Annotated in this window: 214 protein-coding genes, 7 pseudogenes and 1 riboswitch (1 of these 222 cut by a window edge); of the genes and pseudogenes, 119 read left to right on the top strand and 102 right to left on the bottom strand. The window is 61.3% G+C overall.

Annotated elements, in window-relative coordinates; translation table 11 throughout:
- The 7 genes from N2A41_RS31965 to N2A41_RS31995 form a co-directional block, all read right to left on the bottom strand.
- On the bottom strand, positions 1-71 hold the 5' portion of the coding sequence (locus tag N2A41_RS31965) for a glycosyltransferase family 2 protein (RefSeq protein WP_170260000.1). 1,168 nt of this gene lie to the left of the window's left edge; 71 of the gene's 1,239 nt are visible here — the first part of the coding sequence; it begins with the start codon at positions 69-71; its stop codon lies beyond the left edge, outside the window.
- 17 nt (positions 72-88) lie between these two features.
- Positions 89-715 (bottom strand): SIS domain-containing protein, encoded by a 627-nt coding sequence (locus tag N2A41_RS31970; protein ID WP_170260001.1) that lies wholly within the window; start codon positions 713-715, stop codon positions 89-91.
- A 186-nt stretch (positions 716-901) separates the two neighbouring features.
- Entirely contained in the window at positions 902-1,879 is a 978-nt protein-coding gene (locus N2A41_RS31975; protein WP_260112117.1) for an ABC transporter ATP-binding protein, read from the bottom strand.
- 4 nt (positions 1,880-1,883) lie between these two features.
- Positions 1,884-2,711: a carbohydrate ABC transporter permease gene (locus tag N2A41_RS31980; RefSeq protein WP_018483069.1), complete on the bottom strand. Its 828-nt coding sequence runs from the start codon at positions 2,709-2,711 to the stop codon at positions 1,884-1,886.
- Complete coding sequence (locus N2A41_RS31985; RefSeq protein WP_170255424.1) at positions 2,708-3,586, bottom strand: carbohydrate ABC transporter permease; 879 nt, start codon at positions 3,584-3,586, stop codon at positions 2,708-2,710. The genes N2A41_RS31980 and N2A41_RS31985 overlap by 4 nt, the downstream gene beginning before the upstream one ends.
- Positions 3,587-3,653: 67 nt before the next feature.
- Positions 3,654-4,937, bottom strand: coding sequence for an ABC transporter substrate-binding protein (locus tag N2A41_RS31990; protein ID WP_260112118.1), 1,284 nt, complete (start codon positions 4,935-4,937; stop codon positions 3,654-3,656).
- Positions 4,938-4,974: 37 nt separating this feature from the next.
- Positions 4,975-7,296 carry an alpha-L-rhamnosidase gene (locus N2A41_RS31995; RefSeq protein WP_260112119.1) on the bottom strand — a complete coding sequence of 774 codons (2,322 nt, stop codon included), beginning with the start codon at positions 7,294-7,296 and terminating at the stop codon, positions 4,975-4,977.
- 136 nt (positions 7,297-7,432) lie between these two features.
- Between N2A41_RS31995 and N2A41_RS32000 the strand changes: the two genes are divergently transcribed.
- The gene (locus N2A41_RS32000; protein WP_162117492.1) at positions 7,433-8,491 is read left to right on the top strand and encodes a LacI family DNA-binding transcriptional regulator; all 1,059 of its coding nucleotides are present in this window, start codon (positions 7,433-7,435) and stop codon (positions 8,489-8,491) included.
- Positions 8,492-8,533: 42 nt separating this feature from the next.
- On the opposite strand, the gene N2A41_RS32005 is transcribed toward N2A41_RS32000, so the two are convergent.
- On the bottom strand, positions 8,534-9,550 hold the full coding sequence (locus N2A41_RS32005) for a LacI family DNA-binding transcriptional regulator (RefSeq protein ID WP_222384976.1): 1,017 nt from the start codon (positions 9,548-9,550) through the stop codon (positions 8,534-8,536).
- A 178-nt stretch (positions 9,551-9,728) separates the two neighbouring features.
- Between N2A41_RS32005 and N2A41_RS32010 the strand changes: the two genes are divergently transcribed.
- The 5 genes from N2A41_RS32010 (at position 9,729) to N2A41_RS32030 (ending at position 15,933) form a co-directional block, all read left to right on the top strand.
- Positions 9,729-10,976 (top strand): ABC transporter substrate-binding protein, encoded by a 1,248-nt coding sequence (locus N2A41_RS32010; protein ID WP_260112120.1) that lies wholly within the window; start codon positions 9,729-9,731, stop codon positions 10,974-10,976.
- Between the two features lie 83 nt (positions 10,977-11,059).
- Positions 11,060-11,983 (top strand): carbohydrate ABC transporter permease, encoded by a 924-nt coding sequence (locus tag N2A41_RS32015; RefSeq protein ID WP_260112121.1) that lies wholly within the window; start codon positions 11,060-11,062, stop codon positions 11,981-11,983.
- Entirely contained in the window at positions 11,983-12,852 is an 870-nt protein-coding gene (locus N2A41_RS32020; protein WP_260112122.1) for a carbohydrate ABC transporter permease, read from the top strand. Before N2A41_RS32015 ends, N2A41_RS32020 begins: the two co-directional genes overlap by 1 nt.
- Positions 12,853-12,879: 27 nt before the next feature.
- Positions 12,880-14,823, top strand: a complete 1,944-nt coding sequence (locus N2A41_RS32025) for a glycoside hydrolase family 127 protein (RefSeq protein ID WP_260112123.1) — start codon at positions 12,880-12,882, stop codon at positions 14,821-14,823.
- 9 nt (positions 14,824-14,832) lie between these two features.
- The gene (locus N2A41_RS32030) at positions 14,833-15,933 is read left to right on the top strand and encodes an ABC transporter ATP-binding protein (RefSeq protein WP_170260011.1); all 1,101 of its coding nucleotides are present in this window, start codon (positions 14,833-14,835) and stop codon (positions 15,931-15,933) included.
- A gap of 49 nt (positions 15,934-15,982) precedes the next feature.
- On the opposite strand, the gene N2A41_RS32035 is transcribed toward N2A41_RS32030, so the two are convergent.
- The gene (locus tag N2A41_RS32035; RefSeq protein WP_260112124.1) at positions 15,983-16,894 is read right to left on the bottom strand and encodes a dihydrodipicolinate synthase family protein; all 912 of its coding nucleotides are present in this window, start codon (positions 16,892-16,894) and stop codon (positions 15,983-15,985) included.
- Between the two features lie 149 nt (positions 16,895-17,043).
- Between N2A41_RS32035 and N2A41_RS32040 the strand changes: the two genes are divergently transcribed.
- A complete protein-coding gene (locus N2A41_RS32040; RefSeq protein WP_017968568.1) occupies positions 17,044-17,748 on the top strand; it encodes a GntR family transcriptional regulator in 705 nt (234 codons plus the stop codon).
- Between the two features lie 29 nt (positions 17,749-17,777).
- On the opposite strand, the pseudogene N2A41_RS32045 reads toward N2A41_RS32040, so the two are convergent.
- A pseudogene (locus tag N2A41_RS32045) lies at positions 17,778-17,933 on the bottom strand (alpha/beta fold hydrolase); the annotation flags it as partial.
- A gap of 148 nt (positions 17,934-18,081) precedes the next feature.
- Between N2A41_RS32045 and N2A41_RS32050 the strand changes: the two are divergent.
- A complete protein-coding gene (locus N2A41_RS32050; protein ID WP_260112125.1) occupies positions 18,082-19,224 on the top strand; it encodes a M24 family metallopeptidase in 1,143 nt (380 codons plus the stop codon).
- Positions 19,225-19,483: 259 nt separating this feature from the next.
- Positions 19,484-20,224 carry a DUF4231 domain-containing protein gene (locus N2A41_RS32055; protein WP_260112126.1) on the top strand — a complete coding sequence of 247 codons (741 nt, stop codon included), beginning with the start codon at positions 19,484-19,486 and terminating at the stop codon, positions 20,222-20,224.
- On the opposite strand, the pseudogene N2A41_RS32060 reads toward N2A41_RS32055, so the two are convergent.
- Positions 20,161-20,351, bottom strand: a pseudogene (locus N2A41_RS32060) (hypothetical protein); the annotation flags it as partial. The gene N2A41_RS32055 and the pseudogene N2A41_RS32060 sit on opposite strands and share 64 nt — an antisense overlap.
- 11 nt (positions 20,352-20,362) lie before the next feature.
- Here N2A41_RS32060 and N2A41_RS32065 point away from each other — a divergent pair.
- Positions 20,363-20,555 (top strand): annotated as a pseudogene (locus N2A41_RS32065) (efflux transporter outer membrane subunit); the annotation flags it as partial.
- Between the two features lie 60 nt (positions 20,556-20,615).
- Here the strand turns inward: N2A41_RS32065 and N2A41_RS32070 are convergent.
- The 6 genes from N2A41_RS32070 to N2A41_RS32095 are packed head-to-tail and all read right to left on the bottom strand — an operon-like array spanning position 20,616 to position 27,655.
- Entirely contained in the window at positions 20,616-21,452 is an 837-nt protein-coding gene (locus N2A41_RS32070; protein ID WP_260112127.1) for an HpcH/HpaI aldolase/citrate lyase family protein, read from the bottom strand.
- On the bottom strand, positions 21,449-21,901 hold the full coding sequence (locus tag N2A41_RS32075) for a MaoC family dehydratase (RefSeq protein WP_260112128.1): 453 nt from the start codon (positions 21,899-21,901) through the stop codon (positions 21,449-21,451). Before N2A41_RS32075 ends, N2A41_RS32070 begins: the two co-directional genes overlap by 4 nt.
- Positions 21,901-23,766 carry an acetyl/propionyl/methylcrotonyl-CoA carboxylase subunit alpha gene (locus N2A41_RS32080; RefSeq protein ID WP_260112129.1) on the bottom strand — a complete coding sequence of 622 codons (1,866 nt, stop codon included), beginning with the start codon at positions 23,764-23,766 and terminating at the stop codon, positions 21,901-21,903. The genes N2A41_RS32075 and N2A41_RS32080 overlap by 1 nt, the downstream gene beginning before the upstream one ends.
- Before the next feature lie 7 nt (positions 23,767-23,773).
- On the bottom strand, positions 23,774-25,384 hold the full coding sequence (locus N2A41_RS32085; RefSeq protein WP_260112130.1) for a carboxyl transferase domain-containing protein: 1,611 nt from the start codon (positions 25,382-25,384) through the stop codon (positions 23,774-23,776).
- The gene (locus N2A41_RS32090; RefSeq protein ID WP_260112131.1) at positions 25,381-26,526 is read right to left on the bottom strand and encodes an isovaleryl-CoA dehydrogenase; all 1,146 of its coding nucleotides are present in this window, start codon (positions 26,524-26,526) and stop codon (positions 25,381-25,383) included. Before N2A41_RS32090 ends, N2A41_RS32085 begins: the two co-directional genes overlap by 4 nt.
- A gap of 43 nt (positions 26,527-26,569) precedes the next feature.
- Positions 26,570-27,655, bottom strand: coding sequence for an AraC family transcriptional regulator (locus N2A41_RS32095; protein WP_260112132.1), 1,086 nt, complete (start codon positions 27,653-27,655; stop codon positions 26,570-26,572).
- An 82-nt stretch (positions 27,656-27,737) separates the two neighbouring features.
- On the opposite strand from N2A41_RS32095, the gene N2A41_RS32100 reads away from it, so the two are divergent.
- The 7 genes from N2A41_RS32100 (at position 27,738) to lpdA (ending at position 35,809) form a co-directional block, all read left to right on the top strand.
- The gene (locus N2A41_RS32100) at positions 27,738-28,505 is read left to right on the top strand and encodes a 3-hydroxyacyl-CoA dehydrogenase (protein WP_260112133.1); all 768 of its coding nucleotides are present in this window, start codon (positions 27,738-27,740) and stop codon (positions 28,503-28,505) included.
- A gap of 23 nt (positions 28,506-28,528) precedes the next feature.
- On the top strand, positions 28,529-29,737 hold the full coding sequence (locus tag N2A41_RS32105; RefSeq protein ID WP_260112134.1) for an acetyl-CoA C-acyltransferase: 1,209 nt from the start codon (positions 28,529-28,531) through the stop codon (positions 29,735-29,737).
- A complete protein-coding gene (locus N2A41_RS32110) occupies positions 29,734-30,861 on the top strand; it encodes an acyl-CoA dehydrogenase family protein (RefSeq protein ID WP_260112135.1) in 1,128 nt (375 codons plus the stop codon). Before N2A41_RS32105 ends, N2A41_RS32110 begins: the two co-directional genes overlap by 4 nt.
- Positions 30,862-30,925: 64 nt before the next feature.
- The gene (locus N2A41_RS32115) at positions 30,926-32,158 is read left to right on the top strand and encodes a 3-methyl-2-oxobutanoate dehydrogenase (2-methylpropanoyl-transferring) subunit alpha (protein WP_260112136.1); all 1,233 of its coding nucleotides are present in this window, start codon (positions 30,926-30,928) and stop codon (positions 32,156-32,158) included.
- A gap of 1 nt (position 32,159) precedes the next feature.
- Positions 32,160-33,173, top strand: a complete 1,014-nt coding sequence (locus N2A41_RS32120) for an alpha-ketoacid dehydrogenase subunit beta (protein WP_260112137.1) — start codon at positions 32,160-32,162, stop codon at positions 33,171-33,173.
- A gap of 3 nt (positions 33,174-33,176) precedes the next feature.
- Complete coding sequence (locus N2A41_RS32125; RefSeq protein WP_260112138.1) at positions 33,177-34,406, top strand: dihydrolipoamide acetyltransferase family protein; 1,230 nt, start codon at positions 33,177-33,179, stop codon at positions 34,404-34,406.
- 5 nt (positions 34,407-34,411) lie between these two features.
- A complete protein-coding gene (lpdA, locus tag N2A41_RS32130; RefSeq protein ID WP_260112139.1) occupies positions 34,412-35,809 on the top strand; it encodes a dihydrolipoyl dehydrogenase in 1,398 nt (465 codons plus the stop codon).
- Positions 35,810-36,151: 342 nt separating this feature from the next.
- On the opposite strand, the pseudogene N2A41_RS33520 reads toward lpdA, so the two are convergent.
- Positions 36,152-36,391 (bottom strand): annotated as a pseudogene (locus tag N2A41_RS33520) (IS66 family transposase); the annotation flags it as partial.
- 16 nt (positions 36,392-36,407) lie between these two features.
- Here N2A41_RS33520 and N2A41_RS32140 point away from each other — a divergent pair.
- Positions 36,408-36,533 (top strand): hypothetical protein, encoded by a 126-nt coding sequence (locus N2A41_RS32140; RefSeq protein WP_260112141.1) that lies wholly within the window; start codon positions 36,408-36,410, stop codon positions 36,531-36,533.
- Positions 36,534-36,786: 253 nt separating this feature from the next.
- Here the strand turns inward: N2A41_RS32140 and N2A41_RS32145 are convergent, their stop codons facing one another.
- Together N2A41_RS32145 and N2A41_RS32150 are read right to left on the bottom strand one after the other, a co-directional pair.
- Entirely contained in the window at positions 36,787-37,311 is a 525-nt protein-coding gene (locus tag N2A41_RS32145; RefSeq protein WP_222385006.1) for a hypothetical protein, read from the bottom strand.
- Positions 37,312-37,988: 677 nt separating this feature from the next.
- Positions 37,989-39,056: a cyclic nucleotide-gated ion channel gene (locus N2A41_RS32150; RefSeq protein WP_260112142.1), complete on the bottom strand. Its 1,068-nt coding sequence runs from the start codon at positions 39,054-39,056 to the stop codon at positions 37,989-37,991.
- A 163-nt stretch (positions 39,057-39,219) separates the two neighbouring features.
- Here N2A41_RS32150 and N2A41_RS32155 point away from each other — a divergent pair, with 163 nt between their 5' ends.
- Positions 39,220-41,181: an elongation factor G gene (locus tag N2A41_RS32155; protein ID WP_260112143.1), complete on the top strand. Its 1,962-nt coding sequence runs from the start codon at positions 39,220-39,222 to the stop codon at positions 41,179-41,181.
- Positions 41,182-41,272: 91 nt separating this feature from the next.
- Here the strand turns inward: N2A41_RS32155 and N2A41_RS32160 are convergent, their stop codons facing one another.
- From N2A41_RS32160 to N2A41_RS32175, 4 genes are all read right to left on the bottom strand, one after another.
- A complete protein-coding gene (locus tag N2A41_RS32160; protein WP_260112181.1) occupies positions 41,273-42,832 on the bottom strand; it encodes a gamma-glutamyltransferase family protein in 1,560 nt (519 codons plus the stop codon).
- Between the two features lie 72 nt (positions 42,833-42,904).
- Positions 42,905-44,386 (bottom strand): FGGY-family carbohydrate kinase, encoded by a 1,482-nt coding sequence (locus N2A41_RS32165; RefSeq protein WP_260112144.1) that lies wholly within the window; start codon positions 44,384-44,386, stop codon positions 42,905-42,907.
- Positions 44,387-44,401: 15 nt separating this feature from the next.
- On the bottom strand, positions 44,402-45,202 hold the full coding sequence (locus N2A41_RS32170) for a BtpA/SgcQ family protein (protein ID WP_222385011.1): 801 nt from the start codon (positions 45,200-45,202) through the stop codon (positions 44,402-44,404).
- A 66-nt stretch (positions 45,203-45,268) separates the two neighbouring features.
- Positions 45,269-46,120 (bottom strand): DeoR/GlpR family DNA-binding transcription regulator, encoded by an 852-nt coding sequence (locus N2A41_RS32175; protein ID WP_260112145.1) that lies wholly within the window; start codon positions 46,118-46,120, stop codon positions 45,269-45,271.
- A 164-nt stretch (positions 46,121-46,284) separates the two neighbouring features.
- Between N2A41_RS32175 and N2A41_RS32180 the strand changes: the two genes are divergently transcribed.
- A complete protein-coding gene (locus tag N2A41_RS32180) occupies positions 46,285-47,070 on the top strand; it encodes an SDR family NAD(P)-dependent oxidoreductase (RefSeq protein ID WP_260112146.1) in 786 nt (261 codons plus the stop codon).
- Positions 47,071-47,116: 46 nt separating this feature from the next.
- Entirely contained in the window at positions 47,117-48,265 is a 1,149-nt protein-coding gene (locus N2A41_RS32185) for an ABC transporter ATP-binding protein (RefSeq protein ID WP_170281469.1), read from the top strand.
- A gap of 116 nt (positions 48,266-48,381) precedes the next feature.
- On the opposite strand, the gene N2A41_RS32190 is transcribed toward N2A41_RS32185, so the two are convergent.
- The 3 genes from N2A41_RS32190 to N2A41_RS32200 all read right to left on the bottom strand — a co-directional run bounded on the left by N2A41_RS32190 (position 48,382) and on the right by N2A41_RS32200 (position 51,576).
- Positions 48,382-49,200 (bottom strand): carbohydrate ABC transporter permease, encoded by an 819-nt coding sequence (locus N2A41_RS32190; RefSeq protein WP_260112147.1) that lies wholly within the window; start codon positions 49,198-49,200, stop codon positions 48,382-48,384.
- A complete protein-coding gene (locus N2A41_RS32195) occupies positions 49,197-50,138 on the bottom strand; it encodes a carbohydrate ABC transporter permease (protein ID WP_162117523.1) in 942 nt (313 codons plus the stop codon). Before N2A41_RS32195 ends, N2A41_RS32190 begins: the two co-directional genes overlap by 4 nt.
- Before the next feature lie 151 nt (positions 50,139-50,289).
- Entirely contained in the window at positions 50,290-51,576 is a 1,287-nt protein-coding gene (locus N2A41_RS32200) for an ABC transporter substrate-binding protein (RefSeq protein WP_024322518.1), read from the bottom strand.
- A 218-nt stretch (positions 51,577-51,794) separates the two neighbouring features.
- Here N2A41_RS32200 and N2A41_RS32205 point away from each other — a divergent pair, with 218 nt between their 5' ends.
- Genes N2A41_RS32205 through N2A41_RS32225 form a run of 5 tightly spaced genes read left to right on the top strand, consistent with a single transcriptional unit; the run spans position 51,795 to position 58,124 of the window.
- Complete coding sequence (locus N2A41_RS32205; RefSeq protein WP_260112148.1) at positions 51,795-53,246, top strand: FAD-dependent oxidoreductase; 1,452 nt, start codon at positions 51,795-51,797, stop codon at positions 53,244-53,246.
- Positions 53,243-54,280: a questin oxidase family protein gene (locus N2A41_RS32210; RefSeq protein WP_260112149.1), complete on the top strand. Its 1,038-nt coding sequence runs from the start codon at positions 53,243-53,245 to the stop codon at positions 54,278-54,280. Before N2A41_RS32205 ends, N2A41_RS32210 begins: the two co-directional genes overlap by 4 nt.
- A gap of 18 nt (positions 54,281-54,298) precedes the next feature.
- Entirely contained in the window at positions 54,299-55,495 is a 1,197-nt protein-coding gene (locus N2A41_RS32215; protein WP_260112150.1) for an amidohydrolase, read from the top strand.
- A 37-nt stretch (positions 55,496-55,532) separates the two neighbouring features.
- Positions 55,533-56,882, top strand: coding sequence for an 8-oxoguanine deaminase (locus tag N2A41_RS32220; protein ID WP_260112151.1), 1,350 nt, complete (start codon positions 55,533-55,535; stop codon positions 56,880-56,882).
- Between the two features lie 9 nt (positions 56,883-56,891).
- A complete protein-coding gene (locus N2A41_RS32225; RefSeq protein WP_260112152.1) occupies positions 56,892-58,124 on the top strand; it encodes an amidohydrolase family protein in 1,233 nt (410 codons plus the stop codon).
- Positions 58,125-58,568: 444 nt separating this feature from the next.
- Here the strand turns inward: N2A41_RS32225 and N2A41_RS32230 are convergent.
- From N2A41_RS32230 to N2A41_RS32250, 5 genes and pseudogenes are all read right to left on the bottom strand, one after another.
- Positions 58,569-59,135, bottom strand: a pseudogene (locus N2A41_RS32230) (helix-turn-helix domain-containing protein); the annotation flags it as partial.
- A 281-nt stretch (positions 59,136-59,416) separates the two neighbouring features.
- Positions 59,417-59,710 (bottom strand): type II toxin-antitoxin system RelE/ParE family toxin, encoded by a 294-nt coding sequence (locus tag N2A41_RS32235; protein ID WP_222384816.1) that lies wholly within the window; start codon positions 59,708-59,710, stop codon positions 59,417-59,419.
- Entirely contained in the window at positions 59,707-59,949 is a 243-nt protein-coding gene (locus tag N2A41_RS32240) for a type II toxin-antitoxin system ParD family antitoxin (RefSeq protein ID WP_131664786.1), read from the bottom strand. Before N2A41_RS32240 ends, N2A41_RS32235 begins: the two co-directional genes overlap by 4 nt.
- 166 nt (positions 59,950-60,115) lie before the next feature.
- Positions 60,116-61,018 (bottom strand): MBL fold metallo-hydrolase, encoded by a 903-nt coding sequence (locus N2A41_RS32245; protein ID WP_260112153.1) that lies wholly within the window; start codon positions 61,016-61,018, stop codon positions 60,116-60,118.
- A gap of 103 nt (positions 61,019-61,121) precedes the next feature.
- Entirely contained in the window at positions 61,122-61,754 is a 633-nt protein-coding gene (locus N2A41_RS32250) for a DsbA family protein (RefSeq protein ID WP_222384817.1), read from the bottom strand.
- 114 nt (positions 61,755-61,868) lie between these two features.
- On the opposite strand from N2A41_RS32250, the gene N2A41_RS32255 reads away from it, so the two are divergent.
- From N2A41_RS32255 to N2A41_RS32300, 10 genes are all read left to right on the top strand, one after another.
- Entirely contained in the window at positions 61,869-62,762 is an 894-nt protein-coding gene (locus tag N2A41_RS32255) for a LysR family transcriptional regulator (protein WP_260112154.1), read from the top strand.
- A 166-nt stretch (positions 62,763-62,928) separates the two neighbouring features.
- Positions 62,929-63,195, top strand: coding sequence for an acylphosphatase (locus N2A41_RS32260; protein ID WP_222384819.1), 267 nt, complete (start codon positions 62,929-62,931; stop codon positions 63,193-63,195).
- A gap of 153 nt (positions 63,196-63,348) precedes the next feature.
- Positions 63,349-64,002, top strand: coding sequence for a Rieske (2Fe-2S) protein (locus N2A41_RS32265; RefSeq protein WP_260112155.1), 654 nt, complete (start codon positions 63,349-63,351; stop codon positions 64,000-64,002).
- Positions 63,999-64,844 (top strand): aromatic ring-hydroxylating oxygenase subunit alpha, encoded by an 846-nt coding sequence (locus tag N2A41_RS32270; protein WP_222384821.1) that lies wholly within the window; start codon positions 63,999-64,001, stop codon positions 64,842-64,844. The genes N2A41_RS32265 and N2A41_RS32270 overlap by 4 nt, the downstream gene beginning before the upstream one ends.
- Positions 64,841-65,500, top strand: a complete 660-nt coding sequence (locus N2A41_RS32275; protein WP_260112156.1) for a glutathione S-transferase family protein — start codon at positions 64,841-64,843, stop codon at positions 65,498-65,500. The genes N2A41_RS32270 and N2A41_RS32275 overlap by 4 nt, the downstream gene beginning before the upstream one ends.
- A 1-nt stretch (position 65,501) precedes the next feature.
- Complete coding sequence (locus N2A41_RS32280; protein ID WP_260112157.1) at positions 65,502-66,881, top strand: amidohydrolase; 1,380 nt, start codon at positions 65,502-65,504, stop codon at positions 66,879-66,881.
- Between the two features lie 25 nt (positions 66,882-66,906).
- The gene (locus tag N2A41_RS32285) at positions 66,907-68,004 is read left to right on the top strand and encodes a BMP family ABC transporter substrate-binding protein (RefSeq protein WP_222384824.1); all 1,098 of its coding nucleotides are present in this window, start codon (positions 66,907-66,909) and stop codon (positions 68,002-68,004) included.
- Between the two features lie 3 nt (positions 68,005-68,007).
- The gene (locus tag N2A41_RS32290; protein WP_222384825.1) at positions 68,008-69,525 is read left to right on the top strand and encodes an ABC transporter ATP-binding protein; all 1,518 of its coding nucleotides are present in this window, start codon (positions 68,008-68,010) and stop codon (positions 69,523-69,525) included.
- A 2-nt stretch (positions 69,526-69,527) separates the two neighbouring features.
- Positions 69,528-70,628 (top strand): ABC transporter permease, encoded by a 1,101-nt coding sequence (locus N2A41_RS32295; RefSeq protein ID WP_260112158.1) that lies wholly within the window; start codon positions 69,528-69,530, stop codon positions 70,626-70,628.
- Complete coding sequence (locus N2A41_RS32300) at positions 70,625-71,536, top strand: ABC transporter permease (RefSeq protein WP_260112159.1); 912 nt, start codon at positions 70,625-70,627, stop codon at positions 71,534-71,536. Before N2A41_RS32295 ends, N2A41_RS32300 begins: the two co-directional genes overlap by 4 nt.
- A 38-nt stretch (positions 71,537-71,574) precedes the next feature.
- Here N2A41_RS32300 and N2A41_RS32305 read toward each other — a convergent pair whose 3' ends face one another.
- Positions 71,575-72,108, bottom strand: coding sequence for an NUDIX hydrolase (locus N2A41_RS32305; protein ID WP_260112160.1), 534 nt, complete (start codon positions 72,106-72,108; stop codon positions 71,575-71,577).
- A 96-nt stretch (positions 72,109-72,204) separates the two neighbouring features.
- On the opposite strand from N2A41_RS32305, the gene N2A41_RS32310 reads away from it, so the two are divergent.
- From N2A41_RS32310 to N2A41_RS32330, 5 genes are all read left to right on the top strand, one after another.
- Positions 72,205-72,849, top strand: a complete 645-nt coding sequence (locus N2A41_RS32310) for a DUF47 domain-containing protein (RefSeq protein ID WP_170281830.1) — start codon at positions 72,205-72,207, stop codon at positions 72,847-72,849.
- Positions 72,849-73,853 (top strand): inorganic phosphate transporter, encoded by a 1,005-nt coding sequence (locus N2A41_RS32315; protein WP_170281829.1) that lies wholly within the window; start codon positions 72,849-72,851, stop codon positions 73,851-73,853. The genes N2A41_RS32310 and N2A41_RS32315 overlap by 1 nt, the downstream gene beginning before the upstream one ends.
- A gap of 466 nt (positions 73,854-74,319) precedes the next feature.
- Entirely contained in the window at positions 74,320-75,633 is a 1,314-nt protein-coding gene (locus tag N2A41_RS32320; RefSeq protein ID WP_260112161.1) for a CmpA/NrtA family ABC transporter substrate-binding protein, read from the top strand.
- Positions 75,634-75,688: 55 nt separating this feature from the next.
- Positions 75,689-76,582, top strand: coding sequence for a nitrate ABC transporter permease (ntrB, locus tag N2A41_RS32325; protein ID WP_222384830.1), 894 nt, complete (start codon positions 75,689-75,691; stop codon positions 76,580-76,582).
- Between the two features lie 11 nt (positions 76,583-76,593).
- A complete protein-coding gene (locus N2A41_RS32330) occupies positions 76,594-77,391 on the top strand; it encodes an ABC transporter ATP-binding protein (RefSeq protein ID WP_017958153.1) in 798 nt (265 codons plus the stop codon).
- A 50-nt stretch (positions 77,392-77,441) separates the two neighbouring features.
- Here N2A41_RS32330 and N2A41_RS32335 read toward each other — a convergent pair whose 3' ends face one another.
- Positions 77,442-78,116 carry a GntR family transcriptional regulator gene (locus N2A41_RS32335; RefSeq protein WP_017968632.1) on the bottom strand — a complete coding sequence of 225 codons (675 nt, stop codon included), beginning with the start codon at positions 78,114-78,116 and terminating at the stop codon, positions 77,442-77,444.
- Between the two features lie 340 nt (positions 78,117-78,456).
- Here N2A41_RS32335 and N2A41_RS32340 point away from each other — a divergent pair, with 340 nt between their 5' ends.
- Genes N2A41_RS32340 through N2A41_RS32380 form a run of 9 tightly spaced genes read left to right on the top strand, consistent with a single transcriptional unit; the run spans position 78,457 to position 87,021 of the window.
- Entirely contained in the window at positions 78,457-79,584 is a 1,128-nt protein-coding gene (locus N2A41_RS32340; protein ID WP_260112162.1) for a BMP family ABC transporter substrate-binding protein, read from the top strand.
- Positions 79,585-79,604: 20 nt separating this feature from the next.
- On the top strand, positions 79,605-80,732 hold the full coding sequence (locus N2A41_RS32345) for an ABC transporter permease (protein WP_162117556.1): 1,128 nt from the start codon (positions 79,605-79,607) through the stop codon (positions 80,730-80,732).
- Positions 80,732-81,658: an ABC transporter permease gene (locus N2A41_RS32350; RefSeq protein ID WP_130657770.1), complete on the top strand. Its 927-nt coding sequence runs from the start codon at positions 80,732-80,734 to the stop codon at positions 81,656-81,658. The genes N2A41_RS32345 and N2A41_RS32350 overlap by 1 nt, the downstream gene beginning before the upstream one ends.
- Before the next feature lie 12 nt (positions 81,659-81,670).
- A complete protein-coding gene (locus N2A41_RS32355) occupies positions 81,671-82,687 on the top strand; it encodes a formamidase (protein ID WP_260112163.1) in 1,017 nt (338 codons plus the stop codon).
- 11 nt (positions 82,688-82,698) lie between these two features.
- Positions 82,699-83,400, top strand: coding sequence for a biuret amidohydrolase (gene biuH, locus N2A41_RS32360; protein ID WP_017968637.1), 702 nt, complete (start codon positions 82,699-82,701; stop codon positions 83,398-83,400).
- Positions 83,400-84,455: a cyanuric acid amidohydrolase gene (gene atzD / locus N2A41_RS32365; RefSeq protein WP_018070735.1), complete on the top strand. Its 1,056-nt coding sequence runs from the start codon at positions 83,400-83,402 to the stop codon at positions 84,453-84,455. Before biuH ends, atzD begins: the two co-directional genes overlap by 1 nt.
- A 1-nt stretch (position 84,456) precedes the next feature.
- Positions 84,457-86,007, top strand: a complete 1,551-nt coding sequence (locus N2A41_RS32370) for an ABC transporter ATP-binding protein (RefSeq protein ID WP_260112164.1) — start codon at positions 84,457-84,459, stop codon at positions 86,005-86,007.
- Positions 86,007-86,675, top strand: coding sequence for a cysteine hydrolase family protein (locus N2A41_RS32375; protein ID WP_017968640.1), 669 nt, complete (start codon positions 86,007-86,009; stop codon positions 86,673-86,675). Before N2A41_RS32370 ends, N2A41_RS32375 begins: the two co-directional genes overlap by 1 nt.
- Positions 86,668-87,021, top strand: coding sequence for a cupin domain-containing protein (locus N2A41_RS32380; RefSeq protein ID WP_017968641.1), 354 nt, complete (start codon positions 86,668-86,670; stop codon positions 87,019-87,021). The genes N2A41_RS32375 and N2A41_RS32380 overlap by 8 nt, the downstream gene beginning before the upstream one ends.
- A 46-nt stretch (positions 87,022-87,067) precedes the next feature.
- On the opposite strand, the gene N2A41_RS32385 is transcribed toward N2A41_RS32380, so the two are convergent.
- The 4 genes from N2A41_RS32385 to N2A41_RS32400 form a co-directional block, all read right to left on the bottom strand.
- A complete protein-coding gene (locus tag N2A41_RS32385; RefSeq protein ID WP_017968642.1) occupies positions 87,068-87,859 on the bottom strand; it encodes an amino acid ABC transporter ATP-binding protein in 792 nt (263 codons plus the stop codon).
- Complete coding sequence (locus N2A41_RS32390; protein WP_017968643.1) at positions 87,856-88,524, bottom strand: amino acid ABC transporter permease; 669 nt, start codon at positions 88,522-88,524, stop codon at positions 87,856-87,858. Before N2A41_RS32390 ends, N2A41_RS32385 begins: the two co-directional genes overlap by 4 nt.
- Positions 88,521-89,162 (bottom strand): amino acid ABC transporter permease, encoded by a 642-nt coding sequence (locus N2A41_RS32395; RefSeq protein ID WP_260112165.1) that lies wholly within the window; start codon positions 89,160-89,162, stop codon positions 88,521-88,523. The genes N2A41_RS32390 and N2A41_RS32395 overlap by 4 nt, the downstream gene beginning before the upstream one ends.
- Positions 89,163-89,260: 98 nt before the next feature.
- Positions 89,261-90,088: a transporter substrate-binding domain-containing protein gene (locus N2A41_RS32400; protein ID WP_162117566.1), complete on the bottom strand. Its 828-nt coding sequence runs from the start codon at positions 90,086-90,088 to the stop codon at positions 89,261-89,263.
- A 227-nt stretch (positions 90,089-90,315) separates the two neighbouring features.
- On the opposite strand from N2A41_RS32400, the gene N2A41_RS32405 reads away from it, so the two are divergent.
- The 4 genes from N2A41_RS32405 (at position 90,316) to N2A41_RS32420 (ending at position 93,994) form a co-directional block, all read left to right on the top strand.
- Positions 90,316-91,023, top strand: coding sequence for a UTRA domain-containing protein (locus tag N2A41_RS32405; RefSeq protein ID WP_260112166.1), 708 nt, complete (start codon positions 90,316-90,318; stop codon positions 91,021-91,023).
- 30 nt (positions 91,024-91,053) lie between these two features.
- Positions 91,054-91,992 (top strand): LysR family transcriptional regulator, encoded by a 939-nt coding sequence (locus N2A41_RS32410; RefSeq protein WP_260112167.1) that lies wholly within the window; start codon positions 91,054-91,056, stop codon positions 91,990-91,992.
- Between the two features lie 113 nt (positions 91,993-92,105).
- The gene (locus N2A41_RS32415; protein WP_017968648.1) at positions 92,106-93,461 is read left to right on the top strand and encodes an LLM class flavin-dependent oxidoreductase; all 1,356 of its coding nucleotides are present in this window, start codon (positions 92,106-92,108) and stop codon (positions 93,459-93,461) included.
- Complete coding sequence (locus N2A41_RS32420) at positions 93,458-93,994, top strand: flavin reductase family protein (RefSeq protein ID WP_260112168.1); 537 nt, start codon at positions 93,458-93,460, stop codon at positions 93,992-93,994. The genes N2A41_RS32415 and N2A41_RS32420 overlap by 4 nt, the downstream gene beginning before the upstream one ends.
- Here N2A41_RS32420 and N2A41_RS32425 read toward each other — a convergent pair.
- A complete protein-coding gene (locus N2A41_RS32425; protein ID WP_260112169.1) occupies positions 93,974-95,137 on the bottom strand; it encodes an aminotransferase in 1,164 nt (387 codons plus the stop codon). The two genes, N2A41_RS32420 and N2A41_RS32425, sit on opposite strands and share 21 nt — an antisense overlap.
- Positions 95,138-95,233: 96 nt before the next feature.
- On the opposite strand from N2A41_RS32425, the gene speB reads away from it, so the two are divergent.
- Positions 95,234-96,289, top strand: a complete 1,056-nt coding sequence (gene speB, locus N2A41_RS32430) for an agmatinase (RefSeq protein WP_260112170.1) — start codon at positions 95,234-95,236, stop codon at positions 96,287-96,289.
- Between the two features lie 92 nt (positions 96,290-96,381).
- Here speB and N2A41_RS32435 read toward each other — a convergent pair whose 3' ends face one another.
- Positions 96,382-96,966 (bottom strand): cysteine hydrolase family protein, encoded by a 585-nt coding sequence (locus tag N2A41_RS32435; protein WP_260112171.1) that lies wholly within the window; start codon positions 96,964-96,966, stop codon positions 96,382-96,384.
- Positions 96,967-97,047: 81 nt separating this feature from the next.
- Positions 97,048-99,441, bottom strand: coding sequence for a putative bifunctional diguanylate cyclase/phosphodiesterase (locus N2A41_RS32440; RefSeq protein WP_260112172.1), 2,394 nt, complete (start codon positions 99,439-99,441; stop codon positions 97,048-97,050).
- 105 nt (positions 99,442-99,546) lie between these two features.
- Between N2A41_RS32440 and N2A41_RS32445 the strand changes: the two genes are divergently transcribed.
- A complete protein-coding gene (locus N2A41_RS32445; RefSeq protein WP_162117578.1) occupies positions 99,547-100,350 on the top strand; it encodes a transporter substrate-binding domain-containing protein in 804 nt (267 codons plus the stop codon).
- An 84-nt stretch (positions 100,351-100,434) separates the two neighbouring features.
- Here the strand turns inward: N2A41_RS32445 and fdhA are convergent, their stop codons facing one another.
- A complete protein-coding gene (fdhA, locus tag N2A41_RS32450) occupies positions 100,435-101,625 on the bottom strand; it encodes a formaldehyde dehydrogenase, glutathione-independent (protein WP_222280610.1) in 1,191 nt (396 codons plus the stop codon).
- A gap of 219 nt (positions 101,626-101,844) precedes the next feature.
- Positions 101,845-102,044, bottom strand: a riboswitch (cobalamin riboswitch).
- A 154-nt stretch (positions 102,045-102,198) separates the two neighbouring features.
- The gene (locus N2A41_RS32455) at positions 102,199-103,113 is read right to left on the bottom strand and encodes a DMT family transporter (protein ID WP_260112173.1); all 915 of its coding nucleotides are present in this window, start codon (positions 103,111-103,113) and stop codon (positions 102,199-102,201) included.
- 112 nt (positions 103,114-103,225) lie between these two features.
- Here N2A41_RS32455 and N2A41_RS32460 point away from each other — a divergent pair, with 112 nt between their 5' ends.
- Positions 103,226-104,089 (top strand): LysR substrate-binding domain-containing protein, encoded by an 864-nt coding sequence (locus N2A41_RS32460; RefSeq protein WP_026154617.1) that lies wholly within the window; start codon positions 103,226-103,228, stop codon positions 104,087-104,089.
- Here the strand turns inward: N2A41_RS32460 and N2A41_RS32465 are convergent.
- Positions 104,076-105,098, bottom strand: coding sequence for a GlxA family transcriptional regulator (locus N2A41_RS32465; protein WP_441005731.1), 1,023 nt, complete (start codon positions 105,096-105,098; stop codon positions 104,076-104,078). The two genes, N2A41_RS32460 and N2A41_RS32465, sit on opposite strands and share 14 nt — an antisense overlap.
- A 76-nt stretch (positions 105,099-105,174) precedes the next feature.
- Between N2A41_RS32465 and N2A41_RS32470 the strand changes: the two genes are divergently transcribed.
- The 10 genes from N2A41_RS32470 (at position 105,175) to N2A41_RS32515 (ending at position 118,906) form a co-directional block, all read left to right on the top strand.
- Positions 105,175-106,077: a 3-keto-5-aminohexanoate cleavage protein gene (locus N2A41_RS32470; protein ID WP_260112175.1), complete on the top strand. Its 903-nt coding sequence runs from the start codon at positions 105,175-105,177 to the stop codon at positions 106,075-106,077.
- A 7-nt stretch (positions 106,078-106,084) separates the two neighbouring features.
- The gene (locus N2A41_RS32475; protein ID WP_260112176.1) at positions 106,085-107,575 is read left to right on the top strand and encodes a carnitine 3-dehydrogenase; all 1,491 of its coding nucleotides are present in this window, start codon (positions 106,085-106,087) and stop codon (positions 107,573-107,575) included.
- 10 nt (positions 107,576-107,585) lie between these two features.
- Complete coding sequence (locus N2A41_RS32480) at positions 107,586-108,746, top strand: acyl-CoA dehydrogenase family protein (protein WP_260112012.1); 1,161 nt, start codon at positions 107,586-107,588, stop codon at positions 108,744-108,746.
- Between the two features lie 4 nt (positions 108,747-108,750).
- A complete protein-coding gene (locus N2A41_RS32485; protein WP_260112013.1) occupies positions 108,751-110,814 on the top strand; it encodes an acetate--CoA ligase family protein in 2,064 nt (687 codons plus the stop codon).
- Entirely contained in the window at positions 110,811-111,593 is a 783-nt protein-coding gene (locus N2A41_RS32490) for a carnitinyl-CoA dehydratase (protein WP_222384850.1), read from the top strand. The genes N2A41_RS32485 and N2A41_RS32490 overlap by 4 nt, the downstream gene beginning before the upstream one ends.
- A 119-nt stretch (positions 111,594-111,712) precedes the next feature.
- Positions 111,713-113,302: an ABC transporter substrate-binding protein gene (locus N2A41_RS32495; protein ID WP_222384851.1), complete on the top strand. Its 1,590-nt coding sequence runs from the start codon at positions 111,713-111,715 to the stop codon at positions 113,300-113,302.
- Positions 113,303-113,398: 96 nt separating this feature from the next.
- Entirely contained in the window at positions 113,399-114,403 is a 1,005-nt protein-coding gene (locus tag N2A41_RS32500; protein WP_260112014.1) for an ABC transporter permease, read from the top strand.
- Positions 114,400-115,227, top strand: coding sequence for an ABC transporter permease (locus tag N2A41_RS32505; RefSeq protein WP_260112015.1), 828 nt, complete (start codon positions 114,400-114,402; stop codon positions 115,225-115,227). Before N2A41_RS32500 ends, N2A41_RS32505 begins: the two co-directional genes overlap by 4 nt.
- Positions 115,220-116,851, top strand: a complete 1,632-nt coding sequence (locus N2A41_RS32510) for an ABC transporter ATP-binding protein (protein WP_260112016.1) — start codon at positions 115,220-115,222, stop codon at positions 116,849-116,851. The genes N2A41_RS32505 and N2A41_RS32510 overlap by 8 nt, the downstream gene beginning before the upstream one ends.
- Before the next feature lie 51 nt (positions 116,852-116,902).
- Entirely contained in the window at positions 116,903-118,906 is a 2,004-nt protein-coding gene (locus N2A41_RS32515) for a CocE/NonD family hydrolase (RefSeq protein WP_260112017.1), read from the top strand.
- 3 nt (positions 118,907-118,909) lie between these two features.
- Here the strand turns inward: N2A41_RS32515 and N2A41_RS32520 are convergent, their stop codons facing one another.
- Positions 118,910-119,821: an alpha/beta hydrolase gene (locus N2A41_RS32520; RefSeq protein ID WP_260112018.1), complete on the bottom strand. Its 912-nt coding sequence runs from the start codon at positions 119,819-119,821 to the stop codon at positions 118,910-118,912.
- 225 nt (positions 119,822-120,046) lie between these two features.
- Here N2A41_RS32520 and N2A41_RS32525 point away from each other — a divergent pair, with 225 nt between their 5' ends.
- Together N2A41_RS32525 and N2A41_RS32530 are read left to right on the top strand one after the other, a co-directional pair.
- Positions 120,047-120,571: an RNA polymerase sigma factor gene (locus N2A41_RS32525; protein ID WP_162117590.1), complete on the top strand. Its 525-nt coding sequence runs from the start codon at positions 120,047-120,049 to the stop codon at positions 120,569-120,571.
- The gene (locus N2A41_RS32530) at positions 120,568-122,697 is read left to right on the top strand and encodes a vWA domain-containing protein (RefSeq protein ID WP_260112019.1); all 2,130 of its coding nucleotides are present in this window, start codon (positions 120,568-120,570) and stop codon (positions 122,695-122,697) included. Before N2A41_RS32525 ends, N2A41_RS32530 begins: the two co-directional genes overlap by 4 nt.
- Positions 122,698-122,760: 63 nt before the next feature.
- Here N2A41_RS32530 and N2A41_RS32535 read toward each other — a convergent pair whose 3' ends face one another.
- Complete coding sequence (locus tag N2A41_RS32535) at positions 122,761-123,687, bottom strand: SMP-30/gluconolactonase/LRE family protein (RefSeq protein ID WP_260112020.1); 927 nt, start codon at positions 123,685-123,687, stop codon at positions 122,761-122,763.
- A 226-nt stretch (positions 123,688-123,913) separates the two neighbouring features.
- Between N2A41_RS32535 and N2A41_RS32540 the strand changes: the two genes are divergently transcribed.
- Complete coding sequence (locus N2A41_RS32540) at positions 123,914-124,990, top strand: LacI family DNA-binding transcriptional regulator (RefSeq protein WP_018070702.1); 1,077 nt, start codon at positions 123,914-123,916, stop codon at positions 124,988-124,990.
- A gap of 74 nt (positions 124,991-125,064) precedes the next feature.
- Here the strand turns inward: N2A41_RS32540 and N2A41_RS32545 are convergent, their stop codons facing one another.
- Both N2A41_RS32545 and N2A41_RS32550 read right to left on the bottom strand, forming a co-directional pair.
- Complete coding sequence (locus tag N2A41_RS32545; RefSeq protein WP_260112021.1) at positions 125,065-126,096, bottom strand: L-idonate 5-dehydrogenase; 1,032 nt, start codon at positions 126,094-126,096, stop codon at positions 125,065-125,067.
- 10 nt (positions 126,097-126,106) lie between these two features.
- The gene (locus N2A41_RS32550) at positions 126,107-127,048 is read right to left on the bottom strand and encodes a 2-hydroxyacid dehydrogenase (protein ID WP_260112022.1); all 942 of its coding nucleotides are present in this window, start codon (positions 127,046-127,048) and stop codon (positions 126,107-126,109) included.
- Positions 127,049-127,183: 135 nt separating this feature from the next.
- Here N2A41_RS32550 and N2A41_RS32555 point away from each other — a divergent pair, with 135 nt between their 5' ends.
- From N2A41_RS32555 to N2A41_RS32615, 13 genes are all read left to right on the top strand, one after another.
- Positions 127,184-127,948, top strand: a complete 765-nt coding sequence (locus N2A41_RS32555) for an SDR family oxidoreductase (RefSeq protein WP_017968674.1) — start codon at positions 127,184-127,186, stop codon at positions 127,946-127,948.
- Positions 127,949-127,961: 13 nt separating this feature from the next.
- Positions 127,962-128,507 (top strand): gluconokinase, encoded by a 546-nt coding sequence (locus N2A41_RS32560; RefSeq protein ID WP_260112023.1) that lies wholly within the window; start codon positions 127,962-127,964, stop codon positions 128,505-128,507.
- A gap of 1 nt (position 128,508) precedes the next feature.
- A complete protein-coding gene (locus N2A41_RS32565) occupies positions 128,509-129,402 on the top strand; it encodes an NAD(P)-dependent oxidoreductase (RefSeq protein ID WP_260112024.1) in 894 nt (297 codons plus the stop codon).
- A gap of 108 nt (positions 129,403-129,510) precedes the next feature.
- Positions 129,511-131,007 carry a sugar ABC transporter ATP-binding protein gene (locus tag N2A41_RS32570; protein WP_260112025.1) on the top strand — a complete coding sequence of 499 codons (1,497 nt, stop codon included), beginning with the start codon at positions 129,511-129,513 and terminating at the stop codon, positions 131,005-131,007.
- A gap of 18 nt (positions 131,008-131,025) precedes the next feature.
- Positions 131,026-132,066: an ABC transporter permease gene (locus tag N2A41_RS32575; protein ID WP_260112026.1), complete on the top strand. Its 1,041-nt coding sequence runs from the start codon at positions 131,026-131,028 to the stop codon at positions 132,064-132,066.
- A 51-nt stretch (positions 132,067-132,117) separates the two neighbouring features.
- On the top strand, positions 132,118-133,215 hold the full coding sequence (locus N2A41_RS32580) for an ABC transporter substrate-binding protein (RefSeq protein ID WP_222280596.1): 1,098 nt from the start codon (positions 132,118-132,120) through the stop codon (positions 133,213-133,215).
- A 96-nt stretch (positions 133,216-133,311) separates the two neighbouring features.
- Entirely contained in the window at positions 133,312-133,650 is a 339-nt protein-coding gene (locus N2A41_RS32585; RefSeq protein ID WP_222287821.1) for a hypothetical protein, read from the top strand.
- A 326-nt stretch (positions 133,651-133,976) separates the two neighbouring features.
- The gene (locus N2A41_RS32590; protein ID WP_260112027.1) at positions 133,977-135,002 is read left to right on the top strand and encodes an ABC transporter substrate-binding protein; all 1,026 of its coding nucleotides are present in this window, start codon (positions 133,977-133,979) and stop codon (positions 135,000-135,002) included.
- 34 nt (positions 135,003-135,036) lie between these two features.
- A complete protein-coding gene (locus N2A41_RS32595) occupies positions 135,037-135,927 on the top strand; it encodes an ABC transporter permease (protein WP_260112028.1) in 891 nt (296 codons plus the stop codon).
- Positions 135,903-136,652 (top strand): ABC transporter ATP-binding protein, encoded by a 750-nt coding sequence (locus N2A41_RS32600; protein WP_260112029.1) that lies wholly within the window; start codon positions 135,903-135,905, stop codon positions 136,650-136,652. The genes N2A41_RS32595 and N2A41_RS32600 overlap by 25 nt, the downstream gene beginning before the upstream one ends.
- 38 nt (positions 136,653-136,690) lie before the next feature.
- On the top strand, positions 136,691-138,061 hold the full coding sequence (locus N2A41_RS32605; protein ID WP_260112030.1) for an LLM class flavin-dependent oxidoreductase: 1,371 nt from the start codon (positions 136,691-136,693) through the stop codon (positions 138,059-138,061).
- Between the two features lie 60 nt (positions 138,062-138,121).
- Positions 138,122-139,192, top strand: a complete 1,071-nt coding sequence (locus tag N2A41_RS32610) for an LLM class flavin-dependent oxidoreductase (RefSeq protein ID WP_260112031.1) — start codon at positions 138,122-138,124, stop codon at positions 139,190-139,192.
- A 503-nt stretch (positions 139,193-139,695) separates the two neighbouring features.
- Entirely contained in the window at positions 139,696-141,657 is a 1,962-nt protein-coding gene (locus N2A41_RS32615; RefSeq protein WP_260112032.1) for a HAMP domain-containing methyl-accepting chemotaxis protein, read from the top strand.
- A gap of 90 nt (positions 141,658-141,747) precedes the next feature.
- Here the strand turns inward: N2A41_RS32615 and mctP are convergent, their stop codons facing one another.
- From mctP to N2A41_RS32640, 5 genes are all read right to left on the bottom strand, one after another.
- A complete protein-coding gene (gene mctP / locus N2A41_RS32620; protein ID WP_260112033.1) occupies positions 141,748-143,223 on the bottom strand; it encodes a sodium:solute symporter family monocarboxylate transporter in 1,476 nt (491 codons plus the stop codon).
- Positions 143,213-143,410 carry a DUF3311 domain-containing protein gene (locus tag N2A41_RS32625; protein WP_130689074.1) on the bottom strand — a complete coding sequence of 66 codons (198 nt, stop codon included), beginning with the start codon at positions 143,408-143,410 and terminating at the stop codon, positions 143,213-143,215. Before N2A41_RS32625 ends, mctP begins: the two co-directional genes overlap by 11 nt.
- A gap of 272 nt (positions 143,411-143,682) precedes the next feature.
- Positions 143,683-144,327, bottom strand: a complete 645-nt coding sequence (gene mctR / locus N2A41_RS32630; protein ID WP_017968690.1) for a two-component system response regulator MctR — start codon at positions 144,325-144,327, stop codon at positions 143,683-143,685.
- A complete protein-coding gene (gene mctS / locus N2A41_RS32635) occupies positions 144,324-145,709 on the bottom strand; it encodes a sensor histidine kinase MctS (protein ID WP_260112034.1) in 1,386 nt (461 codons plus the stop codon). The genes mctR and mctS overlap by 4 nt, the downstream gene beginning before the upstream one ends.
- A 120-nt stretch (positions 145,710-145,829) precedes the next feature.
- A complete protein-coding gene (locus N2A41_RS32640; RefSeq protein ID WP_003555489.1) occupies positions 145,830-146,294 on the bottom strand; it encodes an Lrp/AsnC family transcriptional regulator in 465 nt (154 codons plus the stop codon).
- Between the two features lie 163 nt (positions 146,295-146,457).
- Between N2A41_RS32640 and N2A41_RS32645 the strand changes: the two genes are divergently transcribed.
- The 5 genes from N2A41_RS32645 (at position 146,458) to N2A41_RS32665 (ending at position 150,520) form a co-directional block, all read left to right on the top strand.
- Positions 146,458-147,237: an ABC transporter ATP-binding protein gene (locus N2A41_RS32645; RefSeq protein WP_017968692.1), complete on the top strand. Its 780-nt coding sequence runs from the start codon at positions 146,458-146,460 to the stop codon at positions 147,235-147,237.
- Positions 147,238-147,276: 39 nt separating this feature from the next.
- The gene (locus N2A41_RS32650; protein ID WP_018070682.1) at positions 147,277-148,050 is read left to right on the top strand and encodes a transporter substrate-binding domain-containing protein; all 774 of its coding nucleotides are present in this window, start codon (positions 147,277-147,279) and stop codon (positions 148,048-148,050) included.
- Between the two features lie 12 nt (positions 148,051-148,062).
- On the top strand, positions 148,063-148,788 hold the full coding sequence (locus N2A41_RS32655; RefSeq protein ID WP_162117611.1) for an ABC transporter permease: 726 nt from the start codon (positions 148,063-148,065) through the stop codon (positions 148,786-148,788).
- 12 nt (positions 148,789-148,800) lie between these two features.
- Positions 148,801-149,490 (top strand): ABC transporter permease, encoded by a 690-nt coding sequence (locus N2A41_RS32660; RefSeq protein WP_260112035.1) that lies wholly within the window; start codon positions 148,801-148,803, stop codon positions 149,488-149,490.
- A 121-nt stretch (positions 149,491-149,611) separates the two neighbouring features.
- Positions 149,612-150,520 carry a homocysteine S-methyltransferase family protein gene (locus tag N2A41_RS32665; protein WP_260112036.1) on the top strand — a complete coding sequence of 303 codons (909 nt, stop codon included), beginning with the start codon at positions 149,612-149,614 and terminating at the stop codon, positions 150,518-150,520.
- A gap of 35 nt (positions 150,521-150,555) precedes the next feature.
- Here N2A41_RS32665 and N2A41_RS32670 read toward each other — a convergent pair whose 3' ends face one another.
- A complete protein-coding gene (locus N2A41_RS32670) occupies positions 150,556-150,990 on the bottom strand; it encodes a MarR family winged helix-turn-helix transcriptional regulator (protein ID WP_260112177.1) in 435 nt (144 codons plus the stop codon).
- A 201-nt stretch (positions 150,991-151,191) separates the two neighbouring features.
- Here N2A41_RS32670 and N2A41_RS32675 point away from each other — a divergent pair, with 201 nt between their 5' ends.
- Positions 151,192-153,006, top strand: coding sequence for a chloride channel protein (locus N2A41_RS32675; RefSeq protein WP_260112037.1), 1,815 nt, complete (start codon positions 151,192-151,194; stop codon positions 153,004-153,006).
- Between the two features lie 88 nt (positions 153,007-153,094).
- Here N2A41_RS32675 and N2A41_RS32680 read toward each other — a convergent pair.
- The 5 genes and pseudogenes from N2A41_RS32680 to N2A41_RS32700 all read right to left on the bottom strand — a co-directional run bounded on the left by N2A41_RS32680 (position 153,095) and on the right by N2A41_RS32700 (position 158,302).
- Positions 153,095-153,863 (bottom strand): annotated as a pseudogene (locus N2A41_RS32680) (ABC transporter ATP-binding protein).
- Positions 153,864-153,872: 9 nt separating this feature from the next.
- On the bottom strand, positions 153,873-154,856 hold the full coding sequence (locus N2A41_RS32685) for an ABC transporter substrate-binding protein (RefSeq protein ID WP_260112038.1): 984 nt from the start codon (positions 154,854-154,856) through the stop codon (positions 153,873-153,875).
- A 40-nt stretch (positions 154,857-154,896) separates the two neighbouring features.
- On the bottom strand, positions 154,897-155,748 hold the full coding sequence (locus N2A41_RS32690; protein ID WP_260112039.1) for an ABC transporter permease: 852 nt from the start codon (positions 155,746-155,748) through the stop codon (positions 154,897-154,899).
- A gap of 10 nt (positions 155,749-155,758) precedes the next feature.
- The gene (locus N2A41_RS32695; RefSeq protein ID WP_260112040.1) at positions 155,759-157,111 is read right to left on the bottom strand and encodes an LLM class flavin-dependent oxidoreductase; all 1,353 of its coding nucleotides are present in this window, start codon (positions 157,109-157,111) and stop codon (positions 155,759-155,761) included.
- Positions 157,112-157,516: 405 nt separating this feature from the next.
- Positions 157,517-158,302 (bottom strand): IclR family transcriptional regulator, encoded by a 786-nt coding sequence (locus N2A41_RS32700; protein ID WP_012760654.1) that lies wholly within the window; start codon positions 158,300-158,302, stop codon positions 157,517-157,519.
- A 217-nt stretch (positions 158,303-158,519) separates the two neighbouring features.
- Between N2A41_RS32700 and N2A41_RS32705 the strand changes: the two genes are divergently transcribed.
- The 8 genes from N2A41_RS32705 (at position 158,520) to N2A41_RS32740 (ending at position 166,812) form a co-directional block, all read left to right on the top strand.
- On the top strand, positions 158,520-159,593 hold the full coding sequence (locus N2A41_RS32705; RefSeq protein WP_260112041.1) for an ABC transporter substrate-binding protein: 1,074 nt from the start codon (positions 158,520-158,522) through the stop codon (positions 159,591-159,593).
- Positions 159,594-159,615: 22 nt separating this feature from the next.
- Positions 159,616-161,130 (top strand): sugar ABC transporter ATP-binding protein, encoded by a 1,515-nt coding sequence (locus tag N2A41_RS32710; RefSeq protein WP_170281769.1) that lies wholly within the window; start codon positions 159,616-159,618, stop codon positions 161,128-161,130.
- A complete protein-coding gene (locus tag N2A41_RS32715) occupies positions 161,127-162,089 on the top strand; it encodes an ABC transporter permease (protein WP_260112042.1) in 963 nt (320 codons plus the stop codon). Before N2A41_RS32710 ends, N2A41_RS32715 begins: the two co-directional genes overlap by 4 nt.
- Positions 162,086-163,027: an ABC transporter permease gene (locus N2A41_RS32720; protein WP_260112043.1), complete on the top strand. Its 942-nt coding sequence runs from the start codon at positions 162,086-162,088 to the stop codon at positions 163,025-163,027. The genes N2A41_RS32715 and N2A41_RS32720 overlap by 4 nt, the downstream gene beginning before the upstream one ends.
- Positions 163,024-163,980 carry an amidohydrolase family protein gene (locus N2A41_RS32725; protein WP_260112044.1) on the top strand — a complete coding sequence of 319 codons (957 nt, stop codon included), beginning with the start codon at positions 163,024-163,026 and terminating at the stop codon, positions 163,978-163,980. Before N2A41_RS32720 ends, N2A41_RS32725 begins: the two co-directional genes overlap by 4 nt.
- Positions 163,973-165,283, top strand: a complete 1,311-nt coding sequence (locus N2A41_RS32730) for an alanine racemase (protein WP_260112045.1) — start codon at positions 163,973-163,975, stop codon at positions 165,281-165,283. Before N2A41_RS32725 ends, N2A41_RS32730 begins: the two co-directional genes overlap by 8 nt.
- A 36-nt stretch (positions 165,284-165,319) precedes the next feature.
- Complete coding sequence (locus N2A41_RS32735; RefSeq protein ID WP_017968710.1) at positions 165,320-165,664, top strand: RidA family protein; 345 nt, start codon at positions 165,320-165,322, stop codon at positions 165,662-165,664.
- A 134-nt stretch (positions 165,665-165,798) separates the two neighbouring features.
- Positions 165,799-166,812: a succinylglutamate desuccinylase/aspartoacylase family protein gene (locus N2A41_RS32740; protein ID WP_260112046.1), complete on the top strand. Its 1,014-nt coding sequence runs from the start codon at positions 165,799-165,801 to the stop codon at positions 166,810-166,812.
- Positions 166,813-166,827: 15 nt separating this feature from the next.
- Here the strand turns inward: N2A41_RS32740 and N2A41_RS32745 are convergent, their stop codons facing one another.
- The 7 genes from N2A41_RS32745 to N2A41_RS32775 form a co-directional block, all read right to left on the bottom strand.
- A complete protein-coding gene (locus tag N2A41_RS32745; protein ID WP_222384884.1) occupies positions 166,828-168,012 on the bottom strand; it encodes a hypothetical protein in 1,185 nt (394 codons plus the stop codon).
- Positions 168,013-168,157: 145 nt separating this feature from the next.
- A complete protein-coding gene (locus N2A41_RS32750) occupies positions 168,158-168,832 on the bottom strand; it encodes a 4-carboxy-4-hydroxy-2-oxoadipate aldolase/oxaloacetate decarboxylase (protein ID WP_222280573.1) in 675 nt (224 codons plus the stop codon).
- Between the two features lie 91 nt (positions 168,833-168,923).
- Entirely contained in the window at positions 168,924-169,760 is an 837-nt protein-coding gene (locus tag N2A41_RS32755; RefSeq protein WP_017968714.1) for an ABC transporter substrate-binding protein, read from the bottom strand.
- A 31-nt stretch (positions 169,761-169,791) separates the two neighbouring features.
- Positions 169,792-170,556, bottom strand: a complete 765-nt coding sequence (locus tag N2A41_RS32760) for an amino acid ABC transporter ATP-binding protein (RefSeq protein WP_260112047.1) — start codon at positions 170,554-170,556, stop codon at positions 169,792-169,794.
- Positions 170,553-171,311, bottom strand: a complete 759-nt coding sequence (locus N2A41_RS32765) for an amino acid ABC transporter permease (RefSeq protein WP_222384887.1) — start codon at positions 171,309-171,311, stop codon at positions 170,553-170,555. Before N2A41_RS32765 ends, N2A41_RS32760 begins: the two co-directional genes overlap by 4 nt.
- Complete coding sequence (locus tag N2A41_RS32770) at positions 171,308-172,015, bottom strand: amino acid ABC transporter permease (protein WP_222384888.1); 708 nt, start codon at positions 172,013-172,015, stop codon at positions 171,308-171,310. The genes N2A41_RS32765 and N2A41_RS32770 overlap by 4 nt, the downstream gene beginning before the upstream one ends.
- Complete coding sequence (locus N2A41_RS32775; protein ID WP_221988814.1) at positions 172,012-172,791, bottom strand: SDR family oxidoreductase; 780 nt, start codon at positions 172,789-172,791, stop codon at positions 172,012-172,014. The genes N2A41_RS32770 and N2A41_RS32775 overlap by 4 nt, the downstream gene beginning before the upstream one ends.
- A gap of 203 nt (positions 172,792-172,994) precedes the next feature.
- On the opposite strand from N2A41_RS32775, the gene nac reads away from it, so the two are divergent.
- Positions 172,995-173,954: a nitrogen assimilation transcriptional regulator NAC gene (gene nac / locus N2A41_RS32780; protein ID WP_017968719.1), complete on the top strand. Its 960-nt coding sequence runs from the start codon at positions 172,995-172,997 to the stop codon at positions 173,952-173,954.
- Positions 173,955-173,967: 13 nt separating this feature from the next.
- On the opposite strand, the gene N2A41_RS32785 is transcribed toward nac, so the two are convergent.
- The 13 genes from N2A41_RS32785 to N2A41_RS32845 all read right to left on the bottom strand — a co-directional run bounded on the left by N2A41_RS32785 (position 173,968) and on the right by N2A41_RS32845 (position 185,636).
- Positions 173,968-175,170 (bottom strand): pyridoxal phosphate-dependent aminotransferase, encoded by a 1,203-nt coding sequence (locus N2A41_RS32785; RefSeq protein WP_222280570.1) that lies wholly within the window; start codon positions 175,168-175,170, stop codon positions 173,968-173,970.
- Between the two features lie 61 nt (positions 175,171-175,231).
- Positions 175,232-175,999 (bottom strand): 5-oxoprolinase subunit PxpA, encoded by a 768-nt coding sequence (locus N2A41_RS32790; RefSeq protein ID WP_170282747.1) that lies wholly within the window; start codon positions 175,997-175,999, stop codon positions 175,232-175,234.
- 36 nt (positions 176,000-176,035) lie between these two features.
- Positions 176,036-177,031, bottom strand: coding sequence for a biotin-dependent carboxyltransferase family protein (locus tag N2A41_RS32795; protein ID WP_260112048.1), 996 nt, complete (start codon positions 177,029-177,031; stop codon positions 176,036-176,038).
- On the bottom strand, positions 177,028-177,735 hold the full coding sequence (pxpB, locus tag N2A41_RS32800) for a 5-oxoprolinase subunit PxpB (protein WP_260112049.1): 708 nt from the start codon (positions 177,733-177,735) through the stop codon (positions 177,028-177,030). Before pxpB ends, N2A41_RS32795 begins: the two co-directional genes overlap by 4 nt.
- Positions 177,732-178,157, bottom strand: a complete 426-nt coding sequence (locus N2A41_RS32805) for an acetyl-CoA carboxylase biotin carboxyl carrier protein (protein ID WP_260112050.1) — start codon at positions 178,155-178,157, stop codon at positions 177,732-177,734. Before N2A41_RS32805 ends, pxpB begins: the two co-directional genes overlap by 4 nt.
- A complete protein-coding gene (locus N2A41_RS32810) occupies positions 178,154-179,539 on the bottom strand; it encodes an acetyl-CoA carboxylase biotin carboxylase subunit (RefSeq protein ID WP_260112051.1) in 1,386 nt (461 codons plus the stop codon). The genes N2A41_RS32805 and N2A41_RS32810 overlap by 4 nt, the downstream gene beginning before the upstream one ends.
- Positions 179,539-179,976, bottom strand: a complete 438-nt coding sequence (locus tag N2A41_RS32815; RefSeq protein WP_162117630.1) for an acetyl-CoA carboxylase biotin carboxyl carrier protein — start codon at positions 179,974-179,976, stop codon at positions 179,539-179,541. Before N2A41_RS32815 ends, N2A41_RS32810 begins: the two co-directional genes overlap by 1 nt.
- A gap of 330 nt (positions 179,977-180,306) precedes the next feature.
- Positions 180,307-180,594 (bottom strand): MurR/RpiR family transcriptional regulator, encoded by a 288-nt coding sequence (locus N2A41_RS32820; RefSeq protein ID WP_017968727.1) that lies wholly within the window; start codon positions 180,592-180,594, stop codon positions 180,307-180,309.
- A 129-nt stretch (positions 180,595-180,723) separates the two neighbouring features.
- Positions 180,724-181,716: an inositol 2-dehydrogenase gene (iolG, locus tag N2A41_RS32825; protein ID WP_260112052.1), complete on the bottom strand. Its 993-nt coding sequence runs from the start codon at positions 181,714-181,716 to the stop codon at positions 180,724-180,726.
- Positions 181,717-181,758: 42 nt separating this feature from the next.
- On the bottom strand, positions 181,759-182,562 hold the full coding sequence (locus tag N2A41_RS32830; protein WP_170260110.1) for a TIM barrel protein: 804 nt from the start codon (positions 182,560-182,562) through the stop codon (positions 181,759-181,761).
- Positions 182,563-182,646: 84 nt separating this feature from the next.
- Positions 182,647-183,441 carry an ATP-binding cassette domain-containing protein gene (locus N2A41_RS32835; protein WP_017968730.1) on the bottom strand — a complete coding sequence of 265 codons (795 nt, stop codon included), beginning with the start codon at positions 183,439-183,441 and terminating at the stop codon, positions 182,647-182,649.
- A gap of 2 nt (positions 183,442-183,443) precedes the next feature.
- Positions 183,444-184,565 carry an ABC transporter permease gene (locus N2A41_RS32840; RefSeq protein ID WP_170255324.1) on the bottom strand — a complete coding sequence of 374 codons (1,122 nt, stop codon included), beginning with the start codon at positions 184,563-184,565 and terminating at the stop codon, positions 183,444-183,446.
- A 123-nt stretch (positions 184,566-184,688) separates the two neighbouring features.
- Positions 184,689-185,636: a sugar ABC transporter substrate-binding protein gene (locus N2A41_RS32845; RefSeq protein ID WP_222293770.1), complete on the bottom strand. Its 948-nt coding sequence runs from the start codon at positions 185,634-185,636 to the stop codon at positions 184,689-184,691.
- A gap of 175 nt (positions 185,637-185,811) precedes the next feature.
- Here N2A41_RS32845 and N2A41_RS32850 point away from each other — a divergent pair, with 175 nt between their 5' ends.
- Positions 185,812-186,807, top strand: a complete 996-nt coding sequence (locus N2A41_RS32850; protein ID WP_170260151.1) for a LacI family DNA-binding transcriptional regulator — start codon at positions 185,812-185,814, stop codon at positions 186,805-186,807.
- A 154-nt stretch (positions 186,808-186,961) separates the two neighbouring features.
- Here the strand turns inward: N2A41_RS32850 and N2A41_RS32855 are convergent.
- A pseudogene (locus tag N2A41_RS32855) lies at positions 186,962-187,078 on the bottom strand (transcriptional regulator); the annotation flags it as partial.
- A 233-nt stretch (positions 187,079-187,311) separates the two neighbouring features.
- Between N2A41_RS32855 and N2A41_RS32860 the strand changes: the two are divergent.
- From N2A41_RS32860 to N2A41_RS32870, 3 genes are read left to right on the top strand one after another with little or no spacing between them, the layout of a single operon-like run.
- Positions 187,312-188,097, top strand: coding sequence for an SDR family NAD(P)-dependent oxidoreductase (locus tag N2A41_RS32860; RefSeq protein WP_260112053.1), 786 nt, complete (start codon positions 187,312-187,314; stop codon positions 188,095-188,097).
- Positions 188,098-188,110: 13 nt separating this feature from the next.
- Positions 188,111-188,890 (top strand): molybdenum cofactor biosynthesis F family protein, encoded by a 780-nt coding sequence (locus tag N2A41_RS32865; protein WP_260112054.1) that lies wholly within the window; start codon positions 188,111-188,113, stop codon positions 188,888-188,890.
- A gap of 11 nt (positions 188,891-188,901) precedes the next feature.
- Positions 188,902-189,291: a nuclear transport factor 2 family protein gene (locus tag N2A41_RS32870; RefSeq protein ID WP_260112055.1), complete on the top strand. Its 390-nt coding sequence runs from the start codon at positions 188,902-188,904 to the stop codon at positions 189,289-189,291.
- Between the two features lie 21 nt (positions 189,292-189,312).
- Here the strand turns inward: N2A41_RS32870 and N2A41_RS32875 are convergent, their stop codons facing one another.
- From N2A41_RS32875 to N2A41_RS32925, 11 genes are all read right to left on the bottom strand, one after another.
- On the bottom strand, positions 189,313-190,254 hold the full coding sequence (locus tag N2A41_RS32875; RefSeq protein WP_260112056.1) for a helix-turn-helix domain-containing protein: 942 nt from the start codon (positions 190,252-190,254) through the stop codon (positions 189,313-189,315).
- 10 nt (positions 190,255-190,264) lie between these two features.
- Positions 190,265-190,981, bottom strand: a complete 717-nt coding sequence (locus N2A41_RS32880; RefSeq protein WP_170255330.1) for an SDR family NAD(P)-dependent oxidoreductase — start codon at positions 190,979-190,981, stop codon at positions 190,265-190,267.
- A gap of 15 nt (positions 190,982-190,996) precedes the next feature.
- Entirely contained in the window at positions 190,997-191,716 is a 720-nt protein-coding gene (locus N2A41_RS32885) for an ABC transporter ATP-binding protein (protein WP_170260116.1), read from the bottom strand.
- A gap of 1 nt (position 191,717) precedes the next feature.
- Positions 191,718-192,422 (bottom strand): ABC transporter ATP-binding protein, encoded by a 705-nt coding sequence (locus N2A41_RS32890; protein ID WP_222293753.1) that lies wholly within the window; start codon positions 192,420-192,422, stop codon positions 191,718-191,720.
- Positions 192,419-193,456: a branched-chain amino acid ABC transporter permease gene (locus tag N2A41_RS32895; RefSeq protein WP_170260118.1), complete on the bottom strand. Its 1,038-nt coding sequence runs from the start codon at positions 193,454-193,456 to the stop codon at positions 192,419-192,421. Before N2A41_RS32895 ends, N2A41_RS32890 begins: the two co-directional genes overlap by 4 nt.
- A complete protein-coding gene (locus N2A41_RS32900; RefSeq protein WP_260112057.1) occupies positions 193,453-194,319 on the bottom strand; it encodes a branched-chain amino acid ABC transporter permease in 867 nt (288 codons plus the stop codon). Before N2A41_RS32900 ends, N2A41_RS32895 begins: the two co-directional genes overlap by 4 nt.
- Before the next feature lie 85 nt (positions 194,320-194,404).
- The gene (locus tag N2A41_RS32905) at positions 194,405-195,661 is read right to left on the bottom strand and encodes an ABC transporter substrate-binding protein (protein WP_170260120.1); all 1,257 of its coding nucleotides are present in this window, start codon (positions 195,659-195,661) and stop codon (positions 194,405-194,407) included.
- 69 nt (positions 195,662-195,730) lie between these two features.
- Positions 195,731-197,326, bottom strand: coding sequence for a GMC family oxidoreductase (locus tag N2A41_RS32910; RefSeq protein WP_170260121.1), 1,596 nt, complete (start codon positions 197,324-197,326; stop codon positions 195,731-195,733).
- Between the two features lie 3 nt (positions 197,327-197,329).
- A complete protein-coding gene (locus tag N2A41_RS32915; RefSeq protein ID WP_222384905.1) occupies positions 197,330-198,736 on the bottom strand; it encodes an aldehyde dehydrogenase family protein in 1,407 nt (468 codons plus the stop codon).
- A 126-nt stretch (positions 198,737-198,862) separates the two neighbouring features.
- Complete coding sequence (locus N2A41_RS32920; RefSeq protein WP_407766912.1) at positions 198,863-199,807, bottom strand: helix-turn-helix domain-containing protein; 945 nt, start codon at positions 199,805-199,807, stop codon at positions 198,863-198,865.
- Positions 199,808-199,977: 170 nt separating this feature from the next.
- Positions 199,978-200,913 carry a helix-turn-helix domain-containing protein gene (locus tag N2A41_RS32925; RefSeq protein ID WP_222384906.1) on the bottom strand — a complete coding sequence of 312 codons (936 nt, stop codon included), beginning with the start codon at positions 200,911-200,913 and terminating at the stop codon, positions 199,978-199,980.
- A 52-nt stretch (positions 200,914-200,965) separates the two neighbouring features.
- Here N2A41_RS32925 and N2A41_RS32930 point away from each other — a divergent pair, with 52 nt between their 5' ends.
- Positions 200,966-202,528, top strand: a complete 1,563-nt coding sequence (locus N2A41_RS32930; protein WP_222384907.1) for a 4-hydroxyphenylacetate 3-hydroxylase family protein — start codon at positions 200,966-200,968, stop codon at positions 202,526-202,528.
- 9 nt (positions 202,529-202,537) lie between these two features.
- Positions 202,538-203,050 (top strand): flavin reductase, encoded by a 513-nt coding sequence (locus N2A41_RS32935; protein ID WP_003550320.1) that lies wholly within the window; start codon positions 202,538-202,540, stop codon positions 203,048-203,050.
- Positions 203,051-203,101: 51 nt separating this feature from the next.
- Here N2A41_RS32935 and hpaR read toward each other — a convergent pair whose 3' ends face one another.
- Positions 203,102-203,593: a homoprotocatechuate degradation operon regulator HpaR gene (gene hpaR, locus N2A41_RS32940; RefSeq protein ID WP_407766908.1), complete on the bottom strand. Its 492-nt coding sequence runs from the start codon at positions 203,591-203,593 to the stop codon at positions 203,102-203,104.
- A 102-nt stretch (positions 203,594-203,695) separates the two neighbouring features.
- On the opposite strand from hpaR, the gene N2A41_RS32945 reads away from it, so the two are divergent.
- The 7 genes from N2A41_RS32945 (at position 203,696) to hpaI (ending at position 210,756) form a co-directional block, all read left to right on the top strand.
- Entirely contained in the window at positions 203,696-204,088 is a 393-nt protein-coding gene (locus tag N2A41_RS32945) for a 5-carboxymethyl-2-hydroxymuconate Delta-isomerase (protein WP_222384908.1), read from the top strand.
- 93 nt (positions 204,089-204,181) lie between these two features.
- On the top strand, positions 204,182-205,699 hold the full coding sequence (gene hpaE, locus N2A41_RS32950) for a 5-carboxymethyl-2-hydroxymuconate semialdehyde dehydrogenase (protein ID WP_260112058.1): 1,518 nt from the start codon (positions 204,182-204,184) through the stop codon (positions 205,697-205,699).
- 38 nt (positions 205,700-205,737) lie between these two features.
- Positions 205,738-206,718: a 3,4-dihydroxyphenylacetate 2,3-dioxygenase gene (hpaD, locus tag N2A41_RS32955; protein WP_260112059.1), complete on the top strand. Its 981-nt coding sequence runs from the start codon at positions 205,738-205,740 to the stop codon at positions 206,716-206,718.
- 62 nt (positions 206,719-206,780) lie between these two features.
- Positions 206,781-208,235, top strand: a complete 1,455-nt coding sequence (gene gabD / locus N2A41_RS32960) for an NADP-dependent succinate-semialdehyde dehydrogenase (protein WP_260112060.1) — start codon at positions 206,781-206,783, stop codon at positions 208,233-208,235.
- Between the two features lie 20 nt (positions 208,236-208,255).
- The gene (locus tag N2A41_RS32965) at positions 208,256-209,125 is read left to right on the top strand and encodes a fumarylacetoacetate hydrolase family protein (RefSeq protein ID WP_162117649.1); all 870 of its coding nucleotides are present in this window, start codon (positions 208,256-208,258) and stop codon (positions 209,123-209,125) included.
- Between the two features lies 1 nt (position 209,126).
- Positions 209,127-209,930 (top strand): 2-oxo-hept-4-ene-1,7-dioate hydratase, encoded by an 804-nt coding sequence (hpaH, locus tag N2A41_RS32970; RefSeq protein WP_162117650.1) that lies wholly within the window; start codon positions 209,127-209,129, stop codon positions 209,928-209,930.
- 10 nt (positions 209,931-209,940) lie between these two features.
- Positions 209,941-210,756 carry a 4-hydroxy-2-oxoheptanedioate aldolase gene (gene hpaI / locus N2A41_RS32975; protein ID WP_260112061.1) on the top strand — a complete coding sequence of 272 codons (816 nt, stop codon included), beginning with the start codon at positions 209,941-209,943 and terminating at the stop codon, positions 210,754-210,756.
- Between the two features lie 41 nt (positions 210,757-210,797).
- Here the strand turns inward: hpaI and N2A41_RS32980 are convergent, their stop codons facing one another.
- Positions 210,798-211,058 (bottom strand): winged helix-turn-helix transcriptional regulator, encoded by a 261-nt coding sequence (locus N2A41_RS32980; protein ID WP_260112062.1) that lies wholly within the window; start codon positions 211,056-211,058, stop codon positions 210,798-210,800.
- Between N2A41_RS32980 and N2A41_RS32985 the strand changes: the two genes are divergently transcribed.
- From N2A41_RS32985 to N2A41_RS33010, 6 genes are all read left to right on the top strand, one after another.
- Positions 211,035-211,868: a PDZ domain-containing protein gene (locus N2A41_RS32985; RefSeq protein ID WP_260112063.1), complete on the top strand. Its 834-nt coding sequence runs from the start codon at positions 211,035-211,037 to the stop codon at positions 211,866-211,868. The two genes, N2A41_RS32980 and N2A41_RS32985, sit on opposite strands and share 24 nt — an antisense overlap.
- Positions 211,869-212,655: 787 nt before the next feature.
- Positions 212,656-213,474, top strand: coding sequence for an oxidoreductase (locus N2A41_RS32990; RefSeq protein ID WP_170260135.1), 819 nt, complete (start codon positions 212,656-212,658; stop codon positions 213,472-213,474).
- Positions 213,475-213,525: 51 nt separating this feature from the next.
- The gene (locus N2A41_RS32995; RefSeq protein ID WP_170260136.1) at positions 213,526-214,116 is read left to right on the top strand and encodes a TetR/AcrR family transcriptional regulator; all 591 of its coding nucleotides are present in this window, start codon (positions 213,526-213,528) and stop codon (positions 214,114-214,116) included.
- Positions 214,117-214,272: 156 nt separating this feature from the next.
- Positions 214,273-215,277, top strand: coding sequence for an NADP-dependent oxidoreductase (locus N2A41_RS33000; protein ID WP_260112064.1), 1,005 nt, complete (start codon positions 214,273-214,275; stop codon positions 215,275-215,277).
- A gap of 181 nt (positions 215,278-215,458) precedes the next feature.
- A complete protein-coding gene (gene acuI, locus N2A41_RS33005; protein WP_260112065.1) occupies positions 215,459-216,445 on the top strand; it encodes an acrylyl-CoA reductase (NADPH) in 987 nt (328 codons plus the stop codon).
- 486 nt (positions 216,446-216,931) lie between these two features.
- A complete protein-coding gene (locus N2A41_RS33010; RefSeq protein WP_017968764.1) occupies positions 216,932-217,237 on the top strand; it encodes an alkylphosphonate utilization protein in 306 nt (101 codons plus the stop codon).
- A gap of 468 nt (positions 217,238-217,705) precedes the next feature.
- Here the strand turns inward: N2A41_RS33010 and N2A41_RS33015 are convergent, their stop codons facing one another.
- From N2A41_RS33015 to N2A41_RS33045, 7 genes are all read right to left on the bottom strand, one after another.
- Complete coding sequence (locus tag N2A41_RS33015) at positions 217,706-217,942, bottom strand: hypothetical protein (RefSeq protein WP_260112066.1); 237 nt, start codon at positions 217,940-217,942, stop codon at positions 217,706-217,708.
- A gap of 99 nt (positions 217,943-218,041) precedes the next feature.
- Complete coding sequence (locus N2A41_RS33020; RefSeq protein ID WP_260112067.1) at positions 218,042-218,212, bottom strand: hypothetical protein; 171 nt, start codon at positions 218,210-218,212, stop codon at positions 218,042-218,044.
- Positions 218,213-218,275: 63 nt separating this feature from the next.
- Positions 218,276-218,944 carry a glycoside hydrolase family 76 protein gene (locus N2A41_RS33025; protein ID WP_260112068.1) on the bottom strand — a complete coding sequence of 223 codons (669 nt, stop codon included), beginning with the start codon at positions 218,942-218,944 and terminating at the stop codon, positions 218,276-218,278.
- Positions 218,945-218,959: 15 nt separating this feature from the next.
- Entirely contained in the window at positions 218,960-220,954 is a 1,995-nt protein-coding gene (locus tag N2A41_RS33030; protein WP_260112069.1) for a protein-L-isoaspartate(D-aspartate) O-methyltransferase, read from the bottom strand.
- A 206-nt stretch (positions 220,955-221,160) separates the two neighbouring features.
- Positions 221,161-221,433, bottom strand: a complete 273-nt coding sequence (locus N2A41_RS33035; protein ID WP_162117660.1) for a hypothetical protein — start codon at positions 221,431-221,433, stop codon at positions 221,161-221,163.
- A gap of 421 nt (positions 221,434-221,854) precedes the next feature.
- Positions 221,855-222,319, bottom strand: coding sequence for a YbhB/YbcL family Raf kinase inhibitor-like protein (locus N2A41_RS33040; protein WP_170277477.1), 465 nt, complete (start codon positions 222,317-222,319; stop codon positions 221,855-221,857).
- 18 nt (positions 222,320-222,337) lie between these two features.
- Positions 222,338-222,577, bottom strand: coding sequence for a hypothetical protein (locus N2A41_RS33045; RefSeq protein ID WP_020486284.1), 240 nt, complete (start codon positions 222,575-222,577; stop codon positions 222,338-222,340).
- A gap of 995 nt (positions 222,578-223,572) precedes the next feature.
- Between N2A41_RS33045 and N2A41_RS33050 the strand changes: the two genes are divergently transcribed.
- Together N2A41_RS33050 and N2A41_RS33055 are read left to right on the top strand one after the other, a co-directional pair.
- On the top strand, positions 223,573-224,019 hold the full coding sequence (locus N2A41_RS33050) for a hypothetical protein (RefSeq protein WP_260112070.1): 447 nt from the start codon (positions 223,573-223,575) through the stop codon (positions 224,017-224,019).
- 338 nt (positions 224,020-224,357) lie between these two features.
- Positions 224,358-224,606: a hypothetical protein gene (locus N2A41_RS33055; protein WP_170259939.1), complete on the top strand. Its 249-nt coding sequence runs from the start codon at positions 224,358-224,360 to the stop codon at positions 224,604-224,606.
- 397 nt (positions 224,607-225,003) lie between these two features.
- Here N2A41_RS33055 and N2A41_RS33060 read toward each other — a convergent pair whose 3' ends face one another.
- Positions 225,004-225,330 carry a hypothetical protein gene (locus N2A41_RS33060; protein ID WP_246730999.1) on the bottom strand — a complete coding sequence of 109 codons (327 nt, stop codon included), beginning with the start codon at positions 225,328-225,330 and terminating at the stop codon, positions 225,004-225,006.
- 315 nt (positions 225,331-225,645) lie between these two features.
- Positions 225,646-225,885 (bottom strand): DUF4167 domain-containing protein, encoded by a 240-nt coding sequence (locus tag N2A41_RS33065; RefSeq protein ID WP_170277474.1) that lies wholly within the window; start codon positions 225,883-225,885, stop codon positions 225,646-225,648.
- Positions 225,886-226,182: the final 297 nt, after the last annotated feature.

Genomic DNA, 226,182 nt, shown 5'->3' on the forward strand with positions numbered 1-226,182 from the left:
TCAGGTTCGGTGACATCATCGTCGGGGGTAAGGAGCGTCAATTCCGGATCGTGAATGCTGGGAAAAGTCATGCGCGCAAAACGGCTCGTTAGGAAAGAGTAGGCGGGACAAGTCCGCAGGAAAAATCCAGTACGGCATGGCAAATCGCAAGATGTGCGATCTCCACATAGCCATATTGATCGGAAGCCACATAAAAGTTCAGGTCACCCAGATCACGCAGCGGATTGCCCGGCGCGAATCCGCTCAAAGTCACGACGGCGCAGCCTTTATCCCGGGCCGTATGGACGGCCTTGGTAATGCTTTCGGATCTCCCCGAACTGCTGATTGCCACCAGCAGGTCACCTTCGTTCGCGTGCATGGCGATCTGCGTCGAGAAGACGTTCTCATATCCAAGGTCGTTCGAGAGGCATGTCAGCGTCGCGCCGTCGTTCAGCGCCATGGCGCGCAGCCCGCCATTTTTCGAATAGTCGGTCGCCATGTGGCTGGCGATTGCCGCGCTGCCGCCGTTGCCAATGAACATGATCTTCCGTCCGGCATCGTGCGTGGCGCGCGCCAGTTGCATGGACTCCGTCACCGCTGCTGCATAATCCAGGCTCTCTCCCGCTGACCGCGTAGCGGTTGTATTCACAAGAACATGGCGGAGAAATGTGAAGTAGCGATCCAGGTCGCCGGCTGTTACGCCAAGCCCAGAAGATCTGTTCTCATTTTGTAACATGCTCGTTCCGTCCCTACGCCTTGGGAATTGGGCGTCCTTAAAGACAAAATGAGACAAAGGCAAGTTGCTCGCCCCCTCTTTCAGGGTTGTCGGCGAGTGTCGCGGCTTTGCAACTAAAGGTCTTCCGTACGCCGATACTGAGCTGCTGCAAGTTTTTCAACGCTGAGACGACGGGCGGCGTTCGCTTCAGAACCGATGTTCCGCTCCCTCGACCGGATTTGCCCAGACCGTCATGCCAGGCGCAAACGGCGTCTCGCCTTCGGCGCGCACGACCATCTCGCCGAGCTCGGGGATGTCGAGGTAAAGGATCGCGTCGGCGCCAAGCCGCTCCACATGCCGGATCCTGCCCTGCCATTGCCCGGCACCTTCCGAAAGCCTGATATGTTCCGGGCGAATGCCGTAGGTCGCGCAGTTCATTCGCCGCGCGGTCTCTCCTCCATAGAGGTTCATCTTTGGGCTGCCGATGAAGCCGGCGACGAAGGGTGTCGCCGGATTGCGGTAGAGTTCCATCGGACTGCCGATCTGTTCGACCGCGCCGCCCTTCAGGACAACGATCTTGTCCGCCATCGTCATCGCTTCGACCTGGTCGTGGGTGACATAGATCATCGTCGATTTCAGGCGGGCGTGCAGATCTGATATCTCAAGGCGCATCTGGGCGCGGAGCGAAGCGTCGAGATTGGAGAGCGGCTCGTCGAACAGGAAGACCTTGGGATCGCGGATGATCGCGCGGCCGATGGCGACGCGCTGCCTCTGGCCGCCGGAGAGCGCTTTCGGCTTTCTCTCCAGCAACTGCGTGAGCTGCAGCGTTTCAGCCGTCGCCGCGACCTTGGCGGCGATCTCCGCCTTTGGGCGGCGGGCGAGCGAAAGGCCGAAGCCGATATTCTCGGCAACGGTCATATGCGGGTAGAGCGCGTAGCTCTGGAACACCATGGCAATGCCGCGCTCGGAGGGTTCGGCATAGGTCACGTCCTTGCCGCCGATGGTCAGCGCGCCTGACGTTGTTTCCTCCAAGCCGGCGATGATCCGCAGCAGCGTCGACTTTCCACAGCCAGACGGACCGACGAAAACGACGAACTCGCCCGAGGCAACCTCCAGATCGATCCCCTTGATGACTTCAAGTGCGCCAAAACTCTTGCGAACCTGTTTGAGAGTGAGCTCAGCCATTCGGTTACCCTTTTACTGCGCCTGATGTCATGCCGGCGACGATCTGCCGGTTGAAGAAGATGAAGACGACCAGCGGCGGGATCGTCACCAGGAGGATATTCATGAAGAGGAGATTGTACTGGCTCGTATACATGCTCTGGAAATTATAGAGCGTCAGCTGCACTGTCACGTTCTCCTTGCCGGGAAGGTAGTAGAGCGGGTTGGTAAAATCGTTGAAGATCGCGATCGACTGCACGACGATGTTGGTGACGGTCACCGGCTTCAGCAGCGGCAGGATCACTCTGAAGAAAATCTGCCGGGGCTTGGCGCCATCGATCAGCGCCGCCTCGTCGAGGTCGCGGGGTATGGTCGAAATGAACGACCGGTAGAGCAATGTCGAGAACGAGAGATTATAGGCGACCTGGATCAGGATCATCCCGGTCATGGTCTTGAAGAGACCGATCTCCTGCAAGAGGCCGATGGTGGGGACGACGGCTGGGGGCATCATCAGACCCATGAACAGGGCAATGGAGGCCACCCTGTTCCAGACGGTCTTGCGGCGCTGCATCACATATCCGACCATTGCCGACAGCAGGATCAGGATCGTGACGGAGACCACGGTGATCAGCGTGGAGTTGAAATAGGCGAGCGCGAGCTGGTAGTCGCGCGCCTTGAACACGGCGATCAGATTATCCCAGAACAGCCACTGCTCGGGCAGTTCGAAATCAAGGCGAGAGGCTTCGGATTTCGATTTGACCGCCTGGAGAGCGACGAAAACGAAAGGCATGACGAAGATGACGGCCGCCACCGCAAGGGCTATCGCGCCGGTCACGTAAGGGCGGACGCTTCTCATTCCTCGACCTCGCGCCGGTTGAACCACAGGGTGAATGGCAGGATGATTATGGCGATCAGCGCGAACAGGATGACGTTTCCGGCCGTCGACAGACCGTAGAAACCCGCCTGGTACTGCTTATAGATGACCGAGGCGATCACGTCGGAGGAGAAACCAGGCCCGCCGCGGGTCATGGCCCATATCAGGTCGAAGGATCGAAGCCCGCCGATCAGCGACAATGTCACCACGATGACAGTGGCGGGACGCACGAGCGGGAGGGTGATCCGGAAAAATTGCTGGAGACGCGTGGCCCCGTCAATCCTTGCGGCCTCATAATAATCGGGGCTGATCGCGGCAAGCCCGGCGATGAAGATCAAGGTGGCGAGGCCGACACCCTTCCAGACATCGACCAAAGCCACCGAAAAAAGCGCCAGCGCCGGATTGGTGAGCCACCCAGGTCCTGGAATGCCGAGCGTTTCCAACGTGACATTGATGATGCCCCTGGTCGGATGCATCATCACCGTGAAGGTGATGCCGATGCCGATCGTCGAGACCAGGACGGGAAAGAAGACCAGCGTGCGCAGGAAGCCGCGGGCGAAGATATTGCTGGTCAGCAGCACGGCGAGCAGCAACCCGCAGACCGTCTTCAGGCCGGAGGTCGTCACGGCGTAGATCAGTGTGTTGACGAGCCCTTTGACCAGAAACGGTTCGGAAAAGAACTGCTGAAAATTTTCGAGCCCGATGAATTCGGCGGTCGAAAGATCCCAGCGCGTCAAGCTGAACCAGAGAGAGGATACGGTGGGAACGAGAAAGAGCACGCCGTAGATGATGGCGGCGGGAATGAAAAACCACAGCGGGTAGGGCGATTTGCGCGAACGGCGGCGTGTCTCGGTCATATCAATCTCTTCGATCGGGTGGAAACCTCGCTCCATCAGGAGCGAGGATAACTTGCCCGAAAGACCGCTACCAGTTGGGCAGGCCAAGCTGCTTGGCCTGCTTGCGCACATCGTCGTCATAGAGTTTCGCCGCGTCGGCCGGCTGGCGAATACCGGAGCCGACTTCGACGGTGATCTGCTCGAGAGCCGGTCCCTTGATTGGCGAAACGAATTCCAGCGCCGGGGTCGTCTTGTCCTTGGCCTCGAAATAGGGGAGCATGTCCTTTATCGCAGGCGGCACGCTAGCTGGCAGGTCGCAGCCGTCGATCAGAGAAGGCCCCTGAACGGCATTGGTTTCCACCATGATCTTGCAGGCCTCGACGCTTCCGGCGAAATCGACGAATTTCCGCGCTTCCTCGGCGTGCTGGCTGGTCAAGGGAATGTAGAGGGCGGGCGGCATCCAGACCGTCAAACCGTTGGTTGCGGCGTCGTCGCTCGGCTGGGCGAAAAAGCCGACATCGTTGAGGTTTTCGGGATAATTCTGTTTGAGCGCGCCGACCGCGAAGCTCAGCATCGGATAATGCGCCGCCTCGCCGGTTGCCACCATTCTCAGGCCATCGTCGTAGCTTGCCGCGCCGAAATCGTCGTTCATCAGACCGGCGTCGTGAACGTCCTTCAGCCGTTCGAAGCCCTTCAGGGCCGCAGGCGTCTCGGCGTATTTTGCCTTGTTGGCGGTATAGTCTGCGGCGAAGTTCGGCACGGCAGCGTGCAGGTTGTAATAGTCAGCCAGAACGAACAACTGCGAGGTCCAGGTATCGCGATAGGTCTGCGCCACGGCGACCTTTCCTGACGCTTTGACCTTCGCGTTGTTCGCCATGAAGTCCGCCCATGTCTTCGGGACGGAGAGGCCAAGCTCCTGGTAGATTTTCCTGTTGTAGAGGATCCCGCCCGCCATCGCCGTGCCGAAGGGAACGCCGTAGAGCTTGCCATCGGCACGGACGACCGATTTGAAACCGTCGTCGACCTTCGCCTGCGACGAGAGATCGCTCAGATCGACAAGCGTCTGTGTCGGCTTCAGCGCCTGTAGCAGCGAGCCGGAATTGTAGAGGAACACATCGGACATCTCCCCCGTCGCCAGGCGCGTCTTGATGATGTTGTCGCCCTCGCCACCGCCGGCCCGCGGCTCGATTTCAATCGTCACGTCGGGTGCCTTTGCCTGATAGGCGGCAACCAGTGCCTCGGCCGCCGCGACGGTGTCGGGGTTGTTGTCGATCAGGAATGACAGCGTGGTTTCTGCATGCGACGGGCCAGCCGCGGCCAGTGCCAAAAGCGCGGAGGCGCCCGCAAGAATGAGTTTTATCCGATGTGTCATGACGTTCCTCCTCTGAACGATGCGACGTGTATGCTCCTCAAGAATTGGGTAGGGAAAAGACCAGCTGGTGTGTCCCGGGGGGAAGAATGGCTTCCGCGACGACAGGTTCTCCATTGAGCGACGGGTTTTGATGCCGTTTTCCAGGTCGGAACCGGCCGATGCAGCCTTTCGGAAGCGTCAGCACATAGGTGATCTTGTTGCCGTCGCATTGCCAGCCGGCCTCTATGCGCCCCTGGCTGCTATCGTGATGGGCCGAAACCGGCGAAAGGGACGGAATCGGCGCCGGATCGACGATCACCTCGGTAAATCCGGGCGCGCTCGGGCTCGGCGAAATTCCGGCGACGCTTTCGAACAGCCACTGACAGACCGCGCCATAGGCATAGTGGTTGTAGCTGTTCATGTCGGGTTCGTAGATGGTGCCGTCAGGCGCCATGGAATCCCAGCGCTCCCAGATCGTCGTCGCTCCCTTCGAGACCTGGTAGAGCCAGCCCGGCACATCCTCCTGCAGGAAGACCTTTTCGGCCAGATCGTCCATGCCGAGCTTCGTCAGCGCCGGCAGCAGGGCGGGCGTGCCGATGAAGCCGGTGCCGATCTTGTAGTCTGCATCGATGATCACCTGCCGGAAATGCTGCTGTGCGGCTTGCGTGTGCTCCGCCGGTATCAGGTCGTGGAGGAAGGCCAAGGCATAGGACGTCTGGTCATTATGCGCGAGCCGTCCCGCCGGCGTGATGAACTCGTTGGTGAATGCCCGCCGGATCTCGCTTGCGCGCTGTTTCATCTTCTCTTCAAGCGCATGCTCGCCGAGAATGGCTGCGATCCTTGCCAGAAGGTCGGTCGAGATGAAGTGGTAGAGCGTTGCCGCGCAATCGTCGGCGATCGTCGGACGAGGCTTTCGATTGTCGCCGACCGGTTGCAGCCAGTCGCCGAAAGTGAAACCTCGGGCCCCCCAATGCGAGGGCGGACGCACGAGCGGACCGTCCGAGATCGACCAGACGAAATCGACCCAGCGCACCATGGAATCCAGGCACTCCGACAGGACGGCCCGGTCGCCGTAATGCGTGTAGAGTACCCAAGGAATCACGACGATCGCGTCGCCCCAGCCAGTCGAACCGGCATAGCCCGGGAAATTGGCCGGATGCAGACGCGTCGGATCCGGCGAAAAATGTGAGACGGCGCCATCCTCGCGTTGATCGGCCATCACATCCCGCAGATACTTCCTCAGGAAGAATTGGCTGTCGCTCAGCCAGCATGCGGTTGCGGCAAAGACCTGGGCGTCGCCCGTCCAGCCCAAGCGCTCGTCGCGTTGCGGGCAATCGGTCGGTACTTCGACGAAATTGGCGCGCTGCGACCAGATGGTATTCTCGACGAGGCGATTGACCAGTGTATTGCCCGAGGTGAAACCGCCGGCGGGCTCGGGCACCGACGAGATCGGGATGGACGCGATTGCAAGGATCTTCGCATCGCCCTTGATCGTTACCCTGGCATAGCGGAAGCCGTGGAAGGTGAAATGCGGTGCGTAGGTTTCATCGCCGTCTCCCCGCAGCGTGTAGACAGTGTGCGCGGTGGCCGTGCGATAGTTGCGATTGTCGAAATGACGATCGGGGCCGAGTACCTCCGAATGCTCCACCCGAATTTCGGCGCCGGCGGTGCCGCGGACTGTATATCTGACATAGCCGCCGGAATTCTGGCCGAAATCGTAGACCGTCCTGCCCTCATCGTCGGTCCAGCTGTCGACCGGGGCGAGTGGCCGCAACTCGCGCACGGCAGCCGTTTCATGCGCGACGAGCAGTTCCCTGTCGAATGGCAATCGTTCGGTGCCGTGGCTCTCCAAGTAGTTTTCGTGGCGGGCATCGTAGATTTCGCCGAAGTAGATCCCCGACTTCAGGATCGGCAGAATACCGCTTCGCCATGTGGTGTCGGTGGAAAGAACGGTGCCATCCGATCCGATCAGATCGGCAATGGCGCCGATCCTGTCGCCCCAGCAATTTGGGATTGCCTGGGCGCCCCACATCAAAGGCGACCGGTACCATCCGTCGGCAAGCCAGATCTCGATCCGGTTGAGGCCCGGCTTGAACAGGTTCGAGACGTCATATCGCTGATAGGCAAGGCGATCGTCGTAGTTCGTCCAGCCCGGGGTCAACAGGTCGTTGCCGACACGAACGCCGTTGATGAAGCAGCGGTAGAGGCCAAGTGCGGAGATAAAGAGCTCGACGGGAAGCTTGGCGCCGTCATGTTCGAAAGTCTTGGAGACGAAGCTTGCGGCCGTTCCCTGACCGCCATCCGATAGTGGCGCGATCATTTCCCCCGACCAGGCACGCGAAACGAGGTTGCCGCCGATGGCTGCCGGCTGAAAGTTCATCAAGTCCTCCCGAATGTAGAACGTTCTCCATATAACGTTCTACATTTTCTTCGGAAGCGCAATAGAATTTTCGTTGCCAGTCTGCCATGGTGGTTCTGCGGACGATGTTGACGACCCGCAGCAAGCCAGAGATTTCATGCCAATCGAAGACAAACAAAAGCCGCAACGAAACGATCGCGTGACGATCCGGACCGTGGCAACTCACGCAGGCGTATCGGTCGCAGCGGTTTCCAAGGTGATGCGAAATGCCTATGGCGTCAGCGATGCGCTGCGCGCAAGGGTGATTGATGCCATCGAGGCACTCGCCTATCGCCCCTCGCGGGCGGCACGCGGGCTGCGTGGCCGGAGTTTCACCATCGGAGTGCTCCTGATCGATATCCGCAATCCCTTCCTTCCGGAGGTGATTGCCGGCGTGAACGAGGTGCTTGGACCTTCGCATTACCAGGCGATGATCGGCGTCAGCGATGCGCGCGTGCAGTTGGAGACGTCGTTGATCGAGTCGATGATCGACTACAAGATGGACGGCCTTATCCTTGTTGCGCCGCGTTTGCCCTCGGAGATTCTGGCGAAGTTCGCAGTCCAGATACCGATCGTCGCGGTCGGCTACCACGATGCCAGCGCCACGGCCTTCGATACCGTCAATGCCGACGATCAGCGCGGCGCGGAGATCGCCGTGGAAGCGCTTTTAGCCTGCGGCTATCGCGACATCGAAATGCTCAGCCTTGGCGAGCGCCAGGGGCACGCGGTCTCTGTCGTCCGCCAGCGTGAGATCGGGTTCCGCCGTGCGATGCAGCGTGGCGGGCTCGGCTCCTCGCCAGCGATCGGCAAAATTCCGATTGCTTCGCCAAAACGGGAAGAGGCGATGCGAAGGTTCCTATCGAGGAAGGATAGACCGCGCGCCGTGTTCTGCTGGAGCGATCTCGACGCGATCACCCTTCTGAGCTTGGCTATGGAGATGGGGGTGCGCGTGCCCGAAGACCTCGCCGTCATCGGATACGACAATTCGTCGACCGCAGCACTTGGCCTCGTCAATCTCGCAAGCATCGACCAGTCGGGCAGGGAGCTCGGCCAGATCGCTACCCGGGCCCTCATTTCCAGAATAGAAGGCCGTACCGCTTCCGAGCATATTTTCCAGATACCGTCGCTGGTCAGCCGCAACAGCCTGACCCGTCCTGGCAATTCCACGGACAGATAATAGCGACGGCGGCCGGCTTGCCTGTCTTGCTTGCCGTCGTTTTCAGTCGGATTGAAGGGGGCTGCCGCAAGACTGCCGCACGACCAGGCGACACGGCAATCTGGTGATGCCGGCAGGGACCGGTTCACCCTTGGAGAGGCTGAGAATTGCCAGGCCGGCGCGATGGCCCAGTTCCTTCAACTCCATGTCGATGGTGGTCAGCGGCGGGCGCGTTTGCCGTGCGACGACCTCCCAATTGTCGAACCCGACCACGGCGACATCCGTGGGAATCTCCACATTGAGGTCGCGCAGCGCGTCGATGACGCCGCGGGCGATCTCGTCACTGCCGCAGAAGATGGCGTCGGGCTTTGCGCCGGGCCGGGCAAACACCGTCTGGACGGCTTCGTGACCCCATTCCTCCGACCACTCGCCGAACATCGGTTCGGCACCGCCGCCACAGGCGTCGAGATAGGATTGGGCGCGGATGCGAGCGGCTAGGTAATCCCGCGGGCCGGTGATGTGCAGGATCCGCGACCGGCCCAGTTCCTTGAGATGGTCGACGGCGAGGCGCGCCCCCTGTTCGTCGTCCGGAAAGAAGGTGACGCTGTCGGCCGGTCCCTCGGCAAAGACGTAGACGACGGGTATCGGCAAGCGGGACAACTGGACCGGCGGCTCGAGGTCAAGGCGCGTCGCGGTGAATATGATGCCGTCGACCTGCCTGTCGAGAAGCGCCTCCAGGTGCAGCTGGGCGAGCCTCGGATCATTGTTCGTGGCGCAGAGGAAGACGGACACGCCGTGATCGACGAGCACTTCCGACACCCCGGCCGCCATCGGCAGCGTCAGTCTGCCATAGGTGTCGTTGGTCAGCATGCCGATCGCATGGCTTCGCTTGCTCAGCAACCCACGGGCGAGTGCATTGGGCCGAAACCCGATCTCCTCTGCCACGCGCCGGACCCGTTCGCGCGTCTCCGCATTCGTCCGGCCGGTGCCGTTCAGCGCGTTCGACGCCGTCGAAATGCTGACGCCCGCAGCCTTCGCCACGTCGTAGATCGTCCGTCTCCGATCACCGGTATTCTTCAGACCACGCCTCGTCTTCAATTCATGCTAAAAGCTTTTAGCAGAAAAAATCGTGCTGTTAAAAGGTTTTATCAATCGCATGCCAGATTTATGCACACAGACTGTCGACACCAAAAAAATTCTGATTTAACGTCCGTTTCGTCCGAAGGCCTGAGGCCTGAACGAGAAAAGGGGAACAAGCATGCTTCGACTGAAAACAACGATCACTGCTCTTGCGCTGCTGGCAAGCTCTTCTCTCGCCAGCGCCGAAGAAATCACCCTATGGGTGCGCACGTCCTCCGGCGCCGTCCTTCAGGGACTGGCCGACAAATACAACGCATCGCACTCCGACAAGGTCAACGTCACCCAGATAACAGCCGAGCAGATGGTGCCGAAGCTGGGTGCGGCAATTGCCGGCAGCGCGGCTCCCGACGGCGCCGTGCTCGACCTGATCTATCTCCCGACCTTTGCCGCGGCGGATGGTCTCGAGGATATCTCCGACTTCGTGAAGGGCTTGCCTTATTCCTCCGCCATGAGCCCGTCCCACATCCGTCTTGCCACCTATGACGGCAAGATCTACGGCGTGCCGGCACTGCCGGATGCCTCGATCATCGCCTACAATACCGATCTCTTCACCAAGGCCGGCCTCGACCCCAACAAGGCGCCGGCATCGATGGAAGAGATTGCCACGGACGCCAAGAAGATCGCCGCGCTCGGCAACGAGACCTACGGCTTCTATTTCGTGGCGAATTCGGGAAGCTGGCTGATCTACGACTTCCTGCCGCATCTTTGGGCCGCCAATGCCGATGTGCTGAGCGATGATGGCCGTAGCGCCACCGTCGATACGCCGGCGCTGCGCGAGACCATCGCCGCCTATCGCGATATGTGGAGGGCTGGTGCGATCCATCCGACCTCGCGGTCGGGCAATGGCAACAATGCCGTCGAGGCCTTCGCCTCGGGCAAGGTCGGCATCCTGATGACCGGCTCCTACATCGTCAATCTGCTGACCAGCAAATATCCCGACGTGAAGTTCGCCGTTGCGCCGATCCCGGGGCCGGAGGGTGGTGCATCGAGCTTTGCCGGCGGCGACACGCTGTCCCTGATAAAGGGCATCAGCGGCGAGAAGAAGAAGGTCGCGCTCGACTTCGTCAATTTCTACATGCAGCCCGAGCAGCAGGTCTATATCACCCAGGAATCGGGCATGCCGTCGCGCACCGACCTCGCCGCGGAAGCCTATGCGAAATTCGACCCGCGCAATCTCGTTGCCTACGATATCCTCGCCAAGGCGCGCACGCCCTACACTTTTTCGTCCGATGAACTCTTCGTCAGCCGCACCGGTCCCTTCCTCAATCTGATCCAGGGCACGATCTTCGGCGACGACGTCGACGGAACGATCGCTAAAACGCAGGCCGACTTCACCCGCATCCTCGAACGCACCAATCCGAACTGAGCCCGATGGGCTTCGGCAGGGTATCTGTGGATGTCCTGCCGTTTCCTTCACATCTCGACGTTCAAACGGAAGGAGGAGTTGCGGTGATATCCTCGACACTTCGCAACCGGAGGCGCGCAGTCGCAGCCGGAGAGCCCGAGCCGAAGGGTTGGCTCGGCCTTGCCTTCATCCTGCCGGGCTTGCTGTTCATCGTCGTGCTCTTCCTCGTGCCGCTTGTCATGACGGTCTGGATGAGCTTCTACAATTGGCCGCTTCTCGGCCGGACGAAGTTCATAGGCCTTTCCAACTATGCCGAACTGATCAGCGACACCCAGCTCTGGCATTCCCTAGGTTTCACGCTGCTCTACACGGTGCTCGTCACGGCTGCGATCTTCCTGGTGGCCTTTCCCCTGGCGCTGCTCGTCGACCGGCCGCTGCGGATCGCCGGCTTTTTCCGCACGATCTATTTCATGCCTGTTGTCATCGGCTTCGGGGCGGCCTCGACATTGTGGATGTGGCTGCTCAATCCCGATAGCGGCGTCTTTGCGCAGTTGTTGCGCAGCGCGGGCATCATCGACAGCGCGCCGAGGCCGCTCGAAAGTTTCTGGCCAGCACTCGGCGTCGTCATCCTGATGGTCGTCTGGAAAACAGCGGGCTTCACGATGATCATTCTCCTGACCGGCCTTCAGAGCATATCGAACGACGTCATCGAAGCCGCCAGGATCGACGGCGCCAGCGTCTGGGGCCGGTTTCGCCGGATCACGCTGCCTTTGATGAGGAACTCGGTGGTGCTGGCGCTCGTCCTCAACGTCACTTCATCGATGCTGGCCTTCGATCAGTTCTTCATCATCACTCAGGGCGGCCCTGAGAACAGCACGATCTCCGCGGTCTTCTCGATCTATCTCGCCTCGTTTTCATCCTATCGTCTCGGTTATGGCTCGGCGATCTCCTTTGCCCTGCTCGTCGTCCTGGTGGCGATCAGCGCGATCCAGTTCGTCCTGCTGCGCCAGCGGCCGGAGGAGGGTTGATGGAACGGCTCAACCACAATCTCGCAGCGAAGCCGGCGAGCGAGCGGCTCGGTTATCTCGCTTTCGTTCTGACGGCATGCGTCTTTGCCATCTTCTTCGTGATGCCGATCGTCTGGTCCTTTGCCAATTCCTTCAAGCCCGCGGCCGCAGCACTTGCCGATCCGGCAGCGCTTTTCTCGAAGGCATTCTCGCTCGAGAACTACCGCCGCCTCGAGCATGTCGGCGCCGGCTGGTACGTCTATGCCGCCAATTCGGTGCTGATCGCGGCCGGAACGGTGATCCTGACAGTGCTCGTCGCGGTGCCGGCGGGATACGGCTTTTCGAAATTCCGCTTTCCCGGCCAGTCGCTGCTCTTCGTGCTGATCATGGCAACGATGATGATCCCGTTCCAGTCGATCCTGACGCCGCTTTTCCTGATCCTGAAAGTCTTCCGGCTGCAGAACAGCCTTCTCGGGCTGGTGCTGATCTACGTGACCTTCCAGCTTCCTTTTTCCGTCTTCATGATGCGCAACGCCTTCGATGCAGTGCCGAAGGCGCTGATCGAAGCGGCGCGGATAGACGCCGCGTCGCAGGCGACGATCCTGCGCCGGATCATGCTGCCGATCGCGCTTCCCGGTGTCGCCACCGTTGCGATGTTCGCCTTCCTGAATTCCTGGAACGAATTCCTCGCTGCCCTCATCTTTCTGTCCGATCAGAACAAGTTCACGCTGCCGATCATGCTGGTGAATGTTTCGTCGGGCATCTATGGCATCATCGACTGGGGCGCGCTTCAGGCCGGCATAGCCGTGACCATGGTCCCCTGCATCCTGCTTTTCCTTCTCTTGCAACGATATTACGTGCGCGGCCTGACGGCCGGCGCCGTGAAGTAACAGCGCTCGTCCCGCTCAGGAGTCCTCATGACCAGCTCACCTCGCTTTCAACCGGCACGCGCTGCGGGACGGCAGCGATACAGGCCTGCCGACCATTCCGGTGTCGTATTTGATGGCGGTTTCTGGCAGAGCTGGACGGAGACGGTTCGCAACGTCACCATCCCGACACAGCACAAGCGGCTGGAAGAGGAGGGCTTCCTCGAGGTGCTCGATTTTGACAAGCCGGCCGGGCCGCTGGTGCGCCCGATCCAGCCGAGCGGACTGTCGATGCAGCATTTCTTCGATTCCGATTTCGGCAAATGGATCGAGGCCGCAAGTTACACGCTGAAGGCTCACCCGAATGCTGCGCTTGAGGCGAAGATCGATGCTATCGTCGAAAAGCTCGAAAAAGGGCAGATGGCCGATGGCTACGTCAACAGCTGGTTCATTCGCCGCGAGCCGGACAGGCGCTGGACCAATCTGCGCGACCTGCACGAGATGTATTCGATGGGCCACTTGCTGGAAGGGGCCGTCGCCTACTACGAGGCGACGGGAAAGCGCCGTTTCCTCGACGTGATGATCCGCGCAGTCGACCATATCATGGAAACCTTCGGTGCCGAGCCCGGAAAGCTCAGGGGTTACGATGCCCATGAGGAAATCGAGTTGGCGCTGGTCAAACTCTACCGTGTGACGCGCGATCCGCGGCATCTGAAGCTTGCGACCTATTTCGTCGACGAACGCGGCCGGATGCCCTCGTATTACGACGAGGAGGCTCGCAGGCGCGGCGAGAACCCGGACGATTACGTCTACAAGACATATGCCTATAGCCAGGCCCATATGCCGGTGCGCGACCAGCACCAGGTCGTCGGACACGCGGTTCGCGCCATGTACCTCTTTTCTGCGATGGCGGATCTCTCCCGTGAGAACGACGATCCGACATTGAAGGAGGCCTGCGACCGGCTCTTCGACAACCTGGTCGGCCGCCAGCTCTACGTGACCGGCGGCCTTGGCCCCTCGGCATCCAATGAAGGGTTCACCCGGGAATTCGACCTGCCGAACGAGACGGCCTATGCCGAGACATGCGCAGCCGTCGCGCTCGGCTTCTGGAGCCATCGCATGGCGCAGATCGATCTCGACGGCAAGTTCACGGACAGGCTGGAAACGGTGCTCTACAACGGCGCGCTTTCCGGCATCTCACGCGACGGTGAACATTATTTCTATGAGAACGTCCTTGAAACCCACGGGCAGCACCGTCGGTGGAAATGGCATTACTGCCCCTGCTGCCCGACCAACATTGCCCGTTTCATCACGTCGCTCGGCCAATATTTCTATTCGACTGATGATCATGAGCTCGCCGTCCATCTCTACGGCACCAATTGCGCAGATCTCATAGTCGGCGACAGCTTCGTGCGCCTGATCCAGGAGACGCAATATCCCTGGGATGGCGACATCAGCCTGCGGTTCGCCGTCGAGCGGCCAAGCCGGTTTCAGCTTCGTCTTCGCATCCCCGGATGGTGCAGGCAGGCGCAGATCTCGGTCAACGGCGTTGCCGTCGATCTCGATCAATGCGTGACGAAGGGTTATGCCGCAATATCAAGGGAATGGCAGAATGGTGACGAGGTCCGCATCGGCTTCTCGATGCCGGTCGAGCGCATCTACGCGCATCCTGCCGTCTCCGAAGACGGCGGACGCGTCGCGCTGCGGCGCGGGCCTGTCGTCTATTGCATCGAGGAGACGGACCTCGGCGGCGAGCCGCAGCGGCTCCGCCTGCCGGCATCTGAGGAAATTTCTGCCCGTTACGATGCCGCGCTTCTCGGCGGAGCGACCGTCCTCGAAGGCACCGCGCTCGAAGCCGATATAGCCGATTGGCAGAATGCACTCTATCGCACCGCGCCCTCCGCGCTGAAGGAGCGGCCCTTCACGGCGATCCCCTATCACCTCTGGGCCAATCGCGAGCCCGGAGCGATGGCGATCTGGTTGCAGGAGGTCTAGGAGAAAACCATGGCGCGGCTGGAACTCAAGAGCATCGTTAAATCCTATGGCATCTACGAGGCCGTCCGCGGCATCAGCCTTGACATCGAAGACAATGAATTCGTCGTTTTCGTAGGCCCGTCGGGATGCGGAAAATCGACGACATTGCGCATGATTGCGGGTCTCGAACACATCACCGGCGGCGAGATCGTCATCGGCGACCAGGTCGTCAACCGGCTCGGCCCGGGCAAACGTGACATCGCCATGGTCTTTCAGAACTACGCGCTCTATCCGCACATGACGGTGCGGGAGAATATTTCGTTCTGCCTGGAGCAGCAGAAGCTCGCCAAGAGCGAGATCGACGCGCGTATCATCAGGGCGGCGGAAACCCTGCATATCAGCGAGTTGCTCGGCCGGCGCCCGGGCCAGCTTTCGGGCGGCCAGCGTCAGCGCGTCGCGATGGGCCGCGCGATCGTGCGGAACCCGAAAGTCTTTCTCTTCGACGAGCCGTTGTCCAACCTCGATGCCAAGCTTCGCGTGCAGATGCGCACGGAGATCAAGCGGCTGCACCAGCTGTTGCCGACGACGACCGTCTACGTCACCCACGACCAGGTCGAGGCGATGACCATGGCGGATCGTGTCGTGGTGATGAATGGCGGCATCATCGAGCAGGCGGGGCCGCCGCAGGCGCTCTATCATCGTCCCGTCAGCCAGTTCGTCGCCGGCTTCATCGGCTCGCCGTCGATGAATTTCCTGTCCGCGACGCTGCTATCAGGAGAGAAGGGTCTCGTCGTCAAACTGACTGACGGCAGCGAGCTTGCCGTGCCGGGAGCGCGCGCCGGCGATTATGCCAGCCATGCCGGCAAACCAGTGGTGTTCGGGATCCGGCCGGAATCGATCACCGACCGCCAGGCCCGTCCTGGTTATGCCGACATCGAAGCCAAGATTGATCTTGTGGAGCCTCTCGGGCCGGAGACTATGGTCTATTTCGCGATCGGCGAGGCAAGTCTTTGCGCCTGCATCGATCCCGAGAGCGGGCCGAGGCCGATGTCGACGATGCCGCTTTCGTTCAACATGAACCAGATGCATCTGTTCGATCCGGCGACCGGCCGGTCGCTGGCGCTTGCCTGAACAGCAAACACGGAAAAGGCCGGCAACCGCGGGGTTGCCGGCTCGTTGATCAGGCAGCCTGACGGATCTTCGAAGGACGCGTGGCAGCGGCCTTCTCTACCATGGCGGTGACTTCGGCGCGGCGGGCGCCCGAAAGCGGCAGGCGCGGCAGGCGGACGCGCTCGGAGCCGCGGCCCATGATCTGCTCGGCAAGCTTGATCGACTGCACGAGATCGTGTTCGGCATCGAGGTGCAGAAGCGGCATGAACCAGCGATAGATCTTGCGGGCCTCTTCCCAGTCGCCGCGTTCGGTGGCGGCAACGAGCTGCACGGATTCCTCCGGGAAGGCGCTGGTCAAGCCCGAGACCCAGCCCTTGGCGCCGAGCATCAGGCCTTCGAGCGCGACGTCGTCGAGACCGGCAAAGATATCGAAACGATCGCCGAATTCATTGATGAGATCGGTGAAGCGGCGCGGATCCGGCGCACTTTCCTTGACCGCCTTGATGTTCGGCACGTCGGCAAGCACCTTCAGCACATCGGCGCCGATATTGACGCGGTAGGCCGGCGGATTGTTGTACAGCATGATCGGCAGCGAGGTCGCTTCGGCGACGGTGCGGAAATGCGCGATCAGCTCTTCGGGCTTCGGCACATAAACCATGGCCGGCAGCAGCATCAGGCCGTCGGCGCCGAGCTTTTCGGCGTCGCGGACGTAGGCGACGGCGCGGCGCGTGTCGAATTCGGACACGCCCGTCACCACGGGAACGCGGCCATTGACGACCTCGACGGCAGCTTTCAGGATCGTGCGCTTCTCCTCGGGGTCCAGCGAATTGTTCTCGCCACATGTGCCCATGACGATCAGCCCGTTGACGCCATCCTTTACAAGCGCGTCCTGGACGCGCTGGGTCGAGGGCAAATCAACGGAAAGATCATCGTTGAACTGTGTCGTTACGGCGGGAAATACGCCCTTCCATCCTGTGGTCATTGATCGAGCCTCGTTGAAACTAGTTGCCTTATATACAAACTGTCGACAAGATTCAATGATGTGAGCTTACAAATTTGAAGCCCCGAAGACCGACATTGCGAGAATCGGCCAAAACGAAATACAAGGCTCTAACGAAAGAGGGCGGACAAATGCGGAACGACGCGGAAAATGTGCGGGTGCGCGGCTCTGGCACGCAGAGCGTCTATGTGACGCTCAGGCAGGAAATCCTGTCGATGGCGCTGGAACCCGGCAGTCCGCTCGACGAGGTGCGGCTGTCGGAACGTTTCCGGATGTCGCGGACTCCCATTCGCGAGGCGCTGTTGCGGCTCGCTGCCGACGGGCTCGTCACGACGCTGCCGAACAGGAACACGATCGTTGCGACGATCGATTTCGCAAGCCTGCCCACCTATTTCGAAGCGCTGACGCTGATGTACCGGGTGACGACGCGCGGCGCGGCGCAACGGCGAAACGGCGAAATCATGAAGACCGTCCGCCGGCATCAGAAGGACTTCGCCGAAGCCGTTGCCGCGCGCGATGCCTATGCGATGATCGAGGCGAACCGCGAATTTCACGTCGCGATCGCCGAACTTGCCGGCAATTCCTATTACACGGCCTTCTTCGCCAGGCTGCTCGACGAGGGCCGCCGTATCCTGCGCCTTTACTACTCGACATTCGACGACCGTCTGCCGCGCCAGTATGTCGACGAACACGAGGAGATCATCGCCGCGATCGAGGCCGGTGACGTCGAGCGGGCCGACCGGCTGGCGATCGCCCACGCCGGGCAGATCGTCCGCCAGATCCAGGAATATATCGCCCGCGACCTCGACCGGCCGGTGGCGATCAGCATGTCCTGACGCGACGAGAGCAATGAACCGTTGGAGCCTCAGGAGGCGAGGGGGCCGCCTTGCTCCCTGACCAAGGTCATCATCCGGCGCAGGACAGCCGCCGACTGGCAAACACCGTCATGCTCGAATTCGTTGGTCACCACGTTGGCGACGTGGCGGGCTGTTTCGAGCGAAAGCCCGGCACGTATCAGCATGCCCGGTCAGGTGTATTCGGCCGCCATCGTCATCTCCTCATTTTTCATGTCGACATATTGCCTACAGCGGCATTAGTGTCGGTTCAAGATCCCGCTGCAAGGCGAGGGTTTCATCGATCTGGAAGCGCAGGAAAAGCAGGAAAACAACATGTCGTGGCAGCACCCCGTACCCCGCATCACTGAGGACGAACGGCAGAACCGCCTCGCCAGGCTTCGCACAATGGTCGAAGCCGAAGGATTGGCTGCGGTGCTTCTTGGGCCGACCGAAAGCCTGCATTACTTCACGGGGCTGGTCTGGCATCCGAGCGAGAGGTTCCTCGGCGCGCTCGTCACGCCCGCGACCATATCCTACATCGTTCCAGGGTTCGAGCGCAGCCGTGTCGAAACGCTGCCGCATCTGCCGGGGGAAATCCTGGTCTGGGAAGAGGAGGAGAGCAGCGCCGCTCTCATCGCCCGCCTTGTTGCCCAGGGCGGCAGACTTGCCCTCGACGATGGTTTGCCGCTTTTCTTCTATCATGCATTGGCAGCGGAGATGGGCGCGGCGAGGCTTGCCGATGGCGGGCGGCTGATCCGCGACCTGCGTTGCATCAAATCGGCCGCGGAGATTGCCCTCATTCAGTATGCGATGGACCTGACGCTTGACGTACACAGGCAAGCGCATGGCCTCTTGAAGCCGGGCATCAAATCATCCGAGGTGGTCGATTTCGTCGACCGGCAGCATCGCCAGGCCGGCGCCGATGCCGGCTCGACATTCTGCATCGTTTCCTTCGGCGCGGCGACCTCGCTTCCGCATGGCGCCGACGGCGATCAGGTCCTTGGTCGTGACGACGTCATTCTCATCGATACCGGCTGCCGGATCGACGGTTATCATTCCGATATCACCAGGACCTATATGCTGGAGGGCGGCGAAAGTGCGTTCGAACGGGCCTGGTGGATCGAGCGCGAGGCGCAACAGGCCGTCTTCGACGCAGCCCGGATCGGTGCCGCCTGCTCGAGCCTCGACGATGCGGCCCGTAAGGTGCTTGCCAAACACTCCCTTGGCCCCGACTATCGCCTGCCAGGTTTGCCGCATCGCGCCGGTCATGGCCTCGGGCTCGAGATCCATGAGGAACCCTATATCGTTCGAGGCAACGACGCGCCGCTTGCCGCCGGCATGTGTTTTTCCAACGAACCGATGATCGTCTTCCCCGGGAAATTCGGGATTCGGCTGGAAGACCATATGTACATGACCGCCGAGGGACCATGCTGGCTGACCAATCCGGCGGCGGGACCGACCGAGCAATTCTCCTGAGCGGGGCACCATCTCCTGCCCGCTCTCGTCCGGCAGATCCAGGAATATATTGCCCGCGATCTCGACCGACCGCTGGCGGAGGCTACCCGAGCCTGAACGTTGGCGATATGGCGGGGGCCGTTTCGCGGCATCGGACATATCGACCGGATCGCGGGTAGCCTGCAATTCGATCTATCAAGTAATTCGTCACAAACGTTACTTGCTTTCTGACGTGCTACAAGGTTGACTGTGGTTAATCTACAGTCTCGAGGATAGGACGATGGACCTGCTCAGAAAGGATGAGGATGACTCGGCCCAACTTCGGAAACTGACACTGAATGGCAGATATAGAAATATGGCGGCGATGCTTTCGATAGCAGTGGTTGTCTTTTCTGTATTCTTGGTATCGCTTGGCACTTTAATTGAATTTTTTAAACCCGAGTTTTTTCCAAACGTCATTCTCGATGACGTCCCTTTGCACTACATCGCCTGGTTCATGATTACCTTCGGGATAACTATCGCTATCATCAACGTAATTCTGGCGGCAAGACGGGAGATCGATCAAGAGAGAGCAGAAAAGATGCTCCCATCGGATATGGTCGAGATCAAAAGGCAGGCTTTGCGTGACCTGCGGACGCATCGAAACTGGTATGCGCGATCCTCCAGGGTGAATCAGTATCTCTGGAATTTTCTCACATTGGGGATCATCGTTCTGAGCGGCCTCTCTTCATTATTTTCGGCTTATAGCACGGTTATCCCCCAATGGCTCCCAATGGCGACCTCCGCGCTCGTGGCGCTTTTCGGCACGATAATCGTTCAATTCCGCATCCGGGACGTCTGGCAATTGAGAGAGCAGGGAAGGATCGAAGCAGAGATGCTCGTCGCCGAGGCTCATCTCATTGACATAACGGATGAGCTAGCGACGCTCAAACAGGCAGTCGCTCTTAGAAAGCGCGCTCATGCGCTGGAGATGAAGCAACTCAACCAGTTCTTTGTAGGGACCACCGGAGCCAATCCCTGAGCCCTCTGAATGCCAGCCGCGCTCCCTGGCTTGAGCTTGACTCGATGACAGGGACCACGATCTGAGCTCGGCGCACCGGCAGGACGAATGTCAGTTGATCTTCGCCGACGGAGAACTGGGTGCTCGCTCACAAGGTATTCGCAGCGTATGACCATCGGCACCACGAACACGACAGGCGGCGAGGCCAGCCTTTTCTGGCTGCTCGACTTCTTCGCCCAATACCGTCGCTCCAAGGAGAGTGCGATTGCCTCGCTGGGGGGCCGCCTATGCAACGGCTGACAATGCAAAGCTCACCTTCCTGAAAGACCTGGTCGAAAGCTATATCGACGCCCCGAGCCAACGGCGAAGTCAGACTAATTGGCCGAAGACAGTCAAGCGAGCGGCTCGCTGGCTATCGGCCTGCTGTCTCCAGGATGCGGAGGGCAAGCTTGAGATGCGGCAGGTCCAGCATGCGTCCGTCGAGCTGGATGACGCCCGCGTCGGGCCTGGCGGCGAAGGCGGCGGCGACTTTCTCCGCCCAGGCGATCTCGGACGGATCCGGCGTGAAGGCGTGATTGATCGTTTCGACCTGGCTCGGATGGATGGCCATCATGCCGGAAAAGCCGTCGCGCCGGGCGCGGCCGACATAGGCCCTGAGACCGCCCACATCGTGGAAATCTGGATAGACGGTGTCGACTGCCGCAACGGCGGCGGCATGGGCTGCGAACAGCGTGAGCGAGCGGGCAAGCTCGTAAGGCGGCGTGTAACGGCCATCCGTCCTGCGCGCGGTCGTAGCCCCTATCGCGGCAGATAGATCCTCAGCACCCCAGGTCAAGCCGCAGAGGCTGCTCGCGACATCCCGGTAGCTGCCGATCTCGAAGATCGCGGATGGCGTTTCGGTTGCGATCGGCAGGATGGGAATTGCAGATGCAAGAGAGCCTGCGAGCTTCAGCACCGAAGCGGCACCCTCGGCCTTTGGCAGCACGATCGCGAAAGGATGAAGGCCGCTCAAAGCGGTAAGGTCGTCTTCGAATTCTGGCGAGGCGAGGGGATTGATGCGGATCAGGAGAGGGGTCTCGCCGGCATGATGCAGGACGAACTCGTGCACGCTCTCGCGCGCTTTCGCCTTGTTTGAGGGCGCAACCGAATCTTCCAGGTCGAGAATGACGGCATCGGCGCCTGAGGCGAGCGCTTTTTCGAAACGCTCCGGCCGGTCGCCGGGCGCAAAGAGCAGCGAGCGCAGCCTCATGACGACTTCACCTTCAGCATCGCCATGCGCAGGCATTGGCAGACGGTCTCGCCGCGCTGGTTCAGGGTGATATGCCGGAAGGTGACGATGCCGGCATTGGGGCGGGAGTTCGAGCGACGCAGCTCCATCACCTCAGTTTCCACCCGCAGCGTATCGCCGATGAAGACCGGTTTCGGCATCGTCACCTTGTCATAGCCGAGGTTGGCGACGAGCGTGCCGAGCGTGGTGTCGCCGACCGAAAGGCCAACGGTGAGGGCAAAGGTGAAGGTGCCGTTGACGACGATCCGGCCAAATTCGGTGCCTGTGGCATAATCGGCATCGAGATGCAGCGGCTGCGGATTGTGGGAAAGCGTCGTGAACAGCAGATTGTCGGTCTCGGTGACCGTGCGGCGGATGTCGTGGGCGATGCGGTCGCCGACCGTCCACTCGTCGAAATAACGGCCGGCCATCAATCCTGCTCCTTCACAATGCTGACGACCAGCTGGTTTTCCGAGACCCTGATCCCCGAGGAAACCTGCAGCTTTTCGACGATGCCGTCGAAGGGCGCACGTAGAGAATGTTCCATTTTCATCGCTTCGACTGTCAGCAGGCGGTCCCCCTTGGCGACACGATCGCCGTCGGCCACATCCACCGAAATGACGAGGCCGGGCATGGGTGACAGAATCGCGCCATCGCCGGCACCCTGACTTGCCTCGACTTCACTTGCCACAGGCAGGCTGATCGGCCAGGCATTGCCGGCGTCGAAAAGCGCCATCGTTTCACCGATCGTGACGGCATTTGCCTCAAGCTCCCGACGTGATTGCCCCCAAAGGAGGTGCTCGCCGATACGGATGCGCACCCTCTTGTCATCCGCGCCGGCGATGCGGAACCCGGCAAGCGCGGACCAGGGATCACCATCCGTATTTCTTGAAAGCTCAGTGGCCGCGGTGTCGATCGCGATTTCGCTCGGCTCCGTCGCCACCAGGCTATCGCCATGGCGGTCGAGAAAGCCGGTATCGATCCGAGCTGCGCGAAAATCCGGATCGACGGCGATGCGGGCAAGCAAGCCGGCATTGGATTTGACCGGCCAGACCTCGATACCTGCGCAGGCGGCTGCGAGCTTCGAAAGTGCGGCCTCGCGGTTCGGCCCATGGGCAATGACCTTGGCAATCATCGGATCGTAGAAGGCGGTGATCTCATCCCCTTGCTCGACGCCGCTATCGACGCGGATTGTTTCTGGCAGGCTGAGATGTTCGAGCCAGCCGGTCGAGGGCAGATAGCCGGCGGCAGGATTTTCGGCATAGAGGCGGGCTTCGAAGGCCCAGCCGTTCATGGCGATTTCGTCCTGGCTTTTCGGCAGCGGCTCGCCGCTAGCGACCTTCAACTGCCAGAGCACCAGATCCTCGCCACTAATTGCCTCGGTGACCGGGTGCTCGACCTGCAGGCGAGTGTTCATCTCCATGAACCAGATGCGATCTTCGCGAAGGCCTTCCGAGGCATCGGCAATGAATTCGATGGTGCCGGCGCCGACATAATTCACTGCTCTTGCGGCTTTCACCGCCGCATCGCAGATCACTGCCCGGGTTGCGGCATCGAGGCCGGGGGCAGGGGCTTCCTCGATGACCTTCTGGTGGCGGCGCTGCAGCGAACAATCGCGTTCGAAAAGATGAACGCAATTGCCGAGCGTATCGGCGAAAACCTGAACCTCGATATGACGCGGATTGGCGATATAGCGTTCGATCAACACGCGGTCGTCGCCGAAGGCGGCGGCCGCCTCACGGCGGCAGGAGGCGAGACGTTCGGCGAAATCCTGCGGGCGTTCGACGCGACGCATGCCCTTGCCGCCGCCACCGGCGACGGCCTTGATGAGCACGGGATAACCGATGGTATCCGCCTCGGCCGCCAGCGTTTCTTTGCTCTGGTCCGCGCCAATATAGCCGGGGGTCACGGGCACGCCGGCTGCCTGCATCAATTCCTTGGCCGCATCCTTGAGCCCCATCGCCCGGATGGCGGCGGGCGGTGCGCCGACCCAGAGGATACCGGCCTTTTCCACCGCTTCGGCAAATCCGGCATTTTCCGAAAGGAAACCGTAGCCGGGATGGATCGCCGCAGCGCCGGTTTTCCGGGCGGCCTCGAGGATGCGTTCCTGCGAGAGATAGCTTTCGCGGGCCGGCGAGGGGCCGATGGCGATCGCCTCGTCGGCCTCCCTTACGAAAGGCAGGCCGGCATCGGCTTCGGAATAGACGGCGATGGTGCGGATGCCGAGCATCTTGGCCGAGCGGATGATGCGGCGGGCGATTTCGCCCCTGTTGGCAATGAGAAGACTTTCCATCATTGGCGCCTCACATCCTGAACAGGCCGAAGCGCGGGCCTTTCGGGATCGGCGCATTCAGGCAGGCGGAAAAGGCAAGGCCCAGCACATCGCGCGTCTGGCGCGGATCGATGATGCCGTCGTCCCAGAGGCGAGCCGTGGCATAATAGGGATTGCCCTCCGCCTCGTAGCCGGCGCGGATCGGCGCCTTGAAGGCTTCCTCCTCTTCAACAGGCCAATTCTCACCGCGCGCCTCCATGGAGTCTCGACGGATCGTGGCGAGCACTGAGGCCGCCTGTTCGCCGCCCATCACGCTGATGCGGCTGTTCGGCCAGGTGAAGAGGAAGCGCGGGCGATAGGCGCGGCCGCACATGCCGTAATTGCCGGCGCCGAAGCTGCCGCCGATGATGACCGTGACCTTCGGCACGCTCGCGGTCGCAACCGCCGTCACCAGCTTTGCCCCATCCTTGGCGATGCCGCCGGCCTCATAGCGGCCGCCGACCATGAAGCCGGAGATATTCTGCAGAAACAGCAAAGGTATGCGGCGCTGGCAAGCTAGCTCGATGAAATGCGCGCCCTTCAGTGCGCTTTCGGAAAACAGCACGCCGTTATTGGCGATGACGGCGACGGGCATGCCCCAGACGCGGGCGAAGCCGCAGATCAGCGTGGCGCCGTAGAGCGGCTTGAACTCATGCAGTTCCGAGCCATCGACGATCCGGCCAATGACCTCGCGCACATCATAGGGCGAGCGAACATTCTCCGGGATCAGGCCGCAGAGATCCTCGGGATCGAGTTTCGGCGGTCGTGGCTGCTTGAGGTCGATATCAATGGCCTTCACGCTGTTGAGAGTGCTTGCGATATCACGGACGAGCAGCAGCGCATGTTCGTCGTTTTCGGCGACATGATCGACGACGCCAGAGCGGCGGCCATGGGTTTCGGCGCCGCCGAGCTCTTCGGCCGAAATGATCTCGCCGGTCGCGGCCTTCACCAAAGGCGGGCCGGCGAGGAAGATCGTGCCCTGATTGCGCACGATGACCGTTTCGTCGGACATGGCGGGCACGTAGGCACCGCCGGCGGTGCAGCTTCCCATCACGCAGGCGATCTGTGGGATTCCCTCGGCCGACATCTGCGCTTGGTTGTAGAAGATCGCGCCGAAATGATCGCGGTCGGGAAAGACCTCGGCCTGATGCGGAAGATTGGCGCCGCCGCTGTCGACGAGGTAGATGCAAGGCAGGCGGTTCTGCAGCGCGATCTCCTGCGCCCGCAGATGTTTCTTCACCGTCATCGGGAAATAGGCGCCGCCCTTCACCGTGGCGTCATTAGCGACGATCATTACTTCGCGGCCGGAAACGCGGCCGATGCCGATAATGATGCCGGCGCCTGGCGCCTCGTCATCATACATGCCATTGGCGGCCAGCGTGCCGATCTCCAGGAACGGGCTGCCGGCATCGAGCAAAAGCTGGATGCGGTCGCGCGGCAGCAGCTTGCCCTTGCTCGTATGGCGCTCGCGCGCCGTTTGCGATCCGCCCTCGCGCGCCTTTGCTGAGCGCTCATAGAGCTCGTCGATGAGGGCCTTGTTCTTGCCGGCATTGGCCTTGAAGCTCTCGCTGTCGCGGTCGATCGCAGTCGAAATCACCGTCATGACGCAATGAGCTCCCGGCCGATCAGGTAGCGGCGGATCTCATTGGTGCCGGCGCCGATATCGTAAAGCTTGGCGTCGCGCAAAAAGCGCTCGACCGGCCATTCCTTGGTATAGCCGGCGCCGCCGAGCGCCTGGATCGCCTCCAGCGAGACCTTCACGGCATTTTCGCTGGCAAAAAGGATCGCGGCGGCGGCATCGGTGCGTGTAGTGCGGCCGGCATCGCAGGCGCGGGCGACGGCATAGACATAGGCGCGCGCCGAATTCAGCGCGACATACATGTCGGCGATCTTGGCCTGCATCAGCTGGAAATCGCCGATCGGCTTGCCGAACTGCTTGCGATCGCGCACATAGGGCAGCACGACATCGAGGCAGGCCTGCATGATGCCGAGCGGCCCGCCGGCAAGCACGGCGCGCTCGTAATCAAGACCGGACATCAGGATCTTCACGCCTTCTCCCTCCCGGCCCATCAGCGCCTCCGCCGGCACCGCGCAATCCTCAAAGACCAGTTCGGCCGTATCGCTGCCGCGCATGCCGAGCTTGGAGAGTTTTTTCGAGACGCTGAAACCGGGCAGGCCCTTTTCGATGATCAAGGCGGAAATGCCTTTCGGGCCGGCTGCTGGATCGGTCTTGGCATAGACAACAAGCACATCGGCATGCGGCGCATTGGTGATCCAGAACTTGGTGCCGTTCAGGATATAGTGGTCGCCCTTTTTCTCGGCGCGCAATCGCATGGAAACGACATCGGAACCGGCGCCGGCTTCCGACATGGCGAGGGAGCCGACATGTTCGCCAGAGATCAGCTTCGGTAGATAGCGGCGCTTCTGCTCCGGCGAAGCCCAGCGGCGGATCTGGTTGACGCAGAGATTGGAATGGGCGCCGTAACTGAGCCCCACGGAGGCCGAGGCGCGCGAAACCTCTTCCATGGCGACGACATGATCGAGATAACCAAGACCGGCGCCGCCGAATTCTTCCTCGACGGTGATCCCATGCAGGCCGAGTGCACCCATCTCGGGCCAGAGCTGGCGCGGAAACGTGTTGCTTTCGTCGATCTCCGCAGCCAGCGGAGCAATATGATCGGCGGCAAACCGCGCCGTCGTGTCACGGATCGCGTCCGCGGTTTCGCCGAGCGAAAAATCAAACATGGCACTCCTCCCGCTGAAATATGTAGCGCGGGTTGCGGCGGGTTCAAAGTGCTCTTGAATGCGATGGCTCATACAATTGCGAGAGGGCTTCCTCCCGCCGAAAGCCCTCCGGGCTCTTGCCCGCCCATTTCCGGAAGGCCCGGAAGAAGGCGCTCGGCTCGGAATAGCCGAGCTGCACGGCAATCTCACCGATGGTCTTGGGTGTGTTCAGCAGCAGTTCGACGGCGAGGTCGCGGCGGATGTCGTCCTTGATGGCGGCATAGCTTTGTCCCTCGTCGCGCAGGCGGTGGCGGAGCGTGGAGGGCGGTATGCGCATATCGGCGGCAAGCTTGGCGAAGCTCGACCACGCAGCCGGTGTGGCCTGGCTCAGGCGGCGGCGGACGGCGGCGGCGATGCCGGCATCATAGCGGTAGCGCACCAGAATATTGGCGGGTGCGCCGCGCAAGAATTGCTTCAAGGCCTGTTCACTGCGTGAGATCGGCAGGTCGAGCAAGGCGCTGTCGAAGCCGAGCCGGCTGATGGCTTGAGAGAAACGCACCGGGGCGCCGAAGAAGAGCCGGTAGTCGGCCCCTTGTTTGGGCTCGGCGCAGCGGAAATCGACGAGGCGGATCGGAATGCGCCGGCCGACCAGCCAGCAGATGATGCCGTGCAGGATGATCCAGTAGGTGCGGTAGGCGAAGGCTGAACGTGGGCCGCCGGCGTCGCTGAGTTCGATCTCGGCCAGCCCTTCGCGGATGACGAGCCGCCCCCGGGGATCGTCGAGCACAACATCGAGGAAGCGTAGCGCCCGGCGGAGCGCATGACCCAGTGTCGGCGCATGCAGAACAGAGTGGCAGAGCAGCGTGAAGCTGCCGCTGCGCATCGGCCGTGCGCCCATGCCGAAGAATTCATCGTCCAGCTTGGCGGCGATCGCCAGCCAGAGCGCGCCATAGGTCTCTGCCGAAACCGGCTGATCGACCGGGGACGCCAGGCCGACCCGGGCAAGGACCGGCGCCGTCGGCTTGCCGAGCCGCCGCAGGCTGTCGAGTGCCTCTTCCACGAAGGCTGGCGCGATCATGCGTCGCTCGATCTCGGCCATTCTATCCTCGCTATGGCAAAACTGGCCGAAATAATGAAGCAGTTCTGTCATCGCTTGCAATAGGTGGAGCGAATAGAATCGTATCCGTCGGTTGCGCCTGGAGGGGGCGCAGTCGGCAGGGAGGAAGACATTCATGCTGATCCGTGGAGCAAGTTTCATCGTGACCGGCGGCGGCTCCGGCTTGGGTGCGGCAACAGTGCGCGCGCTTGTGGAGGCTGGCGGGCGTGTGACGATTGCCGATCTCAATATGCAAGCGGGCGAAGAAATCGCCCGGGAATTCGGAAGCGATGCCTGCTTCGTCAAGGCCGATGTGACCGATGGCGAGGAGGGGGCCGCGGTGGTTGCCGCTGCCGTCGAAGCCTTCGGCAGCCTGCGCGGATTGGTCAATTGCGCGGGCGTGGCGCCGGCCGAAAAGGTGATCGGCCGCGACGGACCGCACCGGCTGGAGAGTTTTGCGCGCACGGTCGGCATCAATCTCATCGGCACGTTCAACATGATCCGGCTGGCCGCCGCAGCGATCCAGACGACCGAGCCGGATGCGGAAGGCGAACGCGGCGTCATCATCAATACGGCCTCGGTTGCCGCCTTCGATGGTCAGATCGGTCAGGCAGCCTATGCCGCCTCCAAGGGCGGGGTGGCGGCGATGACCTTGCCGATCGCCCGCGAGCTTGCCCGTCACGGCATTCGGGTCGTGTCGATCGCGCCGGGCATTTTCGAGACACCGATGATGGCTGACATGCCAGCCGAGGTTCAGGCAGCACTCGGCAAGAGCGTGCCCTTTCCACCACGGCTCGGCCGGCCTGCGGAATTTGCCGGGCTGGTGCGCCATATCTTGGAAAACAACATGCTGAACGGCGAGGTCATCCGCCTCGACGGCGCATTACGGATGGGCGCGCGCTGAGCGCGTTGCCCAGAGGAGGAAAAATGGTTCTGCAAGACCCCATCGTTATCGTCGGCGCGGCGCGCACCCCGATCGGCAGCTTTCAGGGAGAGCTGAAGGATGCGACTGCGCCGGAACTCGGAGCAACCGCGATCCGAGCGGCGCTGCAGCGTAGTGGCGTTGCGGCCGAAGCGATCGAGGAGGTCGTCTTCGGCTGCGTGCTGCCGGCCGGCCAGGGACAGGCGCCGGCGCGTCAGGCGGCGATCCATGCCGGCCTGCCTTTCGCGACCGCGGCCAGCACCGTCAACAAGATGTGCGGCTCGGGCATGAAGGCGGTGATGATAGCGCATGACCTGATCGCCGCCGGCAGCTCCTCCCTGGCTGTCGCGGGCGGCATGGAAAGCATGACCAATGCGCCCTATCTCCTTGGCAAGGCCCGTGGCGGCTACAGGCTCGGCCATGGGCGTGTCGTGGATCACATGTTCCTCGACGGGCTGGAGGATGCTTATGACAAGGGACGCTTGATGGGCAGCTTCGCGGAGGATTGCGCCGAGGCCTATCAGTTCACACGCGAGGCGCAGGATAGTTACGCCATCGCCTCGCTGACGCGGGCGCAGAAGGCGATTGCCGAAGGCTGTTTCGACAGCGAAATCGCGCCGGTCACGATAAAATCCGGTAAAGCCGAGCAGGTGGCGAGCCGCGACGAACAGCCCGGAAAGGCGAAGCTCGACAAGATCCCAACGCTGAAGCCCGCCTTCCGCGAGGGCGGCACGGTGACCGCCGCCAATTCCAGCTCGATTTCCGATGGCGCGGCAGCGCTGGTGCTGATGCGCCGCTCCGAGGCGGAGCATCGCGGCCTGAAGCCGCTTGCCACCATCCTCGGCCATGCTACCCATTCGCAGGCACCTAATCTTTTCGCCACCGCGCCGATCGGCGCGCTGCAGAAGCTGTCCGATCGCACCGGCTTGCCGCTGTCGGAGGTCGATCTGTTCGAAATCAACGAGGCTTTCGCCGTCGTCGCCATGGCGGCGATGCGCGATCTCCACCTCCCGCATGAAAAAGTGAACGTGCATGGCGGCGCCTGCGCGCTCGGCCATCCGATCGGCGCATCGGGAGCCCGGATTCTGGTGACGCTGCTTGCGGCGCTGGAGCGATACGACTTGAAGCGCGGCATGGCCGCGCTCTGCATCGGCGGCGGCGAGGCGACGGCTGTCGCCATCGAGCGGCACGAGCGGGGAGGGCGGAACAGATGATCCTTTCCGACCTTCAGCAGCAGATCTCAGATCTCGCCCGCGACTTTGCCCGCGACCGGCTGGCCCCGGGGGCCGCCAAACGCGACCGGGAGCATCTCTTCCCACGCGAGGAATTGAAGGAAATGGGCGAGCTCGGGCTGCTCGGCATGCTGGTGCCGGAGGCCTATGGCGGGTCGGATACGGGCGTGATTGCCTATGCCGCGGCACTCGAGGAGATTGCCGCCGGCGACGGGCCGTGTTCGACGATCATGAGCGTGCATAGTTCGGTCGGCTGCGTGCCGATCCTGAAATTCGGTACCGAGGAGCAGCGGCAGCGCTTCCTGCCGAAACTGGCCAGTGGCGAATGGATTGGCGGCTTTGCGCTGACCGAGCCGCAGGCCGGTTCCGATGCCTCCAACCTGAAGACCCGGGCGCGGCGTAACAGTGATCACTACGTGCTCGACGGCTCCAAGCAATTCATCACCTCGGGAAAGAACGGTAATATCATCATCGTCTTTGCCGTCACCGATCCCGATGTCGGCAAGAAGGGCATCACCGCCTTTATCGTGCCGACGGATACGCCGGGCTACGAGGTGATCCGGGTCGAGGAAAAGCTCGGGTTGCATTCCACCGACACCTGCCAGATCGCCTTCAACAGCATGCGCATCCCGGCCGAGCTGAGGCTCGGTGCGGAAGGCGAGGGCTATCGCATCGCGCTCGCCAATCTCGAGGGCGGGCGGATCGGCATTGCGGCGCAGGCCGTCGGCATGGCGCGGGCGGCCTTCGAGGCGGCGCTCGACTACGCCCGAGAGCGCATCGCCTTCGGCAAGCCGATCGTCGAGCATCAGGCCGTTGCCTTCCGCCTTGCCGATATGGCGGTGCGGATCGAGGCGGCGCGGCAGCTCGTCTTTCACGCAGCGTCTCTTCGGGAGGCGGGGCTGCCCTGCCTGTCGGAAGCATCGATGGCGAAGCTCTTCGCCTCTGAGATGGCCGAGCGCGTCTGCTCCGATGCGATCCAGATCCATGGCGGTTATGGCTACATGGCCGATTATCCGGTCGAGCGCATCTACCGCGATGTGCGCATCTGCCAGATCTATGAAGGAACGAGCGACGTGCAGCGCATGGTGATCGCCCGCAATCTCTAAGCACCACATCCGGCCCTGTTCCGGAGGAGAGGGGCAAGGCCGGCAAAGGGAGGAAAGAAAAAACATGGTGGATTCCGCTCGTTTGAGCCTGCATGTCCCCGAACCCGCCGTTCGCCCGGGCGGTCAGCCCGATTTTTCCAACGTCAAGATTGCCAAGGCCGGATCGGTGCCGCGGCCGGAGGTCGATGTCGCATCCGAAGATATTCGTGACCTCGCCTATTCCATCATCCGCGTTTTGAACCGCGAGGGCGAGGCGGTCGGCCCCTGGGCCGGGTCGCTCTCCGATCAGGCGTTGCTGACCGGACTTCGCAACATGATGAAGCTGCGTGCCTTCGACGCCCGCATGCTGATGGCGCAGCGGCAGGGCAAGACCTCCTTCTATATGCAGCATCTCGGCGAAGAAGCCGTCAGTTGCGCTTTCCGCAAGGCGCTCGAGACGGGCGATATGAATTTCCCGACCTATCGTCAGGCGGGCCTCTTGATCGCCGACGACTACCCGATGGTCGAGATGATGAACCAGATCTATTCGAACGAGAGTGATCCGCTGCACGGCCGGCAGCTGCCGATCATGTATTCTTCAAAGGAACACGGCTTCTTCACCATCTCGGGCAATCTCGCCACCCAATATGTGCAGGCCGTCGGATGGGCAATGGCCTCGGCGATCAAGAACGACAGCCGCATCGCCGCTGCCTGGATCGGCGATGGGTCGACGGCGGAGTCGGACTTCCATTCGGCGCTTGTCTTCGCCTCGACCTACAAGGCGCCTGTGATCCTCAACATCGTCAACAATCAGTGGGCGATCTCCACCTTTCAGGGAATTGCCCGCGGCGGCTCCGGCACCTTTGCCGCCCGCGGCCTCGGCTTCGGCATTCCGGCGCTGCGGGTCGACGGGAACGATTATCTCGCCGTCCATGCCGTCGCCCGCTGGGCGGCCGAACGCGCCCGGCGCAATCTCGGCCCGACGCTGATCGAACATGTCACCTATCGCGTCGGCGCGCATTCGACCTCCGACGATCCGAGCGCCTATCGGCCCAAGACGGAATCGGAGGCCTGGCCGCTCGGCGATCCCTTGCTGCGGCTGAAGAAACATCTGATCGTCAAGGGCGCCTGGTCGGAGGAGCGGCATGTGCAGGCTGAAGCCGAAATCATGGATGAGGTGATCGAAGCCCAGCGCCAGGCCGAGGCGCATGGGACGCTGCATGCCGGCGGCAGGCCTTCGGTGCGCGACATTTTCGAGGGCGTCTATGCCGAAATGCCGGCGCATATTCGTCGCCAGCGGCAGAAGGCAGGGTACTGACATGGCCAGGATGACGATGATCGAGGCCGTGCGCAGCGCCATGGATGTCTCGATGGCGAAGGACGACAATGTCGTTGTCTTCGGCGAGGATGTCGGCTATTTCGGTGGCGTTTTCCGCTGCACCCAGGGCCTGCAGGCAAAATATGGCAGCACGCGTTGCTTCGATACGCCAATTAGCGAGTCCGGCATCGTCGGCACGGCAATCGGCATGGCGGCTTATGGGCTGAAGCCCTGTGTCGAAATCCAGTTTGCCGATTACATGTATCCCGCCTATGACCAGTTGACGCAGGAGGCGGCGCGCATCCGCTACCGTTCCAACGGCGATTTCACCTGCCCGATCGTCGTGCGTATGCCCACGGGTGGCGGCATCTTCGGCGGCCAGACCCACAGCCAGAGCCCGGAAGCGCTTTTTACCCATGTCTGCGGGCTGAAAGTGATTGTGCCGTCCAATCCCTATGACGCCAAAGGCTTGCTGATCGCGGCGATCGAGGATCCTGATCCGGTCATGTTCCTGGAGCCGAAGCGCCTCTATAACGGCCCCTTCGACGGCCATCACGAGCGGCCGGTGACGCCCTGGTCTAAACACGACCTCGGAGAGGTGCCCGATGGCTATTACACCATCCCGATCGGCAAGGCCGAAGTGCGGCGCGCGGGATCGGCGGTGACGGTCGTTGCCTATGGCACGATGGTACATGTGGCGCTTGCTGCGGCCGAAGATGCGGGCATCGATGCCGAGGTGATCGATTTGAGAAGCCTGCTGCCGCTCGATCTCGATACGATCGTCAAATCGGTCTCGAAGACGGGACGCTGCGTGGTCGTGCATGAGGCAACCCTGACATCCGGCTTCGGCGCCGAGGTGGTGGCGCTGGTGCAGGAACATTGCTTCTATCATCTCGAGGCGCCGGTGGTGCGCGTTGCCGGCTGGGACACGCCCTATCCGCATGCGCAGGAGTGGGACTATTTCCCCGGTCCCGGCCGTGTCGGGCGGGCGCTTGCCGAAGTCATGGAGGCCTGAGCCGTGGGCGAATTCATTATCAAGATGCCCGATGTCGGGGAAGGGGTCGCCGAGGCCGAGCTCGTGGAGTGGCATGTGAAGACGGGAGATCCCGTCCGCGAGGACATGGTGATCGCCGCTGTCATGACCGATAAGGCCACGGTGGAAATTCCGTCTCCCGTCAATGGCACCGTCATCTGGCTTGCCGGCGAGGTCGGAGACCGTATCGCGGTGAAGGCTCCGCTGGTGCGGATTGAGACGGCGGGAGATGTCGGCGAGGTGCAGCCCGTAGGGATTTCGCAGACGCCGATTGCCGAAACGCCCAAGGCCGAGATGGCAAAACCTGCTCCGGCAGCGCCAACTCCTGCGCTGGCGCCGGCGGAAAAGCCGCTTGCCGCTCCCTCGGTGCGGCTCTTCGCCAGGGAAAGCGGTGTCGATCTCAGGCAAGTGCAGGCGACAGGACCGGCCGGGCGCATCCTGCGCGAGGATATCGAGCAATTCCTAAGCCAAGGGACCGCGCCTGCAACGGCAAAGAACGGCTTTGCCAGGAAGACGGCGACCGAAGAGATCAAGCTGACCGGCCTGCGCCGCCGCATCGCCGAGAAGATGGTGCTCTCCACTTCGCGTATTCCCCACATCACCTATGTGGAGGAAGTCGATATGTCCGCGCTCGAAGAGTTGCGCGCCACCATGAACGGCGATCGCAGGCCTGACCACCCGAAGCTGACGGTTCTGCCCTTCCTGATGCGGGCGCTGGTAAAGGCCATTTCCGAGCAGCCTGACGTCAATGCCACTTTCGACGACGATGCCGGCATCATAACGCGCTATAGTGCCGTGCATATCGGCATCGCCACGCAGACGCGTGCCGGTCTGACCGTGCCGGTGGCGCGGCATGCCGAAGCCCGTGGCATCTGGGATTGCGCCGCCGAAATGAACCGGCTGGCGGAAGCGGCGCGCTCGGGTACTGCAACACGCGACGAGCTTTCCGGCTCCACCATCACCATCAGTTCGCTGGGCGCGCTCGGCGGCATCGTCTCGACACCCATCATCAATCATCCTGAGGTGGCGATCATCGGCGTCAACAAGATCGCCACACGACCGGTCTGGGACGGCACGCAGTTCGTGCCGCGCAAGATGATGAACCTCTCCTCCAGCTTCGATCATCGCATCATCGACGGCTGGGATGCCGCAAACTTCGTGCAGCGCATCCGCACGCTCCTCGAAACGCCGGCGCTCATTTTTATCGAAGGCTGAGGTCCATGAAAGAGATCGTCTGCAAGCTCCTCGTCATCGGCGCCGGTCCGGGCGGTTATGTCTGCGCCATCCGCGCCGGACAGCTCGGCATCGATACCGTCATCGTCGAGGCCGGCAAGCCGGGTGGCACCTGCCTGACGGTCGGCTGCATTCCCTCCAAGGCGCTGATCCATGCGGCCGAGGAATTCGAAGCGACGCAAAAGATGCTTGCCGGCAAGAACCCGATGGGCATCCGCGTCGAAGGCGCCTCGATCGATCTCATAAGGACGATTGCCTGGAAGGACGGGATCGTCGGCCGGTTGACGAGCGGTGTTTCCGGGCTGCTGCAGAAGGCGCGGGTCAAGATCGTCCATGGCCGAGCCCATTTCCGCGACGGCAAGACGGTGGAGGTGGAGACGGAAACCGGCCAGCAGATCATCCGCGCCGAGACGGTGGTGATCGCCACCGGTTCGGATCCGGTGGAGTTTGCAAACTTGCCTTTCGGCGGCCGTGTCATTTCCTCGACAGAGGCGCTGTCGCTGACGGAGCTGCCGAAAAAACTCGTCGTTGTCGGCGGCGGTTATATCGGGCTGGAACTCGGGACCGCCTTTGCCAAGATGGGGTCTGATGTGACGGTCGTCGAGGCGACGGCACAGGTGCTGCCGCAATACGATGCCGATCTGGTGCGGCCCGTCATGCGCAAGCTGACCGAAGCCGGTATCCGGGTATTGACGGGTGCCAAGGCGATCGGCCTTGCCGACAATGGCCAGGCTCTGATCGTCGAAACGGCTGATGGCCGGCAGCAGACCCTGCCGGCCGACCGCATCCTCGTCACTGTCGGCCGTCGTCCAAGAACCGCAGGATCCGGCCTCGAAGAACTCGATCTCGATCGTGTCGGCCCTTATCTGAGGATCGACGACCGTTGCCGCACCTCGATGCGCGGCATCTATGCGATCGGCGATGTGACCGGCGAGCCGATGCTTGCCCATCGGGCCATGGCCCAAGGCGAGATGGTGGCGGAAATCATCGCGGGCAAGAAGCGGGCCTGGGACAAGCGATGCATTCCCGCCATCTGCTTCACCGACCCGGAGATCGTCAGCGCCGGCCTGTCGCCGGCAGAGGCGAAGGCGCAGGGTTATGAAATTCGCACCGGCCAGTTTCCGTTCAGCGCCAACGGACGGGCGATGACGATGCTGTCCGAAGAAGGTTTCGTGCGCGTCGTGGCCCGCGCCGATACCAATCTCGTGCTCGGCCTGCAGGCGGTGGGAGCCGGGGTCTCCGAGCTTTCGGCGGCTTTTGCGCTGGCGATCGAGATGGGGGCACGTCTCGAAGATATCGCCGGCACCATCCACGCGCACCCGACCCGCAGCGAAGCGGTCATGGAGGCGGCGCTGAAAGCTTTGGGAAGCGCGCTGCATATCTGAGTTGAAGCCCAGTATGAAAGAGGTGACAATCTTCTAAGAAGTTGAGCGGGGAAATCGTCGCACCATGATCGTCGAACTTCTTGGCGATCTTCGTTCCCCGCAAGCGACAGACCGGCTGGTTTCGTTCAGTTCTCTTTCGGTCAGGCTCTGAAGGGGCATATGACAGAGGGACGATTTCATCATGGGCGTGCAACGATCCGCAGACCGGCTTCGAAACGACGTGATAAAAACTTAACGCTGCTCGCTAATTTACACCACTGGCGCCAAACCACAATCAACGGATGGATATTGAAAGCTAAACCCGCTCACATTGCCCCTCCTCAATTCCAATGCCGTCTCGTCGAGGATAACATTGCGCGCAACATGGCCATCGCGGCTCATTGTGCCACCAGAGATCTTCCGCTTCGTGACAAACGTTTGTAGGTCATTCTCCGATGCGTTGGTGTGAAGCGGGATGCCGGGATGCTCCAGGACCTTCAGCAACTCGTTCTTCCTTCGATACAGCCGCTCAAGCAGCTTGTCGAGTGCCTCATAACCGGTGCGCAGGGTGAAGATCCGTTTGAACCGTCGTCGAAACGCAGGAGGTAGCCTGTATCAAATGGAAGTCAACGGCAAGGCAGGGGCGGACATGATCGGCTTTCGCATGAAGATGATCGCCGCCGGCTACGAGGATGAGCGAAACGGCTTCGTTTCCGTCGCGATGATGTTCATGAACGGAAAATGATGAACCTGATGGAGCGTCCCTTATAGAACCTTCCAAGCATTACTGCGTGTTCAGAGGTGTGTGACGAGGGTTCACGATCCGTTCGACTTTAGCGCACAATTTTGCACTGCTCTTTGCTGCCTTCCGTTTTGCCCTCTTCACGCCCGCCGGCTCTGCCAAAATTCAATGACGACGACATACTCCGTCCCATCCCGCCCTACAGATCCTCATGCTCCCCATGAAAGGCAAATGAGTGGTCAGAGCGAGTGGGTCACTAGGAGAGGCACTTGCGGCCCATTGCCATCGCCTTGTAAGTCCCCTTCAGATCGACGACGAAGGTCCCCTTGGTTTCCGGAAACACGATCATTTCATATTGCTTCGCCACGTCGCGCTTGAAATTCGGGTCGTCTGTCAGGATGTAGCCGCCGGAATATCCCCCCTTGAGTTCGCCGCTCGTGCTAGTGGCCACACCACTATAAAGATGGCCGGCGATGGAGACAAAGATTTGCGATTGGTTCCCGTTCTGAAGGCCGATATCCGCTTTCGTAAACACGCCAAGATATCCGACCTCCTGATTTGCGGTAACGCCCATTTGCACCGAATTTGGGCCATCTGAGCGCACGATCAAGCAATCTCCGCGGGTTCGATTTGCATAGACCGTCCAGCCCTCGACGTCGTCTCCGTATCGGACAAGCACATCGCTAGCCTTGGGAAGGGGACTTTGGTCTTGTGCGTAGGCTGCCATGGCAGACGAAAGTGCTACAGACGTTGCCGCGATGAGTCTCATGAAATTTGGCATTGATACTCTCCTCTGGTGTGCTGGGTTGAATTGTTTTGTGGATTTTTCGTGCCACCGACGCGTTATGCGGAGGCTGACCGCATGGGAGTGCGCCATGGTTACCGAGTCGTTCCAATCATGTTGGCCGGTTCGACTTTGAGAGTTTGGATCATTCCCGCCACATCGTCCGCCATCGTCTGTAGTGTGACCCCGTTGTTTGAACCGGTACTCTTGCCCGAACGCCGAAAGTTGATGCCGACCATCCACCTCAGGGGGTCGGGGCAAAACGCTAATTCGGGGCCGCGATGATACCGGGCGGCTGCCGCGTCCCTTGGCCGGAGCGAAGTAGATCTCGCTTCGTCAACATTTGCCGTATTCTTGTATTATTCGATGAGTTATCGAAATCCCCCTCGGCAGCACTTCCCGCCCTATCCAACCAGGAGACACGGGAGTTGCCTTCAACCGCGATCCTGACCGGGCATTGTAAAAGCGCAAGTATGTAACGGTAACATACGAGTATCGCGCCGGGCGTTTCGGACATGATGCCGTTCGGTCTTGGAGCTGGCATCATGCTCGGCGTGGTCATGGTGGCGCTGGCCGTTTCTGCCTCGGACCCTAATCCATTCCGGAGGAAATTACCCGTGGCAGGTCACGTAACCCCCACCGGCTGCGGCAATGCCGCAGCCATCAGGCTTGGATTATTCCTTCGGCGGCCCGCTCCGCCGCTCCAGCGCCGTCTTGCGGATGGTCTCCGCGATCTCCGGACTACTGTTCGACAACATCTGGAAATCCACGGCGTAGAGCGACAGCAGCGATACCTCGGTTGCTGCGCTGACTGTCGCTGAGCGAGGTTCGCCACTGATCAGCGCCATCTCGCCAAAGAAGTTTCCGGCACCGAGTTCCACTGGATGATCGGGTATAGCCACGGTGACCTGCCCCTCGACAATGAAGAACATCTGATCGCCAACATCGCCCTTGCGGCAGATCACGGCACCTCCGGGGACAATGCGCGGTCGCAACGCCCGAACGATGTCGATCAGTGCAGCGGAACCAAGCTTCTGAAACAAGGGTACCGCAGCGACCAGTTGCCAGTTGCGAACGAAGTCTTGGCGGCGAACCTCTTCGTAAAAGCCGGTGGCGAGGATGCCGGCCCAAAGTGCAAAAATACCGATCCCGCTCATCATCACCAATCCGGCCAGAACTCGACCTGCAAAGCTCTGCGGGATCTCGTCACCGTAGCCGGTCGTCGACAGCGTTACGACCGCCCACCACATCGCCTGCGGAATGCTGCCGAACCTATCGGGCTGGACGTCTCGCTCGATGAGATAACCGGCCAACGCCGCGCCAAAAAGAACGATGCCGAACACCGATGTCACGCCAAGCAGATTGCGCGATTCATTCGCGACCACCTTTGCCAGCAGCCTGAAGAAGGTCGAGTCGCGCAACGGCTTGAGAAGCCAAATGGCGCAATAGAGGTTTCGATCGCGGGACCCAACGAACAAGAATGCAGCAGCCGGAACCAGAACCGCGAGCAAATCGATCACGAGGGCCGGGATCCCGCCCGACAAGCGGTGTCGCCGTGAAAGCAATGTGCCGCTCAATTGGAGGACATAGGCAAGCCAAATTGCCGCAAGTAGCAGCTCAAAGACAAGCCTTTCCTGTCCAGTAAGGCCCTGCGTCGTGAGTGCGGCGACGACCAAGAGACCGATTGTAGCGAACAGCGCGTTGAGCGGCGTTGAAATCTTTGAGAAAGGCACTGCCGACATTACATACTCCCAACTGCCCGGCATTCGTCGACAATAGATACCTTCGGGCGGCCATACGCAACGGAACGGGGGGGGACTGATGCAATGTGTCTGGCGCCTTGCAGCGGTTCAGGGCATCCTATGATGGTTGAATATCGTGTTTATGGCAGTTGGAGGAATGCCGATGCGCTGCTTTACCGTGCTTGGACCTTCGCAGACCGGAAAATCAACAGTGGTGGAAAAGCTCGGCTCCCTGGAGGGAGCGCCGAGAAAATCCAGGTCCCCTTATGGATTGAATCTCACAGAATTCACCTTTGGAAACGAGGCGTGGTGTGCGCTGGATGCGCCAGGACCCAACGAAGCGTTGGTGCATGCACAGCACGCGCTTCTTGCCAGTGACGCCTGCATACTGTGCGTTTCATCGGCACCCGAGGAGGCTGTGCTCGCCGCGCCCTATCTGCGGATCGTCGAAGCCTCGGGGACGCCGTGCATCCTCTTCGTCAACCGGATGGACGAACCGAGAGGGCGGCTGAGGGATGTGATCGCCGCGCTTCAAGACTACACCAACCAGACCCTTCTGCTTCGCCAGATCCCGATCCGCGAGGGGGATAGGGTCATTGGCAGTTGCGATCTGATTTCGGAACGGGCGTGGCGCTACCGGGAAGGCCAGATTTCGGCGCTGATCGCAATCCCCGAAAGCACCGCCGAGCGCGAGCACGAAGCGCGCAGCGAGCTCCTGGAACACTTGTCCGAATTCGATGACTGGCTTCTCGAGGAACTGATCGAGGACCGCGAGCCGCCCAGCGACGCGCTCTATGCCATTTCATCGCGGGTTCTCAGGGAAAACAGAATTATTCCGATCCTGATCGGTGCCGCAAGTCACGGCAACGGCATGATGAGGCTGATGAAGGCGCTGCGCCACGAGGCGCCGCAGGTAGGGGTTCTTCGACAGCGCCTGGCTCGTGCGGGCAATGTCGATGAAAACAAGCTGACCGCTGTGGGCTTCCATGCCTATCATCGTCAGAATATCGGCAAGACGGTGCTGGTGCGTGCGTTTGGTGACGGACTGCGGCAAGGCGCATTACTGGGCGGCTCCAGCCTCGGCGCCGTGCAGGATCCCGCAAACGGACGGTCCAGCTCGGCGATCGTGCCTGCACCGGGGGATGTCTTCGCAACAGTCAAGTCCGACCACTTGCCCGTCCCGTCGCTGTTGACATCACACGCGCCGGTCGCCTCGCCCGAATGGACCGAGCCACCTACGCCGATGCTTGAAAGGATCCTGGTCCCAGGCAGCGAACGCGATGAAAACAAGCTCTCCGAAACGCTGGCGAAACTTTCCGAGACGGATCGCGGTCTTGTCGTTTTGCAGGAGGAAGGCACGGGCGCCCAGCTCATCCGCGCCCAGGGCCCGGTACATCTGCGCGATCTCTGCCGAACCCTGTCCGACGTCTTCCACATCGAGGTCACCGATCGAATGCCCAGCCCAATCTACCGGGAGACAATCGCGAAGCCGTCCGAGGTTCACTACCGGCATCGCAAACAGACCGGCGGTGCCGGGCAATTCGCGGATGTCAAGCTGAGCATTCGCCCCAACGAGCGCGGCCGCGGCTTCACCTTCAGCGAAACCGTCAAGGGTGGCGTCGTTCCGCGCAACTACATCCCCGCCGTCGAAGCAGGCGCGCGCGAAGCGATGGAGAAAGGCCCGCTCGGCTTCCAGGTCATCGATGTCGGCGTAACGCTGTTCGATGGTCAATACCATGCCGTCGACAGTTCGGAACACGCCTTCAGGACTGCGTCGAAAATGGGAGTGCGACAGGCGCTTTCCGAAGGGTCGGCCGTTTTAATGCAACCGGTCTTCCGCAGCGAAATTCACATTCCGTCGATCTATTCCGGCAGCCTCGTCCAGATCGTCTCCGCTCTCAAGGGTCAGGTTCTCGGCTTCGACCGGGATGAAACCGCTAAGGGATGGGACATCTTCCGCGCACTTATTCCGGGCGGCGCACTCGACGATCTGGCGCGGGCGCTGCGCTCGGCGACGCAGGGCATTGGTTACTTTTCCAAGGCCTTCGATCACTTCGAGGAGCTATATGGCAAGGAAGCGGACGCCATCGTGAGGGCACACGAGGAACCAAGCGTCGCACACTGAAACGTTCTCGCCACTTCATGCTCGTTCACAGAGCCGGGCTCACGCCCGCCCTTACGTTTGAGCGCGTCTCGCGGACGCATAACCCCATAACTCATGCTCGGGAAGAGATCCCGATCGCCAATCCGTCGCCACGTGGATCATGTGCGCCGGTCGCCATGCCGTCCTCGTCGATAACGATCACACCTGCCTGACCTGCAAGCGGGCTCTGCGCCTCGATCGGTGACAGTGCGTGGCCTCGTGCGGCCAGTTCGGCAAACACCGCTTCGCCGGCATCGCTTTCCAGCTTCAGGCTGTCACGGCTGTCGGAAAAGGTCCTGCCGAGAAGAAAGCGCGGACCCGCCAGCGCGGCTGCCGGTTCCTCATCGAAGTCGATCAGCCGGGTCAGCAGCATTGCCAGCGTCTGCGGCTGGCCGTCGGCGCCTTGTGTGCCGTAGAGCAGGGCGGGCTTGCCGTTGCGCAGGCCGAGGCCGGGATTCAGAGTATAGAAAGGCCGTTTGCCGGGTGCGATGCCATTGACATGCTTAGGATCGGACGAAAAGGCGGCCCCGCGGTTCTGCCAGAGAATACCCGTATCGCCGACCACGATGCCGCTGCCCCAGTCGAAATAGGTGCTTTGCAAGACGCTGGCGCTGCCGCCCTCTGCGTCGGTTGCGGCAAAGAACACGGTGTCGCCGCTGTGAAAGGGCGCCGGCCATTCGAGCGCGCGTGCCGGATCAATGGAGGCTGCCGCCTGCGCAAGATGCTGCGCGCTCAGCCATTCCTCCACCAGCTGCGGCACGACATCGGGATCGGCAATGCCGCTGCGGTCGAGGAAGGCGCGTTTGACGGCTTCGACGCAGAAATGGAGATGATCGGCGCTGCCGGCCGTATGCGCGGCAAGATCGAAATGGGCGAGAATGCCCATGATCGCCAGTGTCGACAGACCCTGTGTCGGCGGCGGCGGCGCAAGCAGCTCGAAATCGCGATACGAGAGACTGACGGGTGCCATTTCGCGCGTTCGGGTTGCCTTAAGATCGTCGCTGGTCAGCGGAGAGCCCGCGGTCTGCAGGCCCGCCGCAATCCTCGTGCCGAGTTCGCCCTCGTAGAATGAACGCGGGCCGTCACGGGCAATCAGCGAAAGCGACAGCGCCAAATTCTCCTGCCGGAACAGGCTGCCAGTTTCGGGCGCCGCGCCATCCGGCATGAAAAGTGCGCAAAAATTCGGCCAGCCGGCTGCCTCCGCCTGCCGGAAGCCAAGCCAGAAACTCTGCGAGCGCGTAACAGGAAATCCCGCTTCGGCATGACGGATCGCATCGGCAAGCAACATGGGGAAATCGATCTTTCCGCCCCAGTGCCGCGCGGAATAGTCATGCGCGTGCCGCCACGCATCGACGGCGCAGGCCGAGGTCAGCGCCGAAAGCGGTCCGCGCAGCGGAATGCTGCCGTCGAAATCCGGCAGTTCCCGCGCCGCCTGGCCGATGCCGAGAAAACATGTTTTCCGCCCGCTGCGATCGGCAACGATCCAGACGGAATCGCCGCCAAGCCCGCAGAAATGCGGGTAGACGACGGCAATGGTGCTGCCGATGGCGATCGCAGCTTCCAGCGCATTGCCGCCGGCTTGCAGGATCGCCGCACCCGCCTCGCTCGCCAGCGCATGCGGGCTTGTTATCATGCCGCCACGCCCGACTGCCTGTCTCGTGGAATCCCGTTCTGCCGGTGTCGTCACGCTCAAATCTCGCTGGGTCTATGGCCTGTAAAGCCCACGATAGGTCCGATAACCCCGATCATAAACCGCTGCATTGTCGGGATCGGGGAGGATCCTTTCACCCTGGCCGACAAAGGCCGTCACACCGGACCAATCCTCGGTCAACCCCGCACCGATCGCCGCGACCCAGGCGACACCGAGGCAGGAGCCGGGATGGCCGGTCAGACCCTGCAGTGGCTGCTGCAGCACGTCGGAAACGATCTGCATCCAGATCCGGCTCTGCGACCCCCCGTCGGAAACGATGAAACGCGTTGTCGGATGGCCGATGTCGTTCAGCACGTCGATATGATGGCGCAGCGCATAGGCGTAGGCTTCCAGCATCGCCCGCCAGAGATGGCCTATATGATGCGACAGCGTCAACCCCTCAATCAGGCCGCGCGCACCGGCATCATGGATCGGCGTCTTCTCGCCGAGGAAGTAAGGCAGGATCGTCAGCCCGTCCGCGCCGGGCGCGCATGCCGCCGCCAGCCGATCGAGATAGCGGTACACGGATATTCCCTCCGCCTTGGCCGCGATTTGCTCGCGCCCGGCGAAGGTGCTGATGAACCAGTTGAGCCCCGAGCCGCCGGTCGACATGCAGCCGTTCGGCATGTAAAGCCCCGGAACCAGGTGATAATCGAGGAACATGCGCGGGTCGGGCCGCACGACGTCCGTCGCCGTCAGGATATCGACCGCGCCCCCGAATTTCAGCAACACGTCGCCCGCCTTGTTGATCCCCGCGCCGAAGGCCGAGGCGATCATGTCGGCCGCCCCGCCGATAACAGGCGTTCCGGGTGCGAGCCCCGTGGCCTTCGCCGCCTCGTCGGTCAGATGGCCAAGCACCTCATGCGAAGCGGCCTTCCTGGGAATGGCGTCCCGCCGGACTCTGGCAAGCCCGATCAGTTCGTCGTCGAGCTTGCCGGTGTTTATATCGACGAAACCCGCTTCCAGCGCCCAATTCTGTTCGATCGCCTTTTCGCCGGTCAGTTTCCAGTTGATGAAATCATAGGACCCCATGACGGTGGCAATGCGCTCGAAAACAATAGGCTCATGCCGGGCGATCCAGCGCAGCTTCGCCGTCACCAGTTGCTGGTTGATGCCGTTTCCCGCCTTGGCGAGAAAATCCGCTTCATTCCATTCGGCCCTAAGTTCCTCGACCTGCTCACCGCAGCGCCCGTCGCTCTGCTGGATGCTCGGCCTCAGCACGTAGCCGGCGTCATCAAGCAGCACGACCGCCGGCAGCATGCCGGTCACGCCGACAGCCGAGGTTTTCCCGGCCTCGATCCCGGTCGTTGCAAGAAGTTCCCTAGTGATCTCGCAGACATTCGACCACCATTCCGCCGGGTCTTCCTCGGCCCAGCCATGCTGCGGCGAATGAAGCGTTGACGGTCGTGAGGTGAGGCCGAGCACGCGGTTCGGCAGCTCGATCAAGATGCCGATGGTGGAGGTGGTGCCGATATCGAGGCCGAGCGTGATGGACATGGCGGGTCCCTTCACCTAGCGCAGCGCATCGACGATCTCCATGAAGCGCTTGACCCGGTCGCCGTCGACCGGGTTCCAGGTATTGCCGTCCACCTTGAAATGCGTGCCGATGATGACGCCGCTGGCAACGCTCAATATGTCGCGCACATTGTCCTTGTTGACGCCGGTATTGGCAAAGACAGGGACATCCTTGACCGTCTCGCAAACGCGCCTGAGGTCCGATTGATCGACGGCCTGTCCGGTCAGTGGTCCCGACACCAGGATGGCATCGGCAAGCGATGAGAACACGGCACTCTTCGCCCTGAGTTCAATCGGTCGCTGGTCCAGCGAATGGGCAAATTCCGCGTTGATGTTGAAGAGCATCTTCATGTCGTCGCGGCCGAGGCTGTGTCGCAGCCGTGCCGCCTTGGCGCAATCCGGCTGCCAGATGCCCATGTCTGATGCAAAGACGCCGGTGAAGATCTCGCGAACGAAGCTCGCGCCCGTCACCGCACCGATCGCAACGCTTGCCGAGGGATCCCAGAGATAGTTGACGCCGAACGGCACGGTCAGTTGCGGTTTCACCCGCTCGACGATCGCGGTCATCGCCGCCAGCCCTTCCGGCGGCGCCTGGAAGACGTAAGGCCGGTCATTCTCGTTGCCGAACATGATGGCGTCGACACCACCCGCCTGCAGCTTGTCGATGTCGGAAAGCACGTCGTCGACGAGCTTGTTCACACCGCCGGCGGCGTCATAGGCGGGCGAGCCGGGCAGGGCTCCGATATGCGCCATGGCGATGACCGCCTTCTTCTTGACGCCGAAAAAATCGAAGACCATGTGAGAACTCCTGAAGCGGAATCGAGTGGACGGGCACCCGCTGGGGACGGATGCGGGAAAGGCAAATCAAAGCAGCGGCTGCTCCTCGGGCGCGATGCGCACCTCGACGCCAGCGGCGGCGAGCGCATCGGCAAGATCGGCCGGCGGCATGGCATCGGTGATCAGCATGTCGAATTGCTGCAGCGGCGCGATGTGCACCAGCGACATACGCTTGAACTTGGTGGAATCGCAAAGCACCACCGTCTGCGTCGCGCGGTGCAGATAAACCCGTTTCATGTCGGTGTCTTCGAAGGAATAGTCGTAGATTCCCTGCGCCGTAATCCCGGACACGCCGACGAAGGCGATATCGAACCAGAGTTCCTCGAATTGCGAAACGGCGGACTGGCTGCTGATCGCCATTTCCTCGCCGCGCATGCGCCCGCCGGGTAGATAGACTTCGCCGAAGCCAGTGCCGAGCTGCATGGCATTGCGTACGCTGTTGGTGAAGATCTTCGTATGCGGCTGGTTGAGCAGCAGGCCGGACAGCAGATAGGTGGTGGTGCCAACGTCGAGCGCCAGGGTTCGCGCGCCGGCAGCAACGCCTGCCGCCGCCATCGCGATCGTCCGCTTCGCGGCGGCATTGCGCGTCAGCCGGGATTCGAAGGTCGGCTCCTCGCGATCGACCGTTTCGCTGGCGATTGGCTCGAAGGCCTTGCCGCTGCGCACCGCGCCGCCATGGGTGCGCACTAGCCTGCCGTCCTTTTCGAGTTCGATCAGGTCGCGGCGGACGGTCATTTCGGAAACGGCAAGCTGGGAGGCGACATCGCTGACCGAGACCGCGCCTTTGCGGGCCAGTGTCTCCAGGATGCGCGCATGCCGCACCTGGGCCAGAACCTTCGGTTTTTCCGCTGCGGCGACCATCTGCTGTTCCGCGTCCATGATATCGTTCTCATCCTCCCGCCGTCGCAACTCGTGGCTACGATTGTCTGATTGTTGCTCCCTATGTATCGAATGACTCGAACAAATTCAAACATAAATTTTGCTTGTTGTGTATGATTTTGTTGTTATATGATCGGTGATGTTTCCAGTCGATGAGGGCGAGCATGCAATCTCCGAGCTTTCCAGAACTATCCGGCAAGCGTGCGATCGTCACCGGCGGAGCGACTGGGATAGGGCGCGCGATCGCGACCGCGCTCTCCCGCCAGTCGATCCAGGTGGCGATCTGCGACATCAACCTGGCGGCCGCCGAACAGACGGCGGCCGAGATCGGCAACGGCGCCACTGCCTATGCGATCGACGTTCGCAAGCGTGCCTCCGTCGAGGCGACCTTTTCCGAGGTGATCGAGAGGACAGGCGGTTACGAGATCCTCTGCGCCAATGCTGGTGTCTCCACGATGCAGCATGCGCTGGAACTGACCGACGAGGAGTGGGACTATAATTTCGACGTCAACATTCGCGGCATCTTCCTGACCAACCAGATTGCTGCTCGCCGTTTCACGAGCACCGGGACCGGCGTCATCGTCAACACTGCCTCGCTTGCCGCAAAGATCGGCGCCCCGTTGCTGGCTCATTATTCCGCCAGCAAGTTTGCCGTGCTCGGCTGGACGCAGGCGCTCGCCCGCGAGCTCGCGGCTTCAGGCATTCGCGTCAACGCCGTCTGCCCCGGTTTCGTCAAGACCGGCATGCAGGAACGCGAGATCGCCTGGGAAGCGAGCCTGCGCGGCGTCACGCCCGAACGCGTCGTTGCGGATTATATCGCCCAGACGCCGCTCGGCCGGCTAGAAACGGCTGACGACGTGGCCGATGTCGTCGTTTTCCTCTGCTCGAATTCGGCGCGCTTCATGACCGGGCAGGGCGTCAACGTCACCGGCGGCGTCTACACGACCTGACCCATCCAGGTTCCACGGCAGGTCCCCCGTTCGGCAAGGAAAGAGCATGGCTGAAATCGTCTTCGACCAGATCAGCAAGAGCTACGGCGATGGCTATGCGGCGATCCGCAACCTGAACATGACCATCCGCGACGGCGAATTCCTGGTGCTTGTCGGTCCCTCCGGCTGCGGCAAATCGACGGCGCTGCGTATGATCGCCGGCCTCGAGGAGATCACCGACGGCCGCCTGACGATCAACGGCGCCGTCGTCAACGATCTTGCCCCGCGCGATCGCGATATCGCCATGGTCTTCCAGTCCTACGCGCTTTACCCGCATCTGACGGTGGCCGAGAATATCGGCTTCGGCCTTCGCGTCCGCGGCCTCGACAAGGCCGACATCGCCAGCAAGGTGCAGGAGACGGCAAAGCTCCTGGAGCTCGAGGACTATCTCGCCCGCAAGCCCGCCCAACTCTCCGGCGGCCAGCGCCAGCGCGTCGCCATGGGCCGGGCGCTCGCCCGCAGCCCTCAGGCCTTCCTGATGGACGAGCCGCTTTCCAATCTCGATGCTCGCCTGCGCGGCCAGATGCGCGCCGAAATCGCCCGCATGCAGAAGATGTCGGGCATCACCACGGTCTATGTCACCCACGACCAGGTCGAAGCCATGACCATGGGCGATCGCGTCGCCGTCATGAAAAGCGGCGTCCTGCAGCAACTCGGCACGCCGCGCAGCCTCTATGATCAGCCGGCCAATCTGTTCGTCGCGAGCTTCATGGGCTCGCCGGCGATGAACCTGCTAGCGACTGATCTCTTCGCGACGGAGAACGGCCCCGAGGCTCGCTTCGGCCAGGTATCCATCGTTTTTTCGGGCGAGGTGCTCGCCGAGCGGCCGCGCATCGCCTCCGCCGCCGGGCGTGCCGTTGTGCTCGGCATCCGACCGGAAGCATTCCAACCGGTCGACGCGGGCGGTCTCACTGGAACCGTTGCCTTCGTCGAGGATCTCGGCGCCAACCTGCTCGTTCATGTCGATGTTGAGGCCGCCGACCGGCTGAAGTCGCTTTCGGCCGAAGAGGACGACGTGACGCTATCTGCCCCGCGCCTGCGCCTCATCATTGACGGCACCCGCCGCGTCAAGATCGGCGAGCGCCTGTCGCTTGCCGCCGACCCCGCCCGCGTTCACGTCTTCGATGCCGCCACCGAAGCAGCGATCCGCGCTTGAGCGCATCGTCTCTTTACAGCGCCGCGCGTCTTTTCAGACGCGCAAAGGACGCTGTAACACTTTGAATCTACGCATCGTGCTTTCCGAAAATCGATTCCGATTTTCGGGCCGATGCGCTAGTGAATGCCTTTTGTCAGGCCCTGCACGAAATAACGGTTGAGGAAGAGCACGATCAACACGATCGGGATCGTCGAAAAATGCGCCAGCGCGCCGAGCGTGCCCCAGGTGATGTCCTTCGTGCCATAGGCTGAAAGCAGCGCCACCGAGATCGGCTTGGAATCGAGCCGAGTGAGAAACATCGGATAGAGGAAGTCGTTCCAAGAAAACATCAGGCAGAACAGCGTGGAGGCGACGACGCCTGAGCGCACCGCCGGCAGCGCCACGCGCCAGAAGGAGCCGAACAGAGTGCAGCCATCTGTCAGCGCCGCCTCTTCCAGCTCTTTCGGCAGGCTGCGGAAATAGGAAAACATCATCCAGGTGACGAAGGCCGAGTTCAGCATCGCGTTGATGAGCACGACGGCGACCCAACTGCCGAGCAGCCCGATATCGCGCATCATCAAATAGAAGGGGATCAGCGCCGCCACCGCCGGCACCATGCGGATTGCCATGAAGAAATAGGCGACCGCAATGGCATAGCGGCTGGTCGAGCGTGCCAGCGCATAGCCTGCCGGCACGCCGAGAAGCAGCGACAAGATCACCGAACCGCCGGCGATCAGCAGGCTTGACGATACGAGGCTCCAGACGTCGAACAGGCGGAAGACCGTCGCGAACTGCTCGAGGGTCGGTGTAAAAGTCAGTCTTGGCGGGATCGAGAAGATGTCGCGCGACGGCTTGTAGGCGGTCGATGCCAGCCACAGGAAGGGCAGCAGGAAAAAGGCGAGCATGACAAGGATGAAGGCGCGCTCGCCGATGCGGCTCAAGGTGCGTGTGCTCATCGCCCGTTCGCCTTTCTGTCCGCCTTGCGGATCAACAGGATGAAGCCTGCCGCGATTACGGCGATGCAGATCAGTGTCAGGTTGGAGATCGCCGAGGCGCGGCCGATATTGAAGAATTCCAGACCCTGTTTCACCGCATGCAGCATCAGCGTGTTGGTCGCGTTGCCCGGCCCGCCGCCCGTCGTCACGTAAACGCTGTCGAAGATGCGGAAGGCATCGATGGTGCGCAGCGTCAGCGCCAGCAGGATCGAAGGCAGCATCAGCGGAATGACGATGATTCTCAGTCGCTGCAGCGCCGTTGCCCCATCCACTTCCGATGCCTCGAGAATATCGCCCGGCAGCGCTTTCAGGCCAGCAAGCAGGATCAGCGCCACCAACGGCGTCCATTCCCATATGTCGACGAAGATAAGGGTCGCCAGCGCCGAACTCGGATTGGCAAAAAGCCCACGCGGATCGGAAAGCCCGAACTCGGCGAGATAATAGCCGACAAGCCCGTAATCGGAGAGCAGCAGCGCCCGGAAGATCAGTCCGACCACCAGCGGCGTGATCGTCACCGGTATCAGGATCAGCGCCAGGCAGATCCGATTGAAGCGGTCATCGCGCCAGAGCGCCAGCGCAATGGCAAAGCCGAGCAGCAGTTCGACAGTCACGGCACCGACCGTGAAGATGACGGTATTGACGAAGGCCCCGCGTGTCACCGGGTCGGAGAGGAGGTCGATATAGTTGCCGAGGCCGACGAAATGCGTCCGCGCCGGCTTGAGCAGATTATATTCGTAGAGGCTGAACCAGATGCCCTGCGCCAGCGGCCAGACGCCGATGACGAGCACGTAGATGAAGGCCGGCAGCGTCATCAGGATGAAGAACAGCCGCCTGCGCTCCAGATAGGAAACGCTCAAGGCCGGGGAGGGCTTCAGCGCGGAAGTGAGGGATAGGGTCACGTCATGTCCATCAGGTTCCTGGTTCGATGCGCGCTACCGGGATCGAGCCCGGGCTCACCCGATCATGAAGCCTGAGGCGCATCGGATCAATGGTCTCGAACGGCAGGGCCGCGACATAGGCCGCGGCCCCGGGGAGGAAACCGTATTGTCCTCAGAAGAGCTTTGCAGCGGCTTCCTGAGCGGCGTCGAGCGCCTTCTTGGGATCGGCATTGCCGACGAGCACGTCGTTGACGGCGGTGCCGAGCAGGTCCTGAATCTCTGGATATTGCGGGATGCGCGGACGATATTCGCCGTCACCATGCTCGAAGGTTTCGGCGATGACAGGCAGGAAGGGGAACTTCTTCAGCAGATCGGGATCGGTCATCTCGCTCTTGCGCAGGAAGCTGCCGGCGCCCATCATGTTGAATTCCTTGTGCACCGGCGGACTGACTAGCCACTTAATGAAGGCCCAGGCGGCTTCCTTCTGCGTGTCCTTGATGCCGGCGTTGATCGCCATGCCCCAGCCGCCGATCCCATAGACCTTCGGCAGACCGGCGCCGCGGGGCGCCGTCGTGATCGCCACCTTGTCGACGATCTTGGAAATCGACGGATCATAATAGCCGGGCGCACCGACCGACCATGTCTGCATGGTCGCAGCAATGCCCTGGCGGAAGCTTTCCTCGCGTCCGCCCCAGTCATAATTAACGGCGCCGGGAGGTGCCGCTTTCATGAAGAGGTCCTTATAGACGGTCAGGCTCTTGATATTGGCTTCGGAATTCAGCGCTGGCTTGCCGTCGGAGCCGAGGATCGAACCGCCCATCTCGGTATTGTACTGCATCCAGTCCTGCGCGACCGCCGGGCCCTTCTGGCCGTTGGCGACGAAGCCGTAGATCTTCTTGCTGGGGTCGGTCAGCTTGTAGGCGGCCTCGACCATTTCCTCCATCGTCGTCGGCGCCTTCAGGCCGGCGGCATCGAAGAGATCCTTGCGATAGGCAAGCACGTTGGCATAACCGGCAAAGGGAAAGGCGACCTGCTTGTCTCCCCAGTGGCCAAGCGCGTTGAGAAGCGTCGGATAGATGTCGTCGAGCTTCAGTTCGGCGGCGTCGCGCTTCATCCACTCGGTGAGATCGACGGTGTATTTGTTTTCTGCATATTGGCCCGCCCAGACGATATCCATCGTCACCAGGTCGTAGCCGCCGGTGCCGCCGACGAAATCGGTCGTGGTCTTGGTCAACAGCGAGCCGTAATCGAGAATGTCGACCTTGACGTTGGCCCCCGTCTCTTCGGTGAATTTGGGGGCGATGGCAGCCAGAACGGCGGCGAACTGGTCGTTCTGCGAGGCAAGCGTGAGCGTGATGCCCTCATATTTCTTGTCGGCGCCGATAGCGGAGCCCACAAATGCGACCGAGACGAGGCCCGCGATCGCCAATTTCCGTGTGAGACTGTTGAGCGATTTCATTTTTGCTCCCCTTTTTTGATTGGCTTGAGGCACTATACATCAAACAAAATCGCACTCAAGCGCACTTGACAAAAAAGCACAAACATTAAAAATCACAAATTAGAACATATTCGCGCATAAATGTCCATATTTTGTGCGCGTTGCATAAAAAATAGCAGGGAGTTGATCATTCCCTGCGCGTCTATACTGTCCTGTCCAACGCGGCGAGCTGCACCTTCATGAAGACCACGCCCGATGAGCGCCTGAGAGAGCTGGAATGCCGCGCCCATGATGAAATGGCGCGCATTGAGGCGCTCTGTGCCGGCTGGCCGACGCTGGGCGATGAAGACCGGGACGAGCTGCATTCCGTTGTGATCTGCGGCGCTGGCCTCTCCGGCCTGTCGATCGCCTTCGCCCTGAAGCGGCGCGGTATCAGGTCTGTTCATGTGATCGATCAGAGCGAGGAGGGCCGCGAAGGCCCCTGGATCACCTGCGCCCGCATGCAGACCCTGCGTTCGCCGAAATATCTCTCAGGCCCGGATCTCGGCATCCCGAGCCTGACGCTGCGTTCCTGGTACGAGGCGCTGAATGGCGCCGACGCCTGGGACGCGCTCGACAAGATCGGCCGCCAGGACTGGATGGCCTATCTCATCTGGTTTCGAAGGACCGTCGGCATCGACGTCGAAAACGACACGACGCTTTCCTCGATCGATCAGGCGGAAGGCGGACTCGCTCTCACGCTGTCAAATGCTGACGGCACCAGCCGCACGGTCAGCTGCCGCCGGCTGGTGATGGCAACCGGCATCGACGGCTGCGGCGGCCCGCGCATACCCGCAATGGTCAAGGCGCTGCCGAAATCCGCCTGGACGCATAGCAATGAGCCGATACCGATCGATTTTCTCAAGGGCAGGGATGTCGCAATCCTTGGCGGCGGCACGTCGAGCTTTGACTGGGCGGTGGCGGCGCTGGAAACCGGCGCCCGAGAGGTGACGATGTTTGCGCGGAGCACCGATCTGCCGCGCACCGAGGTTCTTGCCTGGACAAATTTCCCCGGCTTTCTCGGCCATTTCGCCGACCTGCCGGATCTGGAGCGCTGGCGGTTCGCCCACCTCTACTTCAATTTCAAGGTGCCGCCGACCCAGGAGCAATATGAGCGAGCCCGTAGCCACCCTGGTTTCACCATGCAACTCGGTTGTGGTGTCCGTGAACTGTCGATGGACGGCGGCAAGGTCAAGCTGACGACCGCAAACGGCATTTATCATGCCGATCATCTCCTGCTCGGCACCGGTTACGAGATTAATTTCGCGCTCCGGCCCGAGCTTGCCGGCCTCGCCGACACCGCAGCGTTTTGGAAGGATTGTTTCCAACCGCCGCAGGGGGAGGAGAACGCCCTGCTTGGCGGCCATCCCTATCTCGGTCCTGGTTTCGAACTCACGCCCAGGCATGCCGAAGCCGGCTGGGTCTCGCGCATCCATATGTTCAATACCGGCGCGCTGGCGAGCCTCGGCCCGATCAGCAACGGCGTCACCGGTCTCAAATTCGGTGTGCCGCGCGTCGTCAGCGCCTTGGTGAAAGCGCTGTTCATCGAGGACTCCAACCGGTATCTTGAAGCGTTGGCCGCCTATGACGAACCGCATTTCGATCCCGGCATAGACGAGGACGTTACGACATCAAGGGAGGTTCTGGCATGAGACAGGCTGCCGCCGTTAAATTTTCGGGATTGGAGACCATCCTTTTGCGGGCCCGCGAGGATAGCGTCGAATTTCCCTATCTGCTGGCCAACCACGTTCCGATGGTGCTGATCGCGCTCGATCGCCTCGGCGCCTCGCCCGAACGGCTGGAACAATGGTACGAACAATATCGCGAGAGCCATGCACTTCCGCCCGTGCCGCCGCCGATTGCCCCGATTATCAGGGCGCAATGGGCCGAGGCGCTCGGCGATCGTACGCGCGAGGCGGATTACCGCCCCTTCTTCATCGCCGAAACCCGCCGGCTCGGCATCGATGCCGTCATCCGCACCTATTTGCCCGCCATGGTGAACGGCCTTGCCGGCAGCGCCACGCATCCGCTGATGCGCCTTGCCTACGGTGTGCTCAAGAAGGACGACCAGGAGGTTGGCACTGCGCTCGGCTATTGGGCGGCCTGCTATCTGCCGCTGCCATCCGCGACCGGTGCCGCGCCCGATACGGATGATCCGGGGAGCGTGCTTGCCGATGTCGGCAATATCGAAGGCATCCGCGATTATGAGCCGGAAACCGATCTGCTCTGGCATAATATCCGCGCCGTCGCCGCACTTCCGGGCTTCCGCCCCGTTATCGACCGTCTGGCTTTCAGCGCCGATACACCGCGCCGTATGGCCGCGACCTCGCTTGCCCTCTTTGCCGGAACCATGGATTTCACCGCACTCCATTCCGTCACCGGCATGCACTGGCTGCGCCTCGTCTCTCCGCACCTCGAAAATCCCGAGCCTTTCTACCGCGCCTTCTGGCAGGTGATCGCCTCACTGGTGCCGAAGATCGGTTTTCCAGCGCTCCCCACCGCCGAAGCGCTGGAAGAAATGCGCAGACGACAGGCGCCTGCCTGGGCGGAGATCAAACGCGCCGCGGTATCCTCGGACGACGAACACGATGTCAGCCTGGTCTTTTCTGCCCTGCAGGAGGAAGAGGTGTGGAAGGATCCGCTCTATCGCGTCGTTGCGGCGCGCCGGGTCGGGCTGATTGCATAACGGATGATGGAAGAATTGATGACGCCGAGCCTCGTAGTCGAAAACGCCAGGACAGAAGCCGGCGAGATCGTCTCGCTTATTCTGAACAATGACCGGATCGCCGCGATCGGCCCGAACGCGGCCGCCGGCATCGACCCCGCAGTGCCGCGTTTCGATGCTGCCGGCGGCCTGCTCTGCCTTCCCTTCGTCGACGCCCATATTCATCTGGACAAGACGCTGATTGGCTTGCCATTCATCCCGCATATTCCGGGCGATACGGTCGCCAAACGGATCGAAGCGGAGAAAACGCTGCGGCGCATGGTGGCGCTGCCGGTCGAAGCCCGCGGCGGCGCGCTGCTGGAGAAGCTCGCAGCCTACGGCACACTTTCCGTTCGCAGCCATGTCGACATCGATACCGAAATCGGCTTGAAAGGCCTCGAGGCCGTGCTCTCGCTGAAGCAGAGCCATGGTCATCTCGTCGATATCCAGACCGTTGCCTTCCCGCAATCCGGCGTGCTGCGCGATCCCGGCACGGCCGGGCTGCTCGATGCGGCGATCGCCGCCGGCGCCGATCTCGTCGGTGGCCTCGATCCCGCCGGGATCGACAACGATGTGACCGGCCATCTCGATGCGATCTTTTCCGTCGCCGGCAAATACGGTGTCGGGCTCGATATCCATCTGCATGACGGCGGTGCACTCGGCGCCTTCGAACTTCGCCAGATCGCCGATCGCACGGCAGCACTCGGCCTCGAAGGCAAGGTGGTCGTCAGCCACGCTTTCTGCCTCGGCGAGTTGGACGATGCCGAATTCGGCCGCACTGCCGCCGCACTCGCCAGATCGGGCGTGGCGATCATGACCAGCGCGCCAGGAGCCGTGCCAATGCCACCGGTCAAGCGGCTTGCCGCCGCCGGCGTCCGGCTGTTCTGCGCCAACGACAATATCCGCGACGCCTGGTCGCCGTTCGGCAATGGCGACATACTGGAGCGTGTCGGCATCCTCTGCGATCGCCAGGATTTCCGTTCGGATGAGGATCTGGCGGCGGCCTTCCGCCTGGCGACGCAGGCGCCGGCCGAAATCCTCGGCCGTCCCGTCGGCCCGCTCCAGGCCGGCTCACCTGCTGATTTTGTTATTTTGCCCGCAGCGTCGCTGGCAGAAGCTGTCGCTGCCCGTCCCCTCGATCGCATCGTCTTTCGCGGCGGCACTATTATCGCCCGCGGGGGCCGGCTCGTCGTCTGATTTTTCCATCAATGTATGGCGCATGGGAGCACCGCAGATGAAGGGCCGACTTTGGATCCGATCGCCGCTCGCCATCATGGCAGAAGGCGCCGAAGGAGGTATCGTCATCGAGAATGGCCGCATCGTCGAGCTGGTCGCAGCTGGACGGCAGCCTTCGACCCCCGTCGATGCACACTTCGACGCCGGCCGGCATGTCGTCATCCCCGGTCTCGTCAACACCCATCACCATATGTTCCAGACGCTGACGCGCGCCCATCCGGCTGCGATCAACAAGTCGCTTTGGCCATGGATCCGTGCGCTCTATCCAATCTGGGCGAGGCACATGACGCCCGAAGCCTTCCGTCTTGCCGTCCGTCTTGCGCTGACCGAGCTCCTCCTCTCCGGCTGCACCACCACCTCCGATCACCACTATCTCTATGCCGCCGGTCTCGAAGACGCGATGGATGTCGAAGCCGAGGAGGCGGCTCGCCTCGGCATGCGCATCACGCTGACGCGGGGCAGTCTCAATATCAAGGACCAGCAAGGCGTGATTTCGCCCGCCAATGTCGTGCAGGATGACGATGTGATCCTTGCCGACAGCGAGCGTGTGCTCCGGCGTTATCACGACCGCTCCGAAGGGGCGATGACGCAGGTGGCGCTCGCGCCCTGCGCGCCCTTCGACGTCACGCTGGAACTGATGCGCGAATCGGCGGCACTGGCGGAACGCTACGATTGCCGTCTTCATACCCATCTGGTCGAGACCAGGGCGGAAGCAGAATTCTGCCGCAGCAAATTCGCCTGCACGCCAGTGGAATATCTCGACCGCTGCAACTGGCTGAGTGCCCGCACTTGGCTCGCCCACGGCATTCATTTCGACGATGCCGAGATCGTCGAACTCGGCCGGCACGGCGTCGGCATCTGCCATTGTCCGACATCCAACATGGTGCTTGCATCAGGCATGTGCCGCACCTGCGAGCTGGAAGCCGCAGGAGTGCCAGTCGGCCTTGGCGTCGACGGCTCGGCTTCCAACGACAATTCCAACCTGATGGAAAGCGTGCGCCATGCCCTGATGCTGAACCGTCTGACCTATGGCGCCGAAGCCGTTACCCATCTCGACGCGCTGCGTTGGGGAAGCGCTGGCTCGGCAAGGCTGCTCGGTCGCGACGACATCGGGATCATCGCGCCGGGCCGCCAGGCGGATCTAGCCTTCTACAAGCTCGACGAATTGCGTTTCTCCGGTGCTGGCGATCCGCTGGCAGCCCTTGTGCTCTGCGGCGCGACCACGGCTGATCGCGTCATGATCGCAGGCGAATGGCGCGTCACCGACGGCATGCCGGAGGGTGTCGATATCGAGGCGCTGATTGCCGATCATAACCGCGTCGCCCGCAATTTTCTTCTGTCGGTCTGAGGAGGCCCCATGGCGATCGATTTCGTCGTCCGCAATGTCCGTATGGCCGGCTTGACCGAACCGACCGACATCGCATTCGAGGCAGGCCGCGTCGCGGCAATCGCACCTCGCTTCGTCTGCGACGCGCCGCACCATGATGCCGGAGGGAAATTCGCCTGCGCCGGCCTGATCGAGACCCACATTCACCTCGACAAGGCCGGCATTTTCAGCCGCTGCAATCTCTGCACCGGGACGCTCGCGGAGGCCGTCAGCGAGACCTCGAGGGCCAAGGCGGCCTTCACCGAGGAAGATGTCTATGCCCGCGCTGCCGCGGTCATCGAAAAGGCGATCGTCAACGGCACCACTCGCCTGCGCACCTTCGTCGAGATCGACCCGCGCGCCGGCTTCCGCTCGTTTGAGGCGATCAGAAAATTGAAGGCCGACTATACCAGCCTCATCGACATCGAAATCTGCGCATTCGCGCAGGAAGGTCTGACGAACGATCCCGGTACGGAGGGCATGCTCGAACAGGCGCTGAAGGTGGGGGCCGATCTGGTGGGGGGCTGCCCCTACACCGATCCGGAACCGACCGAACACATCCGCCGCATCTTCGACCTCGCCGTGCGCCACGACGTCGCCGTCGATTTCCATCTCGATTTCGACCTCGATCCCGCAGGCTCGAATCTCCCTGTCGTCATAGCCGAGACACTCGCTCGCCACTACCAGGGGCGCGTTTCGGTCGGCCACGTCACCAAGCTCTCTGCTTTGCCGCCGGAAGAGTTGGAGCCGATCGGCCGCCGTCTCGCCGAGGCTGGCATCGCATTGACCGTCCTGCCGGCCACCGATCTCTTCCTGACCGGTCGGAGTTCGACCCATCTCGTGCCGCGCGGCGTGACACCCGCTCACCGGCTAGCAACGCTCGGCGTCGTCGCGACCATCTCCACCAACAATGTCCTGAATCCGTTCACGCCGTTCGGCGACGTCAACCTGATGCGCATGGCCAATCTTTACGCCAACATCGCCCAGATCGGCACTCCCGGTGGCCTCGACGGCGTCTTCGCCATGATCACGACACAGGCTGCCACCCTCCTGGGAAGAAAGGCTTACGGCATTGCGATAGGCAGCGCGGCAGATATCGTCCTCTTCGACGCCCCCTCGGCTGCCGATGCCGTCGCGACAATCGCGCCGGCGAGCGCCGGGTGGAAAAATGGTCGCCGGAGCTTCCTTCGCCCGCGGCCGCAGCTTTTCCTGGACCCAGGCTAGGCACCGCATACGCTTTGCTGGAGTTCTCGCGATGAGCCAGTCGAAGGTAAAGCAATCATGGGTTGTGTATGTGGCGGCAAGGTTGGAATGTCCGTTTGTGTGCAAAGTAGAAGTGTCACTTCGGACGCGTCTTCAGCTATTTAGAAATGCGACACTCGGCATGTCCACTTGCGCTGAGGCAAGCCCCCGACCGGACCGGCTGGACCGGGTTGCAAGGGAAGGGAGGGGGCGGGTGAGATGCTCCCCTGCGGCTTTAGCTTGGACAGTTGGAGCAGCCGGTCATTCCGCCGCATCGAGGTCAGAGAGCGCTTGTCGCCGGCGGGCAATGACGGCGGGATCGTTCATGAAATCCTTCCGCCGTCCCGGACCGCGAGCACGTCGCACATAGCCGTTCTTCTCGCTGTTGGTCTTTACATCAGGCTGCGACTGCTGCTCCTGGCGCTCCTTGATATAGGCCAAGGCGCTTTCCGAACGGACAAAGCGCAACTGCATCAACCTGCCCGTCGCATCGTCGACGAACACCAGCAGCGAACACGGGTCACTGCGGTCCTCAAACCAGCGGTGCTCGGAGCCATCGATCTGTATCAGCTCGCCATAGGCCTCGCGCCGCAAGCGTGGCTGATGGAACGTCCGCCGCTGCTTGCGCGACAGCCAAAGGCCGGCCCCTGTCATCCAGCCGCGCAACGTCTCGCGCGACACATGCAGTCCATCGCGCTCGGCAAGCTTCTCAGCCGCCAATGTCGGCCCGAAGTCTGCATAGCGTTCGCGAACCAGCGTCACCGCGTAATCTCGAACACCGTCACTAATCCGGTTGTTCGACGGCCGACCGATCGCCTTGTGCCGGATCGACGCCGCACCACCAGTGCGGATCCGCTCCAACAGCCGTCGCACCTGGCGCTCGCTCAGATCAAGCACATGCGCCGCCGACACCATCGTCATATGGCCGGCGATCACTTTCGATAGGATCTCGATCCGCTGCAGGTCGCGCTCGCTCATCGCTATCAGTCCCATCCGCAATCTCCACCGTCATCAAACCCGGGGAGAATGACATTCCAACTTTGCAGAAACAGGACACTTCAACTTTGCGGCTACAATCACGGGTTGTGTAAAATGGCATAAGCTGAATTATGGAACTTCTCTATTCGGCGTGTTGAAGTCAAGCGCTGTCGAGCTTCCATTTACATCGCATCTGATGTCGTTCACGGGGCCTTGCTTCTCTTCGGGATCGGGTCTTGGCCCTCCCCGATTCGAAGCTGAGACACACCAAATCCCACAGCTCCATCCGAGGTGCGCTAAATTGAATCAGTTGCCCAATCTTCATGCGCGTGGCGAATTCGTATTACAAAAATTGTTTCATCATTTTCGATCCGATAAACGATTAGATGCGCTTTGAAGGGATGAATTCTAACGGGCGGATCGATCACATCCCGTTCGCGCGCGATGCGTGGATTGGCAGCTATCAGATCAAATAATGCGAAAAGTTCATCGTGGTATCGCTTTGCTTGGCCTGCCCCGAACAGACGCACACCTTGCTCGGCGATCGCAATGATGTCCTCTTCCGCTTCGGCAGAAAGCCTAAAACTCATGACTTGCTGGTACGAGCCATCGCCTCAGCAAAGAGTTCATCCTTTGATCGAACGCCGACACCGCTTTGGAGCCCGGCCTCGACGAAGCTTTGCATGGCGGCGATCTTGTCGTTTCGCGTTTGGTCGCGTCGGATCAGGTCGCGCACGTAGTCGCTAGCATTCGAATATCGCCCGGTCTTGGCCTGGGCCTCCACCCAATCCTTCATCGGGCCCGGAAGAGATACGTTCATCGTGGCCATTGATAACCTCCATTTGGAGGCAATTATAACCGATTTTGGCAAAGTTTGTCAACGGCTCCAACGCCTTGATGGGATGCGGACGTGACGACTGCATCACTACTTTTGCGGCCTTGCCGGAGGTGAAGGGCCCTCCCAGGCCCTTCGGATCAGTTTGAAGATCGGCCGTTCAGCCCCACTTCATTTCTCCCTTGGCGACTTTGGAGCCTATGTCGAGCGCAACGCCCATACCAAGACCCGGGAAGCGGGCTTCCATGGCGGCCTTCAGCGCGGCGGAATCGGCGGCCTTGGCGAGTTCTTCCTCGAAAGCCAGCAGATAGCTCTTCGTGTGTTCGACGGCGGACAGATCGGTTGCCGCTTCCGGCATCATGTGACCGGGAACGACAATCGTCGGCTCGCGGGCGCTGATCTTGTCGAGGGTGGCCACCCAAGCGGCACGCTGCTCCGATGCCTGGGTGTCGGCCGTCCATACGTGGACGCCGGAGAAAATCATGACGCCCCCGAAAACGGCGTTCAGCGACGGCACGAACAGGTACCGGCGATTGCCTAACCCCGCCTCGGCCGCGACAATCTCGACGGTCTCACCATCGACTGTGAGGCTTGGAGCGTCGAAGGCTTCGGGCATGACGATGTCTGCAAGGGTCTGCGGGCCGTTCTCCTTGAGCTGCGGTCCCCAAACGGCAAGCTTTTTCTCGACGTTGCCCTTGATCGCTGCAATCGTATCGGAGGCGGCCAGCACTTTTGTGCCGGGAAAGGCTTCGAGGACCGGCTTGAGGCTGAAGTAATAGTCGGGATCGGACTGGCTGACATAAATCGCGGTCAGTGTCTTGCCCGTGGCCTTGATGGCTTCCGCCAGCGCATGGCCGTCGGGATAGCTGAAGCCGCCGTCGATCAGCAACGCTTCGCTGGGGCCGGTCAGCAGCACCGGAGCGCGAAAGAAGCCATTCTGGCCGGCGGGGAAGTGCTTCCAGGCCAGCTTTGATCCAGCTGCGTTGCCGAGACCGGCAGGTGCGAAAACGGCCACCGCGCCGGCTGCGAGGGTGGTTTTCATGATTTCTCTCCTTGAATACATGGTTGTCTCCGATGATCGCCAGTTTCGATTTTCTGCTGCCGTGAGTGTTCCCCCCGGCAGGCTTTGTCGGTAGTTCATGGAACGGTCTGCTGACAATGAACGATCACGCCGCCTGAAGCTCGGCAGCAAGTTGGTCAAAGCCGCCGAACAAGGCATCGCTGCGCAGCACGCGGCGCTTGTCGCCGTCGCTGACTAATAGCGCCGGGACACCATCCATCCGGAATGCATCCATCAGTTGGCGGGACTTCCCGATCCTGTTGCGGTAGGCGTCGAGCAGAACCTCGTCCGGAGCCCGGACACGAGCGGCCGCATCGGAAAACCCAGCCTGATCGAGAACGTCGGCCACGACAACGATCTCCGAAGTATTGCGGCCGTCAACATAACGGGCGATTTGAAGTGCCGTCAGAGCTTCGCGCTCTCTGTCGAGTTGCGTAAGCCCGACCGCAATGAGCCCGAGCGTCGCAGGGGCGGAGTCGAACATAGTGTCCGCGCCCCCGAGAACCTGATCGCGATAGAGCTGGCTGAAGACCTGTCCCGTGAGCCGGTTGATCCGCTGGTCATTATGCCAGGCATAGGCTGCGAAACGTTCATCCAGCGGGCGCGCGCCTTCGCCCGCGAAGAGTCCGCTCGGCGCAAGCTCGACGGTGAGATTGTCGAGCCTGGCCATTTTGTCGAGCGCTGGTGCCGCACCATAACACCAGCCACAAAGCGGATCGTAGAGATAGGTAAGATGCATTTCGGACCATCCTTGAAGCGATGGGCAACAGATAGCGCACTTCTATTGAGTGATAAATATTGTTAAATGTGACAGAATGTATGTCAAAAACTTACAATCAAGGGGAAGAAGGTCATGGAGGCTGTCAACCTCAATCGGCTTGCCTATTTCGCAGCCGTCGTCGATACCGGCTCGTTCACGAAAGCTGCCGAGCGCCTCGCGATCACCAAGACGGTCGTCAGCCAGCAGGTTGCCCGGCTGGAAGCTGAGTTGAAAACCAGCTTGCTCCTCAGAACAACGCGACGCGTCGAGCCGACTGAGGCCGGCAAGCTTCTCTACGCGCGCTGCGTCATGATCTTCCGCGAAGCCGAGGACGCGGTCGGTGAAATCACCCGCGCAAATGCCGAGCCGACCGGCATGCTACGCATTGCTGCGCCCAACGATTATGGTGCGAGCACGATCGCTCCGATTGCTGGGGCGTTTATCCAGAAGTACCCCGCTTGCAGGGTGGAGCTTCTGCTCGCCGATACGAAGATGGATTTGCTCGCCAATCAGATCGATCTGTCGATCCGCGTTGGTTGGCTCGATGACTCCAGTCATCAAGCGAGACGGACCGGTTCGTTCCGGCAGTTTCTTGTTGCGTCCCCCAGCTTCTCCTCCACGCTCAATTTGAATAGCCCAGAGGATGCGGCGGGCCAGCCGTTTATCGCCAACCTGGCCCTCAAGGAGCCGGTGGTCTGGAGGTTTATCCAGGGCGATTTCGATCGGCGGACTGTGCGGATGCAGCAGAGCCTCATGAGCAATTCGACGCCTGCGGTTCTCGCGGCCACGCTTGCTGGAGCAGGCATGTCCGTGCTTCCGGATTTTCTGGCTGGAGAGCATATAGACGCCGGCCGATTGACAAGATTGTTGCCGGACTGGAGCCTGCCGACCGGAGGAATCTATGTCGTCTATCCGGCAGCTCGGTTCCGCACTCCCAAAGTCACGGCCTTTGTCGCAATGCTTACGGACGGTCGCTCGCCCGATTAGGCTGCGCCATCACGGAGCCTGAGTTGCTCCGAAGCAGCCTTACGGTGCCGGGGAATTGGTACCGCAGGGCTTTGCAAAGGAAACTCCGACGCCATATTCTCGCCTTGACGGCGACCGCTTCCCAAAGTTCATTCAAGCGCTATGGTGTAGGAAAACAAGGGCGAGCATGGGACAAGATACAAGCTACCTTCTAGAACGGATGACGATTGTCGGTGATCTGGAGGTTGCCTCCTTCGTTCCCTGGATCCGCCGTCATGCCGCCAAGCTTGGCCTCTCGCACACCGTATCTCATACGAGTTCCATGCGGATCGAACTTGAGGTTGCTGGGCCGGAGGAGTTGATCGACATGCTGGAGATGGGATGCTCTCTCGGGCCTATCGACGCGTGGGTCGAGAGGATAGATCGAACGGCGATCAGCGGCGAAAGGAACTAGTCCGGACTCTGGCGCATTTCATTGGTGCATATTATTTACTCAATATTGCCAATGCGAAATAATTATGCAAACCTGATAAGGTTGCGGCGGAATAGCCTCGGCGCCGATGCGGGATTCGATCGGCAAGCATTTGGTTGTTTGGGAATTCTAGTCATGCCTTCCGATACGACGGGCTTTTGGACGCCAGTCGCCCTTTCCCGGGATTTGCCGGCCGGAACCGTGATGCCGGCTTGGACGGCAGCCGGATCGATTGCCCTGTGGCGCAGCGCTTCGGGGCGCATATCGGCATCGGCAGATCGCTGTCCGCACCGCGGCATGCGCTTGTCTCACGGCTTCGTGCGCGGCGAGGCGCTTTCCTGCATCTATCACGGCTGGAGCTATGGCCAGGCCGGAAACTGTCTCCGCATCCCGGCCCATCCGGGGCTGATGCCGCCGGAAACCATCCGCGTCGCCACGCATGATGTCGAGGAAGCGGGCAACGTGATCTGGGTGGCCGTGGGTACGCCCACATCGAAGCCGCCGAGGCTCGAGGGCCTCATTCCCCTGCGCTCTCTGACGGCCTTCGCCGGCATCGCCGCGATCGAGGCGGCGGCCGGCAGCAAGGCGAGCCCTGATGGTCTTGTCGAGATCGACGCAGCCACCGGAGCCGTCTGTCTGCTATTATCCGCCCAAGAAGACGGACAGACGCTGATCCATGTGCTGCTGAAGGGTGAAGCCGGCCCTGCCGCGGGTATCGGCGCTTCCCGGGCCGCCGAAAGCCTGCGGCGCCGGGCTGAGGATCTTCAAAAAAAGGAGATCGCGCAATGACCATGCAGGCGATGATCGACGAATGGTATCCGGTCGGGCTTTTCAGCCAGCTCGACAGCGCCGGCCGCACGACGGCGCTGATGGGCGAGCCGATCGAAGTGGCGCGCGATGCCGATGGCAATGCGAAGGTGACGGGCGTAGATGGCCGTGTTCTGCCGGTGCGCGTCCGTTACGGCCATGTCTGGTCCTCCCTCGGCGAGCCGAAGAAGGAACTTTTTCCCATTCCCGAGGCTGACCAGCCCGGTCGCCGCTTCGTCGATGTCGGCGTGGTGCGGGTGCGCTGCTCGCCGCTGCGTGCCGTCGAGAACTTCCTCGACATCGCCCATTTCCCCTTCGTCCATACCGATATTCTCGGCGCAGAGCCGCATACCGAGGTCCAGAACTACAAGGTCGAGATCCGCGAGGAAGAAGACGAGGTCTGGGCAACGCAGGTGAAGTTCTACCAGCCGCAGGCCTCGAAGTCGGCAAGCGGCGGGATCACCACGGAATACATGTACCGCGTGCCGGCGCCCACTTGCTCGGTGCTTTACAAGACCTGCCCGCCGCGCCCGAGCGAATGGGATGTCATCACGCTCTTCGTGCAGCCGCTGGCCGAGGACCTGTGCGACGTCTGGCCATGGATGGCGCTTTTCGACGACGAGACCGCGATGACCGATCTTATCCACTTTCAGCAGACGATCTTCCTGCAGGACCGTTCGATCCTCGAAAACCAGATTCCGCGGCTGCTGCCGCTCGACCCCGGCATGGAAATCCCGACGCGGGCCGATCTGACATCGATCGCCTACCGGCGCTGGCTGAAGCGTCACAACTATACCTACGGCGCACAGCTGGTGGCGCAATGAAGCTCTACGACTACATTCTCTCGCCCAGTTGCTACAAGGTGCGCCTGATGGCGGCGCTGACCGGCGTGAAGCTTGACCTGCGGCCGGTGGATTTCCATCCCGGCGCCGAGCATCGCGGCCCCGAACTGCTTGCGCTCAACCCGGCAGGCTCCATTCCGATCCTGGAGGATAGCGACCTGATCCTGACGGAATCGTCCGCGATCCTTGTCTATCTCGCCGCCAAGGCAGCACCCGAATGGCTCGGCAGCGGCAAGGCCGAGGAAGCGGCGCGGGTACAGCAATGGCTGTCCTTCTCCGGCCGGCTGACAGCAAGTCTCGGGGCAGCGCGGCTCCATGAGATGCTGCTGCGTCCCGGCGATATCGGCGCGCTGCAGGCCCAGGGCATCGCCGCCCTTCGCGAGCTTGAAGCCGGGCTTGTGGAGCAGGGTCTTCGCGGCATGCGCTTCCTCGCCGCCGACCGGCCGACAATTGCCGACATCGCCTGCTTTCCCTATGTGGCGCTGGCGCCCGATGGGGGCGTCACGCTGGATGCTTATCCTGCGATCCGGCTCTGGTCCCGGGCGCTGCGCGCCCTCGACAAATTTATCGAGATGCCAGGTATTCACCGGCTGCACGAGTTGAAGCCCGAACCTCATATCGAACCGGGCGAGGCGTGAGATGGCTGGATATCTGCTGAAGAACTGCGCGGCCGTGATTGTCGACGAAGACAAGGGACCGGCCGTCCATCGCAATGTCGATCTCCTGACCAGCGGTCCGGCGATCGTGGCGATCGGCGAAAATCTGGGGGCGGACGCACTGCCTGCCGGCACGACCGTGCAGGATGCTGGCGGCTGGTTTGTCTATCCGGGCCTCGTCAACACCCATCATCACTTCTTTCAGTGCTTCGTGCGCAACCGCGCCGATCTCGACTGGACGAAGCTCTCGGTGATCGAGTGGCTGGACCGCATCTACCCGATCTTTTCGCAGCTCAACGAGGCGTGCTTTTATCACTCCTCCGTCACGGCGATGGCCGAGATGATCAAGCATGGCTGCACCACGGCCTTCGACCACCAGTACAATTTCCCCCGGCACGCCGGGAAGCGGCTGATCGACCGTCAGTTCGAAGCAGCCGAGCTGCTCGGGATGCGTTTCCATGCCGGCCGCGGCGGCAACACCCTGCCGAAATCCGAAGGTTCGACCATCCCGGACGAGATGCTGGAAACGACCGACGAGTTCATCGCCGACTGCGCCCGGCTGATCGAGACCTATCATGATACGAGCCCCTTCAGCATGCGCCAGGTCGTGGTCGCGCCCTGCCAGCCGGTGAACGGCTACCGCGAGACCTTCGTGGAATCGGTGGCATTGGCGCGCGATCGCGGCGTCATGATGCATACCCATGTCGGCGAAGGCGAAAGCCCGGTCATTCAGGCTCGGCACGGCATGCGCACGGTCGACTATCTGGAAGAACTTGGATTTGCCGGACCCGATGCTTTTTATGCCCATTGCTGGGAACTCACCCACGACGAACTCAGGACAATGGCCGCCAGCGGCACCGGTGTCGCGCATTGCCCGGAACCCGTCTATCTGGTCGGCGCTGAGGTCACCGACATTCCCGCCATGGCCGCCTTCGGCCTGCGCATCGGCCTCGGCTGCGACGGCGCTGCCTCCAACGACAATTCCAACCTGATGCACTGCCTGCATTCCGCCTACATGCTGCAGTGCCTCGTCGCCTCCGGCCGCGCCCATCCCGTGCCGCCGCCGGTCGATTTTCTCGGCTACGGCACGTCAGGGGGTGCCAGCCTGCTCGGCCGGCGCGATATCGGCCGACTGGCGCCCGGTATGGCCGCAGACCTGTTTGCGATCGACACCCGGCGCATGGACTACGTCGGCACTCGGCACGATCCGCTGAGCCTGATTGCCCGTGTCGGCATCGGTATGGCGACGGACATGACCATGATCAATGGCCGCATCGTCTGGCAGAAGGGCGAATTTCCCGGTCTCGACGAGGCCAAGCTGGCTGCCGATGCCGAGGCCGCACTATCCACCGTGGAATTCTAAAAAACCAAAAGAGGGAACTGAGAACATGACCAAATTGACCCGCAGAAACCTGATGACGGCCGCTGCCGCCACCGGCCTTGCCGGCGTGCTCGGCAGCCGCCTTGCTTTGGCCGCCGACGAGCCGCTCGGCATCACGCTCGTCGTCCCGTCGCCGATCGGCGACGTCGGCTGGGGACATGCACTTGCCGCCGGTCTCGAGCCGATCAAGGCGGCTTACGGCGACAAGGTCAAGATCACCGTGCTTGAGAATATCGCCGAAGGTCCGGATGCCGACCGCATCATGAACAAGACCGTCGCCGACGGAAACAAGTTCCTGGTCGCCGGCTCTTTCGGTTATCAGAACGGCGCCTTGCAGATCGCCCGCCGCGATCCGAGCGTCACGGTCCTGCACGCCTCCGGCTTCCAACTTGCTCCGAACTTCTCGCCGTTCGCCGCCAAATATTTCCAGGGCACCTATCTGCTCGGCATGGCTGCCGCGGCACTTTCCAAGACCGGCAAGCTGGGTTCCGTATCCGCCTTCGCCATTCCCGAACTGATCACCTCCATCAACGCCTTCACCCTCGGCGCCCAGGCCGTCAAGCCCGATATCGAGGTCTCGGTGGTCTGGGTGAACTCCTGGTTCGACCCGGCCAAAGAGCAGGAGGCCGCCAAAGCCCTGATCGCGCAGAAGTGCGACGTGATCTTCTCCAACGCCCAGGACACGCCGTCTGTCATCTCGGCCTGCGAGGAAGCCGGCGTCTACGCCTTCAACCTCAATTCCTCGATGAAGAAATATGCGCCGAAGACTTATCTCGGATGCATCTCGACGGACTGGTCGCCGTTCTTCAAGGCATCGGTCGACGCCCATCTCGCCGGCACGTTCAAGGGCGCCAATGCTTTCCTCGGCGTCGCCGACAAGGTCGTCGAAGTGGTCGACTGGAGCCCGGATGTTCCGGCTGACGTGATGACCAAGATCAAGGAGATCGAGGCAAAGATCGCCGACGGTAGCTTCTCGCCTTTCACCGGGCCGATCACCAAGGCCGACGGCAGCGAAGGTGTCGCATCGGGTGCGGCCATGGCCGACGCCGAAATCATTGCCATGAACTGGCACGTCAAGGGCGTGTCCACGCCGCTGCCGAAATAAGTGATGACGACCCCGCTTCTGTCGCTGCGCGGCATTTCGAAGAGCTACGGCCAGATCCATGCCAATCAGGCAATCGATCTGGACGTGGCGCCGCAATCGATCCATGCGATCCTCGGCGAAAACGGGGCGGGAAAATCGACGCTGATGAAGCTGATCTACGGCGTCGAGCAACCGGACGACGGAGACGTCGTCTGGGAAGGAGAACCCTTGCACCTCGCCTCCCCTGCCGAGGCGAGGCGCCACGGCATCGGCATGGTCTTCCAGCACTTTTCGCTGTTCGAGACCTTGACCGTCCTGGAGAATATTCGGCTGGTCGTGCCGGGTCGCAAGGCTGAGCTCAAGGACCGCATTCGCACGCTTGGACGGGAGTTCGGCCTTGAGGTCGACCCGCTCGCCCATGTGCACGCGCTGTCCGTCGGCGAGCGGCAACGGGTGGAGATCATCCGAAGCCTGATGACCAATCCGAAGCTTTTGATCCTCGACGAGCCGACCTCCGTCCTGCCGCCGCAACTGGTGGAGAAGCTCTTTGACACGCTGCGTCGGCTGCGCGACGGCGGCGTTTCCATCCTGTTGATCTCCCACAAGCTCGAGGAAATCCGGGCGATCTGCGATCGGGCGACGATCCTGCGCGGCGGACGGGTGACTGGGGATGTCGACCCGCGTGACCATGATGCCCATGACCTTGCCCGCATGATGATCGGCCGCGATATGCCCGCTCCCATCTCGGCGCTGCCGCTATCCGGCGGTGAAAAGCGGCTGGAGATCATCGGTTTGGACTATCAGCCAGACGATCCCTTTGCCGTGCCGCTCTCCGGCGTCAGCCTTGAAGTGCGTGCCGGCGAAATCCTCGGGATCGCCGGTATTTCGGGCAACGGCCAAAACGAACTTGCCGCGTTGATTTCAGGCGAAACGGTGCTGGGGCGCGACCAACGCGACCGGATCTACATGATGGGGATCGATGTCGGCAGGCTCGATGCCGCCGCGCGGCGGGCGCTCGGATTTGCCTTCGTTCCGGAAGACCGGCTAGGACGCGGCGCCGTCCCCGAAATGTCGCTCGCCCTCAACAGCCTGCTGACGGCCCATCCGCTCAAACTTTTGCGGCACGGTCTCGTCGACAGGGCGCGGGCCTTGGCGTTCACCAAGGATTGCATCCGTCAGTACGATGTCCGCACTTCAGGCCCGGATGCGGAAGCCGGCACTCTATCCGGCGGCAATCTGCAGAAGTTCATCGTTGGCCGCGAAATCATGCTGTCTCCGAAATTGCTTTTCGTGGCGCAGCCGACCTGGGGCGTCGATATCGGCGCCGCATCCGCCATCCGCAGCCGTCTGGTCGCATTGCGCAATCAGGGAATGGCGATCCTCGTCATTTCCGAAGAGCTGGAAGAATTGTTCGAGCTCTGTGATTCCATTCAGGTGCTGCATCACGGCCGGCTCAGCCCGCCGCTCGCGACACGGGACACCAAGCCCGAGGAGATCGGCCGATACATGATCGGGGCAAAAGCCTCGCCCGAGAAAGTCTAGCAATGAGCGCTTGGTCCCTTGCTTTCGTTCCCACCCTGATCCGCCGGGAGCGCGCCTCGCTTGCCGCGACCTTGCTCGCGCCGGTCATGGCACTCGTCATAGCGATCGCGCTCAACCTCGGCCTATACATCTTGATGGGTCGCGACCCTGTCGCGGTCGTTTATGCCATGCTTTTCGAGCCCTTCCTTTCCTGGGCCTCGTTTTCGGAGGTGCTTTTAAAGGCCGGACCGCTCCTTCTGATTGCACAGGGGCTGGCGATCGGCTTTCGCGCCAAGGTCTTCAACATCGGCGCCGAGGGCCAGTTCATACTCGGCGCGATCTTCGCCTCTGCCATTCCGGTCTGGTTTCCGCAGGCGACGGGCCAGTGGATCTGGCCGACAATGCTGCTGCTCGGCGCCATCGGCGGCGCACTTTGGGCTTCTCTCACCGCTTTCTGGCGCGTGCGCCTTAACGCCAACGAGATCCTCGTTTCGTTGATGCTGAGCCTCGTTGCGGCGCAGCTGCTGAACTATCTGTTGCTCGGCCCCTGGAAGGATCCGAACGGCTTCAACTTCCCCCAGTCGGTGATGTTTCAGTACGATGCGATGGTGCCGACCCTGATTGCCGGTACCCGCGTCAATGTCTCGTTCCTCATCACGCTGGCTTTGTCGGTTGCGGCCTGGGTCTTCATGCAGAGGAGCTTCATCGGTTATAAGCTGCAGGTCGGCGGTCTGGCGCCGCGGGCTGCCGGCTATGCCGGCTTCAGGGAAGGTTGGGCGATCTGGCTTTCGCTGCTGATCGGCGGCTTTGCAGCCGGCCTTGCAGGGGCTGCCGAAGTCGCCGGTCCGCTCGGCCAGCTGCAGCGTTCGGTCGCGAGCGGCTATGGCTATGCGGCCATTATCGTCGCCTATCTCGGAGGCCTGCATCCGATCGGCATCGTGATCTCGGGGCTGGTGATGGCGGTCATCTATATCGGCGGCGACAATGCCATGGTCTCGGCCAACTTGCCGATCGCCGCCGTCCGTGTCTTCCAGGGCAGCCTGCTGCTCGCCTATCTGATCGCCGTCGCCTTCGTGCGCTATCGCCTCGAATGGCGCCGCGCCGCCCACCGGAGCCCGTCATGAACGCCATCGAGTTCATTCTTGCCGGCATGCTTGCGGCTGCGACACCGTTTCTTCTCGCAGCCCTCGGCGAGCTGGTGGCCGAGCGCGCCGGCGTCCTCAACCTCGGAGTCGAGGGACTGATGGCCTTCGGTGCCGTGCTCGCCTTCATCATCGTCTACCAGGGCGGCGGACATCTCCTGGGCTTCGTCGCAGCCGGGCTCGGCAGCGCTGTCCTTTCGCTGCTCTTCGCCTTCGTCACGCTGGGATTCCGGGCAAACCAGGTGGCGGCGGGCCTTGCCATCGGCATTCTCGGCCAGGGCCTTTCCGCGCTCTTCGGCAAGACCTATGAAAGCCTCACGGTCAGGGGAATTCCGAAGCTCGCCCTTCCGGGGCTTTCGGAATTGCCGGTTATCGGTGGCCTTTTCCTCCAGGACATCGTCGTCTGGATTTCACTCGCCGCGACCCTCGCTCTGTGGGCGATATTTTCATACACCAAGCTTGGCCTCATTGTCCGCGCCGTCGGCGAGAACCCGAAGGCTGCCCACGCCATCGGCTATTCGGTAATCTCAGTCCGCGTCCTCACCATCGCCTTCGGCGGCGCGATGGCCGGCTTCGCCGGTGCCTATGCGTCGGTTGTCTATACACCACTCTGGGCCGACGGGATGATTGCCGGGCGTGGCTGGATCGCCATCGCCCTCGTCGTCTTCGGGACGTGGCTCACCGGCCGTATCTTCCTCGGCGCCTGCCTCTTCGGCGCGGTGTCGCTGATGGGGCTTGCAGCCCAGGCAACCGGACTTGACGTTCCCTCGCAGCTGCTCTCGAGCCTGCCGTATCTCGTCACGATCATCGTGCTCGGCATCATCTCCGCCGACCGTCGTCTGCTGAAACTGAACGGCGTGGCATCGCTTGGCGAACCATTCGAGCGATAAAGACGCGCGGCGCTGCAACGCCGGCGAAGAAGCTGTGGTCAGCCGCGATCGCGTTTCTTGCGGCCGTGCGCCTCAAATTGGACGAGCAGCGACTTGAGTTCGATCTCGCGAACGCGTCTTGCTGCTTCATCGGGGCTGACCCATTCGAGAATACGCTGACCCCGCTCCTTGAAATCGCCGCTGATGTCCGTGACTTCAATCTGAAACATGTCGACGATACAGGGCGCCACATCGCCATTGTCGAGTTCTTTCAGATAAGTATAGCGGCCGACCGGCTTCTTCTTCACCACCCCGCTCACGCCTGCCTCCTCCCAGGCCTCGATTGCTGCTGCTTCGAAAGGCTTTTTCCCTTTCATCGGCCAACCTTTCGGGATGACCCAGCGTGCGCTCTCGCGAGACGTGATCACCAGGATTTCGATGTCGGATCCGGCACTGCTGTGACGGAAGCAAAGTGAGCCGTATTGTTGACGGAATGCACCGGCGAATAGCATTTCAGGAACAGCAGCGAGCTGCCGCAGCAGTGGCTGGGACTTGTCCGGTCGAGGCTTCCTGCCTTTTTTGCTGGGGGTCATGTCGATTGAGTTACCGAATTTGCTTGTTGCTTCAATTGCCTGAGCGTGTTTATGACACATTTATGACAATCGGCCGAACGAGGAAGGTTCGCAGGCATGATGAGCATTTTTCGCAAGCTGATGCCACGGGAAGACAGATTCTTTGAAATGTTTTCCAAACACTCGAAGACCGTGGTTGCTGCGGCGCATGCCCTCGATCAACTCCTGAAGGGCAATGACGTTCAAAAAAACTGTGAACGAATCGTCGCGTTGGAAAACGAGGCCGACGACGTCACGCGTGACGTTCTTCTTGCCGTTCGACGAAGCTTCATCACACCCTTCGACCGGGGCGACATCAAGGACCTCATTCAGTCGATGGATGATGCGATCGACATGATGCACAAGACAGTCAAGACGATCCGCTTGTTCGAGCAAACGAGCTTCGATCCGCTTATGCAGGAGATGGGCGGTGAAATCGTCAAGGCGGCAAACCTTGTTGCGGAAGCGATACCCCTCCTCGACCGATTGGGAGCCAATGCGCAGCGTCTGGCGACCATCGCGGAGGAGGTCACCCGAGTGGAGGAACGTTCCGATGAACTCCATGACCAGGGTCTGAAGGATCTGTTTGTGCGTGATGGCGCCGGCGGCAACGCGATGGCCTACATGATCGGAAGCCAAATCTACGGAGAGCTGGAGAAAGTCGTCGACCGCTTCGAGGATGTCGCCAACGAAATCAGCGGCATTCTCATCGAGAACGTCTGATGGATGCTTCCCTTGCTTTCCCACTGCTCGTCGGCCTGGTCGTCGTCGCCCTGTTCTTCGATTTTCTCAATGGTCTGCATGACGCGGCCAATTCGATCGCCACGATCGTCTCGACCCGCGTCCTGCGGCCACAATATGCGGTCGTCTGGGCGGCGTTCTTCAATTTCATCGCATTCCTGTTCTTCGGCCTACATGTGGCCGAAACACTGGGGACCGGCATCATCGATCCTGCGATCGTTTCGCCCCAAGTGATCTTCGCCGCGCTCATGGGCGCGATCATCTGGAATATTCTGACCTGGATTTTCGGTATTCCATCGAGCTCGTCGCATGCGCTTGTCGGTGGGCTGGTGGGGGCCGGTCTGGCAAAGGTCGGCTTCAGCTCGATCGTCTGGAACGGACTTCTAAAGACCGTCGGTGCTATTTTCCTGTCGCCAGCCATCGGCTTCCTGCTTGCCTTGGTGCTGGTGCTCGCCGTCTCCTGGCTATTCGTCCGGCAAACGCCGTTTGCCGTGGATCGGACATTTCGCGTCATGCAGTTCGTATCCGCTTCGCTTTATTCGCTTGGCCATGGCGGCAACGATGCGCAGAAGACGATGGGCATCATCGCGGTGCTCTTGTTCAGCCAGGGATATCTCGGCCCGACATTCTACGTGCCGTTCTGGGTGGTCATTTCCTGCCAATCGGCAATGGCTCTCGGTACGCTCTTCGGCGGATGGCGGATCGTTCATACCATGGGGTCGAAGATCACCCGGCTCAATCCCATGCAAGGTTTCTGCGCAGAGACCGGCGGAGCGTTGACGCTCTTCGGAGCGACCTGGCTCGGTATTCCGGTTTCGACAACGCATACCATCACCGGAGCAATCGTTGGAGTGGGCGCGGCTCGTCGTGTCTCAGCCGTGCGCTGGGGATTGGCCGGCAACATCGTGATAGCCTGGATCGTCACGATGCCGGCGGCTGCAGCAATATCCGCAGCGTTCTACGGCCTCGTCTCTTTGCTGCAATGAATCAGATGACGGCGAGGCAATCGCCACGCATTGACCTTCCCGTCTTGAGCTTTCCGGCTGGCATTACCGACAGAATAAGGCGCGTAGAATCCACTCTGCGGTCTGCGTGGTCGCTACTGCCATATTGCGTGCACTGCACAAATAGAACGCTCTCATGGCCGCGATTACTTTGCAGTCGCACAAAACAGAAGCAGAAAATAACAAAGCCTAAGAAATAGGCATTCGTCAATTCTTCGCATTTCTCCTTTTGCTTCATGCCGTTACCATTTCCTCTGGAATTGGCACACTGTTTGCAAGTCCTAAGACGCATCGGTCAATGGCGACCGGCGCGGATAGGCGCGGCATAAGCGCCTACAATAGACACCGACGTCGCAAGGTTTTTGCTCCGGGATTCTCCCATCCCCTGGACGCAATTTCCGGCGGCGTTTTTTTGTGTCCAAATTCAGCCAGCAGAGGGAACCTGCGCATGACAAAGAATTTGCAGACTGGGATTTTTACAACCGGCATGACCCGCCGCAGCATGCTCAAGACGACCGCAGCGGCCGCCCTCATCGGCGCTGTCAAGACGGCCTTTCCGTCCGGCGCCTTCGCAGCCGGAGCAGGCCCTGAAGTGACAGGTGTCAAGCTCGGCTTTATCGCGCTCACGGATTCCGCGCCGCTGATCATCGCCAAGGAAAAGGGCTTTTTCGACAAGCATGGCCTTCCGGAAACGGATGTGGCCAAACAGGCCTCCTGGGGTGCGACCCGCGACAATCTCGTGCTGGGCGGCGCAGCAAACGGCATCGACGGTGCGCATATCCTGTCGCCGCTCCCCTATCTCATGCATACCGGCAAGGTGACGCAGAACAATAAACCGGTGCCGATGGCGATCCTCGCCCGGCTCAACCTCGACAGCCAGGGTATTTCCGTCGCCAAAGAATATGCCGACACCGGCGTGCAGCTCGATTCCTCCAAGCTGAAGGCCGCATTCGAGAAAAAGAAGGCGGAGGGCAAGGAGATCAAGGCCGCCATGACCTTCCCTGGCGGCACCCATGACCTCTGGATCCGTTACTGGCTCGCCGCCGGCGGTATCGATCCGAATAAGGACGTTTCGACCATCGTCGTGCCGCCGCCGCAGATGGTTGCCAACATGAAGGTCGGCAACATGGACGTCTTCTGTGTGGGCGAACCGTGGAACGAGCAGCTCGTCAACCAGGGCATCGGCTTTACCGCAGCCACCACCGGCGAGCTCTGGAAGGATCATCCTGAAAAGGCGCTCGGACTGCGCGCCGACTGGATCGAAAAGAATCCCAATGCTGCCAGGGCCCTGCTGATGGCCGTCATGGAGGCCCAGCAATGGTGCGAAAGCATGGACAACAAGGCGGAGATGGCCGACATTCTCGGCAAGCGCCAATGGTTCAACGTTCCGACGAAGGACGTACTCGGCCGACTCAAGGGCGACATCAATTATGGCAACGGCCGCGATGTCAAAGCCACCGACCTCTATATGAAGTTCTGGAAAGACGGCGCCTCCTATCCGTTCAAGAGCCACGATACCTGGTTCATGACAGAAAACATCCGCTGGGGAAATCTGCCGGCGAGCACCGACATCAAGGCGCTGGTCAACCAAGTGAACCGCGAAGATATCTGGCGCGAGGCCGCCAAGGATCTCGGCGTCGCGGCGGCCGATATTCCCGCATCGTCTTCCCGCGGCAAGGAGACGTTCTTCGACGGCAAGGTCTTCGATCCGGAAAATCCCTCCACCTATCTCGACAGCCTTTCGATCAAGGCGGTCTCCTGACCCGCTCCGGCGCGCTCCGGCGCGCCGGCCTTTCATGCACGTGAGGAGCACGTTGATGTCCGCCCTGGCCAATAAAGAAAACCCCTCCACGGCCGCCTCTGCCAAGCTGGCGGCAAAGGTTCTGCCGTTTTCCGGCAAGCATGGATCGCGGATCGATTTTCGTCGAGCGGCACTGACCGCCCTTCGCAATGTCGTTCCGCCAATCGTCGTGCTGGCACTCATCCTGCTCGTCTGGCAGGTGCTCTGTTCGTCGGCGGACGCGTCTTTGCCCTCGCCGCACCGGGTCTGGCAGGATAGCTATGACCTGATCGCCTATCCGTTTTTCAACTACGGCTCCCAGGATCTCGGGCTCGGCTGGCGTGTGCTCATTTCGCTGCAGCGCGTTCTCTATGGCTTTGGGCTTGCAGCAGTCACTGGTGTCATCATCGGTGCGATCATCGGCCAGTCGGTCTGGGCGATGCGTGGCCTCGATCCGATCTTCCAGGTGCTGCGCACGGTTCCGCCGCTCGCCTGGCTGCCGCTGTCGCTCGCAGCCTTCCAGGATTCCAACCCCTCGGCGATCTTCGTGATCTTCATCACGTCGATCTGGCCGGTGATCATCAACACCGCCGTCGGCGTCCGCAATATCCCGCAGGATTACCGCAATGTCGCCGAGGTGCTGCGCCTCAACCAGTTCGAGTTTTTCTGGAAGATCATGCTGCCTTCGGCAGCGCCTTACATCTTCACCGGCCTCAGGATCGGCGTCGGCCTCTCCTGGCTCGCCATCGTCGCGGCCGAAATGCTGACCGGTGGCGTCGGCATCGGCTTTTTCATCTGGGACGCATGGAACTCGTCGCGCCTTCCGGACATCATCGTCGCGCTCGCCTATATCGGCATCGTCGGCTTCGCCCTCGACAAGCTGGTGGCAGCACTCGGCAAACTGATCACCCGCGGCGCCATGGCCAACTGAGGAACGCACCTATGAACGCCTATCTGAAGCTTGATCATATCGACAAACATTTCGATCGGGGCGGCGTGCGCGCCGAGGTCCTGAAGGACATCAACCTGACGATTTCCGCGGGCGAATTCGTCTCGATCATCGGCCATTCGGGCTGCGGCAAGTCCACCCTGCTCAACCTCATCGCCGGCCTGACCCCGGTTTCGGCGGGCGCCGTGCTGCTTGAAAACCGTGAGGTCAACGGACCCGGTCCGGAACGCGCCGTCGTTTTCCAGAACCATTCGCTGCTGCCCTGGCTGACGGTCTACGAGAACGTCAATCTCGCCGTCTCCAAACTCTTCAACCGAACGAAGACCAAGGCCGAGCGGCATGAGTGGGTGATGGCCAACCTCGACCTCGTGCAGATGGCGCATGCGAGGGATAAGCGGCCTTCGGAAATTTCAGGCGGCATGAAACAGCGCGTCGGCATCGCCCGCGCGCTTGCAATGGAGCCGAAGATCCTGCTGCTCGACGAACCCTTCGGCGCGCTCGATGCCCTGACCCGCGCCCATCTGCAGGACGCGGTGATGGAAATCCACGCCCGGCTTGGCAACACGATGGTGATGATCACCCATGATGTCGATGAGGCGGTGCTGCTGTCCGATCGCATCGTGATGATGACCAACGGCCCAGCGGCCCGCATCGGCGAAGTGCTCGATGTGACCATGCCCCGTCCCCGCCATCGCATCGAACTCGCCTCCGACCGGACATATCTCAAATGCCGTGAAGCCGTGCTGAAGTTCCTCTACGAACGCCACCGTTTCATCGAAGCGGCAGAGTAGAGACCGTGACATAACCTCGGCGTTTGTCGGCCGCGGTTTTCGCGCCCTCTTTACTCCCCGGGCGTTGCAAATACCGCGCTGGCATCGCTGACAATTTCCACATGGGAATATGCCGCCTGCCCCGCGGCGGCAGCGTCCGCGCGCATGATCGCGGTGACAATCCGGCCGTGCTCCTCATAGGATTTTGCCAGACGCCCGGGCAGGCGGAACTGCGCCCGCCGAAAGGGCGCGAGCCGCGCCCGTGTCTGCGTCACCATCTCGAAGACATGGTCATTATGCGCGCCACGATAAAGCCGGGTGTGGAATTCGGTGTTGTGAGCCGAATATTCTTCTTCGGCACCGGCATGCACGAGCCTCATCGATCCGCGATGCTCCAGCTCCAGAGCGCGCCGCTCGTCGACCGTCATACGCTCGGCCGAGAGCCTGGCGCAGATTGCTTCGAGTTCCGCCATCGCTTCGAACATCGAATGCAGATAGGCTTCGGTGACGTTGGTCACGACGGCACTGCGGTTTGGCTCTCGCGCGACCAATCCCATGGCGCCCAGCTCACGCAGAGCCTCGCGCACCGGGGTGCGCGAAACGTCGAAACGAACCGCGAGCGATACCTCGTCCAACTTCGCGCCCGGCAGCATTTCACCTGTGACGATCATGTCGGCAATCGCCCGCACCATCTGTTCGACGGTGGTTCCGGTACGGATCACTTCTCTGCGCCTGGGCTGCTTCACGATACGAATCTGCTCACATCAACACTCTGCATACAGATGACGTTCGAGACTGGATAAGTCAAATCGGGCGGCGAAGATATTGTTAAGTGTTCACTTTCTGATGCAGGAGATACCTCGGGTAACTCGACGTTGTGCCAACTACGCAGTCACAATGAACAAGAAATACCTATTGATTACTTTTTACGCAAGAATTCGATCAATCTGTATGCACTTTGCAACATGCAAATCTTGCGGTAACGGATAAACTATAAAAAACAACAGATTAGTTTCTGGCACATGCATTGCATGCACTTTTCTGTACCCGTTCACAACCGGCCCAGCGCCGCAAGGAGCATTTCCGATGACCAAACTCCTTTCCATGAACCGCCGCAATTTTCTCCAGGCTTCTGCTGCCGGTGCGCTTGCCGGCGCCATGCCGGGCCTGATCGCCTCCTCCGCCGCTGCCCAAACCGCGCTGACCGTCGGCTTCATCTATGTCGGCCCGAAGGACGACTATGGCTACAACCAGGCGCATGCCGAAGGTGCGGCCGTCATCAAGGCGATGCCTGGTGTAACGCTGGTCGAAGAAGAGAACGTGCCGGAGACCGTCGACGTCCAGAAGACGATGGAATCCATGATCAACCTGGATGGCGCGACCCTGCTCTTTCCGACCTCCTTCGGCTACTTCGACCCGCACATGCTGGCCGTGGCCGGCAAACATCCCGACATCCAGTTCCGCCACTGCGGCGGCCTCTGGCAGGAAGGCAAGAACCCGGCCAACACGGGCTCCTATTTCGGCTATATCTTCCAGGGCCAGTATCTGAACGGCGTTGCCGCCGGCCATGCGACGAAGAGCAAGAAGATCGGCTTCGTCGCCGCCAAGCCGATCCCGCAGGTTCTGCAGAATATCAACGCCTTCCTGCTTGGCGCGCGCACAGTCGATCCTGGTATCACCTGCCAGGTGATCTTCACCGGCGAATGGTCGCTCGCCGTCAAGGAGGCCGAAGCCACCAATGCGCTGGTCGACCAGGGCGCCGACGTCATCACCTGCCACGTCGACAGCCCCAAAGTGGTCGTCGAGACGGCTGCCGGCCGCGGCGCCTTCGTCTGCGGCTATCACGCCAACCAGAGCCCGCTTGCGCCCGAAAAATACCTCACCGGCGCCGAATGGGCCTGGGGCAACGTCTACGGCGACTTCGTCAAGAAGGCGCAGGCCGGCGAAAAGCTCGGCAACTTCGTGCGTGGCGGCCTGAAGGATGGCTTCGTGAAGATGAGCGCGCTCGGCCCCGGTGTGTCCGCTGAGGGCCGCAAGGCCTTCGAAGCCACGCAGGCCGATATGATGAAGGGCGGCTTCTCGGTCTTCAAGGGACCGTTGAAGGACAACAAGGGCGACACCGTCGTGGCTGACGGCAAGAGCTACGCCGAAGACGCGATCGAGCTCGAAAGCATGAATTATCTGGTCGAGGGCGTTGTCGGGTCCACCGCGTAAACCGCGAAGGGAGAAGCGCCATGACCATCGAGGCCAATGATCCCGCAATAGTCATCGCGGAAAAACCCGCTTCCCTGCGCCCCGTCCTCGAATGGATCGCGCGGCGGGCCGAGCCTGTTGTCATCGGCCTCACGGCCATTTTGATCGGTCTTGCGCTCTTCTCCCTCTTCATCCTGGCGGTCGGCAAGTCGCCGGCCACTCTCTTCCAACTGATGTACACCGGCGGCTTCGGCAGCTGGTTTTCGGTGCAGAACAGCTTAAGTCGTGCCGCACCCCTTCTCCTGACGGCACTCTGCGTCGCCCTGCCCGCCCGTCTCGGCCTCGTCATCATCGGCGGGGAAGGAGCGGTCGTGCTGGGCGGCGTTGCTGCCGCGGCCATGGCTCTGCCGCTCGCCGGCACTGCGCCTGTCTTCCTCACCCTCATTCTGATGGCGATAGCCGCCATGGTGGTCGGCGGCATCTGGATTGGCCTTGCCGGTTTTCTGCGCCACTATCGCGGCGTCAACGAAACCATCTCGTCGCTGCTGCTCTCCTATATCGCCATTGCCCTGATGAACCAGTTCGTCGAAGGGCTGCTGCGCGATCCGGCAAGTCTCAACAAGCCGTCGACCAGGCCACTGCCGGCGGAATACATGCTCGGCAATATTCCCGGCATGGACGTGCATTGGGGCCTGGTCATCGGCATCCTCGCCTGTGTGGTCTCCTGGATCGTGATCGAGGCCACGAGCTACGGTTTTGCCGCCCGCATCGCTGGCGGCAACGTGCGCGCCGCCCAGATCCAGGGACTGCCGGTCGGCAAGCTGATCGCCGGATTTACCGCGCTTGCCGGCAGCTTTGCCGGCCTGGCGGGCATGATCGAAGTGGCGGCGGTGCAGGGAAGTGCCAATGCCTCGCTTGCCGCCGGCTACGGTTATACCGGCATCCTGGTCGCCTTCCTCGCCAGGCACAATCCGCTGGCGATCATTCCGGTGGCGATCCTGCTCGGCGGCATCGACGCCTCGGGCGGCCTGATCCAGCGGCGCATGGGCCTGCCGGATGCGACAGTTCTGGTGCTGCAGGGCACGCTCTTCATCGTCATTCTGTTCTGCGAGACCTTCTACGGCCGCTTCAAGATCTTCAATCCCGACCTCTGGAAAAGGAGCCTCTGATGGAAGAGACAGGCATCGGCATCTGGGGCGTGCCGCTGGCAATCTTCGCGGGCGCCATCCGCGTTTCCACCCCCTTCATCTTCGTCAGCCTCGGCGAGACGATCACCGAACGTTCCGGTCGCATCAATCTCGGCCTGGAAGGCACGCTCGTCTTCGGCGCCATGACGGCCTATGCGGTGGCTGTCATGACCGGCTCGCCGACCCTCGGCGTGTTGGCCGCAATGGTGGCAGGCGCGATCTTCGGTCTTATCCACGGCTGGATCTGCAAGTTCCCGAAGGTCAACGACATCGCCATCGGCATCGCCATGATGCAGTTCGGTCTCGGCATGGCGTTCTTCCTCGGCAAATCCTTCATCCAGCCGGTGGCGCCGAAACTGCCCTCGATCGCGCTCGGCGGCTGGTCGAGCACGCCGCAGATCCAGGCGGCGCTCAATATCAATGTGCTGTTCTTCATCGGCGCAGCCCTTGCCCTCTTCCTGTTCTGGGCCTTCAAGAATACGAGGATCGGCCTGATTCTGCGCGTTGTCGGCGACAGCACCGACGCGGCCCGGGCCATGGGCATTCACCCGGACCGGGTTCGCCTGCTGGCGACGGCCGCCGGCGGCTCGCTGGCCGCAATCGGCGGCGCCTATCTCTCGCTCTACTATCCGGGCTCATGGAACGAAGGCATTTCGTCGGGCCAGGGCCTGATGGCCGTCGCCCTCGTCATCTTCGCCCGCTGGAATCCGATCGGCTGCTTCCTCGCTGCCCTGCTTTTCGGCGGTGCCGGCGCGCTCGGCCCGGCGTTGCAATCGGTCGGCGTCACACAAGGCTACTACCTTTTTTATGCCGCACCTTACGTGCTCACCCTCGTCATCCTGATCGCCACGTCCTCGCCCACCCGCTCGCTCGCCGGTGCGCCGGGCGCGCTGTCGCTCACGAAATAAAGGAGCTTGCCGATGAACGGACTCGGCGGTCTCAACAAATCCGAACACGGCGTCGGCATCGGCCTCGTTCAGCTCCAGCTGCCGGTGACCGTCACCAAAGCGGACTTGGCAAAACAGACGCAGGTGATCGTCGATCTGGTGGCCAAGGCGCGGCGTAATCAGCCGGGCATGGACCTTGTCGTCTTTCCCGAATACGCGCTGCACGGCCTTTCCATGGACATCAATCCGGAGATCATGTGCACGCTCGACGGGCCGGAGGTCGCAGCCTTCAAACAGGCCTGCAGGGATAATAGGATCTGGGGCTGCTTCTCGATCATGGAGCTCAACCCCGGCGGCATGCCCTACAATTCCGGCATCGTCATCGACGACCAGGGCGAGCTGAAGCTCTATTATCGGAAGATGCATCCCTGGATCCCCGTCGAGCCCTGGGAGCCCGGCGATCTTGGTATCCCTGTCATCGAGGGCCCGCGGGGCGCCAAGCTCGCGCTGATCATCTGTCATGACGGCATGTTCCCGGAGATGGCGCGCGAATGCGCCTATAAGGGTGCCGAAATCATGATCCGCACCGCCGGCTACACGGCGCCGATCCGCGACGCCTGGCGCTTTACCAACCAGGCCAACGCCTTCTGCAACCTGACGGTTACCGCCAATGTCTGCATGTGCGGCTCGGACGGCACGTTCGATTCGATGGGCGAAGGCATGATCTGCAATTTCGACGGCACGATCATCGCTCACGGCACCTCCGGCCGCGTCAACGAGATCATCACCGCCGAGGTGCGTCCTGACCTGGTGCGCGAGGCCAGACTCGGCTGGGGCGTGGAGAACAATATCTACCAGTTCGGCCATCGCGGCTATGTCGCCGTTGCCGGCGGCGCAAAGGATGCGCCCTACACCTACATGCACGACCTCGTCGCCGGCAAATACCGCCTGCCATGGGAAGACGAGGTAAAGGTCAAGGACGGCACGTCCTGCGGATTTGACAAGCCGATGCGCCGCTACGGCGAACACCTCAAACCTGCCGCGGAATAGGAGAGAGAATGATGGACGCGATGGTCAAAACCAAAGGGCATTTTATCGACGCCGATCCGTATCCGTGGCCCTATAACGGCGCTCTGAGGCCTGATAACACCGCCCTCATCATCATCGACATGCAGACCGATTTCTGCGGCAAGGGCGGTTATGTCGACCATATGGGCTACGACCTGTCACTGGTGCAGGCGCCGATCGAACCGATCAAGCGCGTGCTGGCCGCCATGCGGGCCAAGGGTTACCACATCATTCACACCCGCGAGGGCCACCGCCCCGATCTCGCCGATCTGCCTGCCAACAAACGCTGGCGCTCGCAGCGGATCGGCGCCGGCATCGGCGATCCCGGCCCCTGCGGCCGCATCCTGACGCGCGGCGAACCCGGCTGGGACATCATCCCCGAGCTCTATCCGATCGAAGGCGAGACGATCATCGACAAGCCCGGCAAGGGTTCGTTCTGCGCCACCGACCTCGAACTCATCCTCAACCAGAAGCGCATCGAGAACATTATCCTCACAGGCATCACCACCGATGTCTGCGTCTCGACGACGATGCGCGAGGCGAACGACCGCGGCTACGAATGCCTGCTGCTGGAGGACTGCTGTGGTGCGACCGACTACGGAAACCACCTCGCCGCCATCAAGATGGTGAAGATGCAGGGCGGCGTCTTCGGCTCCGTCTCCAATTCCGCGGCTCTAGTCGAGGCGCTACCCTGATGCCGTCATTGCGTGCCCATGTCTTTCGCGTGCCAGCCGACGGCCCCGATGACGTTGCCGGCGTCGAGGCGCTCTTTGCCAGCGGCCTTCAGGCGAACAACATCGTCGCCGTTCTCGGCAAGACGGAAGGCAACGGCTGCGTCAATGATTTTACCCGCGGTTATGCCACCCGCAGCTTCGAGGCATTGTTCAGTAGATATGGCGTCGACGGCGTCTCGATCATCATGTCCGGCGGCACCGAGGGTGCGCTCTCGCCGCATTGGACGGTTTTTGCGCGTGAAACCGTAGAAACCCCGGGCGAACGGGCGCTGGCCATTGGTGTGTCGCGTACCCCCGCGCTGCCCCCCGAACATCTCGGGCGCCGGGAACAGATCCTGCTCGTTGCCGAAGGCGTGAAGTCCGCGATGAGGGATGCCGGCATCGATGATCCCGCCGATGCCCATTTCGTGCAGATTAAGTGTCCGCTGCTCACCTCGCGCCGGATTGCCGAGGCCGAGGCAGCAGGCAGGACGGTCGCAACCCACGACACGCTGAAATCTATGGGCCTCTCGCGCGGCGCTTCGGCTCTCGGCGTCGCCGTGGCACTCGGCGAGATAGATGCGACATCGATCAACGATGCCGACATCTGCACGCGCTTCGATCTCTTTTCCCGCTGCGCCTCAACCTCGTCCGGGGTCGAACTCACCGATCACGAAATCATCGTCCTCGGCATGAGCGCAAAATGGTCCGGTCCGCTGTCGATCGACCACGCGGTCATGCGGGATGCGATCGACGCGCATTCCGTCAGGAAAGCCCGCGAACGCCTGCCGGAAAACAGCCGGCTGGCAGCGGTTCTCGCCAAGGCCGAGCCGGACCCGTCCGGCAGGATCGGCGGCAGGCGCCACACGATGCTCGATGACTCGGATATTGCAGGCACCCGCCATGCCCGTGCCTTCGTCGGCGGCGTTCTCGCCGGCATCTTCGGCATTACCGATCTCTATGTGTCCGGCGGCGCCGAACACCAGGGTCCGTCCGGCGGCGGTCCCGTCGCCATCATCGTCGAAAAGGAGCAATGAAGTGAGCACAGTCCGCGACACGCCCCTTCCGCAAGCCGGCAAGGCCGTCGGCATCGACACGCTCGATATGACCATGCGCTTCGGCAGCTTCACCGCGCTCGACAACGTCTCGATCGCCGTTCCGGCCGGCTCTTTTCACGCGCTTCTCGGTGAAAACGGCGCCGGCAAGTCGACACTCGTCAAATGCATCATGGGCTTCTATCACGCAACGTCAGGCTCGCTGTCGGTCGACGGCCGCGAGGTGGCGGTCGCCTCACCAAAGGATGCCGCGGCCTATGGGCTCGGCATGGTCTACCAGCATTTCACATTGGTTCCCTCTCTGACCGGTGCGGAAAACCTGGTCATCAGCCGTACCGAAGTACCCGCGGTGATCAACTGGGCCAGGGAACGCAAGGATCTGGCGGGGTTCATGGAACGCATGCCGTTCAAGATCCCGCTCGACAGGCCGGTGAGCGAGCTTGCCGCCGGCGAAAAACAGAAGCTCGAAATCGTCAAGCAGCTCTATCTCGGCCGCTCCTTCCTCGTGCTCGACGAGCCGACCTCGGTGCTGACGCCGGCCGAAGCCGATGAGATGCTCGGCATCGTCCGCGGGATGACCGAGCGCGGCGAACTCACAGTGCTGATGATCTCCCACAAGTTCCACGAGGTGACGAAGTTCGCCGATGCCGTCTCGATCCTGCGGCGCGGCAAGCTGGTCGGCACCGGCAAGGTCGGCGAGCTCTCCACCGCCGAGATGGCGGCGATGATGATCGGCGACGTCAAGCTCGCCGAGCTCGACAGCCGTCTGCCGGTGGCGGAAGCGGCCAAATCCGTGCTCACTGTAAGCCAGGTGAAAGCTCCGGATCGCTCCGGCTTGAAGACGATCGAGATCGACGCGCTTACGGTCCGCTCCGGCGAGATCGTCGGCGTCGCCGGCATATCGGGTAACGGCCAGAAGGAACTGGCGGAAATTCTGGCCGGCCAGCGCCCGACCGATAGCGGCCAGGTCATGGTCAATGGCGAGACTTACGGCGCCACCCGTGACGAGACCCGCAAGAACAGGGTGCGTTTCATTCCCGAAGAGCCGTTGCAGAATGCCTGTGCGCCGAAGATGACCGTGAGCGAGAACCTTGCGTTCCGCACCTTCGACTTGAAGCCGGACGGCACGGACGCGGTCTGGCTGAACAAGGGCAGCATGAAGAAGCGTGCCTCGGCGCTGATCTCCGACTTCAAGGTCAAAACGGCTTCTTCCTCCTCGCCGATCGCAGCGCTTTCGGGCGGCAACGTGCAGCGAGCAGTGCTCGCCCGCGAACTGACCGGCGATGTCGATCTGCTGATCGTCTCGAACCCCTGTTTCGGCCTCGATTTCTCCGCCGTTGCCGAAATCCGCGCCCGCATCATGAAGGCCCGCAATTTGGGTGCCGCCGTGCTGCTGCTCTCGGAAGACCTCGACGAACTGCTCGAGATGTCCGACCGCATCATGGTCATTTCGGAAGGCAAGCTGGTTTACGAGACACCGGCGCTCTCGGCCGATATCGGCGTGATCGGTGCCCACATGGCGGGGCATCACTGATGGCTGAGATCAAAGCCGAACCTTTCGCCTTTCCGGTGAAGCACGCCGAGCTCGCCCTCATCGTCATCGACATGCAGCGCGATTTCGCCGAGCCCGGCGGCTTCGGTGCAAGCCTCGGCAATGATGTCAGTCGCATCACCAGGATCGTGCCCGATGTCAAACGCCTCATCCAGGGCTTCCGCAATGCCGGCCTGCCTGTGATCCATACGATGGAGTGCCACCGGCCTGATCTCTCCGACCTGCCGCCGGCCAAACGCGACCGCGGCAATCCGTCGCTCAGGATCGGCGACGAAGGCCCGATGGGCCGCATCCTGATCTCGGGCGAACCCGGCACAGCAATTCTTCCCGAACTCGCTCCTGTGAGGGGCGAAACCGTCATCGAAAAACCCGGCAAGGGCGCCTTCTACGCGACCGACCTCGGCACCGTGTTGCAGCGAAAGGGTATCAAACAGCTCGTCTTTGCCGGTGTCACTACCGAAGTCTGCGTGCAGACGACGATGCGCGAAGCAAACGACCGCGGCTATGAATGCCTGCTCGCCGAGGAGGCGACGGAAAGCTATTTCCCCGAATTCAAAGCCGCCGCCATCGCCATGATCCGCGCCCAGGGCGCGATCGTCGGGTGGACCGCCCATGTCGACGACATTCTTGAAAGCATCGCCCATGCCTGAAACGACCCGTGAACGCCTGACGTCAGGCGGCTGGAAGGAGTTGGAATTCGGCCCTTTCCGCGATGCTGTCACCATTCACTGGATCCGCCCCTTCGAGGGCGATCAGCCGGGCGTGGCGCTGTTGAAATATGAGCCCGGCGCCTCCGTTCCCCGCCATCGCCACGAGGGGCTCGAGACCATCCTCGTGCTCGATGGCGTTCAATCCGACGAGACTGGCGATTACATCAGCGGCAGTTATATCGTCAATGCGCCGGGCAGCGAACACTCGGTCTGGAGCGAGACCGGCTGTATCGTGCTCATCCAGTGGGACCGGCCCGTGAAAATATTCGAAGACGAAATTTCCTGAACCCGACGCTGGCCTTGAAGGTCTGCCCGACGATCCGAAAGGATATTCACAGCAGCATCGAGGCGCCGCGGTCGATATAGGTATCCAGGAATTGTTCGAGGCGGGGGTTTCTCGGTCTTTTGAAGACCTCCTGCGGCGGGCCGGTAAACAGCACCTTGCCGTGATCGAGAAAGACGATCTGCTGGCCGACCGTTGCTGCAAATCCGATCTCGTGGGAGACGACGACCATCGTCATGCCCTCGGCGGCGAGATCGCGCATGACGTTGAGCACCTCGCCGGTCAGCTCGGGATCGAGTGACGAGGTCGGCTCGTCAAACAGCATGATCTTCGGGTTGAGGGCAAGCGCCCGGGCGATGGCGACGCGCTGTTGCTGCCCTCCCGAGAGCTGCGACGGATAATGTCCTGCCCTGCCCTCAAGGCCGACCTTGACGAGTTGGGCCATTGCCCGCTCCCCGGCATCCTTGCGGCTCATCTTGTGAACGGTCTTCAACGCCTCGCTGACATTGCCGAGCGCGGTCATATGCGGCCAGAGATTGAACTGCTGAAAAACCATGCCGATTTGCGATCGGATCCGCCGGTTTGCCGCCGCCGGCACCCGCTCCCGGACGCCCTTTGCGTTTTCCGCGAAGCCAAGTACCTCGCCGTTGACGGTGATCGTCCCTTTGGTCGATTCCTCGAGAAAGGCCATGCAGCGCAACAGCGTACTCTTGCCGGATCCGGATGGGCCGATGACGCAGGAAACCTGTCCCTGCACGATATCGAGGTCGATGCCGTGCAGCACGGTGGAGCCGCCGAAGGACTTGACGAGATTTTTGACTGCGATCGCAGGAACGCTCATATGTTGAAAAACCTGAATCTTGAGAGTTTCGTTTCGGCGAGGTGACCGAGCCAGCCGGTGATTTCCACAAGCGCCCAATAAAATAGGGCAAGCACGAAGAGCGCTTCGACGAAAGCATATTGCTGGGAACCGATCGCACTCAGCGTCGCCGTCAACTCCGGCACGGTGATGATCGATAGCACGGCCGTCTCCTTCATCAGGATGATCGTCATGTTGACCGAAGGCGGCAACACCAGCATCGTCATCTCCGGCAGCAATATGCGTCGGACGATCTGCCCTTGTGTCAGGCCAACGCATATCCCGGCCTCGATATGTCCCTTCGGGACGGCGGCAAAGCCCGAGCGGAATATCTCGCTGAAATAAGCCGCCCCGTAGATGGAAAGGCCGATGACGCCGGCCGGGATCGGATCGAGCGACAATCCGACGAAGGGGCCGCCGTAGTAGACGAGGAATATCTGAATCAGGAACGGGGTGCCGCGCAGCACCGCAATGACCATGCCGAATGCCTTGTCCGGGACAACGCCGCCAAAACGCCTGGCAACGGCGACAAGGAAGCCGAGCGCGGCAGCGGCCGGCGTGGTGACGATCCAGATGACGATGGTGAGCCATGCGCCGCTGAGGATGTCCGGCAAGTTGCTGACAATCACATTGATGTCGAAGGTCATCGCGGCACTCCCGGCAGGGAGCGTTCGATCAGGCCGCCAGCAAGGGCAACGATCCAATTGATGACGAAATAGATCAGGCCGGCGGAAGCGAAAATCTCAAGCGGCAGGAAAGTGCTGCCGGCAAGATCTTGTGCCATGCGCGTCAACTCGATGACCCCGACGACCGAGACCAGCGAAGACGCCTTCAGGATAAGGATCGCTTCGTTGACGAGTGCTGGAAAGGTCAGCCGCAGGGCGATCGGCGCCTTGATGCGGCGGAAGATCTGGACGGGTATCATGCCGACCATTTCGCCAGACTCGACAAGGCCCGTGGGAACGCTGGCAAAACCGCCGCGCAGATTTTCAGCCTGGTAGGCTGCAGTACACAGCGACAGACCAACGATCGCCGCAACGATGCTCGGCACGTTGATGTCGATCGCCGGCAGCAGGTTATAGATCAGCAACAGCTGCACCAGCAGCGGCACGCCACGAAAAAAACTGATGAAAATCTTCGCCGGCAGCACCAAAAGCCGTTGCTGCGACAGCAGCATGGCGGAAATAACGATGGCGATCGCAAAGCCGATCAGGATAGAAACCACGCTGATCGTCACCGTGTAGATCGAGGCTTGCAGAAGCAGTTCGAAAAGCTTGATGGACATGGGCGATGTTTGCCTGGGCGCTGCGGCCGTGAACTCTGATGCCACGGCAGATTGCGCCCCGATCACTGGCGGGGCGCGTTCGTTTCACCGGCGGCTAATCAGAATGCCGGGTCCTTGACGGCGTCCGGCGTATCGAAAGATGCACCAAACCACTTCTTCTGGAGCTCTGCCATACGCCCGTCTGCCTTGATCTTGAGCATCGCCGCATCGATCGCATCCATCAGGGGAGCATGGTCGGCATCCTTGAGGCCGATGAAGCCGAAATAGGACTTCTTGCCGAACGGCGGCAGAACAACTTCGAACGTGCCTTTTCGCTGGCTGGCGACGAAGGCGATATTCGGCAGCGAGTTGGCGACGCCGGCAATGCGGCCGGCGGCGAGATCGGCGTAGGATTCGGTAAAGGCCGGATATTCGCGCACGTCGACCTTGGTCGGCAGCGTGCCGGAGAATTCCTTCAGCTGGTCGAGCTGGGCGGTTGCCTTGCCGACACCGATCGTCTTGCCGGCAATATCCTCCGGCTTGCTGATCGTCGTGTCGCCGGCCTTCTTGAGGATGGCGATCGTCGCTTCGGCGATCGGCGGCGTGAAACGATAGCGCTCCATGCGCTTCTTGGTGATCGTTGCAGGACCTGCCACGACATCGAACTTACCGGCCTCAAGCGCCGGGAAAACACCGTCCCACGGAAGCGCCACCCACTCGATCTTGACGCCAAGTTCCTTGCCGATCTCGGCAAAGAGGTCGACGTTCAAACCGGTATGTTCACCGGCATCGATATAGTCGAACGGTGCGAAGGCCGTTTCGGTGCCAACCTTGAGGGTGCCTGCCGCCTTGACGGCGGCCAGCGTGTCGGCTGCATGAGCGGAAACGGCTGCTCCGAACAGGAACGCAGCGCCGACCAGACCCTTCAGCAGTGAATGTGCCTTCATCATCATCTCTCCAGTTTTTATTCCCCCGGCGGAGGAGTTTTGGTTCCCGACTTCGATTTCCTCTGCGCGGACTTCTGTGCTCCGCTTTTGACTATACAAATAGATATAGGCTGGCCTAGAGTGTCAATGTAAAAGACGAGGAACGCAAAATTTGTGCCGGATGGCGTCGATCTCGCTGGCATGACCGTTGCGGATTCATGGTCGCTGACGCCGGATGAGGTACGGGCTTGGTGTCGATTTCTCAGCGCATTTTCACCGATGTCGAGACGAAGATCATCAGCGGCGATTGGCGGCCCGGTGACCGTATTCCCGTCGAGCACGAACTCGCGGCGGAATATCGGTGCTCGCGGATGACGGTCAGCAAGGCGCTGTCGGCGCTCGCCGAGCGCGGCATGATCATCAGACGGCGCAAGATCGGTTCGTTTGTCGCCTCGCCCCAGATCGACCGCACGGTAATGGATATCCAGGATATCAGCACCGAAGCGGAACTGGCCGGGCACGAACACCGCTTCGAAATCCTCGCCCGCAAGATCGAGCGCCTTGGGGAGGCGGAGGCCCAGCAGCTGTCGGAGCCTGCCGATGCGGAAGTCCTCAGGCTTCAATGCCTGCATATTGTCGACGGCAGACCGAATGCCATCGAGCGGCGGATCATCATGCTCGATGCCGTTCCACGGGCGAGAGAGGAGAGTTTTGCTTCAATTCCGCCCGGCAAATGGCTGCTTGACGAGGTTCCGTGGTCCAAGGCCAAACATGTCATTCGCGCCGTCTCGGCCGACACCACGACGGCGCGGATCCTGCAGACGGAGCGCGGCGAGGCCTGCCTCAGCCTCATTCGCCAGACCTGGCAGAACGGACGTACGGTGACCTATGTCGAGTTTACCCATCCGGGCGACCGGTTCCAGTTTGCGGGCACGTTTCATCCGGCAGCAAATTGAGTTCGACGCCAATCACGGGAGGTTCTGCAAGTGTCCGATGAGCGCCTTAAGGCGATCCCGCTGAAAAGTTTGCAGGCGTTCGAGGCGGTGGGGCGCTGCGGCGGCGTGACGGCCGCAGCCCTGGAACTCAGGGTGTCGCCCGGCGCCATCAGCCAGCAAGTTCGCAAAATCGAGTGCTTTCTTGGCGTTCCGCTTATGGAGCGCAGCGGGCGAACTGTCGAGCTGACCGCCTGGGGCCGGCTCTACCACCAGGAGATATCGAAGGGGTTCGAGCAATTTGCGCGCGCCGGGCAATTGTTGGAAAAGGCGCGCAACGAGACGGCGCTGGTGCTCAGTGCGCTTTCCTCCGTCGTCAACAAATGGATCGGCAGGCGGATCTTCGACTGGCAGGCGCTTCATCCCGAAGTTCCGGTGAGGATTATCGGACGCGACAAGGAGCCTCGGATCGGCTTCGATGATGTCGATTTCCGCGTGAGCTACGGGTCCGACGTGCTGCAACACGAACATTATACCGAGCTGTTCCGCGATTGGGTGGTGCCCGCCTGTTCGCCGGCGCTGATGCCGGACCGTGCGTATGCGGCTCGTGATCTCTTCGAGCAGCCCCTCCTCCATGTCGAGTGGGAACGGCACTTCACCCCCTACCCCAGCTGGGCGGAGTTTGCCGCCAAGGCCGGTATCTCCCTTGATGCGTCGACGCCCGGCCTCTCCTTCACCCTGTCGAGCAGTGCGATTGACGCCGCCGTCAACAAGCGCGGCATCGTTCTCGCGCAGATGTCGATGATATCAGACGAGCTTGAGGCGCAAACGCTGGTCATTCCCGTCGACATGCGCATTGCACTGCGCGAAAGCTATTTTCTCGCTTGGGACCGGGCGGCCTTGCAGAAGCCCCACGGGCGCGAATTCCGCGATTGGCTCATTGCTATTTCCCGCCAGCAGGCCGTTGCGTCGGCGCCCAGGCCAATCGTTTAGAAAAACTAAAACGGAACTCAGCTACGCGATATTGATGAAAATTTGCGCCCGGCGATAATTTGCGCAGTCGCCCTCCACCGCTGGCGGCGTGGCCGACATAGCAGGAGAGCTCGATGGCGCGAACCGACAAGATGAAACTCGGGACTTTCGTCTATACTTTCGGCTTTCACCCTGCCTCCTGGCTGCATCCGGCAAGCGATGTCAATGGCGCCAACGACTTCGCTCATCTGCTCGATGTGGCCAAACGATCCGAAGCGGCCAAGTTCGATTTCATGTTCATGGCGGATTCTCCTGCCGCCGCGGTCGGCGACCCGAAAGCGCTTGCCCGCATTCCGACCAAGATGAACCGTTTCGAACCGCTCTCGCTGCTTTCGGCTCTGGCAGTCACCACCAATGATCTCGGTCTGGTGGCGACGGTGTCGACAAGTTATTACGAGCCATACAATGTCGCGCGCCTGTTCGCCTCGATCGACCATCTGAGCAAGGGCCGTGTCTGCTGGAATGTCGTCACGTCCGACCACGACGAAACCGGCTACAATTTCAATCGCGAAGGGCTCGACCCGCATGCGCTGCGTTACGAGCGCGGCAACGAGTTCGTCGACGTCGTATTCGGTCTTTGGGACAGCTTCGAGGAAGGTGCACTGCTTCTCGACCGTGAAAACGGCATCTACTACGACAAGGACAAACACCACACGCTCAATCACAAAGGTAAACACTTCCAGGTTCGCGGACCCCTTAACATCGCGCGAACGCCCCAGGGCCGCCCCGTCATTGCCCAGGCGGGCGGTTCGGAACCCGGAATGGAGATGGCGGCACGCACGGCCGAGATCGTCTTCAGCCTCGCATCGAATATCGAGCGCAACCGGGCCTTCTACGAAAACGTCAAGCGCCGGATGCCGGCCTTTGGGCGCGATCCCGACGACCTGAAAATCATGCCGGGCATCGTGATCAACGTCGGTGAAACCGAAGCTGAGGCAAAGGCGAAGGTGGATTATCTGATCGACAAGATGCATCCGGATGTCGGCCGGCTGATGCTCTCCGAATTCCTCGAGGCGGACCTGCGCGATGTCGCTCTCGACAAGCCTTTCCCCATGGACCGGCTGCCGACAGCGCCAAAGGGATCACGCGCCCTGTTCGACGAACTGGTCGATTTCGTGAAAAGCGGTCACACCGTCGGCGAACTCATCCGGCACTATGCCGAGAAGCATACCGGAAACGGCATGACAGGCACGCCGGCCCAGATTGCCGACTTCATGGAGGACTGGTTCGAGACGCGTGCGGCCGACGGCTTCATCCTGATGTTTCCGACCTTGCCGTCCAGCCTTGACGACTTCGTGCGACTGGTCCTGCCCGAGCTTCGACGCCGCGGGCTGTTCCGTGAGGAATATGAGGGCAAGACCTTGCGCGAAAACCTGGGTCTTTCAATGCCTGTAAACCGCTTTGCCAAAACGAAGGAGCCAGCCCGATGAGTGCCGAGGCTTTGATCAGCGAAGCGGACTTCAAGCTTTCGATGCGTCATCTGGCGGGTGCCGTCAGCGTGATTACGGTCGGCGACGGGCGACACCGCACCGGCTTCACGGCAACGTCGGTCTCCTCGCTTTCGGCGGAGTTGCCGTCCGTCATCGTCAGCGTCAACCGAGCGTCTTCCTCATGGCCGGCGCTGCAGCGGTACGGCTGCTTCTGTGTCAACGTGCTCGCCGCCGACCAGCAGCAGGTGGCGCAATCCTTTGCCGGTCTTGACGGACGAAAGGGCGCCGAACGTTACGGCGGTGCGGAGTGGTATAGCCTCAAGACCGGCGCGGCAGCCCTTGAAAATGCCCTGACGGTCCTGGACTGCAAGCTCGAAACCGCATTCCACTACAATTCCCATGCCATTTTGGTTGGACATGTCTGCGCGATCGAAATCCGGCAGGTCACAGGGCCGCTGCTTTACTGGCGCGGTGGCTACCATCAACTTCCGGCAGACGCCGATCGCCGCAACCTAGCGAAGGCGCTCGGATAATAGCCCGATCGAGGCGACATCCGCATTGGCAAAGGCAAGTCTGAGATAACCCTCCTGGCCATCGCCGAAATAGGCGCCGGGCAAACAAACGATGCCGGATTCCTTGGCGAGTTTTTCGGCAACCTCTAAAGACGATTTATCGGCGTGGGGATGGCGAACAAAGGCGAAATAGGCGCCGATCGCTCCGATCTCCCAATCCGCCAGCCCGGAAAAGACCAGCCTCAAAGCGTCCGCCCGGCGAGCAATGTCCAGCCTATTGCCGGCTCGCCAATCGGCGAGCGCCGGGATCGCCGATGCAACGGCGATCTGAGCCGACCGCGGCGCGCAGATCTGCATGTTGTCCATCACCTTGGCGATCTCGGCGATGAGTTTGGGCCCCGCCGTGATTGCACCCAATCGATGTCCGGGAATGCAGAAGGATTTCGAAAAGCTGTAGAGAAGAACGAGCGTGTCCTCCCAACCCGGCTCGGAGAGGAGTGAGTGCGGCCGCCCGTAACCCTCGGCTAGGAAATCGCGATAGGTTTCATCGAGAACCAGCCAGGCGCCATATTTCCGGCAGAGCACGAAAAGCTCGTGAAGCAGGCTCGGCGGATACACCGCTCCGGTGGGATTGTTGGGTGTCACGACGGCAAGCATCTTTGCGCCGGCCGCAAGGGCAGCCTCGGCCGAATGCGGGTCGGGAAGAAAGCCGCCAGCGGGGTCGCAATCGACCAACCGGCGCCCGATTCCCAGCATCGATAGCGTCGTGTCGTGATTGAAATAGAAGGGGTTGGTGAGCGCGACCGTATCGCCGGCTCTCGCCAGCGCAATCGCCGTGCACATGAACGCCTGATTGCAGCCGGCGGTAATATGAATATTGTCGGCGGAAAGGGCGGCACCGTAAAGTTCGGCAATGTGAGCCGCGTAGATCTTGCGCAACAGAGGTTCGCCCTCGATCGGCCCGTATCCCGTCATCGCCTGTTGCCCGGCCGCCTCGGCAAGAAGCCGAAGCATTTCCGGATGCGCGGGATAGCCGGGCACGGCTTGCGACAGATCGATGAGCGGCCCTTTTTCCCCTTTGTATTCGCGGCTCCAGGCGACGACGGAAGGAATGGGTGGGGCTGAGAGGCGGGCAACGAGCGAATTGGGTTTTGCAGCGATCATATCGATTTCTCTTTGATCCCGCTTGCTACAACGATACCAATTGCTTTCTCAACCCCTTTGTCGGGTGAGATGGAGCTGAAGCGGAGACGCATGCGCATGGTGTGGGATAAAACGCGGCTCGAACAGCTGCGCGCAGAATTTGCGGATGCCAATGGGGGCGAGATATTCGACGAGAAGTTTCGGAAAGTGGCGGAGAAGATCATCTCCAAGAAAGGTACGAGACTGGCACCGTATGCCGGAATACCGACCTTCCTCAGCGCCCCTTACATGCAGGTTGCTGCCGATGATCCTGACTTCGGCAATCTCCAGGTCGCAATCACCGGGATCCCCACGGATCTCGGCGTCACCAATCGTCCAGGTTCGCGTTTCGGACCGAGAGCACTTCGCGCCATCGAAAGGATCGGCCCGTACAATCACGTGCTCGGCACGGCGCCGGTCTTCGATCTTCGGGTCGCCGACATCGGCGACGTATCGTTCCAAAGCCGCTACCGGCTGGAGCTCAGCCACGACGACATCGAAAAGCGCATCGCCCAGATCGTCGATGCCGGCGTTGCCCCGCTTTCCGTCGGCGGCGATCATTCCATCAGCCACCCGATTTTGAAGGCCGTCGGTCGGCAGCAGCCGGTCGGCCTCATTCATATTGATGCTCATTGCGATACAAGCGGGGCCTTCGATCAGACGAAGTTTCATCACGGCGGGCCATTCCGCAATGCGGTGCTGGACGGCGTGCTCGATCCGACGAGGACAATCCAGATCGGCATCCGTGGTTCGGCGGAATATTTGTGGGAGTTCTCCTATGCGTCGGGAATGACCGTGATCCATGCAGAGGATATCAGCGGGATGGGGATTGCTGCCGTCATTGCCAAGGCAAAATCCATCGTCGGCGACGGCCCGACCTATCTTTCCTTCGACGTCGACAGCCTCGATCCGAGCTTTGCGCCCGGCACGGGCACGCCCGAGGTCGGTGGATTGACCACGCGTGAAGTCATTGAATTGATACGCGGGCTGAAAGGGATGAACCTCGTGGGAGGTGACGTCGTCGAAGTTGCCCCGCAATATGACGCAACGACCAATACAGCGCACGCCGCAGCACAGGTGCTCTTTGAGATTCTAAGCCTCATGGTGTTTAGTCCCTCGATCGGCAAACGCTGAGGCCGACCGCGCAGTCACCTGTGGCAATTGGTCGGATGGGCCGAGACAATGTCGTGCGCGCAAAGCCGCCGCACAGTTTTGCGCGACATGCTTTAGCCAACGCCCCTCAAAAATTCCTCGGTCTCGATAAGTTCGAGCTGCACGGAAAACCGATCGTGCAGAAGTTCCAGCGACGCATCATAGGTGTCGTCGGCGCTACTGCAGACAGCGTCCTTCAGCACGATGACACGATAGGCGAGATCGATCGCGCCGAGCGTCGTGGCAAGCACGCAGACATCCGTTTCACCGCCGGTGATCACCAGGGTATCGACCCGCTCCGACTGAAGGGCCGTATGAAGGCGCCCGTCGATCCAAGGGGAATAAGTGCGCTTGTCGAAATACCTTGCCGGCGGCACCAACGCCCTCAGCGACGAAGCCACATCGATCAAGTCGCGCGGAAGATGTTCGCCCGTCATCATCCACCACTTCCGGTAATAATCCCGCCATTTCCCCGGCATGTCATCCGCACGCTCGGGCGGCAGGAAGCGAGTAAAGATCGTTCGTGACGGGTGCCGGCCGGCCAGTTCTTCGATCTGGGGAGAGACCCGCGCCATCCAGGGAACGTGCCATGGCGTGTCTTCGGCAAACATCCGCTGCATGTCGACGCAAAGGTGCCGCCACTCGCCGACCTCGCCCATCAGATCCTCCTTCCGGTCTTCGGGGCGTCAACTGTTGCATGCGACGAAAGTTCCCCTGACCAGCGGAAGATCAGAAGCCTCTTACGCGACGGCGCCTGGAGCAATCGTCAGCAATCCGGCGGTGCTCTCAGCATTCCGGAAACTATCAAGCTCGTACAGAGGAACCGGTTTGGAGAAGAAGTAGCCTTGGAGGTCGGTGCAGCCGAGGGCGGCCAGAAAGTCGCGTTGATATTCGGTTTCGACCCCTTCGGCCGTCGTCGAGATACCGAGGTTGCGGCTGAGCGCGACGATGGCGCCGATGACTGCCGCCCCGTTGGCTTTTGTGCCGAGTTGTGAGACGAACGATCGATCGATCTTGATGCGGTCGATATCGAAGCGCAGCAGATGGCTGAGGCATGAAAAGCCGGTCCCGAAATCGTCGAGCGAAACCTGAACACCCCGGCTGCGCAGCGACTTCAGCACCGTATAGACGTCTGAGTCGTCCTCGATCAGCGAAGATTCGGTAAGCTCGAGCTCGAGCCGGGACGGCTGCAGGCCGCTCTCCTCAAGCACGGTGAAGACTTCCTCGGCGAAATTCGGTCTTCTCAACTGGGCGGGAGACACGTTGACCGCAACAAACGTGTCTTCCGGCCATTTGCAGGCGGCTCTGCAGGCTTCGCGCAACACCCAGAAACCGAGAGCATCGATGAGACCGCCCTCCTCGGCGACAGGGATAAAGCTGGCAGGCGTCAATAGTCCGCGCTGACTGTGACGCCAACGCACCAGAGCCTCCGCGCCCGACGCCGCGTATCCTGCCTCAGCGCAATGGACCGTTTGGTAATAGACCTCGAGCGATCCGAAGTCGGGCCGGTTCGCACTCGGATCGACGTGTGGACCATCAGTGGATGAGGCCATGCTTTTGGCCAGAACGTCCCGCAATTCGTTCTTGAGAATGTCGCGCGCATTCCGGCCGCCGTCCATGGACGGTGAATAGAGACGCCACTGGCCTCTCCCGCCCATCTTTGCCTCGTACAGCGCAACGTCGGCGTAGCGCATGATGTCATCGGCATTCCGTCCGGCGTCCGGCACGACGGTCACGCCGATCGAGCCGCCGACGCGCGCGACGGCCTCGCCCCTCAAAAGCGGGAAGGGCTTGCCAAGTTCGGCAACGATCGCTTCGCAGATTGCCGGTAAAACGTGGTCATGATCTTTGATGTCCCGGAGAAGCAGAGCGAACTCATCGCCTCCGAGCCGGGCCAGCGTGTCCCCCGGACGAAGCACGGAGCGGATCCGCTCCGCAGCCATTCTGATGAGCTCATCGCCGGCGGCATGGCCGAACGTGTCGTTTACGGCTTTGAAGCGGTCGAGGTCGAGAAGTGCGACTGCCGAGCGCTCGGCCGAGTTCCGTGTCTCGGCCAGGCACTCGTCAAACCTGATCGCGAACAAAGCGCGGTTGGGAAGATTGGTGAGCACGTCATGCAAGGCAAGCTGCCTTGCATGCAGTTCGCTTTTCTTCAACTCGCCGAGACTGCTTCGCAGGCGCACCAGCAAGACCGAGAACAGGATCGCGATCACCAAGGCGGCAATCGAAAGCGCCGGCATCAATCGGCCGATCACCCTCGAACCGGGAAGATCGGGCCGCCATACGATAAAGCCGATCGGTTCGCCGTTTGCCGTGGCGTCAATCTGGAACGCAACCTCGTTTTCGTCTGCATCGGCCGTGCGCGCGAAGCGGGCGCCGTTAAGGCCCTGTTGCCGGCTCAATTCGTCCAGCGCCGCACCATCGATAAAGCGCACGACGAGCAGGAATTGCCGCGTCGGCTGGCTCTGCCTCTCATTGGTCTCGTTGATGGCGACGATGCCGACGATCGTCGGCCGACCTTCCAGCCGCATCAGATTGGCGAGCGCACGGTTGGAGCGGGCGGCACTCGCAAGGCGGCTTTCCATTGAAGACGGCGTTCGTTCGTTGGAAACCGTGCCTTGTCTTACCCCAAGGCGGGCATCCCGAAGGAGGGGCAAGAAGAGAGGCTTCATCCAGCGATAACGCTTTTCCGTTTGGGCATCCGCCAGCATGAGCAGTTGCGCCTTCTCGTCGACGACAAAGGCCTGATCGTAGCCGAAGGCGGACATTGCGGTTTGGCTGATCGCACTTCCGGCCGCCGCCGTCAGAACGGCATCGAGGCTGGAGGAACCTCCGGTCGACCGGGCGGCCGGATAAACGCGTGTGAGATAGCCGTTGCCGAACTGGCCGATAACATGCGCGACTTGATCGACCTGCTCCAGCAGGCGGGCATTTACAAGCTGGCGCTGTCGATCAAGAGCGGCAGCGTCGCTCTCGGTTCCCGCCCACAGTGCCGAAAGCACGACAAGACCGATAGCGCCAAGTCCGCTGACGGCAATCAGAAACAGAATTCTTCCCGAAGCGATCCAGGATTTCTGAAACGTGTTGGAGCTGGAAGGAAGAACGATGTGCAAGCCTGGACCCCTGAACACCACGACGTGGGCGTATTCGTCGAAGCTAACAAAGAAGCGTTCACGTAGAATTAAAGGCTGCGGCGCACTATAGGGCGAGATCGACTATGCCCCAAGGAGCTCCTGACGATGTTGCGCATATCCATACGGACTATATTGCGCGGAGCGCTGATGGCAGGCGGGATCGGTATCTTTTTGGCCGCCTCGCCGTTCGAGGTGGCTGCGCAAGATCGCATGCCGATGAGAATTGCCGTCGAAGGTGCGTTTCCGCCCTTCAACTATCTCGATGCAAATAACGAGCTTCAGGGCTTCGACATCGATATTGCCAATGCCCTGTGCGAGGTTGGCAAGTTCGAATGCCAATTCATCATCGAGAAGTGGGACGACATCATCCCCGATCTCGTTGCCGACAAATACGACGCGATCATCTCATCCATGTCGATGAGCCTTGAGCGGCGTCAAAAGGTTGCCTTCACTGAAAAATACTACAACAGCCCGTCGGTGTTCATCGCTCGGAAGGATTCGTCGATCAATGATGTCAGCCCCGCCGGCCTCAGCGGCAAGATCCTCGGGGTGACGTCGTCGACGGCGCAGGAATCCTACGCCAACCATCTCTATCCGGAGATGAAAAAGAAGGTCTTCCGGTCTTCGCCTGAATTGTACAAGGGGTTGTCGGACGGCAGCGTCGATATCATCCTGGAGGACAAACTCGCCATCTACGACTGGATCGCCAACACCAAGGCGGGAACCTGCTGCGAGTTCAAAGGGCCGGATCTGGTCGACGTCACATACTTCGGCGAAGGTGCCGGCATCGCGCTGCGCCTGGACGACAAGGAGCGTTTGACGCGCCTGAACGAAGCGCTGAAAAGTATCAAGGCGGACGGGACCTATGACATGATCAACGCAAAATATTTCCCGTTCAGCATCCAGTAATTCGTCAAATTGTCATGTGGCAAATGCGGAATGGCCGGTTTACCGCCGACCATTCCTATTGTGTAAAGTCCTCAGTCGTAACCGCTACGCGGCTTTCGCGAGCTCACCGTGCGGATCGAGGACATATTTTGTCGCCGCTCCGTGGTCGAAGCTCTCATATCCACTGGCGGCATCGTCGAGCGGGATGACCTTGGCGTTGACGATATCGGCAATGGGCAGCCGGTCGTGGAGGATCGCCTGCATGAGTTGACGATTATATTTGATCACCGGAGTCTGGCCGGTGTGGAAGGACTGCGCCTTGGCCCATCCGAGCCCGAAGCGGAGCGAGAGATTGCCGTGTTTGGCGGCGTTGTCGACGGCGCCCGGATCCTCGGTGACGTAGAGGCCGGGAATGCCGATCGAACCCGCGGCACGGGTAATCTCCATCATCTGATTGAGGACGATCGCCGGCTGTTCCCCGCCCGAGTGGCCGCGCGCCTCGAAGCCGACCGCATCGATGGCGCTGTCCACTTCGTTGGTGCCGACGACCTGTGCGATCATGTCGCCAAGACGGTCGCTCTTCGACAGGTCGATCGGTTCGAAGCCGACCTTCGCCGCATGTGCCAGACGGTCCTTGTTGAAATCACCGATCATCACGACCGCAGCACCGAGAATGCGAGCCGAGGCGGCAGCCGCAAGGCCGACGGGGCCGGCGCCGGCGACGTAGACGGTCGAGCCTACTCCAACGCCTGCACGCACGGCGCCATGGAAGCCGGTGGGCAGAATGTCGGAGAGCATGGTGAGGTCCCGGATCTTCGCCATTGCCTTGTCCCGATCGGGGATTTTCAGCAGGTTGAAATCTGCATAGGGAATGGTGACATAGCGTGCCTGTCCGCCGATCCAGCCGCCCATGTCGACATAACCGTAAGCACCGCCGGCGCGGGCGGGGTTTACCGTCAAGCAGACGCCGGTATCCTGGGACTTGCAGCAGCGGCAGCGGCCGCAGGCGACATTGAACGGCACCGAGACGATATCGCCGATGTCGAGCATCTCGACGTCGATGCCTTTCTCGATGATCTCGCCGGTGATTTCATGACCGAGGACCAGGCCCGGCATCGCCGTCGTGCGGCCGCGAACCATGTGCTGATCGGAGCCGCAGATATTGGTCGAGATCACCTTCAGGATAACGCCGTGTTCGATGCGGCGGCCGTCGGGCGCTTCCAGCTTCGGGTCGTCGATGTCGCGAACTTCGACCTTGCCCGGCCGGAGATAGACGACGCCTCTATTTTTGCTCATGGATTCCTCCCACTTGTTTGAATGCCTCGATGTGCAACCGATGCAGTCGATGGCAACTTCCCTCCGGCCTGCCTCCTCTGCAGCCCGGTGTCCAAAACACGCGGATACCGCCGCACCGGGCGATATTCGAATTTTCAAAACGGACAGATTGGATCCAGTAGAGGAGTGAACGCAACGGTTTTCGCCTGTCGTTCCGCTCGTGACCGTCTGCCGCAATCCGTCGATTTGCTGCGCAAGAGCTGGTTTCCGGCTCCAGAATCTCCTTCCGATCCATCTCGATATCTTTCCGGATGTCTATCCGGCGATTTCCTTGAGGATTTCAGTTCTTCTACCGCTGCGGGGCAGCGCCGGCGTCGGGCCGGCTGCCAATGGTCCATTTCGCCAGTTTGCGAGATAGCGCCTTGGACACAACAAACAAACCATGCCTGACGGAAAACAGCGATCAAGAAAACGACATGCGCGCAACTCAAAGACGACAGTCGGTAAAGTCGCAAAAGATCGCTGCGCAGGAGAAATAGTTGATCCCGCGAATACGGCGGTTTTCCGGTTCGTCCCGAAAGATTTAATCGCGGCCTAAAGACTTGAGGCGCGACGCGGTCGCCGGCTGCGGCTGACGTCGAGTGCCGTGTGCCAGAACACCGTGGCGAGGATGATCGCGCCGCCGAAAAAGGTGGCGACGGGCGGCTCTTCGGAAAATAGCAGCCAAACCCAGAAGGGCGTGAGCACGATTTCCATCGTGCCGATCAGCGCCGCCTCCGCCGGCGGCATCCGCTTCGCCCCGGCAAGGAAAAGCACCAGCGCGAGGGAGAAATTGGTCGCGCCGAAGGCGGCAAGAACGATCCAGTTGTGCAGGTCCAGCGAGCCGACCGAACCGAACGGAGCGAAGATGACGAGCGTCAAGAAGGCGCTGATCACGGTCGGCGGCAGGCTCGGCACGTCGGGACTGATGCGCGGGATGATGATGACCAGAGCGAAGGAAACGGTCATGCCGAGCGCCAGCAGGTCGCCCCAACCGGTGCCGCCGCCGATCGACGAGGCGACGATGACCGCGACGCCGAGGAGCGAGATGCCGCCGGCAATCAACGTCCGCCTGGCAACTCTCTCCCTGAGGATAAGCCAGCCGAGCAACGCTGCGATAAACGGCGCGGTCGCATAGATCATCGTCACATTGGCGACGGTGGTCATGTAAAGCGCGCCGATGAAGCATCCCTGACTGAAGGTCTGGCATGCGATCATCGCAAGACTGGACGGATGGAAGACGGAACGCCATTGCTGCCGTGAAATACCCCCCTCGAGGAAAAAGCAGGGGATCAGCAGGAACAGGCCTCCGAACAACGACCGCCAGGCGATCGCCGTCCATACGTCGGTGGTCAGGAGTCGCGAATAAACGCCGCTCGCGCTCCAGGCAAGTGTCGCGGCAACGATGAGAAGCACACCCTTCTCGTGCTCGCTGCCTGCGAGGCGTCTGGCCGGATTTTCAATGGTCACGCAGATATTCTCAAAGAAGGAAGTCGAACGCGGCTCTTTTGTGCGCTGAAAATTGACATCAGACAAACGAATAGTAGTGATGACTATCATCGATTTTTTCTATGGCTATTCCATGCATGAGCCGATTGAGAGCGACCTGCTGAGAACCTTCCTGGTCGTTGCCGAAACCTCCAATTTCTCCGCCGCTGCCCAGCGCATCGGGCGGACGCAGTCGGCCGTCAGCACCCAGATCAAGAGGCTTGAGCAGACGATCGGCGAAACGCTGTTCGAGCGTGGCGCCCGCGGTGTGCTGCTCACACGCCAGGGCATACAGCTCGTGCCCTATGCCCGCAGGATCATCGATCTCCTGAACGAGGCCGCCGCGACGATCCGCAGCAAACCGTTGGACGGGCCAGTACGCATCGGAATTCCCGAGGAATACAGCCAGACGGTGCTGCCGGCAGCCCTTGCGGCTTTCGCAGTACGCCACCCGGCCGTCGAGGTCACCGTGTCCTGCGACTACACCGTCCGCAACCTCGCCGCCCTCGAGCGGGATGAGCTCGATCTGGCCGTCGTTTTCGACTGGAGCGATGAGACCAAAGGCGAGGTCATCTGCATCGATCCCACGGTCTGGGTCACATCGATGGTGCACCGGCTGCACGACATCGATCCCCTGCCGATAGCGACCTATCGCAACTCCACGTGGTCGCGCGATTTTGCGCTCCGGTCGCTGGAGCAGATCGGCCGCAATTATCGGATCGCATTCATCGCCGATACCGGCTCGGGTCTCAAGAATGCCGTCATTGCCGGCCTTGCCGTCACCACGCTTTCCCGCAGCAGCATTCCGCCCGGCTGCCGAGAGCTCACCGCCGAAGACGGTTTCCCGCCGGTCGATTCTTCCAAGGTCGTGCTCCGCCGGAGCACTTACCGTTCCAGCGAGGCTATGCGTGAACTTGCCGAAATGATACGGGACGCGTTCCAGCCTATGCCCGTATAGCCGATGACGTGACGCGGCGGCGCAAGCGGCGCCGAGTCTCGGACGGGCTCTCGGAAAAACTCGCCCTGTAGCTTCTCGCAAAGGCTGAGGCCGAGTTGAAGCCGGTCGCCGCTGCGATGTCGGCAAACGAGGCTGTCGTCTCGATTACCTTGCGGCGGGCCGCATTTAAGCGCAGCGCGAGATAATGCACATGCGGCGGCGCGCCGATGCTTTGCTGGAAGAGATCCTGCAGATGCCGAGCGCTGATGCCCACCCGGCGGGCGAGCCGCGTGAGGATCAGAGGCTGCTCGATATGCTCCTCCATCAGCCGTACTGCCTGCGTCACGCGGGGATCGTGCATGCGCAGTCCGGCCGAGGCTGCGGAAAGTGATTCATCGGCATGGAAGGACGGCTGCTCGTAACGGAACAGCCGGCTGACCTCGAGTGCCAGCGAATAGCCCTGCCGTTGCCGGATCACCTCCAGCATCAGGTCGACGGTCGGAAGCGAACCCGAGGTTGTCAGCCGCTTGCCGTCGATGACGAAACGATCCTTGACCGCCCGCACCTCGGGATAGGCGAGCGCAAAATCCTCGTAATCCTCCCAGTGAACGGTCGCCGGTAACCCGTCGAGCAGGCTGGCTTCAGCCAGCAGCCATGTGCCGGACTCGATGCCGGCAATCACCGTGCGATAGCGGGCGGCCTGGGAGAGCTGCATCTTGAGTGCCGGCGTAGCACTTCGGCGCCAGTTGTAACTGGCCAGCACGAACAGCGGCGTTTTCTCGGTGGTCGCTTTGAAAGCGCCTTGCGCGGGCACGGCTATATCGCTGGTGGTCAGCACCGGTGCTCCGTCCGGGGTCAGCAGCCGCCAGCGATAGAGCTCGCTGCCGGAAATGCGGTTGGCGCCGCGCAACGGCTCGATGACCGAGGCGATCAGGATCAGGTTCGCATCCGGCAGGACGAGAAGGTCGATATCGAGCCGTTCCGTCGATCGCTGCAGCAAGTTCACCTCCCTGGAGTTCCGATAATGTATCGATTACTTCCGAAATTGCAACGCATCGCCATCCATCCTGTCGCGTAATGGGCACAAGATGAGGGAGAACAAAAACATGCCTCTTGCGATGAACCGCGATGTCTTCATAACCTGCGCCGTCACCGGCGCCGGCGATACGGTTTCCAGATCCAGCCACGTGCCGATCACTCCCAAGCAAATCGCCGATTCCGCCATCGACGCGGCAAAGGCTGGTGCTGCGGTCGTTCACTGCCATGTTCGCGACCCGGAAACGGGCGCCGCCAGCCGCCGCAACGACCTCTACAGGGAAGTTACCGACCGCATCCGCTCGACCGATGTCGACGTCGTCCTCAATCTCACCGCCGGCATGGGCGGGGACCTGATCTTCGGAGATGTCGAAAGCCCCCTTCCCCTCAACCCGAAGGGCACGGATATGGCGGGCGCTACCGAGCGCGTCAGCCATGTGGCCGAATGCCTGCCTGAGATCTGCACGCTCGACTGCGGCACGATGAACTTCAACCTCGGCGACTATGTCATGACCAACACGCCGGCCATGCTGCGGGCGATGGCGAAGAAGATGACGGATCTCGGCGTGCGGCCGGAGATCGAGGCCTTCGACACCGGCCATCTCTGGTTTGCCAAGCAGCTTGCCGAGGAAGGCCTGATCGAAGATCCGGTGCTGATCCAGCTCTGTATGGGCATTCCATGGGGTGCGCCCGACGATCTCAATACATTCATGGCGATGGTCAACAACGTGCCTCAGAGCTGGACTTTTTCGGCCTTTTCGATCGGCCGCAATGCCATGGCCTATCCAGCGGCAGCCGTGCTGGCGGGCGGCAACGTGCGCGTCGGCCTGGAGGACAACCTCTTTGTTGGCAAAGGCCAGCTCGCCACCAATGCTGAGCTCGTTGAAAAGGCCGTGCAGGTGGTCGAGGGCATGGGTGCGCGGATCATCGGTCCGGAAGACGTTCGCAAGAAACTCAAACTGACCAAGCGCTGAGGACGGCATGACAGGGATCAACAAGGCGGCTTGCATCGGCGGCGGCGTTATTGGCGGCGGGTGGATCGCGCGTTTTCTGCTGGCCGGCATCGACGTTGATGTGTTCGACCCGCATCCGGAGGCGAGCCGCATCGTCGGCGAAGTCGTCGCCAATGCCGAAAAAGCCTATGCCATGCTGACCGGCGCACCCCTGCCGCCGCGCGGCAGGCTGATCTTCTGCAAGACGCTGGAAGAGGCTGTTGCCGGCGCCGACTGGATTCAGGAAAGCGTGCCCGAAAGGCTCGACCTCAAGCGCGGTGTGCTAAACGAGATCGACGCCGTGGCACGACCGGACGCCCTGATCGGCTCTTCCACCTCGGGCCTGCTGCCGACCGACCTGCAGCGCGACATGAAATATCCTGAGCGCCTCTTCGTCGCCCACCCCTATAATCCCGTCTATCTGCTGCCGCTCGTCGAAATCGTCGCCGGCGAAAAGACTTCGGCGGCGACCATCCAGACGGCGATCGAAAGACTGCCGCCGCTCGGTATGAAGGGCGTCCACATTGCCAAGGAGATCGAGGCCTTTGTCGGTGACCGGCTGCTCGAAGCGCTCTGGCGCGAGGCCTTGTGGCTCATCCACGACGATATCTGCACCGTCGAGACGCTCGACGATGTCATCCGCTACTCCTTCGGCCTGCGCTGGGCGCAGATGGGCCTGTTCCAGACCTATCGCATCGCCGGCGGCGAGGCCGGCATGCGCCACTTCCTCGCGCAGTTCGGCCCTTGCCTTGCCTGGCCCTGGACCAAGCTCACCGATGTCGTCGATCTCGACGATGCGCTGATCGAAAAGATCGGCCGGCAATCCGACGAACAGGCGGCTGGCCTGTCGATCCGTGAACTCGAACGCATCCGCGATGAAAACCTCGTTGGCATCCTGCAGGCCCTCAAGGGTGGCGATGGCGGCAAGGGCTGGGGCGCCGGCAGGCTGCTGAAGGACTTCGAGCAATCGCTCTGGGCACAAGGCGGCGGGACGACGACGTCTTTCGATCCGTCGAAGCCGCTGAGGCTCGTCGAGACCAAGGTCAGCCCTGCCTGGGTCGATTATAACGGCCATATGACCGAACACCGCTACCTGCAGGTTTTCGGCGATACCTCAGATGCGCTGCTGCGCCTCATCGGCGTCGACGTTGCCTATGTCGAGGCGGGGCAGAGCTACTACACAGTGGAAACCCACATCCGCCATCTCGGCGAGGCGAAGCTCGGGCAGGCGATCCATTCGACCTGCCGGATCCTTGATGTCGACGACAAGCGGCTGCACGTCTTCCACACGCTTCACGATACGGCGACGGGCGAGACCATTGCCACCGCCGAGCACATGTTGCTGCATGTCGACAGCAAGGCCGGTAAGGCCACACCCGCGCCGGCCGTCATTCTCGACAAGGTCAAGGCGATCGCTAGAGCGCATGCGGAGTTGGCTGCGCCTGAAGGCGTCGGCCGTCACGTCGGCCAGAGGCGGTAGGAGGATCGGCATGGATTTCGGACTGAGCGAAGAACAGGAAATGATCGTCGAGACGGTCCGCGCCTTCGTCGAGACCGAAATCTATCCGCATGAGAATGAGGTCGAGCGCACAGGTATGGTCCCGTCGGAGCTTGGAGACGAGATCCGGCGCAAATGCATCGATCTCGGCTTCTACGCCTGCAATTTCCCGGAAGAAGTCGGTGGCGCCGGCCTCGACCATGTCACCTTCACCCTGGTCGAGCGGGAGCTCGGGCGCGGTTCCCTCGGGCTGACGGTTTTCTTCGGCCGCCCCTCCGGCATCCTGATGGCCTGCGAGGGCGAGCAGCGTGAGCGCTATCTCCTGCCTGCGGTGCGCGGCGAGAAGATCGACGCGCTTGCCATCACTGAACCGGACGCCGGGTCTGACATGCGCGGCATGAAATGCGCCGCCCGCCGCGACGGCAGCGATTTCGTCCTCAACGGTACGAAACATTTCATCTCCCATGCCGATGTCGCCGATTTCGTCATCGTCTTTGCCGCGACGGGCGAGGAAGAAACGCCGAAAGGCATCAAGAAGAAGATCACAGCCTTCCTGGTGGATCGTGGCACGCCGGGCTTCGAGATCCTCAAAGGCTATGATTCCGTTTCGCATCGCGGCTACCACAACTCAACGCTCAGCTTCGAAGATTGCCGGATTCCCGAAGCCCAAGTGCTGGGCGAGGTGCATCGCGGCTTCGATATCGCCAATCAATGGCTCTACGGCACGCGGCTGACGGTGGCCGCCACCTGCGTCGGCCGGGCACGGCGCGTCTTCGATATGGCGCTGCCCTATGCCGCCGAGCGCAAACAGTTCGGCAGGCCGATCGGTTCCAATCAGGGCGTGTCGTTCAAGCTCGCCGACATGATCACCGAGATCGACGCGGCCGATTGGCTGACGCTCGCCGCCGCTTGGCGGCTCGATGCCGGCCTTTCCGCAGACCGGCAGATCGCCTCGGCCAAACTCTACTCCTCCGAAATGCTGGCTCGCGTCACCGATGAGGCGATCCAGATCTTCGGCGGCATGGGATTGATGGACGACCTGCCGCTCGCCCGCTTCTGGCGTGATGCGCGCGTCGAACGCATCTGGGACGGCACTTCCGAAATCCAGCGGCATATCATCAGCCGCGACCTGCTTCGACCTTTGGGAGCGTGAGCCGATGATGCCCCGCCCGCTCGACCGCCTGCTCAGACCGCAAACGATCGCCGTCTTCGGTGGCCGTGAGGCGCGCAGGGTGATCGAGCAGTGCGACCGCATGGGCTTTGCCGGCGAGATCTGGCCCGTCCATCCCAAGCTCGACGAGGTGCTCGGGCGGTCCTGCTACCGCTCCGTATCCGATCTGCCTTCGGCGCCGGACGCTGCCTTCGTCGGCGTCAACAGGACGCTGACCGTCGAGATCGTCCGTAGCCTTTCTGAGGCCGGTGCCGGCGGGGCGGTTTGTTATGCGTCGGGTTTCAGCGAGGCGACGACGGAACTCAGCGACGGCGCCGAGCTGCAGCAGGCCTTGCTCGACGCAGCCGGCGACATGCCGATCCTCGGGCCGAACTGCTACGGGCTGATCAACGGTCTCGATGGCGCGCTGCTCTGGCCCGATCAGCATGGCATGCAGCGTATCGAACGTGGCGTCGCGATCCTTACGCAGTCCTCCAATATCGCTATCAACCTGACCATGCAGACCCGCGGCGTGCCGATCGCCTATGTGGTCACCGCCGGCAACCAGGCGCAGACATCGCTTGCCGATGTCGCCTGCGCACTGATCGACGACCCGCGCGTCACGGCGGTCGGCCTTCATGTCGAAGGTTTCGGCGATCTCTCTGCACTCGAACGCCTGGCCGCCCTTGCCCGGCGGTCGAGGAAGCCCGTCGTCGTGCTGAAGGTCGGCAGATCCGAGCAGGCAAAACGCGCGGCGGTTTCGCATACCGCCTCACTCGCCGGCAGCGATGCCGTCGCAGACGCCGTGCTCGCCCGCCTCGGCCTTGGCCGTGTCCAGACCTTGCCGGCGCTGCTCGAAACCCTGAAACTGCTGCATGTCGCCGGACCGCTCGCAAGCCATTCGATCTCGTCGATGAGCTGTTCCGGTGGCGAAGCCTCGCTGATGGCGGATGCCGCCGTCGGTCGCAACGTGGAATTCCCCGCGCTGCAGCCACAACAATTGCCTCGTCTGCGGCGGGTCCTCGGCGAGATGGTGACGCTGTCCAATCCGCTCGATTACCACACCTTCGTCTGGGGTGATCTTGCACGCCAGACTGAAGCCTTCAGCGCCATGTTCGAGGCCGGCTATGCCCTCAATCTCGTCGTCCTCGACTTCCCCCGCGGCGACCGCTGCGATGCGTCCGAATGGGCGATGACGGCAGACGCGGTCATTGTGGCTGCCGCCGCAACCGGTGCGCTGGCCGGCCTTCTGGCAACCCTTCCGGAAAACATGCCGGAGCCTGTCGCCGATCGGCTGATGGCAAATGGCATCATTGCCTTCTGCGGTATCGAAGAAGCCATCACGGCAGTGGAAGTTGCCGCCGGCATCGGCCAGGCGTGGGATCGCCCGCCTCCCCTGCCGCTGCTCGATGTGTCCTCTATCAATGGCGAGATCGAGACGCTGACGGAGGCCGATGCGAAGGCTGAGCTTGCTGCCTTCGGCCTTCCGATTCCAAAGGGGCTGTTGGCGTCCTCTCCCGGTCAGGCGGCCGAGCAGGCTGAGCGGCTCGGCTTTCCAGTCGTGCTGAAAGCGCTCGGCATTGCGCACAAAACCGAGGCTGGGGCCGTCGTACTCAACCTGGAGGATATTGAAGCCGTGTCGAATGCGGCGGCGGCCATGCCGCCGAATGCCGGCTATCTCGTCGAGAAAATGATCGATCCGCCGGTCGCCGAGCTCATTGTCGGCGCCGTCCGCGACCCTGTCTTCGGATTGTCGCTTACGCTTGGAGCGGGCGGAATCTTCGTTGAATTGCTTGACGATTCCGTCATCCTGCCCCTTCCGGCGACGAAAACCGACATTCACGCGGCAATTTCGCGCCTCAAACTTACAAAATTGATCTATGGCTATCGAGGGCGGCCAAAAGGCGATCTCGAGGCCGCTGTCGGCGCTGTCTCAGCAACGGCAGATTATGTCGTAAAGAACGCGGCACGGCTGGAGGAACTGGACATTAATCCATTGATGGTTCTTCCCGAAGGGCGTGGCGTGGCCATGGTCGATGCTCTGATACGTCGGAGGAGTAGCACAGGTTGAGCGATCCCATTCGCACACGACAGGACGGCGGAGTGCTCGAAGTCGTCATCGACCGGCCGAAGGCGAATGCCATCGACCTTGCGACCAGCCGTGCCCTGGGGTTGATCTTCCGCGATTTCCGCGACGACCCGGCGCTGCGGGTCGCCATCGTGTCGGGCGCCGGCGAGAAGTTTTTCTGTGCCGGCTGGGACCTCAAGGCGGCGGCATCAGGCGATGCGGTCGACGGAGATTACGGCGTCGGCGGCTTCGGCGGACTGCAGGAACTGCGCGACCTCAACAAGCCAGTCATTTGTGCGGTCAACGGCATCTGTTGCGGCGGCGGTCTGGAGATCGCGCTGTCGACCGACCTGATCCTCGCCGCCGAGCATGCGACCTTCGCCCTGCCGGAAATCCGTTCCGGCACGGTTGCCGATGCGGCTTCCATCAAGTTGCCGAAACGCATTCCCTACCACATCGCCATGGACATGCTTTTCACTGGGCGCTGGCTCGACGTTCACGAGGCGCATCGCTGGGGCTTCGTCAACGAGGTTCTGCCGGCCGAGCGGCTGATGGACAGGGCCCGGGAGCTTGCCCGCCTGCTCGCAAGCGGGCCGCCGCTCGTCTATGCGGCCATCAAGGAAATCGTGCGCGAAGCGGAGGGTTCGACGTTCCAGACTGCCATGAACAAGATCACCAAGCGGCAGTTTGCGACGGTCGACAGGCTCTATTCGAGCGAGGACCAATTGGAAGGCGCACGGGCCTTCGCCGAGAAGCGAAGCCCCATTTGGAAAGGAAAATAACCAGGCGGCAGCAACCGCACTGTTTTCCCGCATGATGCGGGCACCGGAGGGGGAGAGGAAACCGCCTGCGGACCATGCCCGGAAGTTCTGTCAACGCACCACAAAGAAGGAACAGGGGAATGACCGACTACACGAAATATCTCACAAGCCGCGTCACCGCAGGCGGGCTCAGCCGCCGCGAATTCATGGGACGCGCCATGGCGGCAGGCATCACACTTGCCGCTGCCGACAAGCTCTTCACCGAAAGTGCGCAAGCCGCCGAACCGAAGCGCGGCGGCCATCTGAAGCTCGGCCTCGAAGGTGGCGCCGCCACCGATTCCAACGATCCGGCAAAATTCCTGTCGCAGGTGATGTTCTGCATCGGCCGCTGCTGGGGGGACATGCTGGTCGAATCCGATCCGCTGACGGGTGCTGCCGTGCCGGCGCTCGCCGAATCCTGGGAGCCGTCAAAGGACGCGGCGACCTGGACCTTCAAGATCCGCAAGGGCGTCAAGTTCCACAATGGCAAGGAACTGACGATCGACGACGTCGTTGCGACGCTGAAGCGTCATACCGATGCGAAGTCGGAATCCGGCGCGCTCGGTGTTCTCGGCTCGATCAAGGAGATCAAGGCCGACGGCAGCAATCTCGTCTTGACGCTCAGCGAAGGCAATGCCGACATGCCGCTGCTGCTGTCGGACTACCATCTGGTCATCCAGCCGAACGGCGGCGTCGACGATCCGCTGGCCTCGATCGGCACCGGCCCCTACAAGATGACGAGCTTCGAGCCCGGCGTCCGCGCCACCTTCGAAAAAAACAAGGACGACTGGCGCTCTGACCGAGGTTATGTCGATTCGATCGAAATCATCGGCATGAACGACGCTACCGCCCGTATCGCGGCACTATCGTCCGGCCAGGTGCACTACATCAACCGCGTCGATCCGAAGACCGTCAATCTGCTGAAACGCGCTCCGAACGTCGAGATCCTCTCGACCGCCGGCCGCGGCCACTACGTCTTCATCATGCATTGCGACAAGGCGCCGTTCGACAACAACGACCTGCGCCTGGCCCTCAAATACGCCATGGACCGCGAGACCATGGTGCAGAAGATCCTCGGCGGTTACGGCAAGGTCGGCAACGACTTCCCGATCAACAGCACTTATGCGCTGTTCCCCGAAGGCATCGAGCAGCGCACCTACGATCCCGACAAGGCGGCGTTCCACTACAAGAAGTCGGGCCATAGCGGCTCGGTCCTCCTGCGCACCTCCGAAGTGGCCTTCCCCGGCGCCGTCGACGCGGCCGTCCTCTATCAGGAAAGCTGCAAGAAGGCCGGCATCGAGATCGAGGTCAAGCGCGAACCGGGCGACGGCTACTGGACCAACGTCTGGAATGTCCAGCCCTTCTCGACCTCCTACTGGGGTGGCCGCCCGACGCAGGACCAGATGTATTCCACCGCCTATCTCTCGACGGCGGACTGGAACGACACCCGTTTCAAGCGTCCTGACTTCGACAAGCTGCTGCTGCAGGCCCGCTCCGAACTTGATGAAGCCAAACGCAAGGACATGTATCGCACCATGGCGATGACGGTCCGTGACGAGGGCGGGGTGATCCTGCCGATGTTCAACGATTTCGTGAACGCCTCCACCAAGCAGGTGAAGGGTTATGTCCATGACATCGGCAACGACATGTCGAACGGCTACGTCGCGACCCGCGTCTGGCTGGACGCTTGATGGCAAGGGGGCGTTTGCCCCTCCGATCTTCAACGAAGCCGGGACCGTGGGATGAACCCCGCGGTCCTCCCGACGTTTTAGCGCGAGGTCCTCGCCATGACCAATCCTGTCCCAAGCATATTGCCCGGCCTCGGGTTCCGGCAGCGTTTCCCGCTGCTTGCCCTGATCCTCGAGCGCTTCGTGCTCAGCCTCGTCCTGCTTTTTGCCGTTTCCGTCCTGATCTTCGGCGGCCTGGAAGCTTTGCCCGGCGATTTTGCCACCACCTATCTCGGCCAGTCGGCGACCCCGCAGGCCGTCGCCAATATTCGTCAGGATCTCGGGCTGAACCGCCCGATAACGACGCGCTACATCGAGTGGCTCGGCAACGCCGTCCAGGGTGACTTCGGCACTTCCTGGGCCAGCAAGAATTCGGTGAGCGAACAGATCGGCAAGCGCCTCGGCAATTCGCTGTTCCTGGCGGGTTTCGCAGCGGTGATATCGGTGCCGCTCGCCGTCGGTCTCGGCATGCTGTCGGTGCATTTCCGTAACCGCCTGCCTGACAAGATCATCAACGTGATCTCGCTTGCGGCGATCTCACTGCCGGAATTCTTTATCGGCTACCTGCTGATCCTGTTCTTCGCGGTGAAGCTCGGCATGGCGACCTTTCCAGCGACCGTCTATGACAGCATGGGTTTCGTCGAGCGGCTGAAGGCAATCGCGCTGCCGACGGCGACCCTCGTGCTCGTTGTGCTCGCGCACATGATGCGCATGACGCGGGCGGCGATCCTCTCCGTCATGTCGTCGGCCTATATGGAAACCGCCGAGCTGAAAGGCCTCAGCGCCTTCCGCTCGATCGTCAAGCATGCTGCCCCCAATGCGCTTGCGCCGATCATCAACGTCATCGCGCTGAACCTTGCCTATCTCGTCGTCGGCGTCGTCGTTGTCGAAGTGGTCTTCGTCTATCCCGGCATGGGACAATACATGGTCGATGCGGTCACCGTACGCGACATGCCCGTCGTGCAGGCTTGCGGCCTGATCTTCGCGGCCGTCTATATCTTCCTCAACATGACGGCCGATATCCTCGCCATTATCGCCAATCCCCGGCTGAGGCATCCGCGATGAGATTGAGAGACATCCCCATCACCGCCTGGATCGGCATGGTCGGTATCGCCGTCGCCTTCACCTTCGCAATCTTCGCCCCCTGGCTCGCCCCCTATGGCGAGACGCAGGTCGTCGGCGACGTCTGGCAGCTGCCCGATAGTCAATATATCTTCGGTCTCGACAATCTTGGTCGCGATATTTTCTCGCGCCTGATCTACGGCGCGCGCACGACGCTGACGGTCGCATCCGCCGCCACCATCATCTCCTTCTCGCTCGGCATTATCCTGAGCTTCACCGCCGCCGTCTCGCGCGGCCTCATCGACACCGTCCTGTCACGATTCAATGATCTGATGATGTCGATCCCGACGCTGATCTTCGCGCTCGTCGTTCTTGCGGTGCTGCCGCAAAACATCGTCGTGCTGATCCTTGTCATGGCGATCCTCGACTCTACTCGCGTCTATCGTCTCGGCCGTGCGGTGGCGCTTGATGTCGCCGTGATGGAATTCGTCGAGGCGGCGACGTTGCGCGGCGAAGGCAAGCTCTGGATCATCTTCCGCGAGATCCTGCCGAACACGCTGTCGCCACTGCTGGCAGAGTTCGGGCTGCGCTTCGCCTTCTCGATCCTGTTCCTCTCGACGCTCTCCTTCCTCGGCCTCGGCATTCAGCCGCCGGCGGCCGATTGGGGTGGCATGGTCAAGGACAACAAGGACGGCATCATCTTCGGCATTTCGGCAGCGCTGGTGCCCGGCACGGCGATTGCCGTGCTGGCTGTCTGCGTCAACCTCGTCGTCGATTGGCTCCTGAAACGCACATCCAGCCTCAAGGGAGGGCGCGGCGATGCCTGAGCTTCTTTCCGTTCGCAATCTGAAGATCGAAGCAACCAGCTATCCGCCGGGCGAACCGCCCAAGCGGGTCACGATCGTCGACGGCGTTTCCTTCGACCTCAAGAAGGGCAAGGTCCTCGGCCTCATCGGCGAATCGGGCGCCGGCAAGTCGACGATCGGCCTTTCGGCGCTTGCCTATGGACGGGGCGGCGCCGAAATCACCGGCGGTGAGGTGCGGCTCGACGGCGCCGATATCCTGGCGCTCGGCAAGAATGGCATCCGTAAAATTCGCGGCGCGCGGGTCTGCTATGTCGCGCAATCGGCCGCCGCCGCCTTCAATCCGGCGCATCGGCTCGGCGATCAGGTGATTGAAGCGTCTGTCAAACATGGTTTGATGAGCAAGGACAAGGCGCGTGAGCGAGCGCTTTATCTGTTCGGGGTTCTTGGCCTGCCCAGTCCCGAAACCTTCGGCGAGCGCTTTCCCCACCAGGTCTCCGGCGGCCAGCTGCAGCGGGCGATGACGGCGATGGCGCTCTGCTCCAAGCCCGATCTCATCGTTTTCGACGAGCCCACCACGGCGCTTGACGTCACCACGCAGATCGACGTGCTGGCGGCGATCAAGCATGCTATCGAGGAAACGCATACGGCCGCCCTTTACATCACCCATGACCTTGCCGTCGTCGCCCAGATCTCGGACGACATCATGGTCCTGCGTTATGGCAAGCAGGTCGAATATGGCAGCGTCCAGCAGATCATCGAGGCGCCGCGGGAGGACTATACGCGCGCCCTCGTCAATGTCAGGCAGGCCTATCGCGAGGAAGCCGCCGACCAGTCTGCAGCACTTCTCAAGGTCGACAATGTCAGTGCCGAATATTCCAACGGCTTCAAGGTGCTGCACGATGTCACGTTGCATGTGCCGAGGGGGCAGACGCTTGCGGTCGTCGGTGAATCCGGTTCGGGCAAATCGACGCTGGCGCGCGTCATTACCGGCCTGCTGCCGCCGAGCAGCGGCCGCATCGTCTTTAATGGCAAGCCACTGATGCCGGGTCTGAAGAGCCGGCCGAACGACGATCTGAGGCGCATCCAGCTGATCTACCAGATGGCCGATACGGCGATGAACCCGCGCCAGACGGTCCGCGACATCATCGGCCGCCCGCTAACCTTCTATTATGGCCTCAAAGGTGCCGAGAAGACCGCCCGGGTGAAGGAGTTGCTCGACCAGATCGAAATGGGCAAGGGCTTCGTCGATCGCTACCCGGCCGAACTATCCGGCGGCCAGAAGCAGCGTGTGGCGATCGCAAGGGCGCTTGCCGCCAAGCCCGAACTCATCCTCTGCGACGAGCCGACCTCGGCGCTCGATCCGCTGGTGGCGGAGGGGATCCTCAAGCTGCTTCTCCGCCTGCAGGAAGAAGAACAGCTCTCCTACGTCTTCATCACCCACGACATCGCGATCGTCCGGGCGATTGCCGACAGCGTGGCGGTGATGCATCGCGGCAAGCTGGTGCGGTTCGGTCCAAAATCGAAGGCGCTGTCGCCGCCCTTTGATGACTACACCGATCTGCTGTTGAAATCCGTGCCGGAAATGGAAATCGGCTGGCTGGAACGGGTGCTTGCCACGCGCCGCATGGAGAGCGCCGGTAACTGACTTGACGAGGGCCGAACCCTCGTCTCATGAAATGTGCAGCAAGGAATCAGCATGACCTCGCGCGGCTTCACCACCATCGAGAATGAATGGATTACGCTGAAGGATGGGACGCGGCTTGCCGCGCGCATTTGGATGCCGAATGACACGGAAAAAGATCCCGTTCCCGCCGTCTTCGAATTCCTGCCCTATCGCAAGCGGGATGGAACCAGCCTCAGGGATGAGTCGACCTACCCGGTCTTCGCGGCCGCAGGCATTGCCGGCGTGCGTGTCGATATCAGAGGTTCGGGCGAATCCGACGGCGTCATCGACGGCGAATATACCGAATGCGAGCTTGCCAATGCCTGCGAGCTGATCGCCTGGATTGCCGCGCAGCCATGGTCGAACGGCTCGGTCGGCATGATGGGCATCTCCTGGGGCGGCTTCAACAGCCTGCAGGTCGCAGCATTGCGCCCGCCGGCGCTGAAGGCTGTCATCTCAATCGCCTCGACCGTCGACCGCTACAATGACGACATCCACTACAAGAACGGCTGCCATCTCTCCGCCCAGCTCTCATGGGCGGCAACGATGCTCGGCTACCAGTCGCGCCCGCCTGATCCCGCGCTCGTCGGGGAGCGCTGGAAGCAGATGTGGCTGGAACGCCTGGCAGGTGAACCCTTCTTCATGGAGGAGTGGCTGGCCCATCAGCGGCGCGATGATTTCTGGCGTCACGGCTCGATCTCGGAGGATTTTTCGAGCGTGGAAATCCCGACGCTTGTCATCGCCGGCTGGGCTGACGGCTACCGCAATACGCCGCTAATGGCGGTCGAAGGCCTGGGCGACAAGGCGAAGGCGCTGATCGGCCCCTGGGTTCACAAATATCCGCATTTCGCCTGGCCGAAACCGCGCACCGATTTTCATGGCGAGGCAATTGCCTGGTGGAACAGATGGCTGCGGGGCGAGAACAATGGGATCGACAGGCTGCCGCAGGCCCGCGCCTATATTCTCGACGCCGTCCGCCCTGCCCCGCGACGCGACAGCGATCGGGGCTTCTGGGTCGCCAAGGACGTCTGGTCGACGCCGCAGATGCAGTGCTTCTACGTCGAGCAATTCGGCAAGCTGACGGAAGGCATGCCGATCCCGCACGCGCCCGAACATCCCGTCTATGTGAGATCTCCGCTCGATACCGGGACGGCATCAGGCGAGTATTTTACGCTGAAGCCCGACGCCGAAATGGCGATCGATCAGCGCTCGGACGATGCCGGCTCGCTGGTCTTCGATACGATGCCGCTTGCTGGCGATTACGACTATCTCGGCCGGCCCGTGCTGACGCTTGCGCTGCGCTCTCGGGCGGCGGGCGGAAATCTCTGCGCCCGGCTCATCGATATCCATCCGGATGGCACGGCAACACGTGTCGCCTTCGGCGTCGTCAATCTTACCCACCGCGACGGCAATGCCGATCCCAAGCCGCTGATGTCAGGCAAGACGGTGCCGGTCCGGCTCGTGCTCGATGCCTGCGGTTACCGCTTCCGCAAGGGGCATCGCATCCGCCTTTCGTTGTCCACCGCCTATTGGCCGATGATCCTACCGCCGCCTGATGACGACGGCATCGACATCGATATCGCGGCACTCGGCCTGGGGCTGCCGATGCTCGGCGAGCACCAGCGGATCGAAATCAGGGAACCGGCCAATCCCGATCCGCTGCCGAAATACATCGAGCATGCGGCCGCCGTAACGAAGCGGCAGGTCGTCCGCGATCTCTCGGCTGCCCGGACGGAGTATCACATCCACGAGGATACCGGGCTGACCGAACACCCTGAGACAGGTCTCTCGACCCGGCAATTGCGGAAGGAGGTCTGGTTGATCTCGCCCGATAATCCGCTGTCGATGAAGGGCACGTCGACCTGGACCTGCGATATGCGCCGCCCCGGCTGGTCCGTGCGGACGGTGGCGACCGCGCGGATTGCCTGCACCCGGACCGACTGGATCATCAGCGCTGTCGTCACCGCCTTCGAGGACGATGTTCAGGTCTTTGAAAAGGTCTTTGCGGAAAAGCGGATCGCGCGCGACCTGATGTGATCGTCAGGCCGCCGCAAAGCGCCTTGTGGCCTCGCAGACGGCGCGGAAGCCGTCGCGGGCGCCATCGCTCATGTGCCGGGCGCGCAGCCAGGCATGCACCATCTGCGGTTCCTCCCGGAACCAGACTTCGACGCCCTCCGCGGTGAGCCGGGCGGCATAGTGCCGGCCGTCGTCCCGGAGCGGATCGAAATGCGCAACCGTGATGAAGGTCGGCGGCAGCCCGGCAAGCGAAGCTGCCTGCAGCGGTTCGGCGATCTTATTGCCTGCCGGTGCTTGCAGGATCTCGCGGTAATAAGCGACATCCGCCGTTGTCAGACCCGGCGCCGCGGCCATTTCGACATAGGAGCCGGCAGTAAGATCCCCGCCGAGCGCCGGGTAGATCAGGACTTGTCCGACGACGCCGGACAGGTCCTCGTCGCGCGCGCGCAACGCAAGGCCCGCCGCCAGATTGCCGCCAGCACTGTCGCCGATCAGCACGACCTTGCTATTGGCGGAAAGCAGATGCTTCAACACGGCAAAGCCGTCATCCGTCTGCGCCGGCCAGCGATATTCAGGGGCCAGCCGGTAATCGACCGAAACGAGTTCCGCACCGGCAAAATCGGCAATCTCGGCGCAGATGGCGTGATGGCTCTCGAGCGAACCGACAACGAAGCCGCCGCCATGAAGATAGAGTAGAACGGACCGCGTGCTGATTTTCCGCGGACGGTAGCGCCGGATCGGTATGCGCTGGAGCATGCCGTCCGCAAAGATCATCTCCGGGGGCAGCGGGCGGTCAAAGCGCGCGCAAAGAGCGTCGTACCAATGTCGCTGCTGTTCGATCGATGCTTGAACGGCGTCTGGCGGATAGAAGGCATCGCAAATCGCCAGAAACTGCAGGATGCCCTTCTCGGTGGGGGCAGGCGGTTGAGCGGACATGGAGGTCCTTTCGCGATTTGGGACATAATAAAATTATGTCCTTGGCCGACTTTGTCCTCATCATGCGCCTTCGTTAGGCGGACGACCTGTCTGGCCGCGACCCATAAATGTCGTGACACTCAAAATTTCCGATAATTTTTCGCCATCGACCCAAGGAAAGCCATCCGAGAAACGTCTCAATCTCGAAATAGCGTCTTGCTTGGTAGCATGGGGTAGGTGCGGAATTTGGACGCGGAGCTCATAGAACGAGCGCACGGCGGCGACCGGGAGGCCTTTGGGCAACTGGTCTCGCGCCATTATGAATTCGTCCATGCGACGGCATGGCGTTGGTCGGGCAGTTCCACTGATGCCGACGACATCGCCCAGGAGGTCTGCGTCAAGCTCGGTGCGGCGATCCGCAGCTTTCGCGGCGCCAGCCGCTTCAGGACGTGGCTCTATACTCTGACGCTCAACGCCGCCCGCGACCATAGACGCAAACTTGCACGAGAGGAGCAGACATTCCGCGCCTACGCCGCCGAGCCGCAGCCCGATGCGCCTGATGGAAATGACGACGAGTTATCGAGCGAATTATGGGCCGCCGTGCGCGCCTTGCCGGAAAGGCAGTGCGACGCCGTGCTGCTCGTTTACGGCGAAGGTCTCAGCCATTCGGCTGCTGCCGATGTCATGGGCTGCTCGGAGGCGACCGTTTCCTGGCAGGTCCATGAGGCGCGTAAGAGGCTGAAGGCCGTGCTCGGCAAGGAAGAGGTATGACCGTGGACAAGGAACTCGAAAAGCTCTCCCGCGTGACGCCGCTGGCAGCGACCCCGGAGGCGCGCACGCGTGCGCTTGCTGCGGCGATGCAGGCCTTCGACACCGCGGAAAACGATGTAGCGGTGCCCCAAGGAAATGCGAAAGGCTGGCGTCAAAGCTCCATCATCAACTGGATATGGAGCCCTGCCATGAACAAGAAATTCCTCGCCGGTTCAGCCCTTGCGACGCTGCTGGTCATTCCCGCCGCCGGTTATCTCGCGATCGAGCTGACCCGCAACGGATTGCCGATCGTCGATCAGACAGAGATCGCCGGCAACGTTTCGAAAAGTGACGCGTCGAAGCAACCGGCTGCAACCACCGGTCAGAAGCCGGTCACGGTCGCGCCACAAGCACCGGCCGGGAACAACAGCCTGGCTGAGCAATCTGTCGCTGTCGCGCAAGCCCCGCGGGACAAGGAGGCATCGGCACTCGCGAAACCCGATTCGTCGCAGACATCCGAATTCGCTGCCAACGACGTCGCCACCCTCACGAACAAGCCGGAGGGTTCTGCAACGGCACTCGGGGCGGCCAAGCGCTCGGCGCCGGCCGCTCCCGGCATCGTCCCCCAGCAGCAGTTGGCCGAACCGATGGCCGCCATTGTCCCCTCGCCTGCGCCGCCTGCGGAGGGGCGTATGCAGATTCAGGTCGATCCGAATCGTGAGCGATTTGCTAATGCCGCGGCAAATCCGATCAAGACCGTCGCGAGGGATCCGGTCTCGACTTTCTCCGCCGATGTCGACAGCGCGTCCTATTCCTTCGTCCGCCGGTCGTTGACCGGCGGCGCGATGCCCGGTCCGCAATCGGTCCGCGTCGAGGAGATGATCAACTATTTCCCCTATGACTGGCCGGGCCCTGACAATGCCGACCAGCCTTTCAAGGCGACCGTGACTGTCATGCCGACGCCGTGGAACCACGACACGGAATTGATGCATGTGGCGATCAAGGGTTATGATATTGCGCCGGCAAGCACGCCGCAGGCCAATCTGGTCTTCCTGATCGACGTGTCGGGCTCGATGGACGAACCGGACAAACTGCCGTTGCTGAAGAGCGCCTTCCGGCTCATGATCAACAGGCTGAAACCCGACGATACCGTCTCGATCGTCACTTATGCCGGCAATGCCGGCACGGTTCTGGCGCCGACACGTGTGGCGGAGAAATCGAAGATCCTGTCGGCAATCGACGGACTGGAGCCCGGAGGCTCGACCGGCGGCGCCGAAGGCATCGAGGCAGCCTATGACCTTGCCAAGCAGGGCTTCGTCAAGGACGGCGTCAACCGGGTGATGCTGGCGACGGACGGCGACTTCAATGTCGGCCCGTCGAGCGACGAGGACTTGAAGCGCATCATCGAAGAGAGGCGCAAGGACGGCATCTTCCTCACCGTCCTCGGCTTCGGGCGGGGCAATCTCAACGATTCCCTGATGCAGACGCTGGCCCAGAACGGCAATGGCAGTGCTGCCTATATCGACACCTTGGCGGAGGCACAGAAGACGCTGGTCGAAGAGGCCGGATCGACGCTGTTTCCGATCGCCAGCGACGTCAAGTTCCAGGTCGAATTCAACCCGGAACGGATCGCCGAATACCGGCTGATCGGTTACGAGACGCGGGCGTTGAACCGCGAGGATTTCAACAATGACCGCGTCGATGCCGGCGATATCGGTTCCGGCCACAGCGTCACCGCGATTTACGAGATTACGCCCAAGGGAAGCCCGGCGGTGATGAATGACGATCTGCGCTATGGTGCCGCCGATAAGGCGCCGGCCGCGACCGCTGACAGCGCCCATCACGGCGAACTTGCCTACATCAAGATGCGCTACAAGCGGCCGGGTCAGGACAAGAGCGCCATCATCACCACGGCTGTCGACGACAACAACGCGGTCGTCACCGTCGATGCCGCGCCGCAGGATGTCCGTTTCTCGGTGGCCGTCGCAGCCTTCGGCCAGAAACTGAGCCATGTCGCGGCCGTCGACACCTATTCCTATCAGGCGATCGCCGATCTCGCGGCGGCATCGCGGGGGACTGACACCTTCGGCTACAGGTCGGATTTCCTCGGTCTCATCAGGCTGGCGGACGGCCTCAGTCAACGATGAGGCAAGAGGCACAAAACCGCACTCAGCAGAGGCCGTCCCAAAAGGGCGGCCTCTGCTGAGTGATCATCCCAGTCTCGACCCGTTGGCGGTGAGATAAACAGCGTAGAGAGACGTGCTCGCGGTGATAAAGAGACGGTTCAATTTCTCGCCGCCGAAAGTGACGTTGGAGACGCCCTCGGGAATATGGATCTTGCCGATCAAAGTGCCATCCGGATCATAGGCGTGCACACCGTCGCCGGCGCTCGTCCATATCCGGCTTTTCCGGTCGACGCGAAAACCATCGAACAGGCCTGAGGCACATTCTGCGAAAACGCCGAGATCGCTCAACCTTCCCTCATTCGAGACCGCGAGCTTTCTGATGTGGCGCGGACCGCCGGGCAGATGCGTTGCCCCGGTGTCGGCGACGTAGAGCAGCGTCTCATCTGGGGAGAAAGCCAGTCCATTCGGCTTGACGAAATCGGAGGTCACCTGATCGGTCGAGCCTGTTGCCGGATCATGCCGGTAGACGTGGCATCCGCCGATTTCCGCCTCGCCGTAGTCGCCCTCGTAGTCGTGGAGGATGCCGTAGCTCGGGTCGGTGAACCAGATGGTCCCATCGGACTTGACGGTGACGTCGTTTGGAGAGTTGAGCCGTTTACCTGCAATTTGATCGGCCAGAACGGTGATCCTGCCGTTAAAGTCCGTGCGCGTGACACGGCGCGTCAGATGCTCGCAGGTGATCAACCGGCCCTGATTGTCGACAGTATTGCCATTCGAATTGTTGCTGGGCGAGCGGAAGACCGATGTATGCCCGCTGGTATCGTCGTAGCGCATCATGCGGTTGTTGGGGATATCCGAAAAAACCAGATACCGCCCGGCGGCAAACCAGGCCGGTCCCTCCAGCCAGCGGCCGCCCGTCCAAAGCCGCTCGACGCGGGCGTGACCGACGAAGCAGCTTTCAAAACGCGGGTCGAGAACCTCAAACCCCGTACCGTCAATTTGCCCGAACATGATGCTCCTCCGTTTTCCTCAAATTGTTATCGATATCATCTTGTCGCGTTGTGAGGGCTTCGTACAGATGCCGATATGCCGCCGTTTGCGAAAATACCCCAGGAATCCCGGTTCTTGAACTTTGGAATGGTGCATTCCTGCAATAATATCGATTGTACGATGATAGCGATAACTTTATCGTGTCTTAGGCTACCTGACTCGGAAGCTTGTTTGAAAGCGGAGACCAGTGAAAAACGAGGATGAGCCGAAAGACAAGCGTCTCAAGCCGGGAGACGCGCAAAAGCTGACGATGGCGGAGGTCGCCAAATATGTCGGCGTCTCTGCCATGACCGTTTCACGTGCCTTTCGCCAGGATGCGAGCGTTTCCGAGGAAACCCGGAAGCGCATCATGGAAGCCGTCGACGCCCTCGGCTATGTGCTCGATCTGTCTGCCGGCAGCCTTTCGTCAAGGCGGAGCGGCTTCATCGCCGCCCTGGTGCCCTCGATCAATAATTCGAATTTCTCCGACACCGCACGCGGCATGACCGATGCGCTGCAGAATACCGGCCTTCAACTCCTTCTCGGCTATACCGACTATTCGGCGGAGAAAGAGGAAGAGCTGATCGAGGCGATGCTGCGCCGCCGCCCCGAAGGCATCATCCTGACCGGTGGTTCGCACACGGCGCGCGCGCGGCGGATGCTCGTAAAAGCCGGCATTCCCGTTGTCGAGACCTGGGAACTTCCGGAAGATCCGATCAATCAGGTCGTCGGCTTTTCCAACAGTGAGGCGATGTCCCTGCTGGTGCGGACACTTGCCGGTCAAGGGTATCGGAAATTCGGTTATATCGGTGGAACGACGGCGCGCGATACGCGCGGCAGCCAGCGACGAAGCGGTTTCCAGAAGACTGTCGAAGAATTGGGCCTCGGACCGGGACGGATGATTTCCTTCGGCGTGCCGCCCATCACCATGGAACAGGGTGGCCAGGCAATCGTCAGCCTGCTGGAGCGCTGGCCGGACACGGAAGTGGTTCTCTGCGTTTCCGACCTTTCCGCTTTCGGCGCCATCATGGAATGCACGCGCCGGGGAATGAAGGTTCCGCGGGACATCGCCGTTGCCGGTTTCGGCGATTACGAGATCTCGTCCATCTGTCATCCGCGCATTACCACCATCAATGTGGATTGTTATGGCATCGGTCGCCAGGCCGCCGCCCGCCTGCTGGATACCCTCCATACAGGCGAGGCGACCGGCGATGAGATCACATTGACGGGCTACAAGGTCGTCTTGCGCGAAAGCACGGACCGCAACGGCGCGCCAACCGCTTGAGATCACAGCGCCGCGCGTCTTTTCAGATGCGCGGCGCTGTAGCACTTTGAATGGCTGCAGGGATGATGCCTCGGTCAGAAGGCGATCTGCACTTTCATGGACTTGCTGCGGTCGCCTGCCAATTCGAAGGCGGCAACGGCTTCTTCGATCCCGAAAACACCTGTCAGCAGCGGCTTCAGATCGACGCGACGCGCGTTGATCAGTTCGACGGCGAGCGCAAATTCTTCGTGAAAACGGAATGTCCCGCGCATCTCGATTTCCTTCGCCACGATCATGTTCTGCGGAATGGAAACATCGCCGCCAAGGCCGAGCTGCACGAGAATGGCGCGGGGCTTAAGCGTCTCCAGGCCCGCCCGCACCGCCCGCTCATTGCCTGACGCTTCGAATATGACATCGAAGTATCCCTTGTCGGCGCTGTAAGCCGCAAGGTCGGAAGCATGGGTGGCAACGTTGATCGTTCTATCGGCGCCGCTGGTGCGGGCAATGGCCAGGACGCTATCCGTCACGTCAGTCGCGACGATTTCGCGGGCGCCGAGGACGCGCGCCGCAACGATCGCCAACATCCCGATGGGGCCGCAACCGGTGACGAGCACCCGTTTGCCGAGCAGCGACCCGGCGCGGTTTGCCGCATGCAGTGTCACCGCAAAGGGTTCGGCAAAGGCGGCCTCGTGAATGGAAATGCCGTCCGCGACCTTATGGCACTGCCAATGCTCCGCCACCAGCCGCTGGCGAAAGCCGCCCTGAATATGCGGCATCGGCATGGCGCTGCCGTAAAACCGCATGTTGAGGCAGTGGTTTTGCTGTCCTTTCAGGCAATATTGGCAATGGTTGCACGGCCGGCTCGGGGAAACAGCAACACGGTCTCCGACGGCAAGATCGGCGACGCCGGAACCCAGCGCCTTGACCGTGCCGGCGATCTCATGGCCGAGGATCATCGGTTCGCGCAGGCGAACGGTGCCGAAACCGCCGTGATTGTAATAATGCAGGTCCGAACCGCAAATGCCGCCGGCTTCGATGGCAATCTCCACCTGCCCGGCGCCCGCAACCTCCGGCTCGCGATCTTCGATCCTCAGATCCTTGGCGGCATGAATGACGATGGCTTTCATATCGGGACCCTCACACGACGGGAGTTGGAAGCGGGCGACCTGCAAAATGCGCAGCGAGATTGTCTCTGACCAATTGGCCCATGGCCTTTCGGGTCTCGACAGTGCCAGAGCCGTGATGGGGCTGCAACACGACGTTTTGCAACGTCAGGAAACGGGCATCGATCTTGGGTTCGTTCAGGAAGACATCAAGGCCGGCCGCCTGGATGGTGCGGTCTCGAAGGGCTGCGATCAGCGCTTCTTCGTCGACGGTGGTCCCGCGGGAGACGTTGATCAAGATGCCATTCGGGCCGAGCGCCTTAAGCACCTCAGCATTGATGATCTTCATGGTCGCCTCCCCGCCGGGGACGATGACGATCAGAAAGTCGGCCCAATCCGCAAGCGCGATCAGGTCGGGCTCGTAGGTGTAGGCAACATCCGTGTGGTCATTGCGAGCGAAATAGGAGATGTCGCAGCCGAACGCGGCAGCCCTCTTGGCGATTGCCTTGCCGATCCGGCCCATGCCGACGATCCCCACCTTCTTGCCCGAGACGCGCGTCACAAGCGGCATGGCGACACTGCCCCACTGGCCGGAGCGCACAAGAACATCGGCCTGCGGAATCTGCCTTGCCGTGGCAAGCAGCAGTCCGATGGCGATATCGGCGACATCTTCGGTGAGCACATCGGGGGTATTCGTGACGCGAATGCCGTTGGCGCGGGCATAGGACAAGTCGATTGCGTCGGTGCCGACGCCGTAACAGGAGACGATTTCCAGTTTCGGCAATTGCGCCATCAGCTCTGCGGACGCTCCGAGTTCGCCACGGGTCGCTATGGCGCGGATATCCTTGCCGACCCTGGAGATCAGCTCCTGCCGGTCTGTCGCTTCCCATAGGCGATGGATTCGGTAGGTCGCCTCCAGATCCACCATGTCCCATTCCGGATAGGCTCCGGCCATCAAGATTTCTATCTCAGGCATTCCGTTTCCATCCCGCATTTTGACAGTTGATTATGTTATCGATAACATATAATTCGGAAAAGGGATGTCAAGTGAGTTTCACCGTCAGCGGCAGCGCAAGCCGTTGCCCGCGGAGAGACCGGAGGAGTGATTTGCATGAAGAACTTGTTTGATCTTACCGGACGGCGCGCCCTGATCACCGGCTCGAGCCAGGGGATCGGCTATGCCCTGGCCGAAGGCCTGGCGCAGCATGGCGCCGAGGTGATCATCAATGGCCGCACGCCCGAAAGCGTCAAACGCGCGGTCGAGAGCCTCAAGGATCAAGGCCTGTCTGCCCATGCGGCGATCTTCGACGTGACCAGCAAAGATGCCGCTAAAGAAGGCATCGACGCGATCGAAGCTGATATCGGACCGCTCGACATCCTGATCAACAATGCCGGCATGCAGTTTCGCACGCCGCTGGAAGATTTTCCGGCGGACAAATGGGAGCTGCTGCTGACCACCAATATTTCGAGCGTGTTCTACGTCGGCCAGGCAGCGGCCAAACCCATGATCGCCCGCGGACAGGGCAAGATCATCAACATCGCCTCCGTGCAAAGCGAGCTCGCCCGTCCCGGCATTGCTCCCTACACGGCGACCAAGGGCGCGGTGCGCAATCTGACCCGCGGCATGTGCGCCGACTGGGCCAAGTACGGCCTGCAGATCAACGCGATTGCGCCGGGCTATTTCAAGACGCCGCTCAACCAGGCGCTTGTCGACAATCCCGAGTTCTCGTCCTGGCTCGAGAAGCGGACGCCGGCCGGACGCTGGGGCAATGTCGAGGAATTGGTGGGCGCCGCCGTTTTCCTGTCGGGCCGCGGCTCGTCGTTTATCAACGGGCACACGCTTTATGTCGATGGCGGCATCACGACCAGCCTCTGATAGAGACGAGACCATGGGCTTCGAGCAAAAGGCATCGCCTCTGGCCATTGTCGTCATGGGCGTCAGCGGCTGCGGCAAATCCTCGGTTGGAGAGCATATCGCCGCTCGAAACGGCATGCTGTTTCTGGAGGGCGACCAACTCCACCCCGCAGGAAATGTCGAGAAGATGGCACAGGGCATACCGCTTACTGACGACGACCGCCTGCCCTGGCTCGACCGGATTGGTCAGGAAATAAGGGCCGCGCAAGAAACGTCGCAAGGATTGGTGATTTCCTGTTCGGCGCTGAAGAGAAGCTATCGCGACAGGCTAAGACAGGCAGCGGGCGGGCGCCTGGCCTTTGTTTTCCTTGAAGCATCCCGCGACCTGTTGCTGTCGCGGATGCAGGCTCGCCAGGGCCATTTCATGCCGGCGTCGCTGCTCGACAGCCAGCTGCAAACACTGGAGCCGCCGACCGGTGAAGCTGGTGTGGTGACGGTGGCGATCGATAATGCGTTGGATGATATTGTGGCGCTGGCTTGCCAGGAACTGAGCGGCATGGCCGTCAAGGGAGGAGATTAACATGCAGGATGACTACAGAGCAGATGTCGCCGTCATCGGTGCCGGCATCATGGGAACGGCGATCGTCACGCGATTGATCGAAACCGGGCATAAGGTATCGGTCTTCGACCTGGATACCGAAAAAGTTGCGGCTTTGGAGGCCAAGGGCGCGCGCGCGGCCGGCTCCGTGGAGGAAGCGGTCTCACGGTCGGCGTTTTGTGTGCTGAGCCTCAATCACGCAAATATCGTCCGCGCTGTCGTCTTCGGCGACAAAGGTGTTGCCGCGGCTGCAAATGCCGACAAGGTGCTGATCGACATGTCGTCGATCGACCCGGCCGACACGGCCGACATGGCGATACGGCTGCGTCGGGAAACCGGCATGGCATGGGTGGATTGCCCGCTCTCCGGTGGCGTGCCAGGTGCGCTCAGCGGACGCCTGACGATCATGGCGGGCGGCAGCGCTGGGGATTTCGAACGGGCGCGCGTGGTGATGCGGCATCTTGCCGCCAATTACACGCTGATGGGTGCATCCGGCGCGGGGCAGACGACGAAGCTGATCAATCAGCTGTTTTGCGCCGTGCTGTTTCAGGCCGTCGCGGAGGCGGTCAAGCTCGCCGAAGCCGGCGGCGTCGATCCGGCCGCCATTCCGGCTGCCCTTGCCGGCGGCAGGGCTGATAACCGGATAATGCAGGAATTCATGGCAAAATTCGCTACCCGGGATTTCTCGCCGACAGGCAGAATCGACAACATGTTGAAGGACCTGGATTCGCTTCAGGCCTTCGCGCTGAAGACTAAGACGCCATTGCCGATGACCGGCTCCGTGGTCGAGATTCACCGCCTGCTCTGCGCCGCCGGCCTCGGGCCGAAGGACTCTGCCGAGATGATGCATCTTCTCGACGGATTTCAGGCCGGCTGACATTAATCTCGCCGAGAAATTCGAGATCGTCATCTTTCCACTTGACCATCCACAAATGTTATCGATAACATACGATCAATAACAACCGCAGCTTTGGGAGGAGCCACAGTGGAAGCCAAGAGACTGCTGGAGTTCCAGTCGATCACCAAGAGCTTCGGCGGCACGCAGGCGCTGCGGGACGTCTCGATCGATCTGCGCGAGGGGGAAATTCTGGCGCTGCTGGGGGAAAACGGCGCCGGCAAATCGACGCTCATCAAGACGCTTGCGGGCATCTACAAGCCCGATACCGGCGACATCCTGTTTCGCGGCCAGAGCTACCATCATCGTCCCCCGAAGCCGAACGAGCGGCAGCCGGTTGCCTTCATCCACCAGGATCTCGGTTTGATCGAGTGGATGACGGTCGGCGAGAACATGGGCCTGTCGCAGGGCTTCTCGATGCATCGCGGCCTCATCGATTGGAACAGGACGCAGGCGCGCGCCAACGAAGCCTTGAAACTGGTCGGTTGCGACTTTGACCCCACGACGCGGGTGTCGGCATTGTCGCGCACCGAAAAGTCGCTTGTCGCCATCGCCCGTGCACTTGCCGTCGAAGCCGACGTGCTGGTGCTCGACGAGCCGACGGCGAGCCTTCCCGCCGATGAAGTCGATCGGCTGTTCAATGCAATCCGTCCGTTGAAGGATCGCGGCGTCGGGATGATCTACGTCTCCCACAGGCTGGACGAGATTTTCCGGATTGCTGATCGGGTCGCCGTTCTGCGCGACGGATGCATGGTGGGACAGAAACCCGTCAGCGAGACCACCCCCGATGAGCTGGTGACGATGATTATCGGTCGCAGCGGCGACAGCCTCTTTTCCAAGACGGCGATTACGCCCGGCAAGGCGATCGTCAAGGTTCGTGATCTCGTTTGCGCCGGCACGAGCCCGATATCGTTCCATATCCGCGAGGGCGAGCTTCTGGGCCTGGCTGGATTGCGCGGCGCCGGTCAGGAACGGATCGGCCGCGCGCTGTTCGGTTGCGAGCCCTTCCACGGCTCGGTTCTGCTGCATGACGAGGCCCCCGACCTTTCCAGCCCGCGGCGGGCCATGGCGTCGGGCATCGGATTGATCGCCCGTGACCGGACGGAGGAATCCGTGGCGCTGTCGCTGTCCATTCGGGAAAATACCTACCTCAATCCGGGAGCCGTCGGACGTGGGCTTTTGTCCTTCCTGTCGCCGCGCGGCGAAGCCGATCTTGCCCATAAGATCGGTCATTCCGTCGGCCTGCGGCCAAACGACCCGGATCTGCCGGTGGAGGCCTTGTCGGGCGGCAATCAGCAGAAAGTCGTCGTCGGCCGCTGGCTGGCGACCGGCCGCAAGCTGCTGGTCGCAGAAGATCCGACCGCCGGCGTCGATATCGGAGCGCGTGCGGAGATCTACCGTCTGATCACCCAGGCGCTCGAGGCCGGTCTCGCGGTTGTGGTGGTGTCGACGGACTTCGAGGAAATCGCCCATATCTGCCACCGCGCGCTGGTTTTCTCGCGCGGCAAAATCGTCAGCGAACTGACTGGAAGCGCTCTGACGACGGAGGCGGTCATCACGGCCGCATCCGCATCGGAAGCCGCTTGAGCCATCGGGAGAACAGCCATGCAATCCATTGAATCCACGGCGCTGGAGCCGACTAAGAGCGAAATGGCCGGTCTGTCCACGGGACAGAAAATCGGACGCCTGATCCCGGTCTACGGGTTGGTGATCCTGACCGTCGGTCTGATCGTGATCTTCTCGATCCTTCTGCCCGATACTTTCCCGACCCTGTTGAATGTCCGCTCGATCGTGTCCGACAAGGCCATCATCGCGCTTCTGTCGCTGGCTGCGATGATCCCGATGGCATCGGGCCGCATCGATCTGACCGTCGGCTATGGAATCGTACTTTGGCACATTCTCGCCATCAGCCTGCAGACGGCCTACGGCCTGCCCTGGCCGGTTGCGGTCGTCATCGTGCTCGCGATCGGTGTTCTGACCGGCTTCATCAACGGCCTGCTGGTCGAGGTCGCGAAAATCGACAGTTTCATTGCGACGCTCGGCACCGGAACGGTCCTCTATGCGCTTGCGCTCTGGCACACCGGCGGGCGACAGGTGGTCGGCGTCCTGCCGGAGGGATTCTATGCGCTGAACGGCACCATGCTGTTCGGCCTTCCGATCACCGGCTTCTACGTGCTCCTGATCGCCATCTGCATGTGGATCGTGCTCGAATACCTGCCGATCGGCCGCTATCTCTACGCCATCGGCGCCAATCCGAAGGCGGCAGCCCTCAATGGCATTCCGGTCCGCAAATTCGTGATCGGCGCATTCGTCACCTCGGGGCTGCTCGCGGCTCTGACCGGGGTCCTGCTCGCCTCGAAGCTGCGCATCGGCCAGGCGAGCGTCGGCCTCGAATATCTCCTGCCGGCGCTTGTCGGCGCGTTCCTCGGATCGACGACGATCAAGCCGGGACGGGTGAACGTCTGGGGCACCTTGATCGGCGTCATCATCCTGGCGGTCGGAATATCAGGAATTCAGCAATTCGGCGGGTCGTTCTTCGTCGAACCGCTGTTCAACGGCGTGACCCTGCTGATTGCCATCGGCATAGCAGGTTACGCCCAGCGCAAGCGCGGAGCTGTGAGGAGGATCACACCCGCATCCAAATGAGGATGCCGGCTCATCCCGGCATTTCATAACAAACAAAATGGAGGAGTGAACATGAAGCGCAGAACATTATTGCAGGCAACGGTCGCAACCGTCGCCGTTATGCTGAGCATGCCGGCATTGGCCGATTCAATGGCTGACGCCAAGGCCGTGGTCGAAAAATATGCTTCGAAGGTGAGCGCCTGGGATGGCCCGACGAGCGGCCCCAAGGGCGCTGCCGGAAAGAACATCGTCATTCTGGCCGCCGATATGAAGAACGGCGGCATCCTCGGCGTGGTCAATGGCGTTCAGGAGGCTGCAGGCGCGCTCGGCTGGACGGTGAAGGCGCTTGACGGCGCCGGTTCGATCGGCGGGCGCACCGCGGCGTTCGGCCAGGCCATGGCGCTGAAGCCGGATGGCATCATCATCAACGGCTTTGACGCAGTCGAGCAGAAGCCCGCGATGGAAGCAGCCAAGGCTGCCGGCATTCCGATGGTTTCCTGGCACGCTGCCTCGGCGGTCGGTCCGGTTCCCGACGTCGGTGTCTTCGCAAACGTGACCACCGATGCGATGGAAGTGTCGAAGTCGGCGGCGGACTGGGCCTTTGCCGATGCCGGCGGCAAGCCGGGCGTCATCATCTTTACCGATTCCACCTATGCGATCGCGATTGCCAAGGCCGATCGCATGAAGAAGGAGATCGAGGATCTCGGTGGCACCGTGCTCGAATATGTCGACACGCCGATCGCCGAAACCTCTCAGCGCATGCCGCAGCTGACCACATCGCTTCTGCAGAAGTATGGCGCGAAGTGGACGCATTCGCTGGCGATCAACGACCTCTATTACGACTTCATGGGACCTTCGCTCGCCTCGGCCGGCATTGCCGGCGACGGAAAACCGGTGAACGTCGCAGCCGGCGACGGTTCGGAGAGCGCCTATCAGCGTATCCGCGCCAAGCAATTCCAGGCCGTCACGGTCGCCGAGCCGCTCAACCTCCAGGGCTGGCAGCTCGTCGACGAATTGAACCGCGCCTTTGCGAAAGCTCCATGGTCCGGCTACGTGTCGCCGCTCCATGTGGTGACCAGTGAGAACGTCGAGTTTGACGGTGGACCGAAGAACAGCTTCGATCCCGACAACGGCTATCGCGATCAATACAAGAAAATCTGGGGCAAATAACCCTTTCCGATCGGGGCGTATCGATCGATACGCCCCGATCTCACGACAACACTCCAACATCGATCCAGCTCCGGCGAGTTTTGGAAAAGAGAACCTATGATCATTCGTTATGCTTTGTTTGAAGGCGAAATCCATCCCGGTAAAGAAGGGGAATTCCGCGAATTCGTGCGGCAGCGGCTCGTCCCTCTCTGGACGAAATTTCCAGGCGCCGAGGAAATCCGGGTGCTGGACGGGATGGAGCGCGACGAAGGCGCCCCGATCTATGCCATGGCGCTCGCCATTCGCTATCCCGACATGGATGCAGTGAACGCGGCACTTCTCTCCGACGTGCGGTCGCAGAGCCGCGAAGTCACCGGCGAACTCCTGCAGCTCTTTACCGGCAAGGTGCACCATCACGTATTCGCGGCCAACGAATACGCTCCGCATAGCGCCTGACACAAGGCGATGCCGACGTCCGCGACGACTTGGCGTCTGAAGGGCGGTCACTGCGGTTTGCTGCCAAGCCTTTATCAAGAGCAGGGTTAAACAAGGCCCCGTAAAGCGCCCGTGGACGAACGTCCCAGGCGCTTTTTTCACGCCTGGATACATCGACCCTCGTGCCGACGCGCCGGATGCGATCGTTCCGCTTGCCCGACTTTTGAGGACAATTTTCCCTCAGCGCCACTTTCATTAAACTAAATAGTCTATCGATTTAGTATATTATATTCCATCTAACCGTGCATCGCTCCTGCAATCAGCAATCCGAAACGGGAAGATCGACGATGACATTGGCAAAGACATTCAAAATTGCGTTGTTCAGTCTGCTTGGTCTCAGTGCCATTCACGGTCCGGCGGCAGCCGAGGCAGACGCTCCCCTGCTTCCAAAGGTGCCGTCGGGCACGGTGCTGACAATTGGCGATCCGGTCACGCAGAAAGCGCTCGAAGTGTCCGGCCTCGGCAAGGAGCTCAGTTTCGAGGTCAAATGGGCCAATATCAGCGGCGGCCCGCAGACGTCGGAAGCTTTCCGCGCCCATGCGCTCGATGTCGGATCGGTGGCCGAGATCCCTTCGATCTTCGCCAACTGGAACAATCTGCCCGTCCGCAACATCGCCTATCGCGAACGCCGTAACCCGATCGCCAATCCCATCTACCGCTTCGGCATCGCGCCAGGCGCGGCCGTCAGGACGCTCACGGACTTCCGCGGCAAGCGCATCGCCTTCAGCCCGGGTCAGGCCCAGGGCACGCTTGTTCTACGCGCGCTGCACGCGGCAGGCCTGAAGAGCGGTGACGTCACCCTGGTGGAACTGCCGAGCACCAGTGACGTCTACCCGAAGGCATTGGCGAGCAAGCAGGTCGATATCGCGCCGCTCGGCGGCGTCTACATCAGGCGCTACATCACCCAATACGGACCTGATGGCGCCACCCTCGTGGAGCATGGCCTGCGCGACGATCCGAGCCATCTCTATGCGCCGCAATGGGTTCTGGACGATCCCGCCAAGGCGGCAGCTCTCGCCGAATATGTCGGTCTGTGGGCACGCGCCACCGAATGGATGAACCGCAACCCGGACCTCTGGATCAAGGAATATTACGTCGGTCAGCAGGGCCTCAGCCAGGAGGACGGGGAATATCTCGTCAAGCTGACCGGCGAACAGATCGTTCCCGCCGATTGGAGCGAAGTGAAGAAGCGTCACCAGGAAACCATCGACCTGCTGGCAGACGAGCTCGGCTACAAGCCCCTCAATGTGGAGCAGATTTTCGACAATCGCTTCGAGAAGCTCGGCGCTGCGGCTTTGGCCAAGAGCCAGTAACGCTCGACACCCCTTCGGAGAGGAGATTTGAAGCATGGCAACCACTTGGGATGCAGATGAGGCGAAACTGTCGCGGTCGTCCGGCGGTCGAATTGTGAGGGCAGGTTCTCGCCTCGTAAAACCGGCTGGCTCCACTGGTCCCCGAGCCCGGCGCAGGTTAGGCCCCGGACCGGCGATCCCTTTCGGATTGCAGATCGGGCCGGCATTGCTCGTCTTGACCTGGGTCGTTGGCTCGGCGCTCGGATGGATCGACCCGCGGATCCTGTCGGCGCCGTGGACGGTGGCTGAGGCTTTCGTAAGGCTCATTGAGCAGGGTCGCCTGCAGGATAACTTCGTGACATCGGCGACACGCGCCCTGCTCGGCCTTAGCATCGGTTTGCTGATCGGTACGGTCCTAGCGGTGATCGCCGGCCTTTCCCGGATCGGCGAAGCCCTGATCGACGGGCCGGTCCAGATCAAGCGCTCGATACCGACGCTGGCCCTGATCCCCTTGCTGATTCTGTGGTTCGGCATCGGCGAGAGCATGAAGGTTACGACCATCGCGCTTGCCGTGATCGTGCCGATTTACATCCACACCCACAACGCGCTCCGCAGCATCGACAGCCGCTATCTCGAACTGGCCGAAACCCTGCGGATGAGCCAGAAGGACTTCATCCTTCAGGTCGTGCTGCCTGGTGCCTTGCCGGGTTTCCTTCTGGGTCTGCGGTTTGCCGTCACCCTCTGCTGGGTTTCTCTCGTCGTGGTCGAGCAGATCAACGCCACTAGCGGGCTCGGTTACATGATCGATCTTGCCCGAAATTACGGGCAGACCGAGGTCATTCTCGTCGGCCTGGTGGTCTATGTGCTGCTGGGTCTCGTCTCGGACGGTCTCGTCCGCCTGCTTGAACGGAGGGCCCTCTCATGGCGCCGCACCCTGGCAAACTGAACCCCGCAAACAAAGCCGTCCACGTGCGAGATCTCGCACGGCGGTTTGCGATGAAGACGATCCTCGACGGCGTCGATCTCGATATCGATGAAGGCGAATTCGTTGCCCTGCTTGGCCGCAGCGGCTCCGGCAAAAGTACGTTCCTCAGGGCTCTTGCCGGTCTGGATCACGGTGTCGAGGGAACCGGCACCCTCGAGACGCCGGAGAGCCTTTCGGTGGTTTTCCAGGACGCCCGCCTGCTGCCCTGGCGCACCGTCATCCAGAACGTCACGCTCGGCTTGACCGGCGTCTCCGGCCAGGAAGCCGGACGGAAGGCTTTGGCGGAGGTAGGACTTGCAGGCCGGGAAACGGCGTGGCCGAACCAGCTTTCGGGTGGCGAGCAGCAGAGGGTCGCTCTTGCCCGTTCGCTGGTGCGCGAACCGGCCCTGCTTCTCGCCGATGAGCCGTTCGGCGCGCTCGACGCGCTGACCCGGCTGAAAATGCACGATCTGCTGCGGGAGTTGTGCGCCAGACACCGTCCTGCCGTGCTGCTCGTCACCCACGACGTCGATGAGGCGATTTCGCTGGCTGACCGCATACTGGTTCTCGATGAAGGCCGCCTCATCGAGGATCTCAGGATCGATCTGCCGACGCCGCGCGATCACGGCGATCCGCGCTTTGCGCAATTTCGCATCCACCTCCTAAGCCGGCTCGGGGTCGAGCTTCCGGGCCGCAAGGCCGCCTGACATCAGCAACAGTTCAATTTGATCTTAGGGATAAGCCAATGAGCACATCGAAAAGGCAAATGCGGCTTGGCGCATTCATCATGGCGACCGGCCATCATATCGCCGCCTGGCGCCATCCCGAGGCGCAGGCTGATGCCGGTCTCAATATCGATCACTACCGCGAGCTCGCCCAGATCGCCGAACGCGGCAAATTCGATCTCGTCTTCGTCGCCGACAGTCCGGCGGGATGGGACCGCGCCAAGGACCCGGAAGCGTTTCGCCGCACCGCCCAGGGCGCTCATTTCGAGCCGCTGACACTTTGGGCCGCCCTCTCGCAGGTGACCAAACATATCGGCTTCGTCGCCACGGCATCGACGACCTATGAGGACCCCTACCTCCTCGCCCGCAGATTTGCGTCGCTCGACTATATTTCCAAGGGTCGTGCGGCATGGAACGTCGTCACGACAGGCGCGGATGTTTCGAAGAATTTTTCGATATCAGGCCATCCCGCCCATGCCGATCGCTACGAGCGGGCCGAGGAATTCGTCGATCTTGTGAAGGGCTTGTGGGATTCCTATGAAGACGATGCCTTTATCCGCGACAAGGAAAGCGGGGTCTATCTCGATCCCGATAAGGTGCATCTCGTCGATCACAAGGGCAAATTCTTCTCGGTGGCCGGTCCGCTCAACGTCGGCCGTCCGCTGCAGGGCTATCCTGTCATCGTGCAGGCCGGCGCATCGGAACCGGGTCGCGAACTTGCCGCCCGCACGGCCGAAATGATCTTCACCGCCAACCAGACCTTCGAGGATGCGCAGGAATTCTATTCCGACGTCAAAGGGCGGCTCGCCCGCTACGGACGCCGGCCGGACGAACTGTTGATCAGTCCCGGCATATTCCCAGTTCTCGGCGGGACGGAAGCGGAAGCCCAGGCGAATTACGACCATATCCAATCGCTGGTTCATCCCTCCATCGCCTGGAATATCCTTGCCCGCCACTACAAGGGCGTCGATCTTTCCGGCTACTCGCTGGATGATCCCGCCCCTCCCCTGCCTGATAATACCGAACTCAACAAGAGCCGCCTCAAGCTGGTTTCCGACCTGGTATCACGCAACAATTTGACGCTACGCCAATTCTATCTGGCGGTCGCCACCGCTCGCGGCCATCGAACGGTTGTGGGAACACCCGAGCAGATCGCCGATGCGATGCAGAGCTGGTTCGAAAACGGTGCCGCCGACGCCTTCAACATCATGCCGCCGATCCTGCCCACCGCCTTGACCGATTTCGTCGATCAGGTCGTCCCGATCCTGCGCAAGCGCGGCCTGTTCCGGCACGAATACGAAGGCACGACGCTGCGGGAGAATCTTGGCCTCCAACGCCCGCCGAATGGCTTTGTGGTTCGGGCAGGGCAGCAGGTGCAGGCGGCAGTATAATTTCCCGGGGGGGATTTCCCCCGGTTTCCTTGTTCCAATCACACAGAACTGCAGCATCGCATGAGCAATGATTCCGAATTTCTCTGGTATATTCCGAACGACATCAAAGCCGGTCATCGCGGCGATTCCGCCGTCGAGAACCACAACAGCCTGGATACGCTGACCAGCCACGCAAGGGCGTTGGAGGAACATGGCTGGAAGGGGGCGCTCATCGGCACCGGTTGGGGCCGCCCCGACACGTTTACCGTCGCGGCCTCGCTCGCCGCCCGGACCACCACTTTCGAGCCGCTCATTGCGATCCGCCCAGGCTATTGGCGACCGGCGAACTTCGCTTCCGCGGCGGCGACGCTGGACCATCTGACCGGCGGCCGCGTGCGGATCAACATCGTGTCGGGCAAGGACAACCTGGCTGCCTACGGCGACAGCGAGGGAGATCAGGCACACCGTTATGCCAGGACCAAGGAGTTCATGCGGCTGGTCCGCAGATTGTGGACCGAAGACAACGTCACATTCGGGGGCGAGCACTTCCGGGTCGCTGACTCCACCGTGGTGCCGCACATCCAGGTCCGCGGCGACCGTTGGCACCCCAAATTCTATTTTGGCGGTGCTTCGGAGGCGGCAGAGCGGGTGGCCGCCACGGAGGCCGATGTCCAGCTTTTCTGGGGTGAACCGATCGACGGTGTCCGCGAACGGATCGCGCGGCTCAAGGCGTTGAGCCGGGAACTGGACCGCGACCTCCCGCCGCTGGAATTCGGCCTGCGGATAACGACGCTGGTCCGCGACACCACCGAACAGGCCTGGACCGACGCCGAGGCGAAGGTCGCCGAGATGGCCAGAAGCAAGGGTGCGGGCTGGCATGATCACCAACGCGCGCAGGCCGTCGGCCAGCAGCGGCTGCTCGATCTGCATGAGCGCGGCGACGTCCTCGACGACAACCTCTATACCGCGCCGGGCAAGTTCGGCGGCGGCGGCGCCGGCACCACCTGGCTGGTCGGGTCGGCGGAAGACGTCGCCCGCTCGCTGCGCAAATATCAGGATCTCGGCATCACCCATTTCGTGCTGTCCGACACGCCCTATCTCTCCGAGATCAAGCGGCAGGGCGATCAGCTTCTTCCGCTGCTGCGCGGCTGAAGCCAGAGAAGCCGCGCTCCGGCACCGCAGCTGCAATTCATGCCGATTGCCGAGACCGTTCAGAGCGTCGCGCAGTTCGCGGGCAAGCCGCAGAGCCTTGCTGTGCGGGGGGAGGTTGAAGATTTCGCAACCACCGGGAGAGCGCTCGTCAAATTGTCCATCCGAAAGGCGCAAATGCTATCCAAATAGAGCGCTATAGCCCTGCTCCGCTGGCTCCGTTTACACTCTCTAAAATATATTACTCTAATTTTTTAGATATCGGGGCGACGTTCTTGAGGACAGTCACCTTCGCCATGAGGGCGGGTCAGGCACCCGAATTTCGTACGAAATCGGCTTTTATTGCTTTGACGGATGTCCCGTATCTCAAGCGCAATTCCGGGCACCGAGGTGCCTGTCGGATGCACTCGGAGACACCGAGGCTCTGCATTTGAATGAGATATGACAAGCAATCCTGGCTGTCGAGACATCCTTCCAACAAACCTCACCGCGAGGAGAGAGTGCATATGAAGAATATCGTGAGTTTCGGAGTTGTGGCGCGCTTGGCGCTTGGCTTCAGCGTTCTCCTTTTGCTGATGGTCGGCTTGACCATCTATTCGACGGAAAAAGTTGCGCAGATCAACGATAAGCTTGGCACCATCAACGACGTCAACAGCGTGAAGCAGCGGTTTGCCATCAACTATCGCGGCAGCGTGCACGATCGGGCGATCGCCATCCGCGACGTCACTCTGGTGACGTCTGCCGATGAGCGGAAGACCGCCGAGGCATTGATCGAAAAGCTGGCCGCCTCCTACGCCGAGAATGAAAAGCGCATGGCGGATATGGTTGCATCTCCGGCCGGTGCGACGGAACAGGAAAAGACCATTCTCGGTGAGATTGCAGACATCCAGGCGAAGACCAATCCTCTGGTCGCCCAGATCATTGCGCAGCAGGAGAAGGGCGACGGCGAGGCCGCTCGCAAGATCCTGCTCGAACAGGCTCGGCCGGCCTTCGTTGCCTGGCTTGGCGCCATCAACAAATTCATCGACTATCAGGAAGCGCTGAACAAATCGATTGGTGGCGAGGTTCGCAGCACGGCAAGCGGCTTCAAGCCATTGGCGCTGACCGCGCTTGGCATTGCGGCTGTTCTTTCACTGGTTGCCGCCGCCGTGACCGCACGCACGATCGTCGGCCCGCTGGCAAAACTTCAGCTTTCGCTGAAAGCGATGGCGGACGGCAATCTTAACGGTGATCGCCGCCTCGAAGCGCGGGGCGACGAGATCGGCAAGCTTGCACGGGCGGTGGCAGGGCTGCGCGACGCAATTTCAGCAAAGGCCGAACGGGAAGCTGACGCCGAGGCGAAGAGAGCTGTGTCGGAGCGGCATCGGCTCGAGCAGGATGCAGATGAACGCCGCACCCTCGCCGAGCAGACGGACAAGGCTGTCGGCCAGCTTGGCGATGCGCTGCAGGCGCTGGCTGACGGCGACCTCACACAGCAGATTGGCACTCCGTTCATTCCGTCTCTGGAAAAACTGAGAGCCGACTTCAATTCTGCGGTCGAAAAGCTTCGTGCCGCCATGCAGAAGGTTGCCCAGAACGCCAGCGCCATCGCCGCCGGTGCACAGGAGATCCGCTCCTCCTCGGACGATCTCGCCAGGCGGACCGAACAGCAGGCAGCCTCGGTCGAGGAAACCGCCGCTGCCTTGGAAGAGATTACGACCACCGTTGCCGACTCGAGCAACAAGGCTCAGGAAGCCGGCCAGCTCGTCCGCAAGACGAAGGATAGTGCCGAGCGGTCGGGCAGTGTCGTTCGGGATGCGGTCGATGCCATGGGCAAGATCGAATCCTCCGCCACCGAAATCGGCAGCATCATCGGCGTCATCGATGAAATCGCGTTCCAGACCAACCTGCTGGCGCTCAATGCCGGCGTCGAAGCCGCCCGTGCCGGCGAGGCAGGTAAGGGCTTTGCCGTCGTCGCTCAGGAAGTGCGCGAGCTGGCGCAACGCTCCGCCAAGGCGGCAAAAGAAATCAAGGAACTTATCAACGCTTCGAACGGCCACGTCAAAAGCGGCGTGGCCTTGGTTGGCGAGACCGGAAGGGCGCTGAAAGAGATTGCCGAGCAGGTACAGCAGGTCGACGGCAATGTGGGGGCCATCGTCGGCGCTTCGCAAGAGCAGGCGACGGGGCTGAAAGAGATCAATACCGCCGTCAACAAGATGGATCAGGGGACGCAGCAGAACGCCGCCATGGTGGAAGAAGCCACAGCGGCGGCCCACAAGCTCGCCAAGGAAGCCGATGCGCTGTTTCAGCTGCTGGGCCAGTTCAACATTGGTGGAGTAGTGGCACCAAAGCGCGCCTCGCAGCCCGTTGCCGCGGCGCCCCGTTCTCAACCGGCGCCCTCGCCTGCCCGCCAGATGATTGCCAAGGTAGGTAAGTCGTTCCAGACGAACGGGAATGCAGCATTGGCCGGCGATTGGGAAGAATTTTAAGTCGCCCTGATTTCCCTCCAGCCTATGCTGGAACGCCAAAGCGGCATAATTTTGCGAAGGGCAGCGTTTGCTGCCCTTCGCATTTGAATCTTATGCCCGAGCCGGAGTCTTGACCGGAAGCAGGGCACTGACAACAACCGCAACGGCGATGTTGGCTGCAAGCGCCAGCAGTCCGGTATAGACGGTGAAGGGTTCGCCTCCGAGGCTAATCAGATGCAGAGGCTTCCAGCCGGCATCCCAGACGAGGAAAGTACCGCCGCAGAAGCCGACGAACCAGCCGGCAAGCAGGCCGGGTGCACGGAACCAGTTGGTATAGAGGCCGAAGACCAGGGCCGGAAGCGTCTGCAGGATCCAGATGCCGCCGAGCAGCTGCAGGTCGAGTGCGAATTGCGTCGGCAGGAAGATGATGACGAGAAGCGCACCGATCTTCACGACGAGCGAGGTGATCTTTGCAACCTTCGCCTCGCCCGCATCGCTGACGTCAGGATCGACATAGGCTTTCCAGAAATTGCGGGTGAAGAGATTGGCGGCGCCGATGCTCATTACCGCTGCCGGCACCAGTGCGCCGATGGCGATCGCCGCAAAGGCGAAGCCGGAGAACCAGCCCGAAAACAGCGTCTTGAACAGCGTCGGAACGACGTCATTGGCGCTGTCGAGCTTCAGGTTGGCGGCATGCCCCATATAGCCGAGCAGCGCCAGAAGGCCGAGCAGCAGCGTATAGGCGGGCAGCATGATCGCATTCTTACGGATCGTCTTGCCGCTGTTGGAGGCAAAGATGCCGGTCAGCGTATGCGGATACATGAAGGCCGCGAGCGCCGAACCCAAGGCGAGCGTGGCATAGGCGACATACTGGTTGCCACCGAGCAGCAGGTTGCCGGAACCCTTGGCCTGGAAAGCCGCATCGGCCGAGGCAAAGACGTTGGCGTAACCGCCGAGTTTCGATGGGATCAGTGCGACGGCCGCGATCACGACGATATAGATCATAATATCCTTGACGAAGGCGATCAGCGCCGGCGCGCGCAGGCCGGCGGAGTAGGTGTAGAGCGCCAGCACGATAAAGGCGATCGCCAGCGGCAACTCGCCATGCAGCCCGAGCGCCTTCAGCACCGCCGTCATGCCGACGAGCTGGAGGGCGATATAGGGCATGGTGGCGATGACGCCTGTTGCCGCGACGGCGAGTTCGAGACCGCGCGATCCGTATTGACCGTGGACGACGTCGCCAGCCGTCACATAGCCGAAATCCTTGGCGCGTTTCCACAGCACAGGCATGACCATGAAGACGAAGGGATAAACGACGATGGTGTAGGGCAGCGCAAAGAAGCCGTAGGCTCCCACGGTATAGACCAGCGCCGGGACGGCGATCACGGTGTAGGCGGTATAGAAATCGCCGCCGACGAGGAACCAGGTGATCCAGGTGCCGAAGTTGCGTCCGCCGAGACCCCATTCATCGATATGGGCCAGTGTCTCGGGCTTACGCCAACGGCTGGCGACGAAGCCCATGACCGTGACCAAAACGAAAAAGAAGATGAAGACGGCAAGCGCCGTGCCGTTGATGTCAGTCGTCATGGCGGGTGCTCCGATAGGCGATCCAGGTCAACGTCGCGGTGATCGGCACCCAGAGAAGCTGATACCAATAGAAGAAGGGAAAGCCGAAAAGAGACGGCTCGCGGACATTGTAAAATGGCGGCCAGAGCAGACCTATGTAGGGAATGACAAGCAGCCAGAGCGCTGCCTTGCTACGTGGTTTTTCCATGTCGGAATACCTTTCAGGCGCCGCGGGCGGCGGTCGCCATGTTCCAGTTGTCGGCGTGGAAGGCAGGTCTGTCAGCCGGCGGCCGCAGCAGGCCCAGCTTGGGTCGCTCGAGGTTTTCCGACCGATCGGAAGCTGATATAACGCATGTGAATTCCTCCCAACGGCTCGCACTTGGCCAGCCGTGGATGGAGTCCTATGGCGCCGGTTTTAAGCTCGCAAGATCGAGGCGGCGCTGAAATGCCGGGGCCTACCCAGAAGTGGGTAGATGCAATTTATCCGACTTTCGAGACGATGCCGTGATCGAGCGCATAGCGGATGAGGCCCGCTGTAGTGGCGATACCGAGCTTCTTCTTGAGGTTCTTGCGATGGGTTTCCGCGGTGGCGGAGGTGATCCCGAGCGTTTCGGCGATCTCCTTGTTGCTTCTGCCGGCAACGATCAGCCCGAGAATGTCGCGTTCGCGCGGCGTCAGGGGATCGGTTCCCTCCTCCGCGCGTTCGCCCATCAGCGCGTCGAAGACGCCGGAGGAGAAATATGTCCCCCCGCCCGCCACGGTCTCGATGGCCGAGACGATCTCGTCGGTCGAAACGTCCTTCAGGATGTAACCGGCAGCGCCGTGCATGACCGAAGAGGAAATATACTCGCGGCTGTCATGCATGGAGAGCATCACCACCCGCGCCTGGGGAAGTTCGTTCCTGAACAATTCGATCGCATCGATGCCGCTCAGCTTCGGCATGTTGATGTCCATCAGCACGACCTGCGGCAGAACTTGCCGGCCGATCTCCAGCCCCGCTTGCGCGAGCCCCGCCGTGCCGGCGACTTCGATATGGTCGAATGTTTCGAGCACGGCCTTCAACCCATCCAGCACCAGCGGATGGTTGTCGATCAAGAGCACCCTGATTTTCGGGCGTTCCGTCATGCGGCTTCTGCCTGCTTGCCGGCGGGGAGATTGGCCGATTTCGGCAGCATCGCCGTCAGCGTCGTGCCGGCCTCGCTACTGTTGATTAACAGCAGGCCGCGGAAGTGGGCCATCCGCTCCTGCATATTGCGCAGGCCGAGACCTGATCTGCCGGAGACCCCGTCTTTAATGCCGTCGAAGCCGGTACCGTTGTCGGTGATCGTCATGCGAGCCCGACCGCCGTCGCTCCAGAGCTTGACCGCAAGCTTGGAGGCGCCCGAGTGGCGTTCGACATTGTTGAACGCTTCCTGGGCGACACGATAAAGTGCGGTATTGGCTTCGGCCTTCAGCGTGTCGGTGAAGTTCGAAGCGTCGATCTTCGTCTCGATCCCCGTCCGCTCGGCAAAATGATAGCAGAGTGCCTCCAGCGCCGCCGTCAGGCCGAGGTCGTCGAGCACACGCGGGCGCAGATCGTGCGACAGCCGCCTGATTTCCTTGATGGCGCCGTTCAGCGCCTCGACACCGCGGTCGATGGTGACAGCCGCATCGTCGACATTGGTCCTGACCTTGCGGCCGGCAAGGTCCATCGCATAACGCACGCCGACGAGATTTTGGGAAATGCCGTCGTGCAACTCGCGGGCAAGCCGCGCGCGCTCTTCTTCCTGCGTATCGATGACCCGCTGTGTCAGCTGCTTGAGCCGGCTGTCGGCCATGCGGCGCTCATGGAACGTCAGCAGCATGCAGGTGGTGAAAACGACAAGCACCGAAGGCACGGCGATCAGCGCGACGATGACAAAGGTCCGTTTTATGTTGGCGCGCATAACCGCGTTGGCGGTGGCACTTTGGGCAAAGACGTCATCCAGATAAACGCCGGTGCCGACGACCCAGTGCCATTTGTCGAGGCTGACAACGAAGGAGAGCTTGTCGGCGATCTGTCCGGTCGATGGTTTCTGCCATTTGTACTGATGCAGGCCCCCGCCTGCTCTTGCCGTGGCGATCAGCTCGGCAATGACCTTGTCGCCATCCGGATCGGTGAGGTCGAGCCAATTGTGCCCATGTCGGAAGCTCTGGCGCGGATGGACGATGTTGTTGCCGTCGTAATCGTAGACGAAGAAATATCCGTCCTTGCCGTAGTCGAGCGAAGTCAGGATCGCCGCCACCTGTTGCTTGGCGGCTTCGTTGTCGGCACCGGCATTGTCATAGATCGTCTGGATGGCGGACAGGGCAAGGTTGGTCAGATTGAGGATCTCGGCTTCCTTGGTCTTCAGCATGTTCTGCTCGAACGTGTCGATGCTGTTCTTGGCAAGGTTTGCCGATTGCCAGGTGATGAAGGTGGTGATCGCAAGGATCGAAATGACGAGCGGAACGATCGCCAATGCGATGATCTGGTGTCGTAACGTCAACGATCATTCCTCCCGAGAATTTGCGCCGGGAATTATGCCCTTTGTCAAATGCGAGTCCAGCGGCTTGTCGCTGCCCATCTGTCGCGCGGGAAGCAATGCCGGCGGGGCATCGCCTCCGCGCTAGTCCAGCGGCACGAACAGGCCGAGCTTGACGTCCCGCAGCACGACATTCGTGTGCATGCGGCGGATCTGCGGATTGTCAGCCATGATCAGGGCGGCGATATCGTCATAATGCTCGACGTCGCGGGCGGTGACGATCGCGATCAGATCGACCGCACCGGTGACATAATAGACCTGCTGAATATGATCCTGCTTTTCCGCCCAGAGGCGGAACTTCGCCAGCGCGTCGTAATTGTCCCGCTCGATCTCCATCCCGACGATGAACACCATCGCTGTGCCCGTCGCCTTGCGGTCGACGACGGCGACCTCCGCCTTGATGATCCCTTCCTCGCGCAGCCGCTTCAACCGCCTCTGCACGGCCGACACCGACAGTCCGATCCGTTCGGCAATCGTTTCGGCTTTCAGCTGGCAGTCGCGCTGAACGATATCGAGAATGTCACGGTCAAAACGATCGAGCTGTTCCATTGTCAAATCCTAGTTCTCGCCGCAGCAATTCGCGCATTCTGCCGTACTTGCCGCATGAAGAAGATTATTTTGCCTAAAATATGCAGAATAGATGAAAACTGCGGGAAAAAACCGCGTTAATTCATCATTATCCTTCGCAAGCTCAACTCAGCCGGAACCATGCATGCCAGATCAACCCTTTCCTGCTCTTCGCGTCGAAGATCTCCATAAAAGCTTCGGCTCGCAACAGGTTCTCAAGGGTATCTCGACGCAGGCCGAGAAGTCCGATGTGATTTCTATCATCGGCTCGTCGGGCTCCGGCAAGAGCACTTTTCTCAGATGCATCAATTTCCTGGAAACGCCGGATCGCGGCCGCATCGCGGTGAACGGCGAGGAGATCGCGCTGAAGATGGGGCGGGGCGGCCGGCTGCAGCCGCGCAGTTGGCGGCAGATCGAACGGATACGGACCGGACTGGGGATGGTCTTCCAGAGTTTCAATCTCTGGGCTCATCGGACGGTGCTGGAAAACGTCATCGAGGCGCCGGTGCACGTCATGGGCATTTCACGGCGCGAGGCCATCGAAAAGGCGGAGGCCCTGCTCCACAAGGTCGGGCTCTTCGATAAACGCGACGCCTACCCCGCTTTCCTCTCCGGCGGCCAGCAGCAACGCGCGGCGATTGCGAGAGCCCTCTGCGTCGACCCTGCTGTCATGCTGTTCGACGAACCGACATCGGCGCTCGATCCGGAGCTGGTCGGCGAGGTCCTGAAGGTCATCCGCGATCTCGCGGAAGAAGGCCGGACCATGCTGATCGTCACGCATGAAATGCGCTTCGCCCGCGATGTATCCAGCCGTGTCCTGTTCCTCCATCAGGGACGGATCGAGGAAGAAGGCCCGCCGGAGCAGATATTCGGGGCGCCGGTCAGCGCCCGCTGCCGGGAGTTCACCGGCCTCAGCGCCCACTGATGCGCATCATCGACAACACAAACCAGGAGAATCCTGCGAATGAAACTGCTCCCCACGCTTTTTGCCGGCGCGGCACTCGTGCTTTCCGCCGTCACCGCACAGGCCGAAGTCCGCTTCGGTGTCATGAACGAATCCTATCCGCCCTTCTTCGCCAAGGACGCCTCCGGCCAATGGCAGGGATGGGAGATCGACCTGATGAACGCTGTGTGCGAGGAGATGAAGGAGAAATGCTCGATCGTCGAAATTTCCTGGGATGGTCTCATTCCGGCTCTTCAGAGCAAGAAGTTCGACGTGATCTGGTCGTCGATGTCGAACACCGCGGAACGCTCGAAGGTGATCGACTTCACCGACAAATATTATAACACGCCGAGCACCTTGATCGGCCCCAAGGACCAGAAGCCGGGCGCCACTGCCGAGGACGTGAAAGGCAAGACCATCGGCATCCAGGTGTCGACGATCCAGTCGGAATATTACAAGAAGTATTTCGCCGCCGCTGCCGAGGAAAAGACCTACCAGACGCTCGATGAGGCGTTTCAGGACCTCGCCTCCGGCCGTATCGACTATGTCTTCGGCGATTCACTGGCGCTTGATGCTTTCCTCAAAAGCGATGGCGGCAAGGATTGCTGCGCCAAGATGGGCGACGTTGCCGACGACAAGGAGATTCTCGGCGCTGGCGTTTCGGGCGGCCTGCGCAAGGAAGACACTGAGCTGAAGGCCAAGCTGAACACGGCGATCGCTGCCGTCCGTGCCAGTGGCCAGTATGATACTATCAACAAGAAATACTTCGATTTCGACATCTACGGCGCAAAGTAAGCAGCCGGAACGATGGCGACTGCGCAACAAGGTATTCTGGACCTGCTGTCTCCCTATCCTCCGGGATGGGGCGGCGTCCTTTTGGCAGGTGCGGTCTCCACGGTCGCCATCTCGGCTTGCGCTTTTGCGATCGGCTTGCTGCTTGGCACCGGCGGCGCGCTGGGAAAGCTCTCTGGTAACCGCATGCTGCGCCTGCTGCTCGATCTCTATACCACGCTGATCCGCGCCGTTCCCGAGTTGATCCTGATCGTCGGGCTCTATTATGCCGGCACCGATGGCCTCAACCGGCTGCTCGCCGCGTTGGAGCTGCCGCCGGTCAATGTGAACGGCTTTGTCGCAGCCGTCGCCGTGCTGGGCTTCGTCCAGGGTGCCTACATGACGGAGGTGCTGCGCGGTGCGATCCTCGCCATTCCCGTCGGCCAGATCGAGGCCGCCAAAGCCTTCGGCATGGGGCCGGTGCGGAGGTTCCGCCGTGTCCTGCTGCCGGCGCTTCTGCCAAACGCGCTGCCGGGCCTTGCCAATCTGTGGATGTCGGTCACCAAGGACAGCGCGCTGGTCGCCGTCGTCGGCTACCAGGAACTGGCGCTCGCCACCCGTCTTGCCGGGGCAAGCACCAAGCATTACTTCGTCTTTTTCCTTGCTTCGGCCCTTCTCTATCTCGCCATCACGCTTGTTTCCAACGTCGTCTTCAAACTGATCGAGGGACGGGTACGGCGGGGACAGCCGCGCCTTGCCTGAAGAAAGCGCCCCATGAGTTTCACCTGGATCTCTTCCTATTGGCCGCTGCTTCTGACAGGCGCCTGGCAGACCGTTTGCCTGCTGGTGATCTCCGTGGTGTTCGGCTTCATCATCGCCATAGGCCTCGCCTTCGCGCAGGTCAGCGGCGGCAGGCTGACGCGGCTCCTGGCGCGCAGCTACTGCACCTTCTTTCGCGGCACGCCACTGCTGATACAGCTGTGGCTTCTCTATTATGGGGTTGGCTCGCTGCTGCCCATGGTCCCCGGCATCCGCCAGAGCCTGTTCTGGCCGATCCTGCGCGAGGGCTTCTTCTTCGCCGCCGTCAGTTTTACCCTGAACTATGCAGCCTATGAGGCCGAGGTGTTGCGCGGCGCGCTGCTTGCCGTTCCCAAGGGCGAGCTCGAAGCGGGCCGGGCCTTCGGCCTGTCGCCCTGGATGCTGACCCGCCGCATCTGGTTGCCTCGCGCCATTCGCATCGCCCTGCCGACGATTGCAGGAGAGATCGTCATGCAGCTCAAGGCGACGCCGCTCGCCTTTACGGTGACGGTGATGGATCTTTACGCCGTGGCAAACAAGGTTCGCCAGGACACGCTGCTCGTCTATGAACCGCTGCTGGTCGTCACCCTCTTCTATCTCGCGCTGACCGCGGTGACCGCCCGCGTCTTTCGAGGGCTCGAAGCGCAGGTGCCGGTTCGCCGCTAGGCCGACGGAAAAGCGACTGGCCCATGAATTCCCTGGCGCACGAACCACGTGCACCCCGCCCACTTTGTTATGAAAAGCCCGGCGCCGCTGACGGCGCGACAGCCTGAATGGAGACCTCTTGATGAGCACGACACGAATTCTCGATGGCGGCATGAGCCGCGAACTGTTGCGGCTGGGCGCCGAACTGAAACAACCGGAATGGTCGGCATTGGCGCTGATCAACGCGCCGGATATCGTCCGTAGAGTACATCAGGAATTCATCGCCGCCGGCTCTGAGGTCATCACGACAAACAGCTATGCGCTCGTACCCTTTCACATCGGCGAGGACCGGTTCTGGAAGGAGGGCGCGGCGCTGATCCGTCTCGCCGGTCGCCTGGCGCGCGAAGCGGCCGATGCCGCCACGGATCGCAAGGTGCTGGTCGCTGGCTCGCTGCCGCCGATCTTCGGCTCATATGAGCCTGAGAATTTTCAGCCTTCGAGGGTGCAGGATTATCTCAAGGTGCTTGTCGAAAACCTATCTCCCTTCGTCGATATATGGCTCGGCGAGACGTTGAGCCTGATTGCCGAGGCAGAGGCTGTTCGCAAGGCGGTGGCGACGTCGGACAAGCCGTTCTGGATTTCGTTCACATTGGCGGACGACGAGGCAGCCATAAGGGGCGGCGAACCGAAGCTTCGCTCCGAGGAAAGGGTCGAGGAGGCGGCATCCTGGGCGGTTTCATCGGGCGCCGAAGCCCTCCTGTTCAATTGCAGCAAGCCCGAGGTCATGCAGGCGGCGGTGGAGACGGCGGCGGGCGTGTTCAGGACAATGGACGCTTCCATCGAAATCGGCGTCTATGCCAATGCCTTCGAAGGGGAAACAGGCGAGGCAGCCGCCAATGAAGGCCTGCATGAGACCCGAAACGATCTGAACGACGATGCCTATTCGCGCTATGCCTGCTCCTGGGCCGAGGCCGGCGCGACGATCATCGGCGGCTGCTGCGGCATCGGCGCTGCCCATATCCATCGCCTGAAGAAGACGCTTTTGGATTAAAGCGGCACGTCAGGAGATCGGCTATGTCGCAATTGTCATTTGGTGTTTGACGCCGTCTTCTGGAGTTCGAGCAGAAGCTCGATCAACTTCGGGGCCATCTCCCTGATTTCCGAAAGGTGGACGGCGCTCAGTCTCGTCAGAAGCGCATCCGCCTTGTCCGTCAGGAGAATGGTCTGGCGGCGCCTGTCGGCCGGATCGGCATGGCGTTCGACCAATCCGGCATCCGACAGCCGCCCGACAAGCTCGGTCGCCGTATGCGGCGCGATGATCAGCCGCTCGGCCAGCATGCCGATGGTCATGGCGCCGCCGCGTTGTCCCTTGATCGCCAAAAGGGCCTGATGCTGCTGTACGGGCAATCCCTCCGACTGGGCGGCCGAGGCGCTGAAGTCCATGAACTGGCGAAGCGCAAATCGGAGGTCGGCGAGAGCTTCGTAATCCTCTTGCCTCAGCGGCGGCGCGGTCTTCTTCAAAGCACTTCTCCTCTGCCGCAACGGCTGCCAGGATCGGCAGGCCATGCCGCCATCATCGAATAGATGGGCAGTCGCCAGCCGGTCAAGTGAGGCATCTTCATCGAACATTTTCGCCTTCATGCTTTCGCCCGTTGATTTATATCGCATCACGATATATTGACCCGCCTCAAGCGTTTCCATTCCGGCGTAGCAGAGGCTTCCATGGCGCAGCATCCACCAAACAACCGGCCGCACGATTTCACCGGCGGTCTTTCCCGGCGCGAGGCCGGCGATTTCACCACCGACAGGCGGGTCCTCATCCTGGTCGGCATGTCCATCATTGTCGGCACGTCAGGCGCGTTTGCAGCCTGGTGTCTCGTCAGCCTGATCGCGCTGGTGACGAATGTCATCTGGTTCGGGGAGATCGGCATCCAGCCCGCCTCTCTGGCTGCGGTGCCGCGCTCGCTGTGGGTGGTGCTGGTTCCGCCACTGGGTGGACTTGCCATCGGATTGATGGCCCGTTTCGGGTCGGAGAAGATCCGCGGCCACGGCATTCCTGAGGCGATCGAGGCCATTCTGATCGGCGGTAGCCGGATGTCGCCGAAGGTCGCGGTCCTCAAGCCGCTGTCGTCGGCAATCTCCATCGGAACCGGCGGCCCGTTCGGCGCCGAGGGGCCGATCATCATGACGGGCGGTGCGATCGGATCGCTTTTCGCGCAATTCTTTCACATGAGTGCCGCCGAGCGGAAGACGCTGCTCGTTGCCGGCGCCGCCGCAGGCATGACGGCCATCTTCGGTTCGCCGATCGCCGCGGTCATGCTGGCGGTCGAACTGCTGCTGTTCGAATGGAAGCCGCGCAGCTTCATTCCCGTTGCCGTTGCCGCCTGCGTGTCGATCTGCTGGCGCCCGCTGCTGTTCGGCGTAGGCCCGCTGTTCCCGACCCACTTCCAGGTGGCCTTGCCCTGGTGGGGTATTTTCGCCTGCGCGGCGATGGGCATCTTCTCCGGCCTGCAATCGGGATTGCTGACGACGCTGCTCTACCGGATCGAGGACCTGTTCGAAGCCTTGCCGATCCACTGGATGTGGTGGCCGGCACTTGGCGGTCTCGTCATCGGTCTCGGCGGCCTGATCGAACCGCGGGCAATGGGCGTCGGCTACGACATCATCGATGGCTTGCTCAACAATCGGCTGCTCGCCCCGGCGGTCATGTCGATCCTGCTGGTGAAGACCATCATCTGGCTCTTTGCCCTGTCGTCGGGCACCTCCGGTGGCGTGCTCGCGCCGCTTCTGATTTTCGGCGGGGCTCTCGGATGGCTGGTCGGCTTGGTCATGCCGGGCAATGACCCCGGCTTCTGGGCGCTGCTCGGAATGGCGGCGATGATGGGTGGAACCATGCGTGCGCCGCTGACGGGCACCTTCTTTGCGATGGAAATCACCGGCGACGTCAGCACCCTCGTTCCGCTGCTTGCCGCAACCGTGGTGGCCTATGCCGTCACCGTCCTTCTGCTGCGCCGCTCGATCCTCACCGAGAAGATCGCCCGCCGCGGTCAGCACATCACCCGCGAATATGGCGTCGATCCGTTCGAACTGGCGCGCGCAAGGGAGATCATGATCAGCGATGTCGACACGCTTCCCGTCGCCATGACGGTGGGGGAGGCGTGCGACTTCTTTGCCTCGCAGCAGAAAACGCACCGGATCTATCCGGTGGTCGACGCAGCAGGCAGGCTGTCCGGCGTCGTATCCAGAGCCGACGCTTTGCTCTGGCAGGGCAATCCGGACCTCGCCAGTCAGACGCTTGCGGAAAACGTGACGGACGGTTCCGTTCCGGTGGGGCATCCTGACGATACGGTCGCATTCATCGCCGACCTGATGCTGTCCACCGGCGACGGACGCATTCCGATCGTCGATCCGGCGTCCGGGAAATTATGCGGCCTGATCGCCCGCAAGGATTTGCTGCGGCTGCGCAGTTCCTACAGGTCGGCCGAACTGGATCGGCGGCCCTATCTTACCGCCGGCTCGAAGAGCAAGTCGCTGTAGCGGCCCGCGGGCGTCCTCCGCATCGCTACTGCTACTGCCGCGCGGCGCATGGATCAGGTCCCATGCGCCGCGCTGACGCTTGAAGACTTCAATGCAGTCCGAACAGGTTCAGCAGCTCTTCGCGGTGTCGAACGAATTCCGGTGCGCTGCGGTCGCGAGGCCGGGGCAGATCGATTTCGATCAGACGCGGCTCGCCGCCCTTCTCCCGTGGCAGGATCAGGATCCGGTCGGCCAGATAGATCGCCTCCTCGAGATCATGGGTGACGAGGATGGTCGTCACATCCTCATCGCGCCAGATCCGTGCGAGTTCCTGCTGCATGCCGATCTTGGTCATCGCGTCGAGCGCGCCGAGCGGTTCGTCGAGCAGCAGGATCTCGGGCTGGACGGCCAGAGCCCGGGCGATGCCGACGCGCTGCGCCATGCCGCCCGACAGCTGCCGGGGATAGGCAGCCTCGAATTGCTGCAGGCCGACGAGCTTGACATAATGACGCCCGTCCCCTCGCCTGCTCACGCGACAGGCCGCTGGTTTCCAGCCCGAAGGAGACATTGTCGAGCACATCAAGCCAGAGCAGAAGGCGCGGTTCCTGAAAGATGACGGCGCGCTCCGCGCCGACGCCTCGCACCGCCTTGCCATCGACGAGAACCTCTCCCGTGTCGGAATCCTCAAGGCCTGCCAGAACCCTGAGCAGGGTCGTCTTGCCCGAGCCGCTGGCACCGACGATGGCGAGGCTTTCGCCGGAGCGGACGTGGAGGTTGATATCCCTGAGAACCTGCAGAGGTGTCCCGTTCAATCTGTAGGATTTGGAGAGGTGACGGATCGTCACCTCCCCGCGGCGCGTGTCCTCAGCGATGCTCATCATCATTCCTCAGTTGCTTGCCGGCCTGGCATCGGTGGTCAAGAGGATGTCTTTAGCCGCCAGCTGGCCCTGCTTCAGCTTGCCTTCGCGAACCAGGACGTCGATCCAGAACTGGATGTCGCGCTCGACCGGCAGGCCGCCGGCACGCACCCCATAGCCTCGGAAGTACTGTGCGATATCAGCGTTCTCACCACGCTCGCTGAGCGCCTTGGCGAGGATCTTCTTGGTTTCCTCCGGATGCTCGCGGGCGTAGTCGAGAGCGCGAGCCGACTGCTCGACGAAAATCTTTGCAGCTTCAGGATGCTCGCGAGCGAAATCACGGCGCAGGACCACGAATCCCCCGGCGATGTCGCCAAGCACGTCGGTATCGTCAAAAATCGGACGCAGGCCGCCATTCTTCAGTGCAGCCCCCTCGAAGGTCGTCTGCCAGTAACCGAAGGCGGCAATATCGACCTGCTTGGAGCGCAATACCTGCTCGAGCTGCGGCCCGGGAACGACAAGCTGATTGGCTGCGTCGGCCGGCAGGCCGACGGAATGTAAGGCTTCGCGGATGGTGTAGTCGAGATGCGCGCCGAGCGTATTGACCGCGATGCTCTTGCCGGCAATGTCCTTGATACTCTTGATCGGGCTGTCTTCCAGCACGTAGAAGGTCGACTGGACCTCGTCATTGATGCCGTTCGAAGGATAGGCGGCGACGAAATCATTGCCGCCGATGATCGAATTCAAAACGGCGGAGGTTGCGGCGCTGCCGATCTCGACATCACCCGATGCCAGGGCGATCAGGGAGGCCGGGCCGCCCTGGGCGTAGCCGACATTTTCCAGCGTGATGCCCGTTCCGTCGAAATAGCCGAGTTCGGCGGCGAGTTCATGGGCGGCAAGACCACCCTGGCTGGCGAGGTAGCGCAGCTTCACCGTGTCGGTGGCTGCGGCCGGCGTCGCAAGACCGAGGGCGATCGCTGCCGGCAGGAGGAGGTTGCGAGGATGGAATGTCATGTGGCGGTGCCTTTCGGAAGAGGAAAATCGGGAAAGCAGTTCAGCGGCTCGGCTGAGACCAGCGGCAGAGACGGCGCTGCAAGAGAACGAGCAAGGCATTGGCGGCAAGCCCGAGGAAGGCGAGCAGAAGGATCGCCGCAAACATCAGCGGGATCTGAAAATTGTACTGTGCGTTCATAACCTGGAAGCCGATGCCCTTGTTGGCGCCGATCATCTCGGCGGCAATCAGCAGCAGAAGCGCAGTCGTCGCCGAAAGACGCAGGCCGACGAAGATTGCCGGCACCGACGCCTGCAGGATGACGCGGCGGAAGATGGTCAGCGGTCCGGCGCCATAGGTCCGCGCCATCTCGATGAGCTTCTTGTCCACCTCCTTGACGCCGCCGATCGTGGCGAGCAGCACTGGAAACAGTGTGGCCCAGAAGATCACGAAGATCTTGGATGTTTCGCCGAGGCCGAGCAGCAGGATGAAGACCGGGTAGAGCGCCAGCGCCGAGGTCTGGCGGAAGAGCTGCAGGATCGGATCGAGCGCCTGTTCGACTGCACGAACCTGGCCCATGAACAGGCCGAGCGGAATGCCGATCACCACGGCAAAGGCGAAGGCGGTTCCGGATCGCTGCAGACTGATGGCGATGTCATCGAGCAGCGCGCCGTTGGCAAGATTGGTCCAAAGAGCAGACAGGATCACATTCAAGGGCGGGAAGATAGCGGGATTGACCCAGCCTCTGGTGCTCGACACTTGCCAGAACACGAGGAAGCCGATGAGAAGGCCATAACGCGGCAAAAGCGATGCGAGCAGCCCGCGCACTTGCGAGGCGAGAGTGGAAATATGGCTTTCGCTGTTTTTCAGGCGGCCGAAGCTTCTCGGAAGAACCTGGTTGATTTCATAGGACATCGACCGCTCCTCACTCTGCTGCCTGGAGAGCTGCTTGTTCTGCAGCCCATCGATTGGTCGGGAAAGGCAGGCCGAGGTTTTCCCGAAGCGTCTTGCCCTCATAGGCCGTGCGGAACAGGCCGCGGCGCTGCAGCTCCGGGATGACCAGATCGACGAAATCGTCGAGCGCCGTCGGCAGCCAGGGCGGCAGAATGTTGAAGCCGTCGGCCGCTTCGTTCTCGAACCATTTCTGCAGTGTATCGGCGATCTGTTCGGGCGTGCCGACGATGGTGTAGTGGCCGCGGGCCGACGCGATCCACTGATAGAGCTGGCGGATGGTGAAGTTGTTTTCGTCGGCGATCTGGCGGATGAGGGCTTGGCGGCTCTTCATGCCTTCCGTCGGCGGTGCGGGCGGAAGAGGCCCGTCGAGGTCATAGCCGTGCAGGTCGAGCGTGCCGCCGGTCAGGCCATTAAGGAGGCCGATCCCGTCCTCTTCGACGATGAGCGAGGTCAGACGGTCGTATTTCTCGCGCGCCTCCGCCTCGGTCCTACCGACGAAAGCGGATACGCCGGGCATGACGAGGATATGATCGGGGTTTCGGCCGAGAGCGCGGGCGCGTGCCTTGATGTCCCGATAGAACTCCTGGGCGGTTTCGATATGCTGATGGGCGGTGAAGATGACTTCGGCCGTTGCTGCGGCGAGCCCGCGCCCATCTTCGGATTGCCCGGCCTGGACGATGACGGGATGCCCCTGCGGCGATCGCGAGATGTTGAGGGGACCGCGCACGCTGAAATGTTCGCCGCGGTGATCGGTGTCGTGCAGCTTCGCTGGGTCGAAGAACACGCCGGATTGCTTATCCCGAATGAAGGCGTCGTCCTCGAAGCTTTCCCAGAGTTTGCGGACGACCTCGACGTGCTCGGCGGCGCGGCGATATCGATCCGCATGCGGAAGCTGCGTATCGCGGTTGAAATTCTGCGCCGTCAGGTCGCCCGTCGTGGTGACGACATTCCAGCCGGCGCGACCCTCCGAGATCAGATCCAGCGAGGCGAATTTGCGGGCGGTCGTGTAAGGCTCTTCGTAGGTGGTCGAGGACGTGGCGATGAAGCCGAGATGGGTGGTGAAAGGCGCAAGGGCGGAGAACAATGTCACGGGTTCGAAGCCGGCCACGCGGGCGTTGCCGCCTTCGCGCGCACCGCCAAAACCGACAGCCAGCCCGTCGGCGAGGAAATAAGCATCGAAGAGGCCACGCTCAGCCGTCAAGGCAAGACGTTTGTGAAACTCGAAACTGGTCGCGCCGTCGGCCGGCTGGTCCGGATGCCGCCATGACGCAACATGCTGTCCGCCACCGGGAAGAAATGCCCCAAGCCTGATTTTCCGTGTCATTTCGTGTCCTCTCCGTTTTCCGTCAACAGCCCGGTCTTCCCCAGGGCCAAGTATTCAATTGGCTGTTGGGTTGCTAAAATACGTTATCCATAGAATTTATAGAGAAACTGAATTTCGTAGTTTCGGAGGAAGGGTGAATAGATTTCCCGGTTTGGCATGAAATTGGAAATCAACGGTCAGGGCGACTATCCGGGGGGTATGCGGGCGCGACCGGCAGATGGGATCTGCGGGCGTGGCGAAGAGCCCGGCGGAGACGACAAATAGCAATAGGTCTTCTTAGCGTCTTATGCCCGCTTACAGCACCGCCGGAGCGAGCAGGATCCAGTTTGACGAGCATGCAAGGGAATGGCGGCTTTCGCACGAACGTCCGTGCTAGCTAATCAATGCCTTCATGTGCTCAGGGCATCAGCCTCGTTTTGGCCGAGTCGGGGCATGGTCGAGGCCGGCGGCGGCCTTCTTCAGGCAGTCGAGGTAGCGGTCCCGGTTGGCGATGCCATCGTCGCGTGGCGTGACGAGGCAGAGCGTTGCGGCTGCATGGCCTTCCTCGCCCCGCACCGGTACGGCAAAACAATGGGTGAAGCTGTCGACGATGCTGTTGAAGGTGAAGAGACCTTCACGTTCGGCCTGGCGCACCTCGGCGATGAAGGTTTGCGGCTCGAGCCATTCGCCGTTCGGCAGGCGAAAATCCTGCGGCGGAATGAAGTTCAGGATGTCCTGATCCGACAGATGCGCGACGAGCAGGCGGCCCGACGCCGTCCACGGGATCGGCACCGACTGCCCGACGTCCGTCGAAATGCGGAAGGGGCGCGCGCCTTCGCGCATGCGAACGACCGTGTATCTGTTTCCATCCAGCATGCAGAACTGCGCCGTCTCCCGCGTCTCGTCGGCAAGCTGTTCCAGCGCCGCCTCGCATTCGCGGGTGAAGTCGAAATGGTTCTCATAGGCTGCGCCGAGGAAATACAGTTTGCGGCCGAGATAGACACGCCCCTCGCCGCCGGTGAATTCCAGGATGCCATTCTGCAGCAGCAGGTTGACGAGCTCGTAAACCGATGAGCGCGGTGCGCCGATCTGCGCGGCGATTTCATTCGGCTTCAGGGCCTGCCGTTTCTGGCGCAGGAAATCGAGGATCTCGAAGGCGCGGTCGAGCCCTCGGGCGCGTTTACCGGCTGCTTCGTCCTGAACTGCATCCATTGCTATCGATCCTTTTTTGTCCGGCAAAGCTTTTCAAGCCGACTGCCGCATCTGTTAATCGATCCCGTCATTCGTCGCGAATGAAATTTCCCCACCCCTCTTGCGAGGTAGAAAAATCGGCATAAGATCGCGTCGTCCGGTATATAGATCATATGTACATTATATTGGACATTGATGGCAAGCCGTCAACGCTGCCGCACACAAAAAGGGGATCGACATGAAGAATCTTGAAAACGGCATTTCCGCTTCACTACGCCGCCGCCTTCTCGCGGGTGCTGCCGCCGCTGCGGCACTCCTCGTCTTTTCGGCCGGCACAGCCTCGGCCGCCGCCAATTGCATCAAGGGTGACAGGAAGGCGCCCTATACGATCGGCTGGGCAAACATCTACTCGGTGCCGACCTGGATGAAGCAGACCGAAGGCACCATCACGGCTGAAGTGGAGGAACTGAAGAAGGCGGGCTTCGTCAAGGATCTGATGATCACGGACGCGCAGGGTAACGCCCAGACGCAGATCCAGCATATCCAGTCGATGATCGACGCCAATGTCGATGCCATCGTCGTGATCGCCGGTTCCTCCAACGCGCTTGACCGCGTCATATCAGATGCCTGCGACAAGGGCATCGCCGTCGTGAATTTCGACAGCCTTGTCAACACCGACAAGGTGACGGCGAAGATCAACACCGATTCCAACGAATGGGGCGCGACCGCTGCCAAGTGGATGGTCAGCCAGCTCGGCGGCAAGGGCAAGATCATCATCATGAACGGCCCGGCCGGCATTTCGGTGAGCGACGACCGCCGCAAGGGCGCCCAGCCGGTCCTCGACGCCAATCCCGGTCTCCAGGTGATCACCGAGACGAACACGGAATATAACGTCGCCCCGGCACAGGAAGCGATGACCAGCCTGCTCTTCGCCAATCCCGAAATCGACGGCGTGCTGTCGCTCGGCGGCGCGCTGTCGGCCGGCTCGGTGCTGGCCTTCGAGCGTCAGGGCCGCGACCAGGTGCCGACAACAGGCGAAAACGCCAGGCAGTTCCTCGAACTCTGGAAGGAGAAGGGCCTGAAGGGCTGGGCCACCATGCAGCCCAACTGGCTCGGCGCGCTGTCCGTTTACACCGCCGTGCAGGCGCTGGAAGGCAAGGACGTTCCGCCTTTCGTCAAGGTGCCGCTGCCTGTCATCGACGACAGCACGATCGGCAGCTACCTCGCCCGGGCCGACAAGTTCCCGGCTGACGGCTATATCTACTCGGACTACGACAAGGCGCTCTTCGACAAGCTGCTTGCCGCCAAGTAGTCCCCGCGCAGAGGAAGCCGTCATGACGGAAGAAAGACCCCTGCTGGAAGCCCGGCAGGTGTTCAGGGGATTTTTCGGCAATCCCGTTTTGAAGGGCGTCGATATCGCCCTTCTGCCAGGCAAGGTTCACGCCCTGCTCGGCGAAAACGGCGCCGGCAAATCCACGCTGATCAACCTCCTGTCCGGCGCTCTCCAGCCGGACGGCGGTTCCATCCTGGTCGACGGCAAGCCGGTCGAGCGCTTCAGCCCGGCGGCCGCGCGCGCTGCCGGCATTGCTGTGGTTCAGCAGGAGCTGAGCCTCACGGCCAGTCTCTCGATAGCCGAAAACATCGGGCTCGGCGCCTTTCCGCGCCGGTTCGGTCTCATTGATTACAGAGCGCTCCATCGCGGCGTGTCAGATGTCTGCGATATGGTGGGGCTTACCGAGCCGCTCGACATGCCGGTCACCGATCTGGCACTGGGCCGCCGCCAGATGGTGGAGATCGCCAAGGCCCTGTTTCGCAAGCCCCGCGTGCTCATTCTGGACGAGCCGACTTCGTCGCTTTCCGCCCACGAAGCCGGCATCCTTGCCCGCCTGATCGGGACGCTCAAGGACCGCGGCACGGCACTTCTCTATATTTCCCACCGCCTCAACGAGGTGCAGGCGCTCTGCTCGCACGTCACGGTGCTGAAGGACGGCCTGGTCACCGCCGACCAGTCGCTGTCCGGCATCGACGGCGAAGGGCTGGTGCGCCTGATGGTCGGTCGCGAGACCGGCGACCTGTTCCCGCCGCGGCTGTCCGCAGCACCCGGCCCGATGCGCATCAGCGTCGAAGGTTTTTCCGCCGGCATGGTGCGTGACATCGGCTTCTCCGCCCGCGCCGGCGAAATCGTCGGCATCGGTGGGCTCGTGGGACAAGGGCAGGAAGACTTGCTGCTTGGCCTTTACGGCGCGATTCCAGCCTCGGCCGGTCGAACGGAGGTATCCGGCAAACCCACCCTGCCCGCTGATGTCGGCGAGGCGAATGCCGCCGGCATCGTTTATGTCCCGGCCGACCGCAAGCATGAGGGGCTGGTACTGCCGCACTCCATCGCCTCCAATCTCATCCTGCCCTCGCTTGGACTGCTCGCCCGCAAGGGCTTACGCCACCGGCCGGCAGAAACCGGCCTGGTCGCCGATCTCACGCGCCGGCTGACGATCAAGGGCGATACGGCCCGCCCGGTGCAGGCGCTTTCCGGCGGCAATCAGCAGAAGGTGGCGCTCGCCAAATGGCTGCCGCTGGATCCCTCCGTTCTGCTCCTCAACGATCCGACGCGCGGCGTCGACATCGAGACCAAGCGTGAAATCTACCTTATGCTCCGCGCCTTCGCCGCCGAGGGGCGGCTCGTCATCCTGGCCAGCTCCGATACGCCTGAGCTCGTGCATCTCTGCCACCGTGTCGTGGTTCTGCGTGAGGGGCGCATCGCGGCCGTGCTGTCGCAGGATGAAATCAGCGAAGGAGCGATCGTCGGCGCGGCCATGGGCATCACGGCCACGACGCAGGGAGAGGCGGCATGAGCACAAGTTCGTCATCCCGGCTCTACGGCTCGATCCAGCTCCGCCGCAACCGCGGCCTTGCCGGCCTCTATCTGGTCGTCGCCGCCTTTCTCATCCTCTATGCGCTGCTCTTTCCCGGCATCCTTTCGATCGGCGGCTTTTCGAAGTTCACGCAGAACTGGTTCCCGCTCGCACTCGTCACCATGGCGCAGGCGCTGCTCATGCTGAACGGCGGCATCACGCTGGCGATCGGCCCGCTCGTCAGCCTTGGAGCGGTGATCGCCGCGACGACGATGGAAGGAGCGCTCGGCGTGCCGGGCGGCATTCTTGCGGTCTCCCTCGCCGGCCTTTCGATCGGGGCTGTCATCGGCGCCATCGTCACCTATCTGAGGCTGCCTGCAATCATCGTTACGCTCGCCGGCTCCTTCATCATCGGTGGGGTCGCACTCATCCTCTTGCCGCGGCCGGGCGGGTTCATTCCCGATTGGCTGTCGACGGTGCTGGCTGGCCATACGCCTGTCGCGTTCCTGCTGCTCGTCGTGATCCTCGTACTGTGGAAGGCCTTTCTTGCAACCCCGCTCGGCCTCGGCATCTATGCGGCCGGCGACAATCCGGTCGGCGCGTTCCGCTCCGGTGTCCCGGTCGAACGGGTGAAGGTCGCAGCCTTCGCGCTGTCCGGTCTTCTCGCAGCCCTGACCGGTCTCTTCGTTGCTGCGCAGACCGGCTCGGGTGATCCTGTTATCGGCACGCCCTTCACGCTGAACTCGATCGCCGCTGCCGTCCTCGGCGGCGTGGGTTTCCTCGGCGGCAAAGGCACGATGCGCGGCGCGATCTGCGGCAGCCTGCTGCTCTCGGTGATGATCAACGTCATGTTCTTCCTAGGCTTCCCGCCGGTCGCCCAATATGTCGCCCAAGGGTTGATTATCGTCGGCGCGGTCGCCGTGCCGGAACTTCTTGGAGCTTGGAGGGCAAGGCGATGAACGTCATCAGGTCCGCGTTCCGCAATCCGCCGCTGCTGACCTTGCTTCTGGTCGCGCTCGTCTGGATCGCCGCAAGCTTTTCGTTGCGTGGTTTTGGCGCCTATGGCCACCTGCGCTACCTGCTCGAAGTCGCCGCGGTGATCGGCATTGCCGCCGCCGGCCAGACGCTCGTCATCCTGATGGGCGGCATCGATCTCTCCGTCGGCGCGGTCATAACAGTCACGGCGATCCTGCTGCCGCTGATCTCGCCCGCCTGGGACCCGACCGGTCTCGCCGGCATAGCGGCGGCCCTTGCCATTGCCACCGGCATCGGCCTGATGAACGGTGCCGGTGCTGCCTATCTTCGCGTGCCGCCAATCATCATGACGCTTGCCATGGCCACCTTCCTGCAGGGGCTGCTCGTCATCGTCGCCGGCGGCAGCGCGGTTACCGTCAGCAATCCGGCGGTCATTCTGCTCGGGCAGGCGCGGCCGCTCGGCATTCCCTCAGGCATCATTCTGTGGCTCGCCGTCTCGATCGTCGTCCTGCTGCTCGTCCACCGCATGCCGATCGGCGCCCGTTTCCTGGCGCTTGGGGCAAACCCGCTGGCGGCCCGACTTTCCGGCGTCAGCGTCACGCGCAACACGCTGATCGTCCATACTCTGTCGGGCTTTTTCGCAGGGCTTGCCGGCATTCTGGTGCTCGGGATGAACCGGCAAGGTTATGTCGGCATCGGCGACCCCTATCTGCTGACCTCGATCGCTGCCGTCGTGCTCGGCGGTACCTCCATCCTCGGCGGCCGCGGCACCTATGCAGGGACCATTCCCGGGGCAATTCTGCTCGTCACGGCGGCGGCGCTGATCACGGTCGTCAACGCCTCGCCCGGTTGGCGGTCGATCATGTTCGGCACGCTGATCCTTGCCCTTCTGCTGGTTTCCGGCCGCGAGGCGGGCAGATGACGGAGCGCTACGATGGGCCGGTGATCGACCCGCATCACCACCTCTGGGATCTCAGCCTAGAACGCCATCCCTGGCTGCAGAAGGCCAGAGCTTCCGCCGAGGAGATGGTTTTCGCAAGCCTCGCACCGATCCTGCGTGACTATCGCATCGACGATTATCGCGCCGATGCTGCCCGCCAGAACGTGATTGCAACCGTGCATGTGGAGGCGGGCTGGTCTGACGGGCACCCGCTGGAAGAGAGTCGCTGGCTGGATGGTCTCGACCGCAGTTCCGGAGTGTCGCATCGTTATATCGCGCGCGTTCAACTCGATGGGCTCCATGCCATGCGCCTGCTCGAGGCGGAAGCGGCAAACCCGAATGTTGTCGGCATCCGTGATATTTTGAGCTGGCATCCCGATGTGGCAAAGAGTTTTGCTCCGCGTCCGAACCGTATGGGCGATCCCGCCTGGCGGGCGGGTCTTGCCCATGCCACGGGCCTCGGGCTGGTCTTCGACCTGATGCTCTATCCCTGGCAGATGAATGAGGCGCTCGAACTGGTGCGCGCTTTTCCGCAAACCCTCTTCGTGCTCAACCATGGCGGAAGCCCCATTGATCGGACGGAGGACGGAATGGCGCTCTGGCGCCGTGGTCTGCGGGCACTCGGTAACGAGCCGAACATGCGTCTGAAGATCTCCGACCTCGTTGCCTACGACAACAATTGGACGCTCGAAGGCCTGCGGCCGGTGATCGAGCATTGCCTCGATTGTTTCGGCCCGGCGCGCGCCATGTTCGCAAGCGACTTCCCGGTCGCGGGCCTGCACGCCTCTTTCGACGAGGTCTACCAGGTTTTCCGCACGGTCGCCTCGCAGCTTTCTTACGACGAGCAGCGCGCCCTGTTCTTTGCCACCGCCAACGACACTTATCGCCTCGGCATCGCCGACCCGGCCGAGATCAGGAGTGGCTGCCATGTCTGACCTTCATACCGTGACGGAAAACGTGCTGATCGACGAGCGGATGCGCGGCTTTCCGCCGGGAAATCCGCCGCTTGCCCTTGCGGCAATCGGCAAGCAGGGATGGAGGCCCTATGACGGCAGGATGGCCCTGCCGCTGATCTCGCTCGACCGGCAGGCCTTCTCCCAAAACGTCGAACTGATGATGGCCTATGTGAAGAGCCGCGGCGCCGATATCGCGCCGCACGCCAAGACGCCGATGTCGACGGCGCTCTCGGAGGCACTTCTGGCGGCAGGCGCTTGGGGCACGACGATCGCCGATATCCGCCAGGCCGCCGTCCTGCTTAAGGCGGGACAGCGCCGGCTGATCCTCGCCAACGAGATCGGCGGGGCCGCCGCCGCTCGTCGGCTCGCGGCCCTGCTTGCCCACTATCCCGATGCGGAACTTCATATCTTCGTGGATTCGACCGCACTCGCCGAGGCTCTTCGCTCCGCCTGGCAGGAGCATACAGATCTGCCGCCCCTCGGCCTGCTGGTGGAGTTTGGCGCCGGCCGCGCCGGTGCCCGCGGCGTCGCCGCCGCCGAGGCAATTCTGGAGGCGATCCTTGCGGCGGAGACGCCGGCCTTCCGGCTGACCGGCATCGCCGCGTATGAGGGTGCGGCGGCGACCGCCGATGCGGAGGAGACGATGCGTCGCATCGACGCGCTGATGGCGGTGACATCCGATTTCCTGCCGAAGCTGCGCGCCCGCATCGGCGACGAGCGGCCGCTCCTCGTCACATCAGGCGGCTCGGTGTTTTTCGACCTTGTGATTGCCAGGCTTTCAGCCGCCGTTGCGGCCGATCCCGCCTGCCGGCTGGTGCTGCGCAGCGGCGCGATCTTCTTCCACGATCACGGCATTTACGAGCGCGGCCTTGCCGGCCTCGATGCACGCGGCGGTTTCCGCATCGGCGGCGAGACGATCTCGGCCGCCGAAGCCTTCCGTCCGGCGCTGCGGGTCTGGGCCGAGGTCCTCTCCCGGCCGGAGCCGCGGCTTGCTATCTGCGGCATGGGCATGCGCGACGTCGCGATGGACCAGGGCCTGCCGCGGCCCTTGGCGCTCTATCGCAATGGGGCGTTTCTCGCCGATCTCGGAAAAGCCGAAGTGTTCCGCCTCAACGATCAACACGCCTTCGTCGCCCTTGCCGACGGCAGCGACGTCGCGGTCGGCGACGTCATCGAGTGCGGCATCTCGCATCCCTGCACCTGCCTTGACCGGCATGCCATCCTCTACGGCCTCGACCCGGACCATTCGGTGACCGCGGCCTATCTGACCAGCTTCGGCTGACCCCTTCCTCCAAAAGCAAGAAAAGGAAAATCCGCCATGATCCAGCGCTATCAGAAAGGTTCGCGTATGAGCCAAGCCGTCAGCTACGGCGGTCTCGTCTATATCGCCGGCCAGGTCGCGGAAAATCGCAAAGCTGATATCGAGGATCAGACCCGCGACGTGCTCGGCAAGATCGACGCCCTGTTGCAAGAAGCCGGTATCGACCGATCGCGCCTGATCGCCGTCAACGTCTTCCTGCCGGCGATCGTCGATTTCGAGGCGATGAACAGCGTCTATGATGACTGGATCGACCTCGAAAACCCGCCGGCCCGCGCCTGCGTCGAGGCGCGCCTCGCCGATCCGGATCTGCGCGTCGAAATGACAGCCGTCGCCGCCCTCTAGCGCATCGGCCCGAAAATCGGAATCGATTTTCGGAAAGCACGATGCGTCGATTCAAAGTGTTACAGCGACCTTTGCGCGTCTGAAAGACGCGCGGCGCTGTAGCGGCATCACAAACCGCCCGCATTGGAGACATCATGCATAGCGGTCTCGTCAATCCGATCGACTTTTCTCGCGAGGGCCGGCAGGCCGGCCACCTCGCCATTCCCTATTCGATCGACCGGTCGCCCTATTATCAGATCCGCATTCCGATCCTTCGTCTCAGAAACGGCGATGGGCCGTCTTTGCTGCTGATGGCCGGCAACCATGGCGACGAGTATGAGGGCGAACTCCAGCTCGGCCGGCTGATGCGCCTGTTGGATGTCGCCGAAATCCGCGGCGCCGTCACCATCCTGCCGATGGCGAACCTGCCGGCGGTGATGGCGGCCAAGCGCTGCTCGCCCTTCGACGGCGGCAATCTCAACCGAGCCTTTCCCGGTGATCCCACCGGCTCTCCGACGGCGCGGATGGCGCATTTTCTCGAGCATGAGCTTTTTCAGCGCCATGACGTCGTGCTCGATCTGCATTCGGGCGGCACCTCCATGGCCCACCTGCCCTGCACGCTGATCGAGCGGCAGGCCGATGCCGCCCGCTTCGAACGGTCCGTTTCGCTGATGCGCGGCATGGGCGCCGCGCATGCCTTCATCGCCGATAACGGGCCGACGGCACCGACATCGATGGGGGCGGCAGGGCGGGCGGGAACCGTGGGTCTTTCCGGCGAATTCGGCGGCGGCGGCACCGTGACGCCTGAGACAATGGGTTTCACGGCGACGGCGATCGACCGGCTGCTCGTCACACTCGGCATCGTCGAGCGTCCAGTCCTGTCGCGTACGCCGCTCACCGAGCCCGGGCCATTGCAGCTGCTGTCACTGTCCCGGCACAGCCAGGGCATCTATGCGAACCGCAGAGGCTGGTTCGAGCCGGCCGTGGCCCTCGGCGCCACCGTTGCCACTGGTGAGCTTGCCGGATGGTATCATGACCTGGAACGCCTGGAGCAGCTGGAGGAGGAACTGCGCTTTGCCGAGAGCGGCATTGTCATTTCCCATAGGCTGCACTGCGACAGCCAGGCCGGCGACTGCCTGATCCAGATCGCCGAACCCATCGCATCCTGAGGAGCGCTGATCCGCTTAAGTGATTGCGTCGACCGCTGCCTTGACCCAGTCGAGGCGCTTTGCCGGTATCAGGCCGTAATTGTAGAAGTTCACGCCGTCAGCGCCGGCGTCAACGGCAGCCTTGGCGCGTGCGGCGAGCACCGCCGGCCCGCTTACTTCGGGATAGAAGACGCGCAGGCCAATGCCCAGAAGCTTTCCCGGTCCGATTGCCGCCCGGCCGGTCCGGATGACATCGGCGACGGCATCCGGTTCCATGTCGTAACAGCAGAGGATCGCGCCGTCGCAGAGCTTGCCGACCGCTGTCAGCTCGACGCCGCCAAGCCAGCCGTCCTTCAGGTCGATGAGCACGATGCGTGTCGCCGGATCGGCGGCCGCCTTGATTTTGCCGATCAGGCTGGTCACCGGTTCGCTGCGCCAGGTGAGATAGGCATGCAGATCGGGATGGTCGCGAAAGGCATCGATGCCGGCGGCCGGAAAGTCCGGGAACTGCCGTTCCGGGACAGCTCGTTCGGAGAGTTCAGCGATGAAGCGCGCGGTCGATCGGCGCGCACCTTCGACCGGCACGCCGGCCTTTTCGGCGCGCGCCGTGCAATGGTCGCAGAAGCAGAGCGACAGCAGGAAATCGTCTTCGGCATTCAGGCCGACGCCGTCCTTCTCGTGATGGTATTCATGCGCGAATCCCATGAAGTTCGGGCTCTCGAGTTCCACCATATCGGGCTGGTAGTTGGTCGTGATGTCGCGCACAAGAGTCACGGCATAGGCCCGCGCGGCCGGGCTGGAGGGGCAAAGATTGTAATAATTGGGATTGCCGAAGGCGTTCCGCGTCACGTGATTGGGATGCAGCATGCCGAGACGGGTATTGTGCAGGCAGACCGTCCAGCAGGAGACCTTGAGGCCGGTCGTATCGCGTCCCTGGACGAGGGCTTCCAGCATGTCGCCGCGCTCAGTGACATTCCCAGCCATCAGCGGCCGGATCAGCTTGTCCTGCCACAGGCTTTCATCCGGCTGGAAGTAGACCGTTCCGTCTTCGGGGAAATAGGCCTTCTGCCGCGGGCTCCGCGGCTGCAGGAAGCGGCCGGCGTGATAGGAGGTCGCCAAGCTGACCGTGTTAAGGCCGGCGCGGCCGCGAAGCTCGGCGGCAAAGGCGTCGAGCCCCTGGTCCTGGATATCCCAAGGGTAAGTCCACATGGAAAGATGCATGGAATGCTCCCGTCGAATCTGTCCACTTTATAGAACATGTGTCCATAATAGTGTCCAGCCCGATCTTTGAGCACGGGCACCTGGCCTGCGGAGTAGCGGGTTTTGTCTGTAAAGTGGCAGGGCTGATAGCTATTGCGCTGTCGCGTCAGATGTCGACGAAGAGGCCCTTGGCTTTCAGCACCAATTCCAGATTGCTGACCTCGATGACCGATTTGCCCTGCTTATATGCCGCGATATAGCCGGCCTCGGCATCTTCGCGGGCCTGCGAAAGCCGGGCGACTTCCTGCGCTTCCTGGCGGCGCACGACCACCAGGCCGTCGGCATCGCCGGCGATGATGTCGCCGGGATGGATGATTTCGCCGCCGACGATGATCGTCTCGTTCACCGCCGCAATGGTTTCCTTCACCGTCCCCTTGATGCAGACGCTGAGCGAGAAGACCGGGAAACCGAGTTCCCTCAGCTGCAGCGTGTCGCGCACGCCGGTGTCGGTCACCAGGCCGCCGATGCCCTTTGCCAGGCAGGCATTGGCAAGCACATCGCCGAAGGATCCGGCCTCTTCGTATTCGCCCGCCGATACGACGATAATATCGCCGGGTTTTGCGTAGTTGATGGCGAGCTGCAGCATGATGTTGTCACGCGGCGCGCATTTCACCGTAAAGGCCGGACCGCACAGTTTCATGCGGTAATCGATGGGCTTGAGGCGGGAGGAAAGGGCTCCGCGGCGCCCTTGGGCTTCGTGGATCGTTGCGGGTGAAAATTTGGAAACGGCGTCGATATCGGCTTTATCAGGCCGTTCGGCAATATCTTTAATATGGATCATGGATGCCTCACATCGTTGGTCGACGGCGGGCATGTCCCGCCGTCTGATTTCGTTTGGATATCGTCATTGGATGGTGCCGCTGCCGATCGGCTTACGGGATCGGGTCGAACTTCAACTCGGAGAGCGATACGACCTTGTCGGTACGGGTCATTTTATATTCGGTATCCGGGCCGAGCCACTTGTCCCAGATCTTGTTGATCTCGCCCGATGTGTCGAGCTTGCGAAGGATCTCGTTGATCTTGGCGGTCAGCGCCGGCTGATCCTTGGCCATGCCGATGCCGATCGGCTGGTACAGCATCGGCTCCTCGATCATCCGCATTTCCTTGCCCTTGCTCTTCGATTCATTGACGAACTTGGTCGTCGTCATGGTGTTGGCCACCATGCCGCGCGCCTTGCCCTGCTGGACGGCGAGATAGGCCGAGGCGGTGTCCTGGAAGGTCAGCGGGTCGGATTTGTTGAGCTTGATCGACATCTCGGAGGTCGAACCCTTGGTCGAAGCGATGCGCTGACCCGCGTAATCGGCCTTCTTCTTGCCGGCATCGTCGGCCGGCACGATCAGCATTTCCTTAGCGAGATAATAGGGATCGCTGAACTGGATCTGCTCGGCGCGGCTTAGAGTATAGGCAAGGTTGGCAACGGTGATGTCGACCCGGCCGAGCTTGACCTCGGGCACGCGCGCCTCGACCGAAACCGGCTTGATTTCAGCCTTGACGCCCAATTCCTTGGCGATGGCGCCGCAGAGATCGACGTCGAAACCGGCCATCTCGCGGGTCTTCGGATCGGGTGACGCGAAGGGAGGAACGTCGGCGAAAGTTGCGCAGCGCAAGGTTTTCGCCGAGATGATGTTGTCGAGCTGATCGGCTTTTGCGGGCACGGCTGCCGCCATGCCGGCAAATGCGACGGTGAGGGTTAGACACTTCCAGTTCATTGCTGTTCTCCTTTGTTTTTGGTGGTTGGTATCAATGCCTGAGATCAGCGAGGAAACGCTGCGCCCGGGGGTGACTTGGATTGTTGAAGAATTCCTCAGGCGTCGTCATTTCGAGGATCTGGCCGGCATCGATGAACCAGACCCGATCGGCGACGTCGCGCGCAAAACCCATTTCGTGGGTGACGCAGAGCATGGTCATGCCTTCCGACGCCAGGCTCTTCATGACGGCCAGCACTTCGCCGACCATTTCAGGATCGAGCGCGCTGGTCGGCTCGTCGAACAGCATCACGGGTGGTTCCATGGCAAGAGCGCGGGCGATTGCCACCCGCTGCTGCTGGCCGCCGGAGAGTTGACCGGGATAGGCCCGCGCCTTGTCGGCGAGACCGACCCGATCGAGAAGCTTGAGGGCCTTGTCCTCAGCAACATCGGGCGCCACGCCTTTCACCCGGATCGGCGACATCGACACGTTTTCGATCACCGAAAGGTGCGGAAACAGGTTGAAGTTCTGAAATACGAAGCCGATCCGGCTGCGCAGTGCATTGAGTTCTTTTGCCCGCATGGCGGCGTGAATGTTTTGCCCGTCGAGCGTGATCGATCCGCTGTTGATCTCCTCGAGGCGATTGATCGTGCGGATCAGCGTCGATTTTCCCGAACCGGACGGCCCGCAGATGACCACGACCTCGCCGCGCGAGACCTGCGCATCGATCTCTTTCAGGACCGGGTAGTCGCCGTAGCTCTTGCAGACCTGCGACAGCCGAATCGTCTGCAATTCCTGTGCTGAAACCGACATGGTCATGGCTGCTCCGATATGATTTTCGATGGCGCGACCAAAGCGGCGGCAGGAAGGTTGGAAAGTCCCGCACGCCGCCGCGTGATGCTCCGCTCAAGGCGATTTGCGAAGTAGGTGAGCGTCCAGCAGATGGCGAAGTAGACGATCGCCAGGATCAGGAAGACCTGGAAAGGCTGCGTCAGGAGCTGGTTGTTGACCTGGCTTGCGGCAAAGGTCAGGTCCGGCACGTTGATCACGTAGCCGAGCGTCGTGTCCTTGATCGTTGAGACGAAGGTGGAGATGATGCTCGGGATCATGTTGTAGAGCGCCTGCGGCAGGATGATGAAGCGCATCGCACCGATATAGCTGTGGCCAAGCGCACGCCCCGCATCCATCTGGCCTGGTCCGAGCGCGACGATGCCGGCACGCACGACTTCGCTCAGGAACGCGCTCTGATAGACCACGAGCGTCGTCAGCATCGTGACGAAGCTCGGCACATCGGCGCCGGTCAGCAGCGGAACGAGGAAATAGCTCCACAGGATGAGCATCAAGAGCGGCACGCCCCTGGTGAAATAGACGAGTGCCGTGACCGGCCAGCGCAGCAGCGGCGACCTGGAGAGCCGCGCCAATGCGAAGAGGATGCTGACCGGAAAGGCGAGAGCGATGCTGAGCGCCGAAAGGATCAGCGTGTTGGCGAGCCCGCCAAGCGGTCCGTTCGGATATTGGCCGATCAGCAGCAGCAGCCAGTAGTCTCGGACGATGGCGATCATATCGTGGATCATGCCCGCGCGCTCCGGGCAGGATCCGTGCGCATCGACAGATAGGCGCCGATGCTCATGATCACGAGCGAGAAGAAAAGGTAGAGAACCGTGCCGATCAGGTAGATCTCGAAGGTCCGGAAGCTAAGGTTCTCGATTTCCTTGACGGCATGCGTCAGCTCCGAGGCTCCGATGACGACGGCGAGACTGCTGTTCTTGAACAGGGAAACGCTGTGATTGATGAGCGGCGGCAGCGCGTTGCGCATGCCTTGCGGCATGATGACGAAGCGCATCGCCGAGACATAGCCGTGGCCAAGCGCGCGGGCTGCCTGCATTTGGCCTGGACTGACCGAGCGCACGCCGGAACGAAGATCTTCGCTGAAATAGGCTGCCTGGCAGAGCCCGAGCCCGATCACCGCGAAAATGGCCTCGGCATTATGGACGGCCAGCCATTCGGCTACCCCGCTCGGCATCAGGGTGAAAATCCCGAAATACCACAGCATCAGCTGAACCAGGGTGGGGACGTTGCGGTGGTAGGAGACGTAAGCGGCAACTAACGGATCGCCGAAGCGAAAGGGCGACAAACGTAATGCCAGCAGCAGAAGCGCCAGCGCCATCGCCATAGACCAGGAGCCGGCATAGATGATGAAGGTCATCTCGATGCCATGCAGCAGCATGGCGGTATATTCCGGATTTCCGAGGATTGCCGAAAGGTCGAATCCGCTCACGGGTTTGGCTCCCCGGACTGATCTGTCTTCGCCGCAGGTTGGGGCTTTGCTGTCTGCAGGCCGCCCATGACCTGCAGCGTCGGCGTAATCTCCATATGCCCGATGTTGACGGCGACGGGGGCCGCTATGGCGAAGGCAATCGCGTCGGCGATATCGGTCGCCTGCGGCAGTTCGAAGCCATCGATGAACCGTTCCCTAATGCTGGGGTCATCGCCATGGACGTGATTGAAAATGTCAGTGGCGACCCGGCCGGGGCAGATTTCCGTGACCCTTACCCGCTTGCCGAAAGCGTCGATCCGCAGCTGGTTGGACAGCATGCTCACGCCGGCCTTGGTGGCGTGATAGGATGAGTTGCCACCGAAATTATAGGCGCCGGCAATCGACGAGATGTTGATGACATGTCCGCGGTCGCGCGCCACCATGCCGGGCACGACCATGCGGCAGATGTGCAGGACCGCCCGGAGATTGACGTCGACGAGGAGATCGATATCGCCCTCGTCGGCTTCCAGGAATTTCTTCGGTCGGTCGACGCCGGCATTGTTGACGAGAATATCGAACTCCACTCGACGCGTGAGCTCGGCCATAGCCTGACGGTCGGTCACATCGATGACGTGGGCGATGCAGCCCGTTCGCGCGGCCAGCTGCTGCAGCGCTTCGGCGCTACGGGCAACCGCATGGACCTCGATGTTCTCCCGGCGGAACCGCTCCACCACGGCTGCGCCGATACCGGAGGATGCGCCGGTCACCAGTGCGGTCTTGTAGTCGGAGAATGGCATTGTCGTTCCCTTGTTGTTGATCGAGACAGTAGCGAAGCTTAAACCCCTTGCCTAAGACCGATTATCTCTGGAGCAATAAGCAACGGTTATGGAGCCGGCGCAGGCTGCTGAAGAAACGACAGAGCTGATGCACGGGCATCGCCTCGCGGCGTCCGTGCCTCAGGCGTCCCCCGTTCTGGCGCCGGCGTCGCGTTGCAAAAGCAATGCGCGTCTGCAAACATGTAAGCCGCGCAGAGCAGAACGGTACCCCGATCCTCATGGACATCAGACGCCTCAAATCTTTCATCGTGATCGTCGACAGCGGCAGCATCACGCGAGCGGCGGACCTTCTGCATATCGCCCAGCCGGCGCTCAGCCAGCAGCTTGCGGCGCTGGAGGAGCATTTCGGCCAGAAGCTGCTGATCCGCAGCCAGCAGGGCGTCAGCATGACCGATGCGGGGCATGCGGTGTATCGCCATGCGCAGATTATCCTTCGGCAGATGGAGCAGGCGCAAGCGGATGCCTCGGCAGCCGGCAATTCGCTTGCCGGGCGCGTGTCCGTTGGTCTCGTGCCCTTCAGCAGTGCCGCTACGCTGTCGGTCGACCTCCTGGCGGAGACCCGCAAACGGCATCCCGGTATTCTGCTGCACCTGACCGAAAGCGTCGGCCAGACCTATAGCCAGATGATCATGAACGGCCGGCTGGAGATGGCGCTTCTCCACGGAACCGGACCGATCAAAGGTGTCCGGTTCGAACCGATCCTCAGCGAAGAGTTTTTCCTTGTCGCGCATCGGGACTTTGCGATCGAAGCGGATGCGAAACCCGTTCCGGTGAATACTCTCGACGGGATACCGCTGCTGTTGCCGCCGGCCTATAATTTCGTCCGCCGCGCGGTCGATACAGCCTTCACCCGCACCCGCACCAATTTGAAAGTCGTGGCGGAAGTCGAGATCGTCCGTACCCTTGCCCGCGCGGTGGGCAGCGGTCTCGGCGCGACGATCATGCCGAAAGCCATCGCCGACCGCATCGTATCGGAATCGAGCGAACCGCTGATCTGCCGGCTCGTCTCGCCGCGGATCGAAGAAACCCTGTCGCTGTGTGTGTCCGACCAGAATCCCCTATCGGAACCGGCCCTTGCTGTCCGGGACATCCTTCTTGAGTTGACCGCACGCTTGAAAAACTGAAACGCGTTGCCAATCAGCGCATATCCCTGCAGAATTGAGCTATGCGCGCGCAGCCTTCGCCGAGTTTCTCCATGCTCGTGGCGTAGGAAATGCGAAAGAACGGGCTCATTCCGTAAGCCGCTCCTTGCACGGTCGCGACATGATGCTCGTCCACCAGCGCCATGACGAAATCGACATCGGTCTCGATCTTTCGCCCACCCCTGCTGGTCTTGCCGATCAGCCCGGAAATGTTGGGATAGAGGTAGAAGGCGCCTTCTGGCCTATGGCAGCGCAACCCTTCCACTTCCGACAATCTGTCGAGGACGAAGTTGCGTCTTTCCTTGTAGCTCGCCGCACGCTCCTTCAACAGATCCTGAGGACCGTCGAGCGCCGCGGTCGCCGCAGCCTGGGTCAGCGTTGCGATCCCGCCGCCATTCTGGCCGTTGACGTTGCTGATGGCGGAGATCAGCTCTTTCGGACCCGCACAAAAGCCGAGCCGCCAACCTGTCATTGCGTAAGCCTTGGAAACGCCGTTCATCGTCAGGACGCGCTCATAGAGCCTGGGTTCGACTTCGGCGATCGTGCAGAACTGGAAGTCGTCATAGACCAGGTGTTCGTAGATATCGTCGGTCATGATCCAGACATTGGGATGACGCAGCATGACCTCGGCGATGGCAGCCATCTCCGCCCGAGAGCAAGCGGCCCCGGTCGGATTGTTCGGGAAATTGAGGAAAAGCCACTTCGTGCGCGGCGTGATCGCCGCCTCCAGATCCTCGGGAAGCAGCTTGAAGCCGGTCTGCTCGTGGCAGGGGACGGCGACCGGGATGCCGCCGGCGAATTTGACGATATCCGCATAGCTGACCCAGGAGGGTGTGGGAATGACGACCTCGTCGCCTGGATTGCAGGTTGCCAGCATGGCATTGAAGATCACCTGCTTGCCGCCGCCCGAGACGACGATCTGGCTCGCCTCATAGTCGAGATTATTGTCCCGTTTGAACTTCCTGATGATGGCGGATTTGAGCGCCGGCGTTCCGTCCATCGGAGGATATTTCGTATCGCCCGCGAGAGCTGCCGCATGAGCCGCCTCGATTGCGTGGCCCGGAGTGGGGAAATCCGGCTCGCCAGACGAGAGGCTGACGACTTTGATCCCGTTGGCGGCCAGTTCCCTGGCGCGCTGGGTCATGGCGGCGGATGCGGATATGGAGACGTTTTTCAGGCGGTCTGATGCAGCGGACATCAAGAAGGTCCTTCGATGAGGGATTGGAACGGGAGACCGCCCGCAGGCGATCAGGATTGTATCAATCGGCGAGTTCGGCGGCAGGCGCGAGGGTCGCGCCCGTGGCTTCGATCTCGCCGCGCACGATGCCGGCAAGCTCCAGGGCGCCCGGGGTGTCGCTGTGGACGAGAATGGAGCGGGCCGGCATTGCGATCACCGCTCCGTCGATCGTCTCGACGCTTCCTTCGAGCAGGAATTTCCGTACGCGTGCACGCACCGAGGCTTCGTCCTTGATGACGGCGCCGGCGAGTCCGCGCGCGACGAGTCTGCCCTCGGCGTCATAGGCCCGGTCCGCCAGGAAAAGCGCCAGCGTCTTCAAACCTGCGCGTCTGGCCGCCTGTTGGATCTCGCTGCCTGACGTCACGAAGACGACGAGGCCCGCGTCCACGGCGGCGATCGCATCCATCATCAGGTCGGCGAGCAGAGGATCGCGATTGACCATATTGCCCATGGCCGCGTGGAAGCTGATATGGGACACCGTGACACCCTCGGCCTTGGCGATCGCCATCAGGGCGCCGAGCTGATAGAGCATCTGCTGGCGAAGCTCATCTGCCGAAAACGCTATTTCGCGCCGACCGAACCCGAGCCGGTCGGGCAAGCCCGGATGCGCGCCGATGCCGACGCCGTTCAGTTTCGCAAGCCGGACCATACGCCCCATCGTATCGGGGTCGCCGCCATGGAAACCGCAGGCGATGTTGGCCGACGAGACGAGTTTCATCATCGCTTCGTCGTCGCACAGCCGGTAGGGGCCAAATCCTTCGCCCATGTCGGAATTCAGATCGATCTTCATCAGCTCCTCCTTTTGACGGCCTCTTGGCGGCACCCATTAGGCCATCGCCTTCAAGGCGCGCTTGACCATTCGGGATGTCTGCCCGACGTCGTCGACATAGCGGGCGACAGCCTGTTCCACCGCACGGGCCTCCGTATGCGTCGAGCGAACGAACTTCAGGCGTGCGCCGATGCGGGCTTGCCCGAGCCGCCAGAGATCGCATTCGATCACGCCGGCGATCTTCGGATAGCCGCCGGCGGTGTTGGCGTCGCTCATCTGCACGATCGGTTCGCCGCCGGGCGGAACCTGGATCACGCCGGGCACGACGCCGTGGGAGCGCATCTCGATGGACGTCGTTGGCGTGATGGGCTCGCCGGACAGGCGGTAGCCCGTCCGGTCGCTTCGGGAGGAAATCCTCCAGGTCCGGCTCCAGAAAGCTTCGCCGTCGCCTGCGAAAAGATCGTGCTCACCGGCAGGCAAGGCGCGGATCGGCAGCGTGCCGTCGACAGCAGCCGGGAAGACATCGCGCAGTGCCACGGCCGGTTCGACGACGGCAAGACCCGAGGTCGGCAGTATGGCGATCTCTGCATCCTTGCCGACCGCGATCCGGTCTCCCTTCGCCAGAGGCCGGCCTGAATTACCGCCAAAGCCGCCGCGCAGCGACGTGCTTCGCGAACCCATGACAACGGGAATATCCAGCCCGCCTCCGAGCGAAATATAGGAGCGCGCCAGCCGTGGAGGCTGTTTCAGTTCGAGAACCTGTCCGGGCTCCGCGATGTAAGCGCACCAGGGAAGTAATTCCAGTCCGTCCAGATGAGGTTTGCCGTCGGCGCCGGTCACGGCAAAGACGATGCGCTGCTCGAAACGCAGGCTGAACGGAAAGGTCTGCACCTCTATCGCGGCGGCATTTTCATCATTGCCGACGAGAATGTTGCCGATCCGGACCGCCAGCGGATCCATCGCGCCGCTGGCCGATACGCCGATATCGCGATAGCCCGGGCGGCCAAGATCCTGCACCGTGTTGAACGGACCGCTTTCCAAGATCTCGATCATAGCTCGATCCTCGCCGGCAGGAACCGCACCGTATCTCCAGGCGCCATCATGGCGGGGCTCGATGAGGCGGGGTCGAACATCTCAAGTGCCGCGAAGCCGATGGAATTCCAGCCGTTGGGGCCCGTGAGCATGGCGACGCCGGTCTGCATGCCGCCAATGGTCACGCAGCCCTTCGGCATCTTCAGCGAGGGCACGGTCTTTCGCGGCATGTAGATGCGCGGATCGAGGCCATGCAGGTAGCCGAAACCGGGCGCGCTGCCCAAGGCGAAGACACGGTAGGTCGCTTCATGATGGATGCGGACAACTTCGCGATCGCTCAAGCCCGAGAGATCGCAAAGGGCCGGCAGATCCGTCGCATATTCGCCGCCATAATCGACGGGGATCTCGATGGTCTTGCCGTTGAGGTCGATGCTGCGCGCATTCTCCCATGCCTCCAGCAGCCGGGCGACCACCGCATCCGGATCTTCGGGCGTCTCCTTGAAGATCACCAGCAGGTTGGTCATGCCGGGAATGTTTTCGGCAAGGTCCGCCCAACCTTTCACGCTCTGGGACAGAGCCCAGATCCGCCGCTGCGCGGCGAGATCGAAGTCGCCAGGCGCCTCGAGCAGGAAGGATCTGGCGCCGATCGAGGAAACCCGCGCCTGGTTTTTGGCGGCCGGAACGATCTCGCGTTGCGATGCATGTCTGTTCGTCGTGGCGATCATGATGGGAGCTCGATTTCGAACAGAGGATCGCCAAAGCCGACCAGCGCTCCGGGCTCGGCGAACAGCCTGGTCAAAACACCGGAACGGCCGGCGCGAAGGGGAAGCAGGATATGCCCTACCCCGACGAAGCCGACGATATCCGCATCGGATACGGAGCGCGGTAGATCTTGCGACATGGCGTAGGAGGCCGGATGATCGAGGCAGAAGTGGCCCGCCATTGGCGCCTTCACGACGGTCGATGCGGAGCCGGGAGCGCGGGGCGTCGCGTCGGTCGAGCTGATCCGGGCGCCACTTTCTCCAGCGACGATAATGCGAAGCTGTCCGCCCGGCCGGGAGATTTCGAGGCCGTTCACGCCGGCGGCCGTCAGCGCGTCGGTGAGGAATGCGATGGTCGCCGGATCGCTGAAGTCGATCGCGCTCATGCCGCCCTCCGCAGCTTCAGCCATTGTTCGAGATGGTGAATGTCAGTCTCGCCCTGCGCGAATACGCCGTCCTCGAACAGGGCGCGCAGGAAGGGGATATTGGTGGAAATTCCGTCGACCTCAGTGCCGGCAAGCGCTTCGCGCATTCTTGCCATCGCTTCCGCCCGCGTCGGCGCATGGACGATCAGCTTTGCGATCAGCGAATCGTAATAGGGCGAGACCTTGTAGCCGGCATGAATATGCGTATCGACGCGGATGCCTGACCCCGTGGGCAGAACCAGATGGGTGACGACACCTGCCGAGGGCAGGAAGCTATCCGGGTCCTCGGCGTTGATGCGGCATTCGAAGGAATGGCCTTCGCAGGTCACATCGCCTTGGACGAGATCGACAACGTGACCCTGAGCCACCCTTATCTGCGCCTGGACGATATCGACACCGCTCGTCATCTCGGTGACGGGATGCTCGACCTGAAGTCGCGTATTCATCTCGATGAAATAGAAAGCACCGTCCTCATAGAGGAATTCGAAGGTTCCGACACCCCGGTAGCCGATCTGAAGGCAGGCCTGCACGCAGGCCATGCCGACCGGCTGGATGATGTCGGGCACAATTCCCGCCGCCGGCGCCTCTTCCACCACTTTCTGATGGCGGCGCTGCATCGAGCAATCCCGGTGTCCGAGCCACACGGCATTGCCGTGATCGTCGCAAATGACCTGGATCTCGATGTGGCGCGGATGCCCTAAGAATTTCTCCATGTAGAGCGCGGGTGAGCCGAAGGCCTTGCGGGCCTCTTCCCGCGTCAGCGCAATTGCTTCATGCAGCAAATCGGCCTTTGGCACGACGCGCATGCCGCGTCCGCCGCCGCCGCCGGCTGCCTTGATGATGACGGGATATCCGATTTCGAGCGCTAGGCGCTCGATCGTGGCGGGGTCATCGGGCAGCGCGGTATCCGGACCGGGAACGCAGGGAACTCCGGCTGCCATCATCGCGCGCTTTGCCGATATCTTGTCGCCCATGATGGCAATCGAGGAGGTGGTCGGGCCAATGAAGACCAGGCCGGCCTTTTCGACAGCGTCGGCGAAGGCGGCGTTTTCCGATAGAAAACCGTAACCTGGATGGATGGCGCCCGCACCGGCCAGGCGCGCCGCCAGAAGGATGGCATCCTGATTGAGATAGCTCTTGGCAGCACTCGACGGGCCGATGCAGAGAAAGCTGTCGGCGGTGCTGCCGTAAGGCGCTTCCCTGTCCGCCTCGGAGCAGATCGCGACTGTCTTCAGGCCGAGCTCGCGGCAGGCGCGCTGAATCCGGACTGCGATCTCGCCGCGATTGGCGATGAGGACGGTATCGAAGCGGCCGCTCGGAGATTGTTCAGGCGTTTCCGGCATCAGGCAATCTCCGCCAGCAGATCGCCGGTCTCGACCTCGCCGTCGTCGATTTCGGTGAGATGGGTGATGCGCCCCGATCGCGGCGCCGCGATCGTGTTGAAGACCTTCATCGCCTCGATGATGAAAAGCGTTTGCCCCTCTTCCACCTCTTCACCGATTGCGACGAATGGCGGCTCCCCGGGTGCCGGGGTCCGGTGCAGAACGCCGAAGACCGGCGCCTTCACCGCATGGGTTTTTTCAGGCTTCGAAGGCGTATCGGCGCCGGCATTCTGGGCAAGGCTTGTCGTCGATCCCTCTTGCTCGGGCTCGGCAGCAGCCTCCTGACCCGGCGACGTGCGGAAGATCCGAACCGTCACGTCCTTCTCCGTCACGGTCAGCTCGGTAATGTTCGATCGTCCGACAAAGTCGATCAGCGTCTTGATCTTCAAGAGGTCCATATGTGTGCTCGGAATTTCAAAATTCCACCGCGCATAGCTGAAGTTTCAGATCGCCCGGCGTTGTGATTTTCGTAGCACGACGCACCGACTGATGGGGTCAGACGAAGTTTTGATGGAGCGTGACCTGCGCCCAGTGGGGCATCTCGCCGAGCGCTTGCGAATTTCTCTCGACGGCAGCAGCGGCCGCCGGAATCCCCAGACGACTTGAATCCTTCTCGAGAAGTTACGCGTCATCGAACTGGTAGAGGCAACGGCTTCGACGGCCTCGATGCCGGGAGCCTTGTGACCTCATGCGGAACGGCCTTCGTCGAACAGGGAGCCAGACAGCCCCTAGCGATGATTCGCGGAAATCTTGCGGAGATGATCTCTTATCATCGCGCGAAACTCGCGCAATGTTCGAAACCCGATGTGCTGTGCAAGTCGGTGAACCGTCGTTTGAGAAACCTTGCAATTGCGCGCAATCACAGCGGCACTTTCGAATGCAATTATTTCCGGCCGTTCAATGACCTGCCTCGCAACTTGTTCGAGACTGTTTGGAAAGACGATCTGCCGTTTGGCGATCAGGTACTTCAGTTCCTGCAGAGTCGCAGGAGGGCGATGGTCTCTATCCTGTAGCATTGCGCTTCACTTTCCAAAGGCCGTCTTCCGGCAATTTCGGTGCGACCCGGATGCACATTGGAAGGCGGCACGTCACCCCCGGTGGCGATGCGACAGTGTGACAACATGGCCGCATCGCATCGAAGCTTGTTAATCGACCTGCACGGGCCTTCCTGTCTGCCAACTGACAGTGGCGGCCTCCGCCAGTTTCTGAGCCTGGAGGCCGTCGAGTCCGCCGGGCCTCGGTGAGCGGTTGCCGCTGTCGATCGCATCGATGAAAACATTGATCTCACTGGCGTAGGCCTGGGCGTAGCGTTCGAGGAAGAAATATTGGACGGGATCGCCGCTAACACCATGCGCATTGGAAAGCTCGACGCTGGTTGCGTGGATATTCCTCGCCGCAAGCATGCCGGCAGCTCCGTGGACTTCGATGCGCTGGTCGTAGCCATAAGTCGCCCGGCGCGAATTGGTGATGACGGCAATGCGCCCGGATGCCGTCTGCATCTGCACGGCGGCGGTATCCACATCGCCCTCGGCCCCGATCGCCTTGTCGACGAGCGAGGAGCCAAGTGCATTCACGACGATGAATTCCTCCCCGATGAGGAAGCGGGCCATGTCGAAGTCATGAATCATCATGTCGCGGAACAGACCGCCGGAGGATTTGACGTAATCGGCAGGCGGCGGCGCGGGATCCCGGCTGGTGATCGTCACGATTTCGATTTCGCCGATATCGCCGCGGCGCAGGCGCGCTTCCACACTGGCGAAATTCGGGTCAAACCGGCGATTGAAGCCGATCATCAAGGTCGACTTGTTCTTCTCGACGACGTCGAGGCAGGCATTGATGCGCTCGACCGACAGGGACACCGGTTTTTCGCAGAGGATTGCCTTGCCGGCCTTCGCGGCCGCTTCGATGAGATCGGCGTGGCTGGGGGTCGGTGTCGCAATCAGGATCGCATCGACGTTTGAGGACTTGATGACGTCCTCCGCATCGGCAACCTCGGCGCCCGTCTGCGCGGCAAGCGCCTCTGCCGATGCCTTGAAGGCATCCGCCACATAGACGAGCTTCGCCTTCGGGTTCGCCGCAATAGTCGCGGCATGCACCTTGCCTATCCGGCCGGCGCCGATCACTCCAAACCTGATCATTGATATTTCTCCACGATATGTAAGTGTTGACTATCGAAATCTTCAAACCGTGAAGGCGTCGCGGAAACGGGCAAGCGCCGTCTCATCGTCGCCGGAAGCCCAGGCCTCCATGCCGATCGTGCCGCGATAGCCCATATCCTTGAGCGCACCAGCAATTGCCTTGTAGTTGATCTCTCCGGTACCCGGCTCCATGCGCCCCGGAACATCCGCCACCTGGATTTCGCCGATATGAGGCAGAGCGCGCCGGCATAGCTCGATGAGGTTTCCTTCGCCGATCTGAGCGTGATAAAGGTCGAGATTGAGCTTCAGCGCCGGTCGGTTTACCGACGAAACGAGCGCAAGCGTATCTTCGGCCTTGGCAAACGGTGTCTTTGGGTGATCGACTGCCTCATTGAGGTTTTCGAGCACGAAGGTGACGCCCTCTTTGTCGCCGAGGTCGGCGATACGGCTAAGAGTATCGCGCGCCTTGAGCCACATGGCGCCCGTCACCTTGTCGGCCTTGACCACCGGCAGACCCTGGCCGTCGAGACCGGTCCCATGCAGGTTGAGGCGCGGGCAGTTGAGCTCTCTGGCGATCGGGATCGATTGCTTGGCCGTTCGCAGCAATTCGTCTGCGCCCGCGTCATCGGCGAGCGTACCGGTCACATAGCCGGTCATTGACGAGAAGACCGCTCCTGATCTTGCAAGGGCGGCGATGTCATGTCTCGTCCAATCCCAGATCTCGGCCTGAAAGCCGAGTTCGGTGATGCGCTTGAGCCTGTCGACGACCGGCAGCGACTTGAAGACCATCTCGGCACAGATGGCGAGCGTGAAGGGGGATGAGGCATTCGACGAGCCGTCGTACATGACCGTATTCCATGATTGATGATTGAGTGAAAGGCGGCGACGGCCCTTGAAAGCCAATCGAACGCCGCCTCGGAAGCAAGCCGGCTAGATCGTGCCGCCGAGTTCTTCGGACAATTGCTGCAGTTCCTTGCCGCCGGCCATGAGGTTCTGAAGCTCATCCATCGCGATATCAGCCTTGGCAAAAGTGCCAAGCGTCTGGCCGCGATTGAGGATGGTGAAACGGTCCGCCACCGCGTAAGCATGGCGAACATTGTGGGTGATGAAGATGACGCCCAATCCGTTTTGTCGGACCTGGTGGATGTATTTCAGCACCATCGAGGTTTGCGCCACGCCGAGCGCCGAAGTCGGCTCATCGAGAATGAGGATCTTGGCGCCGAAATAGACCGCACGCGCAATCGCAACGCATTGGCGTTCGCCCCCCGACAAGGTGCCCACTGCCTGATTGGGATCGCGGATATCGATGCCGATCTTGCGCATCTCTTCACGCGTGACGTCGTTGCAATGCGTAAGGTCCAGGTGACGGAAAGGGAAGAAGCCTTTGCGAGGCTCCCGGCCCATGAAGAAGTTACGGGTGATTGACATCAGCGGGATCATGGCAAGGTCCTGATAGACAGTCGCAATCCCCGCATCGAGCGCGTCGCGCGGACTGCGGAAATTGACCGGCTTGCCTTCGACCAGGAACGAACCTCCGCTTGGGCGGACGACGCCGGAGAGTGTCTTGATCAAGGTGGATTTGCCCGCGCCGTTGTCACCGAGGAGACAAAGTACTTCTCCGGCCGACACCTGCATCGACACGCCGTTGAGCGCAATCACGGAGCCGTAGTGCTTGATGATATCGGTCACTTCGATGATCGGCGTTCGATTGTTGATATCAGACATGATCAGCGCTCCCCGGTAACCTTGCGGCGGATGAAATTGTTGAAGAGAACGGCCAGCAGCAGCATCGAGCCCAGGAAGACCTGAAACCAGTCGGAATCGAATTTGGTGTAGGTCAGGCCGATCGAGACCGAGCCGAAGATGATCGCGCCGAAGAAGGCGCCAATCGCCGAACCATAGCCGCCGGTCAGCAAGCACCCACCAATGACGGCGGCAATGATCGCCTCGAACTCTTTCTGAAAGCCGCGTCTGGCGTCAGTCGAGCCAGCATCGAGCACGGTGATGATGGCAACCAGAGCTGCCGCGCATGCTGTCAGCGCAAAAAGGCCGGTCTTAACTCTGTGAACGGGCACGCCGGAGTTTCTAGCCGCATTGGGATCGCCACCGGCGGCAAAGATCCAGTTGCCCGTGCGGGTGCGCAGGAGGACCCAGGTCGCAGCCAGCGCAAGCGCGACAAACCACAATACGGAAACCGGGACGCCCGTGACCTTCGGCATGCCGTTGGGGAACTTGTCGATCAGATCGTGATCCGCGAGCCAGACAAATGCGCCCTTCAGCGCATCGCCGGAAAAAAAGCCAAGCAGCGGACTGTCTTTGACACGATCGCTGATGCCGCGAAGCTGCGTCGAACCGCCCGTCGCCCATTTCAGGCCGACGAGCGTCAGGCCACGGAGAATGAAAAGGAATGCCAGGGTCACGATGAAGGACGGAAGGCGCGTGCGAATGACGATCTGCCCATTGATCGCTCCCATGAACGCGGCGAAGAGCATCGTCATGACGATGGCAACCGAAAGCGGCTGGCCGAAATTCGTGAGGATGACGCCGAAGATCAGTCCGGCAAAGGCCACCATCGAGCCGATCGAGAGATCGAACTCTCCTCCGATCATCAGAAGCGCTGCTGCAATGGCAAGGATTCCCAATTGCGAGGCCGGCGCCATGATGGTCATCAGGCCGGAAAGCGAAAACATCGTCGAATCTGCGGTGAGAAAGAAAAAGACGATGACGAGAACAAGGCCTGCCACAGCACCAAGCTCTGGCCGCCGCATCATATGCGTCAGAAAACTCACTTGTTTGACGCGCTCATCGGTCTTCGGCGTAGCTGCCGTTCTCTGCTCAAGCGAAGCCATAACTCCTCCGACTGGATCGTGATTTAGGGTGGCGGGGCGCTGTTCGGCAGCGCGATCGGTCAGCCAAACCCCCTCCCCACTGGGAGGAGGAGAGTCTGGGAGAATGCCTTACGGCAATTGCGGTTAGCGAATGCCCTTGGCGGAAAGATCCACAACTTGGGCAGCCTTTTCCTTGGTGATAAGGTTCGGGCCGGATGGAACATTCCCTCCCGGGATAAGCCCGTATTTGGCGTAGTTGGCCAAAAATACGACCGGCAGATAGCCCTGCAGGAACTGCTGCTGATCGATCGCGAAAGCTGCCTTCCCATCGGCAACGGCCTTCAGGAAATCAGCTGAAAGGTCGAATGTCGCCACCTTGATCTTGCCGGTCATTCCGACATCCTCGACGGCAGCCAGGGACGGCTCGCCGGCCGTGCCGGCACCGAGCGCCATGACAGTGTCGACGGCAGTATTGGAACTCAGCGCCGCCTTGACCTTCGCGCGGACATCTGCCGGATCGTTGCTGACGGGCAGCACCGTGACCTTGCCGCCGAAACCGTCGGCAAAGCCCTTGCAGCGCAGATCGAGCGAAACATTGCCGACCTCCTGGTTCACGCACAGGCCTTCCTTGCCGCCCAACTCATGCAGCTTCGCGCCGGCGGCCTTGCCGGCGGTATATTCGTCCTGGCCAACATGGAGAAGTGCTCCCAGCTCCTTTGAAACGTCAGAACCGGAATTGATGGAGATAACCGGGATACCGGCGGCGACAGCCTTCTTGATGGATGGACCGAGTGCCGAGGCGTCTGGAATGGAGACGATAAGCCCATCGGGCTTCTGATTGACGGCAGCATCGATGAGCTGCCCCATAGACACCATGTCGAAGGTTTCCGGAGCGCGATAATCGACGCTGACACCCATGTCCTTCGCCGCTGCGTTGACGCCGTTCTTGACGACCGACCAGAACGGATCATTGGCTTGGCCGTGGGTGACGGCGACGATGCGAATGTCAGCCGCGTTGGCGATTGCCGAAGAGCACATGAGCACAGCAGCAACGGCCGCACTCGTGAGAAGCGATTTCACACCGAATTTCATTTGACCCTCCCAAAACACAGTCCGCTCCATGCGAACTTGAGAATGCTACCGGTTGCAACGCCGATTGCACCCGGTAGCAAGCTCGACAAAACTACTTTATTGTCCACAAAAATCAAGCATCCATTCCATTTTTATTTTTTTGTGGAATATTCATTCCATTCAAGAGGAGGCAGTCATGCGCAAACGGGCGACGGCGAAAGAGGTGGCGGAAGCCGCCGGCGTGTCGAAATGGACCGTCATCCGTGCGTTCACGCCAGGTGCGTCCATTGCGGACGCAAGCCGGCAAAAGGTGCTTCGGGCGGCGGAGACCCTGAACTATTCGCCCAACCTGCTTGCCCGAAGCCTCGCGACGAACACCACCCATCAGGTGGCCGTCTTCGTCGACGACTTCGCCAATCCGCATAAGCTTCCGGTTCTGGAGACGTTGACCGAGCGCCTGCAGGCGGAGGGTCTGCTGACAGTATTGATCAACATCAACCGCCATTTCGATCACGTTCACGCCTTGATCAATGCTGACCAACGACAATTCGATGCCGTGATCCTGTTCGGTACGGCCTTTCGCGAGGAAACGCTGGGTGATCGACGGCTTGGCCGAGGTTTCCCCCCGATGTTCGTTCTTGCGAGAGACAGCCAAATCCCCGGCGTTCCCGCGATTGCCTGCGATGCAGAAATCGCTCTCAGCGAGATCGTCGATTACCTGTTCGACAAGGGCTATCGCCGTCCCGGCTTCATGACCGGGGCGAGAACCCTGTCGACGGCGCTCGGCAGGCGTCATCACTATGCAAATTTTTGGCGACGAAAAGGTGTCGAAGGCGTTGCAGAATTGGCCGCGGAACGATACAGCGCCCGGGCCGGCGCCGAAGCGGCACGCACTTATCTGAACGCAACTTCGCCCGCATCGCGCATCGATGTTTTGATGTGTGAAAATGATATTTTGGCGCTGGGAGCGATGGACGTTGCCCGCAGAGAGTTCGGTCTTGGGGTTCCGCAAGACTTGGCAGTCGTCGGCTTCGACAATATCGAACTCGGCGGGGCTCCTGCCTACGAACTAACCAGCTACGAACAGCCCACCGACGAGATGATCAACGCCATGGTCGCAATGATAACGGGCAAGCGCGATGCCGAAATGGTTGTCATGCGGGGACGGCTTGTGCCGAGGTCATCGGCATGACGTGTCTCAAGGATCTTCCCAGGAGCACCTCGCGTCGCACTTCTGACCACGATCGAATGATGGTCATCCCGCTGTTGATGGGAATTGAACCGCAAATCCTGTGCTATAGTGGCCCTTGGGACGATCACCGATGAATCTCATGCTGACAAGATTCGTCTTGGGCTATTACGAACTTGAGATCCATGTCTCCCCAGATCCAATTCGGATTGGAATTGACTATTCGCCGCGCAGATCCGTACTCGACGGCAAAGCTGCGCTGCACTTTTCTCACTTTGAGAAGCTTGGATGTCCGCGGTGATGTTTCGGCGACGTTTTCAGCATCGCAACAAGCCCTGCAGATAACCACTATTGCGCTGCCGGTCTAAGCCCTTGCTCGGCCAGCGGCGCGAGGCCTTAGGCTCGAAATCAACATCTGTGCACGCTCAGTCAAAACCAATTGCAGACGTAGACACGACGGCTCCGCTGCTTTCGGCCATGATGTTCCTCTAGGTGAGAGGAGACATCATGCGCTTCAAGAACAAGACCGCCTTGATTACGGGCGGGGGAACGGGAATCGGTGCGGCGGTTGCGCGCCGGATTCGGTTGGAGGGTGGCAACGTTGCGCTTGTGGGACGGCGTCCGGACCCACTTCACGCCGTTGCCGAAGAGATCGGAGCCGCGGTCGTTGTCGCCGATGCAGCTGACGGCACCAGCATGAAGGCTGCCGTCCTTACCGTCGCAGAGCAGTTCGGCGGACTGGATATTCTCGTGGCCAATGCCGGGGGCCACGGTGTCGGCCCAACGGTCAGCATGTCGGACGAGACTTGGGATCTGGCCATCAGGCTCAATCTCAACACGGCCTTCGTCAGCGCGCGCGAGACGTTGCCGCATCTGATCGAGAGCAAGGGCAATATCGTCGTGCTTGCCTCGATCGCGGGACTTTTTGCCGGTCCGGATGCCGCAGGCTACGTCACCATGAAACACGGCTGTATCGGCCTGGCAAAGTCGCTGGCTCGGGACTATGGCCGTCTTGGCGTGAGGACCAACACCGTTTGCCCCGGCTGGGTGATGACGGCGATGGCCGACGAGCAGATGGAATTCATCATGGAAAAATTCAAGCTGAAGAGCATCGAGGACGCTTATGCCCTGGTGACGAAGGACGTGCCGCTTGGCCGTGCCGCAAGGCCTGAAGATGTCGCCAATGCCGTCTGCTTCTTGGCCTCGGCGGAAGCCACGATGGTCAACGGCGCCATCCTGACCGTCGACGGCGGAGCCGGGACCGTCGATCTGCCCACACTCGCATTCACCTGAGGAGGAGACAATAATGAACCAGAATCCGAAAGACTGGAAAACCTACGATCAGTTCGCATATGGGATCGACGCGAACCGTCTGCCGGCGACGAATGCCCTTTCCGGCTCATCCCACACGATCGTCTTTGACGATGCTCGCAAGCTTCAACTCACCTTCCACGATAACAATTTGCAATGGTCGGACGGCGATGACAGCGCAACCGACAAGGTCGAAGTCATCGAGGTCGCGCCCGACACCTTCTTCGTCGAAATCATTTTCGCGGGTCGACCCAAAGAAGCCGAGACCTTGATCCTGAACGTTTCCAGCCGACGCGTTCTGTCGATCTACTCGATCGTGCGCGAAAAGGAGCAATCCATCGGAGAGCCGCAGGTGGCGCAGATTTTCCGACCCGGTATTCTCGAAGGCGGCGCAGTCAGCGGACCGGTGCCGACCGAAAGCCGCGACCTGATCGGGCTGAGGGCGCATTTCACCTATAGCCCGAACCACGTCTACGAACATACCTATCTCTCGTCGCAACGCTATGCATGGCAATGCCTTGTCGGCGTGCAACGGGGGCACGGTGACGTCGACCTGACGACCACCTATAAGTTCGACGAGGACCAGTACATCTTCACCTTCCGGGAATTCAAGATCGCTGTCGCCTCGACATTCTTCTACAATTTCAAGGATATGCGTTCGACCGGCAAGTTCCTCGGCATCACCGGCGATGGCCGTATCCAGAACAGCCCGGCTGGCGCCTTCATCCGCAAGGCGTCGATGACCTACTATCTCCCCGGGCAGGAACCCGTCTGAAAGGCAGAACGATGCGCACAGCCTATGAGATTGTGAAAGCACACTACGACGCCAACGCGCGCCGGGATATGGACGGCATGCTTGCCGACATCGCCGCCGATTGCCGATGGACCGAAATGGATGGCTTTCCCTGTGCCGGCACCTATGTCGGTCCGCAAGAGGTTTTCAAAAACGTCTTCTTCGCACTCGGAGAAGCCTTCGACGGCTACACGTTCGCCCTGGATCGGCTGCTGGATGCCGGCAGCGATGTGATCGGAATCGGTGATTATTCCGGGACTTACAGACAGACCGGCAAGTCCTTCAAGGCGCGTGTCGTTCACGTCTGGAGCGTTGCAGGCGGCAAGATCCGGGGCTTCGAACAATTCACCGACACGCTGCGTGTGGCGGACGCAATGCGATAAACGCGTGGCGGCCTGGCGAATTCACGCCGGGCCGCCCTTTCGCCAATCGGAGGGCGAAAGCGCATAGCGGCCGCGAAACGCCCGGGAGAAATGCGCGCTCGAAGAAAACCCGAGCCCAAAGGCAATCTCCGATATTTCCCCCGGGCGGCATGTAGCGTCCCGTAGTCGGGACGCGGCTCTTTCCAGTCGCAGGCTCCAGATATAGTCGGCCGGCGTCGTGCCCTCGACTTCGAACGCGCGATAGACATAGCGTACGGAGCAACCCATGCGGCGCGCGATCATGGCGACGTCGAGATCGGGCCGAGAAATGTGGTCCGAGACGAAGTCCTTCATACGCCTTCGCAGCAGGTCGAGGGAATGGGCGCTTGATCGTTCCCGTTGCGGATCGACGCCGATCATGGTGCGAACCAGTTCGATCATCGTCTGGCCGAGACTGGCGCGTGCGGTATCGTCCAACTCGCTGATCTCCCGGATTGTCGAATCCATCAGCGAAAGCAGGATGCGCTGCATCCCCGCATGTTCGGGCATGGCGACAAATGGCTCCATCAGCCGGTTGACCGCTTGAACTGGAAGCGCGCCACGCGGCAATTGCAGGAGAAGCAGGCGGACAGCCGTTCTGTTGGTCAGCACATAGGGACGGCTTGGATCATACATGATGCTCGCGCCGGCGCCGACTGGAACGCTACGGCCATTTTGGTTGAGGGACGAAAAGCCATGTGTCTGGATGACCAGTTTGATGGCATCGGGAGAGTCCGAGCCGAGGGTCACGCGCTCGCCAAAAACCGTGTGCGGATCGGCTTCCAGCAGCGTCAGGCGGCAGGCACCGAGCATTGCCGACAACAGCTGGCTTTGATCTTCGTCACCCGATTGAAAATCGAGCCGCACATTGCCGAACAAGCTGCGGGCAACGCTCGGAAAATCCCTTCCCCCTGCAACTTTAACGGATGAGAAAACCGGTTCCATGCTGTCTTCCTCATGAGGTCAGGTAGCCGCCGTCGACCGGCAGGCAGACGCCGGTTATGTAGCGTGCGGCCGCAGACGACAGGAAGACGATCGCGTCGGCGACTTCCGCCGCCTCGCCCCATCGTCCCGCCGGTATGCGGTTTCTGATCGGCGCCGAAACGACTTCATCGGCAAACAATGCCCGGCTCAGCGGCGTTACGATCCAGCCCGGCGCGACGGCGTTGACGCGGATATTCTCCGCCGCAAATTCCTGCGCCAGCGACTTTGTCAGTTGTACGATCGCTCCCTTGCTGGCCGAATAACCTGGCCGATCGGCCGCGCCGAACGTCGAATACATCGACGCAATGTTGATGATGGACGAACCGGATTTCATCCGGCTGCGGCCCAGGCGACAACAATCCATGACGGATGTCAGGTTGATGGCGATGACCTCATCGAATGTCTCTTTCTTCCATTCGTCACGATCGCGGCTGATCCCGGTGCAGTTTACAAGGACATCGATCCGATCGAGGGTCGCAAAGAAATCGGCAAGAGCGTCGGGCTGAAGGACGTTGATTTCCCGGCTCTCGATCCGCTCGCTGCGCGGCCCGCTGGAGGCACCAAGGCCGCAGCAGACGACCCGGGCGCCGAGCTCGGCAAAACGATGAGCCGTCGCAGCCCCGATGCCCGATGTTCCGCCGGGAATGACGACCGTGCGGTCGGCAAAAAGATCGTTGGCAAAGGTCATCGTCTCTCCTTGAGATCAGCTGGCGAGATAGGCGCCATGCAGGATTTTGGGATTGGCCTTCAACGTTTCGGAGGCACCGTCATAGACCAGCCGGCCGCGCTCCATGACCATCGCGTGGTCGGCAAGATCGAGAGCAAGATTGGCGAACTGTTCGATCAGGAGCACACCGATGCCGTTTCGGGCCGCAATCTTCAGCGCTTCCGCCAGCCGTTTCACCACAGTCGGCGCCAGCCCAAGCGAAAGCTCGTCGACCACCATGAAGCCTGGTTTGGCGATGAATGCCTGTGCCATCGCGACCATCTGCTTCTGCCCCCCTGAGAGATCGGAAGCCAGCTGGCGTTTGCGCTGGGCAAGTTCCGGAAATATCTCATAGGCCCTTTCGAGCCCCTCGCGGCGACCGGATGGTGACCCGTCGAGGGCGGCAACGAGGATGTTGTCTTCCACCGAGAGCTGGCCGAGCACCCGATGCCCCTCCGGCACCAGCGCCAGGCCGGCCCGGCGGATGCGATCGGGCGAAAGCCCGTTGAGTGACATCGCATCGAGCCGTATCGCGCCGCCAGCGACTGGCAGGACGCCAGCAAGCGCCATGACCGTGCTGGATTTGCCTGCGCCGTTGGCACCCAGCAATGCCGTGATTTCTCCACTCCGTATTGCAAAGGAGACATCGTGAATGACCCGTTTGCCACCGCGCTCGACGACGAGGTTTTGGACGGCCACGGATGAGATCGCCACCATCTCAGAATTCCCCCAGATAGGCGCGGCGGACGTTCGGGTCGGCAAGCACCGCTTCCGTCGGCCCCAGCGCCAGCAGCTTTCCATAGTCAAGCACCATCGTTTCGCTGCACATGGCGCGAATGAGCTCGACGTCATGATCGATCACCAATACTTGCGCCCCGACTTCGGTGGGGATGCGCAATACGAGTTCGCGAAACATGCCTCCCTCCTCGTCGGTCAAGCCTGCTGCGGGCTCATCGAGCAGAATGAGTTTGGGATTGCCGATCACGCATTTGCCGAGTTCGACCAAACGGCGCTGGAACAGATTGAGCGACTGGCCCAGCTTATCGGCCACGGTGCGAAGGCCGACAAAAGCAAGTGCGGCATCGACGGCCGCCGCACGGTGAAGTGGTGCGACCACGTGATCTGCGATTGCGGTGAGATTGCCCGACACCGACAGGTCCTCGACCACCTGCTCGGTCTGGAATGACCGGCGGAGGCCGGCGCGGACGCGCTGCAGCGGGGCAAGATCCAGCAGTTGATCGCCATTCAGTGCGATGCTGCCTTGAGCCGGCCTGACAAAACCGGAGAGAACATTCAGCAGGGTTGTCTTCCCCGCACCGTTCGGGCCAATCAGGCCGGCGATCGGCGCAGCGAGTGTCGCAGTTAGTTCATTGATCGGCCTGACGCCGCCGAACTGGACGACGAGATTGTCGATGGCGATCATCGCGCCCTCTCCTTTGCCGAACGGAATTGCAGCCGGGTGACCAGCGAGGCGATCTGCCCGGCAATGCCGGATGGTGCCGTCGCCAATGCCTGGAACAGCGCAACGCCGAAAATCCCGATGGTCACATATCCGTCGATGCCGAGATCGGTCAGCAGCGCCGGCACCGCCCGCAACAGCAGCCCGGCAATCAGCGCTCCGTACCAGTTGTAGACTCCGCCGACGATTGCCAGCGCGAAGAGGTTCAAGCTCTCGAAGGCGCCAAAGGCGCGACCGTCGAGCTGGCCGACGTTTCCGGCCAGCAGTGCACCGGCGACACCAGCGAGGAAGCCGCTGAGCGCAAATGCCCATGCCTTATAGGTCAGCACATTGACACCGCTGGCAATGGCGACCGTCTCGCCTTTGCGGATCAGAGCCCAGGCGCGGCCTGGTCGCCCCAGCTTGTGCCATTGCGCGATCAGCAGAGCGATCGTCGCGGCGAGGCAAACATAGAGAAAATAGGCGACCGCTCCCTCGGCAATTCCGGGCCGGGGAAGCATGGCGCGGCCCGAACCGTCGGCGCGGCCGAGAAAACCATCGCCACCGTCGGGAAAGCCCCAGGCGCTGATGATGATCTGAAACGCGCCCGCAAGCATCAGCGTGACAAGGGCAAGATAAAGCCCTCTCAGGCGCAACGCCGGCAAGCCGAAGGCAAGGCCGACCAAGGAAGCGATGATACCTCCCGCCAGAAGGCTGACTTCGAACGGCGGGTGAAAGGCGTGGCCGACACGAAGCGTTACCCAGCCGCCAACCCCGACGAGCGCAAATTGGCAAAGCGAGACGAGGCCGAGCTGCCCATAAAGGATTGCCAGCCCCGCCACCGAGAGCGACAGCGCTACCGCTGACGTTGCGGCCGACAGCCAGTAGGAATTGGCAAAACACATGACCACGGCGGCAAACAGAGCCATCGTCGCGGGAACCTGGAGAAGCTGTTTGGGAAACCGGGCCACCGGAACGCGCTCGGGCAATGCCTGTATGGTCTGCTGCGAAGTCATCATCGGTCCTTCAATACGGCCTTGGCCGTACTCCCCAAGATCGTGACCGCGACGAGCGCGATAATGAAAGGTGCGGCCGCGCGATAGGGTGATATCCAGGCGACCGGGGTGAGCGCAGCTTCGGCAATGCCGATCAGAAGCCCGGCGACGGCCGTTTGCCAAAGTGAGCGCAACTGGCCGAGAATTGCCGCCGCGATTGCTGGGATCACCAGCAAAGTCAGGAACGTGCCCTGGAGGCGGACGAGGTCGGCAAGCAGCAGGCCGGCGAAACCGGAAAAAATCCCGGTAATGACCCATGCCGCCGTCTCTGTGTAGAGAATGCGAACACCGAGGATTGCGCTCAGGTCGCGGTCGTTGGCCAGGGCTCGCATGTCGAGCCCAAGGCGCGTCCGATTGAGCAGCAGCGTGATCGCGCCGACCATGACGACGGCAAGCAGGATAGCGATGATGCGCGTGTACGTGAGGCGAACGCCGAAGAGAGAAACGAACATCTGATCGGTCGGAAACTGCAGGCGACGCGGCAGTTCACCCCAGATGATTCCCATCAGTGCGATCAGCACCAGGGCCGGCGCCAAGGTCCCGACGGCACGCACGACCGTATCGCGATGCGATAGCATAGGTGCAAAGAGCCGCCCGTAAAGAAAGCTGATGGCCGTGGACACGACGACGGCCGCCAGGATGGCAACGGAAAGCGGTATTTTCCATTCGAGAAGCTGCCAGACGCAGTGCGCGCCGATAGCACCAAACGCGCCGAAGGCGAAGTTAAGGACCCCGGTTGCCCGAAAGAGGATGACAAGGCCGACGCCTGACAGGGCGTAGACGGCCCCAATTCCGAGACCCGATATCAGAAATGGTAAAAAGGTCATGAGCGGATTCCGATGTGCGGCCGAAGAGACGGCGGGGGCAGCTATCCCGTGGCTCGGACCACGGGACGATGCGTGATGCCTCAATTTACGGAGCTATTCCGGCGCTCTTTTCAAAGGCGCGGATGTCGGCCAACTCCGGATCGGGCGATGGCGCGCAATCGGAGATCACCTTCCACTTGCCACCCTTGCTGACTGCCATGCGCGTCGTCGAATTTGCATTGTGGCGCGGCTGACCATCGCCGAAATACCAAGGCGCGCAGAAAATATCGCTGGCAAAGCCCTTGACCTGCCGGATGGCGGAACTGGTGCTTTCGCGCGTGATGTCCTTGGGATCAAGTGACATCAGTGCCTTCTCGGCAATCCGGGCGGCAAGATATCCGGCCTGGGCGAACGTGTCGCGCGGATCGGAAGGCTGGCCATATTTGTCCATGACGGCAAGCCAGTTCTGATTGTCGGGCGTCACGGCCTCGAGATCGTTGAACTCCATGTTGACATAGAAGTTTCCATCCCAGCCTGCGCCAATGGTCCCGGGCACCGAAAGGTCATAAGCCGATGCGGCACTCAGGAACTTGATGGTCTGGTTGAGCCCCTGTTCTTCGGCCGCAGTCAGAAGCGGGATTGTGACGCCCTTGGGAAGGGCGAGGATAATGACATCAGGCTTGGAAGCCGCCGCCTGCAGGATGATCGAGGTCGAATCGGCCGTACCGGGATCCATCAGGATCGTTTCCGCCATAAAGCCTTTTTCCTTGGCCAGAGACTTAATGCCGTCGCAGGACCATGTCCCGACGTTCGGGATGTTCGGACCGATGCAAACCACCGACTTTGCCTTGAGCTGATCCAATGCGTAGCCCATGGCGCCCAGCGTGGAGACGCGCGGCCCGGCATTCGTCGCGGCGTAGTTCTCGGCAAAGAAGCACTCGCGAGGAACGCCGACGCCAGCGACGACGACAATGCCGGATTTCTTGTAGAAATCCGCGTTTGCGCCACATTCGACAAAGCTCGAATTGCCGACCATCAGCACCGCCTTCTCGTCGTTGACGAGCTTGGCGGCCAGCTGAGCGGCCGTCTCAGGATTCCACTGATCGTCTTCGACCAGATATTTGACCGGCCGCCCTTTGATGCCGCCATTGGCGTTCAAGCAGTCGAAATAGGCCTTGGCGGCCCTTGTCGAGTTCGAAAAATCGTCCGGACCGGTTTTGCCGGTGATCGCACCGATGACAATCGGATCACCGGTCGCGGCTTTGCCGGTATTGTCGCCGCAGGACGCAGCCGCATGAGCACTGAATGCCGAAAGCAGCATCAGGCCGAGGCCGACCACCAGCCCCCTCATATCTATTCTCATCGTTTCCTCCTCCAGTTTCCGTTATTGTCCGCACTCCCCGCGAACGTCTTCAATCGTGGAATCTCTGCCTCAGCCGGCGATCGCCTTGCCTGTCATGAACGCGGCGGCGCGGGCTGCAATCATCATCACCGGAGCGTTGGTGTTCCCCGATACCAGCGTCGGCATCACCGATGCGTCGCATACCCTCAGACCCTCGACGCCGCGCACCTTCAGATCGGCCCCGACGACCGCCATCGGATCGTCTGGCCGCCCCATGCGCGCCGTGCCCGCCGGATGGAAAACGGTCTTGGCGGTCTGCCGGATGTAGTCGCGCAATGCCGCCGGATCATTTTCGACCCCCGGTTTCGGCAGGACGCGTCGCTTGATAAGTTTCGCAAGCGCTGGTGCATCCAGAATGCGGATCGCTGTCTCGACACCGCGCACCAGCGTATCGAGGTCGGCCGGGTCCGAGAGGAGATTGGCGTTGAACTCCGCCTTGTCATTCGGGTCGGCGCTTCTGAGGCGAATGGTGCCGCGCGAGCGCGGCCTGAGGTAGCAGGGGCCGATGCTGAGACCATGACCGGGTTCGGGATCGCGGTCGACGAAACCCACAAGAACCGGCAGGACATGGAACTGAACATCCGGCTGGCCGATGCCGGCCGTATCCACGAAACCACCGCATTCGACCACGTTCGACGAAAGCAGGCCACGATGCGACAGCAGGTAGCGCGCCATGTGTCCGGCGGCGCGAATCCCGCTGTCATGCCCAAGGATGGAGATCGGCTCGTGGGTCTCGCCTTGAACCGGCGCTTCGAGATGATCCTGATAGTTTGCGCCGACGCCCGGCAGATCAGCCACCACATTGATGCCGTGAGAGCGGAGATGCTCGGCCTCGCCGATGCCCGAAAGCTGCAGGATCTTGGGTGTCGCGATCGCACCCGCCGTCAGCGCGATTTCCTTGGAAGCGGTGAATATGGTGCCGTCCTGCAGCGCCACACCCGTCGCGCGCCGACCCTCGAACAGAATGCGGGCGACCTTGCGTTCGGTCAGGATCGTGACGTTCGGCCTGATCTCCGCGTCACGCAGGAACGCCTGCGCGGAACTCCAACGACGCCCCCGGTAAGTCGTACTCTGATAGAACCCGACGCCTTCCTGGGCTGCGCCGTTGAAGTCCGGATTATACGGAATGCCGACTTGCGTGGCTGCCTGAATGAAGGCTTCGCTTAGTGGATGGCGGTGACGGGGGTTCGAGACGTGCAGGCCACCGTTGCGGCCATGAAATTCGCCATTGAGGCTTTCATTGTTCTCGAGCGATCGGAAAGCCGGCAGCACATCTTCGTAGGACCAGCCGTGACACCCCATCTGCGACCAGGTATCGTAGTCGTTCCTGTGGCCACGGATGTAGATCATCGCATTGACGGAACTGCCGCCGCCAAGCACGTTTCCTTGCGGGGTAATGCAAGGGCGGCCATTGAGACCTTTCTCCGGCTCGGATGCATAGGGGTGAATGTCGACCCCTTTGCCGAGAACCTTGAAGAAGGTGGCTGGAATATGGATCCAGGGGTCGGCGTCACGCCGGCCGGATTCGATCAGCAGAACCTTGTTCGCCGGGTTCTCGGAGAGCCTGTTTGCCAGCACGCAGCCCGACGATCCGCCGCCGACGATAATGTAGTCGAAGTTGGTCATGGCTCAGCTCAAAACCGTCTGGATGGTGGTAAATTCCTTCAGCCCTTCGGCGCCGAACTCGACACCCATGCCCGATTGCTTGACGCCGCCAAAGGGCGCGTTCGGCTGGATCGTGCCGTGCTTGTTGATCCATACCGAGCCGCATTCGAGCTGCATTGCGTAGCGCTTGGCTTTTTCGGCGTCTGCCGACCAGACCGAGCCGCCAAGCCCGGCGGGATTGGTGTTGGCGCGAGCGATGACCTCATCGATATCGGAGTAACGAATGATCGGCAGTGCCGGCCCGAACTGCTCTTCGTCGACGAGACGCACACCATGGTCGACGTCGGCAACAAGCGTGATCGGATAGAAATAGCCCGGCCGGTCGATCGGCGTGCCGCCGGCGAGAATTCGGCCGCCATTGGCGCGCGCATCATCGACAAGTTCGCGAACTTTGTTGAACTGCATTTCGTTCTGGACCGGGCCAAGAATGCTGGTTTCGTCAAGGCCGTCGCCGATCACGATCCTGCCGGCATAGTCGGCAAGCCGTGCGCAGACGTCTTCATAAATGCTGTCGTGCACATAAAGGCGCTTCAGCGCTGCGCAGGTCTGGCCGTTGTTGATGAAGGCTCCCCAGAACAGGCCCTCGGCGATCTGCGCGGGGTCGGCATCGGGAAGAACTATACCGGCATCATTGCCGCCAAGCTCGAGCGTCAGGCGTTTCAACGTCGCGACAGCCGAAGCCATGACCTTCTTGCCGGTCTCGGTCGAGCCTGTGAAGGTCATCTTGGCGATGCCGTCATGGGCGGAAAGTGCTGCACCAATGCTGTTTTCGCCGGTGATGACATTGACGACGCCGGGCGGCAGCACTTCGTTCATGATCTCGACAAGACGGATCGTCGAAAGTGGTGTCAGCGGCGAGGGCTTGATGATGACCGTATTGCCGGCTCGCACCGCTGGCACGATATGCCAGCAAGCGATCATCACCGGCCAGTTCCAGGGTGTGATCGAACCGACGACGCCAATGGGTTTACGATGCAATTCGACGCGGCCCTCATTGTCGTCCTGCAGGATCTCAACCGGCAGATTCAGTTCGGCGGTGTGGCGTGTCCAGGCAAGCGCGCCACCGATTTCGAACCGGGAACCGAGACCATTGAGAGGCTTGCCCTGCTCCAGCGTCAAAAGCCGCGCGAGCTCCTCGCCATTGGCTGCGATCTTTTCGGCAATGGCGCGGCAGGCGGCCTGGCGCTCTTCTTCCGGCGCCTGGCTCCAAGTGCGAAAGGCGGCTGAGGCGGCGGCAACGGCAAGGTCGAGATCCGCCGCCGTCGCCAGCGGCATCTGACCGACGATTTCGCCGGTCGATGGGTTGCGAATGTCGGCATAGGTTGCGGTCTCGATGCGTGCTCCGCCGATGAACAGACTGTACTGCTTCACGATTGGCTCCTCCCTGAGCTTTGGAAGGAGTATGACGGGGCAGAAGAAAGCCGTCTTGGGCAGGAGCGCGCCGCGACTTGGTTTCAAACGCAACAGGCCGTCGGCTCATCAAGTATTCAAACCGCACTATTGTGCGGTTGATGTCACCGGCCTGAGCAGATCGGTCGGCGCGCAGTCGAACAGATCCTTGAAGCTGCGATTGAAATAGGAAATATCATTGAAGCCGGCCGAATAGGCGACTTCCGCGATCGTCCTTGGGCTTCTTTGATCTTTGATCTGCGCAATCTTTTCACGCACGAGGCGCAACCGCTTGTCACGGATGACCGTGGTGCAGGTCATGCCGATACCTTGAAAATCCTGTTGCAGCGTGCGGATGGATACGCCGATCCGTGTCGCCAGCCACTTGGCGCTGAGATCGCTCTCGGTCAGGTGTCGGTCGATCAGTATGTCGACCATTTCCAGCCGCCGCGAAGCGCTGTCGTTGAGAGCGGACATGGCGTCGCCGTTTGAGACGAAGGCCTGTCGCGTCGCATTGAACATCAGGTGCCGCAGATTGGCAGACGCGGCATCCGATGCCGAATTGGACATGATCTTCGCCACCAGCGCACGCAGCATCATCGCCATCGGGTCAAAGGCCTCGAGTTTGCGGGCGATGTCGAAATCGATCGGGCTTTCGGCATACATGATCTGGCGTGGCAAATGCAGCGACAGATGATTGCTGAACTGTCCACCGAAATGGAATGTCGTGGGCCGGGTCGAGTCGACGAGAATGCAATCACCGACATCCAGGACTGCCTGGAGGCCGACGTGCTCGAGACCACAGGACCCTTCGAGCTGCATGATGAGAAAAAGGTGTTCGTTGGCGTCTCGGCGAATGTCATCCCAATCTCGATGGACGCGATCGAGATCATTGGAAACATGGGCGAACTCCATACCGCAGACATCGATACGCCGCGCTGCCCCCGTTACGGGCTTGCCGCTCTCCATTGCTTTCGGATTGAAGTTGCCGCAGATCGATTGGAGATCACTGGTCCATTGATCATAGGGAACGGTTGCCCATGCGTGTTGCATCAGGGCCTGATTGTTCAAGAGCTCCAACTCTGCCTCCCAACAGTGTCAGTCAACGACATTTCCGTCTCGCGCGACTCTCCCACAAGCGCAAAAAGGCGGCAACACCTGAGACCGGTAAACTGAAAGAGTGTCGAAGATCGATCGCCCTGTCAATATATTTCACATGTTAACTAGAATCCGTCATCCCGACTCTTCTCGCCAGCTATGTTTTGCCGCCGCCATTCACTGGGCGGCATACCGGTGCGCGCGCGGAAAAAGCGCGAAAAATAAGCGGCATCCTTCAAGCCCACCTCGTAGGCTATGTTCTCGAGCGATCGGATGGTGAAGAGCAACAGCCGCTTGGCCTCGAGCAGGCGGCGCGCGGCGATCATGTCCTTGACGCCCTGGCCGAATGCCATGTGCCCTGCCTTGGCAAGAAGATGCGGCGTGGTGCCGAGGGTCGAAACGTAGCGCGCGACTGGCCAGTTCTCACGAAAATGCCGGTCGATCAGCCGTCGAAGCTCGCCAGCAAGCAGGCGTTGTGGCGATTGCGCCAGCATCGGGGCGTCTGACGCCAAGCGTCCGATCTGGGTCAGTACGGCGGCGGTCAGCGGTGGGATAATCTTGTCGGCCTGCCCTCTTCCCTCGGCATATTCTTCCAGGATCAATCGCATGGTGCACCCCAGCCTCTCCCAGAGCGCCTCCGCGCCCCGCCCCGTCACCATCACCGGACGATCCAGCGGCAGGATCGTCTGACCCGCGATCGATGGCAGCAGACTGTCGGCGATCGACACGACGATCGCGTCGGAGACGAGCGGATCGACGTTGAAACCATGGACCACGCCGCTCGGCACGAAACTAACGGCGGGCGCCAAAAAGTCCAAACGTTGGTCTTCTATGAAATAGGACCCGCTACCACTGGTCCAGAAAGTGACCTGCATCATCCGGTCATGTTTGTGGGCTCGAACTTGGCCGGAATGGAGATTTACTCGGGCCATCACTGTTTCCACATGAAGAAAACCGATCTCCAAAGGACGATCCGGTTCGCCGTAAACAAAGAAACTTGGGACGATATCGTTCATGCCGGCCACCAAGAAAAGTACAAGTGATTTCTCTATTCTGTCCATGGTGGAGGTCGGACGCAAGGACTAGCTTTGACTGACATCATAGGAGGAGACGATGAGAGCAGAAGAGTTCCGGGCCGATACAAAGCGGCCTTTCACCGGCGAAGAATATCTCGCCAGCCTACGCGACGGCCGCGAGGTCTATATTAATGGCGATCGCGTCAAGGACGTGACGGCGCATCCGTCCATGCGCAATTCCGTCCGATCGCTTGCAAGGCTCTACGATGCACTGCATGCTGAGAAGACGAGGGATCGCCTGACATCGCCCACCGACACCGGTTCTGGAGGCTACACCCACAAATATTTCCGTGTCGCAAAGTCCTCCGCCGATCTCGTCGCTCAACAGGGCGCGATCGCCGATTGGGCCCGCATGTCCTACGGATGGATGGGCCGCACCGCCGACTACAAAGCAGCATTGATGAATACGCTGGGCGCCAATGCCGACTGGTATGGTCCCTTCAAAGACAATGCACTCGCCTGGCACAAGCGCGCCCAGGAAGCTGCTCTCTTCATGAACCACGCGATCGTCAACCCACCGATCGACCGCCACAAGCCGGCGGATGCCGTAAAGGACGTATTCGTTCATATCACTAAGGAAACCGACGCCGGCATCTACGTCTCGGGTGCGAAGGTGGTGGCGACGTCCTCTGCTTTGACGCACTACAATTTCCTGGCACAGAGCTCGGCGACGGTTACGGAAGATCCGTCTCTGTCGGTGATGTTCATCGTCCCGATGAATGCGCCCGGCATCAAGATGTTCTGCCGCGTTTCCTATGAGGAAACCGCAAACCGTGTCGGCACGCCGTTCGACTACCCGCTCTCTTCCCGCTTCGATGAGAACGATGCCATCCTCGTTCTGGACAATGTCTTCATCCCCTGGGAGGACGTGCTGGTGCTGCGCGATGCGCCGAAGATCCTGTCCTTTCATCCCGCTTCCGGCTTCATGCACGGCTACTGCTTCCAGGGCTGCACGCGTTTCGCCGTCAAACTTGATTTCCTGGCAGGCCTGCTCGCCAAGGCTTTGCGAGCAACTGGCGGTGATGCCTTCCGCGGCAATCAGGCCGCACTCGGTGAAGTCATTGCGTTGCGCCACATGTTCTGGAGCTTCTCCAACGCCATGGCCTACAATCCGATCCCCTGGGCGAACGGCGCAGTACTGCCCAATCTGGAAGCGGCCCTTGCCTACCGCACCTTCATGTCGGAAGCCTATCCCCGCGTCATCGAGACGGTCCGCAAGGTCGTTGCCTCGGGATTGATCTATTTGCCGTCCTCGGCCAAGGATTTCGGCAATCCGGAGATCGACCGCTATCTCGGCCAGTATGTGCGCGGCTCCAACGACATGGGCCATATCGAACGCATTAAGATCATGAAGCTGTTGTGGGACGCAACCGGAACCGAGTTCGGCGGACGGCATGCGCTCTACGAATTGAACTATGCCGGAGCGCCGGAAGAAGTCCGGCTTCAGGTGCTGAAGGGGGCCGAGCGTGGCGGACGGTTGCGCGAAATGGAGGCCCTGGTTGACACCTGCATGAGCGACTACGACGAAAACGGCTGGACCGGCGATACCTGGCTGCCGCCGATCGGTGCCGCAGACCCGTTCAAGTCGGCCGCGGAATAGGAGGCGACCATGGAGGAAGCCTTTTCCAAAACCGAGTTCCGCAACGCCATGGCGCGCGTTTGCGCGCCGGTCAACGTCATCACCACCAATGGTCCCGCCGGTCGCGGCGGGTTCACCGCCACGGCCATGTGCAGCGTCACGGATGAGCCGCCGACGCTGCTCGTCTGCATGAATAGCCGATCCGCCCAAACTGCACTGTTTCTGGAAAACCACCGGTTCTGCGTGAACGTATTAAGTCACGACCACAGAGAGCTAGCCGGGAAATTCGCCGGAGCAACCGCCGATATGGAGGCGCGTTACGCCTCTGCGGATTGGGTCGCAATGCCTTCAGGTACGGATGCTCTCGCGGATGCGATCGTCTCATTTGATTGCGAGCTGTCCGAGGCAAGACTTGTCGGCAGCCATCACATTTTCATCGGGCGGATCGCCGGCATCCGATCCCGCCCCGATGGCAATGCGTTACTGTATTTTGACCGGAATTACGTTCATGTCCCGACGCAAATTGGCAGCTTCGGAGGTTGAACAAGCGGGCTGTCTGCAGCCTTGCTTTATCAAGGCATGGGAGACATCCAACTATTTGTGCAGCATCGCCAATTCGTCGAGCATATCCAGTAGCGTATCGATCCGTTCCCGACCAAACCGCTGCTCCAGCGCCGTGTAAATCATACGGCTGTCTGGGCTGACTTCATTGATCACTTTCAGCCCGGCGGCCGTGATCTCAAGAAGGATTCGACGACCGTCTTCAGTATCCTTTGTCTTGGTGATGAAGCCGCGTTCCTCCAGGGATCGGATGATCCGCGTCAGGCTCGGGGCAAGGATGAAGGCCCGCTCCGACATCTCCGAGGCATCCAACGTTCCGGCTTCGGCCAGAATGCGGATCACCCGCCATTGCTGTTCGGTCACGTCATGCAGCGCCAACATCGGACGGAAATGCCCCATGACCGCCTCACGCGCCCGAAGCAGCGCAATCGGCAGCGAGCGGCGAGTGTCGCGCGGGAGAAGAGCGTCCTGCACTATGCCGTTCGTCTTAGGGGGTTGTCTCGTCATAAGGGTTCTATGGATCATATTTTTGCGACACGCAACGAGCCGAGTGCCCATCATCGTTGACAAGGCCGTAAATATTGTTAACATGTTAAATATATAAGTCACTGTGGCGCGGGAGGAACGATGCCGCATTTCACGATGGATTATTCGGCCAATCTCGATCGAACCGTGGACTTCGACGCGCTTTGTCGCGTGGTCCATATGGAAATCCTGAAAACGGGCCTGTTCGAGGTCGGGGCGGTGCGGGTGCGCGCTATTCGGTGCGAAGCCTATGCGATTGCGGATCTTCTTGCCGATAATGCCTTCATCGACATGTCTTTCCGTATCGGCGAGGGACGCAGCGAAGATGACAAGCGCCGGACCGGAGAAGCGATCTTCCAGGCGGTGACGCAGCACCTGGAATCCCTTTTCCAGGCGCCGCATTTTGCACTCACGCTTGAAATCCGCGAGATCGATCCGGCGCTCAGCTGGAAGAAAAACGCCATCCATCCGCGTCTTCGCAAAACGAACAGCTAAGCAGCCCAGCCTGAATCCAGACGTAGCAGACGGCGAAACGCAGCACGCCTGCCTCGCGTCCGGCGCTGCAAGATCAGCAATATCGGAGAAAAAATGTCGACATTTGAAAACAACATTGCAAAAGCGGAGGCCTATCTTGCCCGCTTCCGCGCGCGGGGCGTGCTGAACCATATCGATGGCGAAGCGGTGCCGGCCGCCGACGGCACGACCTTCGATATCATCTCTCCTGTCGATCTGAAGGTGCTGGCAAAGGTGGCGCATGGCAAGGTGGCCGATGTGGACCGGGCAGCAAAGGCGGCGAAGGCGGCCTTTCCCGCCTGGGCGGCAGTGCCCGGCGATGCGCGCAAGGCGCTGCTGCACAAAATAGCCGATGCCATCGTGGCGCGTTCCGAGGAGATCGCTTTCACGGAATGCATGGATACCGGCCAATCGCTGAAATTCATGGCGAAGGCCGCCCTTCGCGGCGCCGAGAACTTCCGCTTCTTCGCCGATCGCGCCGTGGAAGCCCGTGACGGCAAAACGCTGCGTGCGAACGGCCAAGTCAATATCACCACTCGCGCACCGATCGGCCCGGTCGGCGTCATCACGCCATGGAATACGCCCTTCATGTTGTCGACGTGGAAGATTGCGCCGGCGCTTGCCAGCGGCTGCACGATCGTCCACAAGCCGGCGGAATTCTCGCCGCTGACTGCGCGGCTGCTGGTCGAAATCGCCGAAGAGGCTGGTCTGCCGAAGGGTGTCTGGAACCTGATCAACGGCCTCGGCGAGGACGCCGGCAAGGCGCTGACCGAGCATCCTGATATCAAGGCGATCGGCTTCGTCGGCGAGAGCCGGACCGGCTCGATGATCATGAAACAGGGTGCCGACACGCTGAAGCGGGTACATTTCGAGCTTGGCGGCAAGAACCCCGTCATCGTCTTTGCCGATGCCGATCTGGAGCGCGCCGCCGATGCTGCCGTCTTCATGATCTATTCGCTGAACGGCGAGCGCTGCACCTCCTCCTCCCGTCTGCTGGTGGAGGAAAGCATCTACGACCGCTTCACGGCGATGGTCGCCGAGAAGGCCAAGCGCATCAAGGTCGGCCACCCCCTCGATCCAGAAACTGTGGTCGGCCCGCTGATCCACCCGGTGCACGAAAAGAAGGTGCTGGAATATATCGAGATCGGCAAAGCCGGCGGCGCGACGGTTGCCGCCGGCGGCACGAAATTCGAAGGGCCGGGTGGCGGATGCTACGTATCCCCCACTCTCTTCACCGGCGCCAACAACCAAATGCGCATTGCGCAGGAAGAAATCTTCGGGCCCGTTCTGACCGCGATCCCCTTCAAGGACGAGGCCGATGCGCTGGTGCTTGCCAACGACGTGCAATACGGGCTGACGGGCTATCTCTGGACCTCGGACGTCACCCGTGCTTTCCGCTTCACCGATGGCCTGGCTGCCGGGATGATCTGGGTGAATTCGGAAAACGTCCGCCATCTGCCGACACCTTTCGGCGGCGTCAAGAACTCAGGTATCGGCCGTGACGGCGGCGATTGGTCCTTCGATTTCTACATGGAGACCAAAAACGTTGCCTTCGCCACCACGGCGCATGCGATCCAGAAACTCGGCGGCTGAGTGCACCGGACACCCTATTGAATTTGGAGGAGAACCCTATGCCCCTGCCCACACCCAATCTTTATCCGCCCTTCAACATCGTGCGCCTCAGCCATGTCGAGCTTGCCGTGACCGACCTTGCGAAATCGCGCGCCTTCTACGTCGACACGCTCGGCTTGCAGGTGACCGACGAGACGGCAGACACGATCTATCTGCGTGCGCTCGAAGAACGAGGGCATCACTGCATCGTCCTGAAGAAAGACGCCGTCGCCGAAGCACGCGATCTCGGCTTCAAGGTGTTTTCCGACGAGGACCTCGACAAGGCCGAGCATTTCTTCAAGGGCAAGGGCCTGCCGATCGAATGGGTCGAGCGGCCCTACCAGTCGCGTACCTTCCGCACCCGCGATCCGCACGGCATTCCGCTGGAATTCTATTCAAAGATGGACCGCCTGCCGCCGATCCACCAGAAATATGCCCTCTACAGAGGCGTAAAGCCGCTCCGTATCGATCACTTCAACTGCTTCTCACCGAATGTCGACGAAAGTGTCGCCTTCTATAATGAGATCGGCTTCCGCGTGACGGAGTACACCGCCGACGAGGAAACCGGGAAGCTCTGGGCGGCATGGACGCACCGAAAGGGTGGCGTCCACGACATAGCGTTTACCAACGGTCGCGGCCCGCGTTTGCATCACACCGCGTTCTGGGTTCCGACGCCGCTCAACATCATCGACCTGCTCGATCTGATGGCGACCACCGGTTGGCTGCTCAATATCGAGCGCGGCCCCGGCCGGCACGGTATTTCGAACGCCTTCTTCCTCTATATCCGCGATCCGGATGGCCATCGTATCGAGATCTATTGCTCGGATTATCAGACGGTCGATCCCGATCTCGAGCCGATCAAATGGGATCTTAAGGATCCGCAGCGCCAGACGCTCTGGGGGGCTCCGGCGCCGAAATCCTGGTTCGAGGAAGGCAGCACCTTTGCCGGTACCGAGGTGCGTGATTCCGTGCTGAAGGCCCAGCCGATCGTCGCGCCCTGAATTTCCCCAGCCGGGCGGGCGCGAAAGCGTCGGCTGTTTTTTTGCTTGGTGAGGAGCCAGCCATGAAATTGCAAGATCCTTCCTTGTTCCGCCAAGCCGCTCTTGTCGGCGACAATTGGATCGAGGCCGATCCGAACAACGCGATCGAGGTGAACAATCCGGCGACCGGTGAGATCATCGGTCTTGTACCAAAGCTTGGTGCCGCCGAGACGAGGACGGCCATCGAGGCCGCCCGCCTGGCGCAGAAGGGTTGGGCTGCCCGCACCGCCAAGGACCGCTGCGCCGTCCTTCGCAAGTGGTTCGATCTGATGATCGAGAACAAGGATGACCTCGGCCGCATCCTGACGCTCGAACAGGGCAAGCCGCTGGCCGAGGCGACCGGTGAAATCGTCTATGGTGCGAGCTTCATCGAATGGTTTGCCGAGGAGGGCCGCCGCATCTATGGCGACCTGATCCCCGGCCACCAGCCGGACAAGCGCATCATGGTGATGAAGCAGCCGATCGGCGTCGTCGCGGCAATCACGCCGTGGAACTTCCCCAATGCGATGATCACCCGCAAGGCCGGTCCCGCCTTTGCCGCCGGCTGCGCCATGGTGCTGAAGCCCGCCTCGCAGACGCCGTTCTCGGCGATCGCGATTGCGATCCTGGCAGAACGCGCCGGATTGCCGAAGGGTCTTTTCAGCGTCATCACCGGCTCGGCCGCGGCCATCGGCGCCGAGATGACCTCGAACCCGGTGGTGCGGAAGCTGACCTTTACCGGCTCGACCGAAATCGGCACCGAGCTTTACAAGCAGAGCGCCCCATCCATCAAGAAGCTCGGTCTGGAGCTTGGCGGCAATGCGCCGTTCATCGTTTTCGACGATGCCGATCTCGACGCGGCGGTCGAAGGGGCGCTGATTGCCAAATATCGCAACAATGGCCAGACCTGCGTTTGCGCCAACCGCATCTACGTGCAGGACGGCGTCTATGACGCCTTTGCAGAAAAGCTGGCAGTTGCGGTCGCCAGGCTGAAGATCGGCAACGGCTTTGACGAAGGCGTCATCCTTGGGCCAATGATCGACAAGGCCGCCCTCGCCAAGGTCGAGGAGCATATTGCCGATGCCTTGGGCAAGGGCGCGCGCATCCTGCACGGCGGCAAGCGGCATGCGCTCGGCGGCACCTTCTTCGAGGCGACCATCTTGGGCGACGTCACCAAGGACATGGCGGTGGCGCGCGAGGAAACCTTCGGGCCGCTGGCGCCGCTGTTTCGTTTCAAGGACGAAGCTGACGTCATCGAGCAGGCTAATGATACCGAGTTCGGCCTCGCTTCCTACTTCTACGCCAAAGATCTCGCTCGGGTATTCCGTGTGGCCGAGGCATTGGAATACGGCATGGTGGGCGTCAATACGGGTCTGATCTCGACAGCCGAAGCACCGTTTGGCGGCGTCAAACTGTCGGGCCTCGGCCGTGAGGGCTCGAAATACGGCATCGAGGAATTCACCGAGATTAAATATGTCTGCCTTGGCGGCATCGGCTGAACTGAATAGGAAGAAAAACGATGTCTCACCCGAAGTTTGTCAGCTTTACCCGCAACGGCCACAGTGGGTACGGCGTTCTTGCCGGAAATGGAATCATTGACCTTTCCGCCCGCCATGGCACGAAGTGGCCAACGCTGCGCGAGCTTATAACCGACGGCGTGCTGCTGAAGCTCGCTGAGGAAGCGGCGAGCTTGGAGCCCGATTTTCCGGTGTCGGACATCCGTTACGAAGTCCCTGTTCCCGCCCCGGAGAAGATCATCTGCGTCGGCGTGAACTTCCCCGACCGCAACGAGGAATACAAGGATGGGCAGGCAGCGCCCTCCAATCCCTCCCTGTTCATCCGCTTTCCGCGCTCCTTCACCGGCCACGATCAGCCGCTGATCCGACCACCGGAAAGCCCGCAGCTCGACTACGAAGGCGAAATCGTCATCATCATCGGCAAGACCGGCCGGCGCATTCCCGAGGCTGAGGCACTATCCCACATCGCGGCGCTGTCGCTGTGCAATGAGGGCACGATCCGCGACTGGGTCCGCCATGCCAAGTTCAACGTTACCCAGGGCAAGAATTTCGACCGCACCGGCTCGATCGGCCCTTGGCTGATCCCGTTCACGGACGAGGCGCAAATCGCCGACATCAGGCTCCAGACGCGCGTCAACGGCGAAGTGCGCCAGAGCGACCGCACCAGCCGGATGATCTTTTCCTTCCGCAAGATCATCAACTACATCTCGACCTTCACTACGCTCGTTCCCGGCGATGTGATCGTCACCGGCACGCCAACCGGCGCCGGTGCTCGCTTCGATCCGCCGATCTGGCTGCAGCCCGGCGACGTCGTCGAGGTCGAGGCCGATGGCATCGGCATCTTGCGCAACACGATCGCTGACGAGGTGTGAAATGTTGACTTCAGACGATATCAGGCAGGCGGCAGAGCGACTCGACATCGCCGAGCGGATGCGCGAACAGACGGAGCTTCTGTCGCTCAAATATCCGCACATGACGATGGATGATGCCTATGCCGTGCAGTCGGCCTGGGTCTCGAAGAAGATCGCCGCCGGGCGCAAGGTGATCGGCTGGAAGATCGGGCTGACCTCGAAGGCGATGCAATATGCGCTGAACATCGACACGCCCGATTCCGGCGTGCTGTTCGACGACATGCTGTTCGAGGACGGCGCGACGGTGCCGGCCGACCGCTTCATCCAGCCGCGGATCGAGGCGGAGATCGCCTTCATCATGAAGGCTCCGCTGAAAGGCCCAGGCATCACCGTATTCGATGTGCTGAACGCCACGGATTATATCACCCCGGCCCTCGAAATCCTCGATACGCGCATCCTCAGGGTCGATCCCGGAACGAAGAAGACCCGCACCATCGTCGACACGATTTCCGACAACGCGGCCAATGCCGGCATCGTGCTTGGCGGGCGCATGGCGCGGGCCGACGACGTCGACATGCGCTGGATGGGAGCGATCGTCAGCCGCAATGCCGAAGTGGAGGAAACCGGCCTGGGTGCCGGTGTCTTGAACCAGCCGGCGCGAGGCATTGCCTGGCTTGCCAACCGGCTGGCCCAATATGGCGACGGCATCGAGGCGGGCCAGATCGTGCTCGCCGGCTCCTTCATCCGACCGATCGAGGCGCGCCACGGCGACACCATCGTCGCCGATTTCGGACCCTATGGGACGGTCAGCAGCTATTTCGCATAGGAGAGCGCTCATGCCCGCGCCCAAGAACACTTTCAAGACGGCCTTGGCCGAGAGGCGTCCGCAGATCGGACTCTGGCTGGCGCTCGCCAATTCCTATACGGCCGAAATTCTGGGTGGTGCCGGCTATGACTGGCTGTTGATTGACGGTGAGCATGCGCCGAACGACATCCCTCTGATGACGGCGCAATTGCAGGCGCTCAAGGGTTCGCCGAGCCATCCGATCATCCGGGCACCGGTCGGGGAGGCCTGGATATTGAAGCAGATTCTCGATATCGGCGCCCAGACGGTGCTGGTACCGATGATCGAGAGCGGCGACCAGGCAAGAGCCATGGTGCGTGCGGTACGATATCCGCCGCACGGCGTGCGAGGCGTCGGGGCAGCGCTTGCCCGCGCTTCGGCATTCAATCGTATTCCCGACTACCTGCAGACCGCCAATGATGAGGTCTGCCTGCTGCTGCAGATCGAAAGCCGCGCCGGGCTGGCCGCACTCGATGACATCGCCACTACCGATGGCGTCGATGGCGTTTTTATCGGACCAGCCGATCTTGCCGCCGACATGGGCCATCTCGGCAGGCCTGGCGATTCAGAGGTACAACAGGCGGTGGAAGCGGCGCTGATCCGTATCCAGTTGCACGGCAAGGCAGCCGGCATCCTGACCGCCGATCAGTCGCTTGCCAAACGCTATCTGGAACTCGGCGCCACCTTCGTCGCCATCGGAAACGATGTCGGCCTGTTGGCGAGCGGCGCATTGCGCCTGCTGTCCGACTTTCAGAAGGCGAGTGCAGCCGGCCATGGAAGTTCAGTAGCCACGACGAAGGTTTACTAAGATCTCCTCCAACCGGGCCTCAATCGTCTTGCGGACGTAGATCAGCGGCTCTCGCTTGCATGGGCGGAGTCGTTGAGTCTCACTATCCGATGCATCTTGTGTCGCTGCCACCAAGCGACCAACCCATCGAACACTGGTGCGAGCTTATAGGCTGCCGGGGTTAGCGCATATTCCACACGCGGAGGGACCTCGGCGAAGATTCGCTGTGTTGTTGGTTTACGCGGAGATCCGCGTGTGGCTGCTGCTGGTGTTGCACCGATGTCGCCACGCCGCCAATATTGAACCAAGCAAGTGAAGTACATAGTGTTTTCTATATTTTATTTTCCAGGTCATTGCTTAAGACATCTTTAGAAGCCGTCGACTACCGTCTCCGTGCCGAACGAAGCAAGAGCTTGTTCGCGCCAACCCAGGAGATGGTCTTGAAGAATTCGTATCGTGCCTTCCGAGCACTGATCGTCGTCGCACATATTGCTTCTCCGTTTGCCGGGGTTCACTCCGCCTTCGCGGCAAACCCGCCGGCGGCCCATGCGAAATCCGGGCCGATGATATCCAAGGCGCTCGATGCGCTGCTGCTGCCGATCAACAAGGGCGTGATCAAGAAGTTCAAGCTCGACAAAGGCGTGCACGGTGTTCTGGTGCTTTCCGTCAAGCCCGGCGGCGTTGCCGACAAGCAGGGGATCAAGCCGGGCGACGTTTTGGCTGAAGTACAGGGCCATAAGGTTCATAAGCCGATCGACGTCGATGTTGCCGTGCGCCGCCAGTTGAAGGCCGGCCATTCCGATATGTCCTTCAGCGTCGCGCGTGGTGGGGCAGTGATCGCGGTTGCCGCAATTATCACACTCGAATCCTACAACGAGACGACCGCGGTCAGCGAAATCTCTAGTTGGGAGACTGACACGACGGTAAGCTCGTCCTCCTACGAGGAATATGTTTCCACGGAATCGACGGAAATTGAGACTTCCGAGGAGAGCGAGGAGGCGACGGTCGAAGAGGACCTGGCCGAGGACGAGTCGGCTGACGCTGATTCCAGCGACGATGCGGACGACAGCAGCGACGACAGCTCGGACGATTCAGGCGATGACGGCTCGGATGATTCAGGTGACGACGGCTGAATCCAGCCGACGTGCCGGCGAGAAGCGCTCGCCCGAATTTCGACGAACGAACTGCGCCAGTCTTGCAACTGGAGCAGTTGGGTTTCTGCCATGTTGCTCAGGAGACACGTGCCAATATCAAAGTCGTCACCGGCAAATCATTCGTTCGCCGGGCGCTCATTTGTGGTCCCCCGCCCAACGCCATTCCGGCGGCACGAATGGCGGGCTGAAGGTTCTCGAGTCGATGTGGCGACGCATCTAACTATGTCAGCAGCGATATCGAGGTCGATCCGACTGTCGCGGCGACCTACATCGTGATCGGCCGTTTCTGCCGCTCCACTGCTCCAGGATCCAAAGGCTTGGCGCAAGATCGAGGCGCAAAACACAGCCGAGCCAGAATGCGTACTTGAGCACGGTCAACTCGTTCCAGGCATCGAGGGCAAAATCGCCTGCAGTACCGGGTGGTGAGCGGTCGCCCGTTCTGACCAGCACGAACGAGCATCTTACGCCGGTCATTCGTAACGCGTCTCCAAACCTGACATTCACGCTGTGGCTGCCGCCGCCCGATTCAGACATTGCCGTCAGCGGTCCAAACGACGGAACCGGAATCTGAAACCTCCGTTTCGTCCTCTGCCAGTCATTCTTCAAGAATGCCGCCCCTCCGCGATCTCGACCGGCAATCCTGGCGCCGTTCACCGGCTGCCTCCTCGTCTCGCCCCTCCGTGAACGTACGAACATAATTTAATTCTTGCCTTGCGACCACTCAATCGCTATTGTCGTATGATCGTAATTCTAACTTCAGGAGCTCATGATGACAGCAACTCCGCGGGTTGCGCTCGTAACAGGCGCCACCTCAGGCATCGGCAAGGCCACAGCGATCGCTTTGGCCGCCGCAGGTTTCCAGGTAATCGGAACCGGCCGCAACACCGCGCAACTCGCCGCGCCCGCCGGGGTGACGTACCTCGACCTCGATGTGACCAGCGACGAATCGGTCGCCTCAGCGGTCAGGCAGGTGATCGAACGGTTCGGGCACATCGACGTCCTGGTTAACAACGCCGGCGTTGGCACAACCGGCGCGGCCGAGGAGTTCTCGATCACCCAGACGCAGCACATCTTCGACATCAACGTCTACGGCGTCATGCGGACGACCAAGGCGGTCCTGCCGCATATGCGCGCCCAGGGCCGCGGACGCATCATCAATGTCTCCTCCCTCAGCGGGTTCGTCCCCAGCCCGTTCATGGCCCTCTATGTTTCGACCAAGCACGCGGTCGAGGGCTACTCCCAGTCGCTGGACCACGAGGTTCGCGATTGCGGCGTCCGGGTCCTGCTCGTCGAGCCCGGCCCGATCAACACGCCGTTCGCAGGTCACAGCGTGGTGGCCGACACCCCCATGCCGCTCTACGCGGCGGGACGGCGCAACTACGACGATCTGCTGGAGAAGAACCTCAGCAGCGGCGACGACCCCGCGGTCGTCGCCACGGTGATCGTCGCGGCGGCCACCGACCGGAACCCGAAACTACGGCGCACCGCCGGTACGACCGCCCGGATCATCAACACGGTATACAGCGTCGCCCCGGCCCGGATCTTCGACCGCGTCATCCGCAGATTCAACCGGATGCCGAACTGACCTGGCCACAGCGGTATCCGGAGCGCAAACCCGGCTTAAAAGGAGGAAGGCATGGTGCGTTACACGAAAGAACACAAGCAGGAGACGCGGCAGAGGATCATTGCGACGGCCGGTCGACGGCTCAAGCGGGACGGTATCGACGGCTCCGGAGTCGCGACGCTCATGAAGGACGCGGACCTCACCAACGGCGCCTTCTACGCCCATTTCGAATCCAAGGACAGCCTCGTCGCGGAGGCGGTCACCGACCAACTGCACACATTGCACGCGAACATCGTCGAGCTGGCGGAGCCGGGCCCTGCCGGCCTCGAACAGCTCATGCGCTGGTACCTGTCGGCCCACCACCGGGACAACCCCGGCGACGGCTGCCCCAACGCCGCCCTGCTCGACGAGATCGGGCGCAGCGCGGACGCAATCAGGCAGGCGTATACCGACGGCGTGCTGGTCGTCATCGACGGCCTCGCCGCCCGATTGGCACCCGAAGATCCGCTCTCGGCCCGCGTGAAGGCGCTCAGTCTCCTCGGCCTGATGGCCGGGACGCTACAACTCTGCCGCGCCCTGACCGACCGCCAGCTCTCCGACGACCTCCTCGCGCAGGGGCTCAGCAACGCCCTGGCGCTGGTGGACGCCGAACTCCGACGATGACCCTCGTTTCTGCGACAAGCCCGGCACACCCGGCGCGTCGTCCTCCATCAGACAGGAAAAGACGATGACCGAGCAGCCCTTCAACCCACAGCCGAAGGCATTTTCCTTCCTCAATGCCTCCGACCACCAGCAAAATTTAACATTGGAGAAAACGCCGTGAAGGCATTCGTCGTCGATAAGTACAAAAAGAAAGGCGCTCTGCGCCTGGTCGCCATGCCGGAGCCGGCGTTGGAGGCCAATGACGTCCTCGTCCGGATTCAAGCTACCGCAGTGAACCCGCTTGATTCCAAACTCCGCGATGGAGAGTTCAAACTTATCCTGCCCTATCGGCCGCCTTTCGTGCTCGGACACGACGTCGCCGGGACGGTTGTCAGGGTGGGAGCCGCCGTCAGGCGTCTAAAGGTGGGTGACGAGATCTATGCCCGTCCGCGGGATCATCGGATCGGAACATTCGCCGAATTCATCGCCATCAATGAAGCGGACGTTGCGCTGAAGCCCAAGAAACTCAGCATGGCCGAAGCGGCGTCCATCCCACTGGTCGGGCTGACCGCGTGGCAGGCGCTGGTCGAGCTAGCCAAGGTGAAGCCCGGCCAGAAGGTCTTCATCCAGGCCGGCTCCAGCGGTGTCGGGACTTTTGCCATCCAGCTCGCCAAGCACCTCGGGGCAACGGTTGCGACGACGACGAGCACGAAGAATGTCGATCTGGTCAAAAGTCTCGGGGCGGATGTGGTGATCGACTACAAGACGCAGGATTTCGAGAAGGTCCTGTCGGGCTACGACCTCGTGTTGAACAGCCAGGATGCGAAGACCCTCGACAAATCGTTCGGCGTGCTCAAGCCGGGCGGCCAGCTGATTTCCATCTCCGGTCCGCCCGATCCGGCTTTTGCCAAGGAACGCGGTCTGAACCTTTTCCTGAAACTGGTCTTGCACTTGTTGAGCCGAGGGGTCCGGAAAAAAGCCAAGCGCCTTGGCATGCGCTACTCGTTCCTGTTCATGCGAGCGCAAGGTCAACAGTTAGGCGAGATCGCCTCCCTGATCGAATCGGGCGTGATCCGCCCGGTGGTCGACAAGGTTTTCCCGTTCGAGAAGACCGGCGATGCCTTAGCTTACGTCGAGACAGGGCGCGCGAAGGGCAAAGTCATCATAGCGGTCGCAGACTAGAATCCGTACCGGCCTCACCGGATTGGCGACCGGTGAAACTGACGCGGTTTGCAGATACCTGCCACGCGGGTCGCCTGGCCATCCTTCCGAACACCAGGCAGGAGCATCCCGCCGAGCGCTATCGGACGGCGGGCCGATACCGCCTGGAAGCCACCGGCAATAACAAACAGAGGATAGATCAATGACATTCAAAGCACTTATGGCCAGCAAAAGCGGCGATACGATATCGACGGATCTGGTCGAATTGGAAGAGCAAGACCTCATGCCGGGCGATGTCACGATCGCCGTCGACTACTCGACTGTGAACTACAAGGACGGCATGGCGCTTGCGGGTCGTGCTCCGATCATCCAGACATTCCCGCTCATTCCTGGCATTGATCTTGCGGGAACAGTCGAGGGGTCCTCCTATCCAGGCATCGAAGTCGGTGACCGCGTCGTTGCCAATGGCTGGGGACTGAGCCAGACCCATCATGGCGGCTACGCGCAAAAGGCCCGGCTGAGCGGCGACTGGCTCGTCAAGATTCCGGCCCCCCTGTCTACCTTGGATGCCATGGCCGTCGGAACAGCGGGCTACACGGCAATGCTGTCGGTGCTGGCGCTCGAACATGGCGGCATTACGCCCGACCGGGGCGACATCCTTGTCACGGGTGCCAACGGCGGCGTCGGATCGATCGCGATCGCCCTTCTCGCCGACCTCGGCTATCGTGTGGTCGCATCAACCGGGCGTCTCGAAGAGGCCAACTATCTGCGCGAGCTTGGCGCAGCCGATGTCATCGATCGCCGAACCCTTTCCGAACCGGGCACGCCTGTTACCAGCGAACGATGGGCCGGTGCGATAGACTCCGTTGGTAGCCATACGCTGGCGAACGTGCTGGCCCAGACCCAGTATCGCGGTGTGGTGACCGCTTGCGGCCTCGCCCAGGGCCTCGATCTTCCCGCGACCGTCCTGCCCTTCATCCTGCGCAACGTCACGCTCGCCGGCATTGATTCCGTCAACGCGCCGCAATCGGTTCGCCTCAAAGCCTGGTCGCGTCTGGCCCGCGATCTCGATCTCAACAAGCTCGCTCGCACGACGAAAGTTATCGGGCTGGCCGACGTGACCGACGTTGCGCGACGGCTCCTTGCAGGACAGGTTCAGGGTCGCACGGTCGTCGACGTCAATGCCTAACCCTCGTGTGGTCGGATGGTCAGCTGGCACTGGGCGGCTTGACGGGAGCGGCTTGCGGGCTTTGCCGTGATGGTTTCCTTCTCGGTTTTCCGAAGCGGTTCCGGCCCCTTAGCCGGTCTGCCCTCCGGTGCGGTCGAAAGGAACCGGCGCAAGCCGCGCGTTTCAGGGTCCGGGTTGGCCAGGTCGAGCGGAGCCGGTGAGCGGGCAAGCGGGTCCCCGGACCTGCGAAGCCCGCGTGCCTGCTGCCACAAACGGCTTGACCGGCCGCCACGCGGCGCGCAAGCGGCCCCGCGCCAGATCTGAATTAATCCGCCAGCAGCCTTCTGCGCCAGCGCGGCCGGATGCTCCGACATTCCGCGAGGCTCGCTGATCCGCTCAGTGCAACCGACGTAAAACGCCCGCCGTTTGATCTCGACGCCGTTCCACGATAGACGCGCATGACATGAGGGACGGTCAAAAAGGACTCTCCCGAGAAAGGGCAATGCAATGAGCGACCAGAATGACGACGATTACATCTATGACGAAGCAACCGGCGAGTGGAGGCCGGCTTCCGAAATTGCTGCGGACAAGGCCAAAGCCGCGCAAGTCCACGACGCATCCGGCAATCTTCTTGCCGACGGCGATTCCGTCGTGCTGATCAAGGACCTGAAGGTCAAGGGCGCGGGCCAGACCCTGAAGCAGGGCACCGTCATCCGGTCGATCCGGCTCACCGACAACCCGGAAGAGATCGACTGCCGCCACGATGCGATCAAGGGGCTGGTCCTGCGCACGGAGTTTGTGCGCAAGCGCTGATCGGCGATCTGCCTGGCGTTTCGGCAGGCGATAGCGATCGAGCCAGGTCGGACCGTGGGTGTTGCGCAGCCGGCGCAGGGTGCCACCGTCGTCATAGGGCGCTTCGCCCATTCACACCCGACTCAGGATGCTTTTCCAGCGCCGCCGTGTTTGGCTGCATAGTCCTGGAGGGCATTCACCTCTTCCCGGTCAGGGACGCAAGCGGCTCATGGCTTGTCGGATTCGCAGCCCGTGGAATTTTGGGCAGCTCGACGGACGCATGACCGTCGAGCGCGTCGGCCTTGACCAGCGCCACGCCGGCTAAGACCCATCGGTCGCGTCGGCTCGCGGATCAACACGACCAGCGCCTCGAACAGATCGGCGCGCAGCATCGGATGGACCGAAGTTCGTGCCGGCGATGTAGGTTTGCCTATGGCCGTTCAATTCGACCGCTGCCGCATGTCGGATTCAAATTTGTATCTCTTGCAGTCACCGGCTTCGCTTTCGGGCGAGCGCCCGTGCGAGGGCATCTTTGAGAATTGCACGGATTTCGTCGTTCGCCAGGCCCTGAATGGCGAAAGCCCTGCTCGGTTCGGCACCGGGATCTTCTTCCTGATCGCCGACGGTTTCATTTTCGTGCGCCAGCGATTCCAACGCCTGATGAAACTTTGGATCGCCGGCGATGATTGTGAGCAGTGACACAAAGAGCCGGCGGTGGGCGTTCAACCGCGCTTCCGTTTCGTCTGCCATGTCGTTCATTGAGGTAATCCTTCACTGATCGGCGAACGACAACCTGAAAGATTTGTTCCAGTGAAGCACTTCGCCTTACCCGCCCCTGTCTCGGTTGTCAGCGTTCAGAAAGAGGCCGGGAAGATGCGAGGCGCAGGCCATGACATGGGTGATCGCTTCCCTGTCATATTCGTCATTTGAGCGGTAGACATCGAAATAGGTGTTCAGCCGGTCGACCCGCTCCGGCCATCGATCGATTGCCTGCAATCCCAGCGATACGCCATAATTGGCGAAGGCAATACGGACATGCGGTGCGTAGCTGGCACGCCCCTAATAACCCGGCGGGTCAATCCACAATCGATCGAGCGCCGCCAGGCTCCGTTCCGTCTGGACGCGTGCCCAATCCTCTGTCGGGAAGAAATGGCAGAGCCACAGCATCATGCCAAGACCGAGATCCTGGTCGATGTCCAGCGTGCGGTACTGCCGCTCGATCAGCGTTCGCATTTCGGCGATTTCGGCGGCTAGCGCGTTCCGATCGAGAAGAGAGTAGGAAACATACCCATCGAACGCGTCCATCGCCCCCAGGCCATAGCCGGGATACGGCGCACTCAGATCCTCCTGCATCTTCCAGATCACGCCGCGCCCGGGCAGGACGAAAGCCGGGTGGATCGCCTTGGCGACTGCGATGCCCTTCGCGCGGTACTCCGGCTTCACATCGCCCAGTCTGGCCAGCGCAAACAGCCACATGGCAAGATAATGGAAGTACTGGCCATCTCGGTCTGACGCCTCGCCGATGCGATAGCCACGTGGCCGCCCCAGGACGCGCCCGACCTCGCCGACCAGTTCCTCCGCCGCATCCAGCCAGCGCTCTTCACCAGTCTGTCGGTAAAGCGACAGATAGAGCACGACACCGAACGCGTCGGTCCAGAGATAGCGCAACCCATTGGGCCAGATGCGTTCGCTGCGCATCCAGTCGAGCTTGGCCAGGACATAATCCATGTCGCGAAGCATCGTCTATTCACCGAAGGGATAGGTTTCTGGCATGCCGCGATGGTGCTCCGGCCCGAGCGGCGTCACTGCCTGGGTCTCATCGAACCAGACGTAGGCATCGAATTGCTCGGGAAGGATCGCTTGGCTGTAGTGGCTCCACAGCTCTGTGTCTGGCCGGTAGACAACGCCGATGAAACGCTCGAGCCGCGGCTCCGAGAGGCGGCGCCTGAGCGGCTCGTGCCTGCCAGGCAACAAGTCGAGGAGGAAGCGGCGCTTGCCCGCATCATGGCACATCCTTTCATAGCTGTCGGCTCGGGAGGGGTTTACGCGCATGACCTCCATATCTCCATCCCAGTCATTGGCGGCCGCCACCGTACCGCTATGGGTGCCAAAACCGATGAGAGCCGCGTCGTCTCCGAAAGCCTCTCGGCAAAGCTGGCCGATGTTGAACTCATCACGCGTTGCGCCCATATCGGTAAAGCGCGCGTCACCGATATGACTGTTGTGGGCCCAGACGATCGCCTTGGCATCCGGTCCCTTCGCGTCAAGCAGATGCTGCAGCGTTTCGAACATATGCTTGTCACGCAGGTTCCAGCTTTCCGCTCCGCCATAGTACATGATGCGATAGTAGCGTTCCGCAGATGCAATCAGCCGGGCATTCTGGGTGGCATCGAGGAAGGCATCGCCGTCGTTGTCGGCATAGTCCAACCGCCGGCGGAAGAGCTCCTGGCATTGGTCGATCACCGCCTGCTCGCATTCTGCATAACCGCGGCTGAGTGTCGCCCGGCCATAAGTCGCGGGATTCTTCTGCCAGGGCGTCAGGCAGCCGTAGCGCTCGCGCGCGACCGCTGCCGCCTGCGGGTCGACCCGATCCAGATAGTCAAGCACGGCGCCGATCGAATCGGACATGTTGTAGATGTCGAGCCCGTAGAAGCCAGCCCGATCCTCCATGGCGTCGAGACCCGCATTGTGCTCCCGCATCCACTCCGTCAGTGCCCGAACTTCCGTGTTGCGCCACATCCAGGTCGGAAATCGTTGAAACGGAGACTCTTTACGGTCGGACGCGGATCGATGTCGGACGTATCGATCAACTTTCGCCGCGTCCGGCCAATCTGCCTCGACAGCAATGATCCTATAGCCGTGATTGGCGATCAAATGACGTGTGATCGCGGCTCGGGCCTGGTAAAATTCGAGCGTCCCATGGCTCGCTTCCCCAAGCAAGACCACGCGCCGATCAACAAAGCGGTTGAACAAGCGGCCGAAGGCGGGGTCGTCGAAACCGGGCAGGTCTTCGGCCGCTTCGGCAATCATCTCCGGCAGGCTCTGCTTTCGTGAGGCGCCGGGCTTGTGATTGCTCGCGGTGCGGCGGCCATCCTCGGACCATCCCTGCTCCCCGATCAGCGGCACGAACATCACAGCCCCAAGATTCGTTTCCTCGTAGCTGGTCTCGGTGCGCCGGATGACCTTGCAGAGTGTCTGGCTGAACTCTTCACCGACAGGAATCACGAGCCGCCCGCCGATTGCGAGTTGTTCCTTCAGCGCCTCCGGCACGACAGGACCACCCGCGGCCACCAAAATGGCGTCGAACGGCGCTTGTTCAGGAAGTCCGCGGGTGCCGTCGCCGGCAAGAACCTCCACATTGCCATAGCCGAGATCAGCCATCCGCCGCTTTGCCGACCTAGCCAAGGCCCCGTGGCGCTCGATCGCATAGACATGCGCCGCGATCTGGCCGATCACCGCGGCCGCGTAGCCGGAACCGGCTCCGACCTCGAGAATACGATCGCCCGGGCGCACCTCCGCCGCCTCGATCATCGCGGCGACGATATAGGGCTGCGAAATGGTCTGCCCCTCCTCTATCGGGAGCGGCGCATCCTCATAGGCGAACTCTGCCATGCCTTCGGCAACGAAACGCTCTCTCGGCACGGTGCGCATCGCCTTCAGGACATGCTCATCCCGTATCCCCCGCCGTCTTATGTAGACGTCGACCATGTGATCGCGCATGCGCTGGTAGTCGACCATCCCGGCCTCCTTCCTTTTGCGGCCGTTTCCTTAGTAATTTATGGCTATGCAACAGGCCGACCCCCGATGTCGGGGCACTTGCTTGTTGCGTTTCTCGCCAGCCCGCAACATCAGCGGCTCGATCGCCTCGACAATGGTTTCAACGCCTGAGTCAGGATCAAATTCAGCGCTGGAGGCAAATCCATCTTGCCGTCAATTCCCTCGCATCAAATCAATCTGCCCCAGGTGGGATTCCAGCGTATACCTTCCGCAAGCTCGACGAAGATGGGCGTGTCGGGCGCTTCCCGGTGCTTGTTCTCGGCCATCAGAAACGCATCGTCCACCTGCAGTTCCTCGCTCGGGAAAACGGTATCCTTCTCCTGCTTGGGGTCGGTGACCTTCCTGATATATCCTCTGATTTGGTCACCCGAGTGATAGAACTTGATGACAATTGAGCCGACACTCGCCTCGCCTTTCCGATATCGTCGAAACGTACGCATCTTATGCTCCTTTTCTCCTATTGAGCCGGATTGCCTTCGGAATGTTCCGATGACGACACCACTGGATCAACAACAGCACTTCAGGTTTTCCCTGGTATCAGAGCGCTGACGACCTGGTGCACCGTGCCGCGGCTCACGCCGCTTATGCGAATCCTCCTTCATCGGCGGCCAAGGAGATGTTTGCGCATCTGCTCGAAACTAATGTGCGTCGGCACCACCCTCGGGACGCCATCTAGGAGGCGCCGGGACCAGACGTCGCGATACAGACGCCTGCGCGATTGAGCGCTCGGAAAACATGGTTAATCCCGTCACAGAATAGCCGAAGACCTATTTGACGCCCCATTCAGATGCTCTGGCAGCGCAGGCAGTTGTCGACGCATTGCTGCGTCTCGCTGTCCAAATGGATTGTTATCTCCTTTGGCTATTGTGTTTGGTACGTACCTGTGACGCTTGCCTCCTCCAGTGCGTGTTTCTTTGCCTCTGCCCACATCGTGCCTATGCCGGCGGCATCCGGAATCGAGAGCTTCGCCACATCGAGGGCGGCAAGGCGGAAGATGTAGCGATGAGGGCGATCGCCGGGCGGCGGTTGCGGGCCATCGTAACGGGCATTGCCGAAATCGTTCTTATAAAACCGCGGCGCTCGCTCCGGCGCTGTGTCGGCGCTTTCCGCAAGCGCAGTCCATTGCGCTGGGATATTGGCAATACCGCAGTGACGGAAAGTGCCGTTTGGAGCGTCCGGATCCTCGACGACCAGAGCAAAGCTTCTGGTTTCATCGGGAGCGCCGCTCCAGGCGAGCGGCGGAAAAAGATTCTCGCCCGCCCGCGCATATTTGCTGGGGATTGGTTGATCTTGCGCAAAGGCCTTGCTGATCAATGTCAAAGCCATGACAATTTCCTTTCCTTGTCAGGAAGAGCCGCTTCCTTTTTTGTGCCCGCTTTCCTGATTGAGGCCCCGGACCATGTTCCGATCTTCACTGCGAAGATCTGGGTCGGCCTTCAGGTCGGTTCCTTTTCGATAGGCTTCCCTTGCCTGTTCATTTCGATGCAGATCTGCCGCCGCGTCGAACGCCTCGTCGGCATTTGCGGTTTTCTCGCGTTTTTCGATAACGCGAAGTTGTTGCTCATGAGTCTTTCTGCCCGTCATGACATTTTTCCTTCCTTAGCAGGCGCATGCCTTGCAATTCGGTGAATTTGCCCGCGGCCGATCGCTGTGGACGGCCCGACTTTTCTAATCGCATAGTCGAACCCACCGGCGTTCTCATTGTTCCCTTGGATTTGGAAGAATGGTGCTTAAGTTTCTGTGGGGCACTCCCGGATTCTCATGCCGTAGGAATTCGGCTTTTGTCACCGGAGCGGCGGCCCGTAACAGCTTTGCCGATGGTCTTTAATTTGCGGCTATTTGCAGCATGCATCTTTCTCGTTTGCCCGCGGAATATCTTTGCGGACCGGTGGTTTCCTTAAATTGCCACCTGTTGGGCGACAGCCAGCAACGAAGCAGGAGAAAAGCCATGACAAACCGTAACATAACGGCTTCGACACCCTCTCGGGGCCTCCATCCGCCGGGGCTCGATCCGTTCATGTCGTTCCGTTGAGAAATCAACCGCTTTTTCCCCGACGGTCGATGCCGCCACCGCAAATACCGCTGGGAGTTTATGGCCGAGCTTTGACCTGCACGAAACCGATCAAGCATATGACATCACCGCTGAATTGCCCGGCCTCGAGGAGAAAGAAATCGAGGTCAATTTGCGCGACAACGCGGTTTCAAACCAAATCTCTTAAGAAAAGCTTCCTGATGAGATTGCAGGCATGCATCGAAGCAATGGTTGAACAGGGAGCCCTGTGGAATCCGACGGGGCAATGTTGAAGTGCTCGCATCAACCTGGAATTTTATCGGAACCTTCCGTCGACAATTGGGTTTGGTAGCTCAAAACATTCCCGACGCAGTCGGCAGCCTGAACGCATCCTAAGTTCGCCCGTTGGCGGGCGCAAACGGGCAGGAGCGAGTTCCAGCTCTCGTCCGGAGAGGAAATCGAAGCGCGACAAAAAATCTCCGTCACTTGATCGCGCGTCGAAGTCACGCTCAATTTGGGAATATGTCCCAGATGCTTGGACCAGCTATCGTCCGAAAAGGAGGCTTCGATGAAGCACCATGCCCTTGAACAACTGCAGACCGTCGCCAGCATCAATCTCGACTACCCGCGTCCGGCACCGGCAATGTCGCGCCGCGAACGCCTTGAACGCTGGGCGGAACTTCTGGAGCGCAGTGAGCATCATGCACTTTCAACCCTGCATCAGACGGAATATCAGCCGGCCGGGGAGCGTGCGATCATGCGCGCCCACCATTCGCCGATCTCGGTGGCGTTTGCCGACCCGGTGATGCGAGCAGCCGGTCTGGAGAACGACAGCTACGGCGAAGCCCAGAGGTTCTTCGAACTGAGTGACAACCAGCTGCATAGACTTGTCTGCTATTGCCACTTCGGGGCGACGGTCAGCTCCGCGACGGCCGCTCGTCATGTCCGTGCACTGATCGCCGCAGGCGATCGGCAAAGCATTTTGGCCAGGCTGCGAAACTTTTTCGTGCGATAGGTCCATTTGTGCGAAGCGCCGTTGAAATAAGCGACGACACCAAGGCAGACGTTGGAGGCCGGTTTGGGTTTACATCGGCCAGCCCGACGATTGTTGAGAGAATGGCGCGCCAGAAGCCGATGTGGTCGAGCGTCATGGAGACGGCCACTTCACGGCAATCACTTTCAGTGAACGGCGTCTGGCCGCCGAAGGCGTTATCGTGAGAATATTGGCAAACGGAGGGAGAAGACATCTACCATTCAGCTCAGTTCATGGGCGAACGGGCCGGCGCGCCGTAAGTCCCAATCTCTTAGCAGCGCAACAATTTCGGCAAATGATTTCGGCAAATGGATTTACGGGTGGAAAAGACCGCCGAGCGCATCTGGCAGGTCGTTGCTACTTCGGAGCGCGGCATGAATTGGCTAAAGGCGAATTTTGCCGAAACGACAAACGCAGATGAGGATGCCTTCACAACAGACCTGATGGGCACAAACAGCTTCATGGGAAAAGCGCATGGCCACGGCTATCGAATTGAATACATTGGTCCAAATCGGGTCGTTCATTTTTGGTCCGCATTCATTGGAGAAGTAAGCACGCTCAGCGGATAGAGTCGGCGAGGAGTTATCACCCGCCACGCCCGATCCAGAACGGGCGATTGCCGAAGCAGGACGAGATTATTGCCACGCTGGTTTGCGAATCGCGGCTGCCGCTGCAGCAAGTGGTGCCGATCCGGACGATCGCTTCGAAGACATGGTAGAATGTCGATCTCGTCCTTCACACGATCGCTGCTGAGAACCAAGAAGGTTCCCGCATCCTCAAGTAAGCGACGCCATAATTCTCCGCGCGCTCAGAGCCATCTCCGAGAAATGCACACTATATCGGGACCTACTACAGCGCAGTCGAACTTGCCGGGCCGCGACTTTTCCAGCCGCACATCAAACTTCATACGACGCAGAAGGCGGCCTGCGACACGAGCGAGACGGCATGTTCCGACCCGGCCGCAGGCTAGGAGGAAACCTGAACCCCAAGGTCTTCCACCTTTGCATCGAACTCATCCTCGATGTCGTTGATGGTCGGCAGGTGCAGTGCCTTGAGATCTGCATGAACTTTCTCGGCGGCAGGTGAATTAAGGTCGCGCCGAAAGTTGACGACGACCTCCTGCGCAGAACCGTAGCCGCGATAGCGCTCGATCTCCGATCGGGTCGCGTCCTGGACATGTTCCAACGTGCGTTTCTCAGCCTCCGGTCGACCGTCCGGCTTTGCCTTCATGACCGGATCGAGCGCACGCCTGACAACGAAATTCACCAGTTCCTGTTTTGCATTCCTGGCCATCATCATTCTCCCTTTCGGTTCCAACGAGGCCGCTCGTTGGTCGTCTATCGCCGTGCTAGCCCACGTAGGCACCGCGGCACGGCTTCTCACAGGTTATTGTTCGCTGGCTACGGTAGCCTTAGCGCCGCGGCAGCTTAGGTCGAAACTCCGCAAACACGCGACCGTTCCAAAAGCTCAGCAATATGCGTGCTTTCGCCGCCATACGGCGCCCGTTCGGCAAGAGGAAAGCGGAGTTTGACCCTGATGGACGCGCTGTTCAGGCTGGCTTCCGCCGGAGCCGGTCGCATCGGGCAAAAGCGGGCCTGGCGCTCGCCACTACAGATTTGTTTCCTGTGCGGCTGGCTCAATGGCCGCGGCGCTGCGGAAATAATGCTCTGCATGCTGATAGTAGTTTTCGGCTTCGATCCGATCACCGGATAAAGCTTTTTCGCGGGCAAGAGCGAGATAATGCTCATGACGCTGTTTTGCGTTTCCGGCCATACGGGAAGATCTTCGAGAGCCGGTGTTTGCAGATATCTTTTTCAAGCCAATGTTAGGCGATTGCGGTCTGTTCATTGTGTGTTTTCAAGCCAGCGACGTGGCTTGCTCCTTGGTTATGGATATGGGCGAGACAGTAGAAAACGTTGAGAGCGCGGCCGTTGGCTGCGACAATCCCGCGACTTTTCGCGGCTGAAACCGATGATGATCAGTTTCCCTAAAAGCTCGAGCCGGAAAGCGCCTGGTTCGGCCGATGATCAGGAAGCATCTTAGTGCAATTACCGTTTCAGTTCAGAAACCTTGCACATGCCCACAAGCGACAAGACCAAACTTGGCTGCTTTGTTTCGGACTGAAATGGTCAGCGGCCCGGAGAA

It is taken from the genome of Rhizobium sp. SRDI969 (genome assembly GCF_025152725.1).
Classification (GTDB): Bacteria; Pseudomonadota; Alphaproteobacteria; order Rhizobiales; family Rhizobiaceae; genus Rhizobium; species Rhizobium leguminosarum_I.

Bases quoted from the DNA above. Each gene is read 5' to 3' on its own strand.
- N2A41_RS31970 (WP_170260001.1), bottom strand. From the start codon at position 715: ATGTTACAAAATGAGAACAGATCTTCTGGGCTTGGCGTAACAGCCGGC.
- N2A41_RS31975 (WP_260112117.1), bottom strand. From the start codon at position 1,879: ATGGCTGAGCTCACTCTCAAACAGGTTCGCAAGAGTTTTGGCGCACTT.
- N2A41_RS31980 (WP_018483069.1), bottom strand. From the start codon at position 2,711: ATGAGAAGCGTCCGCCCTTACGTGACCGGCGCGATAGCCCTTGCGGTG.
- N2A41_RS31985 (WP_170255424.1), bottom strand. From the start codon at position 3,586: ATGACCGAGACACGCCGCCGTTCGCGCAAATCGCCCTACCCGCTGTGG.
- N2A41_RS31990 (WP_260112118.1), bottom strand. From the start codon at position 4,937: ATGACACATCGGATAAAACTCATTCTTGCGGGCGCCTCCGCGCTTTTG.
- N2A41_RS31995 (WP_260112119.1), bottom strand. From the start codon at position 7,296: ATGAACTTTCAGCCGGCAGCCATCGGCGGCAACCTCGTTTCGCGTGCC.
- N2A41_RS32000 (WP_162117492.1), top strand. From the start codon at position 7,433: ATGCCAATCGAAGACAAACAAAAGCCGCAACGAAACGATCGCGTGACG.
- N2A41_RS32010 (WP_260112120.1), top strand. From the start codon at position 9,729: ATGCTTCGACTGAAAACAACGATCACTGCTCTTGCGCTGCTGGCAAGC.
- N2A41_RS32020 (WP_260112122.1), top strand. From the start codon at position 11,983: ATGGAACGGCTCAACCACAATCTCGCAGCGAAGCCGGCGAGCGAGCGG.
- N2A41_RS32025 (WP_260112123.1), top strand. From the start codon at position 12,880: ATGACCAGCTCACCTCGCTTTCAACCGGCACGCGCTGCGGGACGGCAG.
- N2A41_RS32030 (WP_170260011.1), top strand. From the start codon at position 14,833: ATGGCGCGGCTGGAACTCAAGAGCATCGTTAAATCCTATGGCATCTAC.
- N2A41_RS32035 (WP_260112124.1), bottom strand. From the start codon at position 16,894: ATGACCACAGGATGGAAGGGCGTATTTCCCGCCGTAACGACACAGTTC.
- N2A41_RS32040 (WP_017968568.1), top strand. From the start codon at position 17,044: ATGCGGAACGACGCGGAAAATGTGCGGGTGCGCGGCTCTGGCACGCAG.
- N2A41_RS32050 (WP_260112125.1), top strand. From the start codon at position 18,082: ATGTCGTGGCAGCACCCCGTACCCCGCATCACTGAGGACGAACGGCAG.
- N2A41_RS32055 (WP_260112126.1), top strand. From the start codon at position 19,484: ATGGACCTGCTCAGAAAGGATGAGGATGACTCGGCCCAACTTCGGAAA.
- N2A41_RS32070 (WP_260112127.1), bottom strand. From the start codon at position 21,452: ATGAGGCTGCGCTCGCTGCTCTTTGCGCCCGGCGACCGGCCGGAGCGT.
- N2A41_RS32075 (WP_260112128.1), bottom strand. From the start codon at position 21,901: ATGGCCGGCCGTTATTTCGACGAGTGGACGGTCGGCGACCGCATCGCC.
- N2A41_RS32080 (WP_260112129.1), bottom strand. From the start codon at position 23,766: ATGATGGAAAGTCTTCTCATTGCCAACAGGGGCGAAATCGCCCGCCGC.
- N2A41_RS32085 (WP_260112130.1), bottom strand. From the start codon at position 25,384: ATGACGGTGATTTCGACTGCGATCGACCGCGACAGCGAGAGCTTCAAG.
- N2A41_RS32090 (WP_260112131.1), bottom strand. From the start codon at position 26,526: ATGTTTGATTTTTCGCTCGGCGAAACCGCGGACGCGATCCGTGACACG.
- N2A41_RS32095 (WP_260112132.1), bottom strand. From the start codon at position 27,655: ATGACAGAACTGCTTCATTATTTCGGCCAGTTTTGCCATAGCGAGGAT.
- N2A41_RS32100 (WP_260112133.1), top strand. From the start codon at position 27,738: ATGCTGATCCGTGGAGCAAGTTTCATCGTGACCGGCGGCGGCTCCGGC.
- N2A41_RS32105 (WP_260112134.1), top strand. From the start codon at position 28,529: ATGGTTCTGCAAGACCCCATCGTTATCGTCGGCGCGGCGCGCACCCCG.
- N2A41_RS32110 (WP_260112135.1), top strand. From the start codon at position 29,734: ATGATCCTTTCCGACCTTCAGCAGCAGATCTCAGATCTCGCCCGCGAC.
- N2A41_RS32115 (WP_260112136.1), top strand. From the start codon at position 30,926: ATGGTGGATTCCGCTCGTTTGAGCCTGCATGTCCCCGAACCCGCCGTT.
- N2A41_RS32120 (WP_260112137.1), top strand. From the start codon at position 32,160: ATGGCCAGGATGACGATGATCGAGGCCGTGCGCAGCGCCATGGATGTC.
- lpdA (WP_260112139.1), top strand. From the start codon at position 34,412: ATGAAAGAGATCGTCTGCAAGCTCCTCGTCATCGGCGCCGGTCCGGGC.
- N2A41_RS32140 (WP_260112141.1), top strand. From the start codon at position 36,408: ATGGAAGTCAACGGCAAGGCAGGGGCGGACATGATCGGCTTTCGCATG.
- N2A41_RS32145 (WP_222385006.1), bottom strand. From the start codon at position 37,311: ATGCCAAATTTCATGAGACTCATCGCGGCAACGTCTGTAGCACTTTCG.
- N2A41_RS32150 (WP_260112142.1), bottom strand. From the start codon at position 39,056: ATGTCGGCAGTGCCTTTCTCAAAGATTTCAACGCCGCTCAACGCGCTG.
- N2A41_RS32155 (WP_260112143.1), top strand. From the start codon at position 39,220: ATGCGCTGCTTTACCGTGCTTGGACCTTCGCAGACCGGAAAATCAACA.
- N2A41_RS32160 (WP_260112181.1), bottom strand. From the start codon at position 42,832: ATGATAACAAGCCCGCATGCGCTGGCGAGCGAGGCGGGTGCGGCGATC.
- N2A41_RS32165 (WP_260112144.1), bottom strand. From the start codon at position 44,386: ATGTCCATCACGCTCGGCCTCGATATCGGCACCACCTCCACCATCGGC.
- N2A41_RS32170 (WP_222385011.1), bottom strand. From the start codon at position 45,202: ATGGTCTTCGATTTTTTCGGCGTCAAGAAGAAGGCGGTCATCGCCATG.
- N2A41_RS32175 (WP_260112145.1), bottom strand. From the start codon at position 46,120: ATGGACGCGGAACAGCAGATGGTCGCCGCAGCGGAAAAACCGAAGGTT.
- N2A41_RS32180 (WP_260112146.1), top strand. From the start codon at position 46,285: ATGCAATCTCCGAGCTTTCCAGAACTATCCGGCAAGCGTGCGATCGTC.
- N2A41_RS32185 (WP_170281469.1), top strand. From the start codon at position 47,117: ATGGCTGAAATCGTCTTCGACCAGATCAGCAAGAGCTACGGCGATGGC.
- N2A41_RS32190 (WP_260112147.1), bottom strand. From the start codon at position 49,200: ATGAGCACACGCACCTTGAGCCGCATCGGCGAGCGCGCCTTCATCCTT.
- N2A41_RS32200 (WP_024322518.1), bottom strand. From the start codon at position 51,576: ATGAAATCGCTCAACAGTCTCACACGGAAATTGGCGATCGCGGGCCTC.
- N2A41_RS32205 (WP_260112148.1), top strand. From the start codon at position 51,795: ATGAAGACCACGCCCGATGAGCGCCTGAGAGAGCTGGAATGCCGCGCC.
- N2A41_RS32210 (WP_260112149.1), top strand. From the start codon at position 53,243: ATGAGACAGGCTGCCGCCGTTAAATTTTCGGGATTGGAGACCATCCTT.
- N2A41_RS32215 (WP_260112150.1), top strand. From the start codon at position 54,299: ATGACGCCGAGCCTCGTAGTCGAAAACGCCAGGACAGAAGCCGGCGAG.
- N2A41_RS32220 (WP_260112151.1), top strand. From the start codon at position 55,533: ATGAAGGGCCGACTTTGGATCCGATCGCCGCTCGCCATCATGGCAGAA.
- N2A41_RS32225 (WP_260112152.1), top strand. From the start codon at position 56,892: ATGGCGATCGATTTCGTCGTCCGCAATGTCCGTATGGCCGGCTTGACC.
- N2A41_RS32235 (WP_222384816.1), bottom strand. From the start codon at position 59,710: ATGAGTTTTAGGCTTTCTGCCGAAGCGGAAGAGGACATCATTGCGATC.
- N2A41_RS32240 (WP_131664786.1), bottom strand. From the start codon at position 59,949: ATGGCCACGATGAACGTATCTCTTCCGGGCCCGATGAAGGATTGGGTG.
- N2A41_RS32245 (WP_260112153.1), bottom strand. From the start codon at position 61,018: ATGTATTCAAGGAGAGAAATCATGAAAACCACCCTCGCAGCCGGCGCG.
- N2A41_RS32250 (WP_222384817.1), bottom strand. From the start codon at position 61,754: ATGCATCTTACCTATCTCTACGATCCGCTTTGTGGCTGGTGTTATGGT.
- N2A41_RS32255 (WP_260112154.1), top strand. From the start codon at position 61,869: ATGGAGGCTGTCAACCTCAATCGGCTTGCCTATTTCGCAGCCGTCGTC.
- N2A41_RS32260 (WP_222384819.1), top strand. From the start codon at position 62,929: ATGGGACAAGATACAAGCTACCTTCTAGAACGGATGACGATTGTCGGT.
- N2A41_RS32265 (WP_260112155.1), top strand. From the start codon at position 63,349: ATGCCTTCCGATACGACGGGCTTTTGGACGCCAGTCGCCCTTTCCCGG.
- N2A41_RS32270 (WP_222384821.1), top strand. From the start codon at position 63,999: ATGACCATGCAGGCGATGATCGACGAATGGTATCCGGTCGGGCTTTTC.
- N2A41_RS32275 (WP_260112156.1), top strand. From the start codon at position 64,841: ATGAAGCTCTACGACTACATTCTCTCGCCCAGTTGCTACAAGGTGCGC.
- N2A41_RS32280 (WP_260112157.1), top strand. From the start codon at position 65,502: ATGGCTGGATATCTGCTGAAGAACTGCGCGGCCGTGATTGTCGACGAA.
- N2A41_RS32285 (WP_222384824.1), top strand. From the start codon at position 66,907: ATGACCAAATTGACCCGCAGAAACCTGATGACGGCCGCTGCCGCCACC.
- N2A41_RS32290 (WP_222384825.1), top strand. From the start codon at position 68,008: ATGACGACCCCGCTTCTGTCGCTGCGCGGCATTTCGAAGAGCTACGGC.
- N2A41_RS32295 (WP_260112158.1), top strand. From the start codon at position 69,528: ATGAGCGCTTGGTCCCTTGCTTTCGTTCCCACCCTGATCCGCCGGGAG.
- N2A41_RS32300 (WP_260112159.1), top strand. From the start codon at position 70,625: ATGAACGCCATCGAGTTCATTCTTGCCGGCATGCTTGCGGCTGCGACA.
- N2A41_RS32305 (WP_260112160.1), bottom strand. From the start codon at position 72,108: ATGACCCCCAGCAAAAAAGGCAGGAAGCCTCGACCGGACAAGTCCCAG.
- N2A41_RS32310 (WP_170281830.1), top strand. From the start codon at position 72,205: ATGATGAGCATTTTTCGCAAGCTGATGCCACGGGAAGACAGATTCTTT.
- N2A41_RS32315 (WP_170281829.1), top strand. From the start codon at position 72,849: ATGGATGCTTCCCTTGCTTTCCCACTGCTCGTCGGCCTGGTCGTCGTC.
- N2A41_RS32320 (WP_260112161.1), top strand. From the start codon at position 74,320: ATGACAAAGAATTTGCAGACTGGGATTTTTACAACCGGCATGACCCGC.
- ntrB (WP_222384830.1), top strand. From the start codon at position 75,689: ATGTCCGCCCTGGCCAATAAAGAAAACCCCTCCACGGCCGCCTCTGCC.
- N2A41_RS32330 (WP_017958153.1), top strand. From the start codon at position 76,594: ATGAACGCCTATCTGAAGCTTGATCATATCGACAAACATTTCGATCGG.
- N2A41_RS32340 (WP_260112162.1), top strand. From the start codon at position 78,457: ATGACCAAACTCCTTTCCATGAACCGCCGCAATTTTCTCCAGGCTTCT.
- N2A41_RS32345 (WP_162117556.1), top strand. From the start codon at position 79,605: ATGACCATCGAGGCCAATGATCCCGCAATAGTCATCGCGGAAAAACCC.
- N2A41_RS32350 (WP_130657770.1), top strand. From the start codon at position 80,732: ATGGAAGAGACAGGCATCGGCATCTGGGGCGTGCCGCTGGCAATCTTC.
- N2A41_RS32355 (WP_260112163.1), top strand. From the start codon at position 81,671: ATGAACGGACTCGGCGGTCTCAACAAATCCGAACACGGCGTCGGCATC.
- biuH (WP_017968637.1), top strand. From the start codon at position 82,699: ATGGACGCGATGGTCAAAACCAAAGGGCATTTTATCGACGCCGATCCG.
- atzD (WP_018070735.1), top strand. From the start codon at position 83,400: ATGCCGTCATTGCGTGCCCATGTCTTTCGCGTGCCAGCCGACGGCCCC.
- N2A41_RS32375 (WP_017968640.1), top strand. From the start codon at position 86,007: ATGGCTGAGATCAAAGCCGAACCTTTCGCCTTTCCGGTGAAGCACGCC.
- N2A41_RS32380 (WP_017968641.1), top strand. From the start codon at position 86,668: ATGCCTGAAACGACCCGTGAACGCCTGACGTCAGGCGGCTGGAAGGAG.
- N2A41_RS32385 (WP_017968642.1), bottom strand. From the start codon at position 87,859: ATGAGCGTTCCTGCGATCGCAGTCAAAAATCTCGTCAAGTCCTTCGGC.
- N2A41_RS32390 (WP_017968643.1), bottom strand. From the start codon at position 88,524: ATGACCTTCGACATCAATGTGATTGTCAGCAACTTGCCGGACATCCTC.
- N2A41_RS32395 (WP_260112165.1), bottom strand. From the start codon at position 89,162: ATGTCCATCAAGCTTTTCGAACTGCTTCTGCAAGCCTCGATCTACACG.
- N2A41_RS32400 (WP_162117566.1), bottom strand. From the start codon at position 90,088: ATGAAGGCACATTCACTGCTGAAGGGTCTGGTCGGCGCTGCGTTCCTG.
- N2A41_RS32415 (WP_017968648.1), top strand. From the start codon at position 92,106: ATGGCGCGAACCGACAAGATGAAACTCGGGACTTTCGTCTATACTTTC.
- N2A41_RS32420 (WP_260112168.1), top strand. From the start codon at position 93,458: ATGAGTGCCGAGGCTTTGATCAGCGAAGCGGACTTCAAGCTTTCGATG.
- N2A41_RS32425 (WP_260112169.1), bottom strand. From the start codon at position 95,137: ATGATCGCTGCAAAACCCAATTCGCTCGTTGCCCGCCTCTCAGCCCCA.
- speB (WP_260112170.1), top strand. From the start codon at position 95,234: ATGGTGTGGGATAAAACGCGGCTCGAACAGCTGCGCGCAGAATTTGCG.
- N2A41_RS32435 (WP_260112171.1), bottom strand. From the start codon at position 96,966: ATGGGCGAGGTCGGCGAGTGGCGGCACCTTTGCGTCGACATGCAGCGG.
- N2A41_RS32445 (WP_162117578.1), top strand. From the start codon at position 99,547: ATGTTGCGCATATCCATACGGACTATATTGCGCGGAGCGCTGATGGCA.
- fdhA (WP_222280610.1), bottom strand. From the start codon at position 101,625: ATGAGCAAAAATAGAGGCGTCGTCTATCTCCGGCCGGGCAAGGTCGAA.
- N2A41_RS32460 (WP_026154617.1), top strand. From the start codon at position 103,226: ATGCATGAGCCGATTGAGAGCGACCTGCTGAGAACCTTCCTGGTCGTT.
- N2A41_RS32470 (WP_260112175.1), top strand. From the start codon at position 105,175: ATGCCTCTTGCGATGAACCGCGATGTCTTCATAACCTGCGCCGTCACC.
- N2A41_RS32475 (WP_260112176.1), top strand. From the start codon at position 106,085: ATGACAGGGATCAACAAGGCGGCTTGCATCGGCGGCGGCGTTATTGGC.
- N2A41_RS32480 (WP_260112012.1), top strand. From the start codon at position 107,586: ATGGATTTCGGACTGAGCGAAGAACAGGAAATGATCGTCGAGACGGTC.
- N2A41_RS32485 (WP_260112013.1), top strand. From the start codon at position 108,751: ATGATGCCCCGCCCGCTCGACCGCCTGCTCAGACCGCAAACGATCGCC.
- N2A41_RS32495 (WP_222384851.1), top strand. From the start codon at position 111,713: ATGACCGACTACACGAAATATCTCACAAGCCGCGTCACCGCAGGCGGG.
- N2A41_RS32500 (WP_260112014.1), top strand. From the start codon at position 113,399: ATGACCAATCCTGTCCCAAGCATATTGCCCGGCCTCGGGTTCCGGCAG.
- N2A41_RS32505 (WP_260112015.1), top strand. From the start codon at position 114,400: ATGAGATTGAGAGACATCCCCATCACCGCCTGGATCGGCATGGTCGGT.
- N2A41_RS32510 (WP_260112016.1), top strand. From the start codon at position 115,220: ATGCCTGAGCTTCTTTCCGTTCGCAATCTGAAGATCGAAGCAACCAGC.
- N2A41_RS32515 (WP_260112017.1), top strand. From the start codon at position 116,903: ATGACCTCGCGCGGCTTCACCACCATCGAGAATGAATGGATTACGCTG.
- N2A41_RS32520 (WP_260112018.1), bottom strand. From the start codon at position 119,821: ATGTCCGCTCAACCGCCTGCCCCCACCGAGAAGGGCATCCTGCAGTTT.
- N2A41_RS32530 (WP_260112019.1), top strand. From the start codon at position 120,568: ATGACCGTGGACAAGGAACTCGAAAAGCTCTCCCGCGTGACGCCGCTG.
- N2A41_RS32535 (WP_260112020.1), bottom strand. From the start codon at position 123,687: ATGTTCGGGCAAATTGACGGTACGGGGTTTGAGGTTCTCGACCCGCGT.
- N2A41_RS32545 (WP_260112021.1), bottom strand. From the start codon at position 126,096: ATGAAAGCCATCGTCATTCATGCCGCCAAGGATCTGAGGATCGAAGAT.
- N2A41_RS32550 (WP_260112022.1), bottom strand. From the start codon at position 127,048: ATGCCTGAGATAGAAATCTTGATGGCCGGAGCCTATCCGGAATGGGAC.
- N2A41_RS32555 (WP_017968674.1), top strand. From the start codon at position 127,184: ATGAAGAACTTGTTTGATCTTACCGGACGGCGCGCCCTGATCACCGGC.
- N2A41_RS32560 (WP_260112023.1), top strand. From the start codon at position 127,962: ATGGGCTTCGAGCAAAAGGCATCGCCTCTGGCCATTGTCGTCATGGGC.
- N2A41_RS32565 (WP_260112024.1), top strand. From the start codon at position 128,509: ATGCAGGATGACTACAGAGCAGATGTCGCCGTCATCGGTGCCGGCATC.
- N2A41_RS32575 (WP_260112026.1), top strand. From the start codon at position 131,026: ATGCAATCCATTGAATCCACGGCGCTGGAGCCGACTAAGAGCGAAATG.
- N2A41_RS32580 (WP_222280596.1), top strand. From the start codon at position 132,118: ATGAAGCGCAGAACATTATTGCAGGCAACGGTCGCAACCGTCGCCGTT.
- N2A41_RS32585 (WP_222287821.1), top strand. From the start codon at position 133,312: ATGATCATTCGTTATGCTTTGTTTGAAGGCGAAATCCATCCCGGTAAA.
- N2A41_RS32590 (WP_260112027.1), top strand. From the start codon at position 133,977: ATGACATTGGCAAAGACATTCAAAATTGCGTTGTTCAGTCTGCTTGGT.
- N2A41_RS32595 (WP_260112028.1), top strand. From the start codon at position 135,037: ATGGCAACCACTTGGGATGCAGATGAGGCGAAACTGTCGCGGTCGTCC.
- N2A41_RS32600 (WP_260112029.1), top strand. From the start codon at position 135,903: ATGGCGCCGCACCCTGGCAAACTGAACCCCGCAAACAAAGCCGTCCAC.
- N2A41_RS32605 (WP_260112030.1), top strand. From the start codon at position 136,691: ATGAGCACATCGAAAAGGCAAATGCGGCTTGGCGCATTCATCATGGCG.
- N2A41_RS32610 (WP_260112031.1), top strand. From the start codon at position 138,122: ATGAGCAATGATTCCGAATTTCTCTGGTATATTCCGAACGACATCAAA.
- N2A41_RS32615 (WP_260112032.1), top strand. From the start codon at position 139,696: ATGAAGAATATCGTGAGTTTCGGAGTTGTGGCGCGCTTGGCGCTTGGC.
- mctP (WP_260112033.1), bottom strand. From the start codon at position 143,223: ATGACGACTGACATCAACGGCACGGCGCTTGCCGTCTTCATCTTCTTT.
- N2A41_RS32625 (WP_130689074.1), bottom strand. From the start codon at position 143,410: ATGGAAAAACCACGTAGCAAGGCAGCGCTCTGGCTGCTTGTCATTCCC.
- mctR (WP_017968690.1), bottom strand. From the start codon at position 144,327: ATGACGGAACGCCCGAAAATCAGGGTGCTCTTGATCGACAACCATCCG.
- N2A41_RS32640 (WP_003555489.1), bottom strand. From the start codon at position 146,294: ATGGAACAGCTCGATCGTTTTGACCGTGACATTCTCGATATCGTTCAG.
- N2A41_RS32645 (WP_017968692.1), top strand. From the start codon at position 146,458: ATGCCAGATCAACCCTTTCCTGCTCTTCGCGTCGAAGATCTCCATAAA.
- N2A41_RS32650 (WP_018070682.1), top strand. From the start codon at position 147,277: ATGAAACTGCTCCCCACGCTTTTTGCCGGCGCGGCACTCGTGCTTTCC.
- N2A41_RS32655 (WP_162117611.1), top strand. From the start codon at position 148,063: ATGGCGACTGCGCAACAAGGTATTCTGGACCTGCTGTCTCCCTATCCT.
- N2A41_RS32660 (WP_260112035.1), top strand. From the start codon at position 148,801: ATGAGTTTCACCTGGATCTCTTCCTATTGGCCGCTGCTTCTGACAGGC.
- N2A41_RS32665 (WP_260112036.1), top strand. From the start codon at position 149,612: ATGAGCACGACACGAATTCTCGATGGCGGCATGAGCCGCGAACTGTTG.
- N2A41_RS32675 (WP_260112037.1), top strand. From the start codon at position 151,192: ATGGCGCAGCATCCACCAAACAACCGGCCGCACGATTTCACCGGCGGT.
- N2A41_RS32685 (WP_260112038.1), bottom strand. From the start codon at position 154,856: ATGACATTCCATCCTCGCAACCTCCTCCTGCCGGCAGCGATCGCCCTC.
- N2A41_RS32690 (WP_260112039.1), bottom strand. From the start codon at position 155,748: ATGTCCTATGAAATCAACCAGGTTCTTCCGAGAAGCTTCGGCCGCCTG.
- N2A41_RS32695 (WP_260112040.1), bottom strand. From the start codon at position 157,111: ATGACACGGAAAATCAGGCTTGGGGCATTTCTTCCCGGTGGCGGACAG.
- N2A41_RS32700 (WP_012760654.1), bottom strand. From the start codon at position 158,302: ATGGATGCAGTTCAGGACGAAGCAGCCGGTAAACGCGCCCGAGGGCTC.
- N2A41_RS32705 (WP_260112041.1), top strand. From the start codon at position 158,520: ATGAAGAATCTTGAAAACGGCATTTCCGCTTCACTACGCCGCCGCCTT.
- N2A41_RS32710 (WP_170281769.1), top strand. From the start codon at position 159,616: ATGACGGAAGAAAGACCCCTGCTGGAAGCCCGGCAGGTGTTCAGGGGA.
- N2A41_RS32715 (WP_260112042.1), top strand. From the start codon at position 161,127: ATGAGCACAAGTTCGTCATCCCGGCTCTACGGCTCGATCCAGCTCCGC.
- N2A41_RS32720 (WP_260112043.1), top strand. From the start codon at position 162,086: ATGAACGTCATCAGGTCCGCGTTCCGCAATCCGCCGCTGCTGACCTTG.
- N2A41_RS32725 (WP_260112044.1), top strand. From the start codon at position 163,024: ATGACGGAGCGCTACGATGGGCCGGTGATCGACCCGCATCACCACCTC.
- N2A41_RS32730 (WP_260112045.1), top strand. From the start codon at position 163,973: ATGTCTGACCTTCATACCGTGACGGAAAACGTGCTGATCGACGAGCGG.
- N2A41_RS32735 (WP_017968710.1), top strand. From the start codon at position 165,320: ATGATCCAGCGCTATCAGAAAGGTTCGCGTATGAGCCAAGCCGTCAGC.
- N2A41_RS32740 (WP_260112046.1), top strand. From the start codon at position 165,799: ATGCATAGCGGTCTCGTCAATCCGATCGACTTTTCTCGCGAGGGCCGG.
- N2A41_RS32745 (WP_222384884.1), bottom strand. From the start codon at position 168,012: ATGCATCTTTCCATGTGGACTTACCCTTGGGATATCCAGGACCAGGGG.
- N2A41_RS32750 (WP_222280573.1), bottom strand. From the start codon at position 168,832: ATGATCCATATTAAAGATATTGCCGAACGGCCTGATAAAGCCGATATC.
- N2A41_RS32755 (WP_017968714.1), bottom strand. From the start codon at position 169,760: ATGAACTGGAAGTGTCTAACCCTCACCGTCGCATTTGCCGGCATGGCG.
- N2A41_RS32760 (WP_260112047.1), bottom strand. From the start codon at position 170,556: ATGACCATGTCGGTTTCAGCACAGGAATTGCAGACGATTCGGCTGTCG.
- N2A41_RS32765 (WP_222384887.1), bottom strand. From the start codon at position 171,311: ATGATCCACGATATGATCGCCATCGTCCGAGACTACTGGCTGCTGCTG.
- N2A41_RS32775 (WP_221988814.1), bottom strand. From the start codon at position 172,791: ATGCCATTCTCCGACTACAAGACCGCACTGGTGACCGGCGCATCCTCC.
- nac (WP_017968719.1), top strand. From the start codon at position 172,995: ATGCGCGTCTGCAAACATGTAAGCCGCGCAGAGCAGAACGGTACCCCG.
- N2A41_RS32785 (WP_222280570.1), bottom strand. From the start codon at position 175,170: ATGTCCGCTGCATCAGACCGCCTGAAAAACGTCTCCATATCCGCATCC.
- N2A41_RS32790 (WP_170282747.1), bottom strand. From the start codon at position 175,999: ATGAAGATCGATCTGAATTCCGACATGGGCGAAGGATTTGGCCCCTAC.
- N2A41_RS32795 (WP_260112048.1), bottom strand. From the start codon at position 177,031: ATGATCGAGATCTTGGAAAGCGGTCCGTTCAACACGGTGCAGGATCTT.
- pxpB (WP_260112049.1), bottom strand. From the start codon at position 177,735: ATGATCGCCACGACGAACAGACATGCATCGCAACGCGAGATCGTTCCG.
- N2A41_RS32805 (WP_260112050.1), bottom strand. From the start codon at position 178,157: ATGAGCGCGATCGACTTCAGCGATCCGGCGACCATCGCATTCCTCACC.
- N2A41_RS32810 (WP_260112051.1), bottom strand. From the start codon at position 179,539: ATGCCGGAAACGCCTGAACAATCTCCGAGCGGCCGCTTCGATACCGTC.
- N2A41_RS32815 (WP_162117630.1), bottom strand. From the start codon at position 179,976: ATGGACCTCTTGAAGATCAAGACGCTGATCGACTTTGTCGGACGATCG.
- N2A41_RS32820 (WP_017968727.1), bottom strand. From the start codon at position 180,594: ATGCTACAGGATAGAGACCATCGCCCTCCTGCGACTCTGCAGGAACTG.
- iolG (WP_260112052.1), bottom strand. From the start codon at position 181,716: ATGATCAGGTTTGGAGTGATCGGCGCCGGCCGGATAGGCAAGGTGCAT.
- N2A41_RS32830 (WP_170260110.1), bottom strand. From the start codon at position 182,562: ATGTACGACGGCTCGTCGAATGCCTCATCCCCCTTCACGCTCGCCATC.
- N2A41_RS32835 (WP_017968730.1), bottom strand. From the start codon at position 183,441: ATGTCTGATATCAACAATCGAACGCCGATCATCGAAGTGACCGATATC.
- N2A41_RS32840 (WP_170255324.1), bottom strand. From the start codon at position 184,565: ATGGCTTCGCTTGAGCAGAGAACGGCAGCTACGCCGAAGACCGATGAG.
- N2A41_RS32845 (WP_222293770.1), bottom strand. From the start codon at position 185,636: ATGAAATTCGGTGTGAAATCGCTTCTCACGAGTGCGGCCGTTGCTGCT.
- N2A41_RS32850 (WP_170260151.1), top strand. From the start codon at position 185,812: ATGCGCAAACGGGCGACGGCGAAAGAGGTGGCGGAAGCCGCCGGCGTG.
- N2A41_RS32860 (WP_260112053.1), top strand. From the start codon at position 187,312: ATGCGCTTCAAGAACAAGACCGCCTTGATTACGGGCGGGGGAACGGGA.
- N2A41_RS32865 (WP_260112054.1), top strand. From the start codon at position 188,111: ATGAACCAGAATCCGAAAGACTGGAAAACCTACGATCAGTTCGCATAT.
- N2A41_RS32870 (WP_260112055.1), top strand. From the start codon at position 188,902: ATGCGCACAGCCTATGAGATTGTGAAAGCACACTACGACGCCAACGCG.
- N2A41_RS32875 (WP_260112056.1), bottom strand. From the start codon at position 190,254: ATGGAACCGGTTTTCTCATCCGTTAAAGTTGCAGGGGGAAGGGATTTT.
- N2A41_RS32880 (WP_170255330.1), bottom strand. From the start codon at position 190,981: ATGACCTTTGCCAACGATCTTTTTGCCGACCGCACGGTCGTCATTCCC.
- N2A41_RS32885 (WP_170260116.1), bottom strand. From the start codon at position 191,716: ATGGTGGCGATCTCATCCGTGGCCGTCCAAAACCTCGTCGTCGAGCGC.
- N2A41_RS32890 (WP_222293753.1), bottom strand. From the start codon at position 192,422: ATGATCGCCATCGACAATCTCGTCGTCCAGTTCGGCGGCGTCAGGCCG.
- N2A41_RS32895 (WP_170260118.1), bottom strand. From the start codon at position 193,456: ATGATGACTTCGCAGCAGACCATACAGGCATTGCCCGAGCGCGTTCCG.
- N2A41_RS32900 (WP_260112057.1), bottom strand. From the start codon at position 194,319: ATGACCTTTTTACCATTTCTGATATCGGGTCTCGGAATTGGGGCCGTC.
- N2A41_RS32905 (WP_170260120.1), bottom strand. From the start codon at position 195,661: ATGAGAATAGATATGAGGGGGCTGGTGGTCGGCCTCGGCCTGATGCTG.
- N2A41_RS32910 (WP_170260121.1), bottom strand. From the start codon at position 197,326: ATGACCAACTTCGACTACATTATCGTCGGCGGCGGATCGTCGGGCTGC.
- N2A41_RS32920 (WP_407766912.1), bottom strand. From the start codon at position 199,807: ATGCAACACGCATGGGCAACCGTTCCCTATGATCAATGGACCAGTGAT.
- N2A41_RS32925 (WP_222384906.1), bottom strand. From the start codon at position 200,913: ATGGACAGAATAGAGAAATCACTTGTACTTTTCTTGGTGGCCGGCATG.
- N2A41_RS32930 (WP_222384907.1), top strand. From the start codon at position 200,966: ATGAGAGCAGAAGAGTTCCGGGCCGATACAAAGCGGCCTTTCACCGGC.
- N2A41_RS32935 (WP_003550320.1), top strand. From the start codon at position 202,538: ATGGAGGAAGCCTTTTCCAAAACCGAGTTCCGCAACGCCATGGCGCGC.
- hpaR (WP_407766908.1), bottom strand. From the start codon at position 203,593: ATGATCCATAGAACCCTTATGACGAGACAACCCCCTAAGACGAACGGC.
- N2A41_RS32945 (WP_222384908.1), top strand. From the start codon at position 203,696: ATGCCGCATTTCACGATGGATTATTCGGCCAATCTCGATCGAACCGTG.
- hpaE (WP_260112058.1), top strand. From the start codon at position 204,182: ATGTCGACATTTGAAAACAACATTGCAAAAGCGGAGGCCTATCTTGCC.
- hpaD (WP_260112059.1), top strand. From the start codon at position 205,738: ATGCCCCTGCCCACACCCAATCTTTATCCGCCCTTCAACATCGTGCGC.
- gabD (WP_260112060.1), top strand. From the start codon at position 206,781: ATGAAATTGCAAGATCCTTCCTTGTTCCGCCAAGCCGCTCTTGTCGGC.
- N2A41_RS32965 (WP_162117649.1), top strand. From the start codon at position 208,256: ATGTCTCACCCGAAGTTTGTCAGCTTTACCCGCAACGGCCACAGTGGG.
- hpaH (WP_162117650.1), top strand. From the start codon at position 209,127: ATGTTGACTTCAGACGATATCAGGCAGGCGGCAGAGCGACTCGACATC.
- hpaI (WP_260112061.1), top strand. From the start codon at position 209,941: ATGCCCGCGCCCAAGAACACTTTCAAGACGGCCTTGGCCGAGAGGCGT.
- N2A41_RS32980 (WP_260112062.1), bottom strand. From the start codon at position 211,058: ATGTACTTCACTTGCTTGGTTCAATATTGGCGGCGTGGCGACATCGGT.
- N2A41_RS32990 (WP_170260135.1), top strand. From the start codon at position 212,656: ATGATGACAGCAACTCCGCGGGTTGCGCTCGTAACAGGCGCCACCTCA.
- N2A41_RS32995 (WP_170260136.1), top strand. From the start codon at position 213,526: ATGGTGCGTTACACGAAAGAACACAAGCAGGAGACGCGGCAGAGGATC.
- acuI (WP_260112065.1), top strand. From the start codon at position 215,459: ATGACATTCAAAGCACTTATGGCCAGCAAAAGCGGCGATACGATATCG.
- N2A41_RS33010 (WP_017968764.1), top strand. From the start codon at position 216,932: ATGAGCGACCAGAATGACGACGATTACATCTATGACGAAGCAACCGGC.
- N2A41_RS33025 (WP_260112068.1), bottom strand. From the start codon at position 218,944: ATGGATTATGTCCTGGCCAAGCTCGACTGGATGCGCAGCGAACGCATC.
- N2A41_RS33030 (WP_260112069.1), bottom strand. From the start codon at position 220,954: ATGGTCGACTACCAGCGCATGCGCGATCACATGGTCGACGTCTACATA.
- N2A41_RS33035 (WP_162117660.1), bottom strand. From the start codon at position 221,433: ATGCGTACGTTTCGACGATATCGGAAAGGCGAGGCGAGTGTCGGCTCA.
- N2A41_RS33040 (WP_170277477.1), bottom strand. From the start codon at position 222,319: ATGGCTTTGACATTGATCAGCAAGGCCTTTGCGCAAGATCAACCAATC.
- N2A41_RS33045 (WP_020486284.1), bottom strand. From the start codon at position 222,577: ATGACGGGCAGAAAGACTCATGAGCAACAACTTCGCGTTATCGAAAAA.
- N2A41_RS33050 (WP_260112070.1), top strand. From the start codon at position 223,573: ATGAAGCACCATGCCCTTGAACAACTGCAGACCGTCGCCAGCATCAAT.
- N2A41_RS33060 (WP_246730999.1), bottom strand. From the start codon at position 225,330: ATGGCCAGGAATGCAAAACAGGAACTGGTGAATTTCGTTGTCAGGCGT.
- N2A41_RS33065 (WP_170277474.1), bottom strand. From the start codon at position 225,885: ATGAACAGACCGCAATCGCCTAACATTGGCTTGAAAAAGATATCTGCA.